A 230,686-nucleotide genomic window follows, 5' to 3' on the forward strand; every position below is an offset into this window, starting at 1 on the left:
CCCAGCCGCCGGAGACGCCGGCAAGCATGCGCCGCACCGGCGCCAGCGACAGCATGCCGAACAGGTCTTGCAGTTGCTTTTGCGAGCCCGGTGCCAGGCCGGCGATGGCGCCGGCGACATGTTCGACGGTTTGGCCGATGGCGGCGGCGCGGGCGGCGGGTTCGGTGGGCAGCACCGGGCCGAGCATGGATGGGATCACGGCCGTGAGCAGCGTTCTGGCAGGGCCGTCAAGTGCGAAACGATGGCCCGGCGTCGGCGCGTAGGCCAGGCGATAAACGGCGCCGCCGGCGGCGAGCGCGAGCGCCCCGGCCACGCCTATCTTGAGAAAAGATCTGCGGTTTGAATCCATGGTCCCCACCCGGTTGTTATATTTTTTTGTGCTGCTTATGGTCCGCCTGTGTTCCACGTAGGGCGGATTAGGCGGCACGCCGTAATCCGCCATTGCATGCGCCGTCGTGACGCACGCAATGGCGGATTACGCTTCGCTAATCCGCCCTACGTGTCTCCATGGTCAATTTGAATCCGTGGTCATGGTTAGCCGCCTTTGTCCGCCTTCCGCTTGCCGGTCATATGCCTTGCGATGCCGCGCAGGATGTTCACTTCTTCCTTCTCCAGCTGCGCGCGGGAGAATAAGCGCTTGAGCCTGGGCATCAGCTTGCGCGGGTTGTCCGCGTCGAGAAACCCGATCCCCACCAGCGCCTGCTCCAGATGCTGGTACATGCCCTCGATCTGCGCCAGGCTGGCCGCCTCGCCCTGGAAGCCGATGTCGCTGGCGTCGCCGGCCGGCTGGCGCGGCGTGTGGGTCACGCCGGCGCCGTCGAGCACCGCCATCCGGCATTCGTAGGCCAGCACCTGCGCGGCCTGCGACAAGTTCAGCGACGAATACTCCGGATTGGCAGGGATGTTGATCAGCACATTGCATTTTTCGACCAGCTCATTCGGCAGGCCGAAGCGCTCGTTGCCGAAGATCAGGGCCGCGTGCAGCTCTGGCTGCGCCACCAACTGCGTGGACAGCTGGCGCGGCGTCAGCACCGGCGGCGAGAATTCGCGCAGCCGCGCCGAGACGGCCGCGGCGAAGTTGATGCCGTCGAGCGCCTCGGCCATGCTGCCGACCACCCGCGCGCCGGCCAGGATGTCCTGCGCGCCACTGGCGAAGGCGACCGCCTCCGGATCCTGCGCGGCGTTCTCGAAACGGGGGCTGACCAGCACCAGATCGCTATATCCCATGGTTTTCATGGCCCGCGCGACGGCCCCGATATTGCCGGCCCGGCTGGTTTCGACCAGAATAAATCGCAGTCGCGTGAAAAGATTCGTGTTGATTTCGGGCAGGTTCATTTAAAATAGCGCTATTGCGCGGTATCGATACAATAACTTCAACCTTGCGGCCCGGCCAACAGCCAGCCCGCAAATCCGGATTTTACCCTGTCGGCGCCGCTCCGCTCTTTAATTCACTCTTGTTCTCTAGCGCGCCGCCGCGGCCCTGTCCGCCGGTGGGCGTTAGCGTTCTTTTAACGGAAAAGCTTACATGCACCCAATGCTCAACACGGCGATCAAAGCCGCCCGCCGCGCCGCCGCCGTCATCAACCGCGCCTCGTTCGACCTCGATCGCGTCATCGTGACCGAGAAAAACCACAAGGATTTCGTCACCGACGTCGACCAGGCCGCCGAACAGGCGATCATCGAGGTGCTGTCCAAAGCCTATCCCGACCACGCCTTCCTGGCCGAGGAATCGGGTCCGTCCAAGAACGCCAACGACGAGACTGAATACACCTGGATCATCGACCCGCTCGATGGCACCACCAACTTCATGCACGGCTTCCCGCAATACTGCATCTCGATCGCGCTGTCGCAGCGCGGCGTGATCACCCAGGGCGTCATCTACGACCCGGTGCGCAACGACCTGTTCACCGCCACCAAGGGCGCCGGCGCCTACCTGAACGACAAGCGCATCCGCGTGACCAAGCTCGACCGCATCGCCAACGCCCTGCTCTCGACCGGCTACCAGGCCGGCAACGCCAAGGCGCTGGACGAATACCTGAAGATGTACGGCATCATGGCCGAACGCTCGCACGGCGTGCGCCGTCCGGGCAGCGCCGCGCTGGACCTGGCCTACGTGGCCGCCGGCCGCCTCGACGGTTTCTACGAGAAGGGCCTGAAGCCTTGGGATATCGCCGCCGGTTCGCTGATGGTGACCGAGTCGGGCGGTATCGTCGGCGAATTCAACGGTGAGTCGGACTACCTGTACAAGGGCGACATCATCGCCGCCAGCCCGAAAATCTTCGGCCAGATGGTCGGCCTGCTGACCCCGTTCGCCTGATCTGCCGCGATTTGCCCCATAACGGGGCGTAAATAGACAATCTGTTACAAAAAAAGGGAGCGTATGCTCCCTTTTTCATTTCCCATTTGAAACATCAAGCGGACTTAGCTGCTATACTGATAGCTGCGGCATCTGACCAGTCCTTTGCGCCGCAATCCAAAAATCCGATTGCCTGCGACTGGCGCCCTCAGAGGCGACAGGCCGATCTCCATATAAAGTTATCATGTCATTCTCTTCCCTCGGTTTGTCCGACGCTATTGTCCGTGCTGTGACCGAAACCGGTTACACCACGCCGACCCCGATCCAACTGCAGGCGATCCCCGCAGTCCTGAACGGCGGCGATTTGCTGGCGGGCGCGCAAACCGGCACCGGCAAGACCGCCGGTTTCACCCTGCCGCTGCTGCAACGCCTGTCGACCGACGCCGCCGGCGCGGCGCAGACGAGCAACACCACCACGCGTCCGATCCGCGCGCTGATCCTGACCCCGACCCGCGAACTGGCGGCCCAGGTCGAGGAAAGCGTGCGCATCTACGGCAAGTACACCAAGCTGAACTCGACCGTGATCTTCGGCGGCGTCGGCATCAACCCGCAGATCAAGCAGCTCAAGCACGGCGTCGACATCCTGGTCGCCACGCCGGGCCGTTTGCTCGACCACATGGAACAGCGCACCGTCAACCTGTCGAAGGTCGAGATCCTGATCCTGGACGAAGCCGACCGCATGCTGGACATGGGCTTCATCCGCGACATCAAGAAAGTGCTGGCCGCGTTGCCAGCCAAGCGCCAGAACCTGCTGTTCTCGGCCACCTTCTCGGACGAGATCAAGGCCCTGGCCGACGGCCTGCTGAACAAGCCGGCAACGATCGAAGTCGCGCGCCGCAACTCGACCGTGGAAGTGATCGCGCAAAAGATCCATCCGGTCGACCGCGACAAGAAGCACCCGATGCTGGCGCACCTGATCAAGTCGAACGACTGGTCGCAGGTGCTGGTGTTCACGCGCACCAAGCACGGCGCCAACAAGCTGGTCGAACAACTGGGCGCGGACGGCATCGGCGCCATGGCGATCCACGGCAACAAGAGCCAATCGGCGCGCACCAAGGCGCTGTCCGAGTTCAAGGACAACAAGCTGCAAGTGCTGGTGGCCACCGACATCGCCGCGCGCGGCATCGACATCGACCAGCTGCCGCACGTGGTCAACTACGACCTGCCGAACATTCCTGAAGACTATGTGCACCGCATCGGCCGCACCGGCCGCGCCGGCGCCACCGGCGAAGCGGTGTCGCTGGTCTGCGTGGACGAGCACGACATGTTGAAAGACATCGAAAAGCTCATCAAGCAAACCCTGCCGCGCGAAGTGATCCCTGGCTTCGAGCCGGACCTGAACGCGCGCGCCCAACCTGTGCAGCTGCGCAGCGCCGGTCACCGCCCAGGCGGCGGCCGTAGCGGCGGTGGCGGCGGCGGCCAAGGCCGTGGCAAACCCGGCGGCGGTGGCGGCGCCAAGGCCGGCGGCAGTGGCGGAGGCGGCAGCAAGCCACGCGCGCCTGGCGCTTCGGCCGGCGGCAACGGCGGCGGTCCGCGCACGGGCACCAGTGCCCCGCGCCCGGCGGCCCCGCACCGCTCGGGCGGTCGCGGCCGATAAGCCGACCTCGCTCTAATGCAATGCCGCTCAATGCGAATTGAGCGGCATTTTTTTCGCCCCCACCCCGGGGGTCAGGTCCGACATTCGGACATTGCGGAACTTCTTTAACGATAAAAGGTTCCACACTCCGACTGGTTTGTCCGAATGTCGGACCTGACCCCCGGGGTTTGAAGCTTTTTTGTCTTGTCGGGCAAATATCGTTTACGATATCGGATTGCTAACGCTTATCGGAACGTCCATGCCCCGCTTCGCCGCCAACCTGTCGATGCTGTTTACCGACACGCCCTTCCTCGACCGTTTTGCGTTGGCGCGCGAGGCCGGCTTTGATGCAGTGGAATTTCTCTTTCCTTATGCCTACGAGGCCGGACAGATCGCGGAACGCCTGCGCCGCCACGAGTTGCAACTGGTGCTGTTCAACCTGCCCTGCGGCGAGTGGGATGCGGGCGACCGCGGCATGGCCTGCGACCCGCTGCGCGTCGAGGAATTCCGCGCCGGCGTGCGGCCGGCGCTGGATTACGCGCTGGCGCTGGGCGTGACCCAGCTCCACTGCATGGCCGGCAAGGTGCCAGCCGGCCTGGCGCCGGAGGCGGCGCGCGCTACCTATGTCGACAACCTGCGCTACGCCGCCGATCTGGCCCTGCCGCACGGTATCGATCTGCTGATCGAGCCTATCAACCACTTCGATATGCCCGGCTATTTCCTCAACCGCAGCGCGCAGGCGCTGGATATCATCGCCGAGGCCGGCCGCCCCAACCTGTTTTTGCAGTACGACATCTATCACATGCAACGCATGGAAGGCGAGCTGAGCAACACCATCCGCGCCAACCTGCCGATGATCAAACACATGCAGATCGCCGACACCCCGGGCCGCCACGAACCGGGCACCGGAGAGATCAATTACCGCCACCTGTTCGCCTTCATCGACGAGATCGGCTACACCGGCTGGCTGGGCTGCGAATACATTCCCGCCGGCGACACCATCGCCGGCCTGGACTGGCGATCCGCCTTGGCACCCTAGACTGCGCATTCTCAAAACGGCCGTAAACACCCAGCGTAACAATAGTCCCAACCCTAGAGGAGCACCCATGAAACTGCCGCGTCTTTTCCTGTTACTCGGATTGCTGGCCCTGCTTGGCGGTTGCGCCAGCAGCACGCCGCGCATGGCCGAGGTGCGCGCCTTCGCCGCCCAGGCGCCCAAGCTCAACGCGTATCACGAATTGACCGAGCGCTACCGCACAACCTACCAGCGCGAACAGCCCTTCCTGACCCCCGCCGCCGACGCCCGCGAGGCCGAACTCGACGCCAAGCGCCGGCAGGCGTGCGACGATTTCGTCAAGCTGCAATACGGCGTGCAGGCGTACATGCAGACGCTCGGCGTGCTGGCCGGCGACGAGCAGTACGAGCTGCGCGACCAGCTCAAGACCATCGGCGGCGGCATCAAGGCCTGGCCCGACTCCGGCATCGAAGAGAAACACGTCAACGCCTTCACCCGGCTGACGACCCTGATCGCGCGCGCCATTACGGCGAAAACGCAGGAACGCGCCGTCAACGAGGTCATGCGCGAGGCCGAGCAGCCGGTGCGCGATCTGCTCGAGGCGATGAGCACTTTGCTGAGGCTGTACGACAAGTCCAGCGAGAACGAGGAGCGCATCGTCATCGGCATGCTGGAGTCGGAGATTCCCTTCCTCGACCCCACCCGCGACCGCCTGCTGACGGCGCTGGCGAAAAGCGCGCAGCAGAACAAACAAGCCGAGTACCGCCTGATCGGCCAGCGCCAGACCCTGGCGCAGAAAAACCTGGCGGCGATCGAACAGAGCCACCGCGCGCTGCTCGACCAGATCCCGCCCAACTAAGCCCACACAGGAGCAGCGATGACTACCAATCCCATCCAACTGGACCTCGAAGCGCTGGCCGACAGCCTGTCCGCCAGCGCCGACGCCCTGCACACCCGCCTGATGCGCGATATCCGCCAGAAACCGCCCGTCATCCAGCAGACGGTCGCGCAGGCGCTGTTCGAAAACGAAGTCGCGCTGCGCCAACGCGCCAACAGCCTGTACCTGGAAGCGGCGGTGCTGGCCGCGAGCGGACTGGGCGGCGCCCAGAAACAGTTGCTGGAAGTGACCGACCGCGCGCAGGAAAAAATCCGCAAGATCCAGCACACCAAGGATTTGATCCAGCTGACCGGCGAACTGCTGAGCCTGGCGGCGGCCATCGCCACCGGCAAACCCGACAAACTGGCCAAGCCGTTCGAGACCATCAAGCACCATCTGGAGGCGATGGACGCGCCTGGCTGACGCCGCGCCGCATCGCAGCGCATCAACGCCCGCTTCCCGCTGGGCCGAACAAAACCGCGCCATCACCGGTCCAATGGGGTAAGGAGCGCGCGGCATGAACGGACTGGAAGAACATCAATGGCAGACCTTGCAGGCGCGGCTGGAGCGCGCCCGCAAGGCGCTGCTGAGCCAACTCGCGGACGATCTGGACCGCAACACCGACGTGCGCCTGCCTCTGCCGCACGAGGCCGAAGCCTCGCCCGCCGACAACGCCAGCCAGCGCACGCTCAACGCCCTCGTCCACGAGACGGCGGCCCACACCACCAAACAGTTGTCCATGGTCAGGCAGGCTCTCGCCAAGTTCGACGACCAGAGCTACGGACTGTGCGAAAACTGTGGCGAGGAAATCGGCTTCTCGCGGCTTGACGCGCGGCCGGAGGCGCGCCTGTGCATCGGTTGCCAGACGCGCATGGAGCAACGACGGCGATGACGCCGCCGGCCCCGGGGATCGCCGCAACGGCGTGACGGGCCTACGCGGGCACGGGCCGCGAGTTCGGATTGAAGTCGCGCCAATCGCCGCCGCTGATGCTGCCCTCGGCGCGTTCGACATCCTTGGCGCCCAGGCCGCGCAGCACGTCGAGGGCCTTTTGCTCCTGGCCGCTGTCGACCACCTCGACGGCGATCATCATGCCCGACTTGCGCGGCGCGCGCATGTTCTCCGAACTGCCGTCCTCGGCCTCGCCGGCGTCCTTCATCTTCGAAAAACTGAACAGCGAACCGACGTGGGCGCCGACCAGCGCGCCCACCACCGGGCCCAACGGGCCGGCCACCGGAATCGCGGCGGTGCCGGCCACCGCGCCGGCCACGGCGCCGGTGGCGCCGCCCTGCACCACGCCCTCGTCGGTCTCCTTGGCGCCGGGCGACTTGTCATGGTCGCCGCCGAGCTCGTACATATCGTGCTGCCCGGCCGGGTTGACATAGAACGCGCTGATGCGCTCGGCCGCGAAGCCGGCGCGCAGCAAGGCGATGCGCGCATCCGCGATCTCATCCTGCAACTGGAAATGCCCCGCAATAATATTGCTCATGCTTTTCTCCCTGGTTTCGGCCGAAGCCCACCAGCGCAATATGCGCCCGCGCGGCCGGCGTTTCCGTGCGCTCGCGCACTGTGGACGCCTGTTTTCGCCGGCCCGGTGCGCTGACGGGGACTGTCCCATGCGTGCAACGCGTTCGTACCGGATGACAACTAATGCTGGCTTCGCCGTATAATCGACCGGGTGACGGCAGAGGTTTTTTTGCAGCAATCAGCTTGCATTTCAATAGGAACGCCGATGACTACCGCCCGATTCCCGCGGTCCCTTTTCGCGCCGGCCACCGTCGCCGACGATACCGGCAGCGCCGCGCGCGCGCCGCTGCTGGCGTCGCCTCCGGCCGGCGAGCACGCCGACCTCGGCGCCGGCCTCCGGCAGGCGCTGGCGTCCGACGAGCTGGTGCTGCTGTACCAGCCGCTGGTCGATCTGCAGACCGGGGCCGTGGCCAGCCTGGAGGCGCTGGTGCGCTGGCGCCATCCCGAACACGGCATGCTGGCCGCGCGCGAATTCCTGGCGCTGGCCGACGCCGCCGGCCTGGCCGGCGCCATCGACGATTGGGTGTTGGGCCGCGCCTGCCGCGACCTGCACGCCTGGCACGCCGCCGGCCTGAGCGGCTTGAAGGTAGCGATCAATGTCGCCCCCAGCCAGTTCCGCGACCCGGCCCTGGGCGCCGCCGTGGCCGCGATGCTGAAAGATTGCGATATCGCGCCCGACAGGCTGACCCTGGAAGTGACCGAGAGCGCGCTCACGCAAGCGGGCGCGGAATGCGACGCCCTGCTGGCCGGCTTCAAGGCCTCGGGGCTGAGCCTGACCCTGGACGACTTCGGCACCGGCTACGCCTCGCTCAGCAACCTCAAACGCTTTCCGTTCGACGCGCTCAAGATCGACGCCCACTTCATCCGCGACGTCGTCACCAGCGGCCACGACGCGGCCATGTGCAAGACCCTGATCGCCATGGCGCACCACCTGGGCATGAAGGTGGTGGCCGAGGGCGTCGAGACCGAGGCCCAGTGCGATTTCCTGCGGCGCAATATGTGCGATTTGATCCAGGGCTATTTCTTTTCCCCGCCGCTCGCCGCCGACGAGGTCGGCCACCTGCTGGCCAGCGGCCGCGCGCTGGCGCCGCACCTGCGGCGCATGCACAAGCCGCCGCGCCGCCTGCTGCTGGTCGACGACGAGCCCAACATCGTCTCCGCGCTGAAGCGCCTGCTGCGCACCGACCAGTACGAAATCTACAGCGCCAACGACGGCCAGCAAGGCCTGGATTTGCTGGCCCGGCAGCCGGTCGACGTCATCATCTCCGACCAGCGCATGCCCGGCATGCTGGGCGCCGATTTCCTGCGCAAGGCCAAGCAGCAATATCCGGAAACCATACGCATCATGCTCTCCGGCTACACCGAACTGCAGTCGGTCACCGACGCCGTCAACGAGGGGGCGATCTACAAATTCCTGACCAAGCCGTGGGACGACGAACTGCTGCGCGGCCATGTGGCCGAGGCGTTCCGCCTCAAGGAAATCGCCGACGACAACCAGCGCCTGCATCTGGAGGTGCGCAGCGCCAACCTGGAGCTGGCCGCCGCCAACCGCCAGCTGGAAGAACTGCTGCTGGAAAAGCAGCGGCAGATCAGCCGCGACGAAGTCAGCCTGAGCGTGGCGCGCGAGGTGCTGCAGCATCTGCCGTTGCCGGTGATCGGCATGGACGACAGCGGCATGATCGCCTTCATCAACGGCGCCGCCGAGGGCTTGTTCCGCCACAGCGGCGCGCTGCTGGGCAACGAAGCGGGCAGCGTGCTGCCGCAGTTGTTTCCGCCGCCCGGGACCGACGATCCCGGCCATGCCGCCGGCGGCGAGGAAGCGCCGCGCCACGCCAGTCCGACCCGCCACCTGGCCGACATCGACGGCCGCCGCTACGCGGTGGTGGTGTACCCGATGGGTGAGAGCTCGGCCTCGCGCGGCAGCCTGATCACGTTGAGCCTTACGGGGGAAGCATCATGAACGCCGCCAAATCGACCGAGATCGACCTCGACCATGCCGCCGCCGGCATGACCCTGGCCTGCGCCCTGCTCGACGCCCACGGCGGCGTGCTGCTGCCGCGCGACGCCGCGCTCACCGACAGCATGCTGGCGTCGCTGCGCCGGCGCGGCGTGGAGCGCTGCGTGGTATGGACCGACGAGGACGCCGAGGAAATCGATCCGGCGCAACTGGCGCGCGAGCGCGAATTGCGCATGCAAAGGCTGGAGCGGCTGTTCCGCCACAGCGGCGACGACGCCGGCGGCGAACAGCTGCTGCGCGCGCTGCGCGCCTACCGCCACAAGGACCCGGCGTGATCGCGGCCGACGATATCATCAAATGCGTGCGCGATCTGCCATCGCTGCCGGCGGTGGTGGCCGAACTGCTGGCCACGATGGAGCAGGAGGACATCGACACCCATGTGCTGGCGGCCAAGATCGCGCTCGACCAGGCGCTCACGGCCAAAACGCTGCGCCTGGCCAACTCCTCGTTCTACGGCCTGCAATCCAAGGTCACCACCATCCAGCAGGCCATCTCGGTGCTCGGCTTCCACAGCATCCGCACCCTGGTGACGGCCTGTTCGGTGACGGCCAGCTTCACGCCCAACAAGGACGTCGAGTTCGACTTCCAGGCGTTCTGGCGCCACGCCATCGGCAGCGCCGTGTGCGCGCGCGTGCTGGCGCCGCGCTGCGGCGTCAATCCGGACACCGCCTTCACCGCCGGCCTGCTGCACGACCTCGGCACCCTGGTGCTGTGCACCCGGTTTCCGGCCGACTACCGGCGCGTGGCGGCCCACCGGCGCGAACACGATTGCGTCACCTCGGCCGCCCAGCTGGCCGTGTTCGGCATCGACCACGCCGCCGTCGGCGCCGCGCTGACGGCCCACTGGAAATTCCCGCAACAGATCCAGGCGGCGGTGGCCGGGCATCACCTGGCCGACGAGGCCGCCGCGCAGGCCACGGGACGCGGCCGCGCCGCCCCAACCCTGACCACGGTGATCTACATGGCCAACATCCTGGCCCACGCGCTCGACATGTCCGGCCAGGAGGACGACCAGGTGCCGCCGGTATCGCTGGAGGTCTGGCAGGCGCTGGACCTGGACGACGGCGCCTGGGACAGCGCGTTCGCCGAGGCCGAGCAGCTGTTCCACGACATGTGCCAGACCTTGACGCCATGAACCACGCGACCACCTCCATGACGGCCGAGCACGACGCCCCCGGCAACATTGCGCTGTCGGAGTTCTTCGACGGCCACCCGGTGGCCACCTTCGCCATCGACACCCGGCACGTGGTCACCCACTGGAACCGCGCCTGCGAACAGTTGCTGGGCTGGGCCAAGACCGACATGGTCGGCACCGCCAACCACTGGCAGGCGTTCTACTCCAAACCGAGGCCCTTGCTGGCGGACGTGGTCATCGCCGGCGACGCCGACGAACTCGAGAACGAGCTCGAACGGCTGTATCCGGGCAAGCACCGGCGCTCGCCGCTGATCCCGGACGCCTACGAGGTCGAGGAGTTTTTCCCCAACATCGGCGCCAGCGGCCACTGGCTGCATTTCACCGCCGCCCCGCTGCGCGACGGCGGCGGGCGCGTGGTCGGCGCCATCGAAACCTTGCGCGACGTCACCGAGCGGCGGGTGGCGGAGAACGCGCTGCGCCGCGCCCACGACAACCTGGAACACGTGGTCGAGAAGCGCACCGGCCAGTTGGCCGACATGAACGCCAAGCTGCAGGAGGACATCGCCCAGCGCCTGCTGGCCGAGGCCGAGCTGCGCCGCAGCAACCTGGAATTGACGGAGCTGAACCAGCAACTGTCGCGCGCCCAGCAGCAATTGCTGCAGGCCGACAAGCTGGCCTCGATCGGCCAGCTGGCCGCCGGCGTGGCCCACGAGATCAACAATCCGATCGGCTATATCTTCTCGAACTTCCGCACGCTGCAAAACTATCTGGACCAGCTGTTCGGCATGCTCGACGCCTACCAGCGCGCCGAGCCGTCGCTGTCGGCGCCCGACGCCGCCACCCTGCGCGCCATGCGCGAGCGCATCGACCTCGACTTCCTGCGCCAGGACATCCCCACCCTGATGGCCGAGTCGGGCGAAGGCATCGTGCGGGTACGCCACATCGTGCAGGACCTGAAGGATTTCTCGCGGGTGGACGCCAACCAGGAATGGGTCTGGGCCGACCTGCACCGCGGCATCGATTCGACCTTGAACATCGTCAGCAACGAGGTCAAATACAAGGCCGACGTCGTCAAGGAGTACGGCGACATCCCCGACATCCAATGCCTGCCGCTGCAAATCAACCAGGTGGTGATGAACCTGATCGTCAACGCCGCCCACGCCATCGGCGAGCAGCGCGGACGCATCACCGTGCGCACCGGCCGCGACGGCGACGACCACGTGTGGCTGGAGATCGGCGACAACGGCAGCGGCATCGCGCCGGAGACCGTCTCGCGCATCTTCGACCCCTTCTTCACGACCAAGGCCGTCGGCAAGGGCACCGGCCTCGGCCTGTCGCTGGCCTACGGCATCGTACAAAAACACAGCGGCAGTATCGACGTCGATACCGCGCTCGGCCAGGGTACCCGTTTCCGCGTGCGGCTACCCATTCGCCATGGCGCCGCCACCGAGGACCCACCAGCATGAATCAAGCGCTCCCCACCTCCATCTCGCCCAACGCCCCGGCCGCGCCGGCCACCGTGCTGTGCGTCGACGACGAACCGAACATCCTGTCGTCGCTGCGGCGCCTGTTCCGCGCCAACGGCTACCGCGTGCTCACCGCCGAGGGCGGCGCGCTGGGGCTGGAGGTGCTCGAGAAGGAGGCGGTCGACCTGGTCATCTCCGACATGCGCATGCCGGAGATGGACGGCGCCCGCTTCCTGGCCCAGGTGCGCACGCGCTGGCCCGACACCGTGCGCATCCTGCTGACCGGCTATTCGGACATCCAGTCGATCCAGGACGCCATCAATTGCGGCGAGATCTACCGCTACATCACCAAGCCGTGGGAAGACAGCGACATGCTATTGCTGGTGCGCCACGCGCTGGAGCGCCGCCAGCTCGAGATCGACAAGCAGCGCCTGGAAGCGCTGGCGCTGCGCCAGAACGAGGAGCTCAAGCTGCTCAACCAGAGCCTGGAGGCCAAGGTCGAGGCACGCACCAGGCTACTCAAGGTCGAGCACGAGGCCACGGTGGCGGCCAACAACAAGCTCAAGACCAATTTCGTCACCACCATCAAGATCTTCTCGACCATGATCGAGCTGCGCGCGCACAACCAGCCCGGCCACGCGCGCCAGGTGGCCGACCTGGCGCGCCAGCTGTCGGTGCGGCTCGAACTGGACGCCAAGGAAAGCCAGGACGTGTTCATCGCCGCGCTGCTGCACGACATCGGCAAGATCGGCTTCAGCGACGACATGCTGTCGACGCCGCTGACGATGCTGACCGGCGACTCGCTGGGCCTGTTCCGCAAGCATCCGATCCGCGCCGCCGAGCTCTTAATGCCGCTCGAGGAGTTGCGCGGCAGCGCCGCCATCCTGCGCGCCCAGCTCGAACGCTTCGACGGCAACGGCTTCCCCGACGGCCTGGCCGGGCTGGCGATTCCGCTGGGCGCGCGCATCCTGTCGCTGGCCGTGGACTATTACAACCTGCAACAGGGCGGCATGGTGCAGCGCCACCTGCGCCCCGACGAGGCCAAGTCGCTGATCCTCGACGCCAGCGGCAAGCGCTACGATCCGAACGTGGTGGCGGCCTTCCGCCAGATCATGGACGGCGGCGTGAGCGCGGCGGTGGTCGGGGTCGAGGTGTTGTCGGGCGAACTGTTGCCCGGCATGGTGCTGGCGCGCGACCTGATCAGCCGCGACGGCTTGATGCTGCTGACGGTGGACCACACGCTCGACGCCCGCATGATCCAGCAGGTGCAGGATTTCGAATCGAAGAGCGGCGGCCGGCTGTCGATTTGGGTGCGCAATCCGAAAGCTGATTGAGCGCGCGGCCGGCAACGGCCACGCCCGTCATGCCTTCGCGGGCGTCTCCAGCGATTGCGGCGGGCGCACCGGCAGGTGCACCGTGAAGCGCGTGCCCTTGCCGACCACCGAGGCGACGTCGATGCGCCCGCCATGGCGGTTGACGATGCCGTAGGACAGCGACAGCCCCAGGCCCGTGCCGCTGCCGACCGGCTTGGTGGTGAAGAACGGTTCGAAGATGCGATTGAGGTTGGCCTGCTCGATGCCGACGCCGTTGTCGCCGACCTCGATCCATACCCAGCCGTCCGGGCCGCTGCCCTCCGTGCCGGTGCGTATCGTGATCACGCCGCCCTGGTCGCGCAGCGCGTGCGCCGCGTTGACCAGCAAATTCATGAACACCTGGTTCAGTTGCGAGGCCAGGCAGGTGACCGGCGGCAGCACGCCGTACGCCTTGTCGACCCGCGCCTTGTACTTGATCTCGTTGCTGACGATGGTCAGCGTGCTGTCGAGGCCGTGGTGCAGATCGGCCACCTGCCACTCCGTCTCGCCGACGTGCGAAAAATCCTTGAGCGCCTGGACGATGTCCTTGACCCGCTTGAGGCCGTCCATCGATTCGCGCACCAGGTCGGTCACGTCCTCCTTGAGGAATTCCAGGTCGGCCTGGCTGCGCAGCGCGGCCAGCTGGGCCGCCAGGTTGGGATGGGGCGCGGCCGCCTGCTCGTATTTGTCGATCACGCCGAGCAAGGTGCCGACATAGTTCTTCAGCGAGCTCATATTGGAATTGACGAAGCCGACCGGATTGTTGATCTCGTGGGCGATGCCGGCGGCCAGTTGGCCGATCGACGCCATCTTCTCCGATTGCAGCAGCTGCTCGTGGGCACTGCGCAGTTCGCCGATCAGTTGTTGCTGCTCGACGCCGCGCGCCTGCAGCGCCTCCTCCATGAGCTTGCGCTGGGTGATGTCGGTCAGCGAGCCGATCACCTCCAACGGCGCGCCCTTCTCGTCGCGGATCAGGCGCAGCGAATCGTGCATCCACAGATAGCTGCCGTCATGGATGCGGAAGCGGTATTCATAGGCGCGCTGGCCCTCGGTGAAGATCAGCGCCAGGCTGGAGAAGATATTGGGGGCGTCGTCGGGGTGGATGTGGTCGAACCAGAAATTGGGGTCGGCCACCATCTGCTCGGGACGGTAGCCCAGCACATTGAAGGCGTTGTTGCTGACGAAGGTCATCTTGAAGTCGCCGCTGGGCACGGTGCAATAGATGATGCCCGGGGTGTTGTCGACCAGGTACTGCAGCCGGACAATGGGCGACGTCGCCTCGGCGGCGGCGGCCGGAGCGGCGCGGGGCGCGCTGGCGTCGGAGGAAAATAATTCGAACTCGTCAAATTGCATGGTGATAGCCTCACTGGCGTCGCTCATTACCAATTATGCCTCAACCATGATGACGTAGGGCGGATTAGCGAAGCGTAATCGGCCATGCGCGCGTCGCGTTGACGCGTGCATGGCCGATTACGGCGTGCCGCCTAATCCGCCCTACGTGTCTCCGCAAATATCGACCGCTAATGGGACCAGGTCGGCGTCCAGCCGTAGGCGGGATCTGCCGGCGGTTCGGGCGGCGGCGGGGGCGGCAGCCACTCGCGCGGGTCGACGCGATAGTACTTGAGGAACTCGGCGAACAGCTCGCCGTGGTGCTCGGCCATCTGGTACGGCTTTTCAAAGAAGGTTTCGGTGGCCACGGCGAAAAACTCGGCCGGATTGGTGGCGCCGTAATGGTCCATCACGCTGTGCTGGCGGTACATCGCGCTGTGCCGCAGATTCTGGAAATTGCGCGACAAGACCTCGGCCCACTCGTTGTAGCTGTCCGGGCTGCCCAGGTAGGGGGCGCCGTTGGCGCGGCCGGACTCGCTGTCGAGCTGGTGCGCGAACTCGTGCAGCACGATGTTGTGGCCGTCGGTCCAGTCGTCGGCGCCGCGCCTCACATTGTCCCACGACAGCACGACGCGGCCGTCGTCCCACGATTCGCCCAGCATGCTTTGGTGCCCCGGCGTGACGACGCCGCCCGGGCCGACCTCGGCGCGGCGCGCCACGAACTCGCTCGGATAGACCAGGATGGTGTGCAGCGCCGGGTAGACCTTGGTCGGACGGTTGAGCAACAGCAGGCATGCCTGGCCGGCGATGATGACGGCCATCTCGTCGGTGACCTCGACGCCTTCGCAGCCGACGAATTTTTTCTGATGCAAAAATTGCACGACCAGCCGTTGCAGCTGTTGCTGCAAATCCGGTGTCATGCGGCGGTAGACGGGAATGTTGCGGTGTAAAACGGCTTGCGCCTCGGCCGGCAACGGCCTGGCCAGCACCCTTTGCAGGCGCCAGCGGGGCACATAAAAAGGCAGCGCTATCGCCAGCGCCGTCAGGCCGATCCAGATTAAAGCTTCCATGTGCCGCGCGTCCGTGTGATATCCATTGCTGGCTAAGTGGGGCGGCTTGTCTGCTTTTCAATATGCAAACAGCCGGGCATGCCCGGCTGTCGATGATACACCTGCGGCGGCCTGCGGCTTAGTCGGCGGCTTTTTGCTCCGAAGGGGCCGAACCGAACAGCGCTGCGACCAGCGGATCGCGCATGACCGGGCCGCGGTTGACGCGGATCGCGTAGTGCGTGTCGTCGGCCAGGATGTGGAAATGGCGGCCGCTGCCGGCCATGGCCTGCTCACGGATGCCCGGGCGTTCCTTGCGCGGCGGCGCGCCTTCGCGCTTCGGCTGGACGATCGCGGCCAGGAAGGCGGCGACGCGCTCCGGGTCGGGGGTCAGCTGGTAGACGGCCTTGCCCAGGTAGGTGGCGGTGCCTTCGACATAGCGGGCCAGCTCGATGACGCCGGCTTCGCGCAGGTCGCGGATGTATTTGCGGGCGCCGGACGGCGAGAACTTGAGGAACCAGGCGATTTCGTCGGCGAGCATCTCGTGCATGGACAGCTCGCCGATCAGTTTTTGCATATTTTCGATGCGACGCAGGGTCGCAGAGGTCGAACGCACACGCTCGATCGACGCCATCGACAGCGCCGGTTTGCGGTCCAGAGGGGCCGGGGCCGGACGTTCCACCAGCATCAGCTTGGTGGTCGCCTGCATTTCCGGCGAAGCTTTCATCTCGTTCTGAACCAGATGTTGAGGTTGTCTAACTGCATGCATTTGAACACTCCTTATAACAATTTGCCGAGATTAGTGGCAGCGAGAGGGGGTGGCCTACGGTGTGAAACGCCACAGTCTCTGCATCTGACTCAAGAATGCCTTTTCGTGGCGCACCAGTCTGTGCGGCAACGAACATTAGTGACAGAACGTCAGACTTATTGAACTGTGAACTGATTCCCAGTGCGTTTTTACGTCCTGACTTTCAGCCCTTTAGTCTTCGGACCGTAGTAATCAAGCAAAGGTTTCAATTTTTGTGTACGATTTGATACAGCGCAAGCTTTTGTGCGGTAGCGAACCGACCACATCATGAAAGTTACCTATTCTTCGGTCCAACAGCGGTAAAACACTGCACTGCTGCTGATGAAGCAACAAACCGCCATATTTATCAATCGGGAGCATACTTTGAATAAAACTAAGAAAATCGTCCTCGCCGTCGCAGCACTCTGCGCGTCGTTCTCCGCCGTCGCTCAAGACGCGGTCATCAATCCATCGTGGTACGTCCAGCCGAGCATCAACGGCATGAAGCCTGACAACGACGCATTCGGCGTTGACAAGAAGGGCTACGGCGGCGGCCTGAAGTTCGGTAAAGCCCTGAACCAGAACTGGGACGTCCAGCTGGGCGGCACCTATTCCCGCGCGAAGGAAAACGGCGAGCGCTATCAGCAGCAGAGCCTGGGCGCGGACGCCCTGTATATGTTCTCCCGTAAATCGTTCCGTCCGTTCATCCTGGTCGGCGCCGGCGTCGAGCGCGACAAGTCGAACCTGAACACCTTCGGCGAAATCGCCAAGAACTCGCCGTACGTCAGCGCCGGCCTGGGTTTCCAGGCCGACCTGAACGAGCGCACCAGCTTCCAGGCGGACATCCGCAACCAGCACGCCTTCCTGCGCGGCGATGCCTTCCCGCCTAGCAAAGCGGACAACGTCTACCTGACCGTCGGCCTGAACTTCGCGTTCGCCGCGCCACCGCGCCCTGCTCCACCGGCACCGCCGCCTGCGCCGGAAGCCGTGCAGCCGCCACCGCCGCCAGCACCGGTCGCTCCACCGCCACCACCGCCGGCACGCTTCGAAAAAGTGACGATGTCGTCGACCGAGCTGTTCACCTTCGACAGCGCCAAGCTGAACCCGAACCAGCCTAAGCTGGACGAGATCGCCACCGTGCTGAACGCCAACCCGACCGTCGACAACGTCGTCATCACCGGCTACGCCGACCGTCTGGGCAGCGACAAGTACAACCAGAAGCTGTCCGAGAAGCGTGCCAACTCGGTCAAGGAGTACCTGGTCGGTAAAGGCGTCGCCGCCAACCGCCTGGTCGCCGAAGGCAAGGGCGAAGCCAATCCTGTTGTCACCTGCGACAACAAGAAACGTGCTGACCTGATCAAGTGCCTGGAACCTAACCGTCGCGTCGAGGTCGAACAGATCACGATCGAACGCCGCGTCAATTAATTAATTAATTGAGGAGCCCCGCGACGAAAGTTGCGGGGCTTTTTTTTTATATGAACAAAAACATAGTCTCTGTACTGAAATGCACCGTCTACGAATGGCTCGACCATCGCGGCGGCAGCATGGGCGCGGCGCTGGCCTTCTACACGCTGTTTTCGCTGGCCCCGATCCTGGTGCTGGTGCTGGCGATCGCCGGCTGGTTCTACGGCCCGCAGGCGGCCCAGGGCGAGCTGTTCGCGCAGCTGCGCGGCCTGGTCGGCAACCAGGGCGCCGAGGCGATCCAGCTGGTGCTGGCCGGCGCCCGCAGCAAGGAGGAAGGACGCCTTGCCACCTTGATCGCCGGCGCCCTGCTGCTGTTTGGCGCCACCACCGTGTTCGCCGAACTCAAGGCAAGCCTGGACGCGATCTGGCAGGTGCCGCCGCTCAAAACCGGCACGGTGTGGGACGTCGTCCGCACCCGCTTGCTGTCGTTCGGCATGGTGCTGGTGCTGGCGTTCCTGCTGATGGTGTCGCTGGTGGTGAGCGCGGTGTTGACGGTGCTGGAGAAATACGTGCACAGCGTGTGGGTCAACGCCGGCGATCTGCTAACCGGCATTAACTACGCGATCAGCTTCACCGTGATCGCCGCGCTGTTCGGCGTGATCTTCAAGATGCTGCCGCGGGTAACGCTGTCATGGCACGACGTGACCATCGGCGCGCTGGGCACGGCGGCCTTGTTCTCGTTGGGGAAGTATGCGATCGGCGCCTACATCGGCAACAGCGGCGTGGCCAGCAGCTATGGCGCTGCGGGCTCGGTGATCGCGCTGCTGCTGTGGGTGTATTACTCGGCGCAGATCTTCTTCCTGGGTGCGGAGTTCGCCCGGCAGTACGCGCTGCAGTTGGGTAGCTTGCGGCACCGCCCACCGCCGCAAACCAAAACAGTAACCACGTAGGGCGGATTAGGCGGAACGCCGTAATCGGCCATGCATGCGTCCACGCGACGCATGCATGGCCGATTACGCTGCGCTAATCCGCCCTACGTATTTCCGCGACGGCGCCAGGGTTATCGTTCATAACGGTGTCCGCAAAAAAAGAGGCCGGCGCATTGCCGGCCTTTCGCTATGTTCGGCTGCCAGGCTACTCGCCCAGCAACTCCGCCACCACTTCCATCCCCTCGACCCGCTCGGCGACGACCTTGACGATCACGATCACCGGCACGCCCAGCAGCAAACCCCAGACGCCCCACAACCAGCCCCAGAACAGCAGGCTGACGAACACCGCCGCCGCGTTCATGCGCGCGAAACGCCCCGTCATCCAGGTCGTGATCACCGTCCCGACCAGGGTGGCGATAGCCAGCGAACTCCCCATCACCAGCAAACTCATCTGCAGCGATTCGAATTGCAGGAAGGCGACGATCCCCGTGGCCAGCATGATCAACAAGGGACCGAAATAAGGCATCAAGTGCAGCAAGCCGGCCACGATGGCCCAGGCCCCGGCGTTCTCAAGGCCGATCCAGCGCAGCGCCACCCACATCAGCAGCGCCAGCAGGCCGTTGGTCACCAGAAGCATCAGCATGTATTTCTGGATCGAGGTGTTGATATCCTCGAGAATGTGTACGGTGATCTTCTTCTTCGACAGCGACGGCCCGGTCAACTTCACCAGCTTGCGCTTGAACGTATCGCCCGACAGCAGCAGGAAAAACACCAGGAAGATCACCATCGTGGCCTGGCTCAGGAAACCCACCAAGCCCATCGATCCGGCCCAGACCCAATCCATCAGCGGAAAATCCGAGGCCGGGGCCGGCGCGGCGCGGCGCGAGGCGCGTCGTTCCTGGGCGCCGGCGGTGGCCTGCTGCAATTCGGTGGCGACCGCCTGGATGCGCTGCAGCGCACTGGAGCCGCCATGCAAGCGCTCCGAGACCAGGCGCGACAATTTATGGCCGGCGCTGGGCAGCTCTTCGACGATGGCTTCGAACTGGCCGTGCAGCTTGTCGACCACCAGCGCCGAGCCGCCGACCATGGCAAAAGTGATGAGTGTGGCGCCAACGATGCGCGGAATGTGGCGGCGCTCCAGCCAGCCCATCAATGGACTGAGCGTGTAACTGATCAGAATGCCGAGCAGGAGGGGAACCAGGAAGCCGCGCGACCATTGCAGCGCGTAGACAAAGGCGACCGTGGCGATGACGCCGAGCGCGAGGCCTCGGGCGTTGACATGTAGGGGGATGCGGGGAAGATTACTGAGATCGGGTTCGGCCGCGGGGGACGTACCGGTGGCCACATTGCTGGCCGGAGTTGGAGGAAGGGAAATCTCTACAGGCGGCTGGCTCATGATGACTCACAAAAAAATCCCGGCGCGGCATGCTCGAATGGACGAGCACGGCGCGCCGGAAGATAACGCTTACTTGACGCGGATGTCGTTCTTGACCGAAGTCACGCCTTTGACGCCACGGGCGACTTCGCCTGCTTTGGCGATGTCAGCTGGCTGGGCAACGAAGCCGCTCAGTTGCACGGTGCCCTTGAAGGTTTCCACATTGATTTCGGTCGACTTCAGGGTCGGCTCGTTAAAGATGCTGGCTTTCACTTTGGTGGTGATGACCGAATCGTCAACAAACTCGCCGGTGCCTTCTTTGGTGGACGTCGAAGCGCAGCCAGCGGTGGCCAGCAGCGAGACGGTGAACAGGGCGGTGGCGATTTTATGTGCGATTTTCATGGCGGTTCTCCTTGGAGTTATTAACTAAATGAGTTTGTCAGCCAGCGGGACGTTTGGACATCTCTGCTACCGATGTAGACGTTTTACGTGGTTTCCAAATGGACATCTGTACGGTACCGTACACAGATAAAATTTTGACCCGGGACAGGCTCCACGGCCCCCACTCCCCTCTTGGCAACCTTCGTGCGAGACCGCACAGACCCACCGATGCCGCCTGACTATTCTGGAATCACATTTTCAGGAGAACAACATGAACCACACAAAAACCCTGGCTGCATTGATGATCGCCGGCACCGCCGTCTTAAGCGGCTGCGCCAGCACCAACAACGCGCCGCAACAAGTCTCTTACCAGAATCAAAACGAATCGGCCAGCTACGGCACCATCGAGTCGATCCAGATCAAGCAGGCCAAGGCCGGCACCAGCGGCGCCGGCGCGGTCGCGGGCGGCCTGGTGGGCGCGTTGCTAGGTAACCAGGTCGGCTCGGGCAGCGGCCGCGCCGCCGCCACCGTGGCCGGCGCCGTCGGCGGCGCCGTGGTCGGCAACACCGTCGAGGGCAACCGCAACGAAGCGAAAGAGGAATATCAGATCAGCGTGCGCATGGACAACGGCGACTACCGCATGGTGAACCAGGACAGCGTGTATGACCTGCGCGTCGGCAACCGCGTGCGCCTGGTCGATGGCCGCCTGTACCGCTACTAATCCGGTTGGACAAGAGCGCACCTAAAACGCGCAATTAAGACTAACTATACTAATTAAGGGGAACACCATGGGCACCATCATTCTGATTATTCTGGTCCTGGCGTTGATCGGCGCGCTGCCGACCTGGCCGCACAGCCGCAACTGGGGCTACGCGCCCAGCGGTATCACCGGCTTGATCGTACTGATCCTGCTGGTCATGCTGCTGACGGGCCGATTGTAAGCACAAGGAGGACATGATGACTCGTTTTCATCACATTGCGTGCGGCCTGGCGATGGCTTGCGCGGCGATGACTGCGCAGGCGCAGGACAACACGCCGCCGCAGAACGTCCAGCTGCAACAGCAGGAAATTGCCAAGGGCGATCCGGCGCGATGGTACAAGGAAGACGCCACCAGCGCCGAGCAGTCGCGCACCTTGCGCAAGGAAATCGGCGCCGCGCTGGCCGAATCCACCAATGCCTGCAAGAAGGGCCCGGCGAGCGAACGCGATGCCTGCATCCGCGAAGCGCGCGAGACCTACAAGCGCGACATGGAGAAGGTGCCGCAGGTTCTCGCAGAGAACAAACGGCAGTAGTCGTCGAAATGAAGTCGGTACACGGAGCCGCCTGAGCGATCAGGCGGCTTTTCCATGTGCGCCGGCCGGCTTGGCGGCGGGCAGCGGTGGCAGCTCGTGCACCACCAGCGGCGTGTCCTCGGACACGAAGGTCAGCCAGCCCGCCGCCTGGACGGCACGCATGCCGTCCTGATAGCCCTGGTCCCAGCGCCACTCGGTCGAGCCCTTGGAAAAATTGATGTCCTTGGCCGCCATATTCCAATCCCGGCCCGCGTATTCCAGACGCACCACATGCAACGTGGTGCCGCAGCCCAGTTCGGCCAGGTCCTGCTCGCCCTGCTCCGTTTGCGCATGCCCGGGCAACGCGGCGTACAGGCCGCGCAGCTTTTGCTGCATCTTGTGGCGGGCCACGTAATCGTCCAGATGGCGCTTGGAGCGCGAGGCGAAGGTGACATCTTTCTGCCTCGTCTGCACTTCGTCCAGTGTGGTGGGTTCCTCGCCGTCGGCGCTCCACAGGTCGACCATGAAGCACAGGGTATCGACCGGCGCGGGATCGTCCAGCACGGTCTCGAGCGGCGTGTTGGAGTACAGGCCGCCGTCCCAATACAGTTCGCCGTCGACGCGCACCGCCGGGAAACCGGGCGGCAAGGCGCCGCTGGCGCGGACGTGGTCGACGTTGATGTCGAGGTCGCGGTTGTCGAAGCTGCGCAAGGTGCCGCACGTCACCTTGAGCGCGTTGACGGTCAGGCGCATGCCTTCGGGGCCATTCAGGTAATCGAAGTCGATCAGGGAATTCAGCGTCCCGCCCAGCTCGGTGGTATCGTAGAAGCTGGCCTCCTCGGGCGCGACGGCCATGCCGGCGGCAAAGGAGCTGAACAGACGTGGCTTGAAGAAGCCGGGCACGCCGCGTAGCAACGTGTCCCAGGTTTGCATCAGAATATTGGAGCGGCGCTGCGCGTCGGGCAGGCGCGCCATGTCGAAGGGGTCGCGGTGCGACACACCTTCCCAGAACTGGCGCAGACGCGCCAGCCGGGTTTCGTGCGGATTGCCGGCCAAAATGGCGCCATTGATGGCGCCGATCGAGGTGCCGACGATCCAGTCGGGCGCCAGGCCATGCTCGTGCAGGGCCTGGAACACGCCGGCTTGGTAAGCGCCCAACGCCCCGCCCCCTTGCAGCACCAGCACTATGCGCATGCCCGAGGGGTTCAGTTTGTTGGACGTCGGACTCAAGGCGCTAGTCCGCGGCGCGCTTGCGGCGCATCAGCCAGGCAGTGCCCAGCCCCAGCACCGCGGCCACGCCAAGCGCAGGCTTGACCAGCTTCTTGCGGGCAATGAACGACCCCACCGTCAGCGCGTACGGCATCAGCGCCTTGTAATTGAAACCACTGAGGCCGCCCGGCTGCAGCAGCCCGCCAAGACGGGCTTGCGCCAGTCCGACGGCATGGTCCACCGCGCCATGAAACAACGCATCCGGATGCAGCGCGTTGGCCACGAGGGCCTTCGAGTGCACTACCTTGATGCGATACAACTCGCCTTCGCGGATCAGCCGCTGTTTGTCAGCGTCGAATGCCGCGCTTTCCGCGTCTTTCGTCATATGCGCTCCTCTTACAACAGCATGTCGCGGTCGGATTTCAGTTCAGCCATGGTGGCGGGCATGCCCAGCTTGCCGCTGCGGATCAAACCGCGCGCGTACACCATGAGGCCGATAGCGAGCAGCAGGAAGACGCCGGTCATAATGGGCAGGATCGTCCAGCCCAGCGCATCCCACGCCAGATAAGCAATCGTGACGGTGGCATAGGCGAGCGCGAAACAGCCCGCCACCACCGCCAGCGCGAAAGCCAGCACCAGATGCATCAGGTGATTGCGCACCTGAGACAGTTCCAGCGCGGCCAGTTCCAGCCGCGTCAGCAGCAGGCCGATGCTGTTGCGGGCGATGTTGCCCAGCGACGCGATCAAGCCTGGCGGACGTGTCAACTCGTCAGCTTGCGCCATGGATTACTTGCGGCCGATGATGACACCGATCAGCAGGCCCACGGCTGCCGCGCCGGCGATCGAGCGCCATGGGTTTTCTTTGACGTAAACGTCGGCCTGCTTGGCAGCTTCCTTGCTGGCGGCCAGGGCGCTGATTTGCGCGTCGTGGGCCTTGGCCAGCGCGGTGTCGAGCGCGCGCATGCCGCGGCCGCGCAATTCTTCTGCCTTCTCACCGGTCAGGGCGGTGGCGGCGGTAAACAATGCTTGCGCATCTTTGACCAGAGTTTTCACGTCGTTGTTCACGGTAGAGATATTTTGTTCCAGCATGATGGAGCTCCTATTATGGTTGTGAGGTGTGAAAACTTTACAGCAAAATCAGAATGTTAGTCGTTATTCAAGCAAATCGCGCATATCATCGGCGTGTTCTTCTTCCACAGCCATGATGCTGATCAAAAGATGGCGCGTTGTCGGATCGGTATCGCCGATCTGTTCGATCATCTGGCGGTACGATTCGATTGCCACGCGCTCGGCGATCAGGTTCGAGCGGATCATCGCTTGCACGTCTTCCGAAGCATCATACTCGGCATGGCTACGGTCGAGCAATGTTGCAGGATTGAAATCAGGTTGGCCGTTCAGCTGAACGATGCGTTCGGCCAGCGAATCGGCGTGTTCCTGCTCCTGCTGGGCGTGCTCGAGGAACTCGGCCTTGATCGGACCGTTCTGCAAACCGCTGACCGTATAGTAGTGACGCTTGTAACGCAGGACGCAGACCAGTTCGGTCGCCAGCGCCTCGTTGAGCATCTTGATGACGGCGGTGCGGTCACCCTTGTAGCCGGCGGTTACCGGACCGTCCTCGAGATTGCGGGCGGCGGCGCGGATGGCTTCTCTATCGATGCCTGCCGGTTGGGTGGGGTTGGATTCAGCCATGATATTTTCCTTAAAAAAGTACAGAAAGTCTTGCTAGCGGGCCCCTTCAGGCGCCACGCCGGCGCTAACCGGCGGCGGCGACCGAGGCCGCGCTCCCGCCATTAACGGCGGTTAGCGATCGGCGCGCCGTTTTGCGACAGCACGATTTCAACGCGACGGTTCAGCTGGCGGCTGCCGGCATCGTTGTTGCTGGCGACCGGGAACGCTTCGCCATAGCCACGGGTGGAAACCTTGTCGGCTTTCACGCCCAGGCCGATCAACGCGTTACGCACCGATTCGGCGCGGCGCTGCGACAGCTGCAGGTTGTGCGCCGACGAACCGGTGGAGTCGGTAAACCCTTCGATCAAAACGGCGCTCTGTGGTTCCTGCAACAGCACGTCGGCCATCTTTTGCGCGGTGCGCATGCCTTCGGCACTGAGCTCGGCCTTGTCGGTATTGAACAGCACGTCGCTCAAAGTGATCACCAGGCCGCGCTCGGTTTGCTTGGCTTGCAGGTCGGCCAGCTGCTGTTGCAGCGCGGCGCTCTTCGATTGTTCTTCACGCACGCTGGCGGTGGCCGCCTCGGCCTGGCGGCGGGCTGCGTCGGCGTCCGCTTTGGCTTGGTCCGCGCTTGCCTTGGCTTGCTCTGCGCTCATCTTGGCCTTGTCGGCTTCCTGGGTGCGCTGCTGCAGGCGGATTTCGTCGCGCTGGCGGCCGGCGTTCGCTACGTCGGACTCGGCTTGCTTGCTCTTCGCCACTTCCTGGGCGACGGCGATCTTTTGCTTGGCCAGATAGGCCAGCTTGTCGATCGCTTCCACGCTTTCCTTCTTGTCGGCGGCGGCGTTGGCGCGGTCCAGCGCCTCGGCGGCGGCCTTGAACTCGACCGGCGCGTTGGTCGCGACCGATGGATTGCTTTGTGCGGCCGAGAAGTCGCCACGGGTCTGGTCGAGCAGGCTGGTGGTGGTCGGCGCGGAGCTGCAAGCTGCCAGCATGATCGACATCGCCAGCACGGTTGGCATGACGCTCAGTTTTTTCAGGTTCAGTTGTTTCATGATGATTCCTTCGTCTCTATTATTGGGTGGTGGTGCTATTGCGGTTCAACTCTTCGCGCAGCACGCGGATGCTTTGTTGCAGCTCGTCGGCGGCGGCGGTGGCCTTGGTCGAATTAGCCTTGCTCTGCGCCAGCTGGGCGTCGGCCTGGGCTTGCGCGGCCAGATCCTGGGCGGTCTTGTAATCCTTGTTGGCCAGCGCCTGGTTGGCGCGCGCCATTTTTTCACGGGCCGATTGCATTTCGGCCGGGGCCAGCTCTGCCGCACCGGCGGAGGTGGCGTTGGCCACGGCGGCGCGCGATACGGCGACGTCGGCGGTGGCGGGGGTTTTGTTGCTAGCGCAAGCGGTCAGGCCCAGCAGCACTGCGGCGCCGCAAATCATGGTCAGTCTTTGGTGTAAGGTCGTCGTCATTATTGTTCTCCTTGAAAGTTTGTGTGGACAGGTAACGTTATAGGCCGTTGCCTGCGGCGCTTCAGTACGCTGCCGCACATTGAACAGGGGGAGCCGCCCGGGCGGCCACAGAGGGTGCGCCAGCGCACAACCGGGGCCGCTTGCGCCGCGTAGGGTGTGTAAAATGCCGTTACCAATAAGAAAGGCCAACCGATGACCCCGCAGGACCAGAACCGCAGCTCCCCCGCCACTTCCAGCCCACGCCGCCTTGCCAGTCGCACCCGCATTTGCCTTGCCGTCGCCGGCGTGGTGGTGGCAGTTCCCGTCGTCGCGGCCATCGTGCTGGCGACCTACGACTGGAACAAGGCGCGTCCCTGGCTCAACGACAAGATCAGCGAAGCGATCGACCGGCCGTTCGACATTCGCGGCGACCTGTCGCTGACGTGGCAACAGCAGGGACTGTCCGGCGCGGACCGCACCTGGCGCGACTACCTGCCGCTGCCGCACCTGGTCGCCAAGGACGTCCACGTCGGCAATCCTGCCGGCATGCGGGCGCCGGAGGAAATGGCCAGTGTCGGGGAGTTCGCCTTCGGCGTCGAACTACTGCCGCTGCTGCAGCACAAAATTTCAATCCCGGTGCTGCGCTTCAATAATCCCACCGTGCTGCTGCAGCGCGATGCCGACGGCAAGAACAACTGGACCTTCAAGCAAGCCGACAAGCCCTCGCCGTGGAAGCTCGACCTGCAGCGCGTGGTCTTCTCCAAAGGTTCGGTGCACTACATCGACGCCGTGACCCATGTGGACGCCACGGCCGCCGTCGACTCCATCAACGCCGATCCGACCTACGGCGTGTCGTGGAAGCTGCGCGGCAAATGGAACAATCAAACCATCACCGGCAGCGGCAAGTCCGGCGCGGTGCTGTCGCTGCAACAGCAGACCGTGCCCTTCCCGCTCGCCGCCAGCCTGGACGTGGGCGGCACCCGCATCGCCGTCGAGGGCACCCTGACCAAGCCCAGCGCGCTGACCGCGCTCGACATGCGCCTGAAGATTTCCGGCCCCAGCATGGCGCGCCTGTACGGCATCACCGGCGTGCTGCTGCCGGAGACGCCCGCCTTCGCCACCGAGGGCCATCTGACCGGCAACATCGGCGCCAACGCCAGCCACTGGATCTACGACAAATTCACCGGCCGCGTCGGCAACAGCGACATCCACGGCAAGCTCGACTACCGTTCCGGCCAGCCGCGTCCGGTGCTGACGGGCGCCGTGGAATCGAAGCTGCTGCAGTTCTCCGACCTCGGGCCGCTGGTCGGCGCCGACTCCAACGCCAGCAAGCAGGCGCGCGGCGTTGAGGCCGTCCAGCCGGGCAACCGGGTGCTGCCGGTCGAGACCTTCAAGACCGAGCGCTGGACCGCGCTCGACGCCGACGTCAGCTTCAAGGCGCAGCGCATCACGCGCGATGGCGGCCTGCCGCTCCACAACCTCGACACCCTGATCCACATGAAGGACGGCGTGCTCTCGCTGACGCCGATGAACTTCGACATCGCCGGCGGCCGCTTCACGTCCAACATCATGCTCGACGGCAGCGGCAAGACCAATCCGAACGCCATCCGGGCCGAGCTCAAGGCCGGCGCGCGCAAGCTGCAGCTCAAGCAGCTGTTCCCCACCATCGACGGCATGCAGGCCACCGTCGGCCAGGTCAACGCGGACATGTCGCTGTCGGCCACGGGCAACTCGGTGGCAAGTTTGCTGGGCTCGTCGAACGGCGAACTCAAAGGCGTGATCAACGAGGGCAGCGTCAGCAAGCTGCTGCTGGAGGAAATGGGACTCAACCTGGGCAATGTCGTGCTGACCAAGCTGATCGGCGACAAGCAGGTCAAGCTCAACTGCATGGTGACGGACTTCAGCGTCACCAACGGGCTGATGCAATCGCGCCTGTTCGTGGTCGACACCTCCGACGCCAAGATCGACGTGGCCGGCACCGTGAATCTCGAGAACGAGAAGCTGAACCTGACCTTGCGGCCGGACGCCAAGGGCGTGCGCGTGATCTCGCTGCGGGCGCCGATTTATGTGCGCGGCACCTTCAAGGACCCTGACGTGAGCATCGACAAGGGCGTGCTGGCGATGCGCGCCGGCGGCGCCCTGGCGCTGGCGGTGGTGGCGCCGGTCGCGGCGATCCTGCCGCTGATCAACGCCGGCCCGGGGGAAACGACCGGCTGCGAAACCCTGCTGGCGCAAGGCGGCGGCAAGCCGGTGGCGCCGCCGCCGGGCCAGACCTTGCGGGAAAAGCCCGGCAAAAACGCCCAAAACGTTAAGCCGCAACCTAAAGGGTAACAAGGTGTTTCAATGTGCGCTGTCGTACGGAAATTGGCGACGCGCAGACGTACTCTGTCGTCATTGGAGCGGGAAAGACGCCGCGCCTTAACAGCGTAAGGAGAAGATTATGAACATCAAACGTATCGCATCGACCGCGGCAATCCTGGCCGCCACCCTGGGCCTGAGCGCGTGCGCCGGCATGTCCTCGCAGGATAAAAGCACGGCAGTGGGCGCCGGCGTGGGCGCGGTGGCCGGCTCGGTATTGACCGGCGGTAGCGCGGTCGGCACGGTCGGCGGCGCGGCTGTCGGCGGCGTGATCGGTAACCAGGTCAACAAGCCACCGCGTTAATTTCCAGGCGCGTCGTTTAAGCGGCAAGCTTAAGCGGCAAACTTTAGCGGCAAACGAACCGCCCCATTCAAGCCGAAGCCGGCTTGAATGGGGCGGTTTTGCATTGGCGCCGGCGAATTTATAGCCGACTAGTAGCCGACGGTGCTGGTGTAGGCGAACAGGCTGGTGCCGTAGCTGCCGCCCCACTCGTAACCGTAACGGCGTTCGGCCTCGACGTTCATGATGTCGTATTGCTTGCCGGCGCCGGGAGGATTATCGGTCGGCAAGCGGCCGCTGAAGAAGCCGGTATCGGCGTTCAGATCGTAAAAGCGATACCACGTGGTCGATCCCGCCTTGGCGATAAACGGCGAGGTGTTGGTCGCTTTGGAGTTGGTCTTCTCGTACGCCGTGTTCACCAGCTTGACCTGGGGGCTGTTGTACCACGCGATCGCCGCCTTGGCCGACGCAGCGATGGCCGCCGATTGCGGACGCGTCATCAGGAACGCCACGATCTGCGCGGACTCCTTGCCGCTCTTCGACGGCAACTCGTACGAACGGGCGCCGCGCGGCGCGAAATTGACGGGATCGTGCTGCGCGCACCAGACCGTCTTGACGCCGTTCTGCACGATCTGCGCGTTGAGGATGTAGCCCACCGCCAGATTGAGCGCGTTCGTCATGCGAGTGCGTTGCGCCGAGGTGAAGAAATCACCGGTGAACGGTGCCTTCTGTTTCACCGCGTGGTCCAGCAACACCAGCGCGCGCACCATTGCGTTGTCGTTGAAGGTGACGTGGTTGGAATACAGCGTGCCGGTGCGCGCCGGATACACCTGCGGAAGACCGCCGGACGAATATTGCATGTTCAGGATGAAGTCCATCGCCTTGCGCGCGCTGTCGCGATAGGTGACCGTTCCAGTGCGCGCGTACACATCGCCGAGGAACATGATTTCGGTGACGGTGCCGTCATTGTCGATGGTGCCCAGCTCGACACCGTTGGCGCCGAACCACTCGGAGCGCGAGGCCGAGCCGTTCCACGGCGCGTTGTACCAGGCCGGCAGCTTGTAGAACCCGCCGTGCGGCATCTGCCATGAAACGATGTTGGTGGCCTTGGTCTTGTCGGCGGCCAGTGCGGCCGCGCTGTCGCTGTTGGTGCTGAGCCAGCTCTTATAACGCTCGATCTCTTTGTAGACCGGATTGCCCGTCTGGTTCAAGACAGGATCGGCTGCCGCCGCATTGACGGTTACCTCCGCCGCAGTGCTGATGGCACCGGCGGCGCCGGCTGCCGTGTCGGCCGAACCGCCGCCGCCGCAACCGGCAAGGGTTGCGCCAACGACCAGGAATGCCCCCAAATAGTTATAGTTTTTCACGTGTATCTCCTCACAGTGTTTGTCGAAAAATCATTACAGCAAGCCGATGCTAGCCGTAATGTCTTCCATAAACATTGCAAAATAGATACAGTTGCCTATAAAATCAAGCAAATGATTGATTGTGCGTTTAGCACAACGTTGACGTGGGGTTTGCTACAAAAACACGTTGCCCATGCCGATGGCGCCGTCGTCCTTGACCAGCTCGTAGCAGCGGCACGATACCGCTTCGAGCCCCGCCGAATCGAGGATCTCGATATTGCCCCGGCTGTAGGAAATCAGCTTCTGGTTTTGCAGCGCGCTGGCCGCCTTGGTCACGCCGACACGGCGCACACCCAGCGCATGCGCCAGGAACTCGTGCGTGAGATGGAATTTTTCCGATTGCAGACGGTCGCGCGTGATCAGCAGCGAGCGCGCCAGCCGCGCCTCCAGCACATGGAAGCGGCTGCACACGGCGATCTGGATCGCCTGCGCCAGCAAGGTGTCGGTGTAGCGGTACAGCAGGCGCTGCAGGGCCTCCATGCGCGTGAACTCGGTGGCGAACTCGGAGGCGTCGATGCGCGTGGCGCGGCCGGCGCGCTGCACCACCGCGCGCACCTGCGCCATTTCGTGGCCCAGCACCACCGAGGCGCCGATCATGCCTTCGCGGCCGACGGCGCCCACTTCCAGCGTCATGCGGCCCTCGGCCACGGCAAGCAGCGAGATCAAACTGTCGATGGGAAAATAGATGTAACGGATGCTCTGGCCGGGTTCGTATAACACGTCGCCGACTTCGACTCTGACGGGTTCGCTGAGCCTGGCGAGCTGGCCTTGTTCTTCCTCTGGCAAGCTCGACAGTAAGCGATTGACTGCCGGTCGTGGCTGGCTCCTGTCTTCTTCGGATAGGTGTAAGAGATGGGTATGCATGAATTGAGCGTAAAGGTAATCATTTAGCATGTATGTACGCTGACGCACGGAAGCTAAACATGTCCTATAGGAAAATTCCGCGCGTAAGAGAAGAGCATGCGAACACGCGTACAAACACGAAAAAAGGACACCTTCATGACTACCCCGAACACCCCAACCAAACAGACTTTGCACCCGCTGATGATCATCGCCGCCGTCGCGGTGGTGCTGTTCTGCGGCGTGGGCACCGCCGCCATCATGGGCTGGCTGCCGACCTCGAACGCCAACGGCAGCGTGCCGGGCGCGGCGCCGCTGCCGGGCCAATTGTCGTCGGTGCCGCCGGCGGAGCAGCAGTCCGCCCCGGCCTATAACAACGGCGCCAACAACGGCAACGCCAACAGTCTCGCGGCCAATAATGACGCTGACCGCAACGCTGACCGCAACGCCGACCGCAACGCCTACAACGACGCGCCCGGCCGCGACCGCGACCGCGCGCCGGAACCGGAAGCCAAACAAGCGGCGGCCGTGTGCAAGAGCTGCGGCGTGATCGAGTCGGTGCGTTCGATCGAGCACCGCCCGCAAGGTAGCGGCGTCGGCGCGGCCGGCGGCGCCATCCTTGGCGGCTTGCTGGGCAACCAGGTCGGCGGCGGTCATGGCCGTCAACTGGCGACGGTGGCGGGCGCCGTCGGCGGCGCGGTGGCCGGCAACCAGGTCGAGACCCATATGAAGACCACGCGCACCTGGCGCATCGTGGTTCGCATGGACAACGGCACCACCCGTACATTCAACCAGTCGGCGCAGCCCGCATGGGGTTCGGGCGACGCCGTGCGCGTGGTGAACGGCCAGTTGCGCTTGGCGAACTGATACCGGCTGTAAAATTATTCAGCGGAAATCGCTCGTACGTACGGCACCGTACAGAAGCTTAAGCTGGTTTTAAAGATAATAGATTCCAAGATACGAACAACAGTTCGACATCGCCCTCGATGCCCACAGTGGACGTCGCAATAAAACTTAAGGAGAGAATCATGCTCTATACCATCGCTGTAGTTTTGCTTATCCTGTGGCTGCTGGGCCTGGTCACCTCGTACACCATTGGCGGCTTCATTCACGTACTGCTGGTCGTTGCGATCATCATGGTGCTGCTGCGCCTGATTAGTGGACGCGGCGTGTAGCACACCGCGACCTGATCAAAGCGGCGCCCCACCCTCGCGGTGGTGCGCCGTTTTTTCGTTTATGCTGTGCGCTGGCTTTTCCATGGAGTGACTATGAAACGTTTTTTGATCGCGCTGGCCATGTCGTCCCTGGCCACGGCGCAAGCGCAGGCGCAAACCACGCAAACCGGGCCAACAATTAAGCCCGGCTTGTGGGAACTGAATAACACGGTCAAGACCGGCGACATACAAACCGACGCCGCCATCCAGATGGCGATGCAGCAGCTGGCCAACATGCCGCCCGCGCAGCGCGCGCAGATGGAGGCGATGCTGGCGCAAAACGGCGTGTCGGTGCCCAAGGTCGGCGGCGACGGCAGCATGACGGTGACGGCGTGCGTGACGCCGGAGATGGCGGCCAAGAAAGAACTGCCGCTGAACCAGAAGGGGAATTGCACCTCGAAGACGGCGCCCACGGCGGGCGGGCTGGACGTGTCGTTCAGCTGCACCAATCCGACCTCCAGCGGCCAGGGCCAGATCCGCTTCAGCGACGACAGCCATTACACGATGATTATGGATGTCAACACCGAGGCGACCGGCGCGCCGCAAAAGGTCAAGGTCAATTCGAGCGGGCGATGGATCGCGGCAAGTTGCCCGGCCAAGCCGAAGGGCTGAACATTGGAATTTAACTTGGAGACACGTAGGGCGGATTAGCCGAAGGCGTAATCCGCCATCTATGCGCCGCCGACGGCGCAAGCATTGGCCGATTACGCTGCGCTAATCCGCCCTACGTGGAACCGTTGTCGTTTCAACGGTGTCGACCATCGCGATATGGATCGTTACTGGCTGTCCGAGAACGCCATGTAGCGCTCGCGCGCCAGGGTGGCGATCGGACCGACCGCCAGATCGCGTGTTTCGTAGCGGATGCACGGCATCACCTTGCCATAGTTGCCGGTGTTGAAGATCTCGACGGCGCCCTCCAACTCCTCCGGCAACACGGCGCGCTGCTCGACCATGATGCCCTCCTCCGCCAGCAGCGCGATCACGCGCGCCCGGGTGATGCCCGACAGGAAAGTGCCGTTGGCGGCCGGCGTCACTACCTTGGCGTCCGGCGTGACGAAGAACAGGTTGGCCGATGCGAACTCGGCCACCTTGCCGGTGCTGTCGCAGACGACGGCGTTGTCGAAGCCGCGCTTCTGCGCTTCGCGGATGGCCTTGGCGGTGTTGACATAGAGCGAGGACGCCTTGGCGTCGGTCGGCGCCATCAGGGCGTCCGGCCGCAGCTGCGCCGACAGGCAGGCGGAAAAGCCGGTGAACGCCGGCATCGGCGCGTCGAACAGGGTCAGCGCGAAAGCGCTCTTCTCGGGCACCGGCACCAGGAAGCCATCGGTGCCGAACACCAGCGGGCGGACGTAAAGCTCAGCATCCGGCGGAAACTTCGCCACGCCCTCGCGCACCAGCTTTTCCATGTCATCGACGCTCAACGGACATGCCAGCCCCACCCGCTCGGCCGAGGTGATAACGCGCTGCAAGTGCAGACGCAGATCCGGCAGATGGCCGCGTATCGCGCGCGCGCCGTCGAATACGGACGAACCCAGCCATACGCTGTGGTCCATCGCGCCAAACAGTGGGGTGTTGCCCTCGGCCCATTCGCCGTTGAAGTAAGTCAGATGCATGCTTGTTCCGAAATCAGAGAAACAAGCAATTTATCACGTTTGGGCGGACGGCCTTAAATGCGGCCTGGAACGTACCGCTCAGAACGCATGGCGCATGCCGATGTTAAAGGCTTTGTCGCCACGCCCCGGGCTGGTGGCGTTGCCGACCGTGTAGCCGCCACCGTTGCGGTTCTTGATCCTGGCCAGCGAAGCGTAGAAATCGGTGCGTTTGGAGAGCGCGTAGCTGGCGCCGATGGCGATCTGGTCGGCGTCACGGTCGAGTACGGTGCGGTCGTCCTTGCGGATGAACGAGGCCAGCAGGGTGGTCGCGCCCAGCGGCACGGCCACGCCGAACAGCGCATCGCGGCTCTTGTCGGTCGGCAAGGTCTGGGCGACCGCACCGTAAGGATTGGACATGTCCCAGTGCGAGCTGCCCTCGCCACGGCTCTGGCCGTATGCGGCATAGCCGATGAAGCGGCCAAAGTCGACGTTGGCCGCCACCAGCGTGTTGCGGGCCGACTGGTCGACCGCCGGCGTGGTGCCCGTGGCGTCGAGCAGGTTGTCCTTGCGCTGGTGGGTGATGCCGATCTTGACCGGTCCCTTGTCGTAGCCCAGGCTGCCGCCGTATGCGCGGTTGACCTTGCTGTTGAACGGCGATTCGCCAAAGCTGTACTGCACCGCGCCGATCAGGCCGCTGCGAGCGCGCTTGGTCTTGTACTTGACGGCATTGTCATAGCGTTTGGTGGTGTAGCCGACCAGATTGGACGCCGCACCCGCCATGCCGCCCTGGAAAGGATCGGCCACGTCGGTCAAGGTCTCGTAGACCAGGTTGTACTGACGGCCCATGGTCACCATCCCCATCGGTCCGTCGATGCCGACGTAGGCCTGACGGTTGAACAGCTTGCCGTTTTGCTCCGACGCGCCGGTGTCGTTCAACACACCGGCTTCCAGCGTGTACACGGCCGACGTGCCGCCCCCCAGTTGTTCACGGCCGCGCACGCCGATTCGGGAACCGGAGGCGATACCGCTGTCGACCTTGGTCCGGGCGCAGTTGGTCTTGCAACCGCTTTCCACCACAACACCGGCATCCAGCAACCCATACACCTCGGCGGAGGACGACTCTTGCGCTCCCGCGGCCAGCGGCGCGATCAGGGAAAGCGCGGTAACGAGAAGGTTCGGTTTCATGATGAGCAGGGAACTTTAGTGAATTGTTAGGTTCATAATAGGTCGCCCTTCGTCACCGCTCTGTGCGCCTTAACACGTTAACGTCAAATTCTTCGCGACTTGGTTTATAGTGGGATTTCATTATGTGAAAGGCAGAAGCCATGCATGTTGAATACGCCAGCAAACGTTGCTCGCCCGACCAGGCCCTGGAATTGTTGAGGAACGGCGACACCATCATCGTGCCGACCGGCGCCGGCGAGCCGCCATCGCTGCTGCACGCGCTGTCTGCCAGGCGCACCAGCTTCCAGGACGTCAGGGTGGCGCAGATCCTTGCCATGCGCAAATACGCCTATTTCGACTGCGACACCGTCAGCCATGTGCGCCACGTCGCGCTGTTCTTCGGCGGCGCCTCGCGCTCGGCGGGACAAGCGGGCTGGGCCGATTTCATCCCGGCCTACTTTTCCGAACTGCCCGGCCTGATCCAGCGCGACCTGATCCCGGCCGACGTGGTGTTTTCGATGGCCTCGCCGATGGACGAGCATGGCAATTTCGCGCTCAGCCTGGCGGCCGATTACACGATGGCGGCGGTACGGAAGGCCCGCGTGGTGGTGCTGGAGGTCAATCCGAACGTGCCGGTCGCCCATGGCGAATGCATCGTCCACCTGTCGCAGGTCACGGCCATCGTCGAAAGCGACGAGCCGGTGATCGAAGTGGGCCTGCCGGCCATCGGCGCCGTGCAGGAGGCCATCGGCAGGCACGTCGCGGACATGATCGAGGACGGCTCGACCTTGCAGATCGGCTACGGCGGCATTCCGGACGCCGTCGTACAGCAACTGACGTCCAAGCGCGACCTCGGCGTGCATACGGAAATGATCGGCGACGGCATCCTCAAGCTGGTCGAATGCGGCGCCGTCAACAACAGCCGCAAGACCTTCATGCCCGGCAAGATGGTGGCGACGTTCGCGCTGGGCTCGCGCAAGCTGTACGACTTCATGCACCAGAACCCGATGCTGGAAATGCATCCGGTCAGCTTCACCAACGATCCCTACCTGGCCGGTCAGAACGACAAGCTGGTCGCCATCAACGCCAGCCTGCAGGTCGATTTGCTGGGGCAATGCGGCTCCGAGAGCCTGGCCCACCTGCCCTATTCCGGCACCGGCGGCCAGGTCGACTTCGTGCGCGCCGCCAACCGCTCGAACGGCGGCAAAGCCTTCATCGTGCTGCCTTCGACCGCCAAGGAAGGCGCGATCTCGCGCATCGTGCCCACGCTCACGCTCGGCACCCATGTCACCACCGGCAAGAACGACGTCAACTACGTGGTCACCGAATACGGCGTGGCGCAGTTGCGCGGCAAATCGGCGCGCCAGCGGGCCGAGGCGCTGATCGGCATCGCCCATCCGGATTTCCGAGCGGAATTGCGCGAGGCGGCAAAAAGAATCTTGTTATGCTGAGCAGGGGAATTTCCTGACAGATAGAAATATGTACGGCAGCGTACATACCGGGGGATGCTGACTGGATATACTGCGTTTTTTAGTCAAAATTGCGGTAATTCCGCCCTGTGCATGCTCGAAATATTACAACGTATAGACGCGGAAAGCACGGACATCGGCCTCATGGTCGAGCTGTTCGATACACTGCGTCCCCAGCGCCCCAACGATGGCGTCCGCGCCACCGCCAATGTGCGCACCCTTGCCCAACTGTTGAAAGGCAGTCCCGCGCACGCGCTCGCGTTGCGCGGCTACGCCTGCAGCCTGCTGTCCAGCCGCCGCCATTCCAGCCTGTACACCGAAATCGGCGTACTGTCGAACGACGGCTTTTTCACCGAACTCAAACGCCGCATCGCCTTCCGCATCCTGCCGCCGGCGCTGGGCAACGACTACCTGAGCGAGGCGCTCGACCAGGTGATCTACAAGCGCACCGACCATAACTGGATCGGCGCGGTACCCGCCCCCGACTGGCTGGCGTTGATCGACGTGATCTGCCATCCGCCCGACCGGCGCGAAGCCAGCCGCAACGACGCCACCACCCGCTGCGCGCCCAACCTCATGCTTCCCGGCCTGCTCGAAGCGATCCGGACGCTGTCCTACCGCATCTGCGCGATCGGCCTCGAGCCGAAGCTGACCAATTTCCACACCGAGATGGAGACCTACGAATCGCCGTTCATGGGCCAGAATTTCGAGGTCAACGCCTATCTGGACAATTACCAGCGCAACCTGGCCGGCGAGGATGTCGAAGTCGAGGACGCGCGCCACCTGCTGGTGATGCTGGACCAGTGCGACGTCGTGGTCGGCAAGATCCGCAAGAAGGCGCTACACCAGGGCACCAGCATCGCGCTGACCTATCTGCTGGTGGCGCTCACGCAAAGCATCGCCCGGCTGCGCAAGCTGCTGTTCCTGGTCGACGTCAGCGGCGAATTGAAAGCCGACGCCGTCGCGCCGGCCGCACTGCTGATCGCGCCGGCGGAGCTGCAGGCGCAACACCCGCAACCGGTCGGCCAGCAAGGTCCGCCGAGCCCGCGCCGCGCGGCCGCCGTCGGCCTGGCGCTGGAACTGGTCGAGGCGCACAACAACAAGTACGCCGTCAGCGATCTGCTGCGCGACAATATCGACCTGCTGGCGCGCAACGTCACCGAGAACGCCAGCCACACCGGCGAGCACTACGTGGCCGACCACCGCAAGGAACTCGGCAGCATGTTCATGTCGTCGGCCGGCGCCGGCGTCATCATCGGCTTCATGGCGCTGTTCAAGATCCTGATGTCCTACCTGCGCGCCGCGCCGCTGGTTGAGACCTTCCTGTTCAGCATGAACTATTCGCTCGGCTTCATGTTCATCCACGTGCTGCACTTCACGGTCGCCACCAAGCAGCCGGCGATGACGGCCTCGCGCATCGCCGCCGGCCTGCACAGCCGGGACGGCCGCAACATCGACATCGAAAGCATGGCCGAGCTGTGCAACAAGGTGATCCGCACGCAGAACATGGCGGTGCTGGGCAACCTGGCCACCGCGATTCCCACCGCCTGGCTGATCGCCATGGCCTGGCCCCACCTGACCGGCCATCATCTGGTCACGCCCGGGAAAGCCATGCACCTGCTGGCCGACATCGATCCCTTCGGCGGCCCGGCGCTGGTGTATGCCGCCATCGCCGGCGTCTGCCTGTTTGTCGCCGGACTGATCTCGGGCTATTACGACAACAAGGCGCTGTACACGCGCTGGGCGCAGCGCATCGCGCAACTGCGCGGCCTGCGCTGGCTGCTGGGCCGGGACCGCCTGGACCGCTTCGGCGTCTATATGGAAAACAACCTCGGCGGCCTGATGGGGAACTTCTTCTTCGGCATCCTGCTCGGCGTCATGCCGCTGCTGGGCTTCCTGTTCGGCATGCCGCTCGACATCCGCCACGTGACGTTCTCCTCGGCCAACTTCGCCACCGCCATGGTCGGCCTCGACTACAACGTCAGCTGGCAGCTGGTGGCGACGTCGGTGGCCGGCTTCGTGTTGATCGGCACGGTGAATCTGCTGGTCAGCTTCGGCCTGGCGTTGTGGGTGGCGCTGCGCTCGCGCCAGGTACGTTTCAAGCACGGCTGGCAGCTGATGAAGGTGCTGGGCCGCAGGTTTATACAGGGGCCGATCTCGTTCTTTTTCGGCTCCTCCGCAGAAGAGGCCGCGCCGCTGGCGTTGGCCGATGAATCGAAATCACCGCAAAAGGCAAACCGATGAAATCCTCAAGCATGCGTATCTGGCTTCCCATGTTCCTGATGTGCTGGGGCCTGCTGGGCGCATGCGCCTCGCTGCCCGATGTGGCCGCCATGGGCGACAAGCTCGAACCGGCGGCGGCCACGCCCAGCGTCAAGGGCAAGAACGGCGATCTCGGCGCGGCGCGCACCAAGGCGCTGCTGGCCAAGCGCTGGCCCAAGGGCTCGCTCGACCTGAAACAGCAGGCGGTGCTGGAGGAAGCGGCCACCGGCGTTCCCCTGATCGACGGCAACAAGGTCACCTTGCTGTTCGACGGTCCGCAGACGATGAGCGAAATGCTCAAGGCCATCAACGGCGCGAAGAACAACATCAATCTGGAAACCTACATCTTCGACCAGGATGAACTCGGCATACAGTTCGCCGACGCGCTGATCGCCAAGCGGCAATCGGGCGTGACCGTCAACATCCTGTACGACAGCGTCGGCACCATCGGCGTGCCGGCCGAATTCTTCGACCGCATGCGCAAGGCCGGCGTCAACCTGCTCGAGTACAACCCGGTCAATCCGGCCAAGGTCAAGGGCGACGACTGGAAGGTCAACAACCGCGACCACCGCAAGGTCTTGATCGTCGACGGCAAGACCGCCTTCACCGGCGGCATCAACATCAGCGCCGACTACTCCAAGGGCTCGCTGTTCCGCTCCAGCGGCAAGCAGGCCAAGCAAAAGGATGACGTCGGCTGGCGCGACACCCACATCAAGATCGAAGGGCCTGCGGTGCATGCCTTCCAATGGCTGTTCGTGCGCCAATGGGCCACGCAAGACCGCACCGATTTGCCGGAGGCGGAGTACTTCCCGCAACAGGTGATCGCGGGCGACAAGGTGGTGCGTGTGCTGGCAAGCGACCCCGGCGGACAGTTTGAAATTTTCAAGGCCTACAGCCTGGCGATCCAGGGGGCGAAAAAGAGCATCCATTTGACGTCGGCGTATTTCGTGCCGGACCGCCAGACGATCGACGCGCTGATCGCCGCCGCCAAGCGCGGTGTGGACGTCAAGATCGTGCTGCCGGGGGTGTCGGACAGCGGGCTGGTGTTCCACGCCAGCCACTCGCTGTATGACGAACTGCTGTCGAACGGCATCAAGATCTACCACCTCAAGCTGGCCGTGCTGCACGCCAAGACAGCGGTCATCGACGGCACCTGGTCGACGGTCGGTTCGACCAACATCGACATGCGCAGCTTCCTGCACAACAGCGAGCTCAATGTGGTGGTGCTGGGGGCGGCGTTCGGCAACGAGATGGAGAAGGCGTTCCAGGAGGATATGCGCGACTCCAAGCAGATCACGCTGGCGGACTGGCGCAACCGGCCGTTCACGGACCGCATGAAGGAATGGGCCGCGCGGATGATGAACTATTGGCTGTAAGTGCGGCGGCCTCAAACGCCGACATACTGGCTATGATGTGCGCGGCGGCCACGCACGCTGCGTCCATCTAAACCACGTAGGGCGGATTAGCGAAGCGTAATCGGCCATGCATGCGCCTCGTTGACGCCTGCATGGCCGATTACGGCGTTCCGCCTAATCCGCCCTACGTGTTTCCTCGTTTAACGAGAAGACCCGTTCCGCCGCCTCAGGCCTTCGCGGCCATATGCCACGCTTCCCCGATGCGGCGGAAGCACTCGGTCATCACCGGCTCGAAGCTGCCGGTGCCGTCGATCCAGCTGTAACGATCGACCTCGATCTGCTCCGCGTCCACCCGTATCACATTGAACGAGTTCGACTCCCCCCGCCCGCGCGTTGACGTGGCCGTGCCGGCCTGCACCACCAGCGCCGCGTATCCGCTCAGCTTGTAACGTTTCTCGCTATTGCCCGCGTGGCTAGAATGCAAATGCCCCGCCAGCAGCAAATCCACGCCGCATTCGGAAAACGCCCGCATCGCCATCGGCGCGCGGTCGACCAGGTCATCCTTGTCGAACGTCTCCGGCAAATCGAACGGATGGTGCGTGACGATGATGCGCGTGAGATTGGGATTAACCGCGCTCATGCGCTGACGCATCTGCGCAACCTGCTCGTCATTGATACGCCCGTCCTTGAAGGTCAGCGAACGCGCGGTGTTGATGCCGAGGATGGCGATCTCGTCGTCGATATACTCCGGCGCCAGATCCAGGGTGACATAGCGCGTGTACTTGCGCAGCGGCGTCAGGAAGCGCGTGGCGACGTTGTACAGGGGGATGTCGTGATTGCCCGGCACCACGATTTGCGGCCCCGGCAACGTGTCCAGAAAGGCGCGCGCGGCCTTGAACTCCTCGGTCTTTGCGCGCTGCGTCAGGTCGCCGGAGACGACCACGACATCGGGCGCCAGCCTGGCGGTCAGTTCCTGCAATGGCGCCAGCAAGGCGTGGTCGACCCTGCCAAAATGCAGGTCCGATAAATGGACGATGGTTCGCATGCTCCCCCTCCTACGTGGCCGGCGCGACAGGGACTATCACGTTCAGTGCCTTGGCTCTGGAACGATAGCATAATGGCGGCGTCATCACGGTCACTTCACCGTCCGTGGCGACCCTTATTTCCCGGTGGCGCGTTTCGATCACCAGATCGGTCGACGAAAGCACGTCGAAATCCTTGGCTTCCGATAGCCGGCCGAACAAGGCGTGGATGGCGTAGATCAGCAGGCCCAGGCGGGTGGGCTTTTGCGCGACGTACAGATACATCTTGCCGCTGTCGAGTCGCTCGCGCTCGCCCATGGTCAAGCCTTGCATGTATTCGTTGTTGCCGATGAAGACGAACGGCGTGCGGCGCAAATGCTCGCTGCCATTGATCTTGAGCCGCACGCTCATGAACGGGAAACGCCGCGCCGCGACGAACACGGCGCGCGCGAACGCGTGCCACTTGCCGCGCCCCAGATGTTTTTGCTGCTTTTCACGGTCGCGCACGATGTCCGGGTAGATGCCAAGGCTGGAGTTGTTGAGGAAGATGCGGCCATTGACCTCGCCCACGTCGACCTGCGCCGGCTTGCCGTGCACCGCATTGGCGACGGCCGCGTCCAGGTCGAGCGGAATGTTCAAATCCTTGGCGAAGTGGTTCAGGGTACCGAGCGGCAGCACGCCCAGGCGGGTCTGGCTGCCCACCAGCGCGGACGCGACCGCGTTGATGGTGCCGTCGCCGCCGCCGGCCACCACCACGGGTGCGCCTTCGGCCACCGCGCGCTTGGCGCGGGCAATCATTTCCTCGCCGCTCTTGGCCAAGGTGATGTCGGCTTCGGTACCCTGCGCACGGAATTTCTCCGCCAGCGCGGCGGACCAGCCGCCGCAATAACCCAGCCCGGCGCTGGCGTTGACGATGACTACAATACTGTTCAGAGCATTCCCCCGGAATCGTTCGACAAGCTTTTCGCCTCGCGCCGGCGGCGCAGCGTGGAAATCCCCGTGATGCAAATCGTCAACCACGCCGCGCTGCCCGCCATGCCGGCGAGGACATCGCTCAGATAGTGCGCGCCAAGATAGACGCGGCTGAAGGCCACCAACAGTATCATCATCGTACACGCTGCCGCTGTGCCCAAACGCACACTCCAGCCCTTGCGAGCGATCATCACATAGCACGCCACCAAGCCGTAGAACAGGGTCGCGGCCGACGCGTGCCCGCTGGGGAAGCTGTAGGTCGTCAACGTGACCAAGGGCTCCTCGAACACCGGACGGCTGCGCTGGAAGGTGTACTTGAGCAGCACGTTGAGCAGCATGCCGACGGGCACGCTGAGCAGCAGCGCCCAGATCCAGTAGACCTGCCCCCGCTTCCACAAGTAATAGCCGAAGGCGGACGCCATCAGGATCACGCCCGGCATCATGTGTACGGTCGTGATCACCATCATGATGGACGTCATCGGCTCGAAGTGATTGGCGTTGAACCAGTTGGCGATATGCAGGTCGAGCACGGTGAGATCGTCCTGCTCCATGACCTCGGAAGCCAGGTTGCCGAAGATGGCGACGGCGAACACCATCAGCAGCACGCCGATGGTCAGGTGCAGGCCGAATTCGCCCTCTGGCGACAGTCTTGCCCCGATGAAACGCTTCGATTTGCTGAAAATTTGGTGCTCCCGGATAGATGGCCGTTGAAGTTGGCGGAAAAACTACGAAACAACGAATTTACTGTTTATTTACACAGTACCTGTTTATTCATACAGTACTTATGCTATTCTGAACTCCTCGTTAAACGCTTCTCCCAAAAGGAAAATGTCATGACAACAGTTAATAACAGCTTCAGCTCCCGCTTCGGCCTGGAATATATGCCTACTTCCTTCCTGGTCCGCATGGGCAAACGCGAATTGCTGGTCTGCCGTGATTTCCGTAAGCGCTACTACGCGGTCAACCCGGTCATCGAATGCGACACCGGCGTGCAAGCCGGTCACCTGGAGGTTCTGCTGTGCCGCCGCTGGCTGCTGATCCTGTCGAAGGCGCACTAATGGTTGCCGGTGCCAGCTGCCCTATCCAGTCGCAAGACAGGCCGGCCGATGCCGCGACCTCGCTCGCGCTCCTCACCTGGATCTGGCAGCTGGCGGGCCGTCATCAGACAGATGCATCTTGCCGCAGCACCGCCGAACGCGTCCAGCCAGCTGGCGAGGTGCAGTTCAACGACAAGCAACATTGCGCCTCATGAAGCTATGTTAAGGGGTTTTGCCATCACTGCAAGTGCGCGCGCTGTTGCTTTAATGACTTTTTAAGCGAGTTGTTAAGCGCAGGCCGCGCACGCTGTGATGTGGGCACTAGGCTTTTTCGCACTGCGCGCGGAGAAAATCCCGCAGTTGCAGCACCGTCGGCGTGATCTGCGAGCGGTGCATGCACAACATATTCAGCGGCGTCGATTCGCCCAGCACGTCCGGCATCAGGATGTGCAAACGCCCGCTGCGGATATCTTCGCGCAGATCGAGCCGCGATTTATAAGCCACCCCCAGTCCCGCCACCGCCCAGCGCCGCACCACGTCGGCGTCGTCGGCGCTGCGGTTGCCGTTGACGTGGATCGCCACCGCATCGTCATCGGCACCCGGGTAAAAACTCCAACGATCATGTATCACATCCTCCAGCATGAAGCGCAGGCAGTTATGCCGCGCCAAATCTTTTAGCTCGGTCAACCGGCCGTGCTGCTTGATGTAATCCGGCGAGGCGACCAGCACGCGGCGGTTGTCGGGCGCCAGCGGCAGCGCGATCAGGCTGGAATCCTCCTGCCGGCCGTAACGGATGGCGATGTCGACCGGCTGCCGGTACATGTCCGAGACGCGGTCGCTGATGCTGAGCTGGAAGCTAACCTTCGGATACAGCGCCTGGAACTGGTCCAGCCAGCCGACCAGCATATTGCGCCCCAGATCCGACGGCATCGAAATCTTCAGCGTCCCGCCCAGGCTTTCCTGCCCCTGGATCAGCGCGTCGTGACCATCCTTCAACAGACGCAGCGCCTCGCGCGCGTGCCGCAGGTAGTGTTCGCCCTCCTCTGTCAATCGCAGCGAGCGTGTGGTGCGGGCGAACAGCCGCAAGCCCAACTCGCGCTCCAGGCGTTTGACACCGGCGCTGGCCAGCGCCGGGGAAATCTCCAATTCGCGCGCCGCCGCCGAAAGGCTGCCACGGTCGGCGGTCCGGACAAAAACAGTCAAATCATCGAGTCGCAGCATTTTCTTCGTTTTGTTGAAAGTGTTTCGTTGAAGCGCCTCTTTTTCCGCGCCACGAAATAAATGATGATACTCCCCATTCGCATCCCATCCATTTTTCAGGAGAAGTTCATGAAAGCCGTCGCCTACCGCAAGTCCCTCCCGATCGACCATGCCGACTCGTTGATCGACATCGAGTTGCCCGCGCCGCAGGCCCAAGGCCGCGATCTGCTGGTCGAAGTCAAAGCCATTTCCGTCAATCCGGTCGACGTCAAGATTCGCGCCAACGTGGCACCGGCGGAGGGTGAGGACAAGGTGATCGGCTGGGACGCGGCGGGAATCGTCAAGGCGGTGGGTCCAGACGTGACCCTGTTCAAGCCCGGCGACGAAGTCTGGTATGCCGGCGACCTGACCCGTCCCGGCACCAACAGCGAGCTGCATCTGGTGGACGAGCGCATTGTCGGCCATAAGCCGAAAAATATCGACTTCGCCCAGGCCGCCGCGCTGCCGCTGACCGCGATCACCGCGTGGGAGCTGCTGTTCGACCGCCTGGAAGTGAGCCGGGACAAAGGCGTGCAAGGACAATCGCTGCTGGTGACCGGCGCGGCCGGCGGCGTCGGTTCGATACTGGTGCAGCTGGCGCGCCAGTTGACGGGCCTGACGATCATCGGCACCGCCTCGCGTCCTGACACGGCCGCCTGGGTAAAGGAGTTGGGCGCCCACCACGTGATCGACCACAGCAAGCCGCTGAACGTGGAAATTGCCCGTCTCGGCCTGCCGCCGGTGACCTATGTCGCCAGCCTGACCCACACCGACGACCATTGGACCGCGATCGTCGAAGTGCTCGCGCCGCAAGGCAAGGTCGCGGTGATCGACGACCCGGCCGCGATCGACGTGCGCCAGCTCAAGCGCAAGAGCGCCTCGCTGCACTGGGAATTCATGTTCGCGCGCTCGATGTTCAACACGGCCGACATCCAGAAGCAGCACGACCTGCTGAACGATGTCGCGAAACTGGTCGACACCGGCGTGGTCAAAACGACCTTGGCGGAACGTTTCGGCAAGATCGATGCCGCCAACCTGAAGCGGGCGCACGCCCTGCTCGCGAGCAATCGCGCCAAGGGCAAGATCGTGCTGGAAGGGTTTTAAAGGGTTTTAAAACCTACGACGTGGACCCGGCGGCGGCGCGCTCGCGCGTCTGTTGGGCACGCAGCACGGCCAGCACCGCGCTGTCATGCGCCACCAGCGCCTCCTGCATGGTGCTGGCCGATACGCAAGACGTCTCCAACACCTGCAGGAAGGTCGCTTGGCGGCGTTTCAGTCCCTGCGACTGGTAGCCGAGCTGCTCGAACATGCGGCCGACGTCGATGCAATAGCCGCGCAGCTCCCACATGGTCTTCTTGGTCACTTCAATATCGTCGCGCATGCTGTGGTCGACGTCGATCAGCTCCAGCTGCGCCGGCCCTTCCTTGCCGAAGTCGCGTATCGTCGGCAGCCACTGCTCGAACTTGCCGGCGATGCGGCGGATGCGCACGATTTTCTGATCGAGCGTGCGGCAGTAGTGCCAGCATAGCCAGCACACCGGCAGGCGCGCCACAAAACGTGGCAGGCCGACGGTGTTCAAGGTGTTCTCGAGTTTTTTAACGGCGGCGATCAGGCGCCGCGTGCTGTCGCCGATAGGCAGTGGGGGCATAATGGAGCTCCTGGGTTGGTTCAGGAGCTACATTAGCTGCCGCGTCGGACCATGCGTTTGATGCGGCTTAAAGAGCGCGCAGATTTATTCCATCACTTTGCGCAACATGGCTTTGATACCACGCAATCCTTGGCGTATGCGCGCCTCGTTTTCGATCAAGGCGAAGCGAACATAGTCGTCGCCGTAGTCGCCGAAGCCGATACCCGGCGACACGCACACCTTGGCCTCGGACAGCAGCAGCTTGGAAAACTCCAGCGAACCGAGATGGCGGTAAGGCTCCGGTATGCGCGCCCAGATGTACATCGACGCCTTCGGCTTGTCGACCGGCCAGCCCGCTTCGCACAAGCCTTTGTGCAGGACATCGCGGCGGCTCTGGTACATCGCGCAGATCTCGCTGACGCTGCTCTGGTCGCCTTCCAGCGCGGCGATCGCGGCCACCTGCACCGGCGTGAAGCTGCCGTAGTCATGGTAGCTCTTGATGCGCGCCAGCGCCGCGACCAGTTCCTTGTTACCGACCATGAAACCGATGCGCCAGCCGGCCATGTTGTAGCTCTTGGACATGGTGAAGAATTCCACCGCCACGTCGCGCGCGCCCGGCACTTGCATGATCGACGGTGCCTTCCAGCCGTCGAAGGTGATGTCGGCGTAGGCCAGGTCGTGCACCACCAGAATGTCGTGCTGTTTGGCCAGCGCCACCACCCGCTCGAAAAACTCCAGCTCCACGCACTGCGCGGTCGGGTTCGACGGGAAGCCCAGGATCATCATCTTCGGTTTCGGATAGCTTTCGCGCACCGCGCGCTCCAGTTCGTCGAAGAAGTCGACACCCGGCGTCATCCGCACCGAGCGGATGTTGGCGCCGGCGATGACCGCGCCCCAGATGTGGATCGGATAGCTAGGGTTGGGCACCAGCACGGTGTCGCCGGCGTCCAGCGTGGCCAGCATCAGGTGCGCCAGGCCTTCCTTGGAGCCGATCGTGACGATCGCTTCCGAGTCCGGATCGAAGTCGACCTCGTAGCGGGTCTTGTACCACTTGGTGATCGCGCGCCGCAGCCGGGGGATGCCTTTGGAGGCGGAGTAGCCGTGCGTGTCGGGACGGCGGACGGTGTCGACCAGCTTGTCGACGATGTGCGCCGGCGTGGCGCCGTCCGGATTGCCCATCGACATATCGATGATGTCTTCGCCGCGACGACGCGCCGCCAGCTTGAGTTCGGCGGTGACATTGAAAACGTAGGGAGGCAGGCGATCGATGCGCGAAAATCTGCGCGGAGTTTGGGTGTCAGTCATGGAATGTCTCACGTAAGCGCCCGGAACCGTCCGAGCGACGTCGATGCAATGTTGCATCGGCATCCATACTAGCCCATCAGTTCACGCTATGGCAAGCCCATTGGCAAGCCCCGTGGCCAGCCCTTATGCGGGCGACTGGTTTTGCTCGTCGCTGAACCATTCGAACAAGATCAGGCCGATGATCGAGGCGATCGGAAAGCCGCACAACGCGATCACCACCCACAACGCTGGCGAACGACCCAGCCGTTTGGCGGCCACACCGACAAAGATCAGGTGCAGGATGGCGCTAACGGCGATGCCAATGCCGGCCAGGATCATCAGCGGGACCGAGCTCGTCGTGTACTTGCTGAGCGGCGGCAGAAAGGATGCGATGCAGCCGATCCAGATGACCAGCGTGACGGCTGCGGCGGCGATCGGTTGTTGGGCGCGGGCGACTTGCATGGCTTCTCCTGGATGAAGCGACCATGCTGCCACGATCTAGCATGAAAAGCAACACCAGCAGGCCGCAGCCACTATTTCAACGTCGTCAGCGCCGACGCCAGCACGATCGCGGCGATCGCCAGCCACTGCGTCAACGTCAGATGCTCGCCCAACAGCAGCATGCCGGCCAGCGCGCTGAGCGCCGGCGCGGCGCTGCTGAACATGCTGAACGTGCGCGACGACAGATTGCGCATCGATAGCATCTCCAAGGTGTACGGCAAGGCGCTGGACATCACCGCGATCGCCAGCCCGATCGCCATGTACGACGGCGTCAACAACACGGAACCCGAGTACCACGCGCCGACCGGCAAGATGAACAGCGACGCCGCCGTCATGCCCCAGGCCACCGACTGTCCGCCATGCATGACCGAGACCCGCTTGCCGAACACAATGTACAACGCCCAGCACACCGCCGCACCGGCCGCGTAGGCTACGCCGACAGGATCGAGCTGATCGACATGGCCGTGTATCGGCAGCAGAAAATACAGCCCGGCCACCGCCAGCGCGATCGCCACCACATCGCGCGGCCGGCGCGACGACAGCACCGCCACCGTCAGCGGCCCCGCCACCTCGATCGCCACCGCGATCCCCAGCGGTATCAAATTGAACGAGCGGTAGATCATCAGATTCATCAGCCCGATCACGCTGCCATACACAGCCACATTGCAGGCCTGCGGCCACGTCAGCGGCGTGCGCCACGGCCGAAACACGGCCATCATCAGCAACGCGGCAAAGCCCACGCGGTAAGCCGTCACACCCTCGACGCCGATCAACGGAAACAGATGCTTGGCGACGGCCGCGCCGACGTTCAGCGACAGCTGGCTGCACAACAGCGCGAATCCGGCCAGCAGCGCGCCGCCGCCGACGGGGGATTTTTCAGCGCTCATCTACTTCGCCGCCAATCCCAGCTTTAACGCGACCGGCTTGCCGATGTCAGCATCGGTCTTTTCCGGCGCGGCAGTCTGTATCGCTGCGGCGTTGACGCCAGCCTCTTTCAAGGCCGCCACAATCGCGGCGGCACGCTTGGCGCCCAGCTGCGTCAAGGCGCCCTCCGGCAACGGCTGGTTTTGCTCCAGGCGTTCCTGCAACTTGCCGTAGAAGGCGCCGGCGTCGGCCACCTGCGGTTCACCCTGGACGATCTTGCCCAGGCGCTGCAGCACCGGCAGCTTCTTCTGCGCGACGGGATCGGCGGACTTGGCCTCGTCTTCAGCGTCCGCCGCCGCAGGCTTGGCGCCAGCCGCGCCCTCTGCCGCCTTCTTCTGCTTGTCCAGCTCGGCCGCGCCGAAGCGCTCGGCGTACAGGTCACGCAAGGCGCCGCGCACTTTGCGCTGGCCGATATCAAGCGGCCCTGGCTGTTCGTCCGGCGCGAGTTTGATCTCCGCCCGCGTCACAACCAAACGGCGCAACGCCTGCGTCCGCAAGGCGGCGCCATCGGCCGCCTCGTTGTACTGGCCCGGCACCGACAGCTTCAACTGCGGTTTGGCTTCCAATATTTTCGCCACCTGGCGCAGCTTCTCGCGCTCCGGCGGCAGCACGGTGTCGCTGCCGGCATCGAAATCGACCGCGTCCAGCTTGTCGCCGCTGACGCCGAACAGATTGCCCAGCGCGCGGAACGGCGACAGCGCAACCTTGCTCAAGATGTTGCCGATGGCTTTCCACACCAGCGAGCCGTAGCTGAATTGCGGATCGCTCATATTGCCCGACACGGGCACGCCCAGGTCGATGCGGCCGTTGCTGTCCTTGAGGATGGCCAGCGCCAACTCCAGCGGCAGCTTGATCGCGTCCGGACTGTCGATGCGTTCGCCCAGTGTCAGGTTGTCGAGCACGATCTGGTTGTTACCTTCCAGCTGGCTGTTGCGTACCTTGTACTGGAGGTCGAGCGAGATTTTTCCCTGGGCGATCTTGTAGCCGGCAAACTTCATCGAGTACGGCGACGCCGACACCATGTCGACGTTCTTAAACACGACATTGACGTCGGTGTTGTCCGCCGGGACGAATGGATTCAACTGGCCGCGTATGCGCGCCAGACCGTAGTCGTCGACGCGGCCGTCGAGCTCGATCTGACTGCGCGCGTCGGCCTTCGACGACAGCCCGGTGATCAGCCCGCTGAGCTCGTAAATCTTTGCGCCGAATTGCGGGCGCAGGCTTAAGTCGGTGAAGTCCAGCTTGGCGTTCTGGAAGCGCACGCGGCGTATGCGCATCGGGAACGGCTCGCTGTCGGCGGGCGCGGCCGACGCGGTTGGCGAAGCCGTTGAAGCCGGCGCGGGCTCGGGTTTTTTCACCAGCAGCCGCTGCGCATTCAAGCTACGATCGTTCTCGATGATCAGGATCGCGTTCGGTTCGATGACGCGCAGCTCGGCCACATCGAGCAAATTCGGCGACACGCTCAGCGCCAGCTTGTCGGCGCGCACCGACTTCCAGCGCGCAAAGTGGTCGTTGTCTTCTTCGTCAAGCGCCAGCTGGGCCACTTCAAACGAACCATCGTAGCGCACGGCGGGATTGGCCTTGCTGCCACCGGCGCCGGTGCGCAGGCGGCCCTCGCCCGAAACGCTGCCGTCGGCCAGCTTGAGCTTGACGTATTTGCTGAGCAACGGCTGCACCGGCGCCAACGCCAGCTTGGTCAGCTTCAGCTCGGCATCGACGGCGCCGGTGGCCGGCACCACCTTGCCTTTGGCCGTCAACTGACCGCCCTCGCGCAGGCCGACGCCGCCCTGGAACGCCAGCGGCTTTTTCAGGTCGCTGCCGACATCGGTCAGCTTCAGATTGAAGTCCTGCAGAGTGGCTTTGATGCCGGTGCTGGCGTCGTCATAGCGGGCGCCGAATTTACTCAGCTCAACCGTTTTGACGGAAGCTGTCCATAGCAAACCCGCAGGGCCGGACGGGGTCGGACCCCGGCGGGGTCCGACCCCTATGTGGTCCGGCGAGCGCATCGCTAAAGGCTCAACGGGTTTGTCTCGGGCCGGCGTAGCGGCCGAGCCCGAGCCCGAGCCCGGCAGGCGGTCCAGGAACAGGAAGCGCCCGGCGCTGTCGCGCGACAGATCCAGCAAGCCGCCATCCGCGTACAGGCGGCCCAGGCTGACCCGGCGCGCGGCCAGATCGAGCGCGCCGTCCTCAAAGCCCAGCTGTCCAAGCTTCAACGGCGTCATCGCGCCGCCGACCAGCGCCAGATTGTCCATCGAGAACGCGGCATCGTCGATGTTGAGCTTGAGCCCGCTCGCGGCGGTTTCCAGCTGCAATTGCAGCTTCAGCTTCAGTTTGTCGGTGCTGATCTTCAGCGCGGGACTGGCGGTTTCGTCGAGCGCGTTGACGGCAATATCGTCCAGACCGATCTGCTTGAATCGCACTTTCCAGCCGCCCTCCTCCTTTGCCACCGGCTTGGCCGCAGGTGCGGGAGCGGGCGCCGAAGCGGACGGCGGCACCATCAAATTCGCCAGGTCGATCCGGCCTTGGGCATCGCGCCGCATCGCCAGCGCGCCACCGGTCAAATTCAGCCCGCCAACGTCGACCGAGCGCTGGCCCAGATCGACGCCGACGCCGCTCACATCCAGCGACTTCAGCTTGACGAACGGGGCCGCCACGCCGGCATGCTGGACCGCCAGGTCGTTCAACGCCAGGCTGGCGCCGGCCAGGCTCGCGTCCAGCTTGCCGTCCTTGTAGGAGAATCGATAGGGCAGCTTGGCCGACAAACGGCCGTCGCCGACAACCACCCGCATGAACGACTTCAGGTACGTCGACATGCCCGGCAACGCCACGTTCTCCAGCGACAGCATGCCGCTGCCGCCGATCGGATTGAGCGCGGCCGCGCCCTTCCAGCGCAGCTTGCCGCCCAGGCCGGCGTCGGCGCTCAAGGTGTAGTCGCCGTTCTCGTCCGGCAGCGTGCTTAGATGGTTCAGCTCGAAAGCGATGGGGGCGAACGTGTCGTTATAGCCGGCATGGCGATCATGCATCTCCACCTTGCCTTGCTCGAGCGCGAAGTGTTCGATGATCAGGCGCGGCATGCCGCTGTCGCTGTCGTCCTTCTTGCGCTTGTCCAGCGTCTCCATCAGCTGCGCGATGTTGAACTTGCCGTCGGGCGAAATGGCCAGGCGCAGCGACGGCGCGGTGACGCGGATCTCGGCCAGGCTCCAGGCCCGGCGCAACAGCGAGCGCCATTGCATCTCCACCGCCAGCGCGCCGACGCCGAACAGCGGCGCGCCGTCGGCCTCGGTCAAGCGCACGTCCTTCGCTTCCAGCCGCAAGGTGAACGGATTGAAACTGACGTCGCCGATGCTGGCTTTGCGCTCCAACTCTGTTTCTACAAATTTGGGGACCTGACTCTTGATCAACCACGGCAACGCCCAGCCGCCCGCCAGCGCATACACTCCCACCGCGCCAGCCACGCCCAAACCCCACCGCTTCCATCGTATCGTCATCGCCCGCAAAACTGCTTCCCGTGATTTATGTTCAACAAGTAACAGTATAGCAAGGGCAAGGCTTTCTTACTGGACATCAAAATCATTCCCAAAAACAACATAATTATATTTCTTAGTGTTTCCGCCGTGCTCAAATGTATGACTAGTTGTAAATTTAATGTCTAATGGAAATTAAAGTTGCTATCATCTTAGCGCCTTGCCCCCGTCGTTAAATCCGTTGGAGACCTTATGAAAACCGCAATCCGCGCCACCTTGCGCACCACCGCTGTCGGTGGCTTCCTCGCCCTGCTCTCGATCGCCGGCCACTGCGCCGAACCGCAAGCGCACCCGCACTGGTCGTACAGCGGTCACACCGGTCCGAGCAAGTGGAGCGAAATCGACAGCAAATTCACCTCCTGCTCGCAAGGCAAGGTGCAGTCCCCGATCGACATCCATACCGCCGACGCCAAGCATGCCGCGCTGTCCGAGCTCAAGTTCGAGTACCAGGCCAGCCCGCTCAAATTGATCGACAACGGACACACGATCCAGGTCAACTACGCACCGGGCAGCTTCATGACGGTCGACGGCAAGCGCTACGAGCTGCTGCAATTCCACTTCCACAAGCCGAGCGAGGAACGCATCGACGGCAAGCGCTACGCGCTGGTCGCCCACCTGGTGCACAAAAACGCCGAGGGCGAACTGGCCGTCGTCGGCGTGCTGATGGAGCCGGGCGCCAAGCGCCCGATGATCAAGACCATCTTCGACAACCTGCCGCTGCAAAAGGAGAAGGAAGTGGAAGTGCCCGGCGTGAGCATCAACATCGCCACCCTGCTGCCGGAGAACCACGCCCACTACACCTTCAACGGCTCGCTGACGACGCCGCCATGCAGCGAAGGCGTGAAGTGGTTCGTGATGAAGACCCCAGTGCCGGTCTCGTCCCAGCAGATCGCCCAGTTCGGCCATGTCTACAAGATGAACGCCCGTCCCGTGCAGGCGTCCAATGGCCGCGTGGTGGAAGTCAACGACTAAAAAGTCAGCGTTCCGCCGGCGCGGCACCCAGCACCACGGCTAGCCGCGCCACACCGTGCCGATCGAGATCGACTTGAGTTTCTTCCTGCCGCCGTACCAGAGATTGACCACGCCGCGCGAGATAAAGACGGCCGAGAACATCGACGTCAATATTCCCAGGCAGTGCACCACGGCGAAGCCGCGTATCGGGCCGGAGCCGAATATCCACAAGGCCGCCCCGACAATCAACGTGGTGATGTTGGAATCGAGAATGGTCGCCCAGGCGCGGTCGAAGCCGACGGCGATCGCCTTTTGCGGCGGGGCGCCGCCGCGCAGCTCCTCGCGGATGCGCTCGTTGATCAACACGTTGGCGTCGATCGCCATGCCCAGCGCCAGCGCGATGGCGGCCATCCCCGGCAACGTCAAGGTCGCCTGCATGCGCGACAGCAGCGCCACCAGCAGCAGCACATTGCAGGCCAGCGCCAGCACGCTGAACACCCCGAACAGCATGTAGTAAGCGATCATGAACACGGCGATCGCGGCAAAGCCGTACAAGGTCGAGTTGAAACCCTTCTCGATATTCTCGGCGCCCAGCTGCGGTCCGACGGTGCGCTCTTCGATCACCTCCATCGGCGCATACAGCGCGCCGGCGCGCAGCAGCAGCGCCAGCTCGGCGGCGTTCTCGGCGCTGCCCACGCCGGTGGTGCGGAAATGGCTGCTCAACTCGCTCGTCAACGTCGCCACCGAGATCACTTCCGGCTTGCCCTTGTCCAGCAGCACGATGGCCATATGCTTGCCCACGCGTCCGCTGGTGGCGTCGCGCATCTTGCGTCCGCCCTCGCTGCTCAAATCGATGAACACGGCCGGCTGCTGATTCTCGTCCAGGCCGGCGGTGGCGCTGGTGATGTAGTCGCCGGTCAGCACCACGTCCTTGTAGAGCACGGCGGGCGCGTCGCGCCCCGCCGTGTACAGCCGCGAATTCAACGGAATCGCCGCCGACAGCTCGGTGCCGCGCGTCACGCTCTCGTCGACCATATGCACTTCCAGCGTGGCCGTGCGCCCGATCACCGCGCGCGCCCGCGCCACGTCCTGCACGCCGGGCAATTGCACCACGATGCGGTCGGCGCCCTGCTGGTGAATGATGGGCTCGGCCACGCCCAGCTGGTTGACGCGCTTGGACAAGGTCGCGATATTCTGCTTGATGCCTTCCTGGATGGCCAGCTTGAGCGCTTCCGGCTTGAGCGAGACCACGGTCTTAAGCTCGGCGCCCTCGCTTTTGTCGGCAAAGACCAGATCGGGGTTTTGGCTGGACAGCACGTCCCTGGCCTTGCGCCGCGCGGCCTCGTCGCGAAACTTGATTTCCACGCTGTCGCCGACGCGCTCGATGCCGAGATGGCGCACGTTCTGATCGCGCAGCTGGCCGCGCGCCGCCGCCTGGATGCCTTGCACCTTGTTGGCCAGCGCCGCCCTGGTGTCGACCTGCATCAGGAAGTGCACGCCGCCGCGCAGATCGAGGCCCAGGTACATCGGCAATGCGTGCAGGGAACGCATCCATTGCGGCGTGTCGGCCTGCAGGTTTAGCGCCACCAGATAGGCGGGGTCTGCCGGGTCAACATTCAGCCCGCGCTCCAGCACGGCCTTGGCGCGGAACTGCGTGTCCGTGTCGGCAAAGCGCGCCAACACCGAGGAATAACTGCCATCGTAGACGATGCCGCGCGTGGGGATCTTCGCCTGTTCCAGCACCTCGGCCACGCGCCCCACCATGGCGCCGTCCAGGCGCGCGCTCACCTTCCCGCTGGTCACCTGCAGCGCCGGCGACTCGCCGAAATAATTCGGCGCCGTGTACAGCGCGCCCAGCAAAATCGCGATGACGATCACCAGGTACTTCCACAGCGGATAACGATTCATCTTAAGGTCTTTTTAAGAATTTGACCGACCTCATCTTTGGCTATCCGAAACAAATTACAAGCCTGGCATTGAATTATTTTTAACACGCCGCCATCGCCGTGGTTTCCCGGTTTTGCCTTACACTATGCGACCTCCCTGACCATCGGACATCCATGCAAGCGCAACTCGACCCGTTCCACGCCGTCGGCATCAGCCGCCTCGCCCACGCATTGAAGGCGGAAGGCCGCTCCATCATCCACATGGAATTCGGCCAGCCGTCGACCGGCGCGCCAAAGGCGGCCATCGCCAAAGCCCACCAGGTGCTTGAGGCCGACAACATGGGATATTGGGAAAGCACGCCGCTGAAGGAACGCCTGGCGCGCTTCTACGACGAGCGCTACGGCATCAAGGTCGACGCCAGCCGCTTTGTCATGACCTGCGGCGCCTCGCCGGCGCTGGTGCTGGCGTTGAACTCGCTGTTCTCGCCGGGCGACCGCATCGCGCTGGCGCGCCCGGGCTACGTCGCCTACCGCAACACGCTCAAGGCATTGCACATGGAGCCGGTGGAGATTGCCTGCGGCGCCGAGGTGCGCTACCAGCTCACCGCGGCCGCGCTCGAAGCGATCGAGCCGGCGCCGGCCGGCGTGATCATCGCCAGCCCCGCCAATCCGACCGGCACCATCATCGCCGCAGACGAGCTGGAGGCCATCGCCAAAGTCTGCCGGGCGCGCGGCATCCGCATCATCTCGGATGAAATCTATCACGGCCTGAGCTACGTCGAACCGGCGCAAACCATCCTCGCCTACGCACCGGACGCGCTGGTGGTCAGCAGCTTCTCCAAATACTTCAGCATGGCCGGCTGGCGGCTCGGCTGGCTGCTGGTGCCGGCCGAACACATCGACCGCACTTGGACCTATTGCGGCAACATGTTCCTGACGGCGCCGTCGCTGAGCCAGCACGCGGCGCTGGCCGCCTTCGACGCGCTCGACGAGCTTGAAGGCCACCTGACGGTGTACACGGAGAACCGCCGCCTGCTGCTGGACGCGCTGCCGGGGCTGGGCCTGAACGCCATCGCCCCGCCGGACGGCGCCTTCTACATCTATGCCAGCATCGCCCACCTGACCGACGACAGCCTGGACCTTTGCAAGCGCCTGCTCAACGACACGGGCGTGGCGACGGCGCCGGGCATCGATTTCGATCCGGTCGAAGGCAAGCGTTTCATCCGCTTCAGCTTTGCGGTGTCGACGCCGGAAATCGCCGAGGCGATCCGCCGCATGCAGCCATGGTTCGCCGCCCAGGCGGGCGCGGTGGTGGCCGGGCAGTGATTCGGGCGGTGGGGCTGTAGCGGCTAGGCTTCGGGCATTCCGCGCAGGAATTCGATATCGGATACGGCACGCGACCATGCCGCGTCCGGATCGAGTCCGGGCGTGTTGTGGATATCGAGTTGAATGTCTTTCAGCACTCTGCCGTCCAGGGATATCCTGTAGCGCAGCGCCGTGTATTCGACGTCATAGGTGTTTTTCAACCCTTGCTGACGGGTGTAGGTGTCGTGGGAAGCGGGCATGATGTCCTCCTTACGAAAGTGAGGAAAAGCATAGCACGAAGCGATTCGGCATGTACTTGCCGCATGGTAAGCGAACCAGCCTCAGCTGTTGATGGGCGCTGGGAAAGGTGGCGAGGCGACTTGCGCGTTTAGGGTATCGTAAAGCTCCGCACTGAATACGATCAGGAGGCCCTATGCTGACCGGACAATGTTTTTGCGGCGCCATCCGTTACGAAGCCGCCGAGCACATCCGCAATCAAACGCTATGCCATTGCACCATCTGCCGGCGGACCACCGGCGCCCCGGCGGTGGCGTGGTTCACGGTGGCGACCGGCGACTTCCGCTTCACGGCCGGCGAGCCTGCCAAATTCCGCTCGTCGTCGCACGCCACGCGCACGTTCTGCCCGCACTGCGGCACGCAGCTCACGTTCGCCGACGACGATAGTCCGGACGAGATCGACGTCACCACGAGCAGCTTGGACACGCCGGAAAAGGCGCTGCCGCAGACTGAGATCTTCGTGGCCGATGCGCTGCATTGGCCCGGTGATCTACCGAGCTATCAGGAAAGCAGAACGATGCGTGCGCCTAACGCGAGCTAGAAACCTCTGCCGGGCAGCGCCTCAAAGGCCAGCAACTGTGTCACTTCGTCGGCGCTGAAATTATCGTCGGAGATCAGCACCAGGCTGCGGTTACCGTTGGCTAGCACTGGCCCCCAGCTCATGCCCTCCAGGTTGTCGACCTTGTCCAATCCTGCGCGATTGAAGTCCATCAGCAGGTGCTTTTTGAGCGGCACGTAGGTGGCGCCATCCAACGACGGAAAAGCCGCGATGTCCGTGGCGCCCTGCAGGTCGACCAGATACAAGCGAACGAAAAAAGCGAAGCGTCCCGCCGCATCCTGCACGCCCGAACGCTCCAGCGCCAGCAGATGACGGCTGTCGACCACCAGCATCTCGGACACGCCGTTGTCGCCCAAGCGCCCCGGAGCCGGACGTCCTTGCACGCGATCGACCGGATAGGCGTATTGCGCCAGCACCTCGCCGTTGCGGTCGAACCGCGTAAAGCGGCTCACCGCGCCGCGCTCCGGACTTGCCAGCGCGCCGTCCTGGTACAGCGGCGCCTCCATGCCCGCCCACAGCGACCGGCCGTCCGGCGCGAACGCCAGCGCCTCGAAACTGAGATTGCCGCGTGGTCCGGCCGTTCTGTCACGCCTGGACTTGAACATATCCGGCAATGGCAGTGTCGAACGGTAGGCGCCCTCTCCGTCTGCCTGCTTGACGAACGGCCCCGTGGCCAAAGCGTCGCTGCCTTCGCTCGCATACCAGATGCCGTCACCCTGCGGATCGAAGCGGATCGCTTCGATGTCGGCCACCTCGCCGCCACGCGTCGCGGCTTCCTTCAATGCCGGATAGGCGCCGCCGTCGGCTTGCCGGAACGTATGCACCGACTCCAGCTTGACCGTCCTGAATCCACGCGCGTCGTAATCAAGCCGCGCCGTGTAAAAACGCGCGGGCCCCAGCTCGGAGCGGTCGTCGCTGGCCGTGATCCAGGTGCCGGTGCGGGCGTCATAGTCGATGCTCGACAGACCACCCACCAGCGTACCCTGGAAGACCTGACGGTGCGGTATGCGTTGTTCGCCGATAAAGCGCAGCCCCGCCACCGGATTCGCACCCGCCGGCTTGCGCGCAGCACACCCGCCGAGCAAAACGCCGGCGCATACCGCAGCGACAAAGGCATCTGCCAACACGGCCGATTTAGACATCAGAAGCGAACCCGCATCGATGCGTACAAGGTGCGCGGGCTGCCCAGGAAATAACGCCCCGTGGTAAGTGGATTGGAGCTCGACAGCTCGGAGCCGACACCGCCCAGGTAGTGGCGATCGAACAGGTTGTCGACGTTGAGCGCGAACTCGGTGCGGCTGCCGTAGCCAAACAGGCTGCCACGCGGCTTGTATGTTAAGTTCAGGCCGACCAGTGTGTATGCCGGCATGTACTGGCGCGGATAAACGGCAGGCCCGCCGGCGATGACGGTGTTGTTCACCGTGCCGTAGGTGCCCGCTGCCTCGCCCACATAATGTGCGTTAGCCGTCAGACGCCATTCCGGTGTCGGCTTCCAGGTCGCTTCGGCGAAGGCGCTGCGGCGCGGCGCGCCAAGCACCGGGTCACCCGACTTGATGCCCTCGGCCGGCGTGTCGCTCGAATAGTGGGCGTCGTTATACGAGGCGTTGGCATACAACTCGTAGGCGGTTCCCATCGCGCGCAAAGTCAGCTCCAAGCCTTCGGAACTGATCCCGCCCTGATTGGCGAACGTGGTGGTGGCGTCGCGCGAGAAGATGTCGCCGTTCGGATTGCCGTTCTGGATCGAGATGCGATCGCGGTAGGCGATCTTGTAGGCGGTCAGCGCGGCGCCGTAACCATTGTCGCTGGTCCAGCGCACGCCGACATCCTTATTGACCGAAGTTTCCGGCTTGATGCCATTTTTGGAATCCACGGCCGCCGTTCCCTCGAACACGCTGTCGGGTATCGCGCTGAAGTTCTTCGAGCCGCTGACGAAGACTTCCCAGTCGTCGTTCACGCGATACAACGCGGCCAGCTTCGGCAGCAGTTTCGAACTCACCTTCAGCGATCGCGTCCCGCTGAACTCCACCGGCGACGAGTAGTCCTCCTTGAAGCGCTGATAAGTGGCGCCAAGGTCCAGCAGCAGCCGGTCGTCGAGCAGGCTGACCTTGTCCTGCGCGTAGACCATGGCGGTGTCCGACGAATAGTGGCGGTCCTGGGTGATCGAATACAGCGCGCTTTCCTCGAAGGCGCCGCTGACCTTCGGATCGGTGACGGCGAACCAGTTGCGGTCCTTCTCACGCTTGGTGCGCTCGATCCAGCCACCGATGCGGATGCGCTGGTGCTCGCCCAAGGTGTCCGAGACTTCCGCCAACGTTCCCTTGCGGTCGATGGCGTTGTCGCTGCGGCGCGTGCTGGCTTCGCGCGCGCCCCACTGGCTGACGGGGTTCATCGCGTACCGGGCGGCCGCCGGGCAACCGGCCGACGACAGCGCCGCGCTGCTGGAGCCGGCCGGAATCGCCACCGCGCCGACCGGGATCAAGGCGCCGTTGGCGTCGCGCCGGTATTGGTTCTGGTAGCACTCCTGGACCGTGGCTGTCGGCCTGGCGCCCGCCGCGACGGCGCTGTACACCTGGCCATTGGCCGGCAACTGCACATAAGGCACATAGAACCAGCCGTTGCCCTCCTGCTTGTGCCAGTAAGGCTTGACGCTCAACTTGCCACTCTGGCCGAAGCGTTGGGTCCAGTCGACATGCGCCAGGATATCCTCGCTGTTGATGCCGCGCGTGCCGCGATAATTCTGGTCGATGGCGGGATTGCCGGTCCAGTGGTCGGTCAGGCCGTCGGTGGTCGGATTGCCGTAGAACGTGGCCTTGTAGAACCTGGACGACTCGGCCAGCAGCGCCACTGCGTCATAGTCGTTGTCGCTGAATTTATTGTAGCTGACGGTGCCGCGCAGGCTGGAGCCGCCGCCCAGGTCCTGCAGCACGCGCAGGTCGGCGTGGCGGCGGCTGTTGCGGCCCGATTCGTCGCCCGGCCAGGTGCGCACGTATTCGTGCGAGTAGTCCAGGTAGGCGCTGGTGCCGGCCGCCGATTTGCCGGTGTCGACGCGCACGAAACCGCGCCGGTAGCCGAAGCTGCCGGTCGCCAGTTCGATCTCGCCACCGCGCTCCTTGGACGGATCGCGCGTTTTGAAGTCGATGTAGCCGCCCAGTGCCTGATTCGACGGCGTGCCAAGGTCGCCGGCCGTCTGCGAGGCGTCGACGCGTATCAGGTTGGCCGGGTCCAGCAAACGGTTGGGCATCGTGCCGCCGTTCGACAAGGTCGAGCCGTTAGGGATGCCGTCGATGGAGATGCCGATCTGCTCCTTGTTAAAGCCGCGCATCGACAGGCGCATCGAGAAGCTGCCCGTCAGCGCGTCGCTGGAGCTGACCTGCATGCCCGGTACCCGCGCCAATAACTTCAGCGGATCGAGACCGGCCGGCTGCTCGGCGATCACGGCCAGGTCGATCACGCTATTGGCGCGCGCCTCGCCCTTGCCCAGCGCCTGGCCGGTGACCTGCACCACCGTCGGCGCCACCTCCCCCGCCGCCTCCGTGGCCGGCTGCTGCGCGTGCGCCCCCCCCAACTGCATCACCGCCGCCGATCCGGCAGCGAACATCCCTAGTCGTGCATACATCGAATTCCCCTAATTGTGGTTTCAGCGCCGTATGACAACGGCGAATTTATCGTGTCGGACCACCTGTCCCCGGCGGTCTCATTTAATTTAAGATAATGTTATAGTGGTTCGTACCACTTTGCAATGCAAATGCCGCGTATTGCCAGTCTTATCAAAGTTATGTTGCAAAAGGTTCGTACCAATGTAACGGAACTGTCATAATCCAGACGGTTCTTTACACGCTTTCACCGGGCCGCAAACCATTTGGTTACAATACGCTTCCATCCATCATTCACTCGACAGCAGGTACATTGAATGCGATCACGAACCACCGACACTCCCGCAGCCACCACCAAGACCGCACCGCTGTACCAGCAGTTGGCGGAAACCTTGAAGCAGCTGATGGAGTCGGGGAAAATCGGTGCCCGCGAGCCGATGCCGGCCGAGCGTGATCTGGCGATCACCTACCAGGTCAGCCGCGACACCGTTCGCAAGGCGATTCGCCTGCTCGAGGAACAGGGCCTGCTCTATAGCGACCATGGGCGTGGTACCTTCGCCGCACCGGAGTCGGTGCGCCAGATGTCGCGCTTCCTGGACAGCTTCACCGACGACACCGTCAAACGCGGTGGCGTGCCCGGTCAAACCATCCTGGCGATGGAAACGGTGGCGGCCAATATGGCCGTGGCCAGCCTGCTGCACATGCAGCCGGACGAACCGCTGCTGCGCATCAAACGCGTGCGCCTGATGGACGGCAAACCAATCGGGCTGCAGGAATCGTTTTTGCGGTTGCCGGCCGGCGCAACGCTGGAGCAAAAGGAGCTGGAACAAGTCGGCTCGCTGTACCGCATCCTGATCGACAAGTTCGGCATCAAGCCATCGGAAAGCCTGGAGAGCGTGGGCGCGGTGGCCGCCCACGCGGAAGACGCGGCGCTGCTCGGCGTGCAGGCCGGCACCCCGCTGCTGCTGTGCGAGCGCGTGATGCTGTCCGACCGGCGCGAACCGGTCGAATACTGCGAGATGAAGTACGTGCCGCCCTACCGCTACAAAACCCGCATCAGCAAGGGCAGCGCGTCCTGACGCTCAGACGATGGCGCCGCGCAGCACCAGGTACAGCACGAACACCGCGTCGAGCCCCAGCACCATGGCGCCGGGCCAGCGGCCTCGCGCGGCCAGCATCAGCGTGTAAACGAAGCAGCCCAGCGCCAGCGCAACCATCAGGTCCGCGCAGCAGGCGGTGACCAGCAACATCAGCAACGGCGGCAGGTAATTCTCCGGCGTGCTGGTATCGAGGTCGCGCAGGCCGTCGAGCATGCACAGTCCCACCATCACCAGCACCGGCGCCGTGGCGCAGGCTGGAACGGCCGTCAGCAAAGGACCGAAAAACAGCGCCAATCCAAATAGCCCGGCCACCACCACGCCGCTCAAACCGGTGCGCGCGCCCGCCTCCACCCCGGCCACCGATTCGACAAAAGCGGTGACGGTGGAAGTGCCGGCGGCCGCGCCGATCACACTGCCCAAGGCGTCGGATGCGAAGGCCGCCCGCGCGCTCGGCAAATCGCCGTTAGGCTTCAACAACCCCGCGCTGCGGATCACGCCGAACATGGTGGCGGTGCCGGAGAAGAATTCGATCAGCAGGAAGTACAGCGTCACCGGCAGCAGCAACATGAAGTGCGAGAAAAAACCACGGAAGTCGAGCGCGAACAGCAGTTCCCCTGTGAAGGTCGGCACGCCAAACCAGTGATCCGGCAGCCGGGTGAGCGGCCGCCCTTCCGTATCGGCGACGAACAAGCCGACCGCGCTCACCACCAGCATCGTCAACAAAAACGCGCCCGGCACGCGCCGCACCAGCAGCATGGCGGTGAACAGGATGCCGCCCAGCGTGAGCCACGCCGCGCCGTCGTGCAGGCGCGAGAAGGCCACCAGCGAGCCGGCGTCACCCACCATCAGGCCGCCGCTGCGCAGCCCGAGCCAGGCGATGAACACGCCGATCGAGCATTGCATCCCGATTTTGACCGGCTCCGGAAAGGCGGCCACAATGCGCGCCCGCCATTTGGTGAGCGACAGCACCAGGAACACCAGCGCGTTGAGCAGCACCATCGCCAGGCCGGTTTGCCAAGGCACGCCCATTTGCGCGACCACCACCTGGGCGAACACGATGTTGGTGCCCATGCCCGGCGCCAGCGCGATCGGCAGGTTGGCCCACAAGGCCATCACCAGCGTGGCCGCCACGGCCGAGACGATGGTGGCCAAAAACAGGCCGTTGCGGTCCATGCCGGCGGCGGCCAGGATCAACGGATTGACGACCACGATGTAACTCATCGCGGCGAAGGTGGTGCAGCCGGCGATCGCCTCGCGCGCCGGCGTGGTGCCGCGCGCGCTTAGTTGGAAGAAGCGGTCGGCCCGCGCGCCGAGGTTCATCGCGCGTCCTTCGGTGGTGGTCGGGCTATGCATGATCGAGCAGCGCCTGGATCTGCGCGCGCGTCGGCAGCGCCGAACGAGCGCCGGTGGCGGTGACGGCGATGCTGCCGGCCGCGCAGGCGTATCGCAACGCGCTCGCCGGTGCCTGCCCTTCCAGCAGCGCGGCGAGGAAGGCGCCGTTGAAGCTGTCGCCGGCGCCGGTGGCGTCGACCACGCGGGCGGGGAAAGCCTGCTGCGCGATGGCTAGCTCCGGATCGCGCGCCGACAGCATGGCGCCGCGCGCGCCGCAGGTCACCACCAGCATGCACGGTCCATGCGACAGCAGGCCGGCCATGCCGGCGGCATCCGGCTCGGCGCCGACGACGGTGCGGTAGGTGCTGTCGTTCATGAACACCAGGTCGGCCATGGACAGCAAACGATGCAGTTCATCGAGGCCGGCCACCATCGCCGCCTCGATATCGATCGCCAGCGGCACGCCCGCCTCGCGCGCCAGCTGGTGCAGTCGCTCGAACTCGGGCAGGTTGTAGGGCATCGCGTACAACAGGCGGCACTGGGCCAGCGCCGCCGCGAAAGTCTCCTCGTGCAGGGTCGGCCCCGGCATCGGCGAGTACACCAGCGCCTTCTCGCCGCTGGCCTCGATGATGATCAAAGCCGTCGGCGACGTCGCCCCGGGCACCACCCGCACATGATCGAGCGCGACGCCGAAGCGTTCGTACTCGCGGCTCAGGAACGCGCCCTCGGCATCGCCGGCGATGCGGCCGTAGGCCAAGGTCGGCCGGCCCAGCAGGTTGGCCGCGCAAGCCACGTTGGCGACCGTGCCGCCGGCGAACGGCGGCAGGCGCCGCCCCAGCACCTTCTGGTCGGCCGCGGGCGCCCGTTCGACCGTGAACAGCAGATCGATATTGGGGTCGCCGAAGGCCAGCAGGTCGAAACGGCGGCCGTCTGGAAAACTGAAAAGATCGCGCATGCACATATTCCTGAAAGACCGTTCCGCTCAAAAGCGCCGGCTGAACTGCGCGCCGAAGATACGCGGGTTGGAATCGTTGACAAAGCCGGTCAGATTATTGAAGTCGATACCACCCACCAGTTGCACCCGGTTGGTGATATTACGGCCGAACAGCGCCACCTCGTTGCGGTCATTGTCCCATTTGTACCCGAGCCGCAATCCCCCTGTCAACAAAGGCTTGCCGGTGAATTCGGCGGAACGATACAAGGTGAAGTTGACGGCGCTGCGATACACCCAGTCGGTGTAGACGTAGAATTCGCCGTTGGCCACCGGGTAGGTGTATTTCAGCGACGTGTTGGCGCTCCAGCGCGGGGCCTGCGGCAGCGGATTGCCGTCGATCAGAACCAGGGTGGAACCGCCCTTGACGACCGTGGGATTGAGCACCGTGCAGGCGGCGCACGCGCCCACCGTCAGGCCTGGGTCCTTGATCCTGGTGTGGTTGTAGCTGCCGCCGAAACTCCACAGCAGGTTCTCGCCCAGGTAGGCGTCCAGGTCCAGTTCCGCGCCACGGCCGGCGCTGCGGTCGGCGTTGAGCAGGATCGCCGAGTTGGAGGTACCGCCGACGGCCGTCAGTTGCAGGTCCTTGACCGTGTAGCTATAGACGTCGAAGCTCAGACGCGCCTTGCGCTGGAAAAGGTCCGTCTTGAAGCCCACCTCATAGGACGTGATGGTTTCCGGCCGCGCAACCGACATCGGATTGAACGTGGCCGCCGGCTGGATGGTCGCACCCCGGAAACCGGTGGCGACGCGCGCGTACAGGTTGGCCGCCTCGGTGAGCTTGTACACGCCGCTCATATCCCAGTTGACCTTGGATACGCCGGTACTGGTGGCCAGTCCGGTCGAGGCGTCGATGTCGGAACCCCCACCGGGTTTGTTGTTCGGCTCCGTGGCCAGATCCTTGTTGTCGCGCGTATAGCGCACGCCGGCGCGCAGGTTGACGCGCGGCGTGACGTCGTAGTTGGCCGACCCGAAGATGGCGTAGGCGTCGTTCTTCTGGTGCGAGCGGATGTCCGACGTGAGCGCACCCCCGCCCAGCGTATCGTAGCTGTAGCTGTCGATCTGGTAACGCTCATCGAAGTAGAACAAACCGGCCTGCCATTTGAGCGCCTGCCCGGCATCGGACTCCAGGCGCAGCTCTTGGGTGAACTGGTGATGGCCCTTGGTGCCGTCGGCCGATTCGACCACGAACGGAATGAAGCCCGGACCGGACGGCGGCGCATAGACCGCGCCGTAACCGCCGTCGATGTCGCCGCGACTGAATACGCGAACCGTTTCGTAACCGGTCACCGAATGCAGGGTGACGCCGCCCAGGCGCCACTTCAGGCGCAGATTGCCGCCGTAATTCTTCAGGTACTGGCCGTTCTGCCCATCGGTGGCGACGCTGCCGACGTCGAAGCCCGGCACCAGCGCGTCGCTGCCCTTCTGGATGATATTGGCGCGGAACAGCGACGCGCTGCCGTTCATCGTGCGCTGGTGCAGATTGGCCAGCGCCTCGAAGCCGCCGCTCGGCTTATACAACAACTGGGCGCGGACGGCGGTGTCGTTGTAGCCGCCATACTGGTCGGACGTGCCCTGTCGCGAATTGCCGATCCAGTCGTCGCGGTGCTGGCCGAGCAGCGACACCCGGGCCGCCCAGTCGCCACCCAAGGGCAGATTGAGCGCACCCTCGACGCTGGAGGTGTTGTGGGTGGCGCCGGACAAGGTGAGATAACCACCCGGCGTTTGCGACGGCCGCACGGAATCGAATTTGACCACGCCTGCCGGCGTGTTGCGGCCGAACAGGGAACCTTGCGGCCCGCGCAGCACCTCGATGCGCTCAAGATCGAAAGCCGGGAAGCCCTTCAGCACCGCACTCTCCTGCACCACGTCGTCGTAGATCAGGGAGACCGGCTGCGACGCGTTCTGGTGAAAATCGACGTTGCCATAGCCGCGCAGATAAAAGCGCGGGAACCCACGGCCGAACGAGGATTCCACTTGGAGGCTGGGCGCGCGGCCCGCGAGCATCTGCATATCCTGTCCGCCGGAGTTAAGCGCGTTCAGTGTCTCCTCGCCGAGGATGGTCGCCGAGACGGGCACGTTGCGAACATTCTCCGCGCGCCGCTCGGCGCTTACTGTCACGGTCTGCAACTGGCCTGCGGTCGCCGTCGACCGGGTTTGTTCCGTCTTTTGTTCCGCCCCCTGCTCCTGCGCCCGCACGGCGACAGGCACCGCCGCCACGGCCAAGGCCACACCCACCATGGCCGCACCTTCAATTTTCAGCATCCGCATACAAGTTCCTCCCGCGTTGATTCGATTAGCTTTTATGTCCGTAGTAAATTCTATAGTGGTACGGACCTCAAGTTAATTTATTTTTTAATTTTAGATATTTGTTGCGTTTACAGCGAATTAAGGTTGAGTTTCTACGGCATAGATGCAATCATGGTACGTACCACCAAACATCCAAGCCAAAATGACAACCGATTACACACCACCCGCCTACATCACCTTCACCGGCATCGACCGCGCCGATCTTCTACCTGGCATGCTCGCGCTTTCGGAGCGCTACCCCATCGAATGGGGCGTGCTTCTTGACGTCGCGCAGGAGGGATCGCCGCTGTTCCCCTCCTGCGGCGTGCGGCGCGTCTTGCAAAGCGCGCCGCTGCGGCTATCGGCCCACATCTGCGGCGCCGCCGCGCGCAGCATCGTCGAAACCAGCGACGCCGCGATCGACCTGGCGGGGTTTTCCAGGGTTCAGATCAACCATGGGCGCGCGGGCAGCAGTGACGGAGAGATTCGCAACAGCGCCATCTTCGGCGCACGGCAAGGCGTGCGGGCCGCGTTGCAATGCCAGGGCGACTTCCCGTCGGACACGCGAGTGGACTGGCTGTACGACGTCTCGTTCGGGACCGGGGTGCGGCCGACCACCTGGCCGGCGGTGAAGGTGGGCCTGCCGTTCTGCGGGTATTCGGGAGGACTTGGGCCGGACACGGTTCGGGACACTCTGCTAAAGTTCCAGATCGCGGCGGGCGCCAGCTACTGGATAGACATGGAATCCGGCGTGCGTACGGAAAACCGCTTCGACCTGGCAAAATGCGAAGCCGTATGCCGCATCGTGTTTGACAACGTAGGGCGGATTAGCGCAGCGTAATCGGCCATGCATGCGCATCGACGGCTCATACATGGCCGATTACGGCGTTCCGCCTAATCCGCCCTACGTGATTCCCGATTTCTCAACCGCAGACTGGAGAGCATATTGCGGCGAACAATTATCATCATGGCCTGCGCGTTTGCGCTGATCGGCACGCAGAACGCCGTGGCAACGACGACCATCCCCAAGATCATCATCGACAGCGACTTCGGCACCCTCAACGACGACGGCCAACTACTTGCCATCGCCGCCCAACTCCAGGCGCGCGGCCGCATCGAGGTACTCGGCCTCACGGTCGTCTCGGGGAACAAATGGCTGCGCCAGGAAGTGGGCGACGCGCTCAAAGCCGTCGAACGCCTGGGCATCGAAAAGCAGGTCGGTGTCTACGCCGGCGCCAACCTCGCGCTGTCGCACGACCTTGCCACCATCCGCGAAGAACAGCGGCTGCACCCGGGCGGCGACGGCTACCTGGGCGCTTGGAACTGGCCCGAACCCAAGTCCGACACCGATATCAAGGCGCCACCCGACGGTTCCGCGCAACACACCAAGGTACGCGACCAACAGGCCGCCGACTTCATCGCCGACAGTGTCCGGCGCCATCCGCGACAGGTCACGATACTGGCCATCGGCCCGCTGACCAATATCGCGCTAGCCGTGCGGCGCCACCCCGACATCGTGCCACTGATCGGCCGGATCATCTACATGGGCGGCGCCTTCGACGTCGCCGGCAACACCACGCCGACGGCGGAATTTAACTGGTGGTTCGATCCGGAGGCCGCGCGCGAAGTCTTGGGGCTGCCGCTGCGGCACGTCATATTCCCGCTCGACGTCACCAACACCGTGAAGATCGACAAGCAGGTCTACGACCGCATCGTCTACGGGACGGCCAGGGACGGCATCATCGCCAAATTATTCAAGCAGCTCAACGGCTATGGCTACGACGGAAAAAACGGCTTCGAAACCAATCCCGCCTATCGCACCGACGTCTGGGACACGCTCACCCTCGCCTACATGGTCGATCCGAGCTACGTGACGCGCTCCGCGCAGCGCTGGGTCGATGTCGACACCACGGTCGGCGCCAACAACGGCCGCTCGATCGGCTACACGACGGCGCGGCCGGGACTTCAACCGGCGACGGTGATACAACGCTTCGACAACCGGCGCTTCTTCGACTTTTATGTGGACGGGCTGACAGCACCGGTTCCGGTGACCACCGAAGCGGCAGCGGACAAAGCCAACTGAGAGGCAAAATAATTTGGCCGCCCCTTTGGCGACTCGTCGTGCTGTTGTTGCTATACTTGCAATCAGCACAGCCAACCAAAGGAAAGCCCCATGCTTCAACTCAGACCGACCTGTGAACACTGCGACAAATCCCTGCCGCCGCATGCTTTGGATGCCCGCATCTGCAGCTACGAGTGCACCTTTTGCGCCGACTGCGTCGAAAACGTCGTGTCGAACGTCTGCCCCAACTGCGGCGGCGGTTTCACGCCAAGGCCGGTCAGGCCGTCGAAGAACTGGAAGAATAACAATTACCTCGGCAACGATCCGGCCAGGACCGAGATCAAGCACAAGCCGGTGGACGCCGCGACGCACGCCGCCTTCGCCGCTGAAATAAAAGCCATACCGCCCGAGGCGAGGTAACGCCGGACGCGCCGCCGTTGATCACTCCGCGGGGATCAAGCCGAGGGTCAGCCCTTTCAGCGTGGCGGCGGTCCGGGTTGAACATTCGAGTTTGCGGAAGATGCTCTCGACATGGGTGCCCACCGTCGAGGGGCTGATCTGCAGCTCGCGCGCCACCTCCTTGTTGCTCTCTCCAAGACTGAGCCGGCGCAGCACCGCGATCTCCCGCTCCGACAGCAGCTTCCTGCGCGGCCCTGAAGGTTCGACCGGCTCGACGCAAGTGCCGTCGGCGGCCGCGATCACGAAGTTCACGGCCTGCATGTCGAATCGCCCGGCCGCCGCATCCGCCGACAGGATACGCGCCGCCTCCTGCGACGCGCACGCAGCGCGCCAGGGACGCGGCATGCACAACGCGGCATACGCCCCGGCTGCCGCCAGTATCCGTTGTGGCATGTTGAGCGACTCGGCATCGAGGTCGCGGTAGTAGCCGCTCCCGTCGAGCCGCTCGTAGATGTGGGACGCCAGCACCGCCTCCGCCCGCACCGAGGGAATCTGCACCCCGGCGCGCGCCGTCCAGTACGGCACCAGACGCACCTTTTCCCAGTCCGCCATCCCGAGCTTGCCGGCGCGCTGCCAGACGATGTTGGGCACCGCCGCGCGGCCGATGCCGTGGATGAGCGCCGCGCGGCCCAGACAACGCTGCTGTGCGGGCGGCAGGCCCGCCAACGCCGCCGCGCGTTCCGCAAGGTCGGCGACGCGGCGCGAATAGCCCAGCAGCCACGGTAATTTCAGCTCGATCGTATCGGCTACGATCGTCAGCGGAACCCGCTCGGCAAGGGCCGGGATCTCGGTAGGACAGACCGGCGCCTCGGCCGCCTCAAGCCAGTCCTCGGCATGCGCCGCCAGCAAACGCACCAGGTCCGCCGGATACTTTTTGTCGGCGCGCGTGGCGATCAACCGTAACGCCTCGTCCACGCCCCGGGCACGCGTCAGGAGGTCAAGATCCCCCGCCAGATTGGCGTGGTACACCATGCGTGGAATCTGCGGTGCGCACAAGCGGTCGGGTATGCCGCCGCCATCGTAGTGCTCCCAGAAGCGCCGCAGTCCGGTCTCGACCTCCTCCGGCAAACCCATCACCTGTGCGATCGCGCCCGACACCTCGCAATGGATGCGGGCCAGCGGCGCCACACTGGTAAAGCTCATCCGCTTTTCCGGCGGGAGGGTTTCCAGCAGCATCGCGTCGCGTCCGGCGACGTCGTCGCCCAGCAGCGAGGAAAAGCCGCTGGCGTTCGCCGTGCATCCGGACCAGCGCAGCAAGGTCACCAGCCGCACGTGGCCGCACGCCCCCGGCTCGGCGCCGTCCGCCAGCGCCAGCCGCTCGGCCAGACGGGCCGCGCGTATCGATTGATCGGTGGGCTGGCCCATGCTCAGGTCGCCGACCATGGCCAGCAGTTGGACGGCTTGCTCGACGGTGACAGTGTGGTCTAGTTGCATTTTTGTACTGTAGTGGAAAACCCTATCCAAGGCAATCAGATGCCGTGCTTGGCCTTGATGACTTCGGCCGCCCGCTCGCCGATGACGACACAGGGCGCCATCGTGTTGCCCGTGGTGATGTGCGGCATGATCGAGGCGTCGGCGATGCGCAGATTGCCGACGCCGTAGACCTGCAAATTTCCGTTCACCACCGACATCGCATCGCGTCCCATCTTGGCGGTACACGACTGGTGCCAATAGGTGACCGCGCCGTTGCGGATGTAGGCTTGCATTTCTTCGCGGCCCAGCTTGCCCGGCATGCTCTCTCCCTTGACGAGCTGTGCAAACGCGCTGGCGTTGCCCAGCTCGCGGCACATCTGGACGCTGGCGACGGCCGCCTTCATGTCGTCCGGATCGGACAGAGTGTTGGCGCGGATGATCATCGCATCGTGCGCATTCGGTCCCGACAGCAGCAGCTCGCCACGGCTCTTCGGATGGGCCAGGCCGGCGAACATGGTCCAGCCATGGGCGGGTACGCCGCGCGCCGCGTTCTCCGCGCTCGGCACGGGAAACTCGACCTGGCAATGCAGCATGTCGGGCGCGTCGAGCTTGGCATCGCTCTTCCAGTACAGCGTCGCTTCGGAACCGCCATTGCCCACCTGCTGCGGCTGCGCATACTCCCAAATGCAGCCGAAGGATACGTGGTCCTGATGGTTCTGGCCGACACCAGGCAGGTGCTGGCGCACGGCGATGCCGTGGCGTTTCAGTTCATGTTCAGGGCCGATGCCGGATTGCATCAATACCTTGGGTGTGTTGACCGCGCCCAGGGACAGGATCACTTCCCGCGTGGCGCCGAACAAGCGCTTGTGGCCATCGACGATGACCTCGACACCGGTCACCTCGCTGCCCTCGAACGTGAGCCGCGACACCAGCGCGCCGGTGAGCACCGTCAGGTTGGGCTGCGCCATCTTCTGGTACGTGTACGAGCGGAAGACGGAGAGCCGCTTGCCGTCACGGATACGCAGATCGTTGATCGCGGCGCCGCCGTCGCCTTCCATCATCGCGCCGTTGGGGCTGTCGAAGGTAGGAATGCCGAGCGAGCGCGCCGCCTCTAGCATCAGCGTTGCCGCTGGCTGGGGTTGGTGGGCGGGCGCGACGTAGACCGGACCGCCCTGCCCGCGCCGCTCAGGATCGGCCGGACCGTGCCAGTCCTCGATGCGGCGGTAGATCTTCAGTACCGATTCGTAGTTCCAGGCGTCGTCGCCGGCCTCGGCGGCGAAGTGGTTCCAGTCGCTGCGGTGCCCGCGCGCCCACAGCATGACATTGATGCTCGAGCCGCCGCCCAGCACTTTGCCCATGTTCATCGGAATCGACCGTCCGTTGAGGTGCGCGTTCGGCTCCGCCATGAAGCCCCAGTCGCGCTCCGAACCCAGGTTGAGCGGCCATTGCGCCGGATCGATGACGCTGTCGACTTCGTCGCTGCCGCCTGCCTCCAGCAACAGCACGTTGACCGCGGGATTCTCGGCCAGCCGCGCGGCGACGACCGAGCCCGACGAGCCCGCACCGCAGACAATAAAGTCGTAGTGGGTTTTGAGCGCAGCGTTGAGCGTGGATTGGTTGCGGAGCACCGCTAGTGCGAAATCGACTTCGGTGGATGCAGAACTGTTCATGGTGGAATTCAATGGTTAAGTGAAAGATGCCGCCCTAACCGAGCGACGGCGCGTGTAAAAGCTACTAGACCGTCGGCGTCGTTCCGCCGTCGATGACGAATTCGGCGCCATGGACCGACGCTGCCAGCGGCGACAGAAGGAACGCGATCAACTCCGCGACCTCGTGCGGCCTGCCGGGGCGGCCGATGGGTATGCCACCCAGCGACGACATGAGCTCCTCCCTCGCCTGGTCCTCTGTGCCTTGCCTGTGCGCCGCCATGCGCGTGATCAGGGCTTGCGCGGCGGTGGTTTCAATGAAGCCGGGCGAGACGCTGTTGACGCGGATTCCGCGCTGGCCGAATTCGTTGGCCAGCGATTTGCTGTAGTTGGCAAGGGCGGCCTTGGCGGCGGCGTACGCCACGGTCGATTCGAACAACGGCAGCCGCCGCTGGATCGACGTGATGTGGACGATGGCGCCGGCGCGCCGTTCCAGCATGGCCGGAAGGAAGGCGCGGTCGAGCCGCACGGCCGCCATCAGGTTGACCTGGAGCGCGGCGTCCCACATGTCGTCAGTCAGCGCCAGCGCGCCGCCGCTGGGCGCCGACGAGCCGCCCACATTGTTGACGAGGAAATCGAGGTGGCCGAACTCGCGCTTGACGCTGTCGGCGACGTGAGCAGCACCTTCGGCGCTGGAGACGTCCGCCTCAAGGTAGCGGACCCCGGCCAAAGGCTCCTGCGGCAAGTGGCGCGCCGGGGCGATGACTGTCGCGCCTCCCTCCACCAGTTTGCGGACGATGGCCTCCCCCATCCCCTTGGTGCCGCCGGTAACCAGCGCGTGCTTGCCTTCGAAGAGATAGCGGTTCATGGCTTGATCTCCAGCGACTGGATGCTTCCGGAGCGCAGCAGGAAGTTGAAATTCAGGGTGACGGGGCTGCCTGGAAAGTTGCCCCGGACGATCGCCCGCAGGATGTGACGGCCATCGGATTCCTCCAGGCCGGCCGGTTCGATCGTGGCCCGGTATTTCTCGCCGGTCTCGGCGACCCATGCGGCGATTTCTTCACGGCCGTGGAGGGTGCTGCCCTCGTCATGGACGGTGGCGTCGGCGTGGAAGCACGCGGCGGCGCGCTGGGGCGCCTGCGCGTTGGCGGCCTCGATGTACTCGTTTATGGTTTGCGGCAATTTGTTCATGTCATTCTCCTAAAAGTGTGAAGCCAGTGTATATTCGCGCATCATGAAGAAAAAGGACCCCAATGGACATGCGCTATGAACCAATGGTTCAAAATCGGCCGCAATGAGTTCGCTCGATTTGATTCGGCTCTTCCTCGCGGTGGCGGACGAACGTAGCTTCACGCAGGCGGCCAGGCGGTTGAACATCACACCGACGGCGGTGAGCAAAGGCGTGCGCGCGCTTGAGAAAAAGCACGGCGTGCCGCTGTTCGTCAGGACCACCCGCAGCGTCTCGCTGACCGATGCCGGAACGGGCCTGCTGGCCGCGCTCAAGCCTGCGGTCGGCCAGATCGATGAGGCCTTCGACGAGTTGTCGCGCTTCCAGAGCCGACCGTCGGGCCATTTGCGGCTCACCGCCCCGCGCGCCTTCGGGTTCCTCGTCGCCCGGTTCCTGGTGCCGCGCATGCGCGCCGCCTACCCCGACATCACCTTCGACCTGTCGCTCGACGACGGCCTGGTCGACCTGGTGACGGCGGGCTACGACGCCGGCATCCGGCTCGGGCAGGCGATCGCGCAGGACATGGTGGCCATCAAACTTAGCCGGCCGCTGTCGTGGTCGCTCGTGTCGTCGCCCAGCTACTTCAAGCGATGCGGCACTCCCGAGCGGCCACGAGATCTGCTGGCGCATCAAACGCTGCGCTATCGATTCTCCACCTCCAGCCGCTTGCCGCCGTGGCGCTTGACCGGCGACGACGGCGAACTGCTGCTCGACACCGACGCGGCCCTGACCGCCAACGATACGCAAATGCTTGCCGAGTGGGCACGCCAGGGCATGGGCATCGCCTACCTGCCCGACCTTGAAATCGACGAGGACGTGCGGCGTGGACGACTGGTACGGGTGTTGACGGAATTCGTGCCCGAAACATCGGGACTGTTCCTCTACTTCCCCATGCGCACCCAGAACCAGCCCAAGATGCGCGCGCTGATCGAGCAGGTGTCCCGGCTTGCCGACGAAGGCGCGCTGGATGTCAGCTGCGCGCGCTAGCGGCGACTGCTTACTTGGTCGCCGCGACGGCGTCGAGGATCACCTTCGCCACCTCGGCGGGACGCGACTGCTGTGGCACATGGCTGGCCGCCAGCTCGGTGGTCTTGGCGCCGATCTTCTTGGCCATCGCGTGCTGCAAGCCTGGATCGATCATGCGGTCGCGCGCGCTGACGATGAACCACGACGGTTTGCTGGTCCACGCGGCGGCGGTCACCTTGTCGGCGAAGGCCTTGGCCTGGATCGGGCCCTGGGTCGCGGTCATGACGGCGGCCTGGGCCGGCGTTACATCCTGGGCGAAGTCTTCGCGCATCGCAGCTTCCGGCAAGCTCAGGAAGCCTTCGCCATCGGCGACGAAGCGTTTGGTGCCAGGGGCTGCGGGATAGCCTTCGCCGGTTTCAGCGGTCGACTTGCCGGCGTCGGGCGCGAAGGCGGCGACGTACACCAGGCTGCGCACCTTGTCGTGCTGGCCCGCGTCGGTGATGACCGTACCGCCCCACGAATGGCCCACCAACACGACTTTGCCCGGCTGGGCGGCTATGGCGCGGCGCGTTGCGGCAACGTCGTCGGCCAGCGAGGTGAGCGGGTTCTGGACGGCGGTGACTTTGATCCCTTTGGCCTGCAGCAGCGGGATCACCTTGGCCCAGTCGGAACCGTCGGCGAAGGCGCCGTGCACGATGACGACGGAGGGCTTGGCGCTGGTATCGCCGGCGGCCGCGCTGGCTTGGGTGCCCGTTGCGGCGAAGGCGGTTGCGATGGCGAGCAGGCGCAGCGAGGTTTTGATGGTGGTCATGGCATTCTCCGTCTGGTGTGTTGGATAAGTGAGACCAGTGTAGGGAGAATGTTGGTAAGGCGGTATCGGGTGAATGGCCTATGCCGGGCAATCGCTTTGTGTTTCTATCAAGCGCTGCCAGTTAACGGTTACGTCTGATCACCAGCTTGCAGTGGACATGGCGCCATCTCCTGCCCTAGCCGGCGCGCCAGTTCGCCGCGCAACGACTGCAAACCGTCGATGCGCTGGTCGATATCGGCCAGCTTGCGTTCCAGTGCGACGCGCAGTTGCCCTGCCGACGCGTCGGGCGCGGCCAGCAATGGCAGGTCGGCCTCGATCTCGGCCAGAGTAAAGCCCAGCGACTGCGCCAACCGAAGGTAGCGCAGCAATTCCACCGCCTCGGGTGGATAGTCGCGGTAGCCATTGGGACTGCGCCGCGCGCGCAGCAGGCCGCGCTTCTCGTAAAAGCGCAGGGTGTCGCGGCTCAGGCCGGTGGCGTTTGCTATCTCTCCGATTTGCATCAACTTCCCCTCATCGTCACTTGACCTTTGAGTGTACTCCAGGCTTTAGCATGTCACATCGCTAACGACATACCAGGAGAGCCCAATGCATTTCTCGACAAACACTTTTCGCCGCATCGTGCGCGCCAGCGCCGTCTACGATCTGATCGTGACGGCACCCTTTGTCACGCCGTGGACGTTCAACCTCGCGCATGAGCAGCTCAGCGCGGTCAATCAGGCGTTGGGCGGTGGTGCTCTGCCGGCGTTCGCGCCGTTTCACGTGCTGTTCGCCTGTCTGCTGGGTAGCGTGGTGCTAATTTGGTCGGTGCTGCGCATCACCGATCCTCAGCAACGCTTCGGACGCTACGACGGCGTGGCCCGTTTTCTATTTACCATCTGGATGTTATGGGCGCTGCAAGCGACCGGCCAACCGCTGCTCTGGCTGTTCATTGTGCCGGAGCTGCTTTGGGGCGTAGTCCAGTGGTTGCCGGTGCAGCCGGCACGCTCTAACGTCAGACTTCAGTCGGCCCAGCCCGAGCGGCTGGTAACCTGAACCCCATGCTAGCGCGTATTTGCACTCCTGCCAAAAACGCGCCTACAATTGGTATTCATCCACCTCTTAGTCCTTGTCATGGCAAACCCAAGCGCTCTTCCGGAGAACCTGATCGACGTGACGAGCGTGAGCCGCACCTGGAATGGCACGGATGTCGTCATCACCGAGTTTATCGGCACGGGCCGGGTGCTGCATCAGCTGGCGCACGATGAGCAGTCGCGGCTTGGCATGATGCTGGACGAAGTCGGCGAAGGCCGCGCAGAGCCACGGCTGCGCCGAAATACGCCCTGCCCGATCGACTACAAGCCGCGTCAACTCCACTTCACACCCGCAGGGATGGAACTGTGGGGATACAGCGACGACGTGCGCTATGCCCGTGACATCAACCTGTGCTTCGATATCGGCGCGCTGGGCGAGCGCTGCGCCATCGAGGGACGGCACGACCTCCGGAACACGCCACGGCTGCGGTTCACCGACGATGGAACCGGCGCGCTCATCAACTTGCTTGCCGATGCGGTGCGCGATCCGGATCCGTCCTCGCAGTTGTACGGCGACGCGCTCGTGACCGCGATTGCGATCCGGCTGTTTCGCGGCGACCAGGCGCCCGTCAAGGGTCCGGCCAAACTGTCGCCATTGCAATTGAGCGATGCGTTGGGCTTCCTGGAAACGAACCTTCCCTCCAGGGTGGAGCTGGCGACGCTGGCGAACCTTGCCGGCCTGTCCCAATCCCACTACCACCGGGCCTTCAAGGCCTCCACCGGCCTGGCGCCCTACAAATGGCAGTTGCAGGCGCGCATCGAACGCGCCAAGGCGCTGCTGCTCGACACTTGTGGTTCGCTCGAAGACGTGGCCGAAGCGACCGGCTTCGCGGACGCCGTCCATTTCGGCCGGACCTTTCGCAAGCTGACGGGCGCGACCCCGTCAGCCTGGCGCAGGGATCGCCTCAGCTAGGCGGATGCGCCGCGCAGGTCCGGTGCGGCGTTCAGGCCCGGGCCGATTGCAGCAGTTGCAGTTCCCAAGCCAGCGCGACGCCGCTCGCGCCGCCGTGCTCCAGCACGACGCTAGAGAGCTCGGTGGCCGATTCCACGCGCGCCCAGTCACGCTGCCACTCGGAGATTACCGCCATCCAGGTGATCGGCACGGCGCCGGCCTGCACCATCCGGCGCACCGCCATGTCGTGCGCTTCGGCCGAGACGCCGCCCGACGCGTCGGTCACGATGAAGACGTCGTAGCCTTCGCCCAACGCCTGGATCGCCGGCATCGCCAGGCAGATCTCGGTCCACAGCGCCGCCAGGATGAGCTGTTTGCGGCCGCTCTTTTTCACGAGGTCGGAGACATTGGGGTCTTGCCAGGTGTTGATGAAGGTGCGGTTGATCGGCTTCTGGTCGGGGAACACGTCCTGCAGTCCCTTGATCAGGTTGCCGCCACGGTCTTCGATCACCGTGGTGAGGATGGTGGGGACGCCGAACACCTTCGCGCCCTTGGCCAGGCCGACGACGTTGTTGACGATCATCGTCGGCTCGTGGCTGTGCAGGTTCGCGAATTGGTAAGGCTGGTGGTCGATGAGCACAACGATGCTGTCTTCGGGGCGTAGCAGTGCGGGAAGGCCGGTCTTGGGCATGTGAGACTCCTTGGTGGATGTGGCGTTCGTTCGCCGTTGCGGAAAGACTGAGACAGGCAGCAACGCCGCCTGTCCGTCACGAAAGATGGTGCCATCACCGGCCGCTTGTGGCACTGTCCCGCCTTGCGCAGGACAGTCTGAATTGATCACCGGCCCTCACCCGTGCGTACCGCGATCGCCGCGTTACACGCTCCCGCACCCCCTCTCATGCGCGCGTAGTTTTATCATCTCGAAATCCTTCGGTGGTGGGTGCAGATCGAGCCGACTCCCTGCCTTGATAACCTGGCTTGGGGTATTGTGACCGATCAGCCCGGGCAAGCGTTTCGAGACGGCGATCAGCGCCTGAAGATCGATACCGGTGTCATATTCCATCAGCTGCAAGGCATGAACGATATCTTCCGTGCACACATTACCCGAGGCGCCAGGCGCATACGGGCAGCCACCGATACCGCCCAGCGAGGCGTCGAACCGGTCCGCACCAGCGTCAATTCCGGCCAGCACATTTGCCAACCCCATGCCACGGGTATTATGGAAATGCAGGCTGAGCGCAATATCAGGCCATGTGGCACGGAAGCGCCGGGTGAGCGATGCCACCTGGCTTGGGTAAGCCATGCCGGTTGTGTCGCACAAGGTGATACCTTTGGCGCCGGCCTCGTCTACGAAGCGCGCGCACCAGTCCATCACCACGTCCTCGGGCACGTCTCCCTCGATCGGGCAACCAAAAGCACAGGAGAGCGAAATATTGACGGCCGATGAGGCTGTTCTGGCGAGGCCGGCGACTTCGCTCAACGCCGCAAACGACTGTTCCCGCGTCATCCGAAGATTCGACAGGTTGTGGCTTTCGCTGGCCGACATAACGAGATTGAGTTCATCGGCGCCGCTTTCAATGGCGCGCTCCGCGCCGCGAACGTTTGGCACCAGCGCGCTGTAAATCACGCCTGGAACCCGCTCGATTCCCTGCATCACCTGCTGTGCGTCGCCCAGTGCCGGAATGGCTTTCGGTGACACGAACGCGGTGACTTCGATCTTGGCCACCCCGGTGCGGGAAAGGCAATTGACCAGTGCGATTTTCTCATCCGTGGGTACGAACACCGCTTCCGCTTGCAAACCGTCGCGCGTGCCCACTTCCTGCATGTAGATGCGGCGCCCTGCGCCGTTCCAGGCACTCATGCCACCACTCCTTTGCCGCGCAAGACGGCGACATCCTGCTCAGTTAATCCAAGTTCCCGGAGTACACCGTCGGTGTCCTCGCCGAGACGCGGCGCCGCCGAGCGCACGGTTCCCGGCGTGCCCAGCAACTTGGGAACGATGCCCGGAACCTCCAACTCATACCCCTCGCGCGTCGTTTGGGAAAGGATCATATCGCGGGCCCGGTAATGCGGATCTTCGGCGATATCCTTAGCGTCGTAGACTTTGCCCGCCGGGACGCCTGCCCGCCCGAGGACGGCGAGCACATCGGCGACCAAGCGCGTTGCAGTCCAGGCACCAATGGCGGCATCGAGTTCGGCGACCCGCGCGACACGGCCGGCGTTGTTTGCCAGCGCCGGGTCGTCCGCCAGGTCGGCGCGGCCTATTTCGTGCATCAGACGCTTGAAGATGCTGTCGCCGTTACCGGCGATGAGCACAAAGCCATCGCTGCAGCGATAGGCGTTCGAGGGCGCAATGCCAGGCAGCGCACTGCCGGCCGCTTCACGCGCCAAGCCGAAGGCACTGTATTCGGGAATCAGGCTCTCCATCACGTTGAACACGGCTTCATGCAAGGCCACATCGATCACTTGGCCCATGCCGCCATTGACCTTGCGATGGTAGAGCGCGGTGAGGATGCCGATGGTGCCGTGCAGCGCCGCAAGGGTGTCGCCAATCGAGATGCCGCAGCGTACCGGAACCCGATCCGGTTCCCCCGTCAGGTGGCGCAGCCCGCCGAGAGCTTCCCCAATGGCGCCGAAGCCCGGCAAATCGCGGTAGGGGCCGGTCTGGCCGTAGCCGGAAATGCGCAGCATGACAAGTCCCGGATTGAGCGCGGACAATGCTTCCCAGTCCATCCCCCACGCCTCCAGCGTACCGGGCCGGAAATTCTCGATCAGCACATCGGCTTCAGCAATCAACTTGCGCGCGATGTCCTGGCCTTCGGCGCTGCGCAGGTCAAGCGCAATCGAACGTTTGTTACGCGATTGGACCTGCCACCATACCGAAGTGCCCTCCTTGATCATGCGCCAGTTACGCAGCGGATCGCCAGCGCCAGGCGCCTCGATCTTGATCACGTCGGCGCCAAATTCCCCCAGCGTCTTGCCGGCAAACGGGCCGGCGATCAGTTGACCCATTTCAATCACGCGAACCCCTCGCAACGCACCCGCAGGGATAGCTAGTTCTTTATTCATGACAGACCTTTCATCCTATTTTTGAAAAGACGCCGCAGCGCCCGCAGCGACTCAGGCGGCGCGCCGGTCCAGCGGCGCTTCCTTTTCACGCAGTTTTTCGGGCAACGCGAACATCAACACGGCGACGCAGGCAAGACACAGGCAGCCGATGACGTACAAGGCGGGCGTGGTACTGCCAGTGACGTCCTTGATCCGGCCCACAAGCACCGGGCTGACAATGCCGCCCAGCTGGCCAAGGGTATTGATCAATGCGATACCGCCCGCCGCGCCGACGCCCGTCACGATTTTGGGCGGCAGTGCCCAAAACGCAGGGATCGACGCAATCACACCCGCCCCCATAACGGCCAGCGAGACAATCAACAAGCCAGTGTGCTTGTCGAAGATGCCGGCGCTGAAAAACCCGCCTGCCGCGAGCAGCATCAGGCCCATGACAAATTTGCGCCGCTCGCCGGAGCCGTCCGACAGGCGGCCGACCACCACCATGGTGACCGCACCGCAGAGATACGGGATCGCCGTCAGAAAGCCGATAGTCGTCGGATTGGTGATGCCAGATGTACGAATCAGATGCGGCGCCCAAAAATTGAGTCCGTAGGAACTCATCTGAATCAGGAAGTACACCAGGCCCAGGGTCAAAAACCCCGGGGTTTTCAACGCGCCGAGCAATGAATGGCCATGGCCGCCGATCGAGCGGTTCTGTTCGGCGATGCGCGCCGACAGCACTGCCTGCTCTTCACGGGTAAGCCAGCCGGCATCTTCGATCCGGTCCTTCAACACCTTGAAGACTAGATAGCCAAGAAACACGCATGGAATGCCGCCCACCAGGAACAACCAGTGCCAGCCGCGCAGGGTCAGCAAACCGTCCATATGCGACAGCACCAGCCCTGCGGCGGGCGCCCCAAGCAACCCGGCAAAAGCCGATGCCAAAAACAGGGTCGACGTGATGCGGCCGCGGTAAGCGGTTGGAAACCAGAGCGTCAGGTAATACAGCACGCCCGGCGCAAAGCCCGCCTCCATCGCGCCGATCAGGAAGCGCAATACATAAAATTGCCACTCGGCGTCGACAAACGCCATCAGTGCGGTGGCGATCCCCCACGACACCATGATCCGGGCAATCCAGCGCCTGGCCCCAACCTTGTAGAGCATGAGGTTGCTGGGCACCTCAAACAGGACATAGCCGACCACGAACAGGCCGGCGCCGAAACCGTAAGCGGTATCGCTCAGCCCGAGATCGGTTTGCAGTGCGAACTTGGCAAAGCTGACGTTGATGCGATCGAAAAAGGCGAACAGGTAGCAAACCATGATGAGCGGCATGATGTGCCAGGCCACCTTGCGCACGATGCGCGCCTCCTCGATCGTCGAGGCTGGAACGGTTGATCCCATGGGAATAGATGATGACTTCGACATGCGTGTCTCCTGCTGATGAAATGTCTTAGCGAACGCACCTGTATGTCCAGGTATCGGCGCCACGTTGTGACATGCGCTCTTCACGGCGCATAGGGGCATTCTGTTCCCCTTTTTTTGTTCGTAGAAGCCAAAAGGAAAGAAGCCAGCTTTCGCGAACCGCGAAAGCTGGCCGGGGCAAGCGAATGCCGAGGGGGGTTATGGAGGCGTGGTCGCCTGCGCCAGATGGTCGAGCAGCAGCCGCACGTGGCGTGAAACGGCCTTGGGATTGCGCAGGCCAATCAGCAAACTGCGCTCGGCCCAGGGATCGGTTAACGCAATTTGCCGCAGATTGAGCGACCCGATCAGCTCTTTGACGGCTTCGGCCGGCAACACCGCGATGCCCATCCCGGCTGCGACCATTTTGCACATCGCATCAAAGCTGCGCACCCGGATGCGCAGCTTGAGTTTGCGTCCAAGTGCCTCGGTTTCCTCTTGCAGTCGCTGCGCAAGGGAGGTGCCTTCGGAAAGGCTGACGAAGTCGTACTCCAGAACTTCGTTGAAACTGAGCGACGGCTGGTTGGCCAAGACGTGGCCCTGGGGCACGACGAGCACCAGGCGGTCCTTTTTGTAATCGACCTGGTGTAAACCAAACGCTGGCGTCCGGTCCGCAAAAATACCAAGGTCGGCCCGGCCATCGATGACTGCCATCACGATTTCGCTGCTGTCTTTCTCTTCGAATTCGATCCTGATTCCAGGATTGGCGGATGTAAAAGCCGCAAGGTCGTGGGGTAAAAACTGCGTCACGGCCGACGTATTCGCCCACAAGCGCACGACGCCGACCAGGCCGGAGGCGTAATCCGACAGATCGGCCGCCAATGAGTCGACATCACGCAATATGAGCTGGGCATGGCGATAGAGCGCCTGTCCGGCAGCGGTCAGAACAACGCCCCGTGAATGTCGTTCAAGCAGGGCCGTCCCGGTCATCGCCTCGAGGTCGGAAATGCGTTTGCTTGCCGCGCCAATGGCAAGGTTGGCCAGCGCGCCACCTTTGCTAATGCTGCCAGTGCGCGCAACGAGGGAAAACAAGGAAAGGGAGACCAGGTCGAGGCGGTGGAGGTTCATAGCGTATCGACTTCTTTCGCCGACAGCGCCATGTGATTGGAATTTGCGCCGGTCATTTGTACCAAAAGGTTGAGAGACCTCCCGATAATAAGCGAAATCAATCACTGATGGTGGACTGCGGACGCGAAGAGCAATCCATCGCGGCTGACAAGATTTACTTTGGCTGGCTTTTGGGTATGGGTTGACGCGCAACCGGTGCAGGCGGCGCTGGCTGCGCATCTCCGACGATCGGCGCCGGTTGCGACAATGCGGCTGCGTGCACCTACTGGACTGTGTTGTTGAGGACGAAAGTCATGATTGTGATGGTCACTGCGGCAACGCCAATAGCGGTGCCCACAATGCACTTAATCATGTCGGCGAAGCCCTTTTGCATTTCGGTACGAAGCTCGGCGAACTCGGCATCGACTCAGGCGAAATGGGCGTCGACCCGGGCGAAGTGAGCATCAATTCTTGCGAAATGGGCATCAATCCAAGAGGAAGAGCTTTCCATCGATCTTAACTTCCAGAGTCACGAGATGACCTTCCATCCTGATTTCAGCGGTATCGAACCTTGCAACGTTTACTTCTTTGCTGATGGTGGCGTCCATATGCCATCATCAGGCGGTTCGACGCGCTTGTCAAACCTCCCACCCTTCTTCCAACCGATGCCGCGAAAGCTGTGAGTTGGAATTAATGCCCCACCCAACAACAGCGTCGTATTGCGAACACAGCGCGGTTTCACTACTACGTTTTAACAAGTAGTACTGAGGCAGATCAATCCCTAGCCGTTCGCGCCACCTATGCTGTTTAGTCTCAATCCAATATTGTAGGAAACAGGCATGCGCCGCTACCACATCACGTTGGGGGCCTCGACCACGGCAGGAGGCAAGGTGACTTCGGCCAGCAGCCACGGCAGCATAAACGGCGTCCGAATTGCGCTGGAAGGTGACACGATCACATGCCCCGCATGTAAGGCAACAGGAAAAATCGCATGCATCCCACCTCGGATCCCGGAGAGTTGGAATGGTAAGCAAGTTGCCCTTGAAGACGACCTTTGCATTTGTGGCTGCGCACCTCCACCCAAACTAAAGCCAAGTCAGAGCCTGAAGTGCCAGGTAATAGACAACGTCACTCCTGCCGTTATGTCCACACATGAGCAGTCGGCGGTTTCCGTAGGTGACGATCATGAGGTTATAGAACAGTTCTTCTCGCTGCTGGACGAGCGCGGCCTTGCGGTAGAGGGGTTTCGGTATGACCTCTACGTGAATGGCACGATCCATGCGAAAGCTTCTGGGTATGAGAGCGGAAATACCATAGCCGTTCTTGGAGACAGCGCCAACCTGTCACTGGTCACCTGGTTTAACATCGACGGGGCCAGCCGCCATGGTTGAAGCAACCAAAAAGAAACTGCCGCCTCTCGATGCCGAGGTGAGATTGCTTGCTGCGATCACGTTCGGCGAATCGTCCACTCAAAATAATGCAGACGAGATGTTTGCGCTAGCAAGCGTATTGGTTCGCCAGCGCGACGCGCGCGGCTACAAAGAAATCTCCAGTTTTGCAGCGAAGGAAAAAACGTTCGCTTTCGCCGCCATCGATGGCAATCCTCGATTTGCAAAACTGATGAAATCGTCGGAACAGGAAATCGAGAAGCATCCCGGCATGAAGGCTGCGGTTGCGGCTGCTGTCAACGCCTTGAATGGCGGCGAAGACAAATCCAACGGCGCATACTTCTGGGACGGCGCGGATATCAAAACAAATTACGCGGGGCACTTCAAGGTGAGGGGCGGTATCAAGTTCACAGAGCCGTCTCACAACATCTACGGCATCCCAGAGTCCAGCAAAATCAAAATCATATACAAGACCACCAAGATCAGAGATCGCACGACTGGGAAGATCTCGAAGGTGACCGAAGAAGTCGGACGGTACGATCACCAGTACGATTCGACGGCGGCGCACGGGGGCACTATATTCTGGAAATTGAATCCGGAGTTTCTGAAGGTTACAAAAGGATGGGAGTACAAATGAAACGCTTATGCTTGCTGCTTTTGAGTGGCCTCATTGCCTTCAATGTGCACGCCAAGACGCCTTCCAAAATGGTCATCCTTAGTTGCCTTGCAGCGCAGGCAATGTCTCCTTCAGTGAAGTGGCGACCGATCGCAACTGACAAGATCTACACAGAAGAAGATTACAAGGACGGCTTCGACGCTACCTACTACGTCATCTCTGACGGAAAGCAGGTTGGCTACGCGGAGCGCGGGGAGGAGAAAGCGATCATTTACGGTGACCACATCTTCCCAATTGTGCAGGCTCGTATGCTTCCAGGCTTTAATGTGCCCCCTACAAAACTAAACCCATTCTCCGCAGACTGGGCAACTGTCGACGACAAAAGCGGGAGCTATCTATGCGTCAGCTTCCCGTTTGGCGTCCTTGGACAAAGCGGTAGTTTCCAGAATTATCGTAGCGCCTACCTAATTGCTGTCGATGACAATAAGGGTCGACCAGGGCTGTTTTCCGCCACAGGATCCATATTTGGCGCAGAATAGAGCCATAACTAGCTACACGACGTCGGCTGACTTGTGGCGATACATGTACATTTGAAGATGATTGGCTGCTTAACCTGCGCATTAGAAACCATCGTACGTCAACGAATAAACGCAACTCACGCTTTTTAGCTAAACCATTCTCCGAACCTGCTCAGCTTGTTCTTGTGTGCGGGAGCAGGCCCGGTTAATTTCATCCCATGGTCTATTTCCACACAATTTTTCAAATGCCACGCTGTCTCTGGCGTCAAGACTACAATGGTTGCCAGCGTAGCATTGAATCCAAACATTGAATCGAAAGCACGATGGATACCCCAGACTTAGAAGTTGACGCCTACTTGGCCCATGGAATGGAGAACAAAATCCTTTGCGACGTTCGGATTTGGTTTCCCCAGTTACCGTCCGATGACGCGCGAATTGAGGTCGTGGCGATAGGGGTAGACGCAGACACAGCGCACCCGGAGGGATTGGCCCAACTGAAAAGCGTAGAGGCTTCAGAAGACGCACTTTGTCGCTTCGAGGCTCATGAGGTGCTGGTGCGGCAAAGTAGCTATCGCGGCCACCGGCTCGCCGGTGGAACACGTCTGACGATCGGACATGTTGGCAGATTAATTGAACGCAGCCTGCCTATGTCCGAAAAGGTCGGACCGCAGATTCGGAATCATGTCCAGTTCACATTGAGCGATCTTGATTATGCAATCCGTGCTGAAAATTCCACCGTTAAATATACAGGGGATCGAAGGGTCTTCAAAGAAGACCCGCGACTGTTACGCGTCCTCGAAGGCGATGTTTCGGTGGAATTTTCCCTAGAGCGGCATTGGGCTTGGCGGAAGAATGAGAAGGACTTTATTTCCGCAACAAGCACCCCGGTACTCAACCTCCAGCGCCCTGACCGATTGCGCAAGATTCCGACCGAGCAGTTAGTAAGGCTGGCCGACGACGCTTGTCTGTTCCTTTCGCTTGCCGGGCGCCACCGTGTTGTAGTGCATGGATCTGTCGTCGGAATCGGCGCACACGTTGAGCGTGAGTGGCGAAATCCACTCAAAAGGAACCGCGCGGTGCACATGGAAGGTGCTGAAGGGCTGTTAGTCAGCGAAGACGAAGTGGAAAATTATTTCCGCGCGATAGCAGATAACTGGAAGGTGATGCAACCCGGCGAAAAAAATGCACTACGTTCCGCCGTATTTTCAATACACCCGCTGATGGAGACCACGATCGAGGCGCGCTTCGTTGCTATGTTTTTTGCTCTCGAGGGGCTTGCGAAATTGTGGGGAGGCGGCGACGGAACTTTAAGATCCAAGTTAGAACGATTACTAGCGCGCTTCCCTGCAGCCTACGGCATGATTTGGCCACTTTTTGATACCCCAGACTTGGTCGGTCTTGTCAGCATTAGAAATCACCTAGCGCACGGTCGAATACTGGCTGGAGAAGGCGGCGGCGCAGTTGTACTGGCAAACGACCATATGCAGGTATGGCTCGAGCGATTTGTTCTCGGAATTCTCGGCTATCACCCACTAAACACTTCTCGAGATTGGTTACAGAATCAAATGCGCTCCCAGAACAGCGAAGTTTTACAGCATCGAGCAGATCTTTGGAGAGTGATAAAGGGATGAGAGGCGGACGGTACTCCACACAGCTACCGTCAACAGTGGCGGCAAAGATGAATATTCGAACGAGTACGATAAACTGGACAGTCGCGAGAGTTGAGCCCACACGGCACTGATCGGTACCAGCTAAACCACAGCCAGGACGCCGCATAAATGCTAACATGGCTGGATCGCTGGTAAAAATAGTTCCTCAAACATTCTTCCAAAAAAATATTCAATGGGTCGAGTAGCTGCTGGCGCGGACGTTAGCAGACGAAAAATGTTACTATCAGAACAACACCCTTTCGACCAGTCAAAAGATTCTGTTCATTTCGACAATCAACTATCAAGTAAAATTACATAAAAATGAATAAGAAATTTCAAGTATTTATCTCATCTACTTTTGACGACCTCAAGCTGGAACGGCAAGCAGCTGTCGAGGCCATCTTAAAATGCCACCACATCCCAGCAGGGATGGAGTTATTTAGTGCCGGCAATGAATCCCAGCTTGAAGTTATTAAGAGATGGATTGATGAGTCAGACATTTACATACTCATACTCGGTGGGAGATACGGAACTATTGAAAAAAAAACTGGACTGAGCTACACCGAGATAGAATTTGATTATGCAGTAGAAAATGGAAAACCAATGTTTTCGGTAGTACTTTCAGAAGAAAGTATAGAAGAAAAAGTGAAAAAACACGGTTCTGAGATGATTGAACGCAATGAGCCGAGAAAATTAGAATTATTCCGAAAAAAAGTATTGAGCCGCATGTGCAATATAGCTAATGATTGCAAGGACATCAGGTTGGGAATTATGCAATCCATTCCAGATTTAGTGTGGCAAAATGACCTTATCGGATGGGTGCGAGGTGACGCTATTTCAAAACCAGCAAAGACCATTGAAAAAACGAGCTCTTCCAAAAATGAGATGAAATTTTTATTGACTAAGGCGACACCAAACTTTGAACTCCCTATTTCACTAACCGATATCAGAAATATAATATTCGATTTCAACAATCCTGTTGACCGATCCACCGCTTGTTTTATCGGAATTTTCAACCCCCATGAAAATAGCTTTTATCAGCTAGATAGTTCTGGCGGCATTCGTTATGCCAATGGAAATAAACAATTAATTTATCGAATGTCTGACCCTGTATTTAATATTTTATCGCAATATGCCAACATTAACGACGGACTGTATAGTTACGAGATCCATATTGGTCGCAGCCATCCCGACACCCTAATCAAAGACGAATCTGGTAACACATTGCCGCAAACCATTATTCCAATCTTTATAAAGTAATTTACATCCGACTCCCAGCTGTCCAACGCTATTATGCGCTGCACCGCTTAGAAAAAACTCACCGCAGTCCTAAGGCTATGCTGAGAACGGAATCCTGGCCAAGTTTGCGCCAAACCTTATGTTAACCCGATATTCGGTATATATTTTTAATTGAAATAAGGCTAGGCGTCAACCGGTGGGCAGTCGCTAAAGATGTCGTCGCCCCCTTTCATCGAATGCAAATAAATGAGCAAAAATAAAGATCGAAATATTCTTGAAGCTGCGGCAGAGGTTGTGGAAGCAGGATTCGACCAACTAATTACAAACCCACTGCTAAAAGACATTCCTTTTGTAGGTACTGCCCTGAAATTGGCAAAGGGCAGCTACGACCTGCGAGCACGAATTTTTCAAGCAAAATTGGAAAAATTCTTGGCTGAGCCGAGTCTGCGTAGCTCTAGGGATGCACGGCTAATTCGTGCAAGACTAAACAACGACAACCAAGCTCAGGACATAGGCGCCACCCTCTTCTTGATAATCGAAAAAGTTACGGATATGAAAAAACCGGAGCTTCTAGCTAAGATCTTTGCAGCGTATTTGGATGAAAAAATCGACGCGCCGATTTTTTTTATGCTAGGCCATGCGATCGACCAAAGCCATCTAATTGACTTGCAAATTTTTCTAGAGTTAGTTGCGAGACCCGAAGAGAGTTCCTGGCAACAACGACTAACCTCATCAGGATTAATGACCAGCCTTGTTGTCACCGTCGGTGGCGCACACAGCTACAATGCCTATAGTGTTGCTGCTTTGGGACAACAGTTTGCTGATGCAGTCAAATACGCAGATCAAATCACAGGCTCGTGAAATAACCAAGCGCCGTCAATCACGCAAGAATATTTCCCCTTCCACCCACTCACATTGGAATTACCTGATCGCACGATGTAATTACGAGTTACTTTATGCACGCCGGACGGGGCAAGGCCGTCACGGCGAAGAAAATTCCGCCCGACAATAAAAAAACCGGCATATAGCCGGTTTTTCTTATTTCTTGGCGGAAGCGGTGAGATTCGAACTCACGAACGGCTCACACCGTCGGCAGTTTTCAAGACTGCTGCCTTCAACCACTCGGCCACGCTTCCTATGGCGCAGCATTATACAGAATTCAACCCGTTGATGGGTAATCGCGCTTCGCTGGTCGAAAATGAGGCCTTGGCGGCTCATGGCCGATTACGGCGTCCCGCCTAATCCGCCCTACGTTACATCCGTGACACTCGGCGCACTGGGCACATGCGGTCAGAAGCGCATCAGGCGGCTCTGCTGGCCTGCCCAGGCGTCCAGTTCTCGCGCAGCGCCAGCTCGAAGGCCGCCGCCTCCAGCGGCTGCGAGAACAGATACCCCTGCACCTCGTCACAGCCCGAATTCTTCAAAAACGCCAGCTGCTCCACCGTCTCCACGCCCTCGGCGATCACCTTGTGCTTCAACTGCTGCGCGATGCTGATGATCGTATTCGCAATCGCGCAATCGTTCGCGTCGCTCGGTATGCCGATCGTGAACGACCGGTCAATCTTCAACGTGTCGATCGGGAACCGCTTCAGATACGACAAGCTCGAATACCCTGTCCCGAAGTCATCCAGCGACAACGTCACGCCCAGCGCCGTGATCCGGTCCATGATGCCGATCACGCGGTCGATGTTGTGCATCAGCGTGCTTTCGGTGATCTCCAGCTCCAGCCACGACGGCTCCAGCCCGTACCGGTTCAGCGTATCCATCACCCGCCCCGGCAGCGACGCGGTGAACTCGCGCGCCGATACGTTGACCGCCAGCCGTATCGGCGGCAATCCTGCGTCCTTCCACTGCTTGGCCTGCGAACAGGCCGCCTCCAGCACCCACTCGCCCACCTGCACCACCAGCCCGGTCGCCTCGGCCAGCGGGATGAACTCGACCGGCGGCACCAGGCCGCGCTCCGGATGGCGCCAGCGCACCAGCGCTTCGGCGCCGATGATCTTGCCGGTGTCGATGGAGAACTTGGGCTGGTAGTGCAGCAGCAGCTCGCCGTTGCCGAGCGCGTAGCGCAGCCCGGTTTCGATGCGCATGCGCTCCTGCATGCCCTGATTCATGTCCTGGCTGTAAAAGGCGACGTGGTCGCCGTTGACGCCGCCCTCCTGCTTGGCGCGGTACATGGCGATGTCGGCCAGCCGCAGCAGGGTTTCGGCGTCGTCGCCGTCCTGTGGATAGACGCTGATGCCGATGCTACCGCCCACCCGTAAATCGTGGCCGTCGATCATGATCGGGCTGTTGAGCGTGGCCAGCAGCTTTTGCGCGACCATGCTCGCTTCGAAGTGCTGGCCGAGATCGAACAGGCCGATGGCGAATTCGTCTCCGCCCAGCCGCGCCACCAGGTCCTGGTCGCGCAGCACCGTGCGGAAGCGGCGCGCCACTTCGCACAGCAATTCGTCGCCGACTTTGCGCCCGAGCGTGTCGTTGATCATCTTGAAGCGGTTGAGGTCGATGAACAGGACGCAGCCTTGCGCCTTGCCGCGCTGCGCGACCATCAAGGCCTGGTCCACCAGCTTGGTCAGCAAGGTGCGGTTCGGCAGGTTGGTGAGCGCGTCGTAGTACGCGAGGTGGTGGATGCGCTCTTCGGCCAGCTTGCGCTCGGTGATGTCGGTGAGGTAGGCGATCAGCCCCATCGAGCGCTTGTTGAGGTCGCACAGCGGCGACAGCGAGAGGCTGGCCCAGAACACCTCGCCCGATTTTTTCTTGCGCCGCACTTCCATCAGGCGTCCGCCCTGCTCCAGGAACGGGTCGTGGGCGTCGATGTCTTCATCGTCGTACAGGAACAGGATGTTGCGCCCCACCGCTTCCACCGAGGTGTAGCCGAACAGTCGCTCCGCGCCCTTGTTCCAGCTGAGGATGAAGCCGTTCATGTCCATCGTGACCACCGATTCGTGGATATGGTCGAGGATCTGCGCCTGGTGCTGCAATTGCGATTCGACCTGCACGTAGGCGTGGGTGCTGCGCTGCGCCAGCGAGTGCACTTGCAGCACGCTGCCGGCCAGCGTGGCGAGGCTGGCCAGGTGCTGGCGGTCGGCCTCGCTGTAGCCGAGCCGGCCGGAGACGATGAAGCGGCCGAAATAACGGTCCTCGAACCAGATGTCCTGCGTCAGGCTGGGGACGGCGGCGTCGTTGGCGGCCAGGATTTCTTCCACCGGCGGCGGCACCAGCAGCGAGACGGCGTCGGCCGGCATGTATTCGCCCAGCGGGCTGTTGGTGACGCTGCGGACGATGCGTCCCAGTTCCTCGGCCATGGCGCTGCCGCGCAGGCGCAGCACGGCGTCGCAGACGGCGGCGCTGTGGTTGAGGAAGTCGGAGACGGGATGGTCGGCCATGGCTTATAGATTCCTGCTGACCTGGATGGCCCAGTGGTAGGCCTGCAGCTGCGCTTGCCAGTAGGTGTCGGCGTCGATGCCGGCCTTGTCGAGCGCGTCGCGGTCGTGGTGTTCGACCAGGCTGAGCAATTCACCCAGCGGCCCGCCCCGGTCCAGCAGCGCCATGACGACATCCAGATCCAGGCTGAGCGCGGCGACAATTTCCGTCATCGACATGCCCAGCAGCACGTCGAGCAGCGAGAACACGCCGGCGACGAAGGCCATGTCCTGCTGGTCGCGGTCCCAGCCGAGCGACTTGCTGAGCGCTTCCATATGGGCCGCGCGCACCGCCGCCAGCGGCAGCAGCGGATTGGCCAGGCCGTCGTCCTGCTGTCGCGCGTAGAGCAGCAATTGCAGCCAGCGTTGCAGCTGGCGCCGCCCCAGCACGTTGATGGCCTGGCCGAAGCTGTGGATCGGCGAACTGAGCGCGAAGGCGGCCGAGTTGACCAGTTTTAACAGGTGGTAGGACAGCGCCGGGTCTTGCTTGAGCAGCACTTCGAGCTCGCGCGAGTCGGCGTCGCGCGCCAGCATGCCGAGCAGCGCCAGCAGGCGCTTGCGCGAGGTGCCGTCGCCGGCGTGCTCTTGCGACGGATGCAGCGCGTAGTCGCCGCTGAACCAGTGGAAGCCGGCCTGCGCGCATTCGGCGATGCGCAGCTCGCTGTGCATGCCGGCGGCCAGGTGCGGGCCGGGCTGGCCGATGAGCGCGAGCACCGGCGGCAGCTTGGTCGAGGCGTCAACCATCAACGCCGTGGCGCCGCACATGGTGGCGGTCGAGCCGGCGGTGAGACCTTCGATCATGATGCGATAGCCGGCCTCGGCGATGGAGGCGAGTTTCTTTTGCACCGGCACGTCCGCGCACGGCGCGGCCGGCACGCGCAGGATGACGCGGCTGGACGGCAGGGTCGATAGTTGCGACAGTTCCAGCGACGCCGGATCGGGCACCGGCACGATGCAGTCGAGCGGGGCCAGCGCGGCGAAGACGTCGGGGGTTCTGAACAAGGTCAGCGTGGACTGGAAGGCGTCGCCCGCGTCGGCGGACAATTCGAAAGTCAGTGCCACCCACTCGTTGCGAGCGTTGGACACCGCTTGGAATTCCACGAGGGGGAACGGGCTAGTATCTGGCGCGGACATCAATTTCTCATCGAGGGTTGTACGCGCAGCGATCGTTCGACTATGACGGTGCAAACCAGTGCCATGGGGCAGTAGAGTAATTTGCAATATGACCAGTATAGGAACAACTGACTGCACACAAAAACATTTTTCTTTTTACACAATTGCAATTTTCTAAGCAGTTAGAATATATCAGATATTGCCGGACAAACACGAAATATTAGAAATTGCTCAACAGTATTACAGCTTCGACGCGATTTTGTTGCATCCAAACAAAGAATCATGGTGAAAGTTATGTCATTGCGCGTGTTGCACCGCAAAACGGATCAATTCGGCCTGCCCTTCGATACCTAGCTTGCGCTTGATGTTGAGCCGGTGCGTCTCGACGGTGCGCACGCTGAGGTCGAGCGCGCGGGCGATCTGCTTGTTCGATTCGCCGTTGGCGATGTGGCGCAACACCTCGTGCTCGCGCGAGGTCAACTGGTTGTCCTGGTTCTGTGGCTGCGCCAGCTGGCGCGCCAGCGCGGCGCTGTAATAAATGCCGCCGGACATGACGGTCTCGATGGCGACGACGATGTCCTTGCCGGGCGCGTCCTTGAGGACGTAGCCGCGCGCGCCGGCCTGGATCGCCTGCGACACGTATTCGAGCTTGTCGTGCATCGACAGGATCAGCACCGCGATGCGGGGGAACGCCTGCTTGAACTGGGCGGTCGCCTCGATGCCGTTGGTGCCGCGCATATTGATATCCATGAGCACCAGGTCGACCGTGCACTGGCCCGCCTGCTCCAGCGCCTCGGCCGCGCCGCCCGCCTCGGCCACGACCTCGAACTGCGGCATCGCCTCCAGCCGCGCGCGCAGGCCGTCCCGCACCAGGGGGTGGTCGTCGACCAGCAGAATTTTGATTGTAGAGGTCATGGCGTTCCCGGTACTATTTTGATGCTGCGATGATTCATATTAGCCCTTGTGCTGGCTTTGTTCAGCTATTGTTGGCGGCGTAGGCGGTCAACACCGTGCCGTCCGACGAGGAGACGATCTCGAACCGGCCGCCGATGGCGTCCATCCGCTCCATCATATTGCGCAATCCGATGCCATGCTTGGGATGCAGCGCGATGCCTTCGGCGTCGAAGCCGACGCCGTCGTCGCTGATGCGCAAGTTCACGCCCTTGCCGTCGCCGGTCAGGGCGATCTCGATGGCGCTGGCGCCGGCGTGGCGCTCGATATTGGTCAGCGCCTCCTGCGCGATGCGGAACAGCACCGTGTTGGCGACATCGGCCAAGCCGTCGGTGATGCCGCCGGCTTCGAAGCGCACCGGCGTACCGCTGCTGAGCGTGTATTCCTGCCCGAGGTGGTGCAGCGCCGCCGCCAACCCCAGGTCGTCGAGGATGGCCGGGCGCAGGTTGTGCGAAATGCGCCGCACCTCGCCCATCACATTGCTCAGTTGCCCGGCCGCGTGCTCGAACACCGCGTGCGCGGCCTGCCGCTGCTCCGGCTTGTCCGACGACAGCCTGATCATCCCCGCCTCGATCTGCAGCTTGATCGACACCAGCCACTGGCTGATACCGTCGTGCAAGTCGCGCGAGAGCCGCGCCCGCTCCTCCTCCTGCGATTCCACCACCCGCTGGGCCAGCACTTTGAGCTTGGCGTCGGCGACGCGGAATTCGCTGATGTTGAGCGCCAGCCCGGTGCTGGCCACCGTCACCGAGGCGGCGATGGCGATGGCGGCGATCCACAGCATGGTGTTGTGGATGTTGCCCGATTGCTGGATGTCGATCTTGGCCAGCGCGCGGTCGACATCGTCGAGATAAATGCCGGTGCCCATCATCCAGCCCCAGTTCGGCATCGCGATCACATAGCCGAGCTTGGCGACCGGCTTGCGGGTCGACGGTTTGATCCACATGTAGCGCTCCAGCCCGCCGCCGGCGCGCGCGCGCTGCAGCAGGTTCTGGATCGTCGGCCGGCCCAGCGCGTCGCGCAGCTCGAACAGGTTGCGGCCCACCAGCTCCGGCTGGCGCGGATGCATCAGGGTATTGCCGTTCATGTCGTACAGAAAGAAATAACCATCGTCGCCGTAGCTCAGCGACGACAGGATGCGCTTGGCCTCCTCCAGGGTCGCCGGATCGTTGCGGCCGGAATTGTACAGGTGCGAGATCGAATGCGAGGCCAGCGCGACGTAGTGCTTGAGCTCGGCCTCCTTGCTACTGAGATACGCTTGCTGGATGGTGTCGCGCTGCTGCTGGGCCAGCAACACCGACTGGTGGCGCACCGCCAGCGCGATCGCGCACAGCGCCAGAATCAGCGGCGTGATGGCCAGGAATATGACTTTTTGCCGCAACTTCATGAGAGACCGCCCATCCAATTATCCAAATTTTCCAGTTTCCGCGATTTTACGCCCCCGCGCGTCCCCGGCCGTACGTAGTACTACCTAACGCGACTGCGTAGTGCTGCGCTTGCGCCGATTATCAGCTTCGTGAATACTCGCCATAAGCTGCCACGATGCCGGATTAACAAGGCCAAGGCAGCACTAGACGAAGTGCAAGAACTACCTTGGAGGAAGCATGAATACACTACCCACTAGAACACCCCAGACCCTGGCCAGCAAGCTCGGCTGGGCGGCGCTGGCCCTGTGCGGCGCCGCCGCCCTGGGCGTGGTGGCCCTCAAGCGCGGCGAGTCCGTCAGCGCGATCTGGATCGTCATCGCCGCCGTGTGCGTCTATCTGATCGCCTACCGCTACTACAGCCTGTACATCGCCGACAAGGTGCTGGGGCTCGACGACAAACGCATGACGCCGGCCGCCAAGATGAACGATGGCCTCGACTACGTGCCGACGAATAAATACGTGCTGTTCGGCCACCACTTCGCCGCCATCGCCGGCGCCGGTCCGCTGGTCGGGCCGGTGCTGGCCGCGCAGATGGGCTATCTGCCGGGCATGCTGTGGATTCTGGCCGGCGTGGTGTTCGCCGGCGCCGTGCAGGACTTCATCGTGCTGTTCATCTCGATGCGCCGCGACGGCCGCTCGCTGGGCGACCTGATCAAATCGGAGCTGGGCCAAATCCCCGGCATGATCGCGCTCTTGGGCACCTTCATGATCATGGTCATCATCCTGGCGGTGCTGGCGCTGATCGTGGTCAAGGCGCTGACCGGCTCGCCGTGGGGCAGCTTCACCGTCATGATGACGATCCCGATCGCGCTGTTCATGGGCGTGTATTCGCGCTATATCCGCGTCGGCCGCATCGGCGAGGTGTCGATCATCGGCTTCGTGCTGTTGATGGCGGCCATCTTCGGCGGCCAGTACGTGCAGGAAAATCCGGCGCTGGCGCCGATGTTCAACTACACCGGCACCGAGCTGACCTGGATGCTGATCGGCTACGGCTTCGTCGCCTCGGTGCTGCCGGTGTGGCTGCTGCTGGCGCCGCGCGACTACCTGTCGACCTTCCTGAAAATCGGCACCATCGTCGGCCTGGCGCTGGGCATCCTGTTCGTCGCGCCTTACCTGAAAATGCCGGCGATCACGAAATTTATCGACGGCACCGGCCCGGTCTGGTCGGGTTCGATGTTCCCGTTCCTGTTCATCACCATCGCCTGCGGCGCCGTGTCCGGCTTCCACGCGCTGATCTCGTCGGGCACCACGCCCAAGATGATCGAGAATGAAAGCCACGCCCGCTTCATCGGCTACGGCGCCATGCTAATGGAATCGTTCGTCGCCATCATGGCGCTGGTGGCCGCCTCGACCATCGAGCCCGGCATCTACTTCGCCATGAACTCTCCCGCCGCGCTGATCGGCACCACGGCCGAGTCCGCCGCTGCGGCGATCTCGCAGTGGGGCTTCTATGTCACGCCGGAAATGCTGACCCAGACCGCCAAGGATGTCGGCGAGCACAGCATCATCTCGCGCGCCGGCGGCGCCCCGACCCTGGCGGTCGGCATGGCCCACATCCTGTCGAACGTGATCGGCGGCCAGGCCATGATGGCCTTCTGGTACCACTTCGCCATCCTGTTCGAGGCGCTGTTCATCCTGACCGCCGTCGACGCCGGCACCCGCGCCGGCCGCTTCATGCTGCAGGATCTGCTGGGCGCCTTCGTGCCTTCGATGAAAAAGACCGAGAACGTGTTCGCCAACCTGACCGCGACCGCGCTGTGCGTGGCGGCCTGGGGCTACTTCCTGTACCAGGGCGTGGTCGATCCGCTGGGCGGCATCAACACCTTGTGGCCGCTGTTCGGCATCGCCAACCAGATGCTGGCGGCGATCGCGCTGATGCTGGGCACCTGCGTGCTGTTCAAGATGAAGCGCGGCAAGTTCGCCTGGGTCACCATCGTGCCGACCATCTGGCTGCTGCTGTGCACCCTGACGGCCGGCTGGCAGAAGATCTTCCATGCCGATCCGAAAATCGGTTTCCTGGCGCACGCGTCCAAGTACCAGGGCGCGCTCGACGAGGGCAAGCTGCTGGCACCGGCCAAGTCGGTGGCGCAGATGCACCAGATCGTGTTCAACGATTACCTCGACGCGTCGCTGGCCGGCTTCTTCGTCATCGTCGTGCTCAGCGTGCTGGTGTTCGGCATCCGCACCGTGATGGTGGCGCGCGCCAACAGCAAGCCGACCGCCATGGAAAGCCCGATGGTGCTGGCGCCCAAGGTGCAATGATGTTGGGCGACATCGCCAAGGCGGGCCGCTATCTCGGGCAGAGCATGCGCCTGATGATGGGCCTGCCGGACTACGACACCTATGTCAGCCATCGGGAGGCCACCCATCCCGATGAGCCGATGATGACGTACGAGGAGTTCTTCCGCGAACGTCAGGAGGCGCGCTACGGCGGCGCCGGCAAGCGCGGCGGTTGTTGCTGATGTGCTGAGAGGGCCGGTTCTTTTGAACCGGCTTTTTTTTCGCCTGCAGCCAACCCGCACTGCCACCCGGGGTCGTACCCCTTGGGGTACGACCCCCAAGCGGCGAAGCTGGCGTCGTGGCAAAAGCCGATGGGGGGTTCGCTCGGTTCCTCCACTTTTTTTTTCGATACCTGCGGAACTTTTGATCTAAGTCATCTGTCCAAACTCCTTCAGCCGCACGGCGGCAGTTCCCCGGGAGACACATGGCGCAGACCTTCTCTTACCACCACGCCTTCGCGCGCAACCTCGGCTGGGTGACGCCGGCCGAACAATCCCTGCTCAAGGAAAAGCGCATCGCCATCGCCGGACTGGGCGGTGTCGGTGGCTTTCATCTGCTGACCTTGGCGCGGCTGGGCGTGGGCGCATTCCACATCGCCGATTTCGACACCTTCGATATCGCCAACTTTAACCGCCAGATCGGCGCCAACATGTCCACCCTGGGCTTGCCCAAGGTGGAGGTGCTGGAGGCGATGGCGCGCGATATCAATCCGGAATTGCAGATCACCAGCTTTCCGACCGGCGTGGACGGCGTCAACATGCGCCAGTTCTTCAAGGGCGTGGACCTGTACGTCGACGGCCTGGATTTCTTCGCCTTCGGCGCGCGCCAGGCCACGTTCGCCGCCTGCGCCAAGCTTGGCATTCCGGCGATCACGGCGGCGCCGCTGGGCATGGGTACGGCCGTGCTCAATTTCATGCCGGGGGAAATGACGTTCGAGCAGTACTTCGGCTGGGGCGACCTGCCCGACGACGAGAAGGCGCTGCGCTTCCTGGTCGGGCTGGCGCCGGCGGGACTGCACGGGCGCTATCTGGTCGATCCGTCCAGCATCAATTTGAAGGAGAAGCGCGGCCCCTCCACCATCATGGGCTGCGAGTTGTGTGCCGGTGCCGCCGCCACCGAGGCGCTCAAGATCATGCTCAACCGCGGCGAGATATTGGCCGCGCCGCGCGGCTATCAATACGACGGCTATCGCAACAAGCTGGTACGCACCTGGCGTCCCGGCGGCCACCGCCATCCGCTGCAACGGCTGGCGATGATGCTGGCCAAGCGGCGCCGTCCTGGAGACGAATCATGAGCAAGATGGAACAACATCTGGATTCCACGCTGGAACAGATCCTCGAGCTGGCGCGCTGGGCGCCCAGCGGCGACAACACCCAGCCGTGGCGCTTCGAGATCCTCGACTCGCGCCGCCTGATCGTGCACGGCCGCGACACGCGCGACCACTGCGTCTACGACCTCGACGGCCACCCCAGCCAGATATCGCTGGGCGCGTTGCTGGAAACGATGGCCGTCGCCGCCAGCACCTTCGGACTGGAGACGCAAGTCACGCGGCGGCCGGAAGCGCCCGAGACACGTCCCACGTTCATCGTCGACTTCGTCCCGGCACCGCAACTCGACGCCGATCCGCTGGCCGACTTCATCCTGCCGCGCAGCGTGCAGCGCCGGCCGCTGAGCCGGCGCCCGCTGACCCCGGCCGAGAAGACGGCGCTGACCGCCACCCTGCCGCCGGGATTCCGCGTGACGTGGCTCGAAGGCCGCCAGCGCGTGGCGGCGGCGCGTTTGATGTACCGCAACGCCAAGCTGCGCCTGACGATGCCGGAGGCCCACCAGGTGCACCAGGCCGTCATCGAATGGAACGCCCGCTACAGCGAGGACCGCATGCCCGACCAGGCGCTGGGCGTGGACGCGATGACCGCTAAACTGATGCGCGGGATCATGCGCGACTGGCGCCGCGTGGAATTCTTCAACACCTGGCTGGCCGGCACGGTGGCGCCGCGCCTGCAGATGGACCTGATCCCCGGCCTGGCCTGCGCCGCCCACTTCGTGCTGACGGCCGAGCACCGCCCGCAGCGCATCGACGACTATGTCGCGGCGGGCCGGGCCATGCAGCGCTTCTGGCTGACGGCCACGGCGCTGGGCCTGCAATTGCAGCCGGAGCTGACGCCGCTGATCTTTTCCCGCTACGTGCGCGAGGGCCGCGTGTTTTCCGGCACACAAGGCATGCAGCAGCGCGCGGCCGACCTGTCGCAACAGGGCGAGCTGCTGGTCGGCAAGCGGGTATGGGAGACCGCCGTGTTCATGGGCCGCATCGGCGCCGGCGAGCCGGCGGCGGCGCGCTCGATCCGCAAGCCGCTGAACGAACTGCTGGTCGGTCCGCCGGCGGGGGGCCGCTGATGCGCGCCATCAAGCCGTTGCAGATCGCCGTGTTCCTGGGCTTGCTGACGGTGATCCTGGCGCTGGGCATAGGCGCCACCGCGCTGCTGCTGGGCGGCCTGCCGCTGGGCGATTTTCGCGGCGTGGCGCTGCTGCTGGCGGCCGTGCTGCTGACCTATCTGGCGGCGTTCGCCGTGTACCGCTGCTTCCTGTTCGTCATGCCGCTGCGCGAGGGCGAGGTGGCGGAGAACTCGCGCCACGAACTGGCGGCCAACGTCAACATCCTGTTCTACCTGCTGCTGTTCAATTCGCTGATCCGCACGCACTTCATTCCGGTGCCGATCGTGCGGCTGATCTACCTGGCGCTGGGCGCCAAGCTGGGCGCCAACACCTATAGCGCCGGCGCCCTGCTCGACCCGCCGCTCACGCGCATCGGCAGCAACACCATCATCGGCCATGACGCGGTGATCTTCGCGCACGTGATCGAGGGCAGCCGGCTGGAGCTCAAAGCTGTCGTCATCGGCGACACCGTCACCATTGGCGCCAAGGCGGTGGTGATGGCGGGTGTGCGCATCGGCGACAACGCCATCGTCTCGGCTGGCGCGGTCGTCACCAAGGACACCCACATCGGCGCCGGCGAAATCTGGGGCGGCATTCCGGCACGCAAAATCAAAGCGGCCTCGACAGTAAAGGCAAGCGAGCTGAACTAAATCAAACAAATGCCGGAATTTTTTACGCACTGTTCGACATGCAACACACGGCGCGACGCAAGCCCTTGAATCCACAGGCTTCGTCCAAGCTGGCAGGGGTTTTGCTGAAGAGGTGGAGCGACCTTGATTTCCAGGGTCTTCTATTTCTTGGGGAACAGCTATGAACTATTACAAACCCGCCGCCGCCTCTATCCTCGCCGCCGCGCTGGCAACACCGTTCGCCGCGCTCGCCGCCCCCGTGGTGGGCCTCGATCCCACCGGCACCGGCACCTACACCACCTACGCCGACCTGTGGACCAACATCACCGACACCGCCGTGGTCACCGGCTTCGTGCCGGGCGCCACCGTTGGCGGTCCCGGCGGCATCGCGCCCTACCTGACCTCGCTGCACACGCAAACCGTCATCGGCACCATGAGCAACAGCAATGTTGGCGCCATCGTCACGCCGGCCGGCCTCAACACCAGCTTCGAGCTGACCAAGGTCGTGCGCTTCGAGGAACTGGTCACGTCGCAAAACGCCACCACCGCCACCTTCGGGCTGGCGCCCAGCCAGTCGGCGGCGATGGACGTCGATCCCACCCGCGCCGGCGTGCAGAACTTCGCCGTGTTCTTCGACCAGATCACGCCCGGCGGCGCCAGCCAGGCCGTGCCCGGCAACGGCGTCGACACGGTGCGCTGCTATGGCACCGGCGTCACCGGCGGCGCCGCCAACGGTTGCGGCGGCGGCGCGGCCGACCCGGACGGCGACGGCGTCATGATCCTGTCGGGCCACCTGGTCTTCAACACCGCCAGCTTCACCGCCAGCGGGGCCGTCGGCACCGGTTCGTTCGACACCCGCTTCGTCATCGACTATGTCGATCCCGCCTACCTGGACATCGTCACCGGCTCGGTGTTCCTGGACCGCTTCACCGGCACCACCAACGTGCCGTCATTCTTTACACCGACCTCCATGTGGGACGGCGCCACGCCAACCACCGTGCCCTTCCTGAAAGTGGACTCCTCCCAGTCCTTCGCCGCCGTGCCGGAACCCGGCACCGTGGCCATCATCGGGGTGGGCCTGGCCGGGCTGGCACTGAGCAAGCGTCGTAAAACCAGCGCTCCTTGCTGATCCACTGTTTGCTGTTACAGCAGCGACAGCGAGCTCTTCCGCTCTTTTTCAACGGACCCGGCGCCATGCCCGAGGTCCGTTTTTTTATTGACGGCTTTTTTTACAATAGTTGCAAAAGCGTAGGCTGGACTCCGCGCAAGTGCTTGATTCCTTACGGTTCACCTTGCTTGGCAAGGGTTTTGCTCTATAGGCCATACGATCCCGATTTCCGGGTTCCGTCAACTCCAGGGAGCACACACATGAACATCATCAAACCCGCATTGGCCGCCGCCGCGATCGCTACCGCCCTGGCCGCGCCGCTCACCGCCAGCGCCGGCCCCACTGTGGGCCTCGATGTCACCGGCAGCGGCGCCTACAGCACCTATGCCGACCTGTGGACCAACGTCACCGACACCGGCCTGGCCACCGGCTTCATTCCCGGCATCACCGTCGGCCCCGGCGCCGCCGCGCCCTACCTGACCGAGCTGCGTTCGCAGATGGTCATCGGCACTATGTCGAACAGCAACACGCCCGCCATCGTCACGCCAGGCGGCCTGAACACCACCTTCGAGATCAGCAAGGTGGTGCGCTTCCAGGAACTGGTCGACTTCCAGACGCCGACCACCGCCCACTTCACCTTGCCGCCATCGCAGTCGGCCGCGATGGACGTCGATCCGCTGCGCGCCGGCGTGCAGAACATCGCCATCTACTTCGACCAGATCACCAACGGCCCCGGCAGCAGCCGCGCCGTGCCGGGCAACGGCGGCGACACCGTGCGCTGCTACGGCACCGGTTCGACCTCGACCGGCTGCGGCACCTCGCCCGGCGACACCGACGGCGACGGCATCATCATCCTGTCGGGCCACCTGGTGTTCAACGACGCCAGCTTCACCGCCAGCGGCGCGGTCGGCACCGGCTCGTTCGATTCGCGCTTCATGATCGATTACGTCGACCCGGCCTACCTGGACATCGTCACCGGCTCCATCTTCCAGGACAAGGTCACCGGCACCACCAACGTGCCCTCGTTCTTCTCGCCGACGATGATGTGGGACGGCACCACCCCCACCACGGTACCGTTCCTGAAAGTGGACTCGTCGCAAACCTTCGGCGCGCAGGCCGTACCGGAACCCGGCACCCTGGCCATCATGGGCCTGGGCTTCGCCGGCCTGGCAATGGGCAGCCGCCGGAAAGTCAAAACCGAGAACAAATCCTGACACCTCGGCTGTCTAACTTTGGCGGACCCTGGCGGCGTACCTCGGTCCGTTTTTTTTCGCCTGTTCTACCCGCACGGCCACCCGGGCCGCCGGGGTCGTACCCCAAGGGGTACGACCCCTAAGCGGTAACGCATGCGTATCGGCGAAAGCGTACGGGTTGGCGCGACGCTCCGTCACAACGGCAGCAGCTTGAGCAGCAGACCCGACAGCCGGGCGCCGGCGTCGTAGCGGACGAACTGCTCGGCCACCTTGCGCGCGGACGCCTTGGCGCCGGGTTGTTCGAGCAAGTCGACGGCGGCGCGGCGCAAGGCGTCCCCGCTCAAGCGGTCCGAGCGCAGCAAGGCGCCGGCGCCGCTGGCCACCACGCCGTGCATGTTCAGATACTGGTCGAGATTGCCGGCGATGCCCAGCACCGGCACGCAGGCGCTCAGGGCCTGCTGGCTGGTCGGACTGCCGCCATTGCAAATAACCAGACTGGAGCGGCGGGCCGCCTCGATGCCCGGCAGGTAAGCCGCCACGTACGCGTTGGGCGGGACCGCTCCCATGGCACCCATCGCGCCCATGCCCACGTTGCCGGCGGTCGCCGCGATCACGCTGACCGGCAACGGCGCCAACGCCTGCAACACGCGCGGCAACAACGCCCCCTGCCCCGAACTACCCAGTGTCACATAAACGATCGGCCTGCCCGCCGGCAAAGCATCCCACCAGTGCGGCAACTCCGTGGGCGGCGACCACGTCACCGGTCCCAGATAACAATGTGTGGAAGGCATACTCGTTGCCGGAAACATCTCCGGAATGTCGGCGTACAGCACGTGGTCGGCGTCGGTGTAGACGCGGCGCAAATCGTGGCCCAGCGGCGGCAGGCCGTACGCGCGGCGCACCTGGTTGAGCGGCACGCTGTGCAAGGCGAACGCCAGCGGGCGCGCCAGCTTGAACATCCGGTCGGCGATAGCGATCGGCAACACGCGCGACAGGCCGATCGCCGGCACGCTGTAATGCTGTCGCACGTAGGGACTCCAGTAGGCGTTGATCAAGCCCACATACGGCACCCCGGCCAGTCGCGCGCTGATCGACAGCGACAGGCGGAAATCGCCGATCACCACATCGGGCCGCACCGCCTTCAACACGCGCAGGTCGTCCTCGACATAGCGGCGCAGGGTCGCCGCGTCGTACACCGGCTTGCCGGCGGCCAACGCGGCCAGGAAACGCGCGCTGGAAATGCTGGTGATGCCCCAGCTGCGTACGTCGCTGCCCTTGAAGAACATTTCATAGCCGGGCGCGCAGGCGATGTGGACGTCGTAACGCCCGCGATCGAGCGTCGCCGCCAGCGCCAGCGGGCGCGCCACGTGCGCCAACGTCACGGCCTCGGCCATAAACAAGATCTTCTTAGGTTCCATATCGCCAGCTTGAAGTGTGGTATCGGAAAGCGTTTGAGAATGCGCAAACGTGCTGCCTTAGACCTAGATCAACATCGCCCTTGCCACATACATATATTTTTCCTAGTGGCACTCAGGAATCGTGTGCCGCGCACCGCCCGCGTCGACGCATTCGGCGCCCACTGTATCGTTGGGAACCGCCACGCGATGTTCAATTTCGAACGTTCCGGCCTGAGCCAGAAACTGACCATCATTTCCGTGCTGTCGACGGGCAGTGCCTTGATGCTGGTATTCATTGCCTTCGCCGTCACATCCGTACTCAGCCACACCGACGACGAGCGCAAGCAACTGGCGTCGCTGGCCGGCGTGATCGGCAACAACAGCATGATCGCGCTATCGCGCGGCGACCGCAAGCAAGCTGAGCAGACGCTGGCGACCCTGGTGGCCGAGGACGACATCCTGCAGGCGGCGCTGTACGACGGCGACGGCAAGTTGCTGGCGCGCTACGCGTCGGACGATCTGCCCGACGCACAGCAAGCGCCGCCCCTGCTCGATATCCCCTTGACCGGGCCGGAGGTGCGCAGCGAACGCACCGGCCCGCCCTGGGCGCCGGCCATGCGCCTGCTGCGCGACGTGCGCGGCCGCGACGCGCTGGCCGGCACCGTGCTGATCGAGCGCTCGCAAACGCGCATGTGGGTCGACATCCTGAAAAACCTGGGCGCGGCGGCTGTCGCGGCGGTGCTGTCGTTCATGACGGCGCTGCTGATGGCGGCGCGCTTCAAGGGCAGCGTGGCCGAGCCCGTCGGCAAGCTGATCGCGGCGGCCCAACAGGTCAGCCGCGGCCAGCCCACCGAGCGCATCAGCCACCAGCGCAGCGACGAGCTCGGCGCGCTGATCGACAGCTTCAACGACATGCTGGCCCAGGTCGAGGCGCGCGACGGCGCGCTGGCGCAATACCGCGACCAGCTCGAACGCCAGGTCGGCGTGCGTACCGAGCAACTGGAAAAGGCCAAGAACGCGGCCGAGGCGGCCAGCCAGGCCAAGAGCGCCTTCCTGGCCACCATGAGCCATGAAATCCGCACGCCGATGAATGGCGTGCTGGGCATGACCGAGTTGCTGCTGGCCACGCGACTGAGCGAGCAGCAACGCCACTACACCAGCATGGTCAAGCGTTCCGGCGAGCATTTGCTGGTGATCATCAACGACATCCTGGACTTCTCCAAGATCGAGGCCGGCAAGCTGACAGTGGAATACATCCATTTCAACTTCCGCGATTTGCTCGACGATATAGACAACGTGTTTTCGCCGCAGGCGCAGGCCAAGGGCATACGGATGGAGCTGGCCATCGCCAACGACATCCCGGTGGCCATCCACGGCGATCCGAACCGCTTGCGCCAGGTGATCTTCAATCTACTGGGCAACGCCGTCAAATTCACCGAAAGCGGCAAGATCACCGTCAAGGTCGCGGTGGTGCAGGAGGATACGCAAACTGTCGGCTTGCGCTTCGAGGTGCACGACACCGGCATCGGCGTCTCGAACGAGGCGCGCTCGCGCATTTTCGATTCCTTCTCGCAAGCGGACGGCTCGACCACGCGCAAACACGGCGGCACCGGACTCGGACTTGCGATCTCAAAACAACTGGTGGAGCTCATGGGAGGCACGATAGGCGTCGATCATGCGTTAACTCAAGGGTCGATCTTTTGGTTTGCCGTAAATTTCGATAAACCACGCGTCGATTTTGACGATCCTTCCAACACCAATTTGGGAATACGCGCTTTGATTGTTGACGAAAACCCCACCAGCCGCGCCGAACTGGAACGGCGTCTGACGGCCTGGCGCGTGCTCAGCACCAGCGCGTCGGCCACCCAGGCGTTGCAACAGCTGCGCCACGCCGCGTCGGTCGCGCAGCCCTTCGACGTCGTGCTTCTCGACATGGAGTTGCCGCGCACCAGCGGCCTGGCGCTGGCCGCCGCGATCCACGCCGACGCCGGCCTGGCCGCCACGCGGCTGTTGTTGCTGAGCACGGAACGCAACGCCGCCGACCGGGTCCAGCAGCGCGAGGCCGGGGTCGCCTTCCAACTGATCAAGCCGCCGCGCGAGTGCGACCTCTACGACTGCGTCGTCACCCAGACGCAGATGCGCAACGCCGAACCGGCGCGCACGGCGCCGCCGCCGGCGTCCCCGCCATCGTTGCAATCGTTGACACATGGCGACGAGCGACCGATCCGCCTGTCGCATACGGGGACGGCGTCGCCGGCGGCGCCGCCGCTGTCGACATTCAGCTCCAGCACGACGTTGCCGGCGCAGCGCGCGCGCAAGGGCCGCAAGGTGTTGCTGGCGGAGGACAATCCGGTCAATGTCGAGGTGGCCAGCGCCATGCTCGAGGGCCTGGGCCTCGACGTCAGCCGCGCCTGCAACGGCCAGGAAGCGTTGCGCTCGGTGCAGTCCGGCGACTTCGACCTGATCCTGATGGACTGCCAGATGCCGGTGATGGACGGCTTCGCCGCCACCACCGAAATCCGCCGCCACGAGCAACAACGCGGCCGCTCGCGCAGCCTGCCGATCATCGCCATCACGGCCAACGCGTTGCAGGGCGACCGCGAATCCTGCCTGGCCGCCGGCATGGACGACTATTTGAGCAAGCCGTTCACGCAGCAGGCGCTGGGGCAGACCATCGGCCGCTGGATCACGCTGCCACGGGTGGCGCCGGGGCCGCAGGAGGGCCCGGCCGAAGCGCTGGCTCCGGCCCATGTGCCAAACCCGCCCGACGAGCCGGAAACGTCCGCCGCCGCTGCCGTGGCTGCGGCCGTGGCGGCCCCGCCGCTGCAGGAACCGCTGATCAACCGGCAAGCGCTGGAAAACATCCGCGCGCTCAGCGCCAGCAATGGCGACGCGCTGCTCGAGCGGGTGCTGCAGGCTTATCTGGAAGACACCCCGACCCATTTGCGCACCATCAAGTCCGCCATCGACAGCGGCAGCACTGTGCAAATACGCAAGGCGGCGCACAGTCTCAAATCCAGCAGCGCCAACGTGGGCGCCGACGCGCTGGCGCAGCGCTGCAGGGAAATGGAACAGCTGGGCCGCAACGATACCACCGCAGGCGCCGCTGCCCTGCTCGATGATATGGAACGATCTTTCCAGGCCGTACGGCAGGCATTGGGAGCTATCCTGGAAAAGGAAATTTAAAATGGCAACGCCCTTCTCCCCCAAGCGCGGTCTGGTGCTGGTCGCCGACGACGATCCCGTGATGCGCCTGCTGATGCTGGAAATGCTGGCCCAGGTCGGCCTCGACGCCATCGAGGCCGAGGACGGCGTGCAGGCGCTTGCCTGCTACCAGAGCATGGCGCCGGACCTGGTGTTGCTCGACGTGGAAATGCCCGGCATGGACGGCTTTTCCGTCTGCCGCGAAATCCGCCGGCTGGAAACGCACGCGGTCGTGCCCATCATCATGGTCACCGGCGGCGACGAGCTCGAATCGGTCACCAAGGCCTACGAGGCCGGCGCCACCGATTTCGTCTCCAAGCCGATCAACTGGCCCATCCTCGGCCACCGCGTGCTCTACGTGCTGCGCGCCAGCGACGCCATCACCCGCCTGCGCATCGCCGACGCCCATCACCGCGCCGTGCTGGCGGCGATACCGGACACCTTCTTCCGCATGAACAAGGACGGCTTCTATCTGGACTACGAACAAGGCCACGAGGCGAGCAGCGTGTTCTCCAGCGACAATTGCGTCGGCCGCCACCTGAACCAGGTGCTGCCGGAGGAAATCGCCCAGCACATGCTCGAAGAGGTACGCACGGTGCTGGAAACCCAGCACATCCGCTCGCTCGACTACGAACTGCCGATCCCCGGCCCGGCCCCGCGCGTGCGTCACGGCGAGCACGCGGTGCCCTTGCCGGTGCGGCATTTCGAGGCGCGCCTGGTGGCGACGGGACCCGACGAGGTGCTGGGCCTGGTGCGCGACATCAGCGAGCGCAAGCGCACCGAGGAACAGATCCGCCGCCTGGCCTACTGCGACAGCCTGACCGGCATCCCGAACCGCCAAGCCTTCCTGGAGACCCTGGAAGCCGAGCTGATTCGCTCGCGCAAGGGCAACAAGAAATTCGCCGTGCTGTTCATGGACCTGGACGCCTTCAAGCGCATCAACGACACTTTGGGCCACGACGTCGGCGACCATTTGCTGATGGCCGTGTCCGAACGCCTGCGCGAAACCACGCGGCCGAGCGACCTGGTCTCGCGCACCGAAGTGGGCGGCAACAATCTGGCGCGGCTGGGCGGCGACGAATTCACCATCCTGATTCCCGACCTGGAGCGGGTGGAAAACGCGCTCAACGTCGCGCACCGGGTCAAGGAAGCGATGCGGCGCCCGTTCCTGATCGACGCCCACGAAATCTTTGTCACGGCCAGCATCGGCATTTCCCTGTACCCGGAGGACGGCGAGGATTGCAACTCCCTGCTCAAGTACGCGGACACGGCGATGTACCACGCCAAAAACTGCGGCAAGAACAACGCGAAGCTGTACAGCTCTTCGCTAACGATGCAGATCATGAGCCACGTCAAGCTCGAGGTCGGCCTGCGCAAGGCTTTGCAGAACGACGAGCTGTATCTGCTGTACCAGCCGCAGATCGACGTCGCCAGCGCGCAGATCGTCGGCGTCGAGGCGCTGGTGCGCTGGCGCCATCCGGAGCGCGGCGTGATCTCGCCCACCGAGTTCATTCCGCTGGCCGAGGAGACCGGCCTGATCGTCCCGATCGGCGAATGGGTGCTGCGCACGGCGTGTCAGCAGGCCATGGCGTGGCAGTCGGTGGGCAAACAGCCGCTGCGGGTGGCGGTCAACCTGTCGGCCAAGCAGTTCAAGGACGAGAATCTGACGCAGATCGTGATGTCGGCGCTGGACGATACCGGATTACCGGCGGAGCTGCTGGAACTGGAACTGACCGAGGGCACCTTGATGGACGACGCCCGCGCCACGATGGTCACGTTGGAACAGTTGCGCGCGATCGGCGTGTACCTGTCGATAGACGACTTCGGCACGGGGTATTCGTCGATGAATTATCTCAAACGCTTCGATGTGCGGGCGCTCAAAATCGACAAGAGTTTTATCTGTGGGTTGCCGCAGGATTCGGAGAACGCGGCAATCACGCGGGCGATCATCGCGATGGCGCACGGCTTGAAGATGGCGGTGGTGGCGGAAGGCGTCGAGACCGACGCGCAACTGGTGCTGCTGGAGGAATATGGCTGCGACATGGTGCAGGGTTATTACCTGGGCCACCCGTCGCCGCCGGAATCGATCACGCTCATGCTGAGCAACCAGTGCGCGCTGGCCACGCCGTTGTAACGTAGTCCCGAGGGTCCTCGATCAGAGGACCCCGTCCTTCTTCATCGCGGCGATCTCGTCGTCGCTATAGCCCAGCGACCGCAGCACCTCATCGTTGTGCTGCCCCAGCGCCGGCCCTATCCATTGCGTGCGGCCCGGCGTTGCCGACAGCTTCGGCGATATCGCCGGCAACTTGACCGGCGTTCCATCCGCAAACTGGTGCTGCTCGAACATCCCGCGCGCCAAAAACTGCGGATCGACCATCATGTCCCGCACCGAGTAAATTTTGCCGGCCGGTACATCCGCCGCCTTCAACACCGTCAGCGCGCTGTCGATATCCTGCGTATCGCACCACGCCTGTATCGCGTCGTCGATTTCCTGCGTGCGTTGCACCCGGCCGTCGTTGCGCTCCAGCTGCGCATCCCCGGCCAGGTCGAAGCGCCCCATGGCCAGCATCAGCCGCTTGAAGATCGCGTCGCCATTGCCGGCGATGACGATGTTCTCGCCATCTTTCGTCGTATAGGTATTCGATGGCACGATGCCCGGCAACGCCCCACCGGTACGCTCGCGCACCACGCCCGCATGATCGAACTCGGGCACCAGCGACTCCATCAGATTGAAGACGGATTCATACAGCGCCACGTCGACCATCTGGCCCTCGCCCTCAAGCCTGCCGCCGGTGGCGTCGCGATGCCGCAGCGCCATCATCGCGCCGATGACACCGTGCAGCGCCGCCACCGAGTCGCCGATCGACACGCCCACGCGCACCGGCGGCCGGTCCGCGTGACCAGACACATAGCGCAAGCCGCCCATCGATTCGCCGATCGCGCCGAAGCCCGGCAAGTCCTTCATCGGCCCGGTCTGGCCGAAGCCCGACAGCCGCACCATGATGGTGGCCGGATTGAGCGCCTTCAATTGCTCGTAGCCGATGTCCCATTTTTCCAGCACGCCGGGGCGGTAGTTCTCGACGATGATGTCCGCTTCCAGCGCCAGTTGACGGGCGATGGCGCGGCCACGCTCGCTCTTCATATTGAGCGTCAACGATTTCTTGTTGCGCGACTGCACGGACCACCACAGCGACGTGCCGTCCTTCAACACCCGCCATTTACGGATCGGATCGCCGCCATCGGGCGACTCGATCTTGATCACTTCCGCGCCGAACTCGGCCAGCATGCGCGCGCAGAACGGCCCGGCGATAAGCGTGCCCAACTCAAGCACTTTGATGCCCGCTAAGGGCCCGGAAGATTTGGGATCTGTCATGTCGACCTGCGGTCCAGCATCGCGCGGGCGATCGTGCCGGCGTCGACGTATTCGAGCTCGCCGCCGACCGGCACGCCACGCGCCAGACGGCTGACGTTCAGCCCGCGCGCCTTCAGCAGCTCGCTGATGTAGTGCGCGGTGGCCTCGCCCTCGTTGGTGAAATTGGTGGCCAGCACCACTTCGGTGACCAGCCCGTCGGCGGCGCGCGCCACCAGCTTTTCCAGATGAATATCTTTCGGCCCGATGCCGTCGAGCGGCGACAGCCGCCCCATCAGAACAAAGTACAAGCCCTTGTACGTCAGCGTCTGCTCGATCATCAGCTGGTCGGCCGGCGTCTCGACCACGCACAGCAGACGACGGTCGCGCTGCTCGTCGGTGCACATGTCGCAGACGTCTTCCTCGGTGAAGGTATTGCACAGCGCGCAGTGGTGCACGGCGCTGACGGCCTGATGCAACGCGCGCGACAGCATGTCCGCGCCTTCGCGGTCATGCTGCAGCAAATGGAACGCCATCCGTTGCGCCGACTTGGGGCCGACGCCGGGCAGACGGCGCAACGCTTCCGTCAGAAATTCCAGCGACTTGGACATATGCCCGGACCGAAGCCTTCCTTAGAACGGCATCTTGAAACCGGCCGGCAGATTCATGCCGGAGGTCAGGCCGCCCATCTTCTCGGCGGAGGTCGCCTCGGCCTTGCGCACGGCATCGTTGAAGGCGGCGGCGACCAGGTCTTCCAGCATGTCCTTGTCGTCGGCCAGCAGCGACGGGTCGATCGACACGCGCTTGACGTCGTTCTTGCAGCTCATGACGACCTTGACCAGGCCGGCGCCGGACTGGCCTTCGACTTCGATCAGGGCCAGCGCGTCCTGCGCCTTCTTCATGTTGTCCTGCATTGCTTGCGCTTGCTTCATCAAGCCTGCCAGTTGGTTCTTCATCATGATGGAGTTCTCCGTGTTTGAAATTGTAAAGTTGTGATCGAAGATGTGATCAGCTCGGCGACGCGGCCAAGGCCGCGGCCGGCGGCACGATGGAGCCCGGCACCACCCAGGCGTCGAACTCGCGGATCATGCTGTTCACAAAGGGATCGTTGGCGATGGTCTCTTCGGCGGCCCGCTGGCAGGCCGCGCGGTGCGCCTGCGCCTCGGCGCTGGCGGTGTACCAGACGGCGCCCAGCTCGGTGTCGACACGCACGGCGCGGCCGAAGCGTTCGGTCAGCGCCACGGTCAGTTTTTCAACGTTGCCCTGCGTGCGCCAGGTTTCGATCGGCACGCGGACCTTGAAGACGACGGCGTTGCCGTCAATGCTGCACTCGATCAACTCGGCTTGCATCGCCAATTGCTGGGCGACGCCGCGCAACGGCAGCGCGGCGGCGACGGCCGGCCAGTTGCCGTCCCAATTCAGCTCCGGCACCGGGGTGATCACGTAGGCGTACGGCGCCTTGGCGGGTGCCGGCGCGGCGCGGGCCGGCGCGACGAACGCCTGCACGCCATCGCCAACAGCGTTGACGGCCGGGGCAGGCGCGGCCGATGGACTGTGCGACGGCGCGTACGACTGGCTCTGCGCGGCCGGCGCGTAGCCTGTGGTGTGATCAGCGCGCGCCGGCGACGATTGCGCTATCGCGCTGTCGTCGGAAAATTCGGTGACCCACGGCGGCAAGTCGTCTTCGTCGTCGGCTTGCTGTTGTGCAGGCTGGGCGGAGGGCGCGGCGTAATGCGGCGCGGCGGCAGGCGCCGGTTGTTGAACTGGCTCAACTGGCTGAACGGGCTGCACGACCTGGCGGACCGGCGCTTCCAACACAGCGGCATCGCCGCCCGAGGCCGCAGTCGGCGGCATATCTTCCCATGGCGCAGGACGCGACGGTGCGGCGGCCTGCGCGGCATTAAAATTTGCGGAGCCCCCCGGCGGCGTGTAGGCGGCGCTTGGTGCCTGCGGCTGCGATGGCGGCGGTGGCGCGGCCATCGCTGGCGTTGGGGCCGGCTCGGCAGCGGCGGGCGCTGGCGCTGATGGGGCTGGTCCGCCGCCATAGGCGCGCGCGCCCGGCTTGGAGCCGGCGCGGGCCGCTTCCAGCGCGGCATTCAGGGCCGCACGGGCGGGACTGATCGGTCCCGACGGAGCGGCAGGCGCGGCGGCCTGTGGCGCCGGTGCGGGTGCGGCCATTGGCGCGGCCACGGGCGCAGGAGCCGGCATAGGCGCCGGTGGCGCCATCGTCGGGGACGGCGCCGTATTCACCTGTGGACTCGCCGGCGCGACAACTGCGGGAGCCATTGCCGGGGCGGCCGCAGGCGGCTGCATCTCGCCACGCGCCATCGCGGCGGCGGCGCCGGCGACCACGGCGGGCGGCGTCATGCTGGCGTGATTGGCCTGCACATGCGAGGCCGCGCGTGCCGGCGGCGCGGCGGCAGCGCGGGCGGCGGCCACGGCGGCCGGACGCGACATCGCCGGCGCACCCGCAGGTTGTCCCTCGGCCCCGCCTACGCCGGGCCGAAAGGCCAGCATGCGCAACAAGGTCATCGAGAAACCGGCGTATTCATCCGGCGCCAGGCCTAGTTCATTGCGGCCATGCACGGCAATCTGGTAATACAGTTGCACTTCTTCCGCGTCGAACGCGGCAGCCAGACGCACGACATCGGCGTACTCAGGCAAATCCTCCGGCAGTGCGGCCGGCACCGTCTGCGCCAGCGCGATCCGGTGCAGCAACGTGCCCAGATCCTGCAGCGCGCCGTTGTACGACAGGCTGCGCGTGGCCATCTCGTCGGCCACGGCCAGCAGGTCGGCGCCATCCTGCGCGGCCAGTGCGTCGAGCAGGCGGATCAGATAGGACTGGTCCAGCGCGCCGAGCATGCCTTGCACCGCGTCGAGCGTCACTTCGCCGGCCGCGTAGGCGATGGCCTGGTCGGTCAGCGACAGCGCATCGCGCATCGAACCGTGGGCGCCGGCGGCCAGCAGGCGCAAGGCCGGCTGTTCGAAGGCGATGCCCTCCTGCCCCAGGATATTTTCCAGATGGCCGATGATGTGGCCCGGCGGCATCTGCTTCAAATTAAATTGCAGACAGCGCGACAGCACCGTCACGGGAATCTTTTGCGGATCGGTCGTCGCCAGGATGAACTTGACGTGCTCGGGCGGTTCCTCCAGCGTCTTCAGCATCGAGTTGAAGGCGTGGTTGGTCAGCATGTGCACCTCATCGATCATATAGACCTTGAAGCGCGCATTGCTCGGCGCGTACACCGCCTGCTCCAGCAGCTGCGCCATTTCGTCCACGCCCCGGTTCGACGCCGCGTCCATCTCGATGTAATCGACAAAGCGGCCCGCGTCGATCGCGGTGCACGCCTCGCATACGCCGCACGGGGTCGGCGTGATGCCGCCGTTGCCGTCCGGGCCGACGCAATTGAGCGACTTGGCCAGGATGCGCGACAAGGTGGTCTTGCCGACACCCCGCGTGCCGGTGAACAGGTAGGCGTGATGCAGCCGTCCGCTGTGCAGGGCGTGCGTGAGCGCGCGCACGACGTGCTCCTGGCCGACGAGCGTTTCGAAGTTCTTGGGGCGGTATTTACGGGCGAGGACTTGATAGGACATGCTGGATTTTACCGTAGATAGCAGGAGCAAAGGGGCTGCGTTGGGCGCGCCAAAGCGGCAATTGTAACAACTCGGCGCGATAATAGGTACGGCAACAATTCTGCCCTACAATTTGTTTTTGCTTCAACCTGTGAAAAATGAAAAAAATCGCCCTGCTCTCCCTGCTGATGCTGTCCCTGAACCTGCACGCCGCCGAGCGTGAATGGACGCCGTACAAAAAACTGGTCGAGGGCCTGCGCCTGGACCGATTCTACGCGCTGCCGCCCGCCGAACGCGACAGGGTCAACCTGTTCATCAAGGTACAGCCGGTCAACAAAACCTACAAACCGTCCGACGTCGTGCTCACCGTGGTCAACGGCAGCGAACGCACGCCCCTGCCCGCGCTCACGCCGGACTTCCGGCTGGCGATCGGCGCGCCCAATCCAAAATGGATGAAGGACGACGTCAAGATCATGACCAACCTGCCGAAGGAAGACAAGACGGCCGTCAACTACGAAGCCGTGACGCCGCTGCCGGAAGGCCTGCAATGGTCCTACGCCACCGTGATGGGCAGCGTCGGGCAAATGAACAACGCCATCAAGAAGATGGCCGGCGCGATGAGCATGTTCGCCCCGAGCGTGGATGTGGTGCTGTTCAAGTTCGACAAGCCGGCGCAGCTGAAGGTGGGCGCCAAGGTCTACAACACCAACGCGAAGCACGAGATCGCGCTCAAGCCGGAATCGGACTTGATGAAATCCAACCCGACGATCGTCGCGTCGGAGCGGCCGTACGAGGCGGAACTGCGGGGCGACTAAGCCAGCCGTAAGTTCGGTAGACATAAAAAAAGCTGCCTAATGGCAGCTTTTTAATATTCCCGAAGGATTCCCGAAGGAGGCGAGCCTGATCTGCGGCACTTATGGTTAACAGCCGTGGCTGCTTCGTTCCCGACCTGACCAGGTTAGCCGTGCCACAATGCGCAGGGGCCCGCCGGGATCAATTATACTCTACAGGCCCAACTCCTGCCAAATCTGATCGACACGCGTTTTCACCTCGGGTGTCATGGTGATCGTCGTGCCCCACTCGCGGGTCGTTTCACCGGGCCACTTGTTGGTCGCGTCGATGCCCATCTTGCTGCCCAGGCCACTCACCGGCGAAGCGAAGTCCAGGTAATCGATCGGCGTGTTGTCGACCAGGGTGGTATCGCGGGTCGGATCGACGCGGGTGGTGATCGCCCAGATGACTTCCTTCCAGTCGCGCACGTTCACGTCCTCGTCCACCACCACGATGAACTTGGTATACATAAACTGGCGCAGGAAGCTCCACACACCGAACATCACGCGCTTGGCATGGCCGGCGTACTGCTTCTTGATCTGCACCACCGCCATGCGGTAGCTGCAACCCTCCGGCGGCAGATAGAAATCGGTGATCTCGGTGAACTGCTTTTGCAGCAGCGGGATGAACACCTCGTTCAACGCCAGGCCCAGCACGGCCGGCTCGTCCGGCGGCTTGCCTGTATAAGTAGAGTGGTAAATCGGATCGCGGCGCATCGTGATGCGGTCGATGGTAAACACCGGGAAGGAATCCTGCTCATTATAGTAGCCGGTGTGGTCGCCATAAGGCCCCTCCAGCGCGTGCTCGTAGCCGGACGGGTGGTTCTCGTCTGGATAGATATGGCCTTCCAGTACGATCTCGGCCGACGCCGGCACCCGCAGCTCGCTGCCGATGGCCTTGACCAGCTCGGTGCGGCTGCCGCGCAGTAGGCCGGCGAACTGGTATTCCGACAAGCTGTCGGGCACCGGCGTGACCGCGCCTAATATAGTAGCGGGATCGGCGCCCAGCGCGACGCAGATCGGATAAGGCTTGCCCTTGTTCTGTATGGCGTGCTCGCGGAAATCGAGCGCGCCGCCGCGATGGGCCAGCCAGCGCATGATAACCTTGTTCGGCCCCAGCACCTGCTGGCGGTAAATGCCCAGATTCTGGCGCTTCTTATTAGGTCCCTTGGTGATCACCAGGCCCCAGGTGATCAGCGGCGCGATATCGCCCGGCCAGCAATGTTGAATCGGCAGTTTGGCCAAATCGACATCGGCGCCCTCCCACACGATGTCGTGGCACGGCGCGCCGCGCAATTCCTTCGGCGCCATGTCCCAGACGGCCTTCACCAAGGAGCCCAAGCCCAGCAGGTCCTTGAAATCCTTCGGCGGCTCCGGCTCCTTCAAGCGCGCCAGCACGTGGCCGATTTTGCGCAGCTCGCCGACATCCTCGGCGCCCATGCCGAGCGCGACACGGCGCGGCGTACCGAACAGATTGGTCAGCACCGGCATGGTGTGCCCGGTGGGATTTTTGAACAGCAATGCCGGGCCGCCGGCGCGCAATGTGCGGTCGGATACCTCGGTCATCTCTAAATGCGGCGAAACGGGCAATAAAATGGGCCTAAGTTCGTCCATTCGTTGCAACTGAGAAATAAAATCTCGCAAATCTGAATATTTCATCGTTTTTTAATTTTTTCTTACGGTGAAGCCTACTGTTTAAAAATACAGGTCAAGTAGTTGATTTTATTGGTTTTCCAGCGAACACAAGCAAAAATGTTAGACTTAAAAGTAATAGCTTTCAATTGCGTTAGTATTGACTTGATATAAAACGGCTTCTACAATTTGCCCTACTTGAAGAGGACACGGTCCCAGGACCACATGGAAGCACATGTTGTTGTTGCTCATTCATTCACGGAGTCGGGGCTCCACATGACATTTTAAGGAGTGTTTTCAAAAGGCGTCTGCCTTACCCCCGAAAGAAGTTGTATTGCGACTGATCGAATACCACAGGGAAAGATCAGCTCAGGCAAGCAATGACGGCGTCCAACGCGCGCACCCATAGCGGCGACGGACGATGATATTTCTGATGCATGGCATTAGCACCCGGTTAGCTGCGTTCAACGCTGGCAGGGACCCGCTTTTACGGCATTTCAGGGGAACTCTATGATTAATCGCTTCACTAGTGCGTCGGCTGCGGCCCGCACTTACCTGGCCGGCCAGCCAGCGACGTCGTTTTTGACGGCCCGCGTATCGGCAAAGGGTGTGTTGACCACCGCCCAGCACACTTTGACCATTCTTGGTGTGACCGCTTTAGTTGTCATGGCAGTATTTTTTGTTCGTCCGGACCTGGCCAAAGCCTTGAGCGACAGCCTGAACCCGGCTCCAGAAGTCCCAGCCGTCGCCGCCGTCGTGGCGCCGCCGCTGTCGGCTCTGATGCAACACCCAGCCCCCGCCCCTGCCGGCACCGTGGCCAACGCCACGGACGCACCGCTGACCGCCGACGAAAAAGCCCTGCTGGGTACCCAGAAGCAGCAACAGTGGGTCACGTCGTGGCTGTCCAAGCGTTACCGCGTGGCGGGCGACGCCGCCAACATGCTCGTTTCCACCGCCTACCTGACGGCCCGCGAGATCAAACTTGATCCGCTGCTGATCCTGGCTGTGATGGCGATCGAATCCGGCCTCAATCCGTTCGCGGAAAGCCCGGTCGGCGCGCAAGGCCTGATGCAGGTCATGTCGAAGATCCACCACGACAAGTTCCAGGAAATGGGCGGCCTGCAAGCGGCGCTCAATCCGGTCGCCAACATTCGCGTCGGTTCGCTGATCCTCAAGGATTACGTCAAGCGCGGCGGCTCGGTCGAAGCCGGCCTGAAAATCTACGTCGGCGCGGCAGCGTTCGAACACGACGACGGATATGGCTCGAAAGTGATGGCGGAATACAATCGCCTGAAGCAGGTTTCGGCAGGCAAGAAAGTGCCAACGATCACGCCAATGCTGGCGGCCGCCAAGCCACAACCGCAGCAACAGCCGCAACAGCAAACGGCGCCGATCGCGGCCGCGCCAAGCGCGAACCACGACACGCAAATCGCCGGCCTCTAATATATATAGAGGGCGTCGCAAAGAAGGCCGTTCAGTGCAGACTGAACGGCCTTTTTTATTGTCCCTGGCTCACGGGCAACTGGTGACCTTGGTCTTGATGCCGTCGCGGAAGGGGTCGCGGCCGCCGGTCAGCGCATTGTTTTCCTTATACGCGCAGTAAGTGCCGCCGCCGGGTGTGCGCACCTTGGTCATCAGTCGCCCGTCCGGCGTGCTCACCTCCTCCATCGTCGTGCCACTGTCGTTGCCCACGTAGGCGCCGCCTATCTTGGCGGCCAGGACGGTCGTATCGTTGGCAATCTTCTTGTCGCGTGGATTCCAGGCCTCCTTGCGCAACTGCTTGTCGACCAGCGCGGCGCTTTTCAGTGCGCGCTGCCGCAAGTCCTCTGTTGGCTTGAGGGGCTGCTCGGCAAACGGGTCAGGCGGCGATATGGGCTGGGTGATAGCTTGCGGTTGAGTGATCGCTTGGGGCTGCGTCGGCACGACAGGAGCTGTCGCGATCGGAACCGGCGTCTCCAACCTGACGCTGGGGAGCTTCGATGATGACCGCGCTGCGACCTTGGGGGGCGTTGGCGCAGCTGGCTGAAGCCGTTTAATCGGCGTGAGTATATAAGTGATGGCGGCGTGAGGCGTCAAGGAAGCCGCCAGCGGCCGCTCAGGCGTCTGCCACACGAAGAACGCCAGCACGTGGGCGCCGCCGATTAGCGCCAGCCAGCCGCGCCGTCGCCAGACCTGGGGGCCCTGGGCAGGATAAAGTTCGATAATGCGCCTTCAAAATTAGTCGAATATCAATTGATTCTGCGATGCAAGCTGAGCAAGGTCAACGACGATATAAAAAAAGCCACCACAAGATACCTTGGGTGGCTTTTGACGATACCGGAAGCGGCTTAGCGCTTCTTGTCGGCCGCCACTTCATCCGGACGCAGGCGCGGGGCCAGCTTGTCCAGCACGCCGTTGACGTATTTGTGGCCGTCGATACCGCCGAACGACTTGGTCAACTCCACCGCTTCGTTGATGACGACGCGGTAAGGGATTTCCAGGTTGTTCTTCAGTTCGAAAGCGCCGATCAGCAGCACCGCGTGCTCGATCGGGGACAGTTCGGAGATGCCACGGTCGACCAGCGGCGCGAACGTCTCGCGCAACGCCACCGAATCCTTGATCGCGCCGTACAACAGCACGGTGAAATGGTCGCCGTCGGCCTTGTCGAAGCCGTGCGCGCCACGGATGTTGTTCACCACGGTGGCGGCGTCTTCATTGTTCAGCAGCCACTGATACAAACCCTGCAACGCGAACTCGCGTGCGCGGTGACGCGGCGTGCGACTCTTGCTAGGGTTGGCGTGCAAAATTTTATCTGTCATGGTTATACCTGTTTAAATACTCACTACACTTCTGAAAATCCGGCCTGGTGCGCCGGCGCATACCGGCACACCCTGCCGCCCTACAAATATTACTCGTCGTCGCCCTGATCCTGGCTCAGCTCTTCGAGCGCGATGGTCAGGTTGGCCATCTCGACGGCCACGCGGGCGGCGTCGGCGCCTTTGACGGCCATGCGTGCTTCCGCCTGCTCGTCGTTCTCGGTGGTCAGAATCGCGTTAGCGATAGGAATACCATAGTCGAGGCCGATACGGGTGATGCCTGCGCCCGACTCATTCGACACCAGCTCGAAGTGGTACGTTTCGCCGCGGATGATCGCGCCCAGCGCGATGAGCGCGTCGAACTGCTGCGACTCGGCCATCTTCTGCAGCACCAGCGGCACTTCCAGCGCGCCCGGAACGGCCACGTGCAGCACGTCCTCGTCGGCCACGCCCAGGCGCTTCAGTTCGGCCAGGCAGGCGGACAGCAAGCCGTGGCAGACGTCCTCGTTAAAACGCGCCTGAACGATGCCGACGCGCAAACCGTCGCCGGACAAATTGGTTTCGTAGCTTCCTACCGTCATGATGGACCTCTTTAATTTGTGTGTTGTTAGTTCGGTTTGGCCAGGTAGCCGGTCACTTCAAGATCGAAGCCTGTCATCGACGGCATCTTGCGCGGGCTGGCCAGCAGCTGCATCTTGCAGACGCCGACTTCCTTCAAAATCTGCGCGCCGATACCGTAGCTGCGCAGGTCCATGCTGGCCGCGCGGCCTTTCGGTTTCGTCTCCGGCTTGTCGAGCGCCTGGAACTGGGAGAAGAACTGGTCGGCCGTCTCCTCGCAGTTGAGCAGCACGATCACGCCGCTATCGGCGGCCTTGACCGCAGCCAGCGACGACGACAGGTTCCACGAGTGCGTGGTCGCCTCCGACTCAAGAATGTCGAGGATCGAGACCGGCTGGTGCACGCGCACCAGGGTTTCCTTGTTCTTTTCGATCTGGCCGTGGATCAGCGCCAAATGGGCCGAGCCGCTCGGCTTGTCGCGGTAAGCGATCATGCGGAACTCGCCCTGCGCCGTCTTCAGCTGGCGCTCGCCGATCTGCTCAACCAGCGACTCGTTGCGGCTGCGGTAGTGGATCAGGTCGGCGATGGTGCCGATCTTCAGATTGTGTTCCTTGGCAAATTCCAGCAGGTCCGGCAGGCGCGCCATCGAGCCGTCGTCCTTCATGATCTCGCAGATCACAGAGGCCGGGGTCAGGCCCGCCATCGCGGTCAGGTCGCAACCGGCTTCGGTATGGCCCGCGCGCATCAGCACGCCGCCCTTTTGGGCCTTCAGCGGGAAGATGTGGCCCGGCTGGACGATGTCCGTCGGCAGCGTATCCTTGGCCACGGCCACCTGGATGGTCTTGGCGCGGTCGGCGGCCGAGATACCGGTGGTCACGCCCTCGGCCGCCTCGATCGAGACGGTGAAGTTGGTGCCGAAGGCGGTGCCGTTGCGGGTCGACATCATCGACAGGTTCAACTGGTCGCAGCGCTCTTCGGTCAGGGTCAGGCAGACCAGACCGCGCGCGTGCTTGACCATGAAATTGATGGCTTCCGGCGTGACGAAATCCGCCGCGAGCACCAGGTCACCTTCGTTTTCCCGGTCTTCTTCATCGACCAGGATCACCATGCGGCCAGCGCGCAATTCGGCGACGATTTCTTCGGTGCTGGAAATTGACATTTTTAATCCTTGGGAACTATGCGAGAACAGGCCGCTATTTTAAAGGATTTACGCCTTCCCTACCGTAAACAGCCGCTTTTATCCGGCAAAAGACGGACTTTGAAGCCCGCGACCTTTGCATATTGCAAACATTACCGACTGGTAAGGCACGCGGCGTGCTTGGGCGTCGAGCCGGCGGGTACAATCGGGGCCGGAATCAAAACAATAAACTGGAGATTTTCGGATGGCTCACGTGACGCGACAAAACCCGGTGCCGGCCGCCAAACTGCTGATTTCGCTCGCCTTGGGCGCCATGGCCATGCCCCTTCACGCTGAAGACGGCCCGCCGATCACCCCTTACCGTCCGTCGGTATCGAGCCCTGCGCAGTTGCCCGCACCCGGGCAACTGGAATTCGAACTCGGCGGCCTGAGCACCAAGACGGACGACGACCGGCGCGCGAGCTTGCCTTACACCTTCAAGCTCGGATTCAACGAACAATGGGGCGTGCTGATCGGCGGCGAAGGCTATGTGTCCTCGCGCAGCGGCGGCGATCCGCGCCAGCGCGGCATCGGCGATACGACATTGGAACTCAAACGCGCCTTCCTCATCGACGATGGCACCGCGTTCGGCCTGGAGCTGGGCGTGAAACTACCAACCGCCAAAGACAGCATCGGCAGCGGCCGCAGCGACTACGTCCTCAACGGCATCTACAGCCAAGACATAGGCATCGTCCACATGGACGCCAATTTGAACGCGACCCGACTGGGGGCTTACGAGGCCGGCAGTGGACGGATTCAAAAGGGTTGGTCGGCCTCGTTCTCCGCCCCGGTGTCGGAAAAATGGGGCGTGACCACGGAACTTTCGGGCACGCGCCGCAGCGGCCAGGGCAACACCGCGCAACTGCTGCTGGCGGCCACCTACAGCCCGACCAAGCGGTTGACCATCGACTGGGGCGTCGCCAGGGGGCTCACTTCAGCCTCCCCGGATTGGTCGCTGTTCAGCGGGATCGTGCTGCCGTTGGCTAAGTTCTGGTAGCGGCAGCGAGACCGGCTTAAGGCATGGTCGCCGCGCCGATCGACACCATGCGCTCGACGTAGCGGGCGATCAGGTCGATTTCCAGATTGACTTGCTTGCCGACGCTCAGGTGCTTCAGAGTCGTCACGGCGATGGTGTGCGGAATCAGGTTGATCGAGAACTGGCACACCAGATCGGCGCCGGTGCCGATGTCGGTGACGCGGTTGACGGTCAGCGACACGCCGTTGACCACGATCGAACCCTTGAAGGCCAGGAACTTGGCCAGATGGTGCGGCGCTTCGACGACCAGCTCCCACGACTCGCCCACCGCCTCGAACTTGCGCACCACGCCGAGACCGTCAACGTGGCCGGTCACCAGATGGCCGCCGAGGCGTTCGTTCAGGGTCACGGCCTTTTCCAGGTTCACTTCGGTCAAGGTGTCGAGGCCGACGGTGCAATTGAGGCTCTCGCGCGAGACGTCCACGCTGAAATTGGTGCCGGTCTTTTCGATCACAGTCATGCAGGCGCCGTTGAGGGCGATCGAATCGCCTAGCGCGACATCGGCCAGCGGCAAGCCACCCGCGTTGACGTTCAGGCGGACGCCCGCGAACGAGCCGCCTTCCAAAGGTTTAACCGATTCAATTTTGCCAACAGCGGCGACGATTCCTGTAAACATGTGAGTGCAATCTTAAAGATGGGTGAATCGTGCAAGGATACGCAAATCTTCGCAAATCTGCTTAACCTCGTGAAATTTCAGGCGCTGCTGGAGTGACAGGTCGGTCAGCGCCGGCAGCGCGAACATGCCCTGCGCGTCGCCGATCAGGCTCGGCGCCAGGTAGAGCAGCAGCTCGTCGACGCAGCCCTCACGGATCAGCGAGCCATTGAGCTTGCCGCCCGCCTCGACGTGCAACTCGTTGATCTGCCGGCGGCCCAGCTCGCGCATCAGTTCCGGCAGGTCCACCTTGCCGGCGGCGTTGGGCAGCATGATGACGTCGGCGCCGGCGGCGCGCAACGCCGCCTCCTTCTCCGGATTGGCGACCGCCGCCACGATCCAGGTGCCGCCGCCCTCCAGTATCTTGGCGGACAGGCTGATATCGAACTTGCTGTCGACCACGATGCGGCGCGGCTGGCGCGGCGTCTCGACCGCCCTCACCGTCAACTGCGGATCGTCGGCCTTGACGGTGCCGATGCCGGTCAGAATGGCGCAGGCGCGCGCGCGCCAGGCGTGGCCGTCGGCGCGCGCCTCCGGCCCGGTGATCCACTGGCTCACGCCGTTGTGCAGCGCCGTCATGCCATCCAGGCTGGCGGCGCTCTTCATGCGCACCCACGGCAGGCCGCGCGTCATGCGCGAGAAAAACCCGATGTTCAATTCATATGCTTGCTCGGCCAGCAGACCGGTGCTGGTCTCGATACCGGCGGCGCGCAGCTTGGCCAGGCCCTGCCCTGCGACCAGCGGATTCGGGTCCTCCATCGCCGCCACCACGCGGCCAAGGCCGGCCCGCACGAGCGCGTCCGAGCATGGCGGCGTGCGGCCGAAGTGGTTGCACGGCTCCAGTGTGACATAGGCGGTGGCGCCGCGCACGTCGTGGCCGCGCGCCTGCGCATCCTTGAGCGCCTGAATTTCCGCATGGTCGCCGCCGGCTTGTTGCGTGACGCCCGCGCCGATGACCTGACCGTCGCGCACGATCACGCAGCCGATGTGCGGATTGGGCGACGTCGTGTACAGCCCCTTCGCGGCCCATTCCAGGGCAAGGGTCATGCCTTCGAGATCGTTGCTGATGTTCACATTGTCCTTATCGTTGACGCCGACCGCGACCACTGCGGCCTGCGTCATTATAAGCAAACGAATTTGGAAGTGTTTAATCCGCGCCTCGGCAGATCCGGGGACACAGTCCGCAGATCGCGTTTGTCTATGTCGTGGATGGAAGAAGTCAGCGTAGTTGCGAGATACGCTTCACGTTGCAGCGCAGCACATCTTTCGGTGTCAAAACCGGGACATTCGGCCGCGCACTGCGGACTTAAGAATGTGTTTACGTTACGATTTAGTTACAAAATAACATCCATTTCGGGAGATAAAATATGCTCAATCTCGGTGAAATCGAACGCAAACTTTTGAGCGTCAACAACGCAATTTCTACCGACGGTAACGGTGGCGAGGTCTTACGCGGGCTCAGTGTTGCAGAGTCAAACTTCGTCGTCGCTGTCGAACAGACAGCAAGCGAAAATGTCGGTGCCGCAGAATCCGAAGCTTATAAGGAGCTGCGGCGGAAACACCTCTCATCGCGTCAAATGCATAATGTCCGGTCTGCAGATCGAAAGAAGGACGCGGCCCAACACGCTGCTGACTAGCCACTCTGAGGCCGCAGTCGCAATCGGACATTCATGTTGGGCGGTTCGACGGGAGCACTATTCATCTGGCTGCCGCTAGCCCTATTTCTAGGTTTAAATGCCTACCCGCCGCAATTGACCGGGTCCTTAGCGGGGTCGCAGACGCGCAGCCGGCCCAACATGTTGATTTTGATGTTGCGCACATCGTCGCCCCGCGCCAGCGACAGCGTGCCCCAGCGCGCCGACAAGCTGTTACTGGCGGCGCAACTGCGTCCCGCGCCGTTGTAGGCGAGGTAGAGCGGCGCTCCGCCGGACGAAAAAGCGGAGTCGACCGTCATCCCTTCCGCCAGCGGCCCGTGCTGGAAGATGCGCTGTTCGTCCGCGTCCGGCCGGCGATTACCGTTGTCATCGACGAACACCACCCAGCCCTTGGCCCAGTTCGTGCCGCTGGCCTCCAGCGGTCCCAGCATGACCGGGCCGCCGCGCGCGATCGCGTGCGAGCGGGTCAGGTCGATGGCCGCCACCAGATCGTTGACGGCGACCCGCAACTGCTGCCGCCGCATCACGTCTTGATAGGCGGACGCGGCGGCGCCAAGCAGTATGCCGGCCAGCACCAGCACAACCAGCAGTTCAACCAGCGACACTCCGGCGTTGTTGCGCTCCATGGCCGCCCCTGCTCAGCGCCAGCAACTGGCGAGCGTGCCGACCGACAGCCTCTCGCCAATGCTGGTGAGCTTCATTTCGCGGCATTCGTCGTCGCGATAGTCGGCGTCCACCACGGCGGTGCCGGCAGTGGCGACCAGTTGCACGCACTGCTCGATCGGCTCGTCGTCGCAGGCCTTGCCTTCGATCTCATAACCGCTATCGGGCGCGCGGCTGCCGCTCCACCACTGAAACTGGCGTTCCTCGTAACCTGTCGAGCCGGAGGAGAAGGCGATATAGGTGCCGTGCTGCGTGAAATAGCGCTCCTGCTGCAGCATCAACTTCAGCAGCATCGCCTGCGCCTCGTTGCGGCGGGTGCTGATCACATGCTGCTGCCAGGCGGGCATGGCGGCAGCGGCCAGCACGGCAAGGATCACCATCACGATCAGCATTTCAATCATGCTGAAGCCCCTATGCGCGCGGCGGCTCATTTGACGGCCTCGTGCAGTTGACGCCAGTTGCCCACTTCGCGCCAACTCAGGCGGCCGGCACGCAGCTGCACTTTGACGCGGCCAACAACCACGCTGCCCTGCGGGGTGACGTTGGCAACGGCCAGCTCTTTGAGCAGACGCGTGCGGCCGGTCGGATCGCGCGGCGTCCTGCTTGACGTGACGGGCAATAGGGACGGTGTCGACCTGTAACCGTCCGATATCTGCCCGACGATCGGCTGGTCGGTGGAAGGCGGCGTCGGTAGCCTTGCAACGGCGCCATCCCGGGGCAGACCGGTAAGCACGTTGAACGCGTAAGTGCGGCTGCGGGCTTTATCGCAGGGATCGCTGCCAGGTAGCAGCGTATTGAAAAACACCTCGCCACCGGCCAGCACGCCGCTATCGATGCTGCGCTCGCCCGTTGTCTCCGCTTGCAAGAAATCGACATACCAGCCCATGCTGTCGAATTCCATTTTGGCACCGTGTACGCTGAACGGCGGCGCGTTCGCGTCGCCGCTCAATACGCGCCGGGTCAGCTGGCTGCGGCTGGTGATGACCTCGGCGGGATCACGCAGACTGTCGCGGATCGCGTAATAGGACTGCGGTGCGAAACCGGCCGGGGCGCGGTCGGTCTTTTCGATCAACTTTCCGGTCCCGAACAAGACTAGATAACCGCCGCCATCCGCATACGCCAGCGAAGGCTGCTGGGTGATCGGCTGGCGCCTGCCGCTGTCGTCCCGCGCGACAAACAGCGGTGTGCCGCCCGCACCGGGACCGACAGCGCCACCCCAGGGCGCGCCGCCGCCGAAATCGAAGCGCCACAAGTTGCCCTGCAAATCTCCGGCGTAGCCATGGCGCAGCGCGCCTGTGCGGTCGGCCACCAGCACCGGCGCGTTGAGCGCGTTGGCCAGCGCCGCATCCGCGACCGGCGTGATCAGCCGGTAGTAGTTGACGTTAAGCCGCCACGCCGCGCCGCGCGGCTTGTCGAGCGCCAGCAGGAATAACGCGCCCTTGCCCGTCGGACTGGCGTTGCCGTCGGCCGCGTAGTTATTCAAGCCGCTCGCGACGACCGCGAAATGCTTATGGATCGGCACGCCCGCGACGGTGCGCGTGCGTAACTTGGCGATCTGCGGGCGCGTGGTGACGTTGCCCATCAGCGCATCGTCGCGGTCGGTGAATTCCCACAGCACGCCGCCACCTTCGGCGAACCGGCCCGGGTCGGTGACGTCCAGCGCGAAGACACCTTGCGCGCCGCCGCCCATGCCGGAGACCAGGACCGTCTTGCCGGTACCTGATATCACCACTTCGGCGGCGCTGGCGGGCCCGTCGACATACGCCTGGTGAACATAGTCGCCGCTGGTCAAACGATGCAACGTCGCTATCAGCGCATTCGGCACATAGGCGAAGAGTTCGCTGCCATCGGCGACGTTAAACGCGTGCAGCATGCCGTCGTTGGCGCCGACGTAGACGACATTCGGCCGCGTACCCGATGCCGCGCCGGAGGCCGGTCCCACATACACCGGCGTGCTGTTGATGGAGTCGCCCAGCACGCTGCTGCGGTTGCGGAAGAGCGTGCCTTCCCGCGTGCGATCGCCGCGCAGGAAAGCCAGGCGTTGCTCACCCAAGGCGTCGGCACCGGTGGCGGGCGGCGGCGCTTGGTCCAGTTGCTGCCGCTGCTCGGCCGACAAGGCGCTCCATTCAAAAGGGATCATCTCCAGCGCGCCGTCCGGCTGCACGATGGCCGTGAAGATCTTGCGTGCGGCCGGGGCCGGCGATGGCGGGCGCGCGCCGTCGCCCGTCAGCAGTGCGCCGGCATCCCACATCGCCGTTGGCGCGAACGAAGACCCCGCGCCGCCGGGAGATAAGACGTAGCGGGAAAAGTGCCCGCTCCAGTCGGCCATGTCCATACTGGCTTGAAACAGATCGCCGGCACTGGCGCTTGCCGGCGGTGGCGCCACACGCAGCAACGAGGCGCCGTCGAACTCGGCGGCACCGGCGGGCGCCGAGGCGACGCGGCACGCCGCCGTCAGCGGCTCGCTGGCGATGTCGAGCACGGGCGGCGCAGCGTGCGCGCACGAGGCCATCATGGCGGCCAGTATCGCCACCCCATTCAGGATGCCCACAAACCAGCGCCGACCGTTCATCGCAGACATACACCCTCCTCACTCCGGCTTGCTAAATACGCTTTGCAACACCACCTCGGTCGCCGGTTTCGCACCGAAGCCGATCGCCGTCACCCGATAGCAATAGCTGGGCGTGGCGGCGGCCGACGCATCCTCGCCCGGATGGTGGCACTCGGCACGTTCGATCAGGTAGCGCGGTTTCTTAAACGGCAGAAAGCCTTGTCCGGTCTGCATCGCCGCTCCGGTCGCCGTGCCGTACGCGACCGTGCAGCCGCCATCGACGGCACCGGACAGGTCGACCCGCTGCCACACCGGCGCCTCGCCGCAGGCCGGATCGACGACCTCGCCGCCGCCCGCCTGGATGTCCCGTTCCGCATCCGCCAACGCATCCTCCGCCGCCTGAAACGCCACTTCCCGATCGCGCTCGCCGCGCGCGGACTTCTCGCCCTGCAAACTCAGCTGCGCCGCCGACACGCCCAGCAACATCACCAGTATCAGCATGAGCAGGCACACCAGTAACGCCACGCCGCGCTCTTGCCGATGCGCCTTGCGAACACTTACGCGCGCCGGCATGTCAACCGCTCCTGTTGCGCAGCGCGACCGTCATCCCGAACACCCGCCGGGCCCGCCATCGCTGCGACGCGGGGAATATTCCCTCCCCGATCCGCACACCCAGGTCGCCGCCATGGCCTTCGGAATACGCCGGTCCGAACAGATCGAACCGGCGCACCACCGTGTCGGCCCGTGTGTTGTTCTCGCCATGCAAAAGCAACGCGAGCTTCACGGTGCAGACCCGCTTCCAGTTGGTCTTGCGATGAAAATCGCGCTGAAGTTCCTCCGGCGTGGCGCCCACCAGCGCCAGCCCCGCGTCCATGCCGTTGATCGCGGTCGCGTTGACGAACCTGTTGGGAATACCGTCGGCCGGCTCGTCGCTGTCGAGTCCGTACAGCACCTGAAAGGAATCGACACCGCGCACGATCGCGTCCGCGCCCCAGCCCGCAGCGCTGCGGTACTTGCAGCGCAATTCCGGCGCGCCACCGGCGTCGGCGGCGACATAAAAAATGCTCCAGCCGCGTTCGATCATGGCAGATGGCGCGCCCACGCCGAAGCCGGCGCAGTTGAGACTGGAGCCGTCGCCATTCGGGCCTTCGCCATAGCCGGAGAAGCGCACCGCCAGCACGTCGCTCCCGTTGGCCACGTCCGGCGCCACGCCGGAGATACCGTCGCTCGCCTTGCTGATGCTGCTGGCGTCGAGCCCGGCGATGGCCGCCGGTTCGTGCGCGGCCAGCTCGGCGGGCGCTTCCTTGCTGTCCCAGTTGACATAGGCGCCCTGCCGTATCGCCTGCGAAATAATCTCCAGCGCATAGCGGCCGCCATCGTCGATCCAGATGTTCTCGCTGTGGTTGCGGTAGCTGCCGCTGGTCGCCAGCAACAATCCGCTGGCCAGCAACGTCAGCACCAAGCCCAGGCCGGTGGCGATGACCAGTTCGATGATGGTCCAGCCCTGCTGGCGCGCCCGCATCATGGCGCCCCCACGGTCAAGGCAACGCCGGGAACATACTCGCCGGCCTCGTCCTTACGCTGCGTGCCGTTCGGATTCTTGCCGCGCCAGCCGACCTTGATCACCAAAGGCGCGCCGGCGCCGCCACTGCACGCCCAGCGCAGCTTGCCGCCAGACCACAAGCCGGCGTCACGGCACACCACCGCGCGGCCCGCCGGCAGGTTCTCGCGCATCAGCGCCTTCATTTCATACAGATCGAAGGCGGCAAGCTGGGCGCCATCGCAATCGCCGCCGTAGCACAGCGCGGACGGCATCGACGGGTTGGGCTCGGCCAGCACATCGTAGTCGAGGGTGAGATAGAGATTGCCGCCGTCAGGGAGGCGCATCTGTTCGGGATTGGCGCGCATGCGCTCGGCCATGCCGACGGCCAGCCACGAGGCCTGCGCCAGCAAGGTCGACTGATGCCGGGCGCGCAGCGCCGCCAGTTGCATTGACACACCGCCGACGATGCCCAACGCCAGCACGAGGACGGCGATCATCACTTCGACCAGGGTAAAGCCGGCAACAGCACGGGCCATGGGCATGCAAACCTCCGCAAGTCGATTATGACTATGCTAGACGGTAGCAGCGGCCAATGGCCGAGGTATGAGATGGATCAAGTGTGCGCTAGCAGGATGCTAGCTTTTGCGCGGCTTGCGGTCCTGCCCGACTTCGGCGATGGCGTCCTGGAACTCGGCCAGGTCTTCGAAGTTTTTATAAACCGATGCGAAGCGGATATACGCGATCTTGTCGAGGCGCTGCAACTCCTGCATCACCAGTTCGCCGATGTAGCCGGTGTCGACTTCGCGCTTGCCGCTGGTGAGCAATTTTTCTTCGATCGACAACACGGCAGCGTCAACGGCGGGCGCCGCCACGGGGCGCTTGCGCAGGGCCAGGGTCAGGCTGCCCCGCAACTTGGCGGCCGAATACTCGGTGCGGCTGCCGTTCTTCTTGACCACGTACGGCATGACCAGCTCGATGCGCTCATACGTGGTAAATCGTTTATCGCATTTGCCGCAACGTCGGCGCCGGCGTATGGAATCCCCTTCCTCGGATACACGCGTATCGAGAACCTGGGTATCGTCATGCTGACAGAACGGACATTTCATATGAGCCATGGGCAAAACTGCATTGAACCACTTAACGGGACGCCAGCCAGGCCGGCGCCCCGCATTACTACTTATAAAGCAAATTACTTGGCGTAGACCGGATATTTATCCGCCAGCACCTTCACCGCCGCTTTGACGCGCTCGATGGTGGCGGCGTCGTGCGGGTTGTCCAGCACGTCGGCGATCAGGTTGCCGACTTCTTCCGCTTCCGCTTCCTTGAAACCGCGCGTGGTCATCGCCGGGCTGCCCAGACGGATGCCGGAAGTCACGAATGGCTTCTGCGGATCGTTCGGGATGCCGTTCTTGTTGGTGGTGATGTGCGCTGTGCCCAGGATCGCTTCCGCTTCCTTGCCGGTCAGGTTCTTCGGACGCAGGTCCACCAGCATCACGTGCGACTCGGTGCCGCCGGACACGATGCGCAGGCCGCGCTTGATCAGGGTCTTGGCCAGCACGTCGGCGTTGATGACGACTTGTTGCTGGTAAGCCTTGAACTCAGGCGTCAGCGCTTCCTTGAAGGCGACGGCCTTGCCGGCGATCACATGCATCAGCGGACCGCCCTGGATGCCTGGGAAGATGGCCGAATTGATGATCTTCTCGTGCTCGGCCTTCATCAGGATGATGCCGCCGCGCGGGCCGCGCAGCGATTTGTGCGTGGTCGAGGTGACGAAGTCGGCGTGCGGTACCGGGTTCGGGTACAGGCCGGCGGCGATCAGGCCGGCGTAGTGGGCCATGTCGACCATGAAGTAGGCGCCAACGGCCTTGGCGACGGCGGCGAAACGCTCGAAGTCGATTTTCTTGGAGAAGGCCGACGCGCCGGCGATGATCAGCTTAGGCTTGTGTTCCTTGGCCAGCGCTTCCATGGCGGCGTAGTCGATGTCCTCTTCCGGGGTCAGCCCGTACGAAACGACGTTGAACCATTTGCCGGACATGTTGAGCGGCATGCCGTGGGTCAGGTGGCCGCCTTCGGCCAGCGACATGCCCATGATGGTGTCGCCCGGTTTCAGGACGGCGAAGAACACGCCCTGGTTGGCCTGCGAACCCGAGTTCGGCTGCACGTTGGCCGCTTCCGCGCCGAACAGTTGCTTGACGCGGTCGATCGCCAGTTGCTCGACGACGTCGACGTATTCGCAGCCACCGTAGTAGCGCTTGCCTGGATAGCCTTCGGCGTATTTATTGGTCAGCTGCGAGCCTTGCGCTTCCATCACGGCCGGCGAGGTGTAGTTCTCCGACGCGATCAGCTCGATGTGGTCGTGCTGGCGGGTGTTTTCTTTTTGGATGGCGCCGAACAATTCCGGGTCAACGCTGGCGAGGGTGTGATCTTTTGCGAACATGAAAAACTCCAATCGAATGAGTAACTGTATGACTTGGCAGGCTGGATCGAATGAGGGACGCCGATAGCGGACAGGCAGCCTCTTTCGTGCTTTCCATCGATGGGCTGCCCAGGCGAACGGCTAATGAAATCTCACGTTTCCCGGTGGATGCCCACCTTTCGCCGACGGATCGACGCACCATTTTGGGGCCGACCGCAGCTTTTCGCCAGTTACGTGAGACGTAATGGAACCCGGATTGTAATTTATGCGCCAGATTTGAGCAAGGAAGTGATTGCTCAAAGATTAAGCATTTTGGGACCCCGCACCCCGGTACGCTGCGGGGTCGGACCCCTTGGGGTCCGCCCCCATCGGCCTCGGGTTGGGTTTTAGGCTACAATTTTGTCACCCTCTTACACCGACCAAGGACAAACATGATCGTCTTCATCACTGGCGCCACCGCCGGCTTCGGCGCCGCCATGGCCCGCACTTTCGTTCAAAACGGTCACAAAGTGCTGATCAGCGGCCGCCGCGAGGACCGCCTGCATACCTTGTCCGCCGAGCTGGGCGACGCCGTGCTGCCGGTGGTGCTGGACGTCACCGACAAGGCCTCCATCAAAACCGCGCTGGACGGCCTGCCGGCCGAATGGAAGCAGATCGACGTGCTGATTAACAATGCCGGCCTGGCGCTGGGCGTCACCCCGGCCCATGAATCGTCGCTGGACGACTGGGACACGATGATCGCCACCAATTGCAGCGGCCTGGTCGCCATGACCCGCGCCATCCTGCCGGACATGGTCAAGCGCGGCAGCGGCACCGTCATCAACCTGGGTTCCGTCGCCGGCGCCACGCCCTATCCGGGCGGCAACGTCTACGGCGCGACCAAGGCGTTTGTCGAACAGTTCACCCTGAATCTGCGGGCGGATCTGGTCGGCACCGGCGTGCGCGCCACCAATCTGGCGCCAGGCCTGTGCGGCGGCACCGAATTCTCGAACGTGCGCATGAAGGGCAACGACGAAGCCGCCGCTAAGGTGTACGAAGGCACCGTGCCGCTGACGGCCGAGGACATCGCCAACACCGCGTTCTGGATCGCGACCCTGCCGGCGCACATCAACATCAACCGCATCGAGATGATGCCGACGTGCCAAGGCTACGGGCCGCTGGCCATCAAGCGCAATGTCTAACCCTAACTTCAGAGGGGTCGTACCCCATGGGGTACGACCCCGGTGGTCCGTCGCCGTGCGGGTGAAAGCGCGCGTACCCCTCCCCCCCAATTCGTAAGCGGTTGTTACAATCCTTGGCAAGTTGCCTGTAAACCGCTTAACTGTCACCAGTGCAATCTTTGCGCCCCAAGTTGAAATCCCGCACAAGTGGCGGGATGGACGCGGATTTCCCCGTCCAAACTTCAACCAAAAGAACAAAATCGCGTAGAATGTTGCTCAACACAACTTGCAATCCTAACAACATGCCAGCAGAGTTCATCTGGAACGTCCGGGTCTACTACGAAGACACCGACGCCGGCGGTATCGTCTATTACGCGAACTATCTGAAGTTCTTCGAGCGCGCCCGCACCGAATGGCTGCGCCAGCTCAATGTGAGCCAGCACGCTTTATTGCAGGAACACGACGCTATGTTCGTCGTCAAAAGCGTCAGCGCGGAGTATCATGCGCCTGCTAAGCTTGACGACGTAATAAAATTGACACTTAGTATCGAAAAATTAGGACGCGCCTCGATCTCCTTTGTCCAGGAGGCATGGTGCGGCGAGCAACTGCTGAACACGGCGCGGGTCAAGGTCGGCTGCGTCGATTCGACGCTGCGCCCGCGCGCTGTGCCGCCGGCGGTCGCGGACAAAATGCGCAGCACCACCAACATCACGAAAACAGACTGATCAGACTGATAAACAATGAACGTCACCCAAGACCTCTCTTTCCTGTCCCTCATCTCCAACGCCCACCTGATCGTGCAACTGATCATGGCGTTGTTGTTCATCATCTCGCTGACCAGCTGGACGTACATTTTCAGTAAACTGTTCGCGGTCCGCTCGGCGCGCCGCCTGACGATCGACTTCGAAAAAACCTTCTGGGCCGGCGGCAACCTGCACGCGCTGCACCAGAACGCCGGCAAGGACCGCGCCACCAGCGGCCCGCTGGCGCGCATCTTCGAAGCCGGCATGGGCGAATTCATCAAGAGCAAGGCCGCCTACGCCGCCAGCCGCGACACCGTCGACCACGTCGCCATCCTGGACGGCGCGCGCCGCGCCATGCGCGCCGCCTTCCAGCGCGAAATGGACGTGCTCGAATCGCACCTGGCCTTCCTGGCCTCGGTCGGCTCGGTGTCGCCGTACATCGGCCTGTTGGGCACCGTCTGGGGCATCATGAACGCCTTCCGCGGCCTGGCCAACGTGCAGCAAGCCACCCTGGCCGCCGTCGCGCCCGGCATCGCCGAAGCGCTGATCGCCACCGCCATCGGCCTGTTCGCGGCGATTCCGGCCGTCGTCGCCTACAACCGCTTCACGCACGACATCGATCGTCTGGCGATCCGCTTCGAAAGTTTCGTCGAAGAGTTCTCCAACATCCTGCAACGTCAATCGCGTTAATAAGGTAGAGAGACCATGGCTTCCTCTTTCTCCAGCAGCATGCGCGGCGGCCGCGGCCGCAAGCTCAAATCCGAAATCAACGTCGTGCCGTACATCGACGTCATGCTGGTTTTGCTGATCATCTTCATGGTCATGCCGTCGGCTACCGATCCAAGCATCGTCGACTTGCCGAACGCTGAAAAATCGACCAAGCCGCCAAGCGACTACGTGCAGATCGTCATCAAGCCGAACGGCGCGCTGTCGATCGGCGTCAAGGGCAAAGGCGAGGACGCGCCCGAGACGGCCCCGAACCGCGACGCGCTGGTCAAGAAATTGCGCACGCTGCACGAGACGCATCCGGACTATCCGGTGCTGATCGCCGGCGACAAGGAAAGCAAGTACGACGACGTGATCCAGCTGATCTCGGAAGCGAAAAAGATGGGCATCAACCGGGTCGGCTTGTCCACCAAATAACTAGTGCAGACGATGAAACCCGCAACCGCAGGCGGTCCGTACAAGGTTCCGCGACATAACGAAGGCTGGCGCTCGGTAGTGCTGGCCGTGGCAATGCACGCGGTGCTGCTGCTGTTCCTGTGGGTCGGCGTGAGCTGGCAGAACAATGAGCCGACCGAAGTGCAGGCCGAGATCTGGGACATGAAGGTGCAGGACGCCGCGCCGCCCGCCCCTACTCCCGAGCCCACGCCCGAACCGGAGCCGGAGCCGGAACCGACGCCCGTAATCAAGACGCCGCCGCCACCGCCGGTGGAGGCGCCGCCTGCGCCGAAGGAACCGGACATCGCCCTCGAACGCCTGAAGGCCAAGAAAAAACTCGAAGAGAAGAAGCTGGCCGAAGCCAAGGAAGCCAAGCTGAAACAGGAAGCCGAAGAGAAGCAGGCCAAGCTGGAAGCCAAGAAACTGGCTGACAAGAAACTGGCCGAGCAGAAGCTGAAGGAAGAGAAAGAACAGGCCGAGAAGGACAAGAAGGAACTGGCCGAGAAGGAAAAGGACAAGAAAAAGGCAGCCGCAGAGAAACTTGCCAAGGAAAAAGCCGACAAGGCGGCCAAGGATAAGGCGTTCGCAGCGGAAATGAGCCGCATCACGGGTTCGGCCGCCAAGGGCTCGACCGGCACGGCCGCGCAATCGACCGGCGGCCGCGCCGACGGCGGTTACAAGGCGGCCATCGTGGCCAAGATCAGGAGCAACCTGGTCTACGGCACGATCGATGACTCTCTGAGCGCCACGTACCAGATCACGCAGCTACCGTCCGGTGAAATTATCGGCGTGCGCAAGACGAAAAGTAGCGGCTCGGCCGCCTATGACAGTGCGATCGAGAACGCGATTGCCAAATCGTCACCACTACCAAAGAAGAAAGATGGTACGGTAGAACGCGAATTTACAGCCGACTTCAACATGAAGGATATGCATTGATATGAAAAAACTGACCCTCCTTTACGCCGGCCTGACCATTGCTGCCACCATGGGCAGCGCCCAGGCACAAATGCGCATCGAAATTTCCGGTGTCGGCAGCAACCAGATCCCGGTTGCCGTGGCCGGCTTCGCCAACGAAGGCGTATCGCCGCAAAAAATCTCGGAGATCATCAAGGCCGACCTCGAGCGCAGCGGCGCCTTTAAAGTGATCGACGCCGGCGTCATCACCGACGTCAACAACATCGACTACAGCGCCTGGAAAGCCAAAGGCGCCGACGCGCTCGTCGTCGGCACCGTCGACGCGCTGGCCGATGGTCGCTACGACGTGCGCTACAAACTGCTCGACACCGTCAAGCAAGCCAAGATCTCCAATTTAGACAAAGCCGTCACGGCGCAGTTCACCCGCCTGTCGGCCCATTTGATCGCCGACGACGTCTTCTTCAAGCTGACCGGCATCCGTGGCGCCTTCGCCACCCGCATCTCCTACGTCAAGCAGGAAGGCCGTAACTACCAGCTGCTGGTGGCCGATGCCGATGGCGAAGGCGAGCAACTGGCGCTGCGCTCGAACGAGCCGATCATCTCGCCATCGTGGTCGCCGGACGGCACCAAGGTCGCCTACGTCTCGTTCGAGCAGAAAAAACCGGTGGTCTATGTGCAAAACCTGGTCACCCGCGCACGCACCGTGGTCGCCAACGAAAAAGGCAGTAACTCGGCCCCATCGTGGTCGCCGGCCGGCAACAAGCTGGCCGTGGCGCTGTCGAAGGACGGCCACACCCAGGTCTACACGGTCAACACCGACGGCAGCGGCCTGCGCCGCGTCTCCAACAGCAACGGCATCGACACCGAGCCGCAATTCTCGGCCGACGGCCAGAGCATCTACTTCACCAGCGACCGCAGCGGCGGCCCGCAGATCTACCGCATGAGCGCCGACGGCGGCGAAGCCAAGCGCGTGACCTTCAGCGGCACCTATAACACCAGCCCGCGCATCTCGTCGGACGGCAAAACCCTGGCCTACATCTCTCGCCGCGACGGCAACTTCCAGCTGTACGTGCTGGACCTGGCCAGCGGCCAGGAGCAGCGCCTGTCGGACACCACCAGCGACGAATCGCCGAGCTTCGCCCCCAACGGCAAATACATCATGTACGCCACGCAAGCCGGCGGCCGCAAGTCGCTGGCCGTGGTGTCCGTCGACGGACGTGTAAAGCAGCGCCTGACCACGCAGGCGGGCAACATCAAGGAGCCCACCTGGGGTCCGTTCATGCAGTAAATAAATCTGGTCTTTAATTATTACTAGGAGAATCAAATGCGTAAACTCAGCAGCTTAGCTTTCGTCATCACCACCGCCGCCATCCTGTCCGCCTGCTCGACCCCGGTCAAAGTGTCGGAGCCGGCACCAGTCGTCGAGCGTCCAGCCGACAAGGCCGCGCCGTCGCAGTCGGACACCCGCACCGTCGCCCCGGTTGAAACCAAATCGCTGGACCCGCTGGACGATCCAAAAGGCGTGCTGGCCAACCGTAGCATCTACTTCGACCTGGACAGCTATGTCGTGCGCGCCGACGGCAAGCCAGTGGTGGAAAACCACTCCGCTTACCTGGCCAAGAACAAATCGCGCGCCATCCTGATCCAAGGCAACACCGACGAACGCGGCAGCTCCGAGTACAACCTGGCGCTGGGCCAGAAGCGCGCCGAAGCCGTGCGCAAAGCCATGACCACCCTGGGCGTGCCGGAATCGCAAATCGAAGCCGTCTCGCTGGGCAAAGAGAAGCCAAAAGCGACCGGTTCGAACGAAGAAGCATGGGCACAGAACCGTCGTGCTGACATCGTCTACAAGTAATCGAAAGCACTACCCTTTTGCCGGGTCACAGGCATAATACGGGGCGGCGCGCGGTATTCATCCGCGCCCTGCCCCGTTTCCATTTTGATTTGCTGAAAGCGCCCGACATGAAGAAACTCACCAAATCCGGCCTCGCCGCCGCCCTGCTGGCCGCGCTGACGTGGCTGCCGATGCAAGCCCACGCCGGCCTGTTCGACGACGAGGAAGCCCGTAAAGCCCTGCTCGACCTGCGCGCCAAGGTCGAAGCGATGCGCATCGAAATGAACGCGCGCATGGACACCAAGTCCGACAAGTCCAGCGCACTGGACCTGGTCACGCAAAACGAAAACACGATGCAGGAGCTCAACAAGCTGCGCGGCCAGATCGAAGTGCTGCAAAACGAGCTGTCGAATGCGCAAAAGCGCCAGAAGGATTTCTACGTCGACCTCGACACGCGCCTGCGCAAGCTCGAGCCGCGTGAAGTGACGGTGGACGGCAAGGCCGCCCAGGTCGATCCGAACGAGGAAAAGAATTACGGCGCAGCCATGGAGCTGTTCAAGGCCGGCGACTACAAGGCGGCGGGCACTGCCCTGTCCGACTTCGTGCGCCAGTACCCCGCCTCCGTGTACACGCCCAACGCGCAGTACTGGCTCGGCAACGCTTTCTACGCCCAGCGCGACTGCAAGAGCGCCATCAGCGCCCAGTTGCAGGTGCTGAAGAACTATCCGGACAGCCCGAAGGCGCCGGACGCCATGCTCAACATCGCCAGCTGCCAGACCGAGCTGAAGGACAAGGCCGCCAAGAAGACGCTGCAGGACTTGATCAAGCAATATCCGGAGTCCTCGGCCGCCGTCACGGCGAAACAGCGCCTCAGTGGCAAATAATGTCCTGAGGGCATTTGACAGGTTGGGCCGATACCCCCTATAATCTCGCTTCTTCGGGGGTCGTTAGCTCAGCTGGTAGAGCAGCGGACTTTTAATCCGTTGGTCGCAGGTTCGAATCCCGCACGGCCTACCACCGAAGCACCCTTGGGTCGTTAGCTCAGCTGGTAGAGCAGCGGACTTTTAATCCGTTGGTCGCAGGTTCGAATCCCGCACGGCCTACCAAGATTCATCAAGAAAGCTCACAAATTTCGGTTTGTGGGCTTTTTTGTTTTGGGTCGCTCTCTGGGTCTGCTTTTTTTGCTCCATCACTATCAACGCACAAATAGCCTGCCCTCATCAAGCAATTACCCGTTGGCAAAGCTTTAATTTGCTAACCATCCGTCGGAAATCAAGCAACACAACCGCTCCTCGGTACCGACCAAATTGTCGAATTTCTCTAAGTAAGGCATTAGCTCTCTTCATCGAGCAGTTGCGCTCCTTCAAATGCCGTCGCCCTACGACGCAGTAGTCTTGTCAAACACCATTGACAGGAATTGACCATGCAACGATCCGACGAAGAAGTGTTCGAAAACGCGATCAAATCGCTCGAAGCGACAGCTGCCAGCGCAGGGATGCATCTAGAGCTTGATTCCACAGCCCGCCGGATCTACGCACGCGAAATAAAAGCCATGTCAGACAGCCTGCGCCGCGAAGTCGTCAGCGGCAAGATGAGTTGGGCGCAAGCGGCGGAACAGGCCCACGACACCCGAAACGTCGTCATGCAACTTATCAGATCACGCACCACTCCTGCCGCCCGCGCTTACGCAGAGTACAGAAAGGCGGAGGGTCGTAGTCTGAATGCGCTAATCGCTGAAAAAACTTCGAAGCTGTTCGGGAAAGGTGCAATCTTCGCAAAACTCACCCCGTCACAGCAGAATCGCGTCTTTGCCGAAGTTGTGGCGTCAGCCGGTAGATCTCATCCTGCGGTTACACGCAATGCGATGCGATTGTCTTACTTGGGCCGTGGCGTCATTTTGCTGTCACTGGCACTATCGATGTATAACGTTCTCAACGCTTCCAACAAGGCCACTGCGGTCAAACGCGAGCTTATCACCACGGTGGCAGGAATCGGTGGGAGCATCGCCGCAGGGGCGCTCGCGGGTTTGGCGTGCGGCCCTGGTGCCCCGGTATGTGTGACAATAGGTGCGTTTGCTGGGGGAGCTCTGGCCGCCTTCAGTGCTGGCTTTATTTGGTAGAGCACGCTCGTGAGATTACTCCCGACCTCAAAGTTTGCGGCGCGATTGGCGTCACCTCCTACCGACACGGAACTGCCGTCCTCTGAATTGCTTTTAGACGGTAGGCCGAGTGGACTGATCGTGACCGGTGCAGTGCTGGAAACAGCCTTGGCATGGCAGGGTTGCAGCATTGCCTTCTTTACTGATGACATCCCCTACGAAGACATGCTGCGGATTTACATGTTCGACGCCAATATGACATTGGTCGATTCGGCAGTGCTCGGCTCGAGGTATTCCACAGGCACGTTTGCTGAGCTGAATCTCCTGCCGCCGAATTCACTGACGTTCCGTTTTTTTGGTGGCACTGTTTGGCGCCTGATACTACTCGACAAGCAGGAATTTTCCCTTCCCTTTCTTTCCGACCCTGGCGGCGTGAGCCGAAAGTTCAAATTCTTCCGGCATTTCCGCATCGAAGGCAAACCACAACCGCAAGGGGCATGCGAGATTTCAAATCAAAGTGAGAAGGCGCCGCGGACACAGGTCGCCACATCGCTACCACGCCGCTCGTCAAGAGGCGAAACGCAACATTCGTTCATCGCCGTGGCCTGATTCTTTTAACCCTTTGGCTGGTCGCCGGTTCGCATCTTGCACTCCGATCCGACGGCAAACCGCATGAACGAAATCACATTGACATATCGAGAAACTTAGATATACTACGTGCATGGACCTTCTCGAAATCTTCAAAGCCCTTTCAAACCGAACCCGCCTTGACATTTTGAAGGGGCTGAAGGATCCGGCGAACAGCTTCCCTCCCCAGGATGAAGGCGACGTTCACACCTTAGGCGTCTGTGTCAGCAGTATTCAGGAAGGCGTTGGGTTGTCGCAGTCCACCGTGTCCAATTATCTTGCCACGCTACAGCGTGCGGGATTGGTCGAGGTGACCCGCGTCGGCCAGTGGACGTACTACAAGCGCAACGAAGCGGCCATCAAGGCGCTTGCTGACGTCATGGGGACAGAACTGTAATTTTTTTTGTCACAACATATCGATAATTATCGATATCTATTTTTAACGAAATGAGGATATGAAATGAAAGCGATGACACTTACATCATTTGGCGGTCCCGATTCCTTCGAACTTAGCGAAGTGCCCAAGCCAATCCCGCAAGCTGGACAGGTCCTGGTCCGGGTACACGCCACTTCCATCAATCCACTGGACTTCCAGGTCCGGCGCGGCGACTATCCCGACCTGGTGCCACTGCCGGCCATTACCGGACACGATGTCTCGGGCGTTGTCGAGGCGGTCGGGCCGGGCGTGACGTCCTTCGCGCCAGGGGACGAAGTCTGGTACACACCGCAAATATTCGATGGTCCGGGCAGCTATGCCGAGTACCACGTCGCTGCGGAAGGCATCATCGGCAAGAAGCCCGCCTCGCTGAGTCATCTCGAGGCGGCAAGCCTGACCTTGGTTGGTGGCACCGCGTGGGAAGCACTCGTCGTGCGCGCGGGTCTCAGGGTCGGGGAAAGCATCCTTATCCACGGCGGCGCGGGCGGCGTCGGCCATGTGGCGATCCAACTGGCGAAAGCAATCGGTGCGAAGGTATTCACCACCGTGCGCGAGGCAAACTTTGAGTTCGCCCGCAGCCTGGGTGCCGATGTGCCCATCGACTACGAAAAAGAAGACTATGTCGACGCCGTCATGCGTGAAACCGTGGGACGCGGAGTCGATGTCGTGTTCGACACCATCGGTGGCGACACCCTTGCGCGCAGCGCAGACGTGCTCGCCCAACTTGGCCGCGTGGTCAGCATCGTGGACATTGCAAAGCCACAGAACCTGATTCAGGCTTGGGGCAAGAACGCGAGTTATCACTTTGTTTTCACAAGACAGAACCGTGGCAAGCTCGATGAGTTGAGTGCATTGATCGAGCGCGGACAGCTGCGGCCACACGTCGGCGCCGTCTATTCGCTGGCCGATATCCCGCTGGCCCATGCGCGGCTGGAGAGTGCCAACAACGGTCTCCGTGGGAAAATCGTGATCGACGTCAAAGGTGCGTCATGATTTACGAGATCGCCCTGCTCCCGGTTCGCCATGAAGACGTCGACATCTTCAAGCGTGCATTTGCAGAGGTCGCTCCTTTGCTCATGCGCGCCAAGGGTTACGGCGGTCACCTGCTCGCGCAAGGAATTGAAACACCGCATCGTTTCAATCTGATCGTGCGATGGCAGTCGCTTGAAGATCACACGCCGGGCTTCGAAGCGAGTGAAGACCATCGGGTGTTCATGACGGGCATACAGGAATATTTATCGGAAGAACCGACGGTTTATCACATCGAGGGAGCGGTTTTTTAGGGATGCGAATCAGATCATTTGAACGCCCACGAATTTCGGTTTGTGGGCTTTCTTTGCGCGATTCAGCCCCGCCCAATGCGATTTGTCCGACGTACAATTGCAAAATGATGAACACTATCGATGCCGGCCGAAATGCAATCCGTGAGGGAATATGAATAGAATCTTGTGGGCACCTTTCTTTGCGCTTCCCTTGGTAACGGCCAGCGCCAGCACGTGCTATGGCACGCCGGCTCAAGGACGCCTGCAAGGCGGCGTGCAACTTCCAGCCCACGGACAAAATTATGTCCCATACAGCGCTATGGGGGTCACGCTCGGCCGCACTTATGTGCATCAAACAGTCCGAGACATCGTTGTCGATGCCTATGCGGCGACTCGCATCAGCGCGCCCGACAAGCGCTTTATGTATGGCGAAACCGGCTTGGCGACTGGCGGGCTATTCAAGCCCCACCGGACTCACCAATCCGGTGTTTCGGTCGACTTCATGGTGCCCGTCATCGACCGCGCACACAAATCCGTGCTGATGCCGGCGACGATGGAAAACAAATTCGGCTACGAATTGGAATTTGATGAGCGCGGCTCGCTGGACAATCTGCAAATCGACTTCGAAGCCATGGCGGAGCACCTCTACCAACTTGCCGAAGCGGCAAAGAAGCATCAGGTAAAAATTAAGACCGTGATCTTCCAGAAGGAACTCATGGAATTACTGTTCCAGACAAAGCGCGGCAATGTACTTCGGAACACGGTTCCCTTTATGAAAACGACGCCGTGGATCAAACACGACGAACATTATCATGTGGAATTTTCCCTTCAGTGCCGCCCTCTCCGTGAATACGAGAGAGCAGCGAAATAAGTAGATGATGGTTGAACAGCCGGGATCTATTTTTGAGGCCTGATGACCGCGTCGAAGTTTCCGTCATCATTCAAACGCCCGGTCGCCCAAGCCACCCCGCGCGCGACCAGATTCAGGTAGCGCTTATCGGCCATGGTGTTCTCGTTGTGTGCCAACGTCAAGCTGAACACTTTCGCCTTGGCCGGTCCATACTCATGGGTCCATGCCACCGTGAACTGCTGGCTGCGTTCGCTTTCCTTCACCGCGTTCGGCTGAATGCCCGCCAGGATCGGCGTGACGCCGAAATCCGCCAGGTTGTTGTAGAGTTCTTCGTCCGGCGTGGTCCACAGTTCCAGCCCTTTGGCGATCGGGTGCCCCGCGTTGATCGCGCTCAGTTTGATCGGCGACTGCGGCCCGTGACCGGTGGACTGGATACCGGTGAACGCGAACCAACGCGCATCGGCGGCGCCCGGCTTGGCCGGCTCACGCCAGGTTTCCAATCGATAGGAATGCATCGCGCAGTGCAGGTTGACGGCCGGGATGCCGCGCCGATGCGGGGCCAGCGCATTGTCGAGCGCCACCGTGTCGCCGGGTTGGGACGAGCATTCATTGTGGATGATCACATCGTAGCCGTCGCCATAGTTCGCGCTGCCGATAATCGGGCGCCTCTCGGCCCCGCTCGTCTCGTTGAACAAGTGCGACACCTCGACATTGAGCGCCGCCTCCAGCCCGTCCTCCAGCAGACGACGTTGTTCAGGATAGTTGTGGTATCCGCCGCCACTGACGATCAGCACACGCAGGGGCTTGGCGGGCGCGGCCTGAACCGGCAGCGCGAGGAAGGCGGTGGCGGCGGCGAGCGCCAAGGCGATATTCTTCATGTGTGCAAAAGTGATCGAAGTGGCAAGGGAAGTCAACTATAGCGGGGCTCCGGGGTCAGGTCCACCATTTCCACACGAGCCGATGCATAGGCGCGTCCTGTTGCCCTGCCGGGCATCGCCAGCGGTGCTAACATGGACATTTACTCATCAACGTGGGAGGCATCATGGCTTTGGAACACGCGAAACCCGGAAAAGTTATCGCATTGACACACGCGGGCGAGGACGTCTCGACTTTTTCTTCAATCGCGCTCACCAAGACCGAGCAAATCGAATTGATCCGTCTGGTGCTGCCTGCCGGGAAAGAAATGCCCGAGCACCATGTCAAAGGCGAGATCACGTTCCAATGCCTGTCCGGTGAGATAGCGTTCATCACGCGCGGTCAGCCCACCACGCTCAAGGCCGGTGAGATGCTGTACCTGGAAGGTGGCGCCCCGCACGCGGTCCGCGCGCTGGCCGATTCGGTGGCGCTACTCACCATCGTCCTGCGCCACTAGGCTCTCGGCCAACCGACCTCTGCGGCACGACGCAGACTGGCTTTGACCACCATGCGATGAAACGGGGCGATAACTTGTATGTAGACACGCCCCAGAAGGTTGTGACAATGCACCACGGTGGAAAGCGTCAGCTGGCGGCCGCTGTCGGGCGCCGCTCCCGTCGAGCATAGCACCGACAGCCTGAAATCAAGGTGCTTGTCGTCCTCACCGAGCACGATCTCGGTCTCGTTGGTGCTGTAGATCTTAAAGATTCCGACACGCTCGGAAGTCTTCGCCGCGGCGGCGATCACCGCCAATTGCTTGCTCGTTTTCAGACCGAAAGCGGCGACGATCACATCGCGCAAGCTAAGAAGCGTATCCACCCAGGATGGCTGGTGCGAAAAGATGAACCTTGCCAACAAATCCGGATCGTTGGAGGCGCCCAGAGGCAGTCGTATCGCGAAGGCGTCGGCAAGGTCGACCGACTTATACACACGGGTGACGCCAGACCCGACGGGAAGCGCGACCGCGGTCGCCAGCGTGAATTCATTAGCCATGTGTGCACCTTCGAGTGTGAGCAATGAGGAGGCCTCCCGCTCAGCGTATCCGAGCGGGACATTGCAAGAATAGCACTTTAACCGGCATCGGGTTGAACCACGCTGCGTTGGCCGATGCGGTGGAGCCCTCAGGCGCGCCGCCGCTTGAGCAGGTACCAGCCGATCCCCACCACCGCTGCGCCGATCGCGGCCTTCTTCGCCACGCCGGCCTTGTTGTAGCGCCACTCCGCAGCCATGCCCATTTCGCCGAGAACGTTGGGCACCCTGCCGTGACGCAAGTCATCACCGATGCCTTCGACAGCATCGACGCGATCGGCCAGCAACAGCATCAGCCAATGCCGAATATCGTTCTCGGTCGTTTTGAAGGCGGCACGGCGCAGCATGCCGCTCAGGCCACGCGGCGGCGCGCTGGTGCCGTACAACGGCGTGATGCCGGGCCGTTCGGGCGATACCAGCACTTCGACGGCGCTATGTTGCTGTTCGGGCGGCCGCAGCGGGCCGTCGAGCCGGGGCGGCGTCCGTTCCATCGGCACCCCGGGCCGGTTGGCGCGGTCGAGATCGCTGCCCCAGCCGGGTATCTGCTCGCGCGGCGTCACACCTTGGCGCGCCGCGACGACGCCGTGCCGCCCGTGCGCGTGGCCATGCCCGTGGACGTGTCCGACGTCGTTTTCATCGTAATCTTTATCGTCGTTTTGCATGGTGCCTCCTAGTGCAAGATGACGCCGGCGGGCGTCGTGGCGATCCGGGGGGGGGCGTTCGGCGGAATCAACACCGTCTTGATGCACTGATCCAGCTTCTTGGCGAAGATGTGATACGCATCGGACACCTCTTCGAGCGGCACCCGATGGGTGATGATCTGTTTCGGGTCGATGTGGCCGGCGCGGATATGCTCGATGAGGCGCGGCAAGTGCCGCTTGACGCTCGCCTGGTTCATGCGCAACGTCAGTCCCTTGTTGACAGCGTTGCCGATCGGCACCGCGTTGAAGGTCGGGCCGTAGACGCCGACGATGGACACGTTGCCGCCCTTGCGCACCGAGTTGATGGCCCAGTGCAGGGCCGTGGCCGAGCCGCCCTGCAGTTTCATGTAACGCCCGCTCAGGCGTTGCGCCGCACTACCGGCTGCCTCGCAGCCGACTGCGTCGATGCAGACGTCGGCGCCGAGCCAGTCTGTCATCTTCTTGATGTGCAGCGCCATATCGCGCACCTCGCGGAAGTTGACCACCTCGCATTGCGCGTAGCGGCGCACGAAATCGAGCCGGTACTCGACATGGTCGACCACGATCACCCGCCCGGCGCCCATCAACCACGCCGACTTGGCGGCGAAAATGCCGACCGGTCCGGCGCCGAACACCACCACCGTGTCGCCTTCGCTGATATCCCCCATTTCGGCGGCCTGATAGCCGGTCGGCAAGGCGTCGGTCAGCAACACCGCGTCGTCCTCATGGATGTCGGCCGGTATCACCGTGGGACCGACGTCGGCCATCGGCACGCGCACCAGTTCGGCCTGCCCGCCATCGTAGCCGCCGGCCGTGTGCGAGTAGCCGTAGATACCGCCCACGGCGCTCGCTTGTGGATTGGTGTTGTGGCAATTGCCGAAGAGTTCGCGGTCGCAAAAGAAGCACGAGCCGCAGAACACGTTGAACGGGACCAGCACCCGATCGCCCACCTTGAGCCGCTGCACGCCGCTGCCGACGTCGACCACCTCGCCGACGAATTCATGGCCGAACGTGCTGCCGACGCGGGTGTCCGGCACCATGCCGTGATACAAATGTAGGTCCGATCCGCAGATACACGAGCGCGTGACGCGAACAATCGCGTCACCGGGATGCTCGATCTCGGGGTCAGGTTTTTGCACCGCGCGGACGCGGTAAGGGCCTCAATAGTCCATTGCCAGCATGTGATCCTCCTCGGTATAGGCGCGCGGTGTCCGCCTTTCGGCCACCGCTGCATACATGGTAGGCGCCGCCGCGCTGCCCAGCGTAGGCCGCCGTATAGCGATCCTGTAGGATCGTGACCAATCAATTGGTATGGCCGGGGTTTGCGCACGCCATGGCTCGGACTCCGCCAGGGATTCGGTTGGCCTGCAATGCACTACAGCACCAAAGTTCGTTCCAGGTCAAAGGACCAGGGTCCACATCCGCATAAGATGCCAAAGCGCCCACCATACTGCCGCCGCGTTCATGCGGACAACCCGAAAATGAACGCGATTAAAAGTTCCCTGCTGATGTCGTTCGCCGAAAAATACACCGTGCTGGTGATCGGCATGGCCGGCGGCATGATCATCGCGCGGCTGCTGACACCAGGCCAGATCGGCATCTTTTCGATCGGCGCCGTCGTCGTCGGCATCACCCAGATGGTGCGCGATTTCGGCGTCGGACAATACCTGATCCAGCAAAAAGATTTAAACGCGGAGCACCTGCGCGCCGCCTACACGCTGACCATGCTGATCTCCTGGAGCATGGCCGCCCTGCTCGCGCTGGCCGGCGATCCGGTCGCGGCCTTCTACGACGAGCCCGGTGTCGGCGAGGTGCTGCGCGTGCTGGCGCTCAATGTCCTGCTGATCCCGTTCGGCTCCATCACGCTGCCCGTGCTGCGCCGGCAACTGCGCTTCCGCGCGCTCTACTGCATCAACGTCGCCAACGCGCTGACCAACCTGCTCGTCTGCCTGATGCTGATCAAACTAGGCTTCGGCTACCTGAGCCTGGCGTGGGCGGCGGTCGCCGGCAGCCTGGTGACGGTGCTGGTGAGCCTGCCGTTCCGGCCCGCCGACATCCCCTGGCTGCCCGGCTTCACCGGCATGCGCAAGCTGCTGCGCTTCGGCGTCTACGCCACCGGCTCGAACGTCATCGACGAGTGCGGTGTCGCCGCGCCGGACATGATCATCGGCAAGCTCATCGATGTCGAAGCGGTGGGACTGTTCGGCAAGGCGCAGGCCACCTTGAACATCTTCAACATGCTAATCACCCGCGCCGTCACGCCCGTGCTGCTGCCGCTGTTCGCCGCCAACGTCCGCGACGGCCACGACGTCAAGCGGCTGTATCTGCGCACCGTCGCCTACATGGCGGGGCTGGCGTGGCCATTCTTCGCCGTGCTGGCCGTGCTGGCCACGCCGCTGACACGGCTGCTGTACGGCCCGCAGTGGGATGCCAGCGCCCCGCTGGTGCGCATCATGTGCGTCTCGACCGCCACGTTCTGCCTGCTCGGCATGGCGCGCGACCTGTTCGTCGCCATGGGACAAGTGCGGCTGCGCGCACAACTGGAGGCGGTCGGCGTGTCGGCACGCATCGCCGGCATCGTCGTGGCGGCGCCGTTCGGGCTGGAGGCGGTGGCCTGGAGCATCGCCGCGACGTCGCTGCTACGTTCGGCGCTGCTGTATCGCAGCTTGGCGGCGCTGACCGGCATGCGCGTCGCCGAGCTTGGTCGCGGTGTGGCGCGCTCGGCCGCCCTGACGGCGCTGACGGTGGCCGGCCCGGCGCTGCTGATGCTGTCGCCCGGCCTCGACGACGCCAGCCCGCTCGTCCTGCTCGCGCTCGAAGGTACCGCAGCGCTGGCCTGCTGGGTGGCGGGGGTAGTCTTGCTCAACCACGAGATCAAGCCGGACCTGGTGGCGACGGCGCGCCCGCTGCTGCGCCGTTTGCTGCCGAAGCCGGCAAGGCGTTAGGAAACGATATGCCACTACACTCCGTCATCATGCCCGCCTACAACGGCCAGACCTATCTGGCCGAGGCGATCGACAGCATCCTGCGGCAAACCTGCGCGGAGCTCGAACTGATCATCGTCAACGATTGCGCCACCGACGACTCGGCGGCGATCGCGGCCGACTATGCCGCGCGCGACACCAGGGTGCGCGTAGTGTCGACGGCGGTCAATTCCGGCGCGCCCGCGTTGCCGAAGAATGTCGGACTGTCGCTGGCGAGGGGCCGGTACATCTCCTTCTGCGACCAGGATGACGTGATGCTGCCGGACAAACTGGAACACGCCACGCGCATCTTCGCGCAGCATGCCGACCTGGACATCCTCTTCGCGGATTTCGAACCGTTCGGCGAGGCGCTGCACGGGCAGCGCGGCTACCTGACGCACAAGGAATTCACATCGAAGGCGCGGGGCTACCTGGAGCCGCTGGGGGACGGGCTGTACCGGTGCCGCAACTTCTGGGGTTGCATGGCCGGCCTGCAGACCGGCATGAGCACGCAGACCATCGTGTGCCGGCGCGAAGTCATCGTCGGCCAGCGCTTCGACGTGCGTTACCGCATCCTGGACGACATCTCGATGTGGTACCGGTTCGCGGAGACGGCGCGGATCGGCTTCCTCGACCGCACCGTCGCCCGCTACCGCCATCACGACCAAGCGCTCACGACGGACGAAGCCCTGCTCGCGCGGGAGACGCTCGCCTTCCACAAGGAAAATTACTTCCGACAATCCCATCTGTTCAACGCCGCAGAGAACAAAAGGTATCGCAGCATGCTCGCCGGATTCCTGATCCGCGTCGCCTCGTGCCCCAACGTCAGCAAGCTGGAACAGCGCGCCAATCTGGCGCAATCGCTGATTTTCGAGGTTCGCCTAAGCACGTTGCGCTGGCTGCTGCAAACATTTGCGTGACTTGTCGCCAATAAGCCGCACCCTCCCAGGAAGACATCTCGCATACGGTGAGCGGTGTTAAACTTTCTTCCATGCATTCACCGTTTACGCCACACTTTCCAGCCGGCGCGCCACGCGGCACATCACGCAGAACCGCGTTACTGGCCCTGACCGCCTGGACCTTTGGTACGCGCAACGCGCTGGCGGCGCCAGAGCCGATGGCCTACCGCTACTGGGACTGGGGAAAAACCCCCAAGCGCGATCAATACCAGACCGCCGCGCTCAAGCTGGCCCTGCAAAAGACGACGCCGGACTACGGCCCGTTCACGGTGGTGCACGTGGTCGATACGATGAGCACCACGCGCGTCCGGCGTGAAATCCATTCCGGCAAGCGTATGAACGTCCATGCCGGCCCGTGGCGCGACCTGGACGCCGACGACCCGGAAGAGCGCGCCATCATGATCGGCACGCCCGTCCTGAGCGGCCTGCTGGGCTACCGCCAACTGATCGTGCGCCGCGACGACCTGCCGAAATTTCAAGCCATCACCACCGCCCCACAGTTAAAACGGCTGGTGGCCGGACAAGGCCGGGGCTGGGTGGATAACGCCGTGCTGCGCCACAACGGCTATCAGGTCGTCGACAGCGGCAACATTGCAACCTTGCTCGACATGCTGGTCAGCCACCGCTTCGACTATCTGCCGATCAGCGTGGTCGAAGCCGATTTCCTGATGAAGGAACATGCGCAACTGGCCGACACGCTGGCACTGGTGCCGGGGCTGATGCTGTATTACCCCTTGCCGGTGGTGTACTACGTCAGCGCCAACGAGCCGCGGCTGGCGCAGCGGCTCGAGGCCGGTCTGTCGATGGCCAAACGCGATGGCTCGCTGGACGCGCTGACCGCGCGCTACTTCGCCAAGGAAATCGAACTGGTGAAAGCCAGCGCCAGCCGCTGCTTCACGCTGGACCATCCGCTGCTGCCGAAAATCTATGCGTCGGAGCCACCGCGACTACTGGGCAGGTAGCGCTTCGCGGTTCATGGCGGCTTGGAAAACGGCCGACGTCACGACTGGTCGGCGTCTTTTTCCGGCCGCTCCAGCATCCCGCGCAAGAGTGCCGCCTGATCCGATGCGATTGCCGATTGCGCCGCGTATGCCTTTTCAGCACGCTCCCGCTCGGACGCGCCGGCGTGCAGATCGCGCAGCATTTTTTCCCGCTCCTGCAGCGCCCGAACAGCCGCCCACAGCGCCTCCTCGACGACATCGCCCTGCAATTCCTCCAATATGCGCGCCGTATAGGCATGCCCGGTGTGACAGCGAAAACGCGGAACGCCGTTGTCGGTCAATTGCCACAACGTGCCGTGGCACTCCGGGCAGGTAAAGGTCGATGGCGTCGCGATCTTCGCCAACTCCTGTAATCCGCCCTGACCGGCGCTCATCCGGTTTTCCAACTTCAGCCAGGATTTGACTGACGCCGCTTCGGCGTCGTCCGATGGTGTGGTCATGGAAGACTCCAATCGCTCTGATTGAACGCGCCTGACAAGCTCGGGGCCGATGTCGTCCGAGCGCAACATCATATCGACCGCGACGCTCGCCAGCGCCATGCTCGGCATGCTGGCGGCCGCCGCATCGGCGGGGTCCTGGACGATGGCGCAGCCGCCAAGCGACTTTATCGCCTGCAAGCCGGCGGCGCCGTCGTCGAGATACCCGGTCAAGATGACGCCGATCGCTTGCTTGCCGTAAGCCACGGCGACCGAGCGAAACAGCGGATCGATCGCCGGCCGCGCATGGTTTTCCTTTGCCCCGTGATGCAAGCGGACGGTGCTCCCGTCCTCGCTGACGAGCATATGGTAGTCGGCGGGCGCCAGCAACACCACGCCGGCCGCGACCGGCGCCCCGTCGCGCGCGTCGCGCACGGGCAACACGCTATCCTTCGCCAGGATCTCGGCAAGGGCACTCCTGCGCGCGCCGATATGCGTGACGATTAACAAGGTGCCGGGAAAATCTGCGGGTAGCGCGGACACGATCTTCAGCAGCACGCGCATCGCGCCGAACGAACCACCGATGGCAATGACTCTGTGCATGTCGCGTCCCCTGTTCCTCCTCATCTCATCGTCATTTTATCCCCGAGTCCGGTCACCGACGGCGCACGATTGCGCGCGCATCAGCCCTTCGGACATAAAAAAACGGCCGGGTCCCGCATGCGATGCGGAACCCGGCCGTTCTGTGCGGAGCGGACTTAGAAAGCCATCCGCACGCCGAGGTTCACACGGCGGCCGACATCTTCCAGTGTCAGGAACTGGCTCTCGTTGTTGGCGTACTCGCGCATTCTCGCGTTGTTCAGATTGATTGCGTCGAGATAGAGCGAGATCTTCGGCGTGATGTTGTAACGCAAGCTCGCATCGGTCTGGCCATACGCCGCGCGGTTGCGCGGCATGGTGCTGCCGCCGCCGCAATCGACCGAGAAGTGGTTACGCCAGTTGTAGCTCACGCGCGCCGAGAACTGGGTGTTCTCGAAGAACAGCGAACCGTTGTACGACTGCGGCGACAGGCCTGGGTAGCCGCACGCCGGGGCGCTGCCCGCGCGCTCGGCGCTGGCGTCCACGTAGGTGTAGTTGGCCGACACGCCGAAGCCCTGCAGCCAAGGGATCGAGTCGTCGAAGGCGTACTGGCCGGCGATCTCGATACCCTTGATCTTGCCTTTCTGGCCGTTGCGCACGCGGGAGTCGTGCACCACCTCGTCGAACTGCGGTATGCGCATGTCCTGCAAGGTCGTCTCGAGGAAGTCGGACACCTTCTTCATGAACACGGCCGTGCTGACATAGTTGGTCTTCGACAGATACCATTCATACGAAATGTCGAAGTTCTTCGACTGCATCGGCTTCAGGTAAGGGTTGCCGCCGCCGGTCTGCACGTCGCCGAAGCGGCCGCCGTACCAGTTGTCCACGCTCATCTGGCTCAGCGTCGGCCGGGTCTCGGTCTTGGAGGCGGCAAAGCGCAGCAGCATGTCCTTGGTCAGGTCGATTTTCAGATTGGCCGACGGCAGGTAGCTGTTATAGCTGTTGTCGACGGTGATGACCTGGTATGGTCCCCACTGCGAAATGAAGGTCGTGTCGTTCGGGCTCTTCACCGCCGACAGCAGCACGCGGCTGGTGCCGGTCGAGGACGAGTTCACGCGCACCATGCGCATGCCGGCGTTGGCCGACCAGCCGCTGCCCTCCCAGCGCGTGTCCAGGAACAGGCTCTTGACCTTTTCCTCCACGCCCCACGACGACGGCTTGGTGTAGTCGATCGCCATCGGGCCGTTAGGATACCTGGTCTTGTCGGAATACAGGGCCGGATCGTTGGACTGCGGCAGCAGAGACGGCTGGTTCAGATAATTGATGTAGGCGTGCGGGTCGAAGCGCAGATAGGCGGGCGGCACCTGGGCGCCGCCGCCGAGGAAGTTTTCCAGCGGCGTCACCGTGAACAGGCTGGCCGGCAGGCCCACGTGGTAGCCGCTGAAGGCGTTCCACGAATCGCTGCTGTACGTCAGGCGGCCGACCTCGCGCTGAGAATAGCCGACACCGGTATCGGCGCCCTTGAAGAAGCCGATATCGTGGTCCCACGACAGGTTCATGCGCCCTTCTTTCAACTTGTCGTGGAGGTTGACCTGGCCGTTGGAGACGGCGTGCGCGCGCACCGCCGTCGGGTCGGCCAAGCCGTCGCCGAAGGTGATGCTCGGCGTGCCGTTAAAGCTGAGCATGTCGCCGTTTTTCGGCACCATGCCGGCCACCACCCACATGTCCGGCGTGGCCGACGTCGAGCGCGAGGTCGACACATCGCCCTCCAGGCGCCATTCGTCGCCCAGCTTCCATTTCGAATTCAGGCCGAAGGCGCGGGTGATCGACAGGCGATCGCCGCCCTTGACGATCATGTCGTTCGAGTTCGCTTCGCCGAGCAGCTTGCCGGCGCCGGCGATCTCCGGGTTGTTGGCGTAAAAGATCGAGCCGGGACGCAGGAAGCTGGTCACCTGGTCGTTGTTGTCGTACTTCACGCCGAGCTGGGTTGGATTGTTCCAGTCGCTGACGGCGACCACATCGTTTTTCTGGTCCAGGCGCGAATACAGGGCGTCGGCGCTGAGCTTCCACGTCGGCGACGGATTGTATTGCACGGCCAGGTTACCGACCAGGCGCTTGCGGCTTTCCTCCTCCTGCTGGAAGCCGTAGCTCTGCGGCATATACAGCTTGCGGGTGGTGACGTCGGCCATCGTCAAGCCGCGCGAGTTGAGGTCGCCGTTGATCATCGCCACGTCGCGGTAGTTCCAGGCGTCGTTGACGGCCTTGTTCTGCTTGGACGCGCGGTCGGTATACGACACCGAGCCGGCCACGCCGAAGGTGCGCGCCTCGTTGGCGAACGAATACATGCCGCTGGCGTTGGGCGTGTACTTTTTCGAATTGTCGTCATAGGAGCTCGACGCGTTGAACACGGTCGAGTGCCCTACCTTGCCCGACAGCGGACGCGCGGTCTGGATATCCACGGTCGAACCGATGCCGCCCTCGGGCAGGAAGGCCTGGGAGGTCTTGTAGACCAGCACCTTGGAAATCAGGTCGGACGACAGCATGTCGAACGAAAACTCGCGGCCGCCGGTGTCGCTGGTCATGGTGCGGCCGTTGACCAGCACGTTGTTGAACTCAGGTCCCAAACCGCGCACCGAGATGTAGCGACCTTCGCCGCCGTTGCGCTGGATCTGCACGCCGGTCACGCGCTGCAAGGATTCGGCGATATTGGTGTCGGGGAATTTACCGGCGTCCTCGGCCGAAACAGCGTCGACCACGCCGTCCTGCATGCGTTTGGTGTTGAGGGAGGAACTGAGGGAAGCGCGGATGCCGCTGACGACGACTGTCGCGGAAGGATCCACTACCGGCTGGTCGGCCGTTTGCGCGGAGGCACTAAAAGAAATTACCATTTCGGCGATGAGGGCTGCCAATACAGTCTTCCGCATACGGGTCTGAGGCGTTGTCATTGTTGTCTCCTATGTTGTTATTGCAGTCCTTTTTGTACTTGCCATGGCTGCATGACTTTTATAATAAGCCCCTCTCAACAATGCCAATCTATCATTTATTTGCAAATTCATATTCCAAAATCATATAACTAGCATTGCAACATTTTGTCCTGAACAAGCAAATGAAAAAGCCAACCCATGATGGATTGGCTTTCGTTACCGCAGTGGAAGCTTTAACCCGCTAGGCGGGCGACGGGCGCACGACGCTGTGACCTGTGGCACGCTGAACCAGGCTGGCTAGCGGCGCCTCTACGCACCTGAAGAAAACCACCCCTGCGGCCAGGCTGGCGGCCCACGCCACGAGCATGCCGAAGGCCTGCAATTCCGGCTCCGGCGGCACGAAACGGGTGAACGCCGCGTTCACCAGCAGACATACCGGAAAATGTATCAGAAACACGGAATACGATATCCGAGCCAATCCGTTGACCACCGACCATCCCTTACCGCTGGATGTTGTTTTGGCGCGACCAAACAACACTAAAACGCAGGCAACCGCCATCGCCAGCGCGATGCGGCTGCGGAAATCGAGTGCCTGGGCGGCCAGCACGGGCAAAAACGCCATTCCCACCAGCAACGCGGCGGCGCCCGGTTTGCGACGCGGATCGCTGGCCCACCAGGCCATCAAGCCCAAGCCATAGCTACCGAAGAAATACGGCGCCCAGTTATCCCAGTCGGCATCCAGATTGAAGTACACAAGGGACAGCGCGACGGCCAGCGAGATCATGCTCGGCATCAGCCACGGCGAACGGCGCTCGGCGGCGAGACGGCCGCCGATCCACAACATCAGCGCCATCAACGCATACAGTTGGAAGTCGATGGCGACATACCAAGCGCCCGCCGACAGCGACGGATAGCCCAGCACGCCATGCAACAACAGCGCATGCGCGGCAAGCTGGCTCAAGGTGGCCGGTTCAGAGATCGAATCATGCGCCATCAACTTACCGGCCAGCATGGAAGCGGCGGCGGCCAGCAAGGTCGCGACCATGAACGGCGGCGCCAGCTTGGCGTAGCGTCGCCAGATCGCGCCGATTGGGTCGGCCATGCCGGCGTGGCCCGTGGGCGCCAGGGATTTGGCGGCCAAAAAGCCGCCGATGACGAGGAAGGCCTGCACCGCGATGCGGGCGCTATCCCCGAGCCAACTTATCAAGGCCGGCAACATGGGTCGCACGTGATCGGCCATCGGACCATAGAAGGCGAGATGATGCAGCACGATCAGCTGCGCCGCGCCCGCCTTCAACAGATTGATCAAGCCAAATTGCGATGGCGGACGCATCTCCGCCCCAACCGCTCCTTTTGCCATTAACGTCATACCGATTCCTTGCCGTGCCAAAACCATTCCACAACATATCTAAAAGCAATTGAATTGCTGTCAATGTTGTAGACCGGTCGCTATCATAGCTGAGGCTGGCATATCGGTGGCGCGCGCATTGCTCAGTTGCGTTAGGGAATTAACGTTTCTTCATGATCGAGCCGAGCACGCCGCGAATAATTTCGCGCCCGACCTGGGAACCGATGCTGCGCACGGCCGACTTGACCATCGCCTGCACCGCCGTGTCGCGCTTGCCGCTCTGGCCGAACAAGCCGCCCAGCACGTCACCGAACATCGCGCCGCCGCCGGCCGCTTCCGGGGGCTGTTGTTGTGGTTGCTGTCCAGGCGATGCCCCGCGCGCGGCCGCGTCGGGAGCATCCTGCGCCGAGCGGGCGCCGGCGGCCACGCGGCCGTTCAGCTTCTCATAGGCCGATTCGCGGTCGATCGTCTTTTCATAGACGCCCGCGACGATGGAACCGTCGATGGCCGCCTTGCGCTCGGCCGCGTCGAGCGGGCCGAGCTGGCTGGCCGGCGGCAGGATGAAGACGCGCTCCACCATGCGCGGCGCGCCCTTCTCGTCGAGGAAGGACACCAGCGCCTCGCCCACGCCCAGTTCGGTGATCACCTGTGAGACATCCAGCGCAGGATTGGGGCGGAACGTCTCGGCGGCGGCCTTGACCGCCTTCTGGTCGCGCGGCGTATAGGCCCGCAGCGCGTGCTGGACGCGGTTGCCGAGCTGGCCCAGCACCGTGTCCGGGATATCGATCGGATTTTGCGTGACGAAGAACACGCCCACGCCCTTGGAACGGATCAGGCGCACCACCTGCTCTATTTTTTGCAGCAGGGCCTTGGGCGCGTCGGTGAACAGCAGATGCGCCTCGTCGAAGAAGAACACCAGCTTCGGCTTGTCGAGGTCGCCCACCTCGGGCAGGTTCTCAAACAGCTCGGACAGCATCCACAGCAGAAACACCGCGTACAGGCGCGGCGCGTTCATCAGCTTGTCGGCGCTGAGGATGTTGATCACGCCTTTGCCGCGCGCGTCGGTCTGCAGCAGGTCGTCGATGTTAAGCATCGGCTCGCCGAAGAACTGGTCGCCGCCCTGCTCCTCGATGGCGATCAGGCCGCGCTGGATGGCGCCGATGCTGGCCGCGCTGATGTTGCCGTAACTGGTCTTGAAGTCGGCCGCGTTGTCGCCGACGTGCTGCAGCATGGCGCGCAAATCCTTGCTGTCGAGCAGCAGCAAACCGTTGTCGTCGGCGATGCGGAACACCAGTTGCAGCACGCCCTCCTGCGTATCGTTCAGGTTAAGCATCCGCGCCAGCAGCAGCGGGCCCAGGTCGGACACGGTCGCGCGCACCGGATGGCCCTTTTCGCCGAACACGTCCCAGAAGGTGACCGGGCAGCCGGCCCACTGCGGCGTCTCCAGCTTGAGCGCGGCGAGGCGGGCGCCCATCTTCTCGCTCAGCGCGCCGGCCTTGGCGATGCCGGACAAGTCGCCCTTGACGTCGGCCATAAAGACCGGCACGCCGATCTCGGACAGCGACTGCGCGATCTTCTGCAAGGTCACGGTCTTGCCGGTGCCGGTGGCGCCGGTGATGCAGCCGTGGCGGTTGACCAGGTTGGACAGCAAGTCCAAGGAGATGGAGTCGTTCTTGGCGATGGTGATCGGGGTAGGCATGGTCGTCCTGCGGCTGGATGATAGGAAAAACCATCATACCGCAACCGTGCCCGCGACTGGCCTAGCCCGTGCGGCGCAGCGCCAACACGCGCGCGTCGTGGTGGACATTGATGGCGTAACCGTTGCGCCCGGCGCTTTTGACGCCGTACAGCGCCTGGTCGGCCGCGTGCATCAAGCCCTCAGGCGTAGCGCTCGGGTCGTTGCTGATGGCGATGCCGACGCTGGCGGTCACGCGCAGGCCCGGGCCGCCGATCGCGCCGAAATGGAAGGGCGCGGCCATCGCCTCGACGATCTTGTCGCCGAGCGGCGCGCCCTCCGCCACGGAGCCGAGCTGCTCGAACACGATGACGAACTCGTCGCCGGCCAGCCGCGCCACGGTGTCGCCGCCGCGCACCGCGTCGTTCAGCCGGCGGGCAAACTCGACCAAGACGGCGTCGCCGACACCGTGGCCGTAGGTGTCGTTGATCTGCTTGAATTTATCGATATCCAGGAAGGCCAGGCCCACATAGCAATCGGCGCGCCCGGCGCGCGCGATCGCCGCCGGCAGCAACTGGTCGAACATGCGCCGGTTGTTGGCACCGGTAAGCGGGTCGGTGCTGGCCAAGCGCTGCATCGCGTCCTGCGCCTCCTGCCGCTGGCGGGACAGCAGGTGCAGTGCGCGGCTCAACGTGCCGAACTCGTCGTGCCGCTCGCTGGCGAACACGTCGATATAGGCGATGCCGGAATTGATCGACTCGACTTGTTTGCGCAAGTGCGCCAGTGGTTGCATCAAGGCCTTGGTCAGGACCCATCCGAAGAACGCGGCCAGTGCCGTGATCATCGACGCCGCCGCCAGCGCCCGCCCGCGCACCGCCGCCATCGGCGCGAAGGCGTTGCGGATCGGATAGACGGCGGCGATGGTCCAATCGACCTTGCGCAGCAGCGTGTGCGCCACCAGCACCGGTGTATCGTCGTCGAGCACGTCGTCGCGCCAGCCCTCCGGACGGTGCAGCACGGCCTGGCCGAGCGCGCCGTCCGGGTCCAGGTGGGTCAGCACGCGGGCCTTGTCGGGATGATGGATGATGGTGCCGTCGGCGCCAACGATGAACAGATAGCCCTGGCTGCGGTGCAGCGAGTCGAGATAGTCGGAGAAAGACGGGCGCAGCAGGTCGATCGCGCCGAGCAGCACCATGATGACGTTGCCCTGTTCGTCCTCGACCGGCTGGGTGAGGGCGATCACCGGCTTGCCCGATAGCGCGCTGACGAACGGCGCCGAGACCACGCCCTCGCGCGCAGCCAGCGTATCCTTGAAATACTGCCGTCCGGCGACGTTGATGCGGCGCGCATTGCGGCTGTTCAGGCTGGCGATGAGATTGCCCTGAACGTCGAAGGCGGTCACGTTAAAGAACTCGCCGCGCAGGCTCTCGCGCGACTCGAGCAAGCGCTGAACCTGTCCCGGCGCCGTGCCATGCTCGCGCATTTCCTCCATCAGCGAAAACAGCAACAGCTTTTTTCCCTTGAGATCGTTGTCGATGTGGCCGGCCGCGCTGCTCAGCAGTGACAGTTGCTGTCTGGCGACACCCTCGCGCATTTCGGTTTCAGCGACCAGCAGGGACACGCCGCCAGCGCCGAGCGCGGCCAGCATCACCATCGCCGTGACCAGCATGGTTATCTTGAAATTAAAACTCTGGATGATGCGGGCCACTGGTTTCATGTCGGTCTCTGCCTCACCACGTGCGGGGAAGGCATGGCTACGAGTGTCCGGCACGATCGGGGCCAGGGGAAGGACGCGGGCAGGAATCGGGCTCCGGCGTCAATCGGACGAGTCTATCGCATTTCCACAAGTTCCACAAAGTAATTAAGTTGCATATCAACCACAGTCGGCATGCGGCAGCGGTGACCGGCGCCAGGGGATTCCATATTACTGGAAGACAGGTCGGAAGAAGCTGCGCTCATAGCTGATGATGCAGCGGGTTTCCTCTGCATATTTGAAGGCGGCTTGGCATTCGGCGTCATCCTGCGACTTGGTCCGATATTCTTCATATGCGGCAAGCGATGGAAAGGTGAACATCGCCAGCGCCACGTTGTTGGCGCCTTCTGACGGCAGAAAATATCCATGGTGCTGGCCGCCAAATCTTTCAACCAGCGGTATCCAGATTTTCCCGTAGTGCTCGAATTCCTTGAGCTTGTGTGCATCAATCACGTAGCGCAGATAGCAGGTAACCATGAAAATCTCTAATCGAATCGTTGATGGTCCAACTATAGTATAAAAAAGGCAAATAGGCGTAATATTTGTATAGGTCAAAACAGACTTTATTTTGTGTCGGCGATCTTCAGGTACGCAGCAAATACATCAAATCCTCGCGGTCCTGTCCGGGTGGTTGGCTGTAGAGGCAGGTATCCACGCCCAGCCGCGCGCCGTTGGCCTCGTCCAGGCTGAACCCGCGCACATCCTGTGCGCGCTGGATCAGATGCACTTCGTAGCACATGTCCACGCCGCACTGCAGCGCCAGCAGCGCGGCCAGCCGCACCGCGCCGCTGTTCCCGGGCAGGAAGCGGTCGTAACCATCTCGGTCCAATGGACCAATGCGCAGCCGCACGCGGGCGTCGCAACGATAGAGTCGTTGGCCCAGCAATACACCGCCGCCAAGATCGACATTCGCCATGCCCAAGCGCGCCTGGTCGCCGGCGGGCAAGTCCTGCCACTCCCCCACCAGTTGCTCCACCGCGAACGGCACGTCGAAGTACTCCGCGTACATGCCGGCCATCAGCGGCGCGGAGACCGCCCGGCCGCGTATCTGCATGGCATAGAACGCCATCGTCTCACGCTCGATGCTGTCGTCGTCCGGAGCGCAATGCGCGCCCGACAGCAACGTCAGCATGCCCATGAACGCGTCGTCCCCTTCCGGCGTGGCCATGCACTCCGGCCGGTGCCTGGCCCAGGCCGCGTAAAACATGTCCAGCGCGCGATGCGAGAACATGTCGAGAAACGCCCTCGGGCCGCCGTCGCTGTTGCCTTTCTCATGGCGGTTGATGCGCTCCGAATAATGCAGCGGCAAGCTGCCCTGGCTGCCCAGCAATCCCATGAACGCGGGCGTGATGCGGATGCGCTTGTCGTCGCTGCTGACGCTGTCGATCTGGCTGGGCGGGAAGCCCAGCGACAGCCGGTTGCGGAAGCGCACGTCGCTCAAGCCGGCGCCGCCCTCCTGTTGCTGCGCGAGCGCGATCAGCCGCACCGCCTGGAAGAACTCGAAGCGGTGGGGTTCGGCCAGCAGCTCGCCGATCAGGCCAAGCTCAACGCGCCGTTGCGGGGCAGACATCGCAGCAACTCCTTTCCATTGATACTGGAGACAATCACCAGCTGGGTGTAGCTGTTCAGATGGACGTGCAAACCAAACAGATGGTCGAGTAGTTGCGCGAACATATGCAGTCCGGTGCCGGCGAACGCTTCCTCGTCCAGGGTGACCGTCACCTCGGTGCCGCGCAGCGTCGCGCTGCCCTGCGCTTGCCGCACCAGCTTGGTGGCGGGCCGGTGCGACAGGCCGGCGATGCCGTCGATCTGGCGCTGGGAGACGGCGTTGTCCGGCCGCGCATAGAGCCGCAGCATCTCCGTCAACGCCGGCAATCCCTCGTGCGTCAGCGCGCGGTGGTTGAGCGCCAGATGGCTGATCAGTCCCCACTGGCCATTGCCGTTCGCGCTCAGCCGGTACGAGGTGGTCGGCCGGCGCAGCACGCGGATCGGAAAGCCGCCAACGGCCGCCTCCGTGGCCAGGTCGCCCCGGGGCCGTCCGTATTCCATATGATGCGGCAAATCGCGGTTGGTGCAGGTGACGCGCACCGACGCCGTGGCCTGCTCGTTGCGCAACGGAGAAAAATCGTGGTCGACCAGGGTCAGCGAAAAATCGTGGCCCGCGCCGGCGGCCAGCGCCTCGTCGCGGCTGGCCAGCCAGTAGCGGCCCTTGCGGCTGGCCGCGCCGCCATGGCGCAGCGAATAGTATGGAAAGAACTCGGTCACACTGTCGCCGTTCGCCGATGGCCGCACCAAATGCACCGAGTCGATGCTGTAGATCTCGCTGCCGCTGCCGGGCATCTGGTCGGGCATCAGCGGATAGCTGCTGAGCGCGTGCGTGACGCGAATCGGCGTGACCGGCTGCGTGTACAGATTGACGATGGGCGTGCAGCCGAGCACCAGATTATCCGCCACCAGCGCGCGCAGGATGCGCGCGGCGGGCATGTCGGGCCGGCAGCCGGCCAGCGCCAGCCGCAGCGTCAAACGGCCGCAACCGGCTGGCACGTCGGCCAGCACGGCGTCGAGGTCGATGTCGAAAAAATCGAATTTTTCAGGAAAGGCGAAATACTCGCCGAGCAGCCGGTAGCCGCCGTGCTCGGAGGCTGCGGCCGGCAACAGCGCCTCGTCATCGGCAAAGCCGACCGGCGTTATGGGCGACCCGGACAACACGCTCCACTGCCCGTCCGCCTCCACGCAGGCGCCGGCGGCCCGCATGAACAAGGTGTCGCGCAAGGCGGCGCGCAGCGACGGTTCGCCATCGATGAACACTCTCAACCTCGACAGCCCGTTCAACGCCGGGCCGAGGGCGCAGCCGACACTTTCCAGCGTGATGCAAATGGCCGCGCCGGCGTTCGCCGGTAGCGGCAGCCCCGGCGGCGCCTCGATGTGCGGCTCGAACCATGCGGCGCCGATCGCCACCGGCGCGACCGCGACGTCGTAGACCGTGCGGAAGCGGCACGCCACCTTCGCCTGTCCCAGCGCCGTCATCGGGGTGCCGCGCGGCACAATAATTGGCACCATCGTGACGCCGGAGATCTCGCCGGCCCTGGCGCCGCCATGGTCGATGTGCGCGATCGAACACGACGGCATCGGCCGCAGGTAGTGCGGATACAGCATGCCGAGCAGCGCTTCGGTGAAGCCGGCATAGCCGTCGTCGAGCAGCTTGCCCACGCGGGCATTGAGGACGGCAGAACCCTGGATCAGGCGGTCGACATGCGGATCGGCGCCGCCCTCTGCTTTGGTGCCGAGACTGCCGGCAAGCTTGGGATAGCGCCCGGCAAACTCGGCGCCGGCCTGCCGCAGCAGGCCCAGTTCGCGTTCGACATACGGCAGCAGTTTATCCATCGTGGCATCCGTGACAACCCATGCGACCCCAGCCGTGATGGCGATGGTCGAACCGCACAGGCTGTCGATCATCGCATTGCTGCGAAAAAACTTATTGACATGCAGCAATAACGGGACGTCATGTCGCTAGTCGCGCAACACTTTGCGCAGTCGCTTGCGCGGCCACAATTCGTCCGGCCCGGATATCTCTAACCTGTGAATTCCTCTTTATTTTTCATCGTAATTTTTCACCATAACTAGACAGGGATGAGCGACATGGCGACAGCGACAAAAGATGAGAACCAGGAACTCTTCGAGCAGACGATCCGATCGCTCGAGGCGCAGCTCGCCAACGCCGGCGCCCATTTGACCATCGACGCCTCCGCCCGCATCGCCTACGCGCGCGAGATCAAGCACATGGCGGACCGGCTCCGCACCGAAGCGTTCACCGGCAGGATCACCTGGGCCCAGGCGGCGGCGCAAGCGCAGGAAACCCGCAACACCGTCATGACCATCATCCGTTCGCGCAGCACGTCGGTGGGCCGCGCGGTGGCGCAGCGCATCAAGGCGCAGGGCTACACGCTCAACGAGTTGGTGGCCCGCCAGACCACCCGCATGTACGGCCCCGGCGCGACCTTCGCCCGGCTGACCGCCTCACAGCGCAACATCGTCTACGCGTCCATCGTCAGCTCGGCCGGCAAGTCCAATCCGGCGGTCACGCAAACGATGTCACGCTTGTCGTACGTGGGGCGCGGCGTGATCTTCGTGTCGCTGGGGTTGTCGATCTACAACGTGACGACCTCGACCAACAAGGCGGCGGCGACCGGCAAGGAAATCGCCATCAACGGCGCCGGCATCGCGGGCGGCATGGCCGGCGGCGCGCTGGCCGGCCTGGCATGCGGGCCGGGCGCGCCGGTGTGCGTTACAGTGGGTGCTTTCATCGGGGGCGCACTGGCGGCCTTTGGTGTCAGCTCAATCTGGTAGACCATCATGAAACTGTTTTCGACAGACGACCTCTCGATCCGCCCCCGGCAGACCGGCGACGGCCTGCCGCGCAGCGAACTCATACTCTATGGCGAAACCACGGAAAAAATCGTCGAAGGGGCGGTGCTGGAAGCGGCCGTTTGCTGGAAGGGCCACTTCCTGATCTTCCTGACCGACGACATCATCCACGAAGACACGTTGCGCATCTACCTGCTCGATCCCAAGCTCGACATCGTCGACGCCGCGCGGCTGAGCGCGATGTACTCGACCGGCGCCTTCACCGGACTCGAACTGGTCGAACCCAACATCATCCACTTCGACTTCTTCGGCGCCACCACCTGGACCCTGGAGCTGCTCGACGAACAATCCTTTACCGTGCCGATGGTGTCCGACCCCAAAGGCGTGACCCGGCCGTTCAAATTATCCTGCCGCTTCAAGCTGCACGGCGCGCCGCAGCCGGGCGATTGATCAGCGCCGGAATTTCTTCGGCTGACGCTTGCGGGCGGCCGAGTTCTGATCCTGCAAAATCGAATCGACGCGCTCCGACGCTTCGCGCGACAGCTTTTGCGCCAGCTCCGTGTCCGGGAAATACTCCGGCTGGCGATAGGCCAGCCAGGCGTAGGCCGAATACAGCCGGCAGGCGTCCTCCACCTCCTGCAAGTTCATGAAATGCAGCGGATTCTGCTCCGGCTTGAGGCGCGTGATCTTCTTGTGCGCCAGCGCGGTGGCCCAGCCTTCCCACGCGTGCTGCAAGGTATGTACCTTGGACGAGATCGGCACCAAGGACAGCGCGAACTTCTCCGCCACCGTCAGTTGCAAGGTATCGAGCCAGGCGGCGCGCTCGAACTGGTCCTCGGTGATGCGCGGATAGAAGAAACCATCCGGCACATCGATGTTATGCACGAAGCGTTTGAGCAGCTTGGCCAGTCCATGCTCGTTGGTCACCGATGAAATCCGGTGTAAATGTTCCAACGTTGGCGCCACGGCAAAGCCGGTGGTTTTCAGCGGCACCGGCTTTTCCTGCAACAGCGAACGCATCACGTTGTGCGTCTCGTTGTCGTAGCCTGCCACCAGGCCCTCCTCGTGCACGCCGAAGCGCCCGGCCCGGCCGGCGATCTGCCGGGCCAGCGCCGCAGGAATCTCTTCCTCTTCATATCCATTGTATTTAACGGACGTAGTCATCACGATGCGCGCAATTGGCATATTCAGCCCCATGGCGATGGCGTCCGTGCCGACCACCACGTCGGCCGCGCCCTCGCGGAAGCGCTGGGCCTGCGCGCGCCGCACCTCCGGCGACAAGTTGCCGTAGACGGTGGCCACCGACAGGCCGACCTCGGTCACCATGTCGCGCCACATCAACACCTCCCGGCGCGAAAAGCAAATGACGGCGTCGCCGCGCCGCAGATTGGTCAGCTTGCGCACGGCCGACGGCTCCATCGACAGCGGCCCCTTGCGCTTCAACACATGCACTTCCAGCTCGCATTCGAGCCGCGCGGCCAGCACCTCGATGGCGCGGCGCGCTTCCGGCGCCCCGACCAGGTAGACGGTGTGCGCCGGGGCGCCGCAGACGGCGGCGGTCCAGGCCGAGCCGCGATCGCGGTCGGCCAGCATCTGGATCTCGTCAATCACGGCCACATCGACCGGCGTGCGGGTATCGAGCATCTCGACCGTGCTGGCGACGTGGGTGGCGCCGGCGACCAGGCGCCGCTCCTCGCCGGTGACCAGGCTGACGGCCAGCGGCCTGCCATGCTGCTCCATGCCCTGCAGGCGCTCATAGTTCTCCAGCGCCAGCAGACGCAACGGCGCCAGATACACGCCGCTCGGCGCCTTGGCCAGCGCCTCGATGGCCTGGTGCGTCTTGCCGGAATTAGTCGGACCCAGCAGCGCGATGAACTTGCGTTTAATGCGGCGGGCGACGTCGAACGACGCCGGATATTCGGCCAGATTGATGCTTTGCCGGGTGCGCTCGGCATGCTGCTCCTCCATTTCGCGCTCGACGGCGTGCTCCAGCCGCTGTCGGATGCGGTCGAACACCGTGCCGGCCGGCTCGGAGATCTGCATGTCGGCCAGGGCTTGCAGGAAAGGTTGCGGGTCGAGGTCGCAATCGTCGCAGGCATCGGCCATCTCGCGGACGAATTCGCCAACATACCCATGCAGTTCGGCGACGACGGCGTCGCTCGCGCGCTCGCACAGCAGCGCCGACCTTGCGTCGCCATCCATCTTGCGCCACTTGGACGGCTTGGCCAGCACGCCTTGCGCCGGCACCAGATCGTAGGGGTAATGTGTGCCGTTATACTCGACAATGCCGGTCAGGCGTAAAAACACCCGCCCTTCCATCCGGGACAACAAAAACCCCTTGGCCGTCAGGCCGAGCTGGCGCATCAGGTCGTCGTCGTTTTCTTGATCTGCAATGTCTGTCATGGTGCTGCCTTGGCGAGTGCGTCTATGTTGGATCGATACCGCCAGATTATATCGTGCCGCTCCTGCGCCCGTTTTTTGTATTTCCCAATGATATCTGGCACCATACGCGGTTCCGACGCAAAGCCAGCCCTGAAATCACCGCAATGCCTCAAACCATTATCGCCCCCGTCCAGCATGAATTGCTGATTAAAAAAAGCCGCTTTATTGCCTGCGTGCAGCCAATGACGGATCGGGCCGCCGCACAAAAAGTGGTGGCGGAGTTATGGGCGCAACATCCGCAGGCCGCGCACGTTTGCTGGGCATTATTAGCGGGCGGCCAATCGGCGGCGGTCGACGATGGTGAACCCAGCGGAACGGCCGGACGGCCTATGCTCGATGTTTTAAGACACCAGGATCTGGAGGGGGTATTGGCCACCGTCGTGCGTTATTTCGGCGGCGTAAAGCTGGGCGCGGGTGGACTGGTGCGCGCTTATACCGACAGCGTGGCACAGGCTTTATTAAGCGCCGAGAAAATCGCCATTATCAAGCTGCGCCATTTAATCTGTACGGTGCCGTATGCGATGGAAGGAATGATACGGCGCGAAATTGAAATGGCGGGGGCCAGCCTCGATAATGTATTCCACGCCGATGACGTCAGGTTTGAATTCAGCATGGCGGACACCGCCGCCGCTTCATTCATCACCCGCCTTAACGAAGCCGGCCATGGCCGCATCCTCTGGATCGATCCCGATGACGAATCGGCAACCGAATAAGGAAGACCGCAGGCACGCGGCTTCCATCCGTCACAAGCTCGATTTTGGTATATTCGCGCCAATAGTTGGCACGCCCTACCGGGGAACGCCGACCCAAGTGGCCCTGTGCCACAAGGTTTCGAATGGTCCCTGCTGATGGTTCTTCAGCCACCATACGCTGAACTGGCGCTGCAGCAGGGCCAGCACTATCCCAATCGCCAAGGCATAACTAGCGCCGGTATATTGGTACATACCCAGACCAAAGCCATAATAAATCCACGTGCCGACGATCGATTGCACGATATAACTGGTCATGCTCATTTTCCCCAATGGCGAGAAGAACGCCAGCCAGCGCCAGGAATAAAACAGCAGCGCAAAACCGGATACCAATACCAGCATAAAGGCCACATTCGACCACGACGTGACGATCACAAGCAACGGCCGCTGAATCGCCTGGCCCGTAATCCATGACTCTGGATAAGATTTAAGCAGGTAGAACGGAATAAAAACCAGCGCTGATATAACCAGGGTCCGCAACCAGAATGCTTTATTTTCGGGCGAGGTTTTGAATACGCCTTTTCTGCCGGCCAGCATACCGAGCATGAACAACGCGGGTATCTGGAATATACGACCATTCTCCCAGCTCCACCGCAAAGCCGCCTCTTTGCCGTTGGTCAGGTTTCCCCACCACACATCGAACATGGAACCGTTCGCCATATATTTCGACGTGCGGCCGAAATAAGCCCACGATGCCGGATCGGCCAGTTTCTCATCAGGATTTGGCAATGCCTGGAAAAACTCCAGCCATGCATAGGGTTGCAGCAGCAATATCACGGCGATGGCCAGCACCGTTCCGCTGCGAAGACGCGCGACGGGGATCAGCGCCAGTCCCAGCACGGCGTAGATACTCAGAATGTCGCCCTGGTAGAACATGGAGTTGAACAGGCCGAATGCCAGCAGCAATGCCAGGCGCCACGCGAACCGGGGCCGGAAATCCTCGCCGCGCTGCTCGCGGCTATGCCACTGGATATAAAAGGTTATGCCGAACAGGAGGGCAAAGATGGCATAGGACTTTCCGCCGAACAGGAAGAACATGCTATCCCAGATCATTTTGTCGATCAGCTTCAGCCACTCTGGCAGCCCGCCGGGGGAAAAATAGAAGTCGAAATGCTCGATGTTGTGGAGCAGCATAATCGAGACGATGGCGAAGCCGCGCAGCGCGTCGATCACATCCAGACGGGAGGAAGTGGTGTTCATCGGTTCCAGTTACCTTGGCAAAATGAGCAGAATGCCAAGTTTATATGGAAACGGTACCAGCAGTAAGTGAATTCGGGACATCGCCTGTCATTCAGCCGTAACACTTGCGACCTAAAGTAGCGGGGCCGCACAGCAAAACGGTAACACGAAGACAACAAACCACGCGCATCCCCCGGCGCGTATCCCCCAACGTCCTCACACGAATTCTATGACCTCACGACGCAGCTTCCTCCTCAACAGCGCCCGCGCGGGTATCGCTGCCGGCGCTTACGCAGCCTTTCCGCCGTCGATACAGCGCGCGCTCGCCATCCCGGCCAACAATGCGACCGGCACCATCCGGGACGTCGAGCATGTGGTGATCCTGATGCAGGAGAACCGCGCGTTCGACCATTATTTCGGCACGCTCGCCGGCGTGCGCGGCTTCGGGGACCGTTTCCCCATCCCGTTGCCGGAGGGCCGCAACGTATGGCAGCAGCGCACGGGGAACGGCACCGTGATATCGCCCTTCCACCTGGATGGCAGCACCGGCAATGCGCAGCGCGCCAGCGGTACGCCGCATGACTGGCTCGACAGCCAGCTGGCCTGGGACAACGGCCGCATGGACCAGTGGCCGCGCTACAAGAATCCGATTTCGATGGGCTTTTTCAAGGAAGCCGAGCTGCCGTTCCAGTTCGCGCTGGCCAATGCGTTCACCTTGTGCGACGCCTACCACTGCGCGATGCACACGGGTACCGATGCGAACCGCTCGTTCTTCCTGACCGGCACCAATGGCGCGGTGCCGACCGGCACCGCCTTCGTCAGCAACGAGTGGGATGCCATCGATGGCCTGCCCGGCGGCGTCAACACCGGATACACCTGGACCACCTACGCGGAACGCCTCGAAACCGCCGGCGTGCGCTGGATGAGCTACCAGAACATGCCGGATGAATGGGGCGACAATATGCTGGGCGCGTTCCGGCAATTCAGGCGCGCCAACATCGCGTCGGGCTATCCCGTCTCCAGCGGCGGCTCGCCCGGCCGGCCCTACACCAACACCGGCCAGGCCCTGCCTTATCACGCCTATGATGCGGCGACCGACAACGCCAACAACCCGCTGTACAAAGGCGTCGCCAACACCCTGCCTGGCACCCAGCCCGAGCAGTACCTGGATGCGTTCAAGCGCGACATCCGCGAAGGCAAGCTGCCGCAGGTCTCGTGGGTGAACGCGCCGTCGATTTACTGCGAGCATCCCGGCCCGTCCAGCCCGGTGCAGGGCGCGTGGTTCGTGCAGGAGGTCCTGGACGCCTTGACGGCCAATCCCGAGGTCTGGAGCAAGACCGTGCTGATCGTCACCTACGACGAGAACGACGGCTATTTCGACCATGCGCCCTCGCCGTCCGCGCCTTCGCCCGACGGCAAGGGCGGCTACGCCGGCAAGACCACGCTGTCGCAAGCCCAGCTGTCACCCGAGTACCACACCTATCCGAAGCCGGCCGGCAGTGGGGGGCAACCGGCCCCGGATGGCCGCGTCTACGGCCCCGGTCCAAGGGTGCCGCTGTTTGTGATTTCGCCCTGGAGCCGTGGCGGCTGGGTCAACTCCCAGGTGTTCGACCACACGTCGGTGCTGCGCTTCCTGGAAGCCCGTTTCGGCGTGCAGGAGCCGAACATCAGCCCGTTCCGCCGCGCCGTCTGCGGCGATTTGACGAGCGCCTTCAACTTTGCCACGCCCAACTCCGAGGCGCTGCCGCAGCTCGCCGGGAAAAAGAACAAAAACCAGGCCGACGCCCTGCGCGCCGCGCAGCAGCGGCTGTCGCAGATCCGGCCGCCCGCCGCGCCGAGCATGCCGGTGCAAGCCGCCGGCACCCGGCCGTCGCGCGCGCTGCCCTACGAGCTGGCGACTACCTGCGAGGTGCAGCCCGGCGCCACGATGAACGCCGCGCGGGTCGCCCTGGGCTTCGTCAATACCGGCCGCCAGGCCGCCGTGTTCCATGTGTACGACCGCAAGGACCTGGCCGCCGTGCCGCGCCGTTACACCGTCGAGCCGGGCAAATCGCTGTCGGATGCCTGGACGCCGGCGGTCGGGGGCGCCTATGACCTGTGGGTGCTGGGGCCGAACGGCTACCACCGCCACTTCACCGGCAGCGCGCTGCGCGCCGTCGCGGCGGGCCAGCCGCGCCCGGACGTGCAGGTGCGCTGCGACGCCACCACGGCGGAGCTGGTGGTCCGCCTTGTCAACACCGGCGCCAGCGTTTGCACGTTCAACCTGAACGCGAACGCTTACGCGCCGCTCAGGCAGCTCCACACGGTCGCGCCGCGCAGCGAACTGGTGTTGCGCATTCCGGTGACAGGCAACGGTTGTTGGTATGACTTCAGCGCCACGGTGTCGGGCCAGCCGGACTACCTGCGGCGCTTCGCCGGCCGCGTCGAGACCGGCCGGCACACGGTCAGCGACCCGGCTTTGGGCCAGGCTTAAGCACAGGCGGGCAACCGGCGTGGCCGGCTGCCGCTTTTTTCAATTTACTGATCTACTTCACTGCGACAGGACATTCATGCATTCCATCATCCGCAAACTCGCCCTCGGCGCCGCCATGGCGCTGTGCACAGCCTGGGCCTCGGCCGCCGTGCTCGACTTCGACGACATCGTCGGTCCCGACGGTTACGCCCACGTGCCAGACAACTACGGTGGACTGGACTGGTCGGCCGCCGGCCTGTCGGTGTTCACCGGCGAGCAGGCGCCCTTCACGCCGCATTCCGGCAACGGCAGGGTGACCACCGATTGGATCGACGGCGGGCCGGTCGCCAGCACCATCCGCTTCCTGGCGCCAACCGTGTTCAACGGCGCCTGGTTCTCGGGTTTCAGCGACAGCAACGTGCGCTTTGACTTATATGTCGGAAATCAGCTGGTCGCGAGTTCGGCAGTGCTGCAACTGTCGGACGCGCCGGCCTACCTGGCCGCCGGCTGGGATGGCGCCGTCGACAAAATCGTCGTTTCCAGCGGCTTTCAAGGGTCGTATGTGATGGACGACCTGAGCTTCCAGAGCGCGTCGCCGGTGCCTGAGCCTGGATCGATGACGCTACTGTTGGCCGGAATGGGGCTCATCGGCGCTCTGCGGCTGCGCCGGTCGGGCCGCTAGGCTGGCCGATTACGGCGTGCCGCCTAATCCGCCCTACGTGTTACCCCGGTAAATTGTTAGCGCGACGGCCGGAACAATTTTAGCGAGAAGGCCGGAGCAATTGTTAGCGCGACGGGCGGAACAATTGTTAGCGCGACCGTCGGAACACTCTTTAGCGGGAGAGTCGGAAGACTTTCACCGCCTCTGCCAGCTGGTCGGCCTGCGCCTGCAAGGCGCCGGCCGCCGCTGCGGCCTGCTCCACCAGCGCGGCGTTTTGCTGCGTGGTGCTGTCGATGCTGCCGATCGCTTGGTTGATCTGCTCGATCCCCAGTTCCTGCTCGCGGCTGGCAGTGGCGATCTCGCCGACGATGGTGTTGACGCGGCTGATGCCGGTGACGATCTCGTCCATCGTGCCGCCGGCCTGGCCGACCAGCACGCTGCCCGCCCCCACCTGCGCGACCGACGCGTCGATCAACTGCTTGATCTCCTTGGCGGCAGAATCGGACCTGTGCGCCAGGTTGCGCACCTCGGAGGCGACCACCGCGAAGCCACGGCCCTGCTCGCCCGCGCGCGCCGCTTCCACGGCCGCGTTCAACGCCAGGATATTGGTCTGGAACGCGATCCCCTCGATCACGCCGATGATGTCGACGATCTTTTGCGACGAGGCGTTGATCGCGCCCATCGTCTCGACCACCTGCGTCATGACCGCGCCGCCCTTACTGGCGACCTGGGCCGCCGACGACGCCAGGTCGTTGGCCTGCCCCGCGTTGCTGGAATTTTGCTTCACCGCCGACGTCAACTCCTCCATCGACGAGGCCGTCTCCTCAAGCGAGCTGGCCTGCGACTCGGTGCGCGACGACAGGTCCATATTGCCGGAGGCGATTTCGCTCGACGCCAGGGCGATGGCGTCGGTGCCGCTGCGCACCTGGCTGACAATCGTGTGCAGGCTGGCGTTCATATTGGCCAGCGCCCGCTTGAGCAGGCCGGTTTCCGAGATATCGGCCGCGTCGAGCGTCATGCGGCCGGACAAATCCCCCTTCGACACGTTCTCCGCGAACCCGACCGCCTCGTTCAGCGGCTGCATGATGGAGCGGGTGATCAGTTGGCCGATCACCACCGCCACCACCACCGCCAGCAGCGAGAAGCCGATGATCTGGTAGCGCGAGTTGGCTACGGCGCTGTCGCCGACCAGCTTGGCCGACTCCGAATTCTTCTCGATCAGATCGCTCAGCGTCGACATGCTTTTTTCCAGCACGCGGAAGCTGTCCATGAAGCCGGCGAACTTGGCCTGCGCCGCGTCCTTGTTGGTCAGCGACAGCTCGACCATTTCCTCGGTGTTTTTCAGGTAGCGCTCGACGTCCGGCCGCACCGTGGCGATGGCGGCCCGCACCTGGTCATCGATGTCGGCCGCCTCCATGTCCTTTATGCCGCTGCGGAACAGCGCCATATGCTCGGCCAGGTCCTCGCGCACGCCCTTGACCTCGGCCGGATCGTTCTTCTCGGCGGCAATGCGCGCGGCCAGCACATCGGCGCGCAGCGCGTCGTGCATCATATCGGCCTGCAACTGATCCTTCATCGCCGCGCTGTTGGTGCTGATGGCGTGGATCGCCCCGTCGAGCACCTGTACCGCCACGTAACCGACTACGCCAACCAGGCTGACAAACGCCAGCGTGACCACATTCGATAACAGCAAGCGCTGCCTGATCGTCAACCGCATGGGAACTCCTGCTTAAAACTTCATGGAAAGGCCGACGGTCCAGCCCCAGTCCGGCGTCCTGCTATTGAGGCCGCGCGACAGCGCCGTATCGAGTTGCACAGTCTTGGTCAACAGGTAGGCCACGCCGGCGTTGAGGCTGCTCGACGTTCCGCCATCGCGCACATGGGCGATCTGCTCGGACGAATACTCGACAAAGCTGCGGAACTCATCGGTCCACCCCTTGCCGATCACGACGCCAAGGATGCCACCGGTGTAGCGGTCGCCGTCGTCGTTGACCTGCGATGCGATGCCGGGCATCACGCCCAGCGAAAAGTCATTGGCGAGCTCCCATTCGGCCACCATCCGCAATGAAGCGCCCTTGCCTTGCGCGCGGAAAGGCGCCGAGCCGGTGTCCAGGTCCACATGGGCCAGCAGGCCGATCGATGGCCGCGCACCCTGCTCGTCGGCGGCGTGCCATTTGACGCCGAGCGAGACGTCGCCGTAGCCGCTTTCGGTGAAGCGGGCGCCGCTGGCGGTATCGGTCGACGTGGCGCGAATGCGGCCGGCCGTTTCCAGCCGCACCTCCCAATCTTCGCTGACGCCGTAGCGCAACAGGGTCGGTGTCGCGTATGCTTTGTCCTTGATGCCGTCGGCCTTGTTGCGATCGCCGGCGAGGCTGGTTTCGATCTGGAAGCGTCCCTTGCCGACGACGTTGCTGGACTCGACGAAATCGGGCCGGTCGGTGGCGATTTCATCCTCCGCCGCCAGTGCCAGCGCAGGCAACATAAGCAGTACGACAACCATATTTTTGATAGCCATGGACCTTCTCCAACGACGATGTTCTGGACCCCACCGTAACACATTGATTTACATCAACGGTTGGTAAATTTCCACACGAACACATTTCCATATGACTTCAATCGAGCAACTCACATCCGAAGATTTCGATCTTTTCCTCGCCTATCTCAACGACCACTTGTCGGACAACGGCCGCGACGGCACAGGCTATTTCCAGCCGCTGTCGCGCGACGATTCGCGCTTCCCCGCCGACAAGGCGGACGCCTTCAAGACCGGCATGGGCATCGACGTGGGCGCGCCCGGCTGGCGCCGCGTCTGGGTGGCGCGCGACGCGGACGGACGCATCGCCGGCCACATCGACCTGCGCGCGCATGCGGAGCGCTACGCCGCCCACCGCTGCCTGCTGGGGATGGGTGTCGATCGCGGCCAGCGCAAGGCTGGCTTGGGCGGCCGCCTGATCGCGCACGCGCAATCGTGGGCGGTTCAGTCCGCGCGGCTCGGATGGATCGACTTGCAGGTGCTGTCCTCCAACACCCCCGCCATCAATCTCTACCTGCGCAACGGCTTCCACAAGACCGGCGAAATCGAAGACATGTTCGACATCGACGGCCGGCGTTTTTCGTACAGCGGCATGAGCAAGCGCCTGGGCTGATCCCAGGGGTGTCCGTTTCCGGACAAGGGTGAGCGAAGCCGGGCAACCGCCCTCCGCGCCGGCGGCCACTTAACCGTTGCTATCGCATTGATTTATATGACCTAATCAAAAAAACAACCCGGTGGCACGGCGATTGCAATAGTGAGGGGAACACCATCTCCACTCACTATTGACGCATCAACATGGACCAGGCCCTCAACCCCAAGATCATCGCCGGCCGGCGCCGCAAGACCTTGCTCGCCATCGCCGCGCTGCTGGCCACGCTGTGCGTCGGCGCCTGGGGCATCAACCGCGCCGTCACTCCGAGCGTGGAGGCGGGCGGCGTCAGCATCGCCGAGGTGCGGGTCGGCGATATCGCCAACACCATCAACGCGTCGGGCATCGTCATCCCCATCCACGAAGCGCTGGTCGCCAGCCCGATCCAGACCCGCGTTGCCAAAGTCCAGGCCAAGCTGGGCCAGCAGGTACAGGCCGGCGAGCTGCTGCTGGAACTGGACAATCGCACCGTGCTGCTGGCGATCGACAGCCTCAAGGAACAGCTGGCGCAACAGGAAAACCGCATCCTGGCGCTGACCCTGGAGCTGGAGCAGAAACGCAAGGAGCTGCTGAGCGCCATCGAGTTGCTGGAACTGGACCTGCAGGCCACGCGCGTGCGCCTGGGCCGCAACCAGACCTTGCGCAAGGCCGGCGGCGTCTCGGCCGAGGATCTGCTCACGGCCGAGCTCAACGTCCAGCGCAACGAGATCCAGCTGCGGCAAAAACGCGAACAGATCGAGGGCAGCAAGCGCGTCACCTCCAGCAACATCGAAGGCGCGCGGCTGCAAAAAAACATCCTGCAAAAACAGTTGCAGGAGCAGCAGCAACTGCTGGCGCAAACCCAGGTGCGGGCGCCGTTCGCCGGCATGCTGACCTTCCTGCTGGCCGACGAGGGTGCCAGCCTGGCCACGGGCCAGCTGGTCGCCAGGGTATCCGAGCTGAACAACTACAAGGTCGAGGCTTCGCTGTCCGACTTCCATGCGCGCGCGCTCAGCGCCGGCCAGCCGGTGCTGGTCGAACAGGGCAACGTCAAGCTCCAGGGCGAAGTCCACACCATCCTGCCCGAGATCCAGAACGGCACCGTCAAGCTGCTGGTGACCCTGGCCAACCCGCACCACGCGATACTGCGCAACAAGCTGCGCGTCGAGGTTAACATCGTCACCGAGCAAAAAAAGAACATCCTGCTGGCCGACAGCGGTCCCGCCTTCAACGGCCGGGGCCCGCAGGAGATCTTCGTCGTGCGCGACGGCGTGGCCCGCAAGACCACGCTCGACATCGGCGCCAGCGACGGCAAGAACGTCGAAATCAAGGCCGGCGCCCGCGCCGGCGACCGCCTCATCATCTCGGACACCCGCAACTACAAAGACCGCGACAGCATCCGCGTCGACTAACTTCATACGGAGAGAACATACATGATTCGCCTGCAAAAAGTCAGCAAGACCTACCAGACCGACAAGGTCGAAACGCTGGCACTGAAAGACATCGACCTGCACGTCGAAAAAGCGGAATTCGTCTGCATCATGGGCCCCAGCGGTTGCGGCAAGAGCACCCTGCTCAACCTGATCGGCCTGCTGGACCATCCCGGCAGCGGCGCCATCCACGTGGCCGGCACGCCGGTGGCCTCGTACAAGGACAAGTACGTGGCCAAGCTGCGCAACCAGACCTTCGGCTTCATCTTCCAGAGCTTCCACCTGATCAACGACCTGCGCGTGATCGACAATGTCGAGCTGCCGCTGTTATACCGCAATATCTCGACCAAGAAGCGCCAGCGGCTGGCGCGCGAGGCGCTGGAAAAAGTCGGCCTCGGCGCGCGCATGGACCACTACCCCAACCAGCTCTCCGGCGGCCAGCAGCAGCGCGTGGCGATCGCCCGCGCCATCGTCGGCCAGCCGCAGGTGTTGCTGGCCGACGAGCCGACCGGCAACCTCGACAGCAAAATGGGCCAGGAGGTGATGGACATCCTGCTCCAGCTGCACAGCGAGGGGACCACCGTCATCATGGTCACCCACAACGAGCAGGAGGCGAAGATGGCCGGCCGCATCGTGCGCGTATTCGACGGCCAGCTGGTCGCATAAGGGGGTCGCATGTTCAGAAATTATCTGCTGACGGCGTGGAAGGTCTTCATGCGCCGCAAGCTGTTCACGGCGATCAACCTGCTGTGCATCGTGCTGACCCTGGTGGTGCTGATGGTGGTCACCGCGCTGCTGCAAAACGCCTTCTACCCCACCGGCGTCGAGGGCAAAAGCGACCGCTTCGTGCAAATGGTCATGATGCAGTCCGGCCACACCGACCGGAACGGCCAGTTCAGGGGTTTTTTCGGTTACAAGATCGTCGAGCAATACCTCAAGCCCATGAATGGCGTCGAGGCGGTGTCGGCATCGATGTTTCCGCAAGCGGTGGCGGTGTACCAGGCCGGCAGGGTCAGCGACGTGCAACTGCGGAGAACCGACGCCGAGTATTGGCGCATACTCGATTTCCACGTTGTCTCGGGACGGGTCATCAGCGCCGACGATGTCGAACAGGGACGCTTCGTCGCCGTGCTCAACCTGTCAACGGCGCGCAAGCTGTTCCCTGGCCAGCCTTACCTGAACCAGAAAATCCTGATGGACGGCCAGACGTTCGCCGTCATCGGCGTGGTCGAGGATGCGCTGCAAGTGAACGCCTATGCCGACGCCTGGGTTCCGACCACCACGCTGGCCTCCACCGATTACAAGAGCCAGGAATTCGGCAGCTTTACCCTGATGATCCTGGCGCGCACGGCGGCAGATCTGCCGGCCATCAAGCGCGACATCGTGCGCATCGCCAAGACGGTGCGCTATAACGATCCGAACCAATACAACGTGACGCAGTTCTGGGGTGACTCCAAGCTCGAACTGTTCGCCCGGACCTTGACAAGCAACAGCAACGAGGACGCCGGAGTGCCCCAATTTGTCGTCGGCATCGTGGTGTTGATGCTGCTGTTCATGGCGCTGCCGGCGCTCAACCTGGTCAACCTCAATGTCGGGCGCATCATGGAGCGCGGCAGCGAAATCGGCGTGCGCAAGGCCTTCGGCGCCACCAGCCGCCAACTGGTGGCGCAGCTGGTGCTGGAAAACGTGGTGCTGTGCCTGGTTGGCGGCGCCATCGGTCTGGTATGCGCCGCCGGCGCGCTGCGGTGGCTGGAAGGCTCCGGCCTGATTCCCTACCTCAAGGTCGAACTCAACCTGGCGGTGTTCGGCTACGGACTGCTGCTCACGCTGGTGTTCGGCGTGCTGTCGGGGGTGATCCCCGCCTGGAAAATGTCGCGCCTGGACCCGGTCCGCGCGCTGAAAGGAAACACCTGATGCTGCACCATCTCCTCAAACTGATCTGGAAACGCAAATCGCGCAACATGATGCTGAGCCTGGAAATTCTGCTGGCCTTCATGGTGGTGTTCGCCATCGCCGCGTTCGCCGTGCGCAATTACCAGCTGCAACAGATGCCCACCGGCTTCGCCTGGCGCGACCAGTGGTCGGTCATCATCCGCAACGCCCAGCGCATTCCCAACGACGCCGCCATGTACGACGCGCTCAAGCGCGCCCTGCTCGATCTGCCGGAAGTGGAAAAGGTCGCCTTCACCGCCGTGGCGCCGTACGAGATGTCACGCAGGATGGGCTTTTTTTCGCTGCCGGATGGCAGCAACCGCGTCGAGTCCGACAGCATGGGCAGCACCGATGACTTTTTCGAAGCCATGCAAATGACGCCGGCGCAGGGCCGCTGGTTCTCCAAAGCCGACGACGGCGCCGACGCCACGCCGGTCGTGATCAACCGCCTGCTGGCCGACAAACTGTTCCCGGGCACCCCGGCGGTCGGCCAACTGTTCATCGACGCCGAAGGCATGGCAATCGGCAAGCCGCAGCGCTACCGCGTCAGCGCGGTGGTCGAGCAGTACCGCACGAACGGCGAATATATGGATCCGGTTAATGTCGTGCTGCCGCGCTTTGTCCCCGGCGTCAACGATGACCCGCCCATGATCATCATGCTAAGGCTCAAGCCGGGCACGCCGCGCGCGTTCGAGGCGCGCCTCAGCGCCCGTCTCAAGCGCGAGCACAACGACTGGTCGTTCGTCATCAGCCCGCTCAGCGAGTCGCGCAAGTCGATGCAGAAACTGCAGATGCTGCCGCTGGTGATCATGTCGGTGATCGCCGCCTTCCTGCTGTTGATGGTCGCCTTCGGCCTGTTCGGCGTGCTGTGGCAAAACACCACCCAGCGCATTCCCGAGATCGGCCTGCGCCGCGCGCTCGGCGCCGACGCCGGCCACATCTACCGGCAGATCATCGCCGAGCAAATGCTGCTGAGCTCGGGGGCGATCGCGGTCGCGCTGGTGTTGCTGGTGCAGCTGCCGCTGACCGGCGTGTTCGGTGACGGCCTGAACTGGCCGGTGTTTTTGACGGCGGCGGCGCTATCGGCCGGTGTGATCTATCTGCTATCCTTGCTGTGTTCGCTCTACCCGGGCTGGCGCGCCGCGCGCCTCAGTCCCACCCAGGCGCTGCACTATGAATAAGGCTGTTAGATGTTGATGGAATCATCCCGTAAGCAACGCATATTAATTGTCGACGACGACAGCGCGGTCCAGGTGTCGCTGGCGTTGCTGCTCAAACAGTCCGGCTTCGACGCCGTTTGCTGCGACGACCCGCAGCAGGCGCTGTCCACCCTGGCGCAACAGCCTGTCGATCTGGTGTTGCAGGACATGAATTTCTCGCTGCAAACCAGCGGCGAGGAAGGCTTGCAACTGCTGGCCGACATCAAGCGGGCCCGCCCCGCCCTGCCGGTCCTGCTGATGACGGCCTGGGGGTCGATCGCGCTGGCGGTGCGTGGCGTGCAGGCCGGCGCCGCCAACTTTTTCACCAAGCCGTGGGACAACCCGCAACTGATCGCGCTGATCCGCGCGACCCTGGAAACGGCGGGCCCGGCCGCCTCGCCGCCCCAAGCGGCCGCGTCGCGCCAGGCGCTCGACCGGCAATTCGATTTCAGCGGCATCGTCGGCGAACATCCCCGCCTGCTCAAGGTGCTGGCCACCATCGGCCAGGTGGCCGCGACCCGCGCGCCGGTGCTGATCCTGGGCGAGAGCGGTAGCGGCAAGGAACTGATCGCCGACGCCCTCCACCGCAACAGCCCGCGCGCGGCGCGTCCCATCGTCAAAATCAACATGGGCGCGATCACGCCGTCGTTGTTCGAGAGTGAAATGTTCGGCCACGTGCGCGGCGCCTTCACCGACGCCAAGACCGACCGCAAAGGCCACGTCGCCAGCGCGCACGAAGGCACCTTGTTCCTCGACGAGATCGGCGAACTGAATCGCTCCGACCAGGTCAAGCTGCTGCGCGTGCTGCAAGACCAGACCTACCAGCCGGTTGGCGCCAGCCGCACCGAGCGCGCCGACATCCGCGTGGTCTCGGCCACCAACCGCGAGTTGGCCGAGCTGGTCGCCAGCGGCGAGTTCCGCGAAGATTTGTTCTACCGGCTGAACCTGATCACGATACGGTTGCCGCCGCTGCGCGAGCGCCGCAGCGACATCGCCCTGCTGGCGCGCCACATCATCGGCGAAGTCTCGGCCAGCTACGGACTGGGGCCGGCGACGATCGCGCCGCAGGCGCTGGACTGGCTTGGCGCACAAGCGTGGCCCGGCAATATCCGCCAGCTCAAGCAAACCCTGGAGCGCACCCTGCTGCTGGTCGGCCGCAGCGAACTGCGGCAGGCCGATTTCATCGCCGCCGAACAGAACGATGGCGCGCCGGGCGGCTCTCGCTCTGCCCTGCGGGTCGACGGCATGACCTTGGAGCAGGTAGAGCGGCACATGATCGCGCACGCGCTCGACCAGCACCAGGGCAACATTTCGCGGGTGGCCAAGGCGCTGGGATTGAGCCGCACGGCGCTGTACCGGCGGCTGGAGCGCCATGGCCTGGGCGCCGCGCCTGACGGCGAGCCTCTTTCATGAGTTTGCGCTATCGGCTGTATGCCTACCTCATCGCCACCCACCTGCTGTTCGTTGGCGTGACGGTGATGCTGTTGCGCGGCGCGCCGTGGCTGATGATCGCCCTGGAGGTGGTTTTGCTGCTGAGCCTTATGCTCGGCGCGCGCCTGATACGCCGCGCGCTCGAACCGCTCGGCTACACGCGCCACTTCCATGACCTGCTGCAGGACCAGCAATACGCGTCGCGCCTGCAGCACAGCGCCAACCGCGAGTTGAACGAACTGGTCGAGTTGTTCAACACCATGCTGGGCCGGCTCTATCAGGAGCGGCTGGAAATCGGCGAGCAGCAAGGCTTCCTCGACCGTCTGCTGGAGGCCACGCCGAGCGCCGTGATCGTGTTCGACTTCGACGGGCGTATCAGCCTGCTCAACGCCAGCGCGCAAGCGCTGCTGGGGCTGGACGACGCCAAGGGCAAACCGCTGCGGGCATGGCTGGCCGGCGAGGCTTCGACCGGCGCGGGCGCGCCGGCCGGCAGCCGCTCCCCCGCCCTGCTGGCCCAGCTGGACCTGCTGCCGTTGGGCGAGAGCCAGTTGCTGACCGACGCCGACGGCCGCCGCTACCGGGCCCAGCGCGGCCACTTCTACGATCGCGGCTTCGCCCGCCACTTTCTATTGATCGAGGAGTTGACCGAGGAGCTGGAGAGCTCGGAAAAGGACACCTACGACAAGCTGATACGCGTGCTCGCGCACGAGGTCAACAACACGGTCGCCGCCACCGGCTCGGTGCTCGATTCGCTGCTGTACTACCGTGGCCAGCTCAACGAGCGCGACGGGGACGACTTCAACACCGCCATCGTCGCCGTCAAGCGGCGCAATGGCAGCCTGGGCGAGTTCATCGAGCGCTTCACGCGGGTGGTCAAGATGCCTGCGCCGGAGCTGCGTGCCTGCCCGGTGCGCGACATCATGGACGATATCCTGTATCTGTACCGCGAGCCGTGCCGTGGCCGCGGCATCCGCATCGGCTGGGCGCGCTGCGACGAGGTGCCGGCCATGGGGCTGGACCGGCACTTGATCGAGCAGGCGCTGCTGAACGTGGTCAAGAACGCGATGGAGGCGGTGGAGGAAGCGGCGGCCGGCGAGCGGTTTATCGAGTTCGCGCTGGCGAACGAGACCGATGGCGTGCGCTTATCGGTGACCGATTCGGGCAACCTGCTGGGCAAGGTGCCGGCGCGGCAGTTGTTCACGCCGTTTTTCACGACCAAGAAGGGTGGCCAGGGGATAGGCTTGCTGTTCGTGCGCGAGGTGATGAACCGGCATGGGTTTGCGTATCGGCTGGCGGCCACCGGGGACGGGGCCACGCGGTTTGATATCTGGTTCAAACCCTGAACGTCGAATTTCTCTAAAACACGTAGGGCGGATTAGGCGGAACGCCGTAATCGGCCATCTACGAGCCGTCGACGGCGCCTGCATGGCCGATTACGCTACGCTAATCCGCCCTACGTGTTTCCTCGTTTATTCAACTGCCGCAGGTCAGAATTCTTCCCACTCGGCGCCAGCGGCGGCGGGGTGCCCAGCCGTGGCAGGGACTTGGCCGGCTTCATCAACGCGGTCCTGTGCGCCACCGCCATCGCCGGCGAAGCCCGCTTCGCCGGCCCGCCAGCGCCGTCGACGCGGAACACGCTCACCACCCGCTCCAGATTGACCGCCTGCTGCTGCAAGGCTTCGGCCGCGGCGGCGGCCTGCTCCACCAGCGCCGCGTTCTGCTGCGTCACCCCGTCCATCTCGATGACGGCCTTGTTGATCTGCTCGATGCCCAGGCTTTGCTCGTCGCCGGCGTTGGAGATATCGGCCATGATCGTCGTCACCCGCTGCACGCTGGTCACCACCTCGCTCATCGTCAGCCCGGCCTGCTCGACCTGGCGGCTGCCGATCTCGACCTTCTCGACCGAGTCGCCGATCAACTCCTTGATTTCCTTGGCGGCGGTCGCCGAACGCTGCGCCAGGTTGCGCACCTCGGAGGCCACCACCGCGAAGCCGCGCCCCTGCTCGCCGGCGCGGGCCGCTTCCACGGCGGCGTTCAACGCCAGGATGTTGGTCTGGAAGGCGATGCCGTCGATGACGGAAATGATGTCGACGATCTTGCGCGACGACTCGTTGATCGCGCCCATCGTGCCGACCACCTCCGACACGGCTTGCCCGCCCTTCTGCGCCACCTCGGACGCGGCGTGCGCCAGCTGGTTGGCCTGGCGCGCGTTCTCATTGTTCTGGCGTACCGCGCTGGTCAGCTGCTCCATCGATGAAGCCGTTTCCTCCAGCGCGCTGGCCTGCTCTTCGGTGCGCGAGGATAAGTCCTGGTTGCCGGTGGCGATCTGGGTCGACGCCGTCGCGATGGTTTCCGTGCCGCTGCGCACCTCGGAGACGATGCCGGCCAGCGAATCGCGCATCAACTTCATCGCGTGCAGCATGCTGTGCTGGTCGCCGGCCCGGGTGTCGACCGACATGGTCAGGTCGCCGGCGGCGATGCGGCCGGCGATCTCGGCCGCGTAGGCCGGCTCGCCGCCCAACTGCCGCAGCAGCGAACGGCCGATGGCCACGGCCGCGCCCACGCCGATCACGATGGCGAGGCCGCACAACACCAGCATCGACATCCACGCCCGCGCGTAGGACTTGCTGGCCTCGGCGACATGCTCATGGCTGTCTTCCCGGTGCAGGGCCGCGTAATCGTCCATGGCGTCTTGCCATTGCTGGGTTGCCGGGGCGGCCTGCGTCAACACCACCGCGACGGCTTCGTCATCCTTGTGCGCCAGCGCCAGGGCGAACGCTTTGTCGTTGAGGGGGCGCGCCGCTTGGGCCAGCGCGGCGATGCGGTCGCGCACCGCCGTCTCCTTGGGCGTCGTGGGCATCTTCGCCAGCTGCTCGACCGCCTTGGCATAGCTGGCGCGGGCATTGTCCACCTTGGCCATCTCGGCGCGGATGGCGCTATCCTCATGCAGCAGCACCACCGAGTGCGACAGCCGCCCGACGATGTGCACCGACTCGGACATATTCTCCACCAGCTCGCTCTTGACCACGTTCTCGTTGACGATGGTGTCGAGCTTGGCATGGATCGTGCTCATGTTCCATATACCAAGCGCGGCGATAAACACCAGCAGTGTCAGAACCAGACCAAAGCCCAGGCTGAGCCGGGTACCGACTTTCATGCTGTTGAGTGCCATGCGACCTCCAGTAGTGACGAAACCTGAAACGATTGTACGCCCGCGTTTGTCACATTGATGAAAAATGATGCAACTGCGCAACAAGCCTGTTTATACGAAAAACACATAGGCTTATAGCTAAATATTCGCTGCATGGGCGATAACGGCCTCGTTTATATCAAGAAACAGCTATAAAATGACCGACCGGTCGCTTTTTTCCCGCTCCGGCAAGGGGAAAATACGGCGGCGGATGATTTGATTAATTTGTGGCAAAGGGTGGGCAATGACTATCAACGTGGTTTTTAATCTGCTGGCGGCGCTGGTGTTGCTGGGCGCGCTCTACGCGCAGCAGCGCAAGCACGCGTCCTTTTCGGTGCGCGTGTTCACCGGCATGGGGCTGGGCATCGTGCTGGGCGCGGCGCTGCAGGCCATCTACGGCGCCGGCTCGGCCGAGTTGAAAACCACCGGCGAGTACCTCGACATCGTCGGCTCGGGCTACGTCAAGCTGCTGCAAATGATCATCATGCCGCTGATCATGGTCTCCATCATCGCCGCCATCCTCAAATTAAAGGGCATGGATTCGCTAAGCAAAATCAGCGCGCTGACCATCGGCACCTTGATGGTCACCACCCTGATCGCCGCCGGCATCGGCATCCTGATGGCCAAGCTGTTCAGCCTGACGGCGGTGGGCCTGACCGCCTCGGCGGCCGACATCGCGCGCGGGGTCTACCTGCAGGGCAAGGTCGAAGCGGCGCAGGCGATCTCGCTGCCGAGCATGCTGCTCAGCTTCATCCCCGCCAATCCCTTCCTGGACCTGACCGGCGCGCGCAAGACCTCGACCATCGCGGTGGTGATCTTCGCCGTGTTCATCGGCATCGCCGCCACCGGCATCCACGACAAGAAGCCGGACATCTTCGCCTCCTTCGACAATTTCATCAAAGTCGCCCACGCCATCGTCATGCGCATCGTCACCCTGGTGCTGCGGCTGACGCCGTACGGCGTGTTCGCGCTGATGGCGCAGGTGGTGTCGACCTCCAGCTACACCGACATCCTGCACCTGATCGATTTCGTGCTGGCCTCGTACAGCGCGCTGTTCCTGATGTTCCTGGTGCACCTGCTGATCGTCACCGGCGCCGGACTGAACCCGGTGCGCTTCGTCAAGAAAATCCTGCCGGTGCTGACCTTCGCCTTCACCTCGCGCAGCAGCGCCGGCGCCATCCCGATGAGCGTGCAGACGCAGACGCTGCGCCTGGGCACGTCCGAAGGCATCGCCAACTTCGCCGCCTCGTTCGGCGCCACCATCGGCCAGAACGGCTGCGCCGGCATCTACCCGGCCATGCTGGCGGTGATGATCGCCCCGACCGTCGGCATCGACCCGTTCACCGCGCACTTCATCCTGCCGCTGCTCGCCATCATCACCATCGGCTCGGTGGGCGTGGCCGGGGTTGGCGGCGGCGCCACGTTCGCCGCGCTGATCGTGCTGTCGTCGATGAACCTGCCGGTCGCGCTGGCCGGGTTGCTGATCTCGATCGAACCGCTGATCGACATGGGCCGCACCGCGCTCAACGTCAGCGGCTCGATCACCGCCGGCACGGTCACCAGCCGGGTGCTGGGCGAGACCGACGTCGCCGTCTTCAACAGCGACGCCGACCTGCCGATCGACAGCGAAGCGGACAGCGAACGCAAAACGGCTTGAGCTAAAATAGCGGGAACCGCCCGCATGCGGGCGGTGTCTAATTTTTTCCCTGACCTTTTTTTGAAAGGAAAGAATGATGATTTCCCTGCGTAAAACAACCAGCGTAATTCTGGGCGCGACCTTCGCGGTCGCACTGCTGGCCGGCTGCAACAAGCGTCCCGCCGACCAGCCACAAACCCCGTCGCCGACACCGGAAAGCACCACGCCGTCGACACCATCCACCACCCCCAGCCCAACGCCAGACGCCACCACACCGGGCGCCACCGGCAGCGGCTCGGGCGGGACCGGCAGCGGCACGGGCACCAGCGGCGGCACGGGTAGCGGCACCGGCACGGGCACCGGTAGCGGCAATGGGACCGGTGGCACGGGCACGGGTGGCACCGGCACCACGCCTCCCGGTCAATAAGACGTAAAAAAGGGCCTCGAGAGGCCCTTTCTTGCACGCATATTCGCAGTGGGTTAAACCACTGCGGATATCTTAGAACTTGTAGTTGTACGAAACACCAATCAGCGACAGGTGGGTATTGTACGTACCGCGCGTGGTCTCACCATTGCCGGTGCAGGTGCGCGACAAGGTATTACACTGGTTCGTGTAGTTCACCTGCGCATCTTTGAAGTCCACATAGCTGTACGCCAGATCGATCGACGAGCGCGCATCCAGCTTCCAGTTCATGCCCAGCGAATACTGCATGCGGTCGCTGTCCGGCAGCGCCGGGTGGCGCAGCTCGGCGTTTTGCACCGGCGATTCGTCGAACGCCACACCGGCGCGCAAGGTCACATTCTCGTTGTAGACATAATTGCCGCCCACCGCCACGCGCACCGTGTTCTTCCACTGCTGACGGATCACCTCGGCGCCCTCGACGGTGCCTGGGAACTCGATATCCAGGTTGCCCAGGCGGTTATGACGCGACCAGGTCACGTCGGCCATACCGGCCCACTTCGAATCGAACTGGTGGAAGACGTTGGCCGACAAGGTGTCCGGCGTGCGCAGGGACACCAGCGCCGCCGAGTTGGCACGGTGCGACGCGGTCGCCAAGACGCCGTTGACGACCGGATCGGTGGTCGATTTCGAGAAGTCCCAAAGGGTGCTGCCGCGCATATTGTGGCTGATCGACGAACGATAGCTCAAGCCGAAGCGCGTGTTTTCGTCCAAGGTGAACATATAGCCCAGGTTGAAGCCATAGCCCCAATCCTTGACCTCGTTCTCGCCACGGCCGTCGCCGGCGGTGGCCAGCAGCGCCGGATTGCCGCCCAACGCGGTGATCTGACGGATCAGCGCGGCGCCTTGCGCGGCGTTGGCCGGCGTGCGCAGCGCGGCGATGGTGCCCGGCACGTCGACGGCTTGGCCCAGTTCGGCCTTCATGTGTTCCGCGTCGATACCGAAGCCGAACGAATGATGCTGGTTCAGCTTGAACGACACCGATGGATTGAGCGTGATCGCCTCCACCAGCACGTCGGTCAGCGCGTAGCGGCCGTTCCAGGTGCTGCCGTAGTCCAGCTTGGCGCCATACGGCACGAACAGGCCCAGGCCGACGGTCCACTGATCGTTCAGCTTCTTGGTCGCGTACAGCGACGGCGCGGCCACCGCGTCCGGCGCGTAGCCGGACGCCTGGGTGCCGCCGGTGCGCGACCCGGTGAAGCGGGTCGAGCCGGTGTCGGTATAGGTCGAATGCGGCACCACGACGGTGGCGCCGGCGCTGATCTGCGTGCCTTCCAGGCGCGACATGCCGGCCGGGTTGTAGAAGATAGTCGAAGCGTCGTTGGCTTCGGCGCCGCTGGCGTCGGCGGTGCCTTGGGCGGCCACGCTCTGCGAACCGAAACGGTAGCCGGAAGCGCTGGCGCCGGTGGTCACCAGGCTCAGGGCGGCGGCGATAATCAGGGGAAGATGCTTGCGTTGCATGGTGGAGTCTCTCATTGTAGTCGGCGACTTTGCGCCAGGTTTTTTCTGGTCCGACAGCAAATCAAACCGATGAGGCCGGATTTGGTGCTGGAAGGCCAGCAGCTTACTACATTAATAAACTTTACCGAAAGGCCTGTTCCTAGAGTGCAAGCACTAAATTTCACCTTGAAACCGAGCACTTGCTCTGCATCCCAGACGTAAAAAAAGGGCCAAAAGCCCTTTTTTCAACCCCGGGGGTCAGGTCCGACATTCGGACACGAACTGGTCCGCAAGCTGCCTTTACGGCAGGGCCCGTGTCCGAATGTCGGACCTGACCCCGCTGGTTAAAGGCCGAGGCCGTGTCCGAATGTCGGACCTGACCCCGCTGTTTTATTGCGGATCGAAGGCGCTCTTGTTGAGCGATACTGTCGGCGCGACGATGGCTGGCGTGCCGCCGCCGCTCTTGCCCGTGACCTTGCGGACAACCCACATCAGCGAGCGGTAGACGTAGCGGATGAACGTCAGGAACAACAGCACTTCGATCGCCGTCAGAACGAACGCGACCGCCGTGCCCCAGGCGCCGAAGCGGCCGGTCCAGTGATTCACCCGGCGGTTGTACTTGATCGCCAGGTTGTCCTTGTTGATCTCGATGCTGTCGTAGAAGGTCGGTACCATCAGCAACGTCAGCACGGTCGAGGTGATCGTGCCGCCGATGATGGCGATCGCCATCGGACGATAAAACTCGCCACCCTCGCCCAACGCCAGCGCGACCGGGAACATGCCGGCGATCAGCGCGAACGTCGTCATCAGGATCGGACGCAGACGCATGCGGCCGGCGTACATCAGCGCGTCCTCGCGGCTGTAGCCCTCCTCCTCGCGCTTGCGGGCGGCGTCGAGCAGCAGGATGGCGTTCTTCGCCACCAAGCCCATCAGCATGATCACCCCGATCAAACTCATCAGGTTAATCGTGCCCTTGGTCATCAGCAGGCCCAGCACCACGCCGATCAACGACAGCGGCAGCGACAGCATCACCGCGATCGGCGCCGTGAACGAACCGAACTGCATCACCAGGATCAGGTACATCAAACCGATACCGGCCAGCAGCGAGATCATCATCTGGCTGAACACTTCGTTCATGTCCTTGCCGGCGCCGCCCAGCGACAGACCGTAGCCCGGCGGGAAGTCGATTTCCTTGGCCAGTTTCATGGCGTCGTTGGTCACCTCGCCGGGCGAACGGCCCTGGGCGTTGGCGCTCACCGAGATGATGCGCTTGCCATCCTTGTGCTTGATGGTGGACGGTCCCTTGCCCATCGTCACGCTGGCGATCTGGTCGAGCGGCACCATTTGGTTGGTGCCGGCCACGCCGATCGGCAGGCGCTCGATGTTTTCGGCGCTGGTGCGGTCCTCCGGCGCCAGGCGCACGGCAACGTCGCGCGATTCGCCGGTCGGGTCGACCCAGTCGCCCACCTCGATACCGGCGAAGGCCACGCGCAGCGCCTGGGCGGCGTCGCCGGCGGCGATGCCCATCGAGTTCGCCAAGCCCCGGTTCAGCTCGATCTGCAGTTCGTCCTTGGGGTCCTGCTCGGACAGGCTGACGTCGACCGCGCCCGGCACCTTGCGCAGGCGGTCCATATAGGCGTTGGTGATTTCCATCAGCTTGCGCGAATCGGCGCCGGTGAACTGGATCTCGACCGGCTTGGCGGCGTTGTTGCTCAGGTCTTCCAGCACCGTGTATTCGGCGCCGACCAGCCCGGCCAGCTTCTCGCGCAATTCCTTGGCGATCTCGATGGCCGAACGCTTGCGCTCGGTCTTTTTGCCGATGTCGACATAGATGCGTCCACCGGTCGGGTTGACGTAGGCGTTGGTCTGCTTGGTTTCCTTGATGGTGAAGGCGATCTTGGCGGCGCGGTCCAGTTTCAGGCGCGAGTATTCCAGACTGGCCGACGACGGCGCCCGCACGTCGATGGCGATGGTGCCGAAGTCCGACGCCGGCAGGAAGCTGAAGCCGCCCAGCTTGGCTTGCAGGCCCAGCGCGGCCACGAAGGTCAGCACCGCCAGTATGGCCATCGCTTTGCGGTGGTGCAATGCCCAGGCGATGACGTTGCCATAACGGTCGGCCTGATGGTCGAACCAGTTATTGAAGCGTTCGAGCACCTTGCCCAGGCCCTTGCGCGGCGCCGTGTGGTGATCCGGCGGGTCGCCCCAGAAGGCCGACAGCATCGGGTCCAGGGTGAACGAGATCAGCAGCGAGACAGCGACCGAGCACGTCACTGTCAAGGCGAACGGACGGAACCACTCGCCGGTGATGCCCGGCATGAAGGCCACCGGAATGAACACGGCCATGATGGAGAAGGTCGTGGCGGCCACGGCCATGCCGATCTCGGCCGTGCCGTTGAGCGCGGCGGTGCGGCGGTCGGCGCCCATCTGCATGTGGCGCACGATGTTTTCCCGCACCACGATGGCGTCGTCGATCAGCACGCCGATCGCCAGCGACAGACCCAGCAGTGTCATGAAGTTCAGGGTGAAGCCGCACAGCCAGACGCCGATGAAGGCGGCGATCACCGAAGTGGGCAGGCTGAGCGCGGTGATCATCGTCGAACGCCACGAATTCAAAAACGCGTAGACCACGAAAATGGTCAGGCCGGCGCCGAACACCAGCGCCTCGATCACGTTGTTCAGGCTGTTCTCGGCGTCCTCGCCGCCATCCTCGGTCACTTCCAGCGTGGCGCCGGATGGCAATTCCTTGCGCATCTCCTCGACCATCTCGCGCACCTTGTGCGCCACCGTCACGGTCGACGCGTCCTTGGAGCGGGTGATCGAGATGCCGACGTTCGGTTTGCCCGAGCGCACGCTGAGCGAGCTCATCTCAGCGAAACCGTCCTCGATCGTCGCCACTTGCGCCAGGCGCACCAGCTCGTTGCCGTTGCGCTTGACCACCACTTGCTGGAAGTCCTCGGGACGCTCGATGCGGCCGACCAGGCGGATGCTCTTCTCGTCGAGGTCGCCCTTGACCTTGCCGACCGGCGCGTTGGTGTTCTGGTTGCGCAAGGCGTTGACGACCTCGCCCACGGAGACGTTGTATTCCCGCAGCTTCTCGGCCTTGAGCAGCACGCTCAGCTCGCGCTTGAGCGAACCGTCGATGTTGACCGACGCTACGCCGTCGATGCCGCGGAAGCGGTCGGCCAGCTTGTCCTCGGCCAGGCGCGAGATGACGGCGTGGCTTTGCACGCTCGACGACAGCGCCAGTTGCATGACCGGCTGGGCGGAGGTGTCGATGCGTTGCAGAATCGGCTCGCGCATCTCGATCGGCAGCTTGTAGCGTACCGACGCGATCGAATTGCGGATCTCGTCGGAGGCCTCGATCAGGTTCTTGCTGAAGGCGAACTTGATGAACACCCGCGCCTGGCCTTCGGACGCGGTCGAATTAACCTCGGTCACGCCGGTGATCGACTGGAACGACTTTTCAAGCCGGTTGACGATCTCGCGCTCGACCGTCTCCGGCGACGCGCCCGGATACGGGATCATGACGACGATGAACGGCACTTCGACGTCAGGATTCTGGTTGACCCGCAATTTGCTCAGGGCCATCAGGCCCAGGCACATCATGGCGACGATCAGGACGATGGTCGCGACCGGCCGTTTGATACTGAAATCGGATAAGAACATGGCGGTGATTCCTTATTTTTCTACCGCGGTGGAGGCCGAGGCCGACGCGGTGGCCGAAGACACCGGCTTCGGCGCGCTGAGCACAACCTTTTGGCCGTCCTTGAAGCCCGAGCCGGGCACGCGCACGATGGTGTCGCCGGCGGCCAGGCCGGACAGCACCTGCCAGCGGCCGCTGCGCTCGTCGCGCGCCCCGATGGTCAGCGGCACCTTGTTGACGGTGCCGCCCTTGACGCGCCACACATAATTGTTGTCGCCGGCCTGCACCAGCGCCGACGGCGGCACCATCAGCGACGACGACGATTTCGACTCGACCCGGCCTTCGGCGTACAGGCCGGCCACCCTCGGCTGGGCCGATTCGGCGAACTCGACCAGCACCTCGACCTGGCGGGTAACGGCGTTGGCGGCAGGATCGACCCGCTTGATCTTGCCGGTGAAGTTCTGGCCAGGATAGCCGTTGACGCGGAACAGCACCGGCTGGCCCACCTTGACCTCGCCGATCTTGTCGGCCGACACCAGGCCCTCGAAGCGCATGCTCGCCGGATCGATCACCTTGATCAGCTCTTTGCCGACCTGGGCGGTGTCGCCGTTGGAGACCTTGCGCTCGCTGACGATGCCGTCGAACGGCGCGCGCACGGTGGTGCGGCTCAGTTGCTGGCGCGCCGCCACCAGACGCGAACGGGCCGCCGACAGGTCGCTCAGGGCGTTGTTGCGGCGGATTTCGGCGTCTTCCAGCGCCTGCGTCGAGACCATGCCGGAGGCGCGCAGGGTCGTGTTACGTTCGTGCATGCGCTCGGCCTGGGCCAGCGATTGCTGGGCCGCGCGCGAGGCTTCCTCGGCCGAGGTCAGGCTGTCGCGGATCGAGGTCTCGTCCAGGCGCACCAGCACGTCGCCCTTTTTGACGGCCTCGCCGTTTTCCTTGAGTACTTGAATTACGACGGCGCTGACTTCGGCGCGCAGGTCGGCGCGGCGCTCGGGCTGGATCGAACCCGTGATCACCGGGCCGGACGCGAGCGAGTTCGATTCGACAGCGAGGATGTCCTCCTGCGCCATTTGCAACACCACCTCCGGTTCTTTCTTGGCATCCTTGTCGCCCTTGCCGTCCGCCTTGGCGGTGGCCGAGGCTGCCGCCCCTTTCTCGGGCTCCTTGGCAGACTTGCCGCATGCAACCAAGGCTGCAGCGACGGCGAGAGCGAGTAGGGTTTTGCGCAACATAAAGTTCTCCGAGATAGTGGACGTGGTGCTATTAGTATTTTAGCCAGACTACAGCGCGCAGAGTATCCCCGAGTGGCTCCCGGAGGTCAATCAACGTGCGACGGACGGTAGAATTTGTGGCTGAAATGCCAAATTGGAGGATGAACGGTAAAGGTGAAGGGAATTACGTCGGTGGATTGAGCCTGGCGGCAACCCCGTGAGGCGGGGTCGTACCCGACGGGTACGACCCCTGTGCGCCGCCGTGCGGGTTGAACGGTGCCGGCGGCGCTGCGGCCAAAATCAACCGCGGCCGAAAATGGCGTGGATGGCGTGCGCGATCGCGATCCCGGTGCACAGGCCGCCGATGATCTCGACCACCGTGTGGCCCATGCGTTCGCGCAGCCAGGTGTGGCCGGCGGGCACGGCGGCTGGCCGGCTTTCCGCCGACGCCAGCCTGTTAATAGCGGCGGCCTGCTTGCCGACGTGCTGGCGCAAGCTGTTGGCGTCGATGACGACGATGAAGCACAAGGCCACGGCAACCCCGAACGCCGGATGCCCGATGCCCTCGCGCAGCGCGATCAGGGTCGCCATGCTGGACACCACCGCGCTGTGGTTGCTCGGAAAGCCGCCGTTGCCGACCAGATTGAAGGCCCATTTGCGCGCCTTGGCGCTATTAATAAGAAACTTGATCGGGCCGACGGTGACCCAGGTGATCAGGGGCGTGACGAGGTAAGCGATGTCCATCCGGAATTCCTTTGCATTTTTGTGGCGCAATTATCGCAGATGGGTTCACAGTGGCGGAAGCAAGTCAGCTAAAATTCAATACATCACATCATTTCCATAAAGACAATTATGCGACATTTCGGCGTCTCCTTCATAGTCACCTTCATCCTCCTGGGCCTGGCCGGCTGGTGGGGCTTCAGCCACGGCGGCAGCTCCGGCCTGCTGCAAGCGTTGTGGATTTGCACAGTGCTGGGCATCATGGAAGTGTCGCTGTCGTTCGACAATGCCGTGGTCAACGCCTCCGTGCTGCGCCACTGGAACGAATTCTGGCGCAAGCTGTTCCTGACGGTCGGTATCCTGGTCGCGGTGTTCGGCATGCGGCTGGTGTTTCCGCTGCTGATCGTATCCATGGCCACCGGCCTGGGCTTGATGGACGTGTGGACCATGGCCACCAAGAATCCGGACGAATATTCCCGCTATCTGACCGGCGCGCACGCCCAGGTGGCGGCCTTCGGCGGCGCTTTCCTGTTGCTGGTGTTCCTCAATTTCCTGTTCGACGAGGAAAAAGAGCTGCACTGGCTCGGCTGGATCGAGGCCAAGCTGGGCGAGCACGGCACCGAGAGCCTGGCCGTGCTGTTGGCCCTGGCGACGGTGTTCGGCTGCGTCTATCTGGTGCCGGAAACGGAGAAATTGAGCGTGCTGACCGCCGGCGTGGTCGGCGTGCTGGTGTATCTGGCGGTGGGCTGGATCAGCAGCCTGCTGGAGGAAGATCCGCCGGCCGAGGACGGCGACACCACCGAGGCCGGCGTCGGCGCGGTCGTTTCGGCCGTGTCGCGCGGCAGCATCGGCGGCTTCCTGTATCTGGAGGTGCTGGACGCGTCGTTCAGCTTTGACGGCGTGATCGGCGCGTTCGCCATCACCAAAGATGTCGTCATCATCATGTTGGGCCTGGCGATCGGCGCCATGTTCGTGCGCTCGCTGACGGTGTTCCTGGTGCACAAGGGCACACTGGACGAATATGTCTATCTGGAACACGGCGCGCACTATGCGATCGGTATTTTGGCACTGATCATGCTGGCCAGTGTCAAATACCATATCCCGGAGTGGTTCACGGGCCTGTCCGGGGTGGCGTTCATCGCCGTATCGCTGTGGTCGTCAATACGTCACAAGCGACTGCACCCCGCATGATAAGATTGAAAACATTGCGGACTTACCTGGATATTCAACCGGCTTACTTATGACAAAATCATCGCGTATCGTTCTGTATTTCATCGCCCTGGTGGCTGCCACCCTGCTGGTCTTCGTCGCCTATACCTGGGCGATGTTGCATATTTCCTATTCGGATGGCGAGCGCGCGGGCTACCTGCAAAAGTTCTCCACCCGTGGCTGGATCTGCAAGACCTGGGAAGGGGAGATTTTGCTGACCTCGATGCCGGGTGCGATACCGGAGAAGTTCGAGTTCAGCGTGCGCGATGAGAATGTGGCCAAGCAATTGACCGACGCCACCGGCAAGCGCGTGATTTTGAGCTACTCGCAGCACAAGGGGGTGCCGACGCAGTGCTTCGGCGAGACGGAGTATTACATCACCAAAGTGCAAGTACAGCAATAACAGTTCTAAAACACGTAGGGCGGATTAGCGAAGCGTAATCGGCCATTTATGCGCCGCCGACGGCGTAACCATGGCCGATTACGGCGTTCCGCCTAATCCGCCCTACGTGTCTCCCCGTATCGCCACTGTTCTGTATCAGCGTGCGCGCCACACCGGCTGGGCCTGACGCGCTTCCTTGCGGGCGCGGGCCGCGTCCAAGGTTTCGACCACGGCGCCTTCGGCAGCATCCACCTTGGCCTGCACCGTTGCCAGCGCCTTCTGCACCGCGCCATGACGGCGGGTTTCCAAATCCAACAGCTTCTGCTTGGCGGCGGTCATCGCGGCCGTCGTGTCGGCCACTTTGCGCTGCATGCCGGCATACGCCTTGGCAGTTTCCAGCAACGCCAACTGACCGGCTGCCTTGTCCACCGCCGCTTGCGCCGCGGCCTGCTCAGCCTGCGCGCGCTGCGTCATCGCATCCGTTTCCGCCTGCTCCGCGTCGGCACGCTGACGCGCCGCCTCGGCAACCTGCCGCTCCGCCTCCAAACGCCCGGCGATCGCCTTCGAAGCACGCACTTCCGACGCCGTCGTCAAGCGTTGCTGCGCCAGCTTCTGCTCGATCAGCGCCAGCGACTCGCGCTCGGTCTCGATGAATTCACGCTCGGCCTGCAACAGCGCTTCGGCGGCTGCCGCCTTGTCCTGCTCGATCCGGGCGCGCTCTGCATGCACCACGCCCAATTCCACGGCCAGGCGCGCCTGCGCGGCCAGCGCCTGCGCGGCTGTGGCCTGCTGCCCGGCTTCCAAAGCCACCTGCGCGGCGATCACGTTTGCGGCTTCGGCTTGCTTGTCGGCGGCGGCGGCCAGGCGCTGCTCGGCTTCCTGTTGCTGGCGCAGCGCTTCGGTCTGCGCGCGCTCGGCGGCGACGCGCTGCTTGGCGGCGGCGCTGGCGCCCTCCTCGGCCGCCAATTTTTCCTTGAGCGCGGCGATGGCTTGCTGCTCGTCGGCGGCGCGCGCCTGCTCGGCTTGCAGCAACACCTCGGCCTGACCGGCCTTTTGCCTGGCCAGCGCGTCGGCCTGGCGTTGCGCCTCGACCTGGCGCGCGATCGTGGCCACTTCCGCTTGCTCGGCGGTATTGACGCTGGCGGCCAGCTCGGCGGCCGTGCGCGACAATGCGGCGCGCTCCTCGGCCAGCGCGGCGGCGCGCTGCTGTTCCTGGGTCTCGACGCGGGCCGCCTCGGCGGCGACCTCGTCCGCCGCCTGGCGCTGCTTGGCTTGCGCCAGCGCCAGCGACTCGGCTTCGACCTTGGCGTGGGTGCTCAGCTCGGCTTCCTGCTCGGCCTGCACGCGGGCCAGCGCGACGGCGCGCAGCTGGCTGTCGACTTCGATGCGCGCTTCGGTGGCGGCCATGATGCTGGCGTCGGCGTCGCGGCGCGCCTTGGCGCTGGCGGCGGCCACCATTTCCAGGCGTTCGCGGTGGATCGCGGCGTCGCGGATTTCCTTTTCGGTTTGCAGGCGCAGGTGCAGCGACTGCGCGGCGCTGCGTTCGGATTCGGCTTTGGCCAGGGCGATCTGCTCGCGCTCCTGTTCCAGATGGGCCAGCGCGCGCGCTTCTTCCAGCGCGCGCACTTCGGCGGCGGCGCGGTTGAAAGCCGATTCGAGGGCGATCTGGTCGGCGCGCTCGCGCTGGACGGTCAAGTCCAGCGCTTCGGCCTCGGCCTGGACCAGCATTTGCGCGGTCTGGCGCGCGGCGTAGGCCTGGCGCTCGCGTTCGCGCGCCATGGTGGCGACGCGGGCGTCGGCGCTGGCGATGCCGACCACTTCATCCTTGGCGGCCTGCACGGCGGCGACGCGCTCGACCGCTTGGATGCGGGCTTGTTCGGTTTGGGCTTGCAGTTCCTCGGCGGCGCGCGCGGCCTGCTCGGCGAGCTCCGATTCGGCGGCGATCTGCTCGAAGGCGCGCTGGCGGCTTTCGTTTTCTGCCTTGGCGCGCGTTTCGGCGGCCAGGCGGATTTGGGTGTCGGCTTCGACGCGGGCGCGCAACTCGGCGGTTTCCTGTTTCACGGCATCCAGGCGGGCGACGCTGGCCTGGGCGGCGGCGCGCAGCGATTCGAGGCGGTCGCGGTTGGCGGCGATGGCTTCTTCCGAGGCCTGGGCGTTTTGCTGGGCGACGGCGGCGGCGGCAGCGTCGATGGCGGCGCGGTCCTCGGCCAGCGAGCGGGCGCGGGCTTCGGCGTGGGCGCGGTTTTCGGCGGCGCAGGCGGCCTTGGCCTCGGCTTCGACGCGGGCGATGGCTTCCTGGATGGCCTTCATTTCCATCGCCGCGCGCGGAGTCGGCTCCTTGTTGGCAGGCTCATCCGGGTCATGCAAGACAACGGTGGGAACGGTATCGGCGGAAAAAGCCACGCCCAATTGGACGTCTTCGATTGCGCTTTCGCGTTGAGCCAGTTCTGCTTGCATGAGATTTCTCGCTAGAGGATGCGTCCCGGCACACGACGGGACTTCTGAGCTCTCATTATCAAACAGCGAACATGCGGGCCGAACAGCAAGCAGAGGGGGGAAAACCCGCTTATTCCGGTTTAACCCCACGCAGCCATGCCAAACCCGCACAGCCAGGCGGGGACTCGGCGTCCCCGTCGTACCCCTTGGGGTACGACCCCAAACCCGGGGCGCGGGCCTCAAGGCGGCATGGTTGACGGGTTTGGGTTACATATCAAACCGGCAACGGCGGCTCTTCCATCAACGCGACCTGCTCGCGCAATTCGAGGATGCGGTCTTGCCAGTAACGTTGTGTATTAAACCACGGGAACGCGGCCGGGAAGGCCGGGTCGTCCCAGCGCCGCGCCAGCCACGCCGAGTAGTGGATCAACCGCAACGTGCGCAACGCCTCGACCAGATGCAACTGGCGCGGGTTGAATTCGCAGAAATCCTCATATCCGGCCAGGATGTCGCACATCTGACGCACCTGCTCGGCCCGCTCGCCGGACAGCATCATCCACAAATCCTGGATCGCCGGTCCCATGCGGCTGTCGTCGAAGTCGACGAAGTGCGGCCCGGCATCGGTCCACAAGACGTTGCCACCATGGCAATCGCCATGCAGACGCAGTTGCGGCAACTCCCCCGCCCTGTCGTACGCGCGCCGCACGCCGTCCAGCGCCTGCTCCGAAACGCTGGCGTACGCCTCCCGCAGATCCGCCGGAATGAATTGATTGGTCTGCAAGAATTCGCAAGGCTCGGTGCCGAACGTGGCGATGTCGAGCGCGGGCCGCTCCAGATACGGCTTGACCGCGCCGACGGCGTGAATGCGGGCGATGAAACGCCCGGTCCACTCCAGCACCGACGGATCGCTCAATTCCGGCGCGCGGCCGCCGTGGCGGGTGAAGACGGCAAAGCGGAAGCCGTTAAATTGGTGCAAAGTCCGGCCGTCCAGCGCCAGCGCCGGCACCACCGGAATTTCGCGCGCTGCCAACTCCTCGGTAAAGGCGTGCTCCTCCAGGATGGCGGCGTCGCTCCAGCGTCCCGGACGATAGAACTTGACCACCAGCGGCAGCGAGTCCTCGATGCCAACCTGGTAGACGCGGTTTTCATAGCTGTTCAGCGCCAGCAGTCGGCCATCGCCGCGCAGGCCGATGCTGTCGAGCGCATCGAGCACGCATTCGGGATTGAGAGCGGAATACGGGTGCGGCACGTGCACCGGCGCGGCGGCGCCGTCCAGCTCGGCGAAATCGCCGCCGTCGGCGCCGCCCTGCGGCCCGGCCATGGCGGCGGCCAGCGCGGCGGCGCGGGCGTCTTCTTCTTCGTCGTCTAAATGATCTTGGTTATCTTGGTTCATCCCCGCATTGTACGGGGCGCGACGTGTATACTGTCGCCTTCAACCCAATAAAAAGAGCAAGCCATGCAACTCGACCAGCCACTGAGCGACAAAGAATTCGACGAATTAGACAATTTCCTGTTATCGGAGCGCAGCCCCGAGGACGCGATGACGATGGACATGCTGCACGGTTACCTGACCGCCATCGCCATCGGCCCGGAAACCATCATGCCGGCCGAGTGGCTCAAGCGCGTGTGGGGCCAGGAGGAAGCCGACGTCCCGAAATTCAAGAACCCGAAGGAAGAGGAGCGCATCCTCAACCTGATCATGCGCTTCATGAACGAAGTGCTGGTGACGTTTGAAGTGGCGCCGAAGGAGTTCGAGCCGCTGTTCGTCGAGCATGAGCACGAAGGCCAGACCCTGATCGACGCGGAAGCGTGGTGCTGGGGCTTCTGGGAAGGCATGGAACTGCGCCCGGGCTCGTGGCAGGAAATCTGGGATTCGGACGTGCAGGAACTGATGAAGCCGATCTACCTGCTGGGCGCCGACGAGATCGAGGAAGAGGAACTGCCGCTGGTCGAAGATCCGGTCAAGGCCCACAAGCTGGCCCAGGACCTGGAAGCGAACCTGCCGCTGATCTACAAGTTCTGGGTGCCGCGCCGCAAAGCGCCGGTGGCCACCGTCAAGCGCGACGAGCCTAAAGTCGGCCGCAACGACGACTGCCCTTGCGGCAGCGGCAAGAAGTACAAGAAGTGCCACGGCGACGAAGCCGCCAACGACGCGGCCGAATAAGGCCATGCCATCCCTATCCGCTCCGCAAGGGATAGGGACAAAGTTGCACCAACTCAAGTAGAATTTGGGCATTCATTGTCAGGATGCCCATGTTCTCACTGCCCTTCAAGCTCCCCACCACGGCCACGGCGCCGTTCTGCCCGTCGGAAGTGGCCGGCACCGTCCAGGTGCCAGAGGGCGATCCGTTCTGGAAGAAAGTGCTGCGCTTCGCCGGTCCCGGCCTGCTGGTCTCGGTCGGCTACATGGACCCGGGCAACTGGGCCACGGCCATCCAGGGCGGCTCGCAGTTCGGCTACCAGCTCTTGTTCGTGGTGGTGCTGTCGAGTCTGGCCGCCATCGTGCTGCAATGTTTGAGCATGCGCCTGGGCATCGTCACCGGCAAGGACCTGGCGGTGCATTGCCGCGAGCAGTACAAGCCGCCGGTGGCCAAGACATTGTGGGGCTTCGCAGAAATTTCCATCATCGCCTGCGACCTGGCCGAGGTGCTCGGCTGCGCGCTGGCGTTCAAGCTGCTGCTGGGCGTGTCGCTGCCGACCGGCGTGGCACTCACCGCGCTCGACACGCTGCTCATCCTTGGCCTGAAAGGCAAGGGCTTCCGCCAGATCGAGGCGATCGTGCTGGCGCTGATCCTGACGGTGGCCACCTGCCTGTTCACCGAGCTCATTTTCGTCAAGCCGGACTGGAATGCCGTCATGGCCGGACTGGTGCCGTCGCTGTCGACCCTGTCGTCGCGTGAGCCGCTGTACCTGGCCATCGGCATCCTCGGCGCGACCGTGATGCCGCACAATCTGTACTTGCACTCATCCGTGGTGCAAACGCGCGTGGTGTCGCAAAAGGCCAGCGCCAAGCGCGAGGCGATCGGCCTGTCGCGCATCGACACTGTCGTCTCGCTGCTGCTGGCGTTGCTGATCAACGGCTCCATCCTGGTGCTGGCGGCGGCGGCCTTCCACGAGCCGGGCAACACCCGCGTGCTCGACATCGACGAGGCCTATCTGCTGCTCGCCCCCGTGGCCGGCACGGCGCTGGCGGCGACCTTGTTCGCGCTGGCGCTGCTCGCGTCCGGACAAAGCTCCACCTTCACCGGCACCATCGCCGGCCAGGTCATCATGGAAGGGTTTCTGAAAATGAAGATCCCGTGCTGGCAGCGACGCGCCCTCACGCGCGGACTGGCGCTGATCCCGGCCATGATCGGCGTGCTGACCTTGGGTGAACATTCTGTCGGCAAGCTGCTGGTGTTGAGCCAGGTGGTGCTGAGCATGCAGCTGCCGTTCGCCATGTATCCGCTGATCAGCCTGACGTCGCAGCGCCGCATCATGGGCGAGTTCGTCAACGCATGGTGGACGACCGGGTTGTCGTGGTTCCTGTTCGCGGTGATTTCCAGCGCCAACGCGTGGCTGGTGTGGCAGGCGTTCGCGGGATAACGAGGCGGGGATATAACCTTGGAGACACGTAGGGCGGATGAGGCGGAACGCCGTAATCCGCCATGCACGAGCCGCCGACGGAGCTTGGCGGATTACGCTACGCTAATCCGCCCTACGTGGTTCAGATGGTTTTAGGCTTCCCTGTCCATCGCCGTCGCGCAAGACAAACGCTGCCACATCATCCAGCGTGGGCGCCAGCCAGCGCAGCGGCGCACCAATCGAGCCAACCAGCGTTGTGTGGCTGACCTTGTCGTAATAAAGCTCTGTGACATCTACTTGGTTAGCGCGCAGCCGCTCCGCCAGATGACCTGTGTTTTGCTGCGGATCCACCAACTTGTCACTACGCGCCGCGATCAGCAGCGCCGGCGGCGACGCGGCCGACACATGCCTCACAGGCTGCGATTCCGGCGGCGAATCCGGGAAGTGAAACACCGGCTTGGTTGTCGGATTCTCGATCGGCAAAAAGTCATACGGGCCGGCCAGGCCGATCCATCCGCGCAGATCCCGCACGGACATGCCCTGCTTCTTAAGCCAGCGCTCGTCGAGCGCCACCATCGCCGCATTGTACGCGCCGGAACTGTGCCCCATCACATACAGGCGCTTGGGATCGCCGCCGTAGCGGACGGCCTGCCTGGCGGCCCACGCCACGGCCTGCGCCGCGTCGTCCAGAAAATCGGGATAGCTCACCTCGGGATAGAGCCGGTAGTCGGCGACCACGGCGACAATGCCGCGCGACGCCAGCGCCCGGCCGACGAACGCATAGTCGGCCCGTTCGCCCGCCACCCAGTTGCCGCCGTAGAAAAACACCACCACCGGCGCCTTGCCGCCGGCGTCTTTCGGCCGGTAAACGTCGAGCATGCGGCGTGGCCCCTCGCCATACGACAGATTAGCGGTGCGTTCGGAGGCGCCGCCGGGCGACAACGCGTTGAGCGCCGTCAGCGGGGAGCAGGCAGCCAGCGCCAGCAGGACAGGCACGGCGACGGCAAGCGCGAGATAAGGACGAGGGATGCGGGGCATGGCAATGGATGAGTTCGTTGGAATCCAGGCCAGTGTAGAACGGCGCGTCGACCCGCCCTCCTCGTTTCCGTAACGAACGGTGCGTTGATTCACTTATGAGGCGGCCTGCAGACGTGGCTACCTCGAGGAGACACGTAGGGCGGATTAGGCGGAACGCCGTAATCCGCCATCTATGTGCCGCTGGCAACGCATACATGGCGGATTACGCTTCGCTAATCCGCCTACGTGATTCAGAATTTTCCGTCGTCCGATGCCACCGCTATTTAACCTGCGCGCTCCAGTCGCTCAGCATATAACCACCCGGCACGCCACGGCACAAACGCGCCGATGACGCCGACGACAGCTTGAAGCCTTCCGCCGTCCACAGCCACGTCGCCTGCATGTTGCAGTCGCCCAGTCCGCGCCCTTTCGCGAAGCTGCCCAGCTCGCCCTTGTCGAACGACACATTGAGCAACTCGTTGTCCGGAGCGCCGTCGGCGTCCGTCAGCTTAGCCCGCTGCGCCGCGTACGGCGCCTTGTCATTGGCCGTCCACACAGCAAAGCTGGACTGGTAGGCGCCACGCCCGCATTCGATCAGCAACAACACCTTCGACGCCGACAAACGATAAATCTCGCTCTGCGACTCACCGCCGCCAATCAAATCCGGCTGCTCGTCACACCCGCCCTTCGGCAACTTCTTAGTGATCATCGGCAGCAAAGCGGCATCCTGCTTGCGCTGCGCCACCGGCGCCAAGCCGCGCAGCACCGGCACGGGCACAGCCGGCAATACCGTGCTCGCCGGTTTGGCACCCGGCTTAACCAGTGCAGTCACAGTACCAACACGCCCCTGCAAATCATCCATCTTCAGCAACGCCGCCTTCATGCCCGCCAGCGACAGCCGCCACTTGGTTTTACCGTCCGTGACATCCGCGTACCCGGCATCCAGCAGCGCCGGCAGCAACTGAGCAATCTGCGCTGGCTTCAACTCGGCCTCCGAGGTCAAACCGGGCAAAGCCAGCTTCCCAACCCGCAAGGTCAGCGGGCCGACCGCCGTCTCATCCTGGTTGATCGCGGTCAGTTTCGCCGCCACGGCCCCTGTCGGCCCCGCCGGACGTCCCAGCCACAACGCCACCGGCGCGCTATCGCCCTCGTCCGCCTGGTAACCAACCGCCTCGCAAGCGCGCGTATTGTCGCAGGCAACCTCCCAATCCTTGATCGTGAAATGGGCCGCGAAGGCCGTCGAGCCAACCAGCGCCAGCGCTGCGGCAACAACATATTGCAAAATTTTCATGACTTACTCTCCGGACGAAAAAAAACAGGTTCAACCGAACCTGTTCCGATGGACGCGGGCGCCCCTTACAGCTTGATGAAATGCTCGCGGTAGTACTTGAGCTCTTCGATCGATTCGATGATGTCGGCCATGGCCGTGTGCATCTGGTGCTTCTTGAAGCCAGCCACCATCTCGGGCTTCCAGCGCTTGCCCAGTTCCTTCAACGTCGATACGTCAATGTTGCGATAATGGAAATACGCCTCCAGCTTCGGCATATAACGCACCATGAAGCGGCGGTCCTGGCCGATGGTGTTGCCGCACATCGGCGCTTTGCCCTTCGGCACCCACTGCTTCATGAACTTGATCAACTCTTCCTCGGCCTGCGCCTCGGTCACCGTCGACGCCTTGACCTTGTCGATCAGGCCGGAACGGCCGTGCGTGCCCTTGTTCCAGGCGTCCATGCCGTCGAGCACCGCGTCGCTCTGGTGCACCACCATCACCGGACCCTCGGCCAGCACGTTCAGGTGCATGTCGGTGACGACCACGGCCACTTCGATGATGCGGTCGGTGTCCGGCTCCAGACCGGTCATCTCCATATCGACCCAGACCAGATTCATTTCATTCTGGCGCGGGGTAATGACCGCAGGAGCGGAACCTTCTGGCAAATCGTTAGCTTGTGACATAATTCTCTCTTGGCTCGCGTGAGCCCACGTTAATCCGAATCCGCCATTTTCTCACAGGCATAGAATGTATTCACTCGCGTTTTCGATTTTGTTCGTATCTTTCATCATTTTGACCTTGATCGTGCGCTTCTGGCTGGCCTCGCGCCATATCCGCCATGTGCTGACCCATCGCGGCGCCGTGCCGGCCGAATTTGCCGAAAAAATCCCCCTCGCCGCCCACCAGAAGGCGGCGGATTACACCATCGCGCGCACCAAATTCGGCCTGTTCACCCTGCTGGTCAACACCCTGGTGCTGGTCGGTTTCACGCTGCTCGGCGGCCTGCAGTGGCTGTCGGTCGAGATCTTTAAACTGACTGGCGGCGGCATGGGCTACCAACTGGCGCTGCTGGCCGCGTTCGCGCTGATCTCGGGCGTGATCGACCTGCCGTTCGACTATTACAAGCAGTTCCGCCTGGAACAGCGTTTCGGCTTTAACAAGATGACGCGCGGCCTGTTCTTCGCCGACATGGTCAAGGGCGCCTTGCTGGCTGCGGCCATCGGACTGCCGCTGATGTGGGTCATGCTGACGCTGATGGAAAAATCGGGCGACCTGTGGTGGTTCTACGCCTGGCTGGTGTGGAGCGGCTTCCAGTTGCTGATGATGGTGCTGTTCCCGACCGTCATCGCGCCGATGTTCAACAAGTTCACGCCGCTGGAAGACCAGTCGCTCAAGTCGCGCATCGAGGGACTGATGAAGCGCGTCGGCTTCGCCTCCAAAGGCCTGTTCGTGATGGACGGCTCCAAGCGCAGCGCCCACGGCAACGCCTACTTCTCCGGCTTCGGCGCCAACAAGCGCATCGTGTTCTTCGACACCCTGCTCTCGCGCCTGCAGCCGCAGGAGATCGAGGCGGTGCTGGCGCACGAGCTGGGCCACTTCAAGCTCAAGCACATCATCAAGCGCATCGTGATGATGTTCGCCATCTCGCTCGGTTTCCTGGCGCTGCTGGGCTACCTGAAGAACCAAGTCTGGTTCTACACCGGCCTTGGTGTCGATCCGCTGCTGCTGCCGGGCCAGAGCAACGACGCCATGGTGCTGCTGCTGTTCATGCTGGCGCTGCCGGTGTTCACCTTCCTGTTCAGCCCCCTGACGTCGATCGGCTCGCGCAAGCACGAGTTCGAGGCCGACGCCTTCGCCGCCAAGCACACCGATTCGCGCGACCTGGTGTCGGCGCTGGTCAAGATGTATGAGGACAACGCCTCGACCTTGACGCCGGACCCGCTGCACTCGGCGTTCTACGACTCCCACCCGCCGGCGAGCGTGCGCATCCGGCATCTGAACGCGGCGGCCGCAACATGATCGCCACCCTCGCTACCAGCGCCACCCTCCTTGACCTGCTCGCGGGCCACAGCCGGCCCGCCAAGCAAGCGCTGACAGCCGACGAGGCCGCGCACATGGCAACGCTCGTGCCGGACTGGTCGCTGGAAGACGGCAAACTGTGCCGCACCTTCGGCTTTCTCAATTACTATCGCACCATGGCCTTCGTCAATGCGTTGGCCTACCTGAGCCACGCCGAAGACCACCACCCGGAAATGACCGTGACTTATAAAAACTGCACCGTGCGCTACGATACCCATTCGGTCAACGATGGCCGTGGCGGCCTGTCGGACAACGACTTCATCTGCGCGGCCAAGGCCGACGCGCTGTTCGCCCAACTGGCCAAGGCGTCCGCATGAGCCAGCAAGCACCAACCAAGCTCAAGGCGACCATCATCGCCGCCCACGGCCGCCACTATCTGGCCGAGGCCGGCGGCGTCAAGCTGCAATGCGTCACGCGCGGCAAGAAGACCAACGTCGCCGTCGGCGACATCGTCGACGTCACCATGACCTCGCCCGACCAGGGCGTGATCGACAAGATCGAAGAACGCAAGACCCTGCTGTACCGCTCCGACCAGTACAAATCCAAGCTGCTGGCGGCCAACCTGACGCAGTTGTTCATCGTCGTCGCGACCGAGCCCGGCTTCGCCGACGACCTGGTGTCGCGCTCGCTGGTGGCGGCCGAGGCGGCCGGCATCCAGGCGCGCCTGATCCTCAACAAGACCGACGTCACCGAATCGCTGGCGCGCACCCGCGAGCGGCTGCAACCGTACGCCTCGCTCGGCTATCCTGTGCACGAGGTGTCGGCCAAGGCGCACCCGGACCAGGCGCTGGCCGTTCTCAGGCCGCTCCTGGCGGGCCAGTCGTCGATCCTGATCGGCCAGTCGGGCATGGGCAAGTCGTCGCTGATCAACCTGCTGGTGCCGGACGCCGACATCGCCGTGCGCGAAATCTCGGCGGCGCTCGACACCGGCAAGCACACCACCACTTTCACGCGTTTATACCAGCTGCCAGAACTGGGTGAAGGTTCGTCCATCATCGATTCGCCGGGCTTCCAGGAGTTCGGCCTGTACCATCTCAGCGAAGGCATGCTGGAGCGCGCCTTCGTCGATTTCGCGCCCTACCTCGGACATTGCAAATATTACAATTGCCGGCATCTGATCGAGCCGCAATGCGCCATCCTGGCGGCTGTCGCCGAGGGCAAGATCACCAAGATGCGCCATACCTTGTACGGCCAGTTGTTGCATGAATCGTCACAAACGCTGTATTAACCAGTATTGAGGCATCACAAAGTCCATCTTTTGCACGACCCGCGCACACGATATCCGGTTTGGCGATTATAATTCCCAAGGGAAATTATGCGTGCGTTTCCATCAACAGTTATCTGACGCGCGGTTCGAGGACATCGATGGACATGTTTGCGCTCGACGACGAAGTATCGCAGTGGGAAACGGCCCTGCCGACCCTGCGCGGTCCGGCCCGCCTGCCGGTACTGGTGCCGCTCGCCTGGCATTTGCGCCAGCGCGACAGCGCGCGCGCCACCGCCCTCGCCCGCGAAGGGCTAGCCCTGCTGCCGGCCACCGCGCTGACGCCCGAGGCGCAAACCCTGACCTCGGCGCGCCTGCGCCTGGTGGAAGCCGAGGCGGCCTGGCTGCAGGGCCGCCTGGCGGAGGCCGAAACCCTGGCCGCCGCCATCGCCGACCAATTGCACGCGCAGGGCGACCGGCGCGGCTGCGCCGACACCCGCTGGCTGCGCGCGTGGATCGCCATCGACGGCGGCGATCACCAGGGCGGCATCGTCCACCTGGAACACATGGCGGCCATCGCCGGCCAGGCCGGCGACGCCGAACGCGTCTCCATCGCCGAGGCCACCATCGCGCGCTGGGCCGTCATCGAGGACATGCGCGCGGCCGACCTGCGCTGGGGCACGCGCTTTCAACACTTCCAGCACCATCTGGTGGCCGACGCCGGCGCCACGGTGGAACCGGCCGCGCCGATCGCGCCGGGGGAACAAGGCGTGGCGGCGTGGATCGGCGACTACTTCGGCACCCGCGCCAGCCAGGGTGGCCACTACGGCGCCGCCGCCGGCCACTTCATCCGCGCCTACGAGGCCGCGCGCGCCACCGGCCAGCTGCGCGCGGCCATCACCGCCGCCGTCAACGTCGGCCTCGATTTCGCCATCCTGCACGACCACCACGCCGCGCTCGACTGGCTGCAGCGCGCGCTCCACCTGGCCCGCCCCACCGGCTGGCCGCGCAGCGTCGGCGCCTGCCTGTCGCACACGGCCGACACCATGCGCCGCCTGGGCCGGCTCGACGCCAGCGCCGACCTGCTGGCCGAGGCGCTGGCGGTGCTGGCGCCGCTGCCGGCCGGCCGCAGCTACGCCTCGGCGCTGCACTTCCTGGGCGAGCTCTCGCTCGAGCGCGCCGACTACGCCGCCGCGTTCGACGCCTTCAGCGGCCTGGAACAGCGCGCCGCCGCGCTGCGCCAGGCCGACCTGCACAGCATCGCCCGCCGCGGCCAGGCCCACGCGCTGTGCTTCCTCGGCCGCCCGCAGGAGGCGCTGGCCGCCGCCGGGCACGCGATCGAACTGGCCACCGCCCAGGACCACCTGGACAACCACGTGGCCGCGCTGCGGGTGCTGTCGGAGATCCACGCGCGGCACGCGTTGCCGGCGCCACGAGGCATGACCGAGCCTAACGCCACCCTGCACTATCTGCACCGGGCGCTGGCGGTGGCCTCGCGCATCGACGGCTACACCCTGCCGGGCGACCTGCTTGACGCGCTGGGCGCCCAGTATGCCCGCATCGGCGACCATGCCCAGGCCTACGCCTCGGCGCTGGCGGCGGCCGCCGCGCGCGACAAGACCCACGGCCAGGAGGCCACCAACCGCGCCATCGCCATGCAGGTGCACCACCAGACCGAGCGCGCCCGCGCCGAGGGCCTGCACCACCGGTTGCTGGCCGCGTCCGAGGCCCACCGCGCCGAGCTGCTGCTGCAAACCACCGCCACCCTCGAACGGCTGTCGGTGATCGGGCGCGAGATCACCACCCACCTCGACGCCGGCGCCATCTTCGCCGCGCTCAACGCCCACGTCCAGGCGCTGCTGCCGGCCAACACCTTCGCCATCTACCTGTGCGACCCCGGCTTCGACACCCTGAGCCGGGTGTTCGGCGTCGAGAACGGCGTGCCGCTGGCCAGCAACACCATCGCCGTCGACAATCCGCGCGCCAACGCCGCGCGCAGCCTGCGCGAGCGCGCCGAGATCTACGTCGACGACGCCGGCCCGGACGACATCTTCCTCGCGCCCGGCACGCAACTGATGTCGTGCGCGTTGTACGTGCCGCTGCTGGTCGGCGAGCGCACGCTGGGCGTGATGACGGTGCAGGCGGCCCGCGCGCGCGCCTACGGCGAGCGCGAACGGCTGATCTTCCGCACCTTGTGCGCCTACGGCGCCATCGCGCTCGACAACGCCCAGGCCTACCGCCAGCTGCAGGACGCGCAGGCGCAGCTGGTGTCGCAGCAAAAGCTGGCGGCGCTCGGCGCGCTGATGGCCGGCGTCGCCCACGAATTGAACACGCCGATCGGCAACAGCCTGCTGATCGCCAGCACCCTGCACCAAAAGACCGAAGAGCTGGCCAAGCGCCTGGACGGCCCCGGCCTGCGCCGCTCCGACCTGTCGACCTACCTGGAGGACGCCGTCGCCGCGCACGCGCTGGTCATGCGCGGGCTCACCAGCGCGGCCGACCTGGTCAACAGCTTCAAGCAGGTGGCGGTCGACCGCACCACCGAGCAGCGCCGCCGCTTCGACCTGCAGCAGGTGGCCGCCGAGGTGATCGCCACGATGATGAACCGGGTGCGCGCCTGCGGCCACCGCATCGAGGTCGAGGTGCCGGCCGATATCGCCATGGACAGCTATCCCGGCCCGCTGGGCCAGGTCATCGCCAATTTCATCAACAACGCGCTGCTGCACGCGTTCGGCGGCGATGCCGGCTCCGCTCCGGGCGACGGCGGCGGCGGCGGGCGCATGTGGCTGCGGGCGTCGACGCCGGCCGACGGCAAAGTGACCCTGGTGTTCGGCGACGACGGCGCCGGCATCGCGCCCGAGCACATGTCGCGCATCTTCGATCCGTTCTTCACCACCAAGCTGGGCCAGGGCGGCAGCGGGCTGGGATTGTCGATCAGTTATAATATTGTCACGTCCCTGCTGGGCGGGCAGATCACCGTCCACAGCGCCCCCGGCGGCACCACCTTCACCCTGGAGCTGCCGCTGACCGCGCCGGCGCCGGCGCCCGGGACGGCGGCGGCGCGGATCTACCACTAAAGTCTAACCCGGCGCGCATTTTGCGATACGCATGCGCCACCGCTTAGGGGTCGTACCCCGTACGGGTACGACCCCGGTTGGCCGTGCGGGTTAAAAACCCGCCCGCCGACAGCACAATCTGCGGCAATTCGCCCCTTTGGCCGAATTGCCTTTATAATTGTTCGGCTCAGCCGGCCGCGCATCCAATCACGGGCCAGTTCACCTGTCAGTTGTCATTATGCCTATCCAAAAACCGATCAAGCATTACCTGCAGTTTTCCGACTTCACGTTGGCCGAATACGAATACGTCATCGAGCGCGCGCACCTGATCAAGCGAAAGTTCAAGAATTACGAGATCTACCACCCGCTGATCGACCGCACCCTGGTCATGGTGTTCGAGAAGAACTCCACCCGCACCCGCCTGTCGTTCGAGGCCGGCATGCACCAGCTGGGCGGCGCCGCCATCTACCTGAACACGCGCGACTCCCAGCTGGGACGCGGCGAGCCGGTGGAAGACGCCGGCCAGGTGATGAGCCGGATGTGCGACATCATCATGGTGCGCACCTTCGGCCAGGACATCATCGAGCGCTTCGCCGCTCATTCGCGCGTGCCGGTGATTAACGGCCTGACCAACGAGCACCACCCGTGCCAGGTGTTCGCCGACATCTTCACCTTCTACGAGCACCGCGGCCCGATCGCCGGCAAGACCGTGGCGTGGATCGGCGACGCCAACAACATGCTGTATTCGTGGCTGCAGGCGGCCGAGGTGTTCGGCTTCCACGTCAACGTCTCCACGCCCAAGGGCTACGACATGGACATGTCGCTGGTGACGACCGACCGCTACACCTTCTTCGCCAACCCGGCCGACGCCTGCGAAGGCGCGCACCTGGTCAACACCGACGTGTGGACCAGCATGGGCTACGAAGAGGAAAACGCCGCCCGCATCAAAGCCTTCGACGGCTGGATCGTCGACGGCGCCAAGATGGCGCGCGCCGCGCCCGACGCGCTGTTCATGCACTGCCTGCCCGCCCACCGCGGAGAGGAAGTGGCCGCCGAGGTGATCGACGGCCCGCAGTCGGTAGTCTGGGACGAGGCGGAAAACCGCCTCCACATCCAGAAGGCGCTGATCGAATACCTGCTGCTCGGCCGCCTCGACGCGCAGTGATCTCCACATAACAACTACACCATTTCACCTCCATTGGAACTAGCATGAGCGATATTAAAAAAGTAGTCCTCGCCTACTCGGGCGGCCTCGATACCTCCGTCATCCTCAAATGGCTGCAGGATAACTACCAGTGCGAAATCGTCACCTTCACCGCCGACCTGGGCCAGGGCGAAGAGCTGGAGCCGGCGCGCGCCAAGGCGATCAAGTTCGGCATCAAGCCGGAGAACATCTACATCGACGACGTGCGCGAGGAGTTCGTCCGCGACTTCGTGTTCCCGATGTTCCGCGCCAATACCGTCTACGAAGGCGAATACCTGCTGGGCACCTCGATCGCCCGTCCGCTGATCGCCAAGCGCCTGATCGAAATCGCCAACGAGACCGGCGCCGACGCCATCTCGCACGGCGCCACCGGCAAGGGCAACGACCAGGTGCGCTTCGAACTGGGCGCCTACGCGCTGAAACCAGGCGTCAAAGTGATCGCCCCATGGCGCGAGTGGGACCTGCTGTCGCGCGAAAAACTGCTGAAGTACGCGGAAGACGCGGGCATCGCCATCGACATGAAGCACAAGAACGGCGGCGCGCCGTACTCGATGGACGCCAACCTGCTGCACATCTCCTTCGAAGGCCGCCACCTGGAAAACCCGAGCGCCGAAGCCGAGGAAAGCATGTGGCGCTGGAGCGTGAGCCCGGAGAACGCGCCCGACCAGGCCGAGTACCTGGACCTGGAATACGAGCGCGGCGACATCGTCGCCATCAACGGCGTGCGCATGTCGCCGGCCACTGTGCTGACCGAACTCAATCGCGTCGGCGGCAAGCATGGCATCGGCCGTCTGGACCTGGTGGAAAACCGCTACGTCGGCATGAAGTCGCGCGGCTGCTACGAAACCCCGGGCGGCACCATCATGCTCAAGGGCCACCGCGCCATCGAGTCGATCACGCTGGACCGCGAAGTGGCCCACCTGAAGGACGACCTGATGCCGCGCTACGCGTCGATGATCTACAACGGCTACTGGTGGGCGCCGGAGCGCGTCGCGCTGCAAACCCTGATCGACCACACGCAAGCGACCGTCAACGGCTGGGTGCGGATCAAGCTTTACAAGGGCAACGTGATCGTCGTCTCGCGCGATTCCAAGACCGACTCCCTGTTTGATATGAACATCGCCACCTTCGACGAAGACGGCGGCGCCTACAACCAGGCCGACGCCGGCGGCTTCATCAAACTGAACGCGCTGCGCATGCGGATCGCCGCCAACGCGCGCCTCAAGCGCGGTCAATAAAAAAAGAGCATCGCGGCTTATACGCCACGCTTGACGCCGAAACGGGCCGCTGATTCAGCGGCCCGTTTTTTTTGTCCTCCACAATGCGCGACAAGATGATACATTGCTTGCACCGCATCATCGTCGTGGAATGACATGCTTAAAGACCTCGGTATCAAGACAAAACTCGCCATCGGCTTCGGCGCCATCGTCGCCATCATCCTGGTGCTGCTGCTGGTGGCGTTCACCAATTTCAGCAAGCTCTCGGCCGCCAGCGACTGGGACCGCCACACGCAGGAAGTACTGCTCGAAGTGACCGTCATCGACAACGCCATGCTGCAGGTGCAAAGCGCCAACCGCGGCTTCATGCTGACCGGCGTCGAGGCCATCGCCGCGCCGCTGGTCGCGGCCGAGGCGCTGGTGCGCACTCAGATCGACAAGATCGCCCTGCTCACGCGCGACAATCCGTCGCAGCAGGCGCGCATCGCCAAACTGCGGCCGCTGTTCGACCAGTGGATGCACAACACCGTCGAGCCGCTGGTGGCCAAGCGCCGCGCGTTGAACAAGAGCGTCGGCATGTCGGTGCAGGCGGCCACGATCGACGACATCCGGGGCGGCACCGCCACCGTGAACGCCATCCGCCAGCTGATCGGCGAGATCACCGCCGAGGAAAAGCGCCTGCTCGATCAGCGCTCGACCACCGCCGCAGAACTGCAGCGCACCATGCTGCTGTTGCTGGGCGTCGGCGGCGCCGCCTGCGTGCTGCTGGCCATCGTGGTCGGCATGGTCCTGACCAAGGCGCTGCTGGCGCCCCTCAACAACCTGACCCACGCGGTCGGCCGCATCGCCGCCGGCGAGCAGTCGGCGCGCGCGCCGGTGCTGTCGGCCGATGAACTGGGCAAGGTCACCGTCGAATTCAACCGCATGGCGCAATCGATCCAGGACAGCCAGGCCAACGAGCAAGCCGCCACCAACCTGCTCAAGTCCAAGGTCGATTCGCTGCTCGGCGTGGTGTCCAAGGCCGCCTCGGGCGACCTGACCGGCCGCATCGAGGTCGCCGGCGCCGACGCCATCGGCCAGCTGGCGCATGGCCTCGACCGCATGTTCGAGAACCTGCGCGCCCTGCTCAACAACGTGCAGAAGGCCGGCATCCAGGTCACCACTTCGGCCACCCAGATCGCCGCCTCGACCAAGCAGCAGGAGGCCACCGGCATCGAACAGGCGCAGACCAGCATCGAGATCCTCAGCACCACCAAGCAGATCTCCGCCAACACGGCCGAGCTGCTCAAAACGATGGAGGACGCCACCGCCGTCGCCGACTACACCACCAACGCCACCGCCGAAGCCCAGAACAACCTGCAGCGCATGGACGGCACCATGCAGCACATGGTATCGGCCACCGATTCGATCAACGCCAAGCTGGCCGCGCTGTCGGAAAAGGCGTCCAACATCAACAGCGTTTTGATCACCATCACCAAGGTCGCCGACCAGACCAACATCCTCTCGCTCAACGCCGCCATCGAGGCCGAGAAGGCCGGCGACGCCGGCCGCGGATTCTCGGTCGTGGCCACCGAGATCCGCCGCCTGGCCGACCAGACCTCGGTGTCGACCTGGGACATCGAACAGATGCTCAAGGAGATGCAATCGGCCGTCTCGGCCAGCGTGATGGGCATGGACAAATTCTCCGAGGAGATCCGCCGCAGCGTCGGCGAGGTGCGCCAGGTGACCGACCAGCTCTCCGGCGTGATGGACCAGGTGCAAAAACTGGCGCCGCAGTTCGACGCCGTGCTGCAGGGGATGCAGTCGCAGGCGGTTGGCGCGCAGCAGATCTCGGAGACGATGATGCAGCTGAACGACGCCACCCAGCAGACGGTCGACTCGCTCAAGGCCACCAGCGAGGCGGTGCACCAATTGCAGTACGCCGCCGGCGACCTGCAAACGAGCGTCGCCAATTTTGCCGTCGCGGCCTAAGCATGGGACAATGCCGCGCCTAACGTGGCCATGGGAGAAGGAAAATGTTGAAGCACTTTAGCATCAAGACCAAACTGTATCTGGGCTTCGGCGCCATCCTGGCCATCATCCTGCTGCTGCTGACGATCGCCTACAACCGGTTTAACAGCCTGTCGGACGCCAACGCGCTAGACCGCCACACGATGGTCGTGATCCAGGCCATCGACGGCCTGCGCAACGATTTGCTGCAAGTGCAGGTGGAGGCGCGCGGCTATTACCTCACCGGCGCGCCGGTGCGCCTTGAGCGCACACGCAAGGAGCTGCTCGACATCCCCGCCTCGATCCACCGGCTGCAAGGCCTTGTGCGCGACAATCCGCCCCAGCTGGAGCGGTTCAAGAAGCTCGAATCGATGATCGACGTCTGGGCCAAGGACGTCATCGCCTCGCAACTGGCGCTGCGCGAACAAATGGGCGACAAGCCCGGCGCCGCCGACGCCATGGGCCGCACGCCGCAACTAGCCGGCGGCAATTCGGTCATCGGCGGCGTCTACAAATTCATGAACGACGCGGCCGCCGAGGAAAACCGGCTGCTGGCCGAGCGCACCGCCGCCGCCGAGAGCCTGCAAGCGAGCATGCGGCTGGTGCTGTCGGCCGGCGGCGTGGCCTGCGTGGCGCTGGGGGCGCTGGTGGCCTGGCTGCTGGTGCGGGCGCTGTCCGCGCCGATCAACAATCTCACCCACGCCGTCGGGCGCATCGCCGCCGGCGACCAGTCGGCGCGCGCGCCGGTGCTGTCGGCCGATGAACTGGGCAAGGTCACCGTCGAATTCAACCGCATGGCGCAGTCGATCCAGGACAGCCAGGCCAACGAGCTGGCGGCCACCAACCTGCTCAAGTCCAAGGTCGACTCGCTGCTGGGCGTGGTGTCCAAGGCCGCCTCGGGCGACCTGACCGGCCGCATCGAGATCACCGGCGCCGACGCCATCGGCCAATTGGGCCATGGGCTCGACCGCATGTTCGAGAACCTGCGCGCCCTGCTCAACAACGTGCAGAAGGCCGGCATCCAGGTCACCACCTCGGCCACCGAGATCGCCGCCTCGGCCAAGCAGCAGGAGGCCACCGGCATCGAACAGGCGCAGACCAGCGTCGAGATCCTCAGCACCACCAAGGAGATCTCCGCCAACACTATCCAGCTGCTCAAGACGATGGAGGACGCCACCGCCGTCGCCGACTACACCACCAGCGCCACCGCCGAGGCCCAGGGCAACCTTAAACGCATGGACGGCACCATGCAGCACATGGTCTCGGCCACTGATTCGATCAACGCCAAGCTGGCCGCGCTGTCGGAGAAAGCGTCCAACATCAACAGCGTTTTGATCACCATCACCAAGGTCGCCGACCAGACCAACATCCTCTCGCTCAACGCCGCCATCGAGGCCGAGAAGGCCGGCGACGCCGGCCGGGGATTCTCCGTCGTGGCCACGGAGATCCGCCGCCTGGCCGACCAGACCTCCGTGTCGACCTGGGACATCGAACAGATGCTCAAGGAGATGCAGTCGGCCGTCTCGGCCAGCGTGATGGGCATGGACAAATTCTCCGAGGAGATCCGCCGCAGCGTCGGCGAGGTGCGCCAAGTGACCGACCAGCTCTCCGGCGTGATGGACCAGGTGCAGAAACTGGCGCCGCAGTTCGACGCCGTGCTGCAGGGGATGCAGTCGCAGGCGGTCGGCGCGCAGCAGATCTCGGAGACGATGATGCAGCTGAACGACGCCACCCAGCAGACGGTGGAGTCGCTCAAGGCCACCAGCGAGGCGGTGCACCAGTTGCAGTACGCGGCCGGCGACCTGCAAACGAGCGTGGCCAACTTCGCCGTCGCGGTCTAGGAACGGGCAGCGCGATGAAACTGCTCGTCTTCCACATCGGCGCCGACCGCTATGGCCTGCGCCTGCGCGACGTGGTGCGCGTGGTGCCGCTGCTCGAGCTCAAACACCTGCCGCTGGCGCCCGACGCCGTGGCCGGCCTGATGGACTACCACGGCCGCTCGGTGCCGGTGATCGATCTGTGCCGCATCAGCGGCCTGCCCACCGGCGAGGATTATTTCGACACCCGCATCATCGTGGTCGATTACCACACGCCGGAAGGGACCAGCCATCCGCTCGGGCTGCGCGCCGAGCGCGTGCTGGGCGTCCAGGAAGTGGGCGAGGCGCGCCTGACCGACAGCGGCGTGCTGGCCGCGCCCTTCCTCGGCCAGGTGGCCGGCGACGCCGAGGGCATGCTGCAACTGGTCGAACTGGAGCAGCTGCTACCGGCGCCGTTGCGCGCCACGCTGTTCCAGACTGCAACGGACGCGCTGCCATGACCCAGGCCCAAACCATGCTGCACGCCGCGACCGGCCTGAGCCTGTCGAAGGCCGTCGCCGACCGCGCCATCCGGCAGCGCGTGGAGGTGACCGGCGCGCGCGACGCCGGCGCCTACCTGGAGGGCATGACGCCGGAGGAACTGGAAGCGCTGGTGGAGCTGGTGGTGGTGCCGGAATCGTGGTTCTACCGCGACCAGCAAGCCTTCCATGCGGCGGCAGACTATCTCGCCACGCGACTGGCGGCCGCGCCGGAGCGCATGCTGCGCCTCCTGTCGGTGCCGTGCGCCGGCGGCGAGGAACCCTACACGATGGCGATGGCGCTGTCGGACGCCGGCATCGCCCACGACCGCTTCATCATCGACGCCGTCGATATCAGTAAGGGCTGCATCGAGCGCGCCAGGACCGGCATCTATGGCCGCAACGCTTTCCGCAACCAGGACCTGGGCTTCCGCGAGCGCCATTTCACCGGCTGCGACGGCGACGAGTTCCGCATCAACGACGATATCCGCAAGCAGGTGCGCTTCAAGCAAGGCAATCTACTGGAAGCGGACCTGGACGCGCGCACCGGCTCCTACGACGTCATCTTCTGCCGCAACCTGCTGATCTACTTCGACAAGCCGACCACGCGCGCGGCCATCGCCAAGCTCGATCAGCTGCTGCGGCGCGACGGCCTGCTGTTCGTCGGCTATGCGGAAGTGCCGTCGCTGTGCCAGAACGGCTTCGCGCCGCTGCCGTACGCGCAGGCATTCGGCTTGACCCGCGAAGCGGCCGTTGAACGGCGCAAGGTGGCGCGCGTGGCGCCGCCGGCGTCTTCCCTGCCGCCGCCGCCCGCCCGGCCGCCCACCCTGCCGCCGCGCCCTGCGTCCACCACCGCGTCCACCGCCGCGCCCACGCACGCCCGTTCGCAGCGTCCTCCTTCCGCGCCGTCCACTCCGGCGGCGGCCGGCGACCTGCTGGCCGACGCGCGCCGCCTGGCCGATCTGGGACAACTCAAGGAAGCCGAGGGCAAATGCCGCGATTATCTGGCACAGGTGCCCGATTCGGCCGAGGCCTACTTCATACTCGGGCTGCTCAACGAGTTGACCAAGAAGCTGCGGCAGGCGGAGGACTACTGGAAGCGCTGCATCTACCTGCAGCCGGACCACTACGAAGCGTTGTGCCATCTGGCCCTGCTGGCCGAAACCAACAGCGACGCGGCCACCGCCGCCGCGCTCAAGGCGCGCGCGGCGCGCATCTACAAACGCCAGCAGGCATCATAAGGGCGTCCACACATGACGATCACCACCCAACCCACCTCGCCCATCCTGCCCGCCGCCATCGAAGACTGCTGGAACCGCATCGGCGTGGTCGGCGACCAGAGTTGCGAAAAGCTGGAGCAGTACATCCACTGCCGCAATTGCGACGTCCACGCCGGCGCCGCGCAACGCAACCTGCAGCGCCTCGTCGGCGACGACTATAAAAGGGACTGGGCCACGCACTTCCGCCAGGCCGCCACCGACACGCAAGCGCTGGACGCCTCGTGCCTGGTGTTCCGCATCGGCCGCGAATGGCTGTCGCTGCCGACCAAGCTGTTCGTCTCGGTGGCGCCGCAGGCCAAGCCGCACCGGCTGCCGCACCGCGCCGCGCTGGGACTGATCGGCATCGTCAACGTCGGCGGCACCCTGCATCCCTGCATGTCGCTGGCGGCGCTGCTGGGCATCGACGAAAGCGAAGGCGAGGCCGCGACCCACCGCCACACCTTCGCGCGCTTGCTGCTGATCCAGTGGGAAGGCCAGTCCTTTGCACTGCCGGTGGCCGACCTGCACGGCATCATGCGCTACGCCTCCGCCACCGTGCAGGCGCCGGCGGCCACCATCAACAAAGGCCTGAGCCGCTACCTGTCGGGCGTGATATCGGAGCGGGACATGCATATCGGGATGCTCGATTCCGCGCTGATCGGCTACCAACTCGCGAGGACGCTGCGATGAGCCAGGATAACAACGAAGACCTGAGCCAGTTCTCCATGATGGACCTGTTCCGCATGGAGGCGGACAGCCAGACCCAGATCCTGACCGACGGCCTGCTGGCCATGGAGCGCCTGAAGGACGCCGGCACGGTTGAATCGATGATGCGCGCCGCCCACTCGATCAAGGGCGCGGCCGCCATCGTCGGCCTGGAAGTGGTGGTGCAACTGGCGCACCGCATGGAGGACGCCTTCATCGCCGCCCAACACGGCAAGCTGGCGCTGACGCCCAACCGGGTCGACGTGCTATTGGCCGGCGTCGATCTGATACTGCAGCTGTCGCGCCTCGAGGACAGCGGCCTTGACGCCTGGCTGGGCGCCAACGCAGCCCACATCACGCGCACGCTCGACGCCATTACCACCATCGCCTTCCTGCCCGAACCGTTCGACCTGCAGGCGGAGGCTGGCCTGCTGCCGCCCATCCCGGCGCCGGTGACGGCTGCGCCGCACTTCCCGCCCGGCGAGCTGCCGGTGGCGGCGCCCTCGCCCGCGCCGGCGCCGCCCTCGACGTCGATCTCGGCGCCTGCGCCGGCCGCGCGCGCGCACGCCGCCCCCAAGGCCGCCCAAAACTTCGACAAGCTGCTCTCGCTGGCCAGCGAGTCGCGCATCAATGCGCACCAGATGCATCCGTTCGTGCAGAACATGCAGCGCTTCAAGCGCAACCAGAGCAGCCTTTTTTCTATCATCGAGCAGTTGCACGAGGCGATCGCCAACAGCACCGACGCCAAGCTGAAGGAACAGTCGCTGGTGGCGCTGCAAAAGACCCATCCGCTCAAGCAGTTCGTGCTGGAGCACATCGCCGATATCGAAGCCTACGAGCGCCGCTTGCTGGCCGTCTCGCAAGGGATGGTGGACGAGGTGCTGACCATGCGCATGCGGCCGTTCCGCGACGGCGTGCAATCCTTCCCCCGCATGGTGCGCGACCTGGCGCGTACCTTGGGCAAGGATGTGAGGCTGGAGATTGTCGGCGAGGACACGCTGGTCGACCGCGACATTCTGGCCAGGATCGAAAGTCCGCTGAACCACATGCTGCGCAACGCCATCGACCACGGCATGGACACGGCGTCGGCGCGCATCGCGGCCGGCAAGCCGGGCACCGGCACCATCGTGCTGGAGGCGAAACACCGCGCCGGCATGCTCAGTATCGAGATCAGCGACGACGGCCGTGGCGTCGACCTGGAGAAAATCCGCCGCCGGGTGATCGAACGGAAGATGGCCAGCGCGCAGATGGCCGGCTCGATGTCGTCGGCCGAGCTGATGGAATTCCTGTTCCTGCCGGCCTTCAGCCTGAAGGAAAGCACCACCGAGATTTCCGGGCGTGGGGTGGGCCTGGACATCGTCCACGAAACCATCCGTTCGCAAAACGGCACCGTGCGCATCGAATCGGAGCTCGGCGTCGGCTTCCGCACCTTCATCACCCTGCCGCTGACGCAGTCGATCGTGCGGGCGCTGGTGGTCGACGTCAAGGGCGAAGCCTACGCCATGCCCATCGCCCAGGTCGAACGGGTGGTCAAGATACCGCAGTCGGCTATCCACACGCTGGAGAACAAGCAGTTCTTCGACTTCGGCGGCGAGCATCTGGGCCTGGTCTCGTCCTCGCAGGTGCTGGAACTGGGCGACACCGACGCCGGCAGCGGCGAACTGGCGGTGGTCGTCATCGGCACCGGCACGCGGCGCTATGCGCTGGTGGTCGACACCATTCGCGGCGAACAAAGCCTGGCGGTGCAAAGCATCGATCCGATCTTCGGCAAGATGCGCGACATCTCGGCCGCCGCCCTGCTCGACGACGGCGAGCCGGTGCTGATACTGGACGTGCCGGACTTGCTGTTGTCGATCGAAAAGCTGCTGCACGAGGGCGGCCTGCATCAACTGACCAAGTCCGACCACGCGGAGCGGCGCAAGACCAAGCGCATCCTGGTGGTCGACGATTCGCTGACGGTGCGCGAAATGGAGCGCAAACTGTTGCTCAGCAGGGGCTTCCAGGTCGATATCGCCATCGACGGCATCGACGGCTGGAACGTGGTGCGCAGCGGCGACTACGACCTGGTGATCACCGACGTCGACATGCCGCGCATGGACGGTATCGAACTTGTCACGCTTATTAAGAAGGACATTCACCTCCATAAGCTGCCAGTCATGATAGTCTCCTATAAAGACAGGCCCGAAGACCGGGCGCGTGGGCTCTCGGCCGGCGCAGACTACTACCTGACCAAGGGCAGCTTCCATGACGAGACGCTGCTTGACGCGGTCAGCGATTTGATTGGAGACGCCAGTAGATGAAGATCGCCATCGCCAACGATGTCGCCATGGCGGCGGAAGCGCTGCGACGCGTGGTGGCCAGCACCGCCGAACACCAGGTGCTGTGGATCGCCCGCACCGGCGCGGAGGCGGTGCGCATGTGCGCCGACAACCGGCCGGACCTGATCCTGATGGACTTGAACATGCCGGAGCTGGACGGCGTCGAGGCGACCCGCCAGATCATGGAACACAGCCCGTGCGCGATCCTGGTGGTGACCGGACGGCCGCAGGACAACGTCAACCAGGTGTTCCGCGCGCTGGGCGCCGGCGCGCTGGACGTGACGGCGACCCCGGTGTTGCAGGGCCAGCCCGGCGGCGACGCCGAGCTGCTGGCCAAGATCCGCACGATGGACAAGCTGATACGCCACAGCGGCGGCAGCCAGGCGATGGCGCCGCGCACCTCGCTCCATGGCGCCGCCAACGGCAACGGCCATGGCGCCGACGCGCCGGGCATGCCGGTGCCGGTGACGTCGCTGCTGGCGATCGGCGCCTCGACCGGCGGCCCGATGGCCGTCTCCAAGATGCTGGCCGGCTGGACGCCGCCGCGCGGCTGCGCCATCGTGGTGGTGCAGCACATCGACCAGCACTTTGCCGACAACTTCGCCCGCTGGCTCGGCGAGCAGCTCGACATGCCGGTGCGCGCGGCCGAGGAAGGCGACGAACTGGCCGCCGGCACGGTCCTTGTCGCCAAGAGCAACGACCACTTAACGCTGGATCAAAATTATCGCTTGCGGTACGATGCCAATCCGAAGGAATACGCCTACCGGCCGTCGGTCGACGTGTTTTTCCATTGCGTCGCCCAGCACTGGAAGGGCGAGGCGATCGGCGTGCTGCTGACCGGCATGGGCCGCGACGGCGCCGAGGGCCTGCTGGCGATGCGCCGCGCCGGCCACACCACGATCGCCCAGGACCAGGCCAGCAGCGCGGTCTACGGCATGCCGCGCGCCGCCGCCGACCTCGACGCGGCGCAGATGATTTTACCGCTGACGAAGATCGGCCCCGTTTTGCGCAGCACCCTGGGCAGCCGCTAATCCGCGCGGGCGCCGACACATAAAGAGAACACGATGTCCGATGTAAATGCATTCGCAGCAGATCCAGAAGCGGCGCTGACCGCCTTCAAAGTCCGGGTACTCCTGGTCGACGACCAGTTGATCATCGTCGAAGCGGTGCGCCGCATGCTCAGCGATCAGACCGATATCGAGTTCCATTACACGACCGACGCCGGCCAGGCGCTGCAGACGGCGATGCAGCTGCAACCGACCGTGATCCTGCAGGACCTGGTAATGCCGACCATCGACGGTTTCGGCCTGATCAAGATCTACCGCGACGAGGAAGCGTTGCGCCACGTGCCGGTGATCGTGCTGTCGGCGAAGGAAGACCCCAAGCTCAAGGCGCACAGTTTCTCAATGGGTGCCAACGACTACATGGTCAAGCTGCCCGACAAGCTGGAATTGCTGGCCCGCGTGCGCTATCACTCAGGCGCCCATATCAGCCGCCTGCAGCGCGACCAGGCGTTCCGCTTCCTGCGCGAGAGCCAGAAGAACCTGGCCGACGCCAACATCGAACTGCAAAAGCTGGCGGCGCTCGACGCGCTCACCGGCATCGCCAACCGGCGCCGCTTCGACGAGACCATGGCGATCGAATGGCAGCGCGCCCAGCGCGACAAGAAACCACTGACCTTGCTGCTGTGCGACGTGGATTTCTTCAAACTGTATAACGACAGCTTCGGCCACCTTGCGGGCGATTTGTGCCTGAAAAAGGTGGCGGCCGTCCTGACCGAACATTTAAAGCGTCCCGCCGATCTGGCGGCGCGCTACGGCGGCGAGGAATTCGTCATTATCCTGCCTGAGACACCGCTGACCGGAGCACTGATCGTGGCCGAGTCATGCCGCCGACACCTGGAACACCTGGCCATCGAGAACCCGCAGGCCACCACCGAGCTTTCATCCGTGACGATGTCGATCGGCGTGGCAAGCGTGATACCTTCGCCGCAGTCGAGTATCGAGGATCTGATCGAGCTGGCCGACCAGGCGCTGTACGCCGCCAAGAACGCAGGCCGCAACCGCGTCATGAGCGCGGACGACCTGCCCGGCTCCACACCTACCTAATCCCAACAAGGAAAAACAGCAGCATGAGTGCTCAATTTGATCAAGTCAGCGTCGTCAAGAAATCGAACATCTACTTCGACGGCAAATGCGTGTCGCACAATATCATCCTCGCCGACGGCAGCAAGAAGAGCGTCGGCGTGATCTTCCCATCGAGCCTGACGTTCAACACCGGCGCGCCGGAGACGATGGAAATCACCGGCGGCGTGTGCAAGGTGCGCCAGGCCGGCGCCAGCGAATGGCAGACTTACGGCGCGGGGCAGGAATTCAAAGTGGCCGGAAACAGCCACTTCGACATCGAGACGGTGGAGACGGTCGATTACGTCTGCCACTTCGGCTAAAAGATTAACCCCGCACGGCGATCCACACCAGGGACTCGGCGTCCCCGTCGTACCCCTGGGGGTACGACCCCTCTGTCCTGCGGGTTTAAACAAACACCGGTTCCGGCTCCAGCAGCACGCCGTACTTCGCCTGCACATCCGCCTGGATCGCCCGCGCCAGCGCCACCACATCGGCGCCGGTCGCGCCGCCGTTATTGACCAGCACCAGCGCCTGTTTCGGATAGACGCCGGCCGCGCCGAGGTTCCTGCCCTTCCATCCGCACTGATCGATCAACCAGCCGGCCGCCAGCTTCTCCGTGCCGTCGGGCTGCAAGTGATGCACCAGCGCCGGAAAGCGCGCCAGCAGCGCCGCGCACTGCGCGCCCGTCACCACCGGATTTTTGAAGAAGCTGCCGGCGTTGCCGATCACCGCCGGATCGGGCAGTTTGCGGCGGCGGATCGCCACCACCGTATCGGCCACCTGTTGCGCGCTTGGCGTGGCAAAACCCTGCTCGGCCACCGCCTGCGCCAATTCCGCGTACCGCAAATTCGGCTGCCACTGCTTCGGCAGCGCGAACGTCACATCCAGAATAATCAGATGACGCCCGGCGTCCTGCTTGAAGACGCTGTCGCGATATCCAAACCGGCACTCGCCGGCATCCATCGCATAGGTGCTCGCGCTGACCGGATCGAACACCGTCACGCTGTGGAACACGTCCTTGGTCTCCAGTCCATACGCGCCGATATTCTGTATCGGCGCCGCGCCGACGGTGCCGGGGATCAGCGACAGATTTTCCAGCCCGCCCATGCCCTGCTCCAGGGTCCACTGCACGAAGGCGTGCCAGTTCTCGCCGGCCGCCGCGCGCACAAAATGGCTGCGCTCATCGCCGCCGATGACCTGCTTGCCCTCGAGTGCGATGTGCAGCACCAGTCCGGGAAAGTCGCCCGTCAGCAGCAGATTGCTGCCGCCGCCTAACACGAGCCGCGGCAAAGCGGCCCAGGCGGGATCGGCAAGAGCGCCGAGCAATTGCTCTGTTTTTGTCACGCGCAAATACGCGTGCGCGGTCGCGGCGATACCGAAGGTGTTGAGGGACTGTAAGGGAAACTGATGCTGGATGGGAGACTGTGGATGCATGGAGGAAAAACCGATTAATTTAGTCGATTATAGAGCGAAACAAGCAAAAAACCAGCGCCCGTATGGGGGTGACTGGCCGGTTGTCCGTTAAAATGTCAGACTTTGATGGGGAGCGGTAGCACCCCATGCCACACGAAAAGGAAATAGCCATGCCGTCGTTTGATGTAGTGTCCGAAGCAGATATGATCGAAGTGAAGAATGCCGTCGAGCAATCTCAAAAGGAAATCGCCACCCGCTTTGACTTCAAGGGGACCGGCGCATCCGTCGAGCACAAGGAAAACGAACTGACCGTTGTCGCCGATTCCGAGTTCCAGCTGCAGCAGGTGCGTGACGTGCTGACCAACAAACTGTCCAAGCGCAAGGTCGATGTGCGCTTCCTTGAGGACGGCGACATCAAGAAGGTCGGCGGCGACAAGGTCAAGCAGGTCATCAAGATCAAGAATGGCATCGAGGCCGACGCGGCCAAGAAGATCGTGCGCGTCATCAAGGATAGCAAAATGAAGGTGCAGGCCAGCATCCAGGGCGAGGCCGTGCGCGTGACCGGCGCCAAGCGCGACGATCTGCAGGCCGCGATGGCCATGCTGCGCAAGGACGTCCCCGACATGCCGCTCGAGTTCAACAACTTCCGCGACTGATCCCGCCCGCGCGGCGTTGCCGCGCCGTCACAGAGCGGTAGCACACTTGGAGTAGAATTAGTTTAGTCTCCATCGACGATGCTGCCGCGCGACCCGCATAGCGCCGGGCTCCACGCCCGGCAAACAACCTCGGTAGTCTAAGGATAGCAATGAAACGTGTTGATGATTTCCGCCTGCGATTTGGCAAAAACGAGTACGTGCCCATCATGGTCGGCGGAATGGGGGTGGACATTTCGACTTCGGAACTGGCGCTGGAAGCGGCCCGCCTGGGCGGCATCGGCCACATCTCCGATGCGATGGTCGAGGACGTGTCCGACCGCAAGTTCGATACGAGCTTCGTCAAGGATAAAACCAAGCTCTACAAGTTCAACATCAACAATTCGGACAAGTCGGTCGTGCAGTTCGACCTCGAGCGCCTGGCCGACGCCCAGCGCCGCCACATCGGCGCCACCATGGCGGCGAAAAAAGGCGACGGCCTGATCTTCGTGAACTGCATGGAAAAGCTGACCATGAACGGTCCGCGCGAAACCCTGCGCACGCGCCTGAACGCGGCGCTGGACGCCGGCATCGACGGCATCACGCTGTCGGCCGGCCTGCACTTCGGCTCGTTCGCCTTGATGGCCGACCATCCGCGTTTCCGCGAAGCCAAGCTGGGCATCATCGTTTCGTCGGTGCGCGCGCTGCAGATCTTCCTGCGCAAGAACGCCAAGCTGAACCGCCTGCCCGACTTCATCATCGTCGAAGGCCCGCTGGCCGGCGGCCACCTGGGCTTCGGCATGGACTGGGCCGAGTACGACCTGATGGCGATCACCAAGGAATTGCTGGCCTATCTGAAGACCGAGAACCTCGACATTCCGCTGATCGCGGCCGGCGGCATCTTCACCGGTAGCGACGCCGTCAGCTTCCTCGAAGCGGGCGCGGCAGGCGTACAGGTGGCGACCCGTTTCACCATCACCAACGAATGCGGCCTGCCGGCCAAGGTCAAGCAGGAATACGTCAAGGCCACCGAGGACGACATCATCGTCAATGGCGTCTCGCCGACCGGTTACCCGATGCGCATGCTCAAGAGCACGCCGGCGATCGGCGCCGGCATCCGTCCGGGCTGCGAATCCTACGGCTACCTGTTGGACGCCACCGGCAACTGCGCCTACATCAATTCGTACAACCGCGAGGTGGCGGCCCATCCGAACGAGAAAAACATCGTCGTGATGGACAAGACCTGCCTGTGCACGCATATGCGCAACTTCAACTGCTGGACCTGCGGCCACTACACCTACCGCCTGAAGGACACCACGCACAAGAAGCCGGATGGCGAGTACCAGCTGCTGTCGGCCGAGCACGTGTTCAAGGACTATCAGTTCAGCACCGACAACCAGATCGCGCTGCCGGAAAAAGAGTTCTGACCGGCGACGGATCGCGAACATGAAAAACGGCGCCTCGGCGCCGTTTTTTTTATCCTTCGGAATTGATCCGGTGGATCAGCGCGCCTAGTACATCCTCGGCGCGCTCGTTGTCGACCTGGCAGGTGCCGGCGTTCTCGTGTCCGCCGCCGCCGTACTCCAGCATCAGGGCGCCGATGTTGGTCTTCGACGTGCGGTTCAGAATCGATTTGCCGGTGGCGAACACGGTGTTCTGGTTCTTCAGCCCCCACAGCACGTGGATCGAGATGTTCGTCTGCGGGAAAAGCGCGTAGATGATGAAGCGGTTGCCGGCAAAGATGATTTCCTCGTTGCGCAGATCCAGCACCACCAGGTTCTTGTGCACTTGCGCGCAGCGGCGGATCTGGTCCTTGCACTTTTCCGCGTGCTCAAAGTACAGGTCCTTGCGTTCTTTCACGTCCGGCAAGGCCATGATCTGCTCGATCGTGTGGTTCTTGCAGTACTCGATCAAATCCATCATCAGGTTGTAGTTCGAGATCCGGAACTCGCGGAAGCGGCCCAGGCCGGTGCGTGCGTCCATCAGGAAGTTCAGCAAGTCCCAGCCTTCCGGATTGAGCACTTCCTGCTCGTTGAAGCGCGCGGCGTCGCCCTTGTCGACGGCGGCCATCATATCGCCCCATGAGGCCGGGAAGGCTTTCTCGGCGCCGTAGTAATCGTAGACCACCCGCGCGGCCGATGGCGCCTCCGGATGGATCACATGGTTGGCGCGCTCGCCGGTGTTGCGGATGGTTTCAGACAAGTGGTGGTCGAAGGCGATGTGCACGCCCGGCACGTAGGGAAGATTGGTCGTGATGTCGTTGTCGGTGATCGCGATCTTGCCGTCCTGCATATCCTTCGGATGAACGAACAGAATGTCATCGATCATATCCAGGTGCTTCAGCAGCACGGCGCAGACGAGGCCGTCGAAATCGCTGCGAGTGACCAGACGGAATTTATTTGCCATGAATACACCTCAAGAGTTGAACAGTGCGATCATCCATCATACATGCCCCAAGGCACAAATAGCGCGGAAGCCAACGCTATTAGTTGCGTCGAATCATTTATGCATCAACTGTTCAATAGAATCGCGTTTGACATGCTCGATTCCGGGCAGTACGATAATTTTCTTTGACTGGGTTTGAACGGGCGATGTCGGCCCGAGCTCCGTGGCACGGCGTTCCGCGCCGCCACGATACGGTTCAGTTCGAACCCCTCTGACCACCCGCAGGCTGCCACTTTCAACGAGCAAGGCGCCGCGCAACAAGGAGGGGCATGATTCATTTGCTTTCATTAGCCGGCAGGCGGGCGCTCGCGGAGCTTGTCGCGACCGAGCCGGTACTCGCTTTCACTTTCGACGGCACCCTGGCGCCGCCGGTTGTGCTGCCCAGCCAGGCACGCATGCAGCCGGCGCTGGAACGCTGCTTCCGCGACCTGTGCGCGTTGCTGCCGGTCGCCGTCATTACCGGCCGCAGCCTGGACGATGTCGAGGCGCGGCTGCCCGTGCGTCCCGCTTATCTGGTCGGCAATCACGGCTCGGGGTGTTTGCCCGGGCAGGAGAATGACGCGCCACGCGCGCGGAATATCTGCGCCGCCTGGCTGCGGCAGATGATCGACGAGCATGGCTTGCACAAGGTCGATCCTGGGTTGCTGATCGCCGATCATGGGTGTTCGTTGTGGCTGCATTACAGGCTGCTGCGCGACCGGCCGCGAACGATGCGTGAGATCGAGCGGGTGCTGGGGGCGCTGCATCCGGCGCCGGTGGTGGTTGGCGCGCGCAGCGGCATCAATTTGCTGCCGCCGGATGCTCCGGGTAAGCGCACGACGTTGAACACCGTGCTGGCTCATGCCTCGCGGCAGACGGCGCTGTATATCGGCGAGGATGAGGCGGATGAGCAGATCTTCAGGGATGCGCCGGAGTCGTGGCTGACCGTGCGCATAGGCCGCAGCAAGGACAGTGCGGCGCGGTATTTCCTGCACCATCAGTTTGAGGTGCTGGAGTGTCTGCAGTTTTTGTTGGGGAGGATTCGACGGCATGAGGCGGTTGTTCATGCATAAACCCGACCGACCGCCGCCGCCCTGCGCGCCGCCGGGGTATGGGGTCGTACCCCAAGGGGTACGACCCCGCATGGCGGTGCGGGTTTCCAAACGCAAAAAACCCCCACCTGCACTGAACGCGATCTTGAGCGCGTTCAGGCTGATGGGGGTTTTTCTATATAACTAGCCTGACGATAACCTACTTTCACACTGGTTGCAGCACTATCATCGGCGCAGAGTTGTTTCACGGTCCTGTTCGGGATGGGAAGGGGTGGGACCAACTTGCTATGGTCATCAGGCATTGACTTGTCTGAGTGGTCGTTCCCAATCGGGCAACGGCACTCTAATCTGGAAGTAGTAAGTAATATGGGTAATGAAGTTGTGTATCAACGAACGCCTCAACGTACTTCTTATTCAACCATAACCTGCTAAGGTTATAGGGACAAGCCGTACGGGCAATTAGTATCAGTTAGCTTAATGCATTACTGCACTTCCACACCTGACCTATCAACGTCCTGGTCTCGAACGACCCTTCAAAGAGCTCAAGGCTCTGGGAAATCTCATCTTAAGGCAAGTTTCCCGCTTAGATGCTTTCAGCGGTTATCTCTTCCAGACTTAGCTACCCGGCAATGCCACTGGCGTGACAACCGGTACACCAGAGGTCTGTCCACTCCGGTCCTCTCGTACTAGGAGCAGCCCCCTTCAAATTTCCAACGCCCACGGCAGATAGGGACCAAACTGTCTCACGACGTTTTAAACCCAGCTCACGTACCACTTTAAATGGCGAACAGCCATACCCTTGGGACCGGCTACAGCCCCAGGATGTGATGAGCCGACATCGAGGTGCCAAACTCCCCCGTCGATATGAACTCTTGGGAGGAATCAGCCTGTTATCCCCAGAGTACCTTTTATCCGTTGAGCGATGGCCCTTCCATACAGAACCACCGGATCACTATGTCCTACTTTCGTACCTGCTCGACTTGTCAGTCTCGCAGTTAAGCACGCTTATGCCATTGCACTATTAGCACGATGTCCGACCGTACCTAGCGTACCTTCGAACTCCTCCGTTACACTTTAGGAGGAGACCGCCCCAGTCAAACTGCCTACCATGCACTGTCCCCGACCCGGATAACGGGCCAAGGTTAGAACCTCAAATGAACCAGGGTGGTATTTCAAGGTTGGCTCCACGAGAACTGGCGTCCCCGCTTCAAAGCCTCCCACCTATCCTACACAGATTGATTCAAAGTCCAATGCAAAGCTACAGTAAAGGTTCATGGGGTCTTTCCGTCTAGCCGCGGGTAGATTGCATCATCACAAACACTTCAACTTCGCTGAGTCTCGGGAGGAGACAGTGTGGCCATCGTTACGCCATTCGTGCAGGTCGGAACTTACCCGACAAGGAATTTCGCTACCTTAGGACCGTTATAGTTACGGCCGCCGTTTACTGGGACTTCAATCAAGAGCTTGCACCCCATCATTTAATCTTCCAGCACCGGGCAGGCGTCACACCCTATACGTCCACTTTCGTGTTTGCAGAGTGCTGTGTTTTTATTAAACAGTCGCAGCCACCAGTTTATTGCAACCCGTTCACCCTACTGAAGTAAATCAGCCAAGCTACAAGGGCGTACCTTTTCCCGAAGTTACGGTACCAATTTGCCGAGTTCCTTCTCCCGAGTTCTCTCAAGCGCCTTAGAATACTCATCTCGCCCACCTGTGTCGGTTTGCGGTACGGTCTCGTATGACTGAAGCTTAGAGGCTTTTCTTGGAACCACTTCCGATTGCTTCGAGACCTAAATCTCTCGTCCCACTCCCTTGAATTACGCGCCCGGATTTGCCTAAGCGCCTTCTATGAAGCAGCAACCAACTATTCCAACAGTTGGACAACCTTCCGCGATCCGTCCCCCCATCGCATCATACGACGGTGCAGGAATATTAACCTGCTTCCCATCAGCTACGCATCTCTGCCTCGCCTTAGGGGCCGACTCACCCTGCTCCGATGAACGTTGAACAGGAAACCTTGGGCTTACGGCGTGGGGGCTTTTCACCCCCATTATCGCTACTCATGTCAGCATTCGCACTTCTGATACCTCCAGCATCCTTTACAAGACACCTTCGCAGGCTTACAGAACGCTCTCCTACCATATGCTTACGCATATCCGCAGCTTCGGTGACTGGCTTAGCCCCGTTACATCTTCCGCGCAGGACGACTCGATCAGTGAGCTATTACGCTTTCTTTAAATGATGGCTGCTTCTAAGCCAACATCCTGACTGTTTTAGCCTTCCCACTTCGTTTTCCACTTAGCCAATCTTTGGGACCTTAGCTGGCGGTCTGGGTTGTTTCCCTCTTGACGCCGGACGTTAGCACCCGACGTCTGTCTCCCAAGCTCGCACTCATCGGTATTCGGAGTTTGCAATGGTTTGGTAAGTCGCGATGACCCCCTAGCCATAACAGTGCTCTACCCCCGATGGTGATACTTGAGGCACTACCTAAATAGTTTTCGGAGAGAACCAGCTATTTCCAAGTTTGTTTAGCCTTTCACCCCTACCCACAGCTCATCCCCTAATTTTTCAACATTAGTGGGTTCGGACCTCCAGTGCGTGTTACCGCACCTTCATCCTGGCCATGAGTAGATCACTTGGTTTCGGGTCTACACCCAGCGACTATCGCCCTGTTCGGACTCGATTTCTCTACGGCTTCCCTATATGGTTAACCTTGCCACTGAATGTAAGTCGCTGACCCATTATACAAAAGGTACGCAGTCACGGAACAAGTCCGCTCCTACTGTTTGTATGCACACGGTTTCAGGATCTATTTCACTCCCCTCCCGGGGTTCTTTTCGCCTTTCCCTCACGGTACTGGTTCACTATCGGTCGATTACGAGTATTTAGCCTTGGAGGATGGTCCCCCCATATTCAGACAGGATTTCTCGTGTCCCGCCCTACTTGTCGCACGCTTAGTTCCACACATCGCATTTCACATACGGGGCTATCACCCGCTATGGCTCCTATTTCCAGAGGATTCTGTTATGCGTCATGCTAAAACGTGCAGGCTCTTCCCATTTCGCTCGCCACTACTTTGGGAATCTCGGTTGATTTATTTTCCTGCAGCTACTTAGATGTTTCAGTTCGCCGCGTTCGCTTTGCATACCTATGTATTCAGTATGCAATGACCTAAAAGGCCGGGTTTCCCCATTCGGAAATCTGCGGATCAAAGCTTGTTTGCTAGCTCCCCGCAGCTTATCGCAAGCTACTACGTCCTTCATCGCCTGTAATCGCCAAGGCATCCACCATGTGCACTTATTCACTTGTCCCTATAACGTTAGCCCCTTGCGACTAAACAAAGGAGCGGTTATAGAAATAAGAAGTACTACGTTGTTGCGTTTGTTGATACATACAATCATTACCCATCGCACCCACCTGTCGGTGTTTGCGATCAATAAAAATTTACTTACTTCTTCCAGATTGTTAAAGAACGTACAGCACTTGATCTCTAAAAGATCAAATCTAAAGCGCTTACGCGCTTACATTTGAACT

206 protein-coding genes, 3 tRNA genes, 2 rRNA genes, 1 other RNA gene, 3 pseudogenes and 1 riboswitch (1 of these 216 only partly in view) are annotated in these 230,686 nt (G+C 63.2%); of the genes and pseudogenes, 112 read left to right on the plus strand and 103 right to left on the minus strand.

The features are described 5' to 3' along the window. A protein-coding gene (locus NHH88_23975) for a hypothetical protein (protein USX12721.1) crosses the window boundary here: on the minus strand, positions 1-349 show its 5' portion. Its footprint begins 176 nt before the window's first position; the window shows 349 of its 525 coding nt (coding positions 1-349); it begins with the start codon at positions 347-349; the stop codon falls past the left edge of the window. Positions 350-534: 185 nt separating this feature from the next. Further along, complete coding sequence (locus tag NHH88_23980; GenBank protein ID USX12722.1) at positions 535-1,335, minus strand: RNA methyltransferase; 801 nt, start codon at positions 1,333-1,335, stop codon at positions 535-537. Positions 1,336-1,534: 199 nt separating this feature from the next. Between NHH88_23980 and NHH88_23985 the strand changes: the two genes are divergently transcribed. The 6 genes from NHH88_23985 (at position 1,535) to NHH88_24010 (ending at position 6,716) form a co-directional block, all read left to right on the plus strand. Further along, complete coding sequence (locus NHH88_23985; GenBank protein USX17413.1) at positions 1,535-2,317, plus strand: inositol monophosphatase; 783 nt, start codon at positions 1,535-1,537, stop codon at positions 2,315-2,317. 223 nt (positions 2,318-2,540) lie between these two features. Beyond that, positions 2,541-3,953 carry a DEAD/DEAH box helicase gene (locus tag NHH88_23990; GenBank protein USX12723.1) on the plus strand — a complete coding sequence of 471 codons (1,413 nt, stop codon included), beginning with the start codon at positions 2,541-2,543 and terminating at the stop codon, positions 3,951-3,953. A gap of 238 nt (positions 3,954-4,191) precedes the next feature. Continuing rightward, positions 4,192-4,971 carry a hydroxypyruvate isomerase gene (hyi, locus tag NHH88_23995; protein ID USX12724.1) on the plus strand — a complete coding sequence of 260 codons (780 nt, stop codon included), beginning with the start codon at positions 4,192-4,194 and terminating at the stop codon, positions 4,969-4,971. Positions 4,972-5,038: 67 nt separating this feature from the next. Then, positions 5,039-5,806 carry a hypothetical protein gene (locus tag NHH88_24000; GenBank protein USX12725.1) on the plus strand — a complete coding sequence of 256 codons (768 nt, stop codon included), beginning with the start codon at positions 5,039-5,041 and terminating at the stop codon, positions 5,804-5,806. 18 nt (positions 5,807-5,824) lie between these two features. Next, the gene (locus NHH88_24005; protein USX12726.1) at positions 5,825-6,247 is read left to right on the plus strand and encodes a hypothetical protein; all 423 of its coding nucleotides are present in this window, start codon (positions 5,825-5,827) and stop codon (positions 6,245-6,247) included. Positions 6,248-6,341: 94 nt separating this feature from the next. After that, on the plus strand, positions 6,342-6,716 hold the full coding sequence (locus NHH88_24010) for a TraR/DksA family transcriptional regulator (GenBank protein ID USX12727.1): 375 nt from the start codon (positions 6,342-6,344) through the stop codon (positions 6,714-6,716). A gap of 40 nt (positions 6,717-6,756) precedes the next feature. Here NHH88_24010 and NHH88_24015 read toward each other — a convergent pair whose 3' ends face one another. Beyond that, positions 6,757-7,311 carry a hypothetical protein gene (locus NHH88_24015; GenBank protein ID USX12728.1) on the minus strand — a complete coding sequence of 185 codons (555 nt, stop codon included), beginning with the start codon at positions 7,309-7,311 and terminating at the stop codon, positions 6,757-6,759. Between the two features lie 243 nt (positions 7,312-7,554). Here NHH88_24015 and NHH88_24020 point away from each other — a divergent pair, with 243 nt between their 5' ends. The 5 genes from NHH88_24020 to NHH88_24040 are packed head-to-tail and all read left to right on the plus strand — an operon-like array spanning position 7,555 to position 13,301. Then, on the plus strand, positions 7,555-9,309 hold the full coding sequence (locus NHH88_24020) for an EAL domain-containing protein (GenBank protein USX12729.1): 1,755 nt from the start codon (positions 7,555-7,557) through the stop codon (positions 9,307-9,309). Beyond that, positions 9,306-9,641: a hypothetical protein gene (locus tag NHH88_24025; protein ID USX12730.1), complete on the plus strand. Its 336-nt coding sequence runs from the start codon at positions 9,306-9,308 to the stop codon at positions 9,639-9,641. The genes NHH88_24020 and NHH88_24025 overlap by 4 nt, the downstream gene beginning before the upstream one ends. Next, entirely contained in the window at positions 9,638-10,501 is an 864-nt protein-coding gene (locus tag NHH88_24030) for an HDOD domain-containing protein (protein USX12731.1), read from the plus strand. Before NHH88_24025 ends, NHH88_24030 begins: the two co-directional genes overlap by 4 nt. After that, a complete protein-coding gene (locus tag NHH88_24035; GenBank protein ID USX12732.1) occupies positions 10,498-11,967 on the plus strand; it encodes an ATP-binding protein in 1,470 nt (489 codons plus the stop codon). Before NHH88_24030 ends, NHH88_24035 begins: the two co-directional genes overlap by 4 nt. Continuing rightward, on the plus strand, positions 11,964-13,301 hold the full coding sequence (locus NHH88_24040; GenBank protein ID USX12733.1) for a response regulator: 1,338 nt from the start codon (positions 11,964-11,966) through the stop codon (positions 13,299-13,301). The genes NHH88_24035 and NHH88_24040 overlap by 4 nt, the downstream gene beginning before the upstream one ends. Before the next feature lie 27 nt (positions 13,302-13,328). On the opposite strand, the gene NHH88_24045 is transcribed toward NHH88_24040, so the two are convergent. The 3 genes from NHH88_24045 to NHH88_24055 form a co-directional block, all read right to left on the minus strand. Continuing rightward, entirely contained in the window at positions 13,329-14,672 is a 1,344-nt protein-coding gene (locus NHH88_24045; protein ID USX12734.1) for an ATP-binding protein, read from the minus strand. 167 nt (positions 14,673-14,839) lie between these two features. After that, positions 14,840-15,718, minus strand: coding sequence for a zinc-dependent peptidase (locus NHH88_24050; protein ID USX12735.1), 879 nt, complete (start codon positions 15,716-15,718; stop codon positions 14,840-14,842). Between the two features lie 118 nt (positions 15,719-15,836). Continuing rightward, on the minus strand, positions 15,837-16,421 hold the full coding sequence (locus NHH88_24055) for a winged helix-turn-helix domain-containing protein (protein USX12736.1): 585 nt from the start codon (positions 16,419-16,421) through the stop codon (positions 15,837-15,839). A 444-nt stretch (positions 16,422-16,865) separates the two neighbouring features. On the opposite strand from NHH88_24055, the gene NHH88_24060 reads away from it, so the two are divergent. Both NHH88_24060 and NHH88_24065 read left to right on the plus strand, forming a co-directional pair. Then, positions 16,866-17,906 carry an OmpA family protein gene (locus NHH88_24060; GenBank protein USX12737.1) on the plus strand — a complete coding sequence of 347 codons (1,041 nt, stop codon included), beginning with the start codon at positions 16,866-16,868 and terminating at the stop codon, positions 17,904-17,906. Positions 17,907-17,956: 50 nt separating this feature from the next. Next, a complete protein-coding gene (locus NHH88_24065; protein USX12738.1) occupies positions 17,957-18,835 on the plus strand; it encodes a YihY/virulence factor BrkB family protein in 879 nt (292 codons plus the stop codon). A gap of 184 nt (positions 18,836-19,019) precedes the next feature. Here the strand turns inward: NHH88_24065 and NHH88_24070 are convergent, their stop codons facing one another. Both NHH88_24070 and NHH88_24075 read right to left on the minus strand, forming a co-directional pair. Then, the gene (locus tag NHH88_24070) at positions 19,020-20,210 is read right to left on the minus strand and encodes an AI-2E family transporter (GenBank protein USX12739.1); all 1,191 of its coding nucleotides are present in this window, start codon (positions 20,208-20,210) and stop codon (positions 19,020-19,022) included. A 69-nt stretch (positions 20,211-20,279) separates the two neighbouring features. Next, positions 20,280-20,591: a BON domain-containing protein gene (locus NHH88_24075; protein USX12740.1), complete on the minus strand. Its 312-nt coding sequence runs from the start codon at positions 20,589-20,591 to the stop codon at positions 20,280-20,282. A gap of 250 nt (positions 20,592-20,841) precedes the next feature. Between NHH88_24075 and NHH88_24080 the strand changes: the two genes are divergently transcribed. The 3 genes from NHH88_24080 (at position 20,842) to NHH88_24090 (ending at position 21,863) form a co-directional block, all read left to right on the plus strand. After that, positions 20,842-21,291: a glycine zipper 2TM domain-containing protein gene (locus NHH88_24080; GenBank protein ID USX12741.1), complete on the plus strand. Its 450-nt coding sequence runs from the start codon at positions 20,842-20,844 to the stop codon at positions 21,289-21,291. 67 nt (positions 21,292-21,358) lie between these two features. Continuing rightward, positions 21,359-21,511 carry a DUF3309 domain-containing protein gene (locus NHH88_24085; protein ID USX12742.1) on the plus strand — a complete coding sequence of 51 codons (153 nt, stop codon included), beginning with the start codon at positions 21,359-21,361 and terminating at the stop codon, positions 21,509-21,511. Between the two features lie 13 nt (positions 21,512-21,524). After that, positions 21,525-21,863, plus strand: a complete 339-nt coding sequence (locus tag NHH88_24090) for a hypothetical protein (protein ID USX12743.1) — start codon at positions 21,525-21,527, stop codon at positions 21,861-21,863. 39 nt (positions 21,864-21,902) lie between these two features. Here the strand turns inward: NHH88_24090 and NHH88_24095 are convergent, their stop codons facing one another. The 7 genes from NHH88_24095 to NHH88_24125 all read right to left on the minus strand — a co-directional run bounded on the left by NHH88_24095 (position 21,903) and on the right by NHH88_24125 (position 26,180). Continuing rightward, positions 21,903-23,036, minus strand: a complete 1,134-nt coding sequence (locus NHH88_24095) for a patatin-like phospholipase family protein (GenBank protein ID USX17414.1) — start codon at positions 23,034-23,036, stop codon at positions 21,903-21,905. Between the two features lie 40 nt (positions 23,037-23,076). Then, positions 23,077-23,436: a hypothetical protein gene (locus NHH88_24100; GenBank protein USX12744.1), complete on the minus strand. Its 360-nt coding sequence runs from the start codon at positions 23,434-23,436 to the stop codon at positions 23,077-23,079. An 11-nt stretch (positions 23,437-23,447) separates the two neighbouring features. Next, entirely contained in the window at positions 23,448-23,834 is a 387-nt protein-coding gene (locus NHH88_24105) for a phage holin family protein (GenBank protein ID USX12745.1), read from the minus strand. Positions 23,835-23,837: 3 nt separating this feature from the next. Further along, a complete protein-coding gene (locus NHH88_24110; protein ID USX12746.1) occupies positions 23,838-24,140 on the minus strand; it encodes a DUF883 family protein in 303 nt (100 codons plus the stop codon). A gap of 63 nt (positions 24,141-24,203) precedes the next feature. Then, complete coding sequence (locus tag NHH88_24115; GenBank protein USX12747.1) at positions 24,204-24,740, minus strand: ferritin-like domain-containing protein; 537 nt, start codon at positions 24,738-24,740, stop codon at positions 24,204-24,206. Positions 24,741-24,841: 101 nt separating this feature from the next. Beyond that, on the minus strand, positions 24,842-25,771 hold the full coding sequence (locus NHH88_24120) for an OmpA family protein (GenBank protein ID USX12748.1): 930 nt from the start codon (positions 25,769-25,771) through the stop codon (positions 24,842-24,844). Between the two features lie 19 nt (positions 25,772-25,790). Further along, complete coding sequence (locus NHH88_24125) at positions 25,791-26,180, minus strand: DUF4398 domain-containing protein (GenBank protein ID USX12749.1); 390 nt, start codon at positions 26,178-26,180, stop codon at positions 25,791-25,793. A 192-nt stretch (positions 26,181-26,372) separates the two neighbouring features. Here NHH88_24125 and NHH88_24130 point away from each other — a divergent pair, with 192 nt between their 5' ends. Then, on the plus strand, positions 26,373-28,490 hold the full coding sequence (locus NHH88_24130) for an AsmA family protein (GenBank protein USX12750.1): 2,118 nt from the start codon (positions 26,373-26,375) through the stop codon (positions 28,488-28,490). A 109-nt stretch (positions 28,491-28,599) separates the two neighbouring features. Next, positions 28,600-28,821 (plus strand): glycine zipper 2TM domain-containing protein, encoded by a 222-nt coding sequence (locus NHH88_24135; GenBank protein ID USX12751.1) that lies wholly within the window; start codon positions 28,600-28,602, stop codon positions 28,819-28,821. Between the two features lie 128 nt (positions 28,822-28,949). Here the strand turns inward: NHH88_24135 and pelA are convergent, their stop codons facing one another. After that, complete coding sequence (pelA, locus tag NHH88_24140) at positions 28,950-30,164, minus strand: pectate lyase (GenBank protein USX12752.1); 1,215 nt, start codon at positions 30,162-30,164, stop codon at positions 28,950-28,952. Positions 30,165-30,317: 153 nt separating this feature from the next. Continuing rightward, positions 30,318-31,067: a Crp/Fnr family transcriptional regulator gene (locus tag NHH88_24145; GenBank protein USX12753.1), complete on the minus strand. Its 750-nt coding sequence runs from the start codon at positions 31,065-31,067 to the stop codon at positions 30,318-30,320. 135 nt (positions 31,068-31,202) lie between these two features. Between NHH88_24145 and NHH88_24150 the strand changes: the two genes are divergently transcribed. The 3 genes from NHH88_24150 (at position 31,203) to NHH88_24160 (ending at position 32,869) form a co-directional block, all read left to right on the plus strand. Next, the gene (locus NHH88_24150) at positions 31,203-31,910 is read left to right on the plus strand and encodes a glycine zipper 2TM domain-containing protein (GenBank protein ID USX12754.1); all 708 of its coding nucleotides are present in this window, start codon (positions 31,203-31,205) and stop codon (positions 31,908-31,910) included. Between the two features lie 161 nt (positions 31,911-32,071). Then, positions 32,072-32,218, plus strand: coding sequence for a lmo0937 family membrane protein (locus tag NHH88_24155; GenBank protein USX12755.1), 147 nt, complete (start codon positions 32,072-32,074; stop codon positions 32,216-32,218). A gap of 93 nt (positions 32,219-32,311) precedes the next feature. Continuing rightward, complete coding sequence (locus NHH88_24160; GenBank protein USX12756.1) at positions 32,312-32,869, plus strand: DUF3617 domain-containing protein; 558 nt, start codon at positions 32,312-32,314, stop codon at positions 32,867-32,869. 164 nt (positions 32,870-33,033) lie between these two features. Here NHH88_24160 and NHH88_24165 read toward each other — a convergent pair whose 3' ends face one another. Further along, entirely contained in the window at positions 33,034-33,870 is an 837-nt protein-coding gene (locus NHH88_24165) for a branched-chain amino acid aminotransferase (GenBank protein USX12757.1), read from the minus strand. 78 nt (positions 33,871-33,948) lie between these two features. Beyond that, a complete protein-coding gene (locus tag NHH88_24170; protein USX12758.1) occupies positions 33,949-35,034 on the minus strand; it encodes a porin in 1,086 nt (361 codons plus the stop codon). Between the two features lie 140 nt (positions 35,035-35,174). Here NHH88_24170 and NHH88_24175 point away from each other — a divergent pair, with 140 nt between their 5' ends. The 3 genes from NHH88_24175 to cls all read left to right on the plus strand — a co-directional run bounded on the left by NHH88_24175 (position 35,175) and on the right by cls (position 40,120). Then, positions 35,175-36,464 (plus strand): 4-hydroxybutyrate CoA-transferase, encoded by a 1,290-nt coding sequence (locus tag NHH88_24175; GenBank protein ID USX12759.1) that lies wholly within the window; start codon positions 35,175-35,177, stop codon positions 36,462-36,464. A 111-nt stretch (positions 36,465-36,575) separates the two neighbouring features. Next, a complete protein-coding gene (locus NHH88_24180; GenBank protein ID USX12760.1) occupies positions 36,576-38,726 on the plus strand; it encodes a site-specific recombinase in 2,151 nt (716 codons plus the stop codon). Continuing rightward, positions 38,723-40,120 carry a cardiolipin synthase gene (gene cls / locus NHH88_24185; GenBank protein USX12761.1) on the plus strand — a complete coding sequence of 466 codons (1,398 nt, stop codon included), beginning with the start codon at positions 38,723-38,725 and terminating at the stop codon, positions 40,118-40,120. The genes NHH88_24180 and cls overlap by 4 nt, the downstream gene beginning before the upstream one ends. Before the next feature lie 205 nt (positions 40,121-40,325). Here cls and NHH88_24190 read toward each other — a convergent pair whose 3' ends face one another. Genes NHH88_24190 through NHH88_24200 form a run of 3 tightly spaced genes read right to left on the minus strand, consistent with a single transcriptional unit; the run spans position 40,326 to position 42,689 of the window. Further along, complete coding sequence (locus tag NHH88_24190) at positions 40,326-41,144, minus strand: metallophosphoesterase (protein ID USX12762.1); 819 nt, start codon at positions 41,142-41,144, stop codon at positions 40,326-40,328. A 10-nt stretch (positions 41,145-41,154) separates the two neighbouring features. Further along, on the minus strand, positions 41,155-42,141 hold the full coding sequence (locus NHH88_24195) for a sphingosine kinase (protein ID USX12763.1): 987 nt from the start codon (positions 42,139-42,141) through the stop codon (positions 41,155-41,157). Next, the gene (locus NHH88_24200; protein ID USX17415.1) at positions 42,051-42,689 is read right to left on the minus strand and encodes a phosphatase PAP2 family protein; all 639 of its coding nucleotides are present in this window, start codon (positions 42,687-42,689) and stop codon (positions 42,051-42,053) included. The genes NHH88_24195 and NHH88_24200 overlap by 91 nt, the downstream gene beginning before the upstream one ends. A 237-nt stretch (positions 42,690-42,926) precedes the next feature. On the opposite strand from NHH88_24200, the gene NHH88_24205 reads away from it, so the two are divergent. Further along, positions 42,927-43,151 (plus strand): hypothetical protein, encoded by a 225-nt coding sequence (locus tag NHH88_24205; protein ID USX12764.1) that lies wholly within the window; start codon positions 42,927-42,929, stop codon positions 43,149-43,151. Between the two features lie 300 nt (positions 43,152-43,451). Here NHH88_24205 and NHH88_24210 read toward each other — a convergent pair whose 3' ends face one another. Beyond that, complete coding sequence (locus NHH88_24210) at positions 43,452-44,351, minus strand: LysR family transcriptional regulator (protein ID USX12765.1); 900 nt, start codon at positions 44,349-44,351, stop codon at positions 43,452-43,454. 108 nt (positions 44,352-44,459) lie between these two features. On the opposite strand from NHH88_24210, the gene NHH88_24215 reads away from it, so the two are divergent. After that, positions 44,460-45,473: a zinc-binding alcohol dehydrogenase family protein gene (locus NHH88_24215; GenBank protein ID USX12766.1), complete on the plus strand. Its 1,014-nt coding sequence runs from the start codon at positions 44,460-44,462 to the stop codon at positions 45,471-45,473. A 13-nt stretch (positions 45,474-45,486) separates the two neighbouring features. On the opposite strand, the gene NHH88_24220 is transcribed toward NHH88_24215, so the two are convergent. The 5 genes from NHH88_24220 to NHH88_24240 form a co-directional block, all read right to left on the minus strand. Then, positions 45,487-46,017 (minus strand): hypothetical protein, encoded by a 531-nt coding sequence (locus NHH88_24220; GenBank protein USX12767.1) that lies wholly within the window; start codon positions 46,015-46,017, stop codon positions 45,487-45,489. Positions 46,018-46,101: 84 nt separating this feature from the next. After that, a complete protein-coding gene (gene alaC, locus NHH88_24225; protein USX12768.1) occupies positions 46,102-47,301 on the minus strand; it encodes an alanine transaminase in 1,200 nt (399 codons plus the stop codon). 123 nt (positions 47,302-47,424) lie between these two features. Further along, positions 47,425-47,742 (minus strand): hypothetical protein, encoded by a 318-nt coding sequence (locus NHH88_24230; protein USX12769.1) that lies wholly within the window; start codon positions 47,740-47,742, stop codon positions 47,425-47,427. Positions 47,743-47,813: 71 nt separating this feature from the next. Beyond that, a complete protein-coding gene (locus NHH88_24235) occupies positions 47,814-48,668 on the minus strand; it encodes an EamA family transporter (GenBank protein ID USX12770.1) in 855 nt (284 codons plus the stop codon). Then, positions 48,669-52,067 (minus strand): DUF748 domain-containing protein, encoded by a 3,399-nt coding sequence (locus NHH88_24240; GenBank protein USX12771.1) that lies wholly within the window; start codon positions 52,065-52,067, stop codon positions 48,669-48,671. It abuts the gene before it with no gap. 354 nt (positions 52,068-52,421) lie between these two features. Here NHH88_24240 and NHH88_24245 point away from each other — a divergent pair, with 354 nt between their 5' ends. Then, the gene (locus tag NHH88_24245) at positions 52,422-53,201 is read left to right on the plus strand and encodes a carbonic anhydrase family protein (GenBank protein USX12772.1); all 780 of its coding nucleotides are present in this window, start codon (positions 52,422-52,424) and stop codon (positions 53,199-53,201) included. 39 nt (positions 53,202-53,240) lie between these two features. Here NHH88_24245 and secD read toward each other — a convergent pair whose 3' ends face one another. Continuing rightward, complete coding sequence (secD, locus tag NHH88_24250; GenBank protein USX12773.1) at positions 53,241-55,088, minus strand: protein translocase subunit SecD; 1,848 nt, start codon at positions 55,086-55,088, stop codon at positions 53,241-53,243. A gap of 152 nt (positions 55,089-55,240) precedes the next feature. Here secD and NHH88_24255 point away from each other — a divergent pair, with 152 nt between their 5' ends. Continuing rightward, a complete protein-coding gene (locus NHH88_24255; protein ID USX12774.1) occupies positions 55,241-56,392 on the plus strand; it encodes an aminotransferase class I/II-fold pyridoxal phosphate-dependent enzyme in 1,152 nt (383 codons plus the stop codon). Positions 56,393-56,415: 23 nt separating this feature from the next. Here the strand turns inward: NHH88_24255 and NHH88_24260 are convergent, their stop codons facing one another. Then, entirely contained in the window at positions 56,416-56,631 is a 216-nt protein-coding gene (locus NHH88_24260; GenBank protein USX12775.1) for a hypothetical protein, read from the minus strand. A gap of 173 nt (positions 56,632-56,804) precedes the next feature. On the opposite strand from NHH88_24260, the gene NHH88_24265 reads away from it, so the two are divergent. Next, positions 56,805-57,209 (plus strand): GFA family protein, encoded by a 405-nt coding sequence (locus NHH88_24265; protein ID USX12776.1) that lies wholly within the window; start codon positions 56,805-56,807, stop codon positions 57,207-57,209. Here NHH88_24265 and NHH88_24270 read toward each other — a convergent pair. After that, positions 57,206-58,369, minus strand: a complete 1,164-nt coding sequence (locus NHH88_24270) for an esterase-like activity of phytase family protein (protein USX12777.1) — start codon at positions 58,367-58,369, stop codon at positions 57,206-57,208. The two genes, NHH88_24265 and NHH88_24270, sit on opposite strands and share 4 nt — an antisense overlap. Further along, a complete protein-coding gene (locus NHH88_24275; protein ID USX12778.1) occupies positions 58,369-60,843 on the minus strand; it encodes a TonB-dependent receptor in 2,475 nt (824 codons plus the stop codon). Before NHH88_24275 ends, NHH88_24270 begins: the two co-directional genes overlap by 1 nt. Positions 60,844-61,137: 294 nt before the next feature. Between NHH88_24275 and NHH88_24280 the strand changes: the two genes are divergently transcribed. After that, complete coding sequence (locus NHH88_24280) at positions 61,138-61,899, plus strand: GntR family transcriptional regulator (GenBank protein ID USX12779.1); 762 nt, start codon at positions 61,138-61,140, stop codon at positions 61,897-61,899. Positions 61,900-61,902: 3 nt separating this feature from the next. Here NHH88_24280 and NHH88_24285 read toward each other — a convergent pair whose 3' ends face one another. The 3 genes from NHH88_24285 to NHH88_24295 are packed head-to-tail and all read right to left on the minus strand — an operon-like array spanning position 61,903 to position 66,508. Continuing rightward, positions 61,903-63,273, minus strand: a complete 1,371-nt coding sequence (locus tag NHH88_24285) for an NCS2 family permease (protein USX12780.1) — start codon at positions 63,271-63,273, stop codon at positions 61,903-61,905. Continuing rightward, on the minus strand, positions 63,266-64,207 hold the full coding sequence (locus NHH88_24290) for a carbohydrate kinase family protein (protein ID USX12781.1): 942 nt from the start codon (positions 64,205-64,207) through the stop codon (positions 63,266-63,268). Before NHH88_24290 ends, NHH88_24285 begins: the two co-directional genes overlap by 8 nt. 27 nt (positions 64,208-64,234) lie before the next feature. Beyond that, entirely contained in the window at positions 64,235-66,508 is a 2,274-nt protein-coding gene (locus NHH88_24295; protein ID USX12782.1) for a TonB-dependent receptor, read from the minus strand. 187 nt (positions 66,509-66,695) lie between these two features. Here NHH88_24295 and NHH88_24300 point away from each other — a divergent pair, with 187 nt between their 5' ends. The 3 genes from NHH88_24300 to NHH88_24310 all read left to right on the plus strand — a co-directional run bounded on the left by NHH88_24300 (position 66,696) and on the right by NHH88_24310 (position 69,014). Then, entirely contained in the window at positions 66,696-67,373 is a 678-nt protein-coding gene (locus NHH88_24300; protein ID USX12783.1) for a hypothetical protein, read from the plus strand. Positions 67,374-67,499: 126 nt separating this feature from the next. After that, on the plus strand, positions 67,500-68,615 hold the full coding sequence (locus NHH88_24305; GenBank protein USX17416.1) for a nucleoside hydrolase: 1,116 nt from the start codon (positions 67,500-67,502) through the stop codon (positions 68,613-68,615). Between the two features lie 90 nt (positions 68,616-68,705). Then, a complete protein-coding gene (locus NHH88_24310; protein USX12784.1) occupies positions 68,706-69,014 on the plus strand; it encodes a DUF1272 domain-containing protein in 309 nt (102 codons plus the stop codon). A gap of 21 nt (positions 69,015-69,035) precedes the next feature. Here NHH88_24310 and NHH88_24315 read toward each other — a convergent pair whose 3' ends face one another. The 4 genes from NHH88_24315 to NHH88_24330 all read right to left on the minus strand — a co-directional run bounded on the left by NHH88_24315 (position 69,036) and on the right by NHH88_24330 (position 73,303). Next, on the minus strand, positions 69,036-70,487 hold the full coding sequence (locus NHH88_24315; protein ID USX12785.1) for a LuxR C-terminal-related transcriptional regulator: 1,452 nt from the start codon (positions 70,485-70,487) through the stop codon (positions 69,036-69,038). A gap of 35 nt (positions 70,488-70,522) precedes the next feature. Continuing rightward, a complete protein-coding gene (locus NHH88_24320; protein ID USX12786.1) occupies positions 70,523-72,136 on the minus strand; it encodes a GMC family oxidoreductase N-terminal domain-containing protein in 1,614 nt (537 codons plus the stop codon). 64 nt (positions 72,137-72,200) lie between these two features. Beyond that, the gene (locus tag NHH88_24325) at positions 72,201-72,980 is read right to left on the minus strand and encodes an SDR family oxidoreductase (protein USX12787.1); all 780 of its coding nucleotides are present in this window, start codon (positions 72,978-72,980) and stop codon (positions 72,201-72,203) included. Beyond that, a complete protein-coding gene (locus NHH88_24330) occupies positions 72,977-73,303 on the minus strand; it encodes a nuclear transport factor 2 family protein (protein ID USX12788.1) in 327 nt (108 codons plus the stop codon). The genes NHH88_24325 and NHH88_24330 overlap by 4 nt, the downstream gene beginning before the upstream one ends. Before the next feature lie 103 nt (positions 73,304-73,406). Between NHH88_24330 and NHH88_24335 the strand changes: the two genes are divergently transcribed. Further along, positions 73,407-74,327, plus strand: coding sequence for a LysR family transcriptional regulator (locus tag NHH88_24335; protein ID USX12789.1), 921 nt, complete (start codon positions 73,407-73,409; stop codon positions 74,325-74,327). A 10-nt stretch (positions 74,328-74,337) separates the two neighbouring features. Here NHH88_24335 and NHH88_24340 read toward each other — a convergent pair whose 3' ends face one another. Together NHH88_24340 and NHH88_24345 are read right to left on the minus strand one after the other, a co-directional pair. After that, entirely contained in the window at positions 74,338-75,117 is a 780-nt protein-coding gene (locus NHH88_24340) for an alpha/beta hydrolase (GenBank protein ID USX12790.1), read from the minus strand. Positions 75,118-75,245: 128 nt separating this feature from the next. After that, a complete protein-coding gene (locus tag NHH88_24345) occupies positions 75,246-75,617 on the minus strand; it encodes a MerR family transcriptional regulator (protein ID USX12791.1) in 372 nt (123 codons plus the stop codon). A gap of 85 nt (positions 75,618-75,702) precedes the next feature. On the opposite strand from NHH88_24345, the gene NHH88_24350 reads away from it, so the two are divergent. Both NHH88_24350 and NHH88_24355 read left to right on the plus strand, forming a co-directional pair. After that, positions 75,703-76,149 carry a hypothetical protein gene (locus tag NHH88_24350; protein ID USX12792.1) on the plus strand — a complete coding sequence of 149 codons (447 nt, stop codon included), beginning with the start codon at positions 75,703-75,705 and terminating at the stop codon, positions 76,147-76,149. Positions 76,150-76,227: 78 nt separating this feature from the next. Further along, the gene (locus NHH88_24355; protein ID USX12793.1) at positions 76,228-77,100 is read left to right on the plus strand and encodes an AraC family transcriptional regulator; all 873 of its coding nucleotides are present in this window, start codon (positions 76,228-76,230) and stop codon (positions 77,098-77,100) included. A 31-nt stretch (positions 77,101-77,131) separates the two neighbouring features. Here NHH88_24355 and NHH88_24360 read toward each other — a convergent pair whose 3' ends face one another. The 5 genes from NHH88_24360 to NHH88_24380 all read right to left on the minus strand — a co-directional run bounded on the left by NHH88_24360 (position 77,132) and on the right by NHH88_24380 (position 82,653). Further along, the gene (locus tag NHH88_24360; GenBank protein USX12794.1) at positions 77,132-77,770 is read right to left on the minus strand and encodes a hydrolase; all 639 of its coding nucleotides are present in this window, start codon (positions 77,768-77,770) and stop codon (positions 77,132-77,134) included. Between the two features lie 183 nt (positions 77,771-77,953). After that, positions 77,954-78,940, minus strand: a complete 987-nt coding sequence (locus NHH88_24365; protein USX12795.1) for a hydroxymethylglutaryl-CoA lyase — start codon at positions 78,938-78,940, stop codon at positions 77,954-77,956. Then, entirely contained in the window at positions 78,937-80,148 is a 1,212-nt protein-coding gene (locus NHH88_24370; protein ID USX12796.1) for a CoA transferase, read from the minus strand. Before NHH88_24370 ends, NHH88_24365 begins: the two co-directional genes overlap by 4 nt. Positions 80,149-80,199: 51 nt before the next feature. Further along, positions 80,200-81,528, minus strand: a complete 1,329-nt coding sequence (locus tag NHH88_24375) for an MFS transporter (protein USX17417.1) — start codon at positions 81,526-81,528, stop codon at positions 80,200-80,202. A gap of 219 nt (positions 81,529-81,747) precedes the next feature. Next, positions 81,748-82,653: a LysR substrate-binding domain-containing protein gene (locus NHH88_24380; protein USX12797.1), complete on the minus strand. Its 906-nt coding sequence runs from the start codon at positions 82,651-82,653 to the stop codon at positions 81,748-81,750. Between the two features lie 256 nt (positions 82,654-82,909). Between NHH88_24380 and NHH88_24385 the strand changes: the two genes are divergently transcribed. The 7 genes from NHH88_24385 (at position 82,910) to NHH88_24415 (ending at position 88,903) form a co-directional block, all read left to right on the plus strand. Continuing rightward, positions 82,910-83,152: a hypothetical protein gene (locus NHH88_24385; protein USX12798.1), complete on the plus strand. Its 243-nt coding sequence runs from the start codon at positions 82,910-82,912 to the stop codon at positions 83,150-83,152. Between the two features lie 319 nt (positions 83,153-83,471). Then, positions 83,472-84,023, plus strand: coding sequence for a PAAR domain-containing protein (locus NHH88_24390; GenBank protein ID USX12799.1), 552 nt, complete (start codon positions 83,472-83,474; stop codon positions 84,021-84,023). Continuing rightward, the gene (locus NHH88_24395; GenBank protein ID USX12800.1) at positions 84,016-84,657 is read left to right on the plus strand and encodes a hypothetical protein; all 642 of its coding nucleotides are present in this window, start codon (positions 84,016-84,018) and stop codon (positions 84,655-84,657) included. Before NHH88_24390 ends, NHH88_24395 begins: the two co-directional genes overlap by 8 nt. Next, entirely contained in the window at positions 84,654-85,175 is a 522-nt protein-coding gene (locus tag NHH88_24400) for a hypothetical protein (protein USX12801.1), read from the plus strand. The genes NHH88_24395 and NHH88_24400 overlap by 4 nt, the downstream gene beginning before the upstream one ends. Positions 85,176-85,477: 302 nt before the next feature. After that, complete coding sequence (locus NHH88_24405) at positions 85,478-86,785, plus strand: hypothetical protein (protein USX12802.1); 1,308 nt, start codon at positions 85,478-85,480, stop codon at positions 86,783-86,785. 339 nt (positions 86,786-87,124) lie between these two features. Beyond that, the gene (locus NHH88_24410; GenBank protein USX12803.1) at positions 87,125-88,063 is read left to right on the plus strand and encodes a DUF4062 domain-containing protein; all 939 of its coding nucleotides are present in this window, start codon (positions 87,125-87,127) and stop codon (positions 88,061-88,063) included. 225 nt (positions 88,064-88,288) lie between these two features. Next, complete coding sequence (locus NHH88_24415; GenBank protein ID USX12804.1) at positions 88,289-88,903, plus strand: hypothetical protein; 615 nt, start codon at positions 88,289-88,291, stop codon at positions 88,901-88,903. 185 nt (positions 88,904-89,088) lie between these two features. Here the strand turns inward: NHH88_24415 and NHH88_24420 are convergent. From NHH88_24420 to NHH88_24440, 5 genes are all read right to left on the minus strand, one after another. After that, positions 89,089-89,178: transfer RNA gene (locus tag NHH88_24420), tRNA-Ser, on the minus strand. 165 nt (positions 89,179-89,343) lie between these two features. After that, positions 89,344-91,428 (minus strand): EAL domain-containing protein, encoded by a 2,085-nt coding sequence (locus tag NHH88_24425; GenBank protein USX12805.1) that lies wholly within the window; start codon positions 91,426-91,428, stop codon positions 89,344-89,346. A gap of 3 nt (positions 91,429-91,431) precedes the next feature. Further along, positions 91,432-92,598, minus strand: coding sequence for an HDOD domain-containing protein (locus NHH88_24430; GenBank protein ID USX12806.1), 1,167 nt, complete (start codon positions 92,596-92,598; stop codon positions 91,432-91,434). Between the two features lie 276 nt (positions 92,599-92,874). Next, positions 92,875-93,492: a response regulator transcription factor gene (locus NHH88_24435; GenBank protein USX12807.1), complete on the minus strand. Its 618-nt coding sequence runs from the start codon at positions 93,490-93,492 to the stop codon at positions 92,875-92,877. Positions 93,493-93,553: 61 nt separating this feature from the next. Beyond that, on the minus strand, positions 93,554-94,915 hold the full coding sequence (locus NHH88_24440; GenBank protein USX12808.1) for a cache domain-containing protein: 1,362 nt from the start codon (positions 94,913-94,915) through the stop codon (positions 93,554-93,556). 217 nt (positions 94,916-95,132) lie between these two features. Here NHH88_24440 and NHH88_24445 point away from each other — a divergent pair, with 217 nt between their 5' ends. From NHH88_24445 to NHH88_24475, 7 genes are all read left to right on the plus strand, one after another. Further along, a complete protein-coding gene (locus NHH88_24445) occupies positions 95,133-97,217 on the plus strand; it encodes a carbon starvation protein A (GenBank protein USX12809.1) in 2,085 nt (694 codons plus the stop codon). Then, a complete protein-coding gene (locus NHH88_24450; protein ID USX17418.1) occupies positions 97,217-97,417 on the plus strand; it encodes a YbdD/YjiX family protein in 201 nt (66 codons plus the stop codon). Before NHH88_24445 ends, NHH88_24450 begins: the two co-directional genes overlap by 1 nt. Positions 97,418-97,659: 242 nt before the next feature. Continuing rightward, positions 97,660-98,529: a ThiF family adenylyltransferase gene (locus NHH88_24455; protein USX12810.1), complete on the plus strand. Its 870-nt coding sequence runs from the start codon at positions 97,660-97,662 to the stop codon at positions 98,527-98,529. Then, a complete protein-coding gene (locus NHH88_24460; protein ID USX12811.1) occupies positions 98,526-99,629 on the plus strand; it encodes a nitroreductase family protein in 1,104 nt (367 codons plus the stop codon). Before NHH88_24455 ends, NHH88_24460 begins: the two co-directional genes overlap by 4 nt. Beyond that, positions 99,629-100,318 (plus strand): acyltransferase, encoded by a 690-nt coding sequence (locus NHH88_24465; GenBank protein USX12812.1) that lies wholly within the window; start codon positions 99,629-99,631, stop codon positions 100,316-100,318. The genes NHH88_24460 and NHH88_24465 overlap by 1 nt, the downstream gene beginning before the upstream one ends. 160 nt (positions 100,319-100,478) lie before the next feature. Next, on the plus strand, positions 100,479-101,426 hold the full coding sequence (locus tag NHH88_24470; protein ID USX12813.1) for a PEP-CTERM sorting domain-containing protein: 948 nt from the start codon (positions 100,479-100,481) through the stop codon (positions 101,424-101,426). Between the two features lie 239 nt (positions 101,427-101,665). Further along, the gene (locus NHH88_24475; GenBank protein USX12814.1) at positions 101,666-102,619 is read left to right on the plus strand and encodes a PEP-CTERM sorting domain-containing protein; all 954 of its coding nucleotides are present in this window, start codon (positions 101,666-101,668) and stop codon (positions 102,617-102,619) included. Positions 102,620-102,792: 173 nt separating this feature from the next. On the opposite strand, the gene NHH88_24480 is transcribed toward NHH88_24475, so the two are convergent. Then, positions 102,793-103,992: a glycosyltransferase gene (locus tag NHH88_24480; GenBank protein USX12815.1), complete on the minus strand. Its 1,200-nt coding sequence runs from the start codon at positions 103,990-103,992 to the stop codon at positions 102,793-102,795. Between the two features lie 210 nt (positions 103,993-104,202). Between NHH88_24480 and NHH88_24485 the strand changes: the two genes are divergently transcribed. Next, positions 104,203-107,181 (plus strand): response regulator, encoded by a 2,979-nt coding sequence (locus NHH88_24485; protein ID USX17419.1) that lies wholly within the window; start codon positions 104,203-104,205, stop codon positions 107,179-107,181. A gap of 1 nt (position 107,182) precedes the next feature. Further along, complete coding sequence (locus tag NHH88_24490) at positions 107,183-109,333, plus strand: EAL domain-containing protein (GenBank protein ID USX12816.1); 2,151 nt, start codon at positions 107,183-107,185, stop codon at positions 109,331-109,333. A 21-nt stretch (positions 109,334-109,354) separates the two neighbouring features. Here the strand turns inward: NHH88_24490 and NHH88_24495 are convergent, their stop codons facing one another. Genes NHH88_24495 through dnaX form a run of 4 tightly spaced genes read right to left on the minus strand, consistent with a single transcriptional unit; the run spans position 109,355 to position 114,142 of the window. Next, positions 109,355-110,572 (minus strand): CoA transferase, encoded by a 1,218-nt coding sequence (locus NHH88_24495; GenBank protein USX12817.1) that lies wholly within the window; start codon positions 110,570-110,572, stop codon positions 109,355-109,357. Next, complete coding sequence (gene recR, locus NHH88_24500; GenBank protein ID USX12818.1) at positions 110,569-111,159, minus strand: recombination mediator RecR; 591 nt, start codon at positions 111,157-111,159, stop codon at positions 110,569-110,571. The genes NHH88_24495 and recR overlap by 4 nt, the downstream gene beginning before the upstream one ends. Positions 111,160-111,180: 21 nt before the next feature. Next, on the minus strand, positions 111,181-111,507 hold the full coding sequence (locus NHH88_24505) for a YbaB/EbfC family nucleoid-associated protein (GenBank protein ID USX12819.1): 327 nt from the start codon (positions 111,505-111,507) through the stop codon (positions 111,181-111,183). 49 nt (positions 111,508-111,556) lie between these two features. Continuing rightward, positions 111,557-114,142: a DNA polymerase III subunit gamma/tau gene (dnaX, locus tag NHH88_24510; GenBank protein USX12820.1), complete on the minus strand. Its 2,586-nt coding sequence runs from the start codon at positions 114,140-114,142 to the stop codon at positions 111,557-111,559. 137 nt (positions 114,143-114,279) lie between these two features. Between dnaX and NHH88_24515 the strand changes: the two genes are divergently transcribed. Continuing rightward, positions 114,280-114,936: a hypothetical protein gene (locus NHH88_24515; protein USX12821.1), complete on the plus strand. Its 657-nt coding sequence runs from the start codon at positions 114,280-114,282 to the stop codon at positions 114,934-114,936. 75 nt (positions 114,937-115,011) lie between these two features. Here NHH88_24515 and ffs read toward each other — a convergent pair. Both ffs and ubiD read right to left on the minus strand, forming a co-directional pair. Next, positions 115,012-115,110, minus strand: an RNA gene (ffs, locus tag NHH88_24520) — signal recognition particle sRNA small type. Positions 115,111-115,125: 15 nt separating this feature from the next. Then, positions 115,126-116,610, minus strand: a complete 1,485-nt coding sequence (gene ubiD / locus NHH88_24525; protein ID USX12822.1) for a 4-hydroxy-3-polyprenylbenzoate decarboxylase — start codon at positions 116,608-116,610, stop codon at positions 115,126-115,128. 483 nt (positions 116,611-117,093) lie between these two features. Here ubiD and NHH88_24530 point away from each other — a divergent pair, with 483 nt between their 5' ends. Further along, positions 117,094-118,026: a transglycosylase SLT domain-containing protein gene (locus NHH88_24530; GenBank protein ID USX12823.1), complete on the plus strand. Its 933-nt coding sequence runs from the start codon at positions 117,094-117,096 to the stop codon at positions 118,024-118,026. Between the two features lie 69 nt (positions 118,027-118,095). On the opposite strand, the gene NHH88_24535 is transcribed toward NHH88_24530, so the two are convergent. The 4 genes from NHH88_24535 to ribBA form a co-directional block, all read right to left on the minus strand. Next, a complete protein-coding gene (locus tag NHH88_24535; protein ID USX12824.1) occupies positions 118,096-118,404 on the minus strand; it encodes a hypothetical protein in 309 nt (102 codons plus the stop codon). Between the two features lie 506 nt (positions 118,405-118,910). Continuing rightward, entirely contained in the window at positions 118,911-119,381 is a 471-nt protein-coding gene (gene nusB / locus NHH88_24540; protein ID USX12825.1) for a transcription antitermination factor NusB, read from the minus strand. Positions 119,382-119,470: 89 nt separating this feature from the next. Then, positions 119,471-119,959: a 6,7-dimethyl-8-ribityllumazine synthase gene (gene ribH / locus NHH88_24545; GenBank protein ID USX12826.1), complete on the minus strand. Its 489-nt coding sequence runs from the start codon at positions 119,957-119,959 to the stop codon at positions 119,471-119,473. 26 nt (positions 119,960-119,985) lie between these two features. Then, positions 119,986-121,095, minus strand: coding sequence for a bifunctional 3,4-dihydroxy-2-butanone-4-phosphate synthase/GTP cyclohydrolase II (ribBA, locus tag NHH88_24550; protein ID USX12827.1), 1,110 nt, complete (start codon positions 121,093-121,095; stop codon positions 119,986-119,988). 232 nt (positions 121,096-121,327) lie between these two features. Here ribBA and NHH88_24555 point away from each other — a divergent pair, with 232 nt between their 5' ends. Further along, positions 121,328-122,110 carry a transporter gene (locus NHH88_24555; protein ID USX12828.1) on the plus strand — a complete coding sequence of 261 codons (783 nt, stop codon included), beginning with the start codon at positions 121,328-121,330 and terminating at the stop codon, positions 122,108-122,110. A gap of 16 nt (positions 122,111-122,126) precedes the next feature. Here the strand turns inward: NHH88_24555 and NHH88_24560 are convergent, their stop codons facing one another. Then, positions 122,127-122,765, minus strand: coding sequence for a riboflavin synthase (locus tag NHH88_24560; protein ID USX12829.1), 639 nt, complete (start codon positions 122,763-122,765; stop codon positions 122,127-122,129). Between the two features lie 12 nt (positions 122,766-122,777). Next, positions 122,778-123,848 (minus strand): bifunctional diaminohydroxyphosphoribosylaminopyrimidine deaminase/5-amino-6-(5-phosphoribosylamino)uracil reductase RibD, encoded by a 1,071-nt coding sequence (gene ribD / locus NHH88_24565; GenBank protein USX17420.1) that lies wholly within the window; start codon positions 123,846-123,848, stop codon positions 122,778-122,780. 320 nt (positions 123,849-124,168) lie between these two features. Between ribD and NHH88_24570 the strand changes: the two genes are divergently transcribed. After that, positions 124,169-124,438 carry a hypothetical protein gene (locus NHH88_24570; protein USX12830.1) on the plus strand — a complete coding sequence of 90 codons (270 nt, stop codon included), beginning with the start codon at positions 124,169-124,171 and terminating at the stop codon, positions 124,436-124,438. A gap of 101 nt (positions 124,439-124,539) precedes the next feature. On the opposite strand, the gene NHH88_24575 is transcribed toward NHH88_24570, so the two are convergent. The 8 genes from NHH88_24575 to NHH88_24610 form a co-directional block, all read right to left on the minus strand. Continuing rightward, entirely contained in the window at positions 124,540-125,082 is a 543-nt protein-coding gene (locus NHH88_24575) for a GspH/FimT family pseudopilin (protein ID USX12831.1), read from the minus strand. Positions 125,083-125,094: 12 nt separating this feature from the next. After that, positions 125,095-125,520, minus strand: a complete 426-nt coding sequence (locus tag NHH88_24580; protein ID USX12832.1) for a pilus assembly protein PilE — start codon at positions 125,518-125,520, stop codon at positions 125,095-125,097. A gap of 26 nt (positions 125,521-125,546) precedes the next feature. Then, a complete protein-coding gene (locus NHH88_24585) occupies positions 125,547-127,700 on the minus strand; it encodes a PilC/PilY family type IV pilus protein (protein ID USX12833.1) in 2,154 nt (717 codons plus the stop codon). Positions 127,701-127,709: 9 nt separating this feature from the next. After that, positions 127,710-128,243: a pilus assembly protein gene (locus NHH88_24590; GenBank protein USX12834.1), complete on the minus strand. Its 534-nt coding sequence runs from the start codon at positions 128,241-128,243 to the stop codon at positions 127,710-127,712. A gap of 1 nt (position 128,244) precedes the next feature. Next, positions 128,245-129,195 (minus strand): PilW family protein, encoded by a 951-nt coding sequence (locus tag NHH88_24595; protein ID USX12835.1) that lies wholly within the window; start codon positions 129,193-129,195, stop codon positions 128,245-128,247. Next, positions 129,192-129,755 (minus strand): type IV pilus modification protein PilV, encoded by a 564-nt coding sequence (gene pilV, locus NHH88_24600; GenBank protein USX12836.1) that lies wholly within the window; start codon positions 129,753-129,755, stop codon positions 129,192-129,194. The genes NHH88_24595 and pilV overlap by 4 nt, the downstream gene beginning before the upstream one ends. Before the next feature lie 93 nt (positions 129,756-129,848). Next, positions 129,849-130,319, minus strand: a complete 471-nt coding sequence (gene nrdR / locus NHH88_24605) for a transcriptional regulator NrdR (protein USX17421.1) — start codon at positions 130,317-130,319, stop codon at positions 129,849-129,851. Between the two features lie 83 nt (positions 130,320-130,402). Then, positions 130,403-131,650: a serine hydroxymethyltransferase gene (locus NHH88_24610; GenBank protein ID USX12837.1), complete on the minus strand. Its 1,248-nt coding sequence runs from the start codon at positions 131,648-131,650 to the stop codon at positions 130,403-130,405. A gap of 99 nt (positions 131,651-131,749) precedes the next feature. After that, a riboswitch (ZMP/ZTP riboswitch) is annotated at positions 131,750-131,873 on the minus strand. 187 nt (positions 131,874-132,060) lie between these two features. Here NHH88_24610 and NHH88_24615 point away from each other — a divergent pair. From NHH88_24615 to NHH88_24690, 16 genes are all read left to right on the plus strand, one after another. Continuing rightward, the gene (locus NHH88_24615) at positions 132,061-132,810 is read left to right on the plus strand and encodes an SDR family NAD(P)-dependent oxidoreductase (protein ID USX12838.1); all 750 of its coding nucleotides are present in this window, start codon (positions 132,061-132,063) and stop codon (positions 132,808-132,810) included. Positions 132,811-133,091: 281 nt separating this feature from the next. Next, positions 133,092-133,514 carry a tol-pal system-associated acyl-CoA thioesterase gene (gene ybgC / locus NHH88_24620; GenBank protein USX12839.1) on the plus strand — a complete coding sequence of 141 codons (423 nt, stop codon included), beginning with the start codon at positions 133,092-133,094 and terminating at the stop codon, positions 133,512-133,514. A gap of 15 nt (positions 133,515-133,529) precedes the next feature. Beyond that, on the plus strand, positions 133,530-134,222 hold the full coding sequence (tolQ, locus tag NHH88_24625; GenBank protein ID USX12840.1) for a protein TolQ: 693 nt from the start codon (positions 133,530-133,532) through the stop codon (positions 134,220-134,222). A gap of 15 nt (positions 134,223-134,237) precedes the next feature. Further along, on the plus strand, positions 134,238-134,675 hold the full coding sequence (locus NHH88_24630; GenBank protein ID USX12841.1) for an ExbD/TolR family protein: 438 nt from the start codon (positions 134,238-134,240) through the stop codon (positions 134,673-134,675). 12 nt (positions 134,676-134,687) lie between these two features. After that, on the plus strand, positions 134,688-135,629 hold the full coding sequence (gene tolA / locus NHH88_24635) for a cell envelope integrity protein TolA (protein USX17422.1): 942 nt from the start codon (positions 134,688-134,690) through the stop codon (positions 135,627-135,629). Between the two features lies 1 nt (position 135,630). Continuing rightward, positions 135,631-136,896: a Tol-Pal system beta propeller repeat protein TolB gene (gene tolB, locus NHH88_24640; protein USX12842.1), complete on the plus strand. Its 1,266-nt coding sequence runs from the start codon at positions 135,631-135,633 to the stop codon at positions 136,894-136,896. A gap of 36 nt (positions 136,897-136,932) precedes the next feature. Beyond that, positions 136,933-137,463: a peptidoglycan-associated lipoprotein Pal gene (gene pal / locus NHH88_24645; protein ID USX12843.1), complete on the plus strand. Its 531-nt coding sequence runs from the start codon at positions 136,933-136,935 to the stop codon at positions 137,461-137,463. 107 nt (positions 137,464-137,570) lie between these two features. After that, positions 137,571-138,326 (plus strand): tol-pal system protein YbgF, encoded by a 756-nt coding sequence (ybgF, locus tag NHH88_24650; protein USX12844.1) that lies wholly within the window; start codon positions 137,571-137,573, stop codon positions 138,324-138,326. Between the two features lie 57 nt (positions 138,327-138,383). Further along, a tRNA-Lys gene (locus tag NHH88_24655) sits at positions 138,384-138,459 on the plus strand. 13 nt (positions 138,460-138,472) lie between these two features. Next, positions 138,473-138,548: transfer RNA gene (locus tag NHH88_24660), tRNA-Lys, on the plus strand. Positions 138,549-138,865: 317 nt separating this feature from the next. Next, positions 138,866-139,561 (plus strand): hypothetical protein, encoded by a 696-nt coding sequence (locus NHH88_24665; GenBank protein ID USX12845.1) that lies wholly within the window; start codon positions 138,866-138,868, stop codon positions 139,559-139,561. A gap of 120 nt (positions 139,562-139,681) precedes the next feature. Further along, on the plus strand, positions 139,682-140,149 hold the full coding sequence (locus NHH88_24670; protein ID USX12846.1) for a hypothetical protein: 468 nt from the start codon (positions 139,682-139,684) through the stop codon (positions 140,147-140,149). A 112-nt stretch (positions 140,150-140,261) separates the two neighbouring features. Continuing rightward, complete coding sequence (locus NHH88_24675; GenBank protein USX12847.1) at positions 140,262-140,564, plus strand: helix-turn-helix domain-containing protein; 303 nt, start codon at positions 140,262-140,264, stop codon at positions 140,562-140,564. A 63-nt stretch (positions 140,565-140,627) separates the two neighbouring features. Continuing rightward, on the plus strand, positions 140,628-141,596 hold the full coding sequence (locus tag NHH88_24680) for a zinc-dependent alcohol dehydrogenase family protein (protein ID USX12848.1): 969 nt from the start codon (positions 140,628-140,630) through the stop codon (positions 141,594-141,596). Next, positions 141,593-141,886: an antibiotic biosynthesis monooxygenase gene (locus tag NHH88_24685; GenBank protein USX12849.1), complete on the plus strand. Its 294-nt coding sequence runs from the start codon at positions 141,593-141,595 to the stop codon at positions 141,884-141,886. The genes NHH88_24680 and NHH88_24685 overlap by 4 nt, the downstream gene beginning before the upstream one ends. A 151-nt stretch (positions 141,887-142,037) precedes the next feature. Continuing rightward, a complete protein-coding gene (locus tag NHH88_24690) occupies positions 142,038-142,736 on the plus strand; it encodes a penicillin-insensitive murein endopeptidase (protein USX12850.1) in 699 nt (232 codons plus the stop codon). 26 nt (positions 142,737-142,762) lie between these two features. Here NHH88_24690 and NHH88_24695 read toward each other — a convergent pair whose 3' ends face one another. Beyond that, the gene (locus NHH88_24695; protein ID USX12851.1) at positions 142,763-143,593 is read right to left on the minus strand and encodes a ThuA domain-containing protein; all 831 of its coding nucleotides are present in this window, start codon (positions 143,591-143,593) and stop codon (positions 142,763-142,765) included. A gap of 164 nt (positions 143,594-143,757) precedes the next feature. Here NHH88_24695 and NHH88_24700 point away from each other — a divergent pair, with 164 nt between their 5' ends. Next, positions 143,758-144,087, plus strand: coding sequence for a cupin domain-containing protein (locus NHH88_24700; protein ID USX12852.1), 330 nt, complete (start codon positions 143,758-143,760; stop codon positions 144,085-144,087). Here NHH88_24700 and NHH88_24705 read toward each other — a convergent pair. From NHH88_24705 to NHH88_24715, 3 genes are all read right to left on the minus strand, one after another. Then, on the minus strand, positions 144,084-144,623 hold the full coding sequence (locus tag NHH88_24705; GenBank protein USX12853.1) for a DUF2867 domain-containing protein: 540 nt from the start codon (positions 144,621-144,623) through the stop codon (positions 144,084-144,086). The genes NHH88_24700 and NHH88_24705 overlap by 4 nt on opposite strands. A 128-nt stretch (positions 144,624-144,751) precedes the next feature. Further along, positions 144,752-145,321, minus strand: a complete 570-nt coding sequence (locus NHH88_24710) for a hypothetical protein (GenBank protein USX12854.1) — start codon at positions 145,319-145,321, stop codon at positions 144,752-144,754. An 8-nt stretch (positions 145,322-145,329) separates the two neighbouring features. After that, the gene (locus NHH88_24715) at positions 145,330-146,391 is read right to left on the minus strand and encodes a glutathione-dependent formaldehyde dehydrogenase (protein USX12855.1); all 1,062 of its coding nucleotides are present in this window, start codon (positions 146,389-146,391) and stop codon (positions 145,330-145,332) included. 429 nt (positions 146,392-146,820) lie between these two features. On the opposite strand from NHH88_24715, the gene NHH88_24720 reads away from it, so the two are divergent. The 3 genes from NHH88_24720 to NHH88_24730 all read left to right on the plus strand — a co-directional run bounded on the left by NHH88_24720 (position 146,821) and on the right by NHH88_24730 (position 150,223). Continuing rightward, positions 146,821-148,284 carry a lipopolysaccharide biosynthesis protein gene (locus NHH88_24720; protein USX12856.1) on the plus strand — a complete coding sequence of 488 codons (1,464 nt, stop codon included), beginning with the start codon at positions 146,821-146,823 and terminating at the stop codon, positions 148,282-148,284. Between the two features lie 8 nt (positions 148,285-148,292). Further along, positions 148,293-149,222 (plus strand): glycosyltransferase family 2 protein, encoded by a 930-nt coding sequence (locus NHH88_24725; GenBank protein USX12857.1) that lies wholly within the window; start codon positions 148,293-148,295, stop codon positions 149,220-149,222. 71 nt (positions 149,223-149,293) lie between these two features. Beyond that, positions 149,294-150,223, plus strand: coding sequence for a transporter substrate-binding domain-containing protein (locus NHH88_24730; GenBank protein ID USX12858.1), 930 nt, complete (start codon positions 149,294-149,296; stop codon positions 150,221-150,223). Between the two features lie 38 nt (positions 150,224-150,261). Here NHH88_24730 and NHH88_24735 read toward each other — a convergent pair whose 3' ends face one another. The 8 genes from NHH88_24735 to tssF form a co-directional block, all read right to left on the minus strand. Further along, positions 150,262-151,281: a chemotaxis protein CheB gene (locus tag NHH88_24735; GenBank protein ID USX12859.1), complete on the minus strand. Its 1,020-nt coding sequence runs from the start codon at positions 151,279-151,281 to the stop codon at positions 150,262-150,264. 155 nt (positions 151,282-151,436) lie between these two features. Beyond that, positions 151,437-154,097, minus strand: coding sequence for a TonB-dependent receptor (locus NHH88_24740; protein USX12860.1), 2,661 nt, complete (start codon positions 154,095-154,097; stop codon positions 151,437-151,439). 325 nt (positions 154,098-154,422) lie between these two features. Beyond that, entirely contained in the window at positions 154,423-155,541 is a 1,119-nt protein-coding gene (locus NHH88_24745) for an acyltransferase (GenBank protein USX17423.1), read from the minus strand. A 148-nt stretch (positions 155,542-155,689) separates the two neighbouring features. Beyond that, entirely contained in the window at positions 155,690-157,228 is a 1,539-nt protein-coding gene (locus tag NHH88_24750; protein USX12861.1) for a DUF853 domain-containing protein, read from the minus strand. 61 nt (positions 157,229-157,289) lie between these two features. Further along, complete coding sequence (locus NHH88_24755) at positions 157,290-158,921, minus strand: diguanylate cyclase (GenBank protein USX12862.1); 1,632 nt, start codon at positions 158,919-158,921, stop codon at positions 157,290-157,292. 207 nt (positions 158,922-159,128) lie between these two features. Next, positions 159,129-159,434 (minus strand): NIPSNAP family protein, encoded by a 306-nt coding sequence (locus tag NHH88_24760; protein USX12863.1) that lies wholly within the window; start codon positions 159,432-159,434, stop codon positions 159,129-159,131. A 106-nt stretch (positions 159,435-159,540) separates the two neighbouring features. After that, positions 159,541-160,527, minus strand: coding sequence for a type VI secretion system baseplate subunit TssG (gene tssG, locus NHH88_24765; GenBank protein USX12864.1), 987 nt, complete (start codon positions 160,525-160,527; stop codon positions 159,541-159,543). After that, on the minus strand, positions 160,491-162,413 hold the full coding sequence (gene tssF, locus NHH88_24770; GenBank protein ID USX12865.1) for a type VI secretion system baseplate subunit TssF: 1,923 nt from the start codon (positions 162,411-162,413) through the stop codon (positions 160,491-160,493). The genes tssG and tssF overlap by 37 nt, the downstream gene beginning before the upstream one ends. 183 nt (positions 162,414-162,596) lie before the next feature. Here tssF and NHH88_24775 point away from each other — a divergent pair, with 183 nt between their 5' ends. Together NHH88_24775 and NHH88_24780 are read left to right on the plus strand one after the other, a co-directional pair. Beyond that, a complete protein-coding gene (locus tag NHH88_24775) occupies positions 162,597-163,304 on the plus strand; it encodes a hypothetical protein (GenBank protein ID USX12866.1) in 708 nt (235 codons plus the stop codon). Between the two features lie 6 nt (positions 163,305-163,310). Continuing rightward, on the plus strand, positions 163,311-163,772 hold the full coding sequence (locus tag NHH88_24780) for a hypothetical protein (GenBank protein ID USX12867.1): 462 nt from the start codon (positions 163,311-163,313) through the stop codon (positions 163,770-163,772). Here NHH88_24780 and NHH88_24785 read toward each other — a convergent pair whose 3' ends face one another. After that, positions 163,773-165,725 carry an RNA helicase gene (locus NHH88_24785; GenBank protein ID USX12868.1) on the minus strand — a complete coding sequence of 651 codons (1,953 nt, stop codon included), beginning with the start codon at positions 165,723-165,725 and terminating at the stop codon, positions 163,773-163,775. A gap of 143 nt (positions 165,726-165,868) precedes the next feature. Here NHH88_24785 and NHH88_24790 point away from each other — a divergent pair, with 143 nt between their 5' ends. Next, positions 165,869-166,477: an IMPACT family protein gene (locus NHH88_24790; protein ID USX17424.1), complete on the plus strand. Its 609-nt coding sequence runs from the start codon at positions 165,869-165,871 to the stop codon at positions 166,475-166,477. Between the two features lie 75 nt (positions 166,478-166,552). Here the strand turns inward: NHH88_24790 and NHH88_24795 are convergent, their stop codons facing one another. Next, the gene (locus NHH88_24795; protein USX12869.1) at positions 166,553-167,713 is read right to left on the minus strand and encodes a DUF418 domain-containing protein; all 1,161 of its coding nucleotides are present in this window, start codon (positions 167,711-167,713) and stop codon (positions 166,553-166,555) included. Between the two features lie 208 nt (positions 167,714-167,921). Here NHH88_24795 and NHH88_24800 point away from each other — a divergent pair, with 208 nt between their 5' ends. Then, positions 167,922-170,165: a phospholipase C, phosphocholine-specific gene (locus NHH88_24800; GenBank protein ID USX12870.1), complete on the plus strand. Its 2,244-nt coding sequence runs from the start codon at positions 167,922-167,924 to the stop codon at positions 170,163-170,165. A gap of 76 nt (positions 170,166-170,241) precedes the next feature. Then, positions 170,242-170,826 carry a PEP-CTERM sorting domain-containing protein gene (locus tag NHH88_24805; protein ID USX12871.1) on the plus strand — a complete coding sequence of 195 codons (585 nt, stop codon included), beginning with the start codon at positions 170,242-170,244 and terminating at the stop codon, positions 170,824-170,826. A 151-nt stretch (positions 170,827-170,977) separates the two neighbouring features. Here the strand turns inward: NHH88_24805 and NHH88_24810 are convergent. The 3 genes and pseudogenes from NHH88_24810 to NHH88_24820 all read right to left on the minus strand — a co-directional run bounded on the left by NHH88_24810 (position 170,978) and on the right by NHH88_24820 (position 173,320). After that, positions 170,978-171,754: pseudogene (locus tag NHH88_24810) on the minus strand (methyl-accepting chemotaxis protein). A gap of 282 nt (positions 171,755-172,036) precedes the next feature. Further along, positions 172,037-172,522: pseudogene (locus NHH88_24815) on the minus strand (MCP four helix bundle domain-containing protein). Between the two features lie 12 nt (positions 172,523-172,534). Then, positions 172,535-173,320 (minus strand): transporter, encoded by a 786-nt coding sequence (locus tag NHH88_24820; protein USX12872.1) that lies wholly within the window; start codon positions 173,318-173,320, stop codon positions 172,535-172,537. Positions 173,321-173,411: 91 nt separating this feature from the next. Here NHH88_24820 and NHH88_24825 point away from each other — a divergent pair, with 91 nt between their 5' ends. From NHH88_24825 to NHH88_24855, 7 genes are all read left to right on the plus strand, one after another. Beyond that, on the plus strand, positions 173,412-173,951 hold the full coding sequence (locus NHH88_24825; protein USX12873.1) for a GNAT family N-acetyltransferase: 540 nt from the start codon (positions 173,412-173,414) through the stop codon (positions 173,949-173,951). Between the two features lie 182 nt (positions 173,952-174,133). After that, positions 174,134-175,378 carry an HlyD family efflux transporter periplasmic adaptor subunit gene (locus NHH88_24830; protein USX12874.1) on the plus strand — a complete coding sequence of 415 codons (1,245 nt, stop codon included), beginning with the start codon at positions 174,134-174,136 and terminating at the stop codon, positions 175,376-175,378. Between the two features lie 21 nt (positions 175,379-175,399). Next, positions 175,400-176,062 carry an ABC transporter ATP-binding protein gene (locus NHH88_24835; GenBank protein USX12875.1) on the plus strand — a complete coding sequence of 221 codons (663 nt, stop codon included), beginning with the start codon at positions 175,400-175,402 and terminating at the stop codon, positions 176,060-176,062. Positions 176,063-176,071: 9 nt separating this feature from the next. Continuing rightward, the gene (locus NHH88_24840; protein USX12876.1) at positions 176,072-177,310 is read left to right on the plus strand and encodes an ABC transporter permease; all 1,239 of its coding nucleotides are present in this window, start codon (positions 176,072-176,074) and stop codon (positions 177,308-177,310) included. Continuing rightward, complete coding sequence (locus NHH88_24845) at positions 177,310-178,509, plus strand: ABC transporter permease (protein ID USX12877.1); 1,200 nt, start codon at positions 177,310-177,312, stop codon at positions 178,507-178,509. The genes NHH88_24840 and NHH88_24845 overlap by 1 nt, the downstream gene beginning before the upstream one ends. Positions 178,510-178,524: 15 nt before the next feature. Continuing rightward, entirely contained in the window at positions 178,525-179,940 is a 1,416-nt protein-coding gene (locus tag NHH88_24850; GenBank protein USX12878.1) for a sigma-54 dependent transcriptional regulator, read from the plus strand. Continuing rightward, entirely contained in the window at positions 179,937-181,301 is a 1,365-nt protein-coding gene (locus tag NHH88_24855; GenBank protein ID USX12879.1) for an ATP-binding protein, read from the plus strand. Before NHH88_24850 ends, NHH88_24855 begins: the two co-directional genes overlap by 4 nt. 278 nt (positions 181,302-181,579) lie before the next feature. On the opposite strand, the pseudogene NHH88_24860 reads toward NHH88_24855, so the two are convergent. Further along, a pseudogene (locus tag NHH88_24860) lies at positions 181,580-183,130 on the minus strand (methyl-accepting chemotaxis protein). A 262-nt stretch (positions 183,131-183,392) separates the two neighbouring features. On the opposite strand from NHH88_24860, the gene NHH88_24865 reads away from it, so the two are divergent. Then, a complete protein-coding gene (locus NHH88_24865) occupies positions 183,393-184,805 on the plus strand; it encodes a cation:dicarboxylase symporter family transporter (protein ID USX12880.1) in 1,413 nt (470 codons plus the stop codon). 73 nt (positions 184,806-184,878) lie between these two features. Then, positions 184,879-185,211, plus strand: coding sequence for a hypothetical protein (locus NHH88_24870; protein ID USX12881.1), 333 nt, complete (start codon positions 184,879-184,881; stop codon positions 185,209-185,211). 72 nt (positions 185,212-185,283) lie between these two features. Here NHH88_24870 and NHH88_24875 read toward each other — a convergent pair whose 3' ends face one another. From NHH88_24875 to NHH88_24890, 4 genes are all read right to left on the minus strand, one after another. Further along, a complete protein-coding gene (locus tag NHH88_24875; protein USX12882.1) occupies positions 185,284-186,705 on the minus strand; it encodes an OmpP1/FadL family transporter in 1,422 nt (473 codons plus the stop codon). A gap of 369 nt (positions 186,706-187,074) precedes the next feature. Further along, positions 187,075-190,350 (minus strand): efflux RND transporter permease subunit, encoded by a 3,276-nt coding sequence (locus NHH88_24880; GenBank protein ID USX12883.1) that lies wholly within the window; start codon positions 190,348-190,350, stop codon positions 187,075-187,077. 12 nt (positions 190,351-190,362) lie between these two features. Then, a complete protein-coding gene (locus NHH88_24885; protein ID USX12884.1) occupies positions 190,363-191,562 on the minus strand; it encodes an efflux RND transporter periplasmic adaptor subunit in 1,200 nt (399 codons plus the stop codon). 279 nt (positions 191,563-191,841) lie between these two features. Next, entirely contained in the window at positions 191,842-192,285 is a 444-nt protein-coding gene (locus tag NHH88_24890) for a divergent PAP2 family protein (protein USX12885.1), read from the minus strand. Positions 192,286-192,393: 108 nt separating this feature from the next. On the opposite strand from NHH88_24890, the gene NHH88_24895 reads away from it, so the two are divergent. Together NHH88_24895 and NHH88_24900 are read left to right on the plus strand one after the other, a co-directional pair. Then, a complete protein-coding gene (locus NHH88_24895; GenBank protein ID USX12886.1) occupies positions 192,394-193,452 on the plus strand; it encodes a DUF475 domain-containing protein in 1,059 nt (352 codons plus the stop codon). Positions 193,453-193,501: 49 nt separating this feature from the next. Continuing rightward, positions 193,502-193,873, plus strand: coding sequence for a hypothetical protein (locus NHH88_24900; GenBank protein USX12887.1), 372 nt, complete (start codon positions 193,502-193,504; stop codon positions 193,871-193,873). A 135-nt stretch (positions 193,874-194,008) separates the two neighbouring features. Here the strand turns inward: NHH88_24900 and NHH88_24905 are convergent, their stop codons facing one another. After that, positions 194,009-196,309 (minus strand): hypothetical protein, encoded by a 2,301-nt coding sequence (locus NHH88_24905; GenBank protein USX12888.1) that lies wholly within the window; start codon positions 196,307-196,309, stop codon positions 194,009-194,011. Between the two features lie 253 nt (positions 196,310-196,562). Further along, complete coding sequence (locus NHH88_24910; protein USX12889.1) at positions 196,563-197,681, minus strand: serine/threonine protein kinase; 1,119 nt, start codon at positions 197,679-197,681, stop codon at positions 196,563-196,565. A gap of 63 nt (positions 197,682-197,744) precedes the next feature. Between NHH88_24910 and NHH88_24915 the strand changes: the two genes are divergently transcribed. Both NHH88_24915 and NHH88_24920 read left to right on the plus strand, forming a co-directional pair. After that, the gene (locus NHH88_24915) at positions 197,745-198,452 is read left to right on the plus strand and encodes a UPF0149 family protein (GenBank protein USX12890.1); all 708 of its coding nucleotides are present in this window, start codon (positions 197,745-197,747) and stop codon (positions 198,450-198,452) included. 89 nt (positions 198,453-198,541) lie between these two features. Beyond that, positions 198,542-199,873, plus strand: a complete 1,332-nt coding sequence (locus tag NHH88_24920; GenBank protein USX12891.1) for an Nramp family divalent metal transporter — start codon at positions 198,542-198,544, stop codon at positions 199,871-199,873. A gap of 102 nt (positions 199,874-199,975) precedes the next feature. Here the strand turns inward: NHH88_24920 and NHH88_24925 are convergent, their stop codons facing one another. The 3 genes from NHH88_24925 to orn form a co-directional block, all read right to left on the minus strand. After that, entirely contained in the window at positions 199,976-200,890 is a 915-nt protein-coding gene (locus tag NHH88_24925) for an alpha/beta hydrolase (protein ID USX17425.1), read from the minus strand. A gap of 259 nt (positions 200,891-201,149) precedes the next feature. After that, positions 201,150-202,160 (minus strand): DUF1176 domain-containing protein, encoded by a 1,011-nt coding sequence (locus tag NHH88_24930; GenBank protein ID USX12892.1) that lies wholly within the window; start codon positions 202,158-202,160, stop codon positions 201,150-201,152. A 65-nt stretch (positions 202,161-202,225) separates the two neighbouring features. Then, positions 202,226-202,822 (minus strand): oligoribonuclease, encoded by a 597-nt coding sequence (gene orn / locus NHH88_24935; protein ID USX12893.1) that lies wholly within the window; start codon positions 202,820-202,822, stop codon positions 202,226-202,228. 64 nt (positions 202,823-202,886) lie between these two features. Here orn and NHH88_24940 point away from each other — a divergent pair, with 64 nt between their 5' ends. From NHH88_24940 to NHH88_25010, 15 genes are all read left to right on the plus strand, one after another. Then, positions 202,887-204,158 (plus strand): M48 family metallopeptidase, encoded by a 1,272-nt coding sequence (locus NHH88_24940; protein ID USX12894.1) that lies wholly within the window; start codon positions 202,887-202,889, stop codon positions 204,156-204,158. Continuing rightward, complete coding sequence (locus NHH88_24945; protein ID USX12895.1) at positions 204,155-204,535, plus strand: 4a-hydroxytetrahydrobiopterin dehydratase; 381 nt, start codon at positions 204,155-204,157, stop codon at positions 204,533-204,535. Before NHH88_24940 ends, NHH88_24945 begins: the two co-directional genes overlap by 4 nt. Then, positions 204,532-205,446: a ribosome small subunit-dependent GTPase A gene (gene rsgA, locus NHH88_24950; GenBank protein USX12896.1), complete on the plus strand. Its 915-nt coding sequence runs from the start codon at positions 204,532-204,534 to the stop codon at positions 205,444-205,446. The genes NHH88_24945 and rsgA overlap by 4 nt, the downstream gene beginning before the upstream one ends. A gap of 137 nt (positions 205,447-205,583) precedes the next feature. Continuing rightward, a complete protein-coding gene (locus NHH88_24955) occupies positions 205,584-208,499 on the plus strand; it encodes an ATP-binding protein (GenBank protein USX12897.1) in 2,916 nt (971 codons plus the stop codon). A gap of 217 nt (positions 208,500-208,716) precedes the next feature. Further along, positions 208,717-209,643 (plus strand): ornithine carbamoyltransferase, encoded by a 927-nt coding sequence (gene argF / locus NHH88_24960; GenBank protein USX12898.1) that lies wholly within the window; start codon positions 208,717-208,719, stop codon positions 209,641-209,643. Positions 209,644-209,687: 44 nt separating this feature from the next. Beyond that, a complete protein-coding gene (locus NHH88_24965) occupies positions 209,688-210,920 on the plus strand; it encodes an argininosuccinate synthase (GenBank protein ID USX12899.1) in 1,233 nt (410 codons plus the stop codon). A gap of 135 nt (positions 210,921-211,055) precedes the next feature. After that, positions 211,056-212,870, plus strand: a complete 1,815-nt coding sequence (locus NHH88_24970; protein ID USX12900.1) for a methyl-accepting chemotaxis protein — start codon at positions 211,056-211,058, stop codon at positions 212,868-212,870. Positions 212,871-212,914: 44 nt separating this feature from the next. After that, positions 212,915-214,729, plus strand: coding sequence for a methyl-accepting chemotaxis protein (locus tag NHH88_24975; GenBank protein ID USX12901.1), 1,815 nt, complete (start codon positions 212,915-212,917; stop codon positions 214,727-214,729). 14 nt (positions 214,730-214,743) lie between these two features. Next, entirely contained in the window at positions 214,744-215,205 is a 462-nt protein-coding gene (locus NHH88_24980; protein USX12902.1) for a chemotaxis protein CheW, read from the plus strand. Then, positions 215,202-216,464 (plus strand): methyltransferase, encoded by a 1,263-nt coding sequence (locus NHH88_24985; protein ID USX12903.1) that lies wholly within the window; start codon positions 215,202-215,204, stop codon positions 216,462-216,464. The genes NHH88_24980 and NHH88_24985 overlap by 4 nt, the downstream gene beginning before the upstream one ends. Positions 216,465-216,476: 12 nt before the next feature. Beyond that, positions 216,477-217,172: a chemotaxis protein CheW gene (locus NHH88_24990; GenBank protein ID USX12904.1), complete on the plus strand. Its 696-nt coding sequence runs from the start codon at positions 216,477-216,479 to the stop codon at positions 217,170-217,172. After that, on the plus strand, positions 217,169-219,487 hold the full coding sequence (locus NHH88_24995) for a hybrid sensor histidine kinase/response regulator (protein ID USX12905.1): 2,319 nt from the start codon (positions 217,169-217,171) through the stop codon (positions 219,485-219,487). The genes NHH88_24990 and NHH88_24995 overlap by 4 nt, the downstream gene beginning before the upstream one ends. After that, complete coding sequence (gene cheB, locus NHH88_25000; protein ID USX12906.1) at positions 219,484-220,536, plus strand: chemotaxis-specific protein-glutamate methyltransferase CheB; 1,053 nt, start codon at positions 219,484-219,486, stop codon at positions 220,534-220,536. The genes NHH88_24995 and cheB overlap by 4 nt, the downstream gene beginning before the upstream one ends. A 144-nt stretch (positions 220,537-220,680) precedes the next feature. Then, complete coding sequence (locus tag NHH88_25005; protein USX17426.1) at positions 220,681-221,613, plus strand: diguanylate cyclase; 933 nt, start codon at positions 220,681-220,683, stop codon at positions 221,611-221,613. A gap of 23 nt (positions 221,614-221,636) precedes the next feature. Next, positions 221,637-221,951 (plus strand): pyrimidine/purine nucleoside phosphorylase, encoded by a 315-nt coding sequence (locus tag NHH88_25010; GenBank protein USX12907.1) that lies wholly within the window; start codon positions 221,637-221,639, stop codon positions 221,949-221,951. Between the two features lie 85 nt (positions 221,952-222,036). Here the strand turns inward: NHH88_25010 and murB are convergent, their stop codons facing one another. Next, positions 222,037-223,065: a UDP-N-acetylmuramate dehydrogenase gene (murB, locus tag NHH88_25015; protein ID USX12908.1), complete on the minus strand. Its 1,029-nt coding sequence runs from the start codon at positions 223,063-223,065 to the stop codon at positions 222,037-222,039. 149 nt (positions 223,066-223,214) lie between these two features. Between murB and NHH88_25020 the strand changes: the two genes are divergently transcribed. Continuing rightward, positions 223,215-223,700, plus strand: coding sequence for a YajQ family cyclic di-GMP-binding protein (locus NHH88_25020; protein USX12909.1), 486 nt, complete (start codon positions 223,215-223,217; stop codon positions 223,698-223,700). A gap of 149 nt (positions 223,701-223,849) precedes the next feature. Continuing rightward, on the plus strand, positions 223,850-225,103 hold the full coding sequence (locus NHH88_25025) for a nitronate monooxygenase (GenBank protein USX12910.1): 1,254 nt from the start codon (positions 223,850-223,852) through the stop codon (positions 225,101-225,103). Between the two features lie 49 nt (positions 225,104-225,152). Here the strand turns inward: NHH88_25025 and NHH88_25030 are convergent, their stop codons facing one another. After that, positions 225,153-226,082 (minus strand): exopolyphosphatase, encoded by a 930-nt coding sequence (locus NHH88_25030; GenBank protein ID USX12911.1) that lies wholly within the window; start codon positions 226,080-226,082, stop codon positions 225,153-225,155. 308 nt (positions 226,083-226,390) lie between these two features. On the opposite strand from NHH88_25030, the gene NHH88_25035 reads away from it, so the two are divergent. Next, complete coding sequence (locus tag NHH88_25035) at positions 226,391-227,173, plus strand: trehalose-phosphatase (GenBank protein USX12912.1); 783 nt, start codon at positions 226,391-226,393, stop codon at positions 227,171-227,173. 165 nt (positions 227,174-227,338) lie between these two features. Here the strand turns inward: NHH88_25035 and rrf are convergent. Next, positions 227,339-227,451: ribosomal RNA gene (rrf, locus tag NHH88_25040) — 5S ribosomal RNA — on the minus strand. 139 nt (positions 227,452-227,590) lie between these two features. Further along, positions 227,591-230,463: ribosomal RNA gene (locus tag NHH88_25045) — 23S ribosomal RNA — on the minus strand. Positions 230,464-230,686: the final 223 nt, after the last annotated feature.

This window comes from Oxalobacteraceae bacterium OTU3CAMAD1, assembly GCA_024123915.1.
Classification (GTDB): Bacteria; Pseudomonadota; Gammaproteobacteria; order Burkholderiales; family Burkholderiaceae_D; genus Rugamonas.

Excerpts from the sequence above, each read along its gene's own strand:
- NHH88_24145 (USX12753.1), bottom strand. The coding sequence starts at position 31,067 with ATGCATACCCATCTCTTACACCTATCCGAAGAAGACAGGAGCCAGCCA.
- NHH88_24310 (USX12784.1), top strand. The coding sequence starts at position 68,706 with ATGCTTCAACTCAGACCGACCTGTGAACACTGCGACAAATCCCTGCCG.
- NHH88_24710 (USX12854.1), bottom strand. The coding sequence starts at position 145,321 with ATGCAAAACGACGATAAAGATTACGATGAAAACGACGTCGGACACGTC.
- NHH88_24930 (USX12892.1), bottom strand. The coding sequence starts at position 202,160 with ATGAAAATTTTGCAATATGTTGTTGCCGCAGCGCTGGCGCTGGTTGGC.
- NHH88_24880 (USX12883.1), bottom strand. The coding sequence starts at position 190,350 with ATGTTCTTATCCGATTTCAGTATCAAACGGCCGGTCGCGACCATCGTC.
- NHH88_24125 (USX12749.1), bottom strand. The coding sequence starts at position 26,180 with ATGACGACGACCTTACACCAAAGACTGACCATGATTTGCGGCGCCGCA.
- NHH88_24775 (USX12866.1), top strand. The coding sequence starts at position 162,597 with ATGGCGACAGCGACAAAAGATGAGAACCAGGAACTCTTCGAGCAGACG.
- NHH88_25035 (USX12912.1), top strand. The coding sequence starts at position 226,391 with ATGATTCATTTGCTTTCATTAGCCGGCAGGCGGGCGCTCGCGGAGCTT.
- NHH88_24680 (USX12848.1), top strand. The coding sequence starts at position 140,628 with ATGAAAGCGATGACACTTACATCATTTGGCGGTCCCGATTCCTTCGAA.
- NHH88_23980 (USX12722.1), bottom strand. The coding sequence starts at position 1,335 with ATGAACCTGCCCGAAATCAACACGAATCTTTTCACGCGACTGCGATTT.
- NHH88_24460 (USX12811.1), top strand. The coding sequence starts at position 98,526 with ATGAGCAAGATGGAACAACATCTGGATTCCACGCTGGAACAGATCCTC.
- NHH88_24875 (USX12882.1), bottom strand. The coding sequence starts at position 186,705 with ATGCAACGCAAGCATCTTCCCCTGATTATCGCCGCCGCCCTGAGCCTG.
- ribH (USX12826.1), bottom strand. The coding sequence starts at position 119,959 with ATGACGGTAGGAAGCTACGAAACCAATTTGTCCGGCGACGGTTTGCGC.
- NHH88_24325 (USX12787.1), bottom strand. The coding sequence starts at position 72,980 with ATGAACCGCTATCTCTTCGAAGGCAAGCACGCGCTGGTTACCGGCGGC.
- NHH88_24080 (USX12741.1), top strand. The coding sequence starts at position 20,842 with ATGAACCACACAAAAACCCTGGCTGCATTGATGATCGCCGGCACCGCC.
- NHH88_24615 (USX12838.1), top strand. The coding sequence starts at position 132,061 with ATGATCGTCTTCATCACTGGCGCCACCGCCGGCTTCGGCGCCGCCATG.
- NHH88_24230 (USX12769.1), bottom strand. The coding sequence starts at position 47,742 with ATGCAAGTCGCCCGCGCCCAACAACCGATCGCCGCCGCAGCCGTCACG.
- NHH88_24985 (USX12903.1), top strand. The coding sequence starts at position 215,202 with ATGACCCAGGCCCAAACCATGCTGCACGCCGCGACCGGCCTGAGCCTG.
- NHH88_24320 (USX12786.1), bottom strand. The coding sequence starts at position 72,136 with ATGAACAGTTCTGCATCCACCGAAGTCGATTTCGCACTAGCGGTGCTC.
- NHH88_24920 (USX12891.1), top strand. The coding sequence starts at position 198,542 with ATGTTCTCACTGCCCTTCAAGCTCCCCACCACGGCCACGGCGCCGTTC.
- NHH88_24045 (USX12734.1), bottom strand. The coding sequence starts at position 14,672 with ATGCAATTTGACGAGTTCGAATTATTTTCCTCCGACGCCAGCGCGCCC.
- murB (USX12908.1), bottom strand. The coding sequence starts at position 223,065 with ATGCATCCACAGTCTCCCATCCAGCATCAGTTTCCCTTACAGTCCCTC.
- alaC (USX12768.1), bottom strand. The coding sequence starts at position 47,301 with ATGACTGACACCCAAACTCCGCGCAGATTTTCGCGCATCGATCGCCTG.
- nrdR (USX17421.1), bottom strand. The coding sequence starts at position 130,319 with ATGAAATGTCCGTTCTGTCAGCATGACGATACCCAGGTTCTCGATACG.
- NHH88_24175 (USX12759.1), top strand. The coding sequence starts at position 35,175 with ATGCATGTTGAATACGCCAGCAAACGTTGCTCGCCCGACCAGGCCCTG.
- NHH88_24375 (USX17417.1), bottom strand. The coding sequence starts at position 81,528 with ATGGGATCAACCGTTCCAGCCTCGACGATCGAGGAGGCGCGCATCGTG.
- NHH88_24205 (USX12764.1), top strand. The coding sequence starts at position 42,927 with ATGACAACAGTTAATAACAGCTTCAGCTCCCGCTTCGGCCTGGAATAT.
- NHH88_24150 (USX12754.1), top strand. The coding sequence starts at position 31,203 with ATGACTACCCCGAACACCCCAACCAAACAGACTTTGCACCCGCTGATG.
- NHH88_24675 (USX12847.1), top strand. The coding sequence starts at position 140,262 with ATGGACCTTCTCGAAATCTTCAAAGCCCTTTCAAACCGAACCCGCCTT.
- NHH88_24390 (USX12799.1), top strand. The coding sequence starts at position 83,472 with ATGCGCCGCTACCACATCACGTTGGGGGCCTCGACCACGGCAGGAGGC.
- NHH88_24245 (USX12772.1), top strand. The coding sequence starts at position 52,422 with ATGAAAACCGCAATCCGCGCCACCTTGCGCACCACCGCTGTCGGTGGC.
- NHH88_24585 (USX12833.1), bottom strand. The coding sequence starts at position 127,700 with ATGTCTGCGATGAACGGTCGGCGCTGGTTTGTGGGCATCCTGAATGGG.
- NHH88_24015 (USX12728.1), bottom strand. The coding sequence starts at position 7,311 with ATGAGCAATATTATTGCGGGGCATTTCCAGTTGCAGGATGAGATCGCG.
- NHH88_24350 (USX12792.1), top strand. The coding sequence starts at position 75,703 with ATGCATTTCTCGACAAACACTTTTCGCCGCATCGTGCGCGCCAGCGCC.
- NHH88_24795 (USX12869.1), bottom strand. The coding sequence starts at position 167,713 with ATGAACACCACTTCCTCCCGTCTGGATGTGATCGACGCGCTGCGCGGC.
- NHH88_23990 (USX12723.1), top strand. The coding sequence starts at position 2,541 with ATGTCATTCTCTTCCCTCGGTTTGTCCGACGCTATTGTCCGTGCTGTG.
- NHH88_24070 (USX12739.1), bottom strand. The coding sequence starts at position 20,210 with ATGAGCCAGCCGCCTGTAGAGATTTCCCTTCCTCCAACTCCGGCCAGC.
- NHH88_24835 (USX12875.1), top strand. The coding sequence starts at position 175,400 with ATGATTCGCCTGCAAAAAGTCAGCAAGACCTACCAGACCGACAAGGTC.
- NHH88_24610 (USX12837.1), bottom strand. The coding sequence starts at position 131,650 with ATGTTCGCAAAAGATCACACCCTCGCCAGCGTTGACCCGGAATTGTTC.
- NHH88_24560 (USX12829.1), bottom strand. The coding sequence starts at position 122,765 with ATGTTTACAGGAATCGTCGCCGCTGTTGGCAAAATTGAATCGGTTAAA.
- NHH88_24400 (USX12801.1), top strand. The coding sequence starts at position 84,654 with ATGAAACGCTTATGCTTGCTGCTTTTGAGTGGCCTCATTGCCTTCAAT.
- NHH88_24820 (USX12872.1), bottom strand. The coding sequence starts at position 173,320 with ATGGCTATCAAAAATATGGTTGTCGTACTGCTTATGTTGCCTGCGCTG.
- NHH88_24265 (USX12776.1), top strand. The coding sequence starts at position 56,805 with ATGCTGACCGGACAATGTTTTTGCGGCGCCATCCGTTACGAAGCCGCC.
- NHH88_24280 (USX12779.1), top strand. The coding sequence starts at position 61,138 with ATGCGATCACGAACCACCGACACTCCCGCAGCCACCACCAAGACCGCA.
- NHH88_24780 (USX12867.1), top strand. The coding sequence starts at position 163,311 with ATGAAACTGTTTTCGACAGACGACCTCTCGATCCGCCCCCGGCAGACC.
- NHH88_24345 (USX12791.1), bottom strand. The coding sequence starts at position 75,617 with ATGCAAATCGGAGAGATAGCAAACGCCACCGGCCTGAGCCGCGACACC.
- dnaX (USX12820.1), bottom strand. The coding sequence starts at position 114,142 with ATGTCCTATCAAGTCCTCGCCCGTAAATACCGCCCCAAGAACTTCGAA.
- NHH88_24430 (USX12806.1), bottom strand. The coding sequence starts at position 92,598 with ATGTCCGCGCCAGATACTAGCCCGTTCCCCCTCGTGGAATTCCAAGCG.
- NHH88_24805 (USX12871.1), top strand. The coding sequence starts at position 170,242 with ATGCATTCCATCATCCGCAAACTCGCCCTCGGCGCCGCCATGGCGCTG.
- pal (USX12843.1), top strand. The coding sequence starts at position 136,933 with ATGCGTAAACTCAGCAGCTTAGCTTTCGTCATCACCACCGCCGCCATC.
- pilV (USX12836.1), bottom strand. The coding sequence starts at position 129,755 with ATGCCCATGGCCCGTGCTGTTGCCGGCTTTACCCTGGTCGAAGTGATG.
- NHH88_24105 (USX12745.1), bottom strand. The coding sequence starts at position 23,834 with ATGGCGCAAGCTGACGAGTTGACACGTCCGCCAGGCTTGATCGCGTCG.
- NHH88_24495 (USX12817.1), bottom strand. The coding sequence starts at position 110,572 with ATGACAGATCCCAAATCTTCCGGGCCCTTAGCGGGCATCAAAGTGCTT.
- NHH88_24155 (USX12755.1), top strand. The coding sequence starts at position 32,072 with ATGCTCTATACCATCGCTGTAGTTTTGCTTATCCTGTGGCTGCTGGGC.
- NHH88_24120 (USX12748.1), bottom strand. The coding sequence starts at position 25,771 with ATGAAACAACTGAACCTGAAAAAACTGAGCGTCATGCCAACCGTGCTG.
- NHH88_24515 (USX12821.1), top strand. The coding sequence starts at position 114,280 with ATGAAAAAAATCGCCCTGCTCTCCCTGCTGATGCTGTCCCTGAACCTG.
- NHH88_24685 (USX12849.1), top strand. The coding sequence starts at position 141,593 with ATGATTTACGAGATCGCCCTGCTCCCGGTTCGCCATGAAGACGTCGAC.
- NHH88_24910 (USX12889.1), bottom strand. The coding sequence starts at position 197,681 with ATGAACCAAGATAACCAAGATCATTTAGACGACGAAGAAGAAGACGCC.
- NHH88_24065 (USX12738.1), top strand. The coding sequence starts at position 17,957 with ATGAACAAAAACATAGTCTCTGTACTGAAATGCACCGTCTACGAATGG.
- NHH88_24490 (USX12816.1), top strand. The coding sequence starts at position 107,183 with ATGGCAACGCCCTTCTCCCCCAAGCGCGGTCTGGTGCTGGTCGCCGAC.
- NHH88_24425 (USX12805.1), bottom strand. The coding sequence starts at position 91,428 with ATGGCCGACCATCCCGTCTCCGACTTCCTCAACCACAGCGCCGCCGTC.
- NHH88_24290 (USX12781.1), bottom strand. The coding sequence starts at position 64,207 with ATGCGCGATCTTTTCAGTTTTCCAGACGGCCGCCGTTTCGACCTGCTG.
- NHH88_25005 (USX17426.1), top strand. The coding sequence starts at position 220,681 with ATGCTCAGCGATCAGACCGATATCGAGTTCCATTACACGACCGACGCC.
- NHH88_24885 (USX12884.1), bottom strand. The coding sequence starts at position 191,562 with ATGTTGCGCAAAACCCTACTCGCTCTCGCCGTCGCTGCAGCCTTGGTT.
- NHH88_24095 (USX17414.1), bottom strand. The coding sequence starts at position 23,036 with ATGCGCATAGTGCTGGTGCTGCAAGGGGGCGGGGCGTTGGGCGCTTAC.
- NHH88_24405 (USX12802.1), top strand. The coding sequence starts at position 85,478 with ATGGATACCCCAGACTTAGAAGTTGACGCCTACTTGGCCCATGGAATG.
- ybgF (USX12844.1), top strand. The coding sequence starts at position 137,571 with ATGAAGAAACTCACCAAATCCGGCCTCGCCGCCGCCCTGCTGGCCGCG.
- NHH88_24745 (USX17423.1), bottom strand. The coding sequence starts at position 155,541 with ATGGCAAAAGGAGCGGTTGGGGCGGAGATGCGTCCGCCATCGCAATTT.
- NHH88_24275 (USX12778.1), bottom strand. The coding sequence starts at position 60,843 with ATGTATGCACGACTAGGGATGTTCGCTGCCGGATCGGCGGCGGTGATG.
- NHH88_24700 (USX12852.1), top strand. The coding sequence starts at position 143,758 with ATGGCTTTGGAACACGCGAAACCCGGAAAAGTTATCGCATTGACACAC.
- tolB (USX12842.1), top strand. The coding sequence starts at position 135,631 with ATGAAAAAACTGACCCTCCTTTACGCCGGCCTGACCATTGCTGCCACC.
- NHH88_24940 (USX12894.1), top strand. The coding sequence starts at position 202,887 with ATGTATTCACTCGCGTTTTCGATTTTGTTCGTATCTTTCATCATTTTG.
- NHH88_24200 (USX17415.1), bottom strand. The coding sequence starts at position 42,689 with ATGGTGTTCGCCGTCGCCATCTTCGGCAACCTGGCTTCCGAGGTCATG.
- NHH88_24830 (USX12874.1), top strand. The coding sequence starts at position 174,134 with ATGGACCAGGCCCTCAACCCCAAGATCATCGCCGGCCGGCGCCGCAAG.
- orn (USX12893.1), bottom strand. The coding sequence starts at position 202,822 with ATGTCACAAGCTAACGATTTGCCAGAAGGTTCCGCTCCTGCGGTCATT.
- NHH88_24590 (USX12834.1), bottom strand. The coding sequence starts at position 128,243 with ATGCCGGCGCGCGTAAGTGTTCGCAAGGCGCATCGGCAAGAGCGCGGC.
- cheB (USX12906.1), top strand. The coding sequence starts at position 219,484 with ATGAAGATCGCCATCGCCAACGATGTCGCCATGGCGGCGGAAGCGCTG.
- NHH88_24690 (USX12850.1), top strand. The coding sequence starts at position 142,038 with ATGAATAGAATCTTGTGGGCACCTTTCTTTGCGCTTCCCTTGGTAACG.
- NHH88_24090 (USX12743.1), top strand. The coding sequence starts at position 21,525 with ATGATGACTCGTTTTCATCACATTGCGTGCGGCCTGGCGATGGCTTGC.
- NHH88_24455 (USX12810.1), top strand. The coding sequence starts at position 97,660 with ATGGCGCAGACCTTCTCTTACCACCACGCCTTCGCGCGCAACCTCGGC.
- NHH88_25010 (USX12907.1), top strand. The coding sequence starts at position 221,637 with ATGAGTGCTCAATTTGATCAAGTCAGCGTCGTCAAGAAATCGAACATC.
- NHH88_24020 (USX12729.1), top strand. The coding sequence starts at position 7,555 with ATGACTACCGCCCGATTCCCGCGGTCCCTTTTCGCGCCGGCCACCGTC.
- NHH88_24970 (USX12900.1), top strand. The coding sequence starts at position 211,056 with ATGCTTAAAGACCTCGGTATCAAGACAAAACTCGCCATCGGCTTCGGC.
- NHH88_24845 (USX12877.1), top strand. The coding sequence starts at position 177,310 with ATGCTGCACCATCTCCTCAAACTGATCTGGAAACGCAAATCGCGCAAC.
- tssG (USX12864.1), bottom strand. The coding sequence starts at position 160,527 with ATGTCTGCCCCGCAACGGCGCGTTGAGCTTGGCCTGATCGGCGAGCTG.
- hyi (USX12724.1), top strand. The coding sequence starts at position 4,192 with ATGCCCCGCTTCGCCGCCAACCTGTCGATGCTGTTTACCGACACGCCC.
- NHH88_24850 (USX12878.1), top strand. The coding sequence starts at position 178,525 with ATGGAATCATCCCGTAAGCAACGCATATTAATTGTCGACGACGACAGC.
- NHH88_24725 (USX12857.1), top strand. The coding sequence starts at position 148,293 with ATGCCACTACACTCCGTCATCATGCCCGCCTACAACGGCCAGACCTAT.
- NHH88_24750 (USX12861.1), bottom strand. The coding sequence starts at position 157,228 with ATGCCTACCCCGATCACCATCGCCAAGAACGACTCCATCTCCTTGGAC.
- NHH88_24435 (USX12807.1), bottom strand. The coding sequence starts at position 93,492 with ATGACCTCTACAATCAAAATTCTGCTGGTCGACGACCACCCCCTGGTG.
- NHH88_24130 (USX12750.1), top strand. The coding sequence starts at position 26,373 with ATGACCCCGCAGGACCAGAACCGCAGCTCCCCCGCCACTTCCAGCCCA.
- NHH88_24995 (USX12905.1), top strand. The coding sequence starts at position 217,169 with ATGAGCCAGGATAACAACGAAGACCTGAGCCAGTTCTCCATGATGGAC.
- NHH88_24110 (USX12746.1), bottom strand. The coding sequence starts at position 24,140 with ATGCTGGAACAAAATATCTCTACCGTGAACAACGACGTGAAAACTCTG.
- ribD (USX17420.1), bottom strand. The coding sequence starts at position 123,848 with ATGACCCTTGCCCTGGAATGGGCCGCGAAGGGGCTGTACACGACGTCG.
- NHH88_24305 (USX17416.1), top strand. The coding sequence starts at position 67,500 with ATGGCCTGCGCGTTTGCGCTGATCGGCACGCAGAACGCCGTGGCAACG.
- NHH88_24895 (USX12886.1), top strand. The coding sequence starts at position 192,394 with ATGCGACATTTCGGCGTCTCCTTCATAGTCACCTTCATCCTCCTGGGC.
- NHH88_24760 (USX12863.1), bottom strand. The coding sequence starts at position 159,434 with ATGGTTACCTGCTATCTGCGCTACGTGATTGATGCACACAAGCTCAAG.
- NHH88_25030 (USX12911.1), bottom strand. The coding sequence starts at position 226,082 with ATGGCAAATAAATTCCGTCTGGTCACTCGCAGCGATTTCGACGGCCTC.
- NHH88_24360 (USX12794.1), bottom strand. The coding sequence starts at position 77,770 with ATGCCCAAGACCGGCCTTCCCGCACTGCTACGCCCCGAAGACAGCATC.
- NHH88_24530 (USX12823.1), top strand. The coding sequence starts at position 117,094 with ATGATTAATCGCTTCACTAGTGCGTCGGCTGCGGCCCGCACTTACCTG.
- NHH88_24450 (USX17418.1), top strand. The coding sequence starts at position 97,217 with ATGTTGGGCGACATCGCCAAGGCGGGCCGCTATCTCGGGCAGAGCATG.
- NHH88_24445 (USX12809.1), top strand. The coding sequence starts at position 95,133 with ATGAATACACTACCCACTAGAACACCCCAGACCCTGGCCAGCAAGCTC.
- NHH88_24975 (USX12901.1), top strand. The coding sequence starts at position 212,915 with ATGTTGAAGCACTTTAGCATCAAGACCAAACTGTATCTGGGCTTCGGC.
- NHH88_24190 (USX12762.1), bottom strand. The coding sequence starts at position 41,144 with ATGCGAACCATCGTCCATTTATCGGACCTGCATTTTGGCAGGGTCGAC.
- NHH88_24480 (USX12815.1), bottom strand. The coding sequence starts at position 103,992 with ATGGCCGAGGCCGTGACGTTGGCGCACGTGGCGCGCCCGCTGGCGCTG.
- NHH88_24370 (USX12796.1), bottom strand. The coding sequence starts at position 80,148 with ATGAATAAAGAACTAGCTATCCCTGCGGGTGCGTTGCGAGGGGTTCGC.
- NHH88_24055 (USX12736.1), bottom strand. The coding sequence starts at position 16,421 with ATGAAAGCTTCGCCGGAAATGCAGGCGACCACCAAGCTGATGCTGGTG.
- NHH88_24050 (USX12735.1), bottom strand. The coding sequence starts at position 15,718 with ATGGAAGCTTTAATCTGGATCGGCCTGACGGCGCTGGCGATAGCGCTG.
- NHH88_24040 (USX12733.1), top strand. The coding sequence starts at position 11,964 with ATGAATCAAGCGCTCCCCACCTCCATCTCGCCCAACGCCCCGGCCGCG.
- cls (USX12761.1), top strand. The coding sequence starts at position 38,723 with ATGAAATCCTCAAGCATGCGTATCTGGCTTCCCATGTTCCTGATGTGC.
- NHH88_24210 (USX12765.1), bottom strand. The coding sequence starts at position 44,351 with ATGCTGCGACTCGATGATTTGACTGTTTTTGTCCGGACCGCCGACCGT.
- NHH88_24840 (USX12876.1), top strand. The coding sequence starts at position 176,072 with ATGTTCAGAAATTATCTGCTGACGGCGTGGAAGGTCTTCATGCGCCGC.
- NHH88_23985 (USX17413.1), top strand. The coding sequence starts at position 1,535 with ATGCTCAACACGGCGATCAAAGCCGCCCGCCGCGCCGCCGCCGTCATC.
- NHH88_24215 (USX12766.1), top strand. The coding sequence starts at position 44,460 with ATGAAAGCCGTCGCCTACCGCAAGTCCCTCCCGATCGACCATGCCGAC.
- NHH88_24465 (USX12812.1), top strand. The coding sequence starts at position 99,629 with ATGCGCGCCATCAAGCCGTTGCAGATCGCCGTGTTCCTGGGCTTGCTG.
- tssF (USX12865.1), bottom strand. The coding sequence starts at position 162,413 with ATGATCGACAGCCTGTGCGGTTCGACCATCGCCATCACGGCTGGGGTC.
- NHH88_24825 (USX12873.1), top strand. The coding sequence starts at position 173,412 with ATGACTTCAATCGAGCAACTCACATCCGAAGATTTCGATCTTTTCCTC.
- NHH88_24005 (USX12726.1), top strand. The coding sequence starts at position 5,825 with ATGACTACCAATCCCATCCAACTGGACCTCGAAGCGCTGGCCGACAGC.
- NHH88_24255 (USX12774.1), top strand. The coding sequence starts at position 55,241 with ATGCAAGCGCAACTCGACCCGTTCCACGCCGTCGGCATCAGCCGCCTC.
- argF (USX12898.1), top strand. The coding sequence starts at position 208,717 with ATGCCTATCCAAAAACCGATCAAGCATTACCTGCAGTTTTCCGACTTC.
- NHH88_24395 (USX12800.1), top strand. The coding sequence starts at position 84,016 with ATGGTTGAAGCAACCAAAAAGAAACTGCCGCCTCTCGATGCCGAGGTG.
- NHH88_24865 (USX12880.1), top strand. The coding sequence starts at position 183,393 with ATGACTATCAACGTGGTTTTTAATCTGCTGGCGGCGCTGGTGTTGCTG.
- NHH88_24955 (USX12897.1), top strand. The coding sequence starts at position 205,584 with ATGGACATGTTTGCGCTCGACGACGAAGTATCGCAGTGGGAAACGGCC.
- tolA (USX17422.1), top strand. The coding sequence starts at position 134,688 with ATGAAACCCGCAACCGCAGGCGGTCCGTACAAGGTTCCGCGACATAAC.
- NHH88_24315 (USX12785.1), bottom strand. The coding sequence starts at position 70,487 with ATGCAACTAGACCACACTGTCACCGTCGAGCAAGCCGTCCAACTGCTG.
- NHH88_24025 (USX12730.1), top strand. The coding sequence starts at position 9,306 with ATGAACGCCGCCAAATCGACCGAGATCGACCTCGACCATGCCGCCGCC.
- NHH88_24335 (USX12789.1), top strand. The coding sequence starts at position 73,407 with ATGAGTTCGCTCGATTTGATTCGGCTCTTCCTCGCGGTGGCGGACGAA.
- NHH88_24925 (USX17425.1), bottom strand. The coding sequence starts at position 200,890 with ATGCCCCGCATCCCTCGTCCTTATCTCGCGCTTGCCGTCGCCGTGCCT.
- NHH88_24580 (USX12832.1), bottom strand. The coding sequence starts at position 125,520 with ATGATTGAAATGCTGATCGTGATGGTGATCCTTGCCGTGCTGGCCGCT.
- ubiD (USX12822.1), bottom strand. The coding sequence starts at position 116,610 with ATGAAATATTCAGATTTGCGAGATTTTATTTCTCAGTTGCAACGAATG.
- NHH88_24180 (USX12760.1), top strand. The coding sequence starts at position 36,576 with ATGCTCGAAATATTACAACGTATAGACGCGGAAAGCACGGACATCGGC.
- NHH88_24285 (USX12780.1), bottom strand. The coding sequence starts at position 63,273 with ATGCATAGCCCGACCACCACCGAAGGACGCGCGATGAACCTCGGCGCG.
- NHH88_24085 (USX12742.1), top strand. The coding sequence starts at position 21,359 with ATGGGCACCATCATTCTGATTATTCTGGTCCTGGCGTTGATCGGCGCG.
- NHH88_24870 (USX12881.1), top strand. The coding sequence starts at position 184,879 with ATGATGATTTCCCTGCGTAAAACAACCAGCGTAATTCTGGGCGCGACC.
- NHH88_24330 (USX12788.1), bottom strand. The coding sequence starts at position 73,303 with ATGAACAAATTGCCGCAAACCATAAACGAGTACATCGAGGCCGCCAAC.
- NHH88_24705 (USX12853.1), bottom strand. The coding sequence starts at position 144,623 with ATGGCTAATGAATTCACGCTGGCGACCGCGGTCGCGCTTCCCGTCGGG.
- NHH88_24695 (USX12851.1), bottom strand. The coding sequence starts at position 143,593 with ATGAAGAATATCGCCTTGGCGCTCGCCGCCGCCACCGCCTTCCTCGCG.
- NHH88_24000 (USX12725.1), top strand. The coding sequence starts at position 5,039 with ATGAAACTGCCGCGTCTTTTCCTGTTACTCGGATTGCTGGCCCTGCTT.
- NHH88_24300 (USX12783.1), top strand. The coding sequence starts at position 66,696 with ATGACAACCGATTACACACCACCCGCCTACATCACCTTCACCGGCATC.
- NHH88_24100 (USX12744.1), bottom strand. The coding sequence starts at position 23,436 with ATGACGAAAGACGCGGAAAGCGCGGCATTCGACGCTGACAAACAGCGG.
- NHH88_24485 (USX17419.1), top strand. The coding sequence starts at position 104,203 with ATGTTCAATTTCGAACGTTCCGGCCTGAGCCAGAAACTGACCATCATT.
- NHH88_24905 (USX12888.1), bottom strand. The coding sequence starts at position 196,309 with ATGCAAGCAGAACTGGCTCAACGCGAAAGCGCAATCGAAGACGTCCAA.
- NHH88_24630 (USX12841.1), top strand. The coding sequence starts at position 134,238 with ATGGCTTCCTCTTTCTCCAGCAGCATGCGCGGCGGCCGCGGCCGCAAG.
- NHH88_24035 (USX12732.1), top strand. The coding sequence starts at position 10,498 with ATGAACCACGCGACCACCTCCATGACGGCCGAGCACGACGCCCCCGGC.
- NHH88_24260 (USX12775.1), bottom strand. The coding sequence starts at position 56,631 with ATGCCCGCTTCCCACGACACCTACACCCGTCAGCAAGGGTTGAAAAAC.
- NHH88_24730 (USX12858.1), top strand. The coding sequence starts at position 149,294 with ATGCATTCACCGTTTACGCCACACTTTCCAGCCGGCGCGCCACGCGGC.
- NHH88_24010 (USX12727.1), top strand. The coding sequence starts at position 6,342 with ATGAACGGACTGGAAGAACATCAATGGCAGACCTTGCAGGCGCGGCTG.
- NHH88_24720 (USX12856.1), top strand. The coding sequence starts at position 146,821 with ATGAACGCGATTAAAAGTTCCCTGCTGATGTCGTTCGCCGAAAAATAC.
- NHH88_24470 (USX12813.1), top strand. The coding sequence starts at position 100,479 with ATGAACTATTACAAACCCGCCGCCGCCTCTATCCTCGCCGCCGCGCTG.
- NHH88_24115 (USX12747.1), bottom strand. The coding sequence starts at position 24,740 with ATGGCTGAATCCAACCCCACCCAACCGGCAGGCATCGATAGAGAAGCC.
- NHH88_24890 (USX12885.1), bottom strand. The coding sequence starts at position 192,285 with ATGGACATCGCTTACCTCGTCACGCCCCTGATCACCTGGGTCACCGTC.
- secD (USX12773.1), bottom strand. The coding sequence starts at position 55,088 with ATGAATCGTTATCCGCTGTGGAAGTACCTGGTGATCGTCATCGCGATT.
- NHH88_25020 (USX12909.1), top strand. The coding sequence starts at position 223,215 with ATGCCGTCGTTTGATGTAGTGTCCGAAGCAGATATGATCGAAGTGAAG.
- NHH88_24735 (USX12859.1), bottom strand. The coding sequence starts at position 151,281 with ATGCACAGAGTCATTGCCATCGGTGGTTCGTTCGGCGCGATGCGCGTG.
- nusB (USX12825.1), bottom strand. The coding sequence starts at position 119,381 with ATGACAGATAAAATTTTGCACGCCAACCCTAGCAAGAGTCGCACGCCG.
- NHH88_24990 (USX12904.1), top strand. The coding sequence starts at position 216,477 with ATGACGATCACCACCCAACCCACCTCGCCCATCCTGCCCGCCGCCATC.
- NHH88_24785 (USX12868.1), bottom strand. The coding sequence starts at position 165,725 with ATGACAGACATTGCAGATCAAGAAAACGACGACGACCTGATGCGCCAG.
- ribBA (USX12827.1), bottom strand. The coding sequence starts at position 121,095 with ATGTCAATTTCCAGCACCGAAGAAATCGTCGCCGAATTGCGCGCTGGC.
- recR (USX12818.1), bottom strand. The coding sequence starts at position 111,159 with ATGTCCAAGTCGCTGGAATTTCTGACGGAAGCGTTGCGCCGTCTGCCC.
- rsgA (USX12896.1), top strand. The coding sequence starts at position 204,532 with ATGAGCCAGCAAGCACCAACCAAGCTCAAGGCGACCATCATCGCCGCC.
- NHH88_24800 (USX12870.1), top strand. The coding sequence starts at position 167,922 with ATGACCTCACGACGCAGCTTCCTCCTCAACAGCGCCCGCGCGGGTATC.
- NHH88_24135 (USX12751.1), top strand. The coding sequence starts at position 28,600 with ATGAACATCAAACGTATCGCATCGACCGCGGCAATCCTGGCCGCCACC.
- NHH88_24365 (USX12795.1), bottom strand. The coding sequence starts at position 78,940 with ATGAGTGCCTGGAACGGCGCAGGGCGCCGCATCTACATGCAGGAAGTG.
- NHH88_24160 (USX12756.1), top strand. The coding sequence starts at position 32,312 with ATGAAACGTTTTTTGATCGCGCTGGCCATGTCGTCCCTGGCCACGGCG.
- NHH88_24575 (USX12831.1), bottom strand. The coding sequence starts at position 125,082 with ATGGAGCGCAACAACGCCGGAGTGTCGCTGGTTGAACTGCTGGTTGTG.
- NHH88_24295 (USX12782.1), bottom strand. The coding sequence starts at position 66,508 with ATGCTGAAAATTGAAGGTGCGGCCATGGTGGGTGTGGCCTTGGCCGTG.
- NHH88_24235 (USX12770.1), bottom strand. The coding sequence starts at position 48,668 with ATGAGCGCTGAAAAATCCCCCGTCGGCGGCGGCGCGCTGCTGGCCGGA.
- NHH88_24475 (USX12814.1), top strand. The coding sequence starts at position 101,666 with ATGAACATCATCAAACCCGCATTGGCCGCCGCCGCGATCGCTACCGCC.
- NHH88_24340 (USX12790.1), bottom strand. The coding sequence starts at position 75,117 with ATGACCACCATCAAAACCTCGCTGCGCCTGCTCGCCATCGCAACCGCC.
- ybgC (USX12839.1), top strand. The coding sequence starts at position 133,092 with ATGCCAGCAGAGTTCATCTGGAACGTCCGGGTCTACTACGAAGACACC.
- NHH88_24270 (USX12777.1), bottom strand. The coding sequence starts at position 58,369 with ATGTCTAAATCGGCCGTGTTGGCAGATGCCTTTGTCGCTGCGGTATGC.
- NHH88_24900 (USX12887.1), top strand. The coding sequence starts at position 193,502 with ATGACAAAATCATCGCGTATCGTTCTGTATTTCATCGCCCTGGTGGCT.
- NHH88_24665 (USX12845.1), top strand. The coding sequence starts at position 138,866 with ATGCAACGATCCGACGAAGAAGTGTTCGAAAACGCGATCAAATCGCTC.
- NHH88_24595 (USX12835.1), bottom strand. The coding sequence starts at position 129,195 with ATGATGCGGGCGCGCCAGCAGGGCTGGACCATCATCGAACTGGTCATC.
- NHH88_24380 (USX12797.1), bottom strand. The coding sequence starts at position 82,653 with ATGAACCTCCACCGCCTCGACCTGGTCTCCCTTTCCTTGTTTTCCCTC.
- NHH88_24075 (USX12740.1), bottom strand. The coding sequence starts at position 20,591 with ATGAAAATCGCACATAAAATCGCCACCGCCCTGTTCACCGTCTCGCTG.
- NHH88_24165 (USX12757.1), bottom strand. The coding sequence starts at position 33,870 with ATGCATCTGACTTACTTCAACGGCGAATGGGCCGAGGGCAACACCCCA.
- NHH88_24855 (USX12879.1), top strand. The coding sequence starts at position 179,937 with ATGAGTTTGCGCTATCGGCTGTATGCCTACCTCATCGCCACCCACCTG.
- NHH88_24755 (USX12862.1), bottom strand. The coding sequence starts at position 158,921 with ATGAAACCAGTGGCCCGCATCATCCAGAGTTTTAATTTCAAGATAACC.
- NHH88_24170 (USX12758.1), bottom strand. The coding sequence starts at position 35,034 with ATGAAACCGAACCTTCTCGTTACCGCGCTTTCCCTGATCGCGCCGCTG.
- NHH88_24570 (USX12830.1), top strand. The coding sequence starts at position 124,169 with ATGCTCAATCTCGGTGAAATCGAACGCAAACTTTTGAGCGTCAACAAC.
- NHH88_24440 (USX12808.1), bottom strand. The coding sequence starts at position 94,915 with ATGAAGTTGCGGCAAAAAGTCATATTCCTGGCCATCACGCCGCTGATT.
- NHH88_24415 (USX12804.1), top strand. The coding sequence starts at position 88,289 with ATGAGCAAAAATAAAGATCGAAATATTCTTGAAGCTGCGGCAGAGGTT.
- NHH88_24790 (USX17424.1), top strand. The coding sequence starts at position 165,869 with ATGCCTCAAACCATTATCGCCCCCGTCCAGCATGAATTGCTGATTAAA.
- NHH88_24980 (USX12902.1), top strand. The coding sequence starts at position 214,744 with ATGAAACTGCTCGTCTTCCACATCGGCGCCGACCGCTATGGCCTGCGC.
- NHH88_25025 (USX12910.1), top strand. The coding sequence starts at position 223,850 with ATGAAACGTGTTGATGATTTCCGCCTGCGATTTGGCAAAAACGAGTAC.
- NHH88_24965 (USX12899.1), top strand. The coding sequence starts at position 209,688 with ATGAGCGATATTAAAAAAGTAGTCCTCGCCTACTCGGGCGGCCTCGAT.
- NHH88_24410 (USX12803.1), top strand. The coding sequence starts at position 87,125 with ATGAATAAGAAATTTCAAGTATTTATCTCATCTACTTTTGACGACCTC.
- NHH88_24220 (USX12767.1), bottom strand. The coding sequence starts at position 46,017 with ATGCCCCCACTGCCTATCGGCGACAGCACGCGGCGCCTGATCGCCGCC.
- NHH88_24915 (USX12890.1), top strand. The coding sequence starts at position 197,745 with ATGCAACTCGACCAGCCACTGAGCGACAAAGAATTCGACGAATTAGAC.
- NHH88_24355 (USX12793.1), top strand. The coding sequence starts at position 76,228 with ATGGCAAACCCAAGCGCTCTTCCGGAGAACCTGATCGACGTGACGAGC.
- NHH88_24505 (USX12819.1), bottom strand. The coding sequence starts at position 111,507 with ATGATGAAGAACCAACTGGCAGGCTTGATGAAGCAAGCGCAAGCAATG.
- tolQ (USX12840.1), top strand. The coding sequence starts at position 133,530 with ATGAACGTCACCCAAGACCTCTCTTTCCTGTCCCTCATCTCCAACGCC.
- NHH88_24945 (USX12895.1), top strand. The coding sequence starts at position 204,155 with ATGATCGCCACCCTCGCTACCAGCGCCACCCTCCTTGACCTGCTCGCG.